The 228,082-nt window shown below is 73.0% G+C and carries 191 protein-coding genes and 5 pseudogenes (2 of these 196 running past the window's edge); 109 read left to right on the top strand and 87 right to left on the bottom strand.

Annotation, left to right across the window (positions count from 1 at the left end; genetic code table 11):
• Positions 1 to 1,398: the 5' portion of an aminotransferase-like domain-containing protein gene (locus EJG53_RS39060; RefSeq protein ID WP_125048853.1), read on the bottom strand. Its footprint begins 93 nt before the window's first position; 1,398 of the gene's 1,491 nt are visible here — the first part of the coding sequence; its start codon is at positions 1,396 to 1,398; its stop codon lies beyond the left edge, outside the window.
• Positions 1,399 to 1,565: 167 nt separating this feature from the next.
• Between EJG53_RS39060 and EJG53_RS39055 the strand changes: the two genes are divergently transcribed.
• Positions 1,566 to 1,922, top strand: coding sequence for a cupin domain-containing protein (locus EJG53_RS39055; RefSeq protein ID WP_125048852.1), 357 nt, complete (start codon positions 1,566 to 1,568; stop codon positions 1,920 to 1,922).
• A 106-nt stretch (positions 1,923 to 2,028) separates the two neighbouring features.
• On the opposite strand, the gene EJG53_RS39050 is transcribed toward EJG53_RS39055, so the two are convergent.
• Both EJG53_RS39050 and otr(B) read right to left on the bottom strand, forming a co-directional pair.
• Complete coding sequence (locus EJG53_RS39050; protein WP_125048851.1) at positions 2,029 to 2,562, bottom strand: DoxX family protein; 534 nt, start codon at positions 2,560 to 2,562, stop codon at positions 2,029 to 2,031.
• Positions 2,563 to 2,712: 150 nt separating this feature from the next.
• Positions 2,713 to 4,365 carry an oxytetracycline resistance efflux MFS transporter OtrB gene (otr(B), locus tag EJG53_RS39045; RefSeq protein WP_125048850.1) on the bottom strand — a complete coding sequence of 551 codons (1,653 nt, stop codon included), beginning with the start codon at positions 4,363 to 4,365 and terminating at the stop codon, positions 2,713 to 2,715.
• 252 nt (positions 4,366 to 4,617) lie between these two features.
• Between otr(B) and EJG53_RS39040 the strand changes: the two genes are divergently transcribed.
• The 3 genes from EJG53_RS39040 (at position 4,618) to EJG53_RS39030 (ending at position 7,515) form a co-directional block, all read left to right on the top strand.
• Positions 4,618 to 5,193, top strand: a complete 576-nt coding sequence (locus EJG53_RS39040; RefSeq protein ID WP_125048849.1) for a MarR family winged helix-turn-helix transcriptional regulator — start codon at positions 4,618 to 4,620, stop codon at positions 5,191 to 5,193.
• A gap of 123 nt (positions 5,194 to 5,316) precedes the next feature.
• The gene (locus tag EJG53_RS39035; RefSeq protein WP_125048848.1) at positions 5,317 to 6,900 is read left to right on the top strand and encodes an amidase family protein; all 1,584 of its coding nucleotides are present in this window, start codon (positions 5,317 to 5,319) and stop codon (positions 6,898 to 6,900) included.
• Between the two features lie 51 nt (positions 6,901 to 6,951).
• Positions 6,952 to 7,515 (top strand): DUF3515 family protein, encoded by a 564-nt coding sequence (locus EJG53_RS39030; RefSeq protein ID WP_125048847.1) that lies wholly within the window; start codon positions 6,952 to 6,954, stop codon positions 7,513 to 7,515.
• Between the two features lie 54 nt (positions 7,516 to 7,569).
• On the opposite strand, the gene EJG53_RS39025 is transcribed toward EJG53_RS39030, so the two are convergent.
• Together EJG53_RS39025 and EJG53_RS39020 are read right to left on the bottom strand one after the other, a co-directional pair.
• Positions 7,570 to 8,358, bottom strand: a complete 789-nt coding sequence (locus EJG53_RS39025; protein ID WP_125048846.1) for a 3-hydroxybutyrate dehydrogenase — start codon at positions 8,356 to 8,358, stop codon at positions 7,570 to 7,572.
• Positions 8,359 to 8,378: 20 nt separating this feature from the next.
• Entirely contained in the window at positions 8,379 to 9,851 is a 1,473-nt protein-coding gene (locus tag EJG53_RS39020) for an amidase family protein (protein ID WP_125048845.1), read from the bottom strand.
• A gap of 468 nt (positions 9,852 to 10,319) precedes the next feature.
• Here EJG53_RS39020 and EJG53_RS39015 point away from each other — a divergent pair, with 468 nt between their 5' ends.
• Positions 10,320 to 10,901: a TetR/AcrR family transcriptional regulator gene (locus EJG53_RS39015; protein ID WP_125048844.1), complete on the top strand. Its 582-nt coding sequence runs from the start codon at positions 10,320 to 10,322 to the stop codon at positions 10,899 to 10,901.
• 101 nt (positions 10,902 to 11,002) lie between these two features.
• Complete coding sequence (locus tag EJG53_RS39010) at positions 11,003 to 12,190, top strand: GDSL-type esterase/lipase family protein (RefSeq protein ID WP_125048843.1); 1,188 nt, start codon at positions 11,003 to 11,005, stop codon at positions 12,188 to 12,190.
• Positions 12,191 to 12,199: 9 nt separating this feature from the next.
• On the opposite strand, the gene EJG53_RS39005 is transcribed toward EJG53_RS39010, so the two are convergent.
• The 4 genes from EJG53_RS39005 to EJG53_RS38990 all read right to left on the bottom strand — a co-directional run bounded on the left by EJG53_RS39005 (position 12,200) and on the right by EJG53_RS38990 (position 15,575).
• Positions 12,200 to 13,351, bottom strand: coding sequence for an FAD-dependent oxidoreductase (locus tag EJG53_RS39005; protein WP_125048842.1), 1,152 nt, complete (start codon positions 13,349 to 13,351; stop codon positions 12,200 to 12,202).
• 53 nt (positions 13,352 to 13,404) lie between these two features.
• Positions 13,405 to 14,118, bottom strand: a complete 714-nt coding sequence (locus EJG53_RS39000) for a TetR/AcrR family transcriptional regulator (RefSeq protein WP_244955526.1) — start codon at positions 14,116 to 14,118, stop codon at positions 13,405 to 13,407.
• Positions 14,119 to 14,234: 116 nt separating this feature from the next.
• Positions 14,235 to 15,011 carry an alpha/beta fold hydrolase gene (locus tag EJG53_RS38995; RefSeq protein WP_125048841.1) on the bottom strand — a complete coding sequence of 259 codons (777 nt, stop codon included), beginning with the start codon at positions 15,009 to 15,011 and terminating at the stop codon, positions 14,235 to 14,237.
• Positions 15,012 to 15,101: 90 nt separating this feature from the next.
• Positions 15,102 to 15,575 carry a MarR family winged helix-turn-helix transcriptional regulator gene (locus EJG53_RS38990; protein ID WP_125048840.1) on the bottom strand — a complete coding sequence of 158 codons (474 nt, stop codon included), beginning with the start codon at positions 15,573 to 15,575 and terminating at the stop codon, positions 15,102 to 15,104.
• 69 nt (positions 15,576 to 15,644) lie between these two features.
• On the opposite strand from EJG53_RS38990, the gene EJG53_RS38985 reads away from it, so the two are divergent.
• Together EJG53_RS38985 and EJG53_RS38980 are read left to right on the top strand one after the other, a co-directional pair.
• Positions 15,645 to 16,466, top strand: coding sequence for an APH(3'') family aminoglycoside O-phosphotransferase (locus EJG53_RS38985; protein ID WP_359131214.1), 822 nt, complete (start codon positions 15,645 to 15,647; stop codon positions 16,464 to 16,466).
• Between the two features lie 121 nt (positions 16,467 to 16,587).
• A complete protein-coding gene (locus tag EJG53_RS38980; protein WP_125048838.1) occupies positions 16,588 to 17,772 on the top strand; it encodes an LPXTG cell wall anchor domain-containing protein in 1,185 nt (394 codons plus the stop codon).
• A gap of 110 nt (positions 17,773 to 17,882) precedes the next feature.
• Here EJG53_RS38980 and EJG53_RS38975 read toward each other — a convergent pair whose 3' ends face one another.
• The 3 genes from EJG53_RS38975 to EJG53_RS38965 form a co-directional block, all read right to left on the bottom strand.
• A complete protein-coding gene (locus EJG53_RS38975) occupies positions 17,883 to 18,686 on the bottom strand; it encodes an ATP-grasp domain-containing protein (RefSeq protein ID WP_125048837.1) in 804 nt (267 codons plus the stop codon).
• Positions 18,683 to 19,549 carry an ATP-grasp domain-containing protein gene (locus tag EJG53_RS38970; protein ID WP_125048836.1) on the bottom strand — a complete coding sequence of 289 codons (867 nt, stop codon included), beginning with the start codon at positions 19,547 to 19,549 and terminating at the stop codon, positions 18,683 to 18,685. The genes EJG53_RS38975 and EJG53_RS38970 overlap by 4 nt, the downstream gene beginning before the upstream one ends.
• A gap of 192 nt (positions 19,550 to 19,741) precedes the next feature.
• Complete coding sequence (locus tag EJG53_RS38965; RefSeq protein ID WP_244955731.1) at positions 19,742 to 20,719, bottom strand: MBL fold metallo-hydrolase; 978 nt, start codon at positions 20,717 to 20,719, stop codon at positions 19,742 to 19,744.
• Between the two features lie 188 nt (positions 20,720 to 20,907).
• Between EJG53_RS38965 and EJG53_RS38960 the strand changes: the two genes are divergently transcribed.
• From EJG53_RS38960 to EJG53_RS38935, 6 genes and pseudogenes are all read left to right on the top strand, one after another.
• Positions 20,908 to 21,783 (top strand): LysR family transcriptional regulator, encoded by an 876-nt coding sequence (locus tag EJG53_RS38960; RefSeq protein ID WP_125048835.1) that lies wholly within the window; start codon positions 20,908 to 20,910, stop codon positions 21,781 to 21,783.
• Between the two features lie 190 nt (positions 21,784 to 21,973).
• Positions 21,974 to 22,678: pseudogene (locus tag EJG53_RS44065) on the top strand (AfsR/SARP family transcriptional regulator); the annotation flags it as partial.
• Positions 22,679 to 22,845: 167 nt separating this feature from the next.
• Positions 22,846 to 24,735, top strand: coding sequence for a tetratricopeptide repeat protein (locus EJG53_RS38950; protein ID WP_125048834.1), 1,890 nt, complete (start codon positions 22,846 to 22,848; stop codon positions 24,733 to 24,735).
• A gap of 209 nt (positions 24,736 to 24,944) precedes the next feature.
• Positions 24,945 to 26,264 carry an FAD-dependent oxidoreductase gene (locus tag EJG53_RS38945; protein ID WP_167515241.1) on the top strand — a complete coding sequence of 440 codons (1,320 nt, stop codon included), beginning with the start codon at positions 24,945 to 24,947 and terminating at the stop codon, positions 26,262 to 26,264.
• Positions 26,261 to 27,571, top strand: a complete 1,311-nt coding sequence (locus tag EJG53_RS38940; RefSeq protein WP_125048832.1) for a phenylacetate--CoA ligase family protein — start codon at positions 26,261 to 26,263, stop codon at positions 27,569 to 27,571. The genes EJG53_RS38945 and EJG53_RS38940 overlap by 4 nt, the downstream gene beginning before the upstream one ends.
• The gene (locus tag EJG53_RS38935; protein WP_125048831.1) at positions 27,552 to 28,082 is read left to right on the top strand and encodes a hypothetical protein; all 531 of its coding nucleotides are present in this window, start codon (positions 27,552 to 27,554) and stop codon (positions 28,080 to 28,082) included. Before EJG53_RS38940 ends, EJG53_RS38935 begins: the two co-directional genes overlap by 20 nt.
• Here EJG53_RS38935 and EJG53_RS38930 read toward each other — a convergent pair.
• Positions 28,037 to 28,990, bottom strand: coding sequence for a DUF5995 family protein (locus EJG53_RS38930; RefSeq protein ID WP_125048830.1), 954 nt, complete (start codon positions 28,988 to 28,990; stop codon positions 28,037 to 28,039). The two genes, EJG53_RS38935 and EJG53_RS38930, sit on opposite strands and share 46 nt — an antisense overlap.
• A gap of 132 nt (positions 28,991 to 29,122) precedes the next feature.
• Positions 29,123 to 29,497 carry an STAS domain-containing protein gene (locus EJG53_RS38925; RefSeq protein WP_125048829.1) on the bottom strand — a complete coding sequence of 125 codons (375 nt, stop codon included), beginning with the start codon at positions 29,495 to 29,497 and terminating at the stop codon, positions 29,123 to 29,125.
• Between the two features lie 695 nt (positions 29,498 to 30,192).
• Here EJG53_RS38925 and EJG53_RS38920 point away from each other — a divergent pair.
• The 10 genes from EJG53_RS38920 (at position 30,193) to narI (ending at position 45,054) form a co-directional block, all read left to right on the top strand.
• On the top strand, positions 30,193 to 31,182 hold the full coding sequence (locus EJG53_RS38920) for a TauD/TfdA family dioxygenase (protein ID WP_125048828.1): 990 nt from the start codon (positions 30,193 to 30,195) through the stop codon (positions 31,180 to 31,182).
• Positions 31,183 to 31,268: 86 nt separating this feature from the next.
• Positions 31,269 to 32,036, top strand: coding sequence for a TSUP family transporter (locus EJG53_RS38915; protein ID WP_125048827.1), 768 nt, complete (start codon positions 31,269 to 31,271; stop codon positions 32,034 to 32,036).
• Between the two features lie 181 nt (positions 32,037 to 32,217).
• Complete coding sequence (locus tag EJG53_RS38910; RefSeq protein ID WP_244955524.1) at positions 32,218 to 33,378, top strand: alpha-hydroxy acid oxidase; 1,161 nt, start codon at positions 32,218 to 32,220, stop codon at positions 33,376 to 33,378.
• A gap of 111 nt (positions 33,379 to 33,489) precedes the next feature.
• Complete coding sequence (locus EJG53_RS38905; RefSeq protein WP_125048826.1) at positions 33,490 to 34,590, top strand: aminotransferase-like domain-containing protein; 1,101 nt, start codon at positions 33,490 to 33,492, stop codon at positions 34,588 to 34,590.
• A gap of 768 nt (positions 34,591 to 35,358) precedes the next feature.
• Positions 35,359 to 37,155, top strand: coding sequence for a coagulation factor 5/8 type domain-containing protein (locus EJG53_RS38900; protein WP_174856512.1), 1,797 nt, complete (start codon positions 35,359 to 35,361; stop codon positions 37,153 to 37,155).
• A gap of 100 nt (positions 37,156 to 37,255) precedes the next feature.
• Positions 37,256 to 37,837, top strand: a complete 582-nt coding sequence (locus EJG53_RS38895; RefSeq protein ID WP_125048824.1) for an acetoacetate decarboxylase family protein — start codon at positions 37,256 to 37,258, stop codon at positions 37,835 to 37,837.
• 566 nt (positions 37,838 to 38,403) lie between these two features.
• A complete protein-coding gene (locus tag EJG53_RS38890; RefSeq protein ID WP_125048823.1) occupies positions 38,404 to 42,138 on the top strand; it encodes a nitrate reductase subunit alpha in 3,735 nt (1,244 codons plus the stop codon).
• Complete coding sequence (gene narH, locus EJG53_RS38885; RefSeq protein WP_167515240.1) at positions 42,138 to 43,736, top strand: nitrate reductase subunit beta; 1,599 nt, start codon at positions 42,138 to 42,140, stop codon at positions 43,734 to 43,736. The genes EJG53_RS38890 and narH overlap by 1 nt, the downstream gene beginning before the upstream one ends.
• Entirely contained in the window at positions 43,733 to 44,347 is a 615-nt protein-coding gene (narJ, locus tag EJG53_RS38880) for a nitrate reductase molybdenum cofactor assembly chaperone (protein WP_125048822.1), read from the top strand. The genes narH and narJ overlap by 4 nt, the downstream gene beginning before the upstream one ends.
• Positions 44,344 to 45,054 (top strand): respiratory nitrate reductase subunit gamma, encoded by a 711-nt coding sequence (gene narI, locus EJG53_RS38875; RefSeq protein ID WP_125048821.1) that lies wholly within the window; start codon positions 44,344 to 44,346, stop codon positions 45,052 to 45,054. Before narJ ends, narI begins: the two co-directional genes overlap by 4 nt.
• Positions 45,055 to 45,228: 174 nt before the next feature.
• On the opposite strand, the gene EJG53_RS38870 is transcribed toward narI, so the two are convergent.
• Complete coding sequence (locus EJG53_RS38870) at positions 45,229 to 46,110, bottom strand: RNA polymerase sigma factor SigF (RefSeq protein WP_125049873.1); 882 nt, start codon at positions 46,108 to 46,110, stop codon at positions 45,229 to 45,231.
• A 284-nt stretch (positions 46,111 to 46,394) separates the two neighbouring features.
• Between EJG53_RS38870 and EJG53_RS38865 the strand changes: the two genes are divergently transcribed.
• Genes EJG53_RS38865 through EJG53_RS43110 form a run of 5 tightly spaced genes read left to right on the top strand, consistent with a single transcriptional unit; the run spans position 46,395 to position 50,823 of the window.
• On the top strand, positions 46,395 to 47,279 hold the full coding sequence (locus EJG53_RS38865) for an STAS domain-containing protein (protein ID WP_125048820.1): 885 nt from the start codon (positions 46,395 to 46,397) through the stop codon (positions 47,277 to 47,279).
• Complete coding sequence (locus tag EJG53_RS38860) at positions 47,276 to 47,686, top strand: STAS domain-containing protein (RefSeq protein WP_031000262.1); 411 nt, start codon at positions 47,276 to 47,278, stop codon at positions 47,684 to 47,686. Before EJG53_RS38865 ends, EJG53_RS38860 begins: the two co-directional genes overlap by 4 nt.
• Positions 47,670 to 48,158: an ATP-binding protein gene (locus tag EJG53_RS38855; protein ID WP_125048819.1), complete on the top strand. Its 489-nt coding sequence runs from the start codon at positions 47,670 to 47,672 to the stop codon at positions 48,156 to 48,158. The genes EJG53_RS38860 and EJG53_RS38855 overlap by 17 nt, the downstream gene beginning before the upstream one ends.
• Complete coding sequence (locus EJG53_RS38850; protein WP_125048818.1) at positions 48,143 to 49,171, top strand: SpoIIE family protein phosphatase; 1,029 nt, start codon at positions 48,143 to 48,145, stop codon at positions 49,169 to 49,171. Before EJG53_RS38855 ends, EJG53_RS38850 begins: the two co-directional genes overlap by 16 nt.
• Positions 49,168 to 50,823 (top strand): PP2C family protein-serine/threonine phosphatase, encoded by a 1,656-nt coding sequence (locus tag EJG53_RS43110; RefSeq protein WP_244955523.1) that lies wholly within the window; start codon positions 49,168 to 49,170, stop codon positions 50,821 to 50,823. Before EJG53_RS38850 ends, EJG53_RS43110 begins: the two co-directional genes overlap by 4 nt.
• Here EJG53_RS43110 and EJG53_RS38840 read toward each other — a convergent pair.
• Positions 50,815 to 51,252 (bottom strand): ATP-binding protein, encoded by a 438-nt coding sequence (locus tag EJG53_RS38840; RefSeq protein ID WP_125048817.1) that lies wholly within the window; start codon positions 51,250 to 51,252, stop codon positions 50,815 to 50,817. The two genes, EJG53_RS43110 and EJG53_RS38840, sit on opposite strands and share 9 nt — an antisense overlap.
• A gap of 312 nt (positions 51,253 to 51,564) precedes the next feature.
• Between EJG53_RS38840 and EJG53_RS38835 the strand changes: the two genes are divergently transcribed.
• Positions 51,565 to 51,990 (top strand): SRPBCC family protein, encoded by a 426-nt coding sequence (locus EJG53_RS38835; RefSeq protein WP_125048816.1) that lies wholly within the window; start codon positions 51,565 to 51,567, stop codon positions 51,988 to 51,990.
• A 57-nt stretch (positions 51,991 to 52,047) separates the two neighbouring features.
• Here the strand turns inward: EJG53_RS38835 and EJG53_RS38830 are convergent, their stop codons facing one another.
• On the bottom strand, positions 52,048 to 52,386 hold the full coding sequence (locus EJG53_RS38830; RefSeq protein WP_125049872.1) for an STAS domain-containing protein: 339 nt from the start codon (positions 52,384 to 52,386) through the stop codon (positions 52,048 to 52,050).
• A 262-nt stretch (positions 52,387 to 52,648) separates the two neighbouring features.
• Positions 52,649 to 53,191 (bottom strand): MarR family winged helix-turn-helix transcriptional regulator, encoded by a 543-nt coding sequence (locus EJG53_RS38825; protein ID WP_174856511.1) that lies wholly within the window; start codon positions 53,189 to 53,191, stop codon positions 52,649 to 52,651.
• Between the two features lie 81 nt (positions 53,192 to 53,272).
• On the opposite strand from EJG53_RS38825, the gene EJG53_RS38820 reads away from it, so the two are divergent.
• A complete protein-coding gene (locus EJG53_RS38820; protein ID WP_125048815.1) occupies positions 53,273 to 54,454 on the top strand; it encodes a PP2C family protein-serine/threonine phosphatase in 1,182 nt (393 codons plus the stop codon).
• Between the two features lie 126 nt (positions 54,455 to 54,580).
• Here the strand turns inward: EJG53_RS38820 and EJG53_RS38815 are convergent, their stop codons facing one another.
• The gene (locus EJG53_RS38815; protein ID WP_241268866.1) at positions 54,581 to 54,817 is read right to left on the bottom strand and encodes a hypothetical protein; all 237 of its coding nucleotides are present in this window, start codon (positions 54,815 to 54,817) and stop codon (positions 54,581 to 54,583) included.
• A gap of 356 nt (positions 54,818 to 55,173) precedes the next feature.
• Between EJG53_RS38815 and EJG53_RS38810 the strand changes: the two genes are divergently transcribed.
• The 3 genes and pseudogenes from EJG53_RS38810 to EJG53_RS43510 form a co-directional block, all read left to right on the top strand.
• Positions 55,174 to 56,484 carry a phytase gene (locus EJG53_RS38810; RefSeq protein WP_125048814.1) on the top strand — a complete coding sequence of 437 codons (1,311 nt, stop codon included), beginning with the start codon at positions 55,174 to 55,176 and terminating at the stop codon, positions 56,482 to 56,484.
• Between the two features lie 90 nt (positions 56,485 to 56,574).
• Positions 56,575 to 57,156 carry a hypothetical protein gene (locus EJG53_RS38805; RefSeq protein ID WP_125048813.1) on the top strand — a complete coding sequence of 194 codons (582 nt, stop codon included), beginning with the start codon at positions 56,575 to 56,577 and terminating at the stop codon, positions 57,154 to 57,156.
• Positions 57,153 to 57,557, top strand: a pseudogene (locus tag EJG53_RS43510) (RDD family protein); the annotation flags it as partial. The gene EJG53_RS38805 and the pseudogene EJG53_RS43510, both read left to right, overlap by 4 nt.
• A gap of 96 nt (positions 57,558 to 57,653) precedes the next feature.
• Here EJG53_RS43510 and EJG53_RS38795 read toward each other — a convergent pair.
• Entirely contained in the window at positions 57,654 to 59,063 is a 1,410-nt protein-coding gene (locus EJG53_RS38795) for an MFS transporter (RefSeq protein ID WP_125049869.1), read from the bottom strand.
• A gap of 186 nt (positions 59,064 to 59,249) precedes the next feature.
• On the opposite strand from EJG53_RS38795, the gene EJG53_RS38790 reads away from it, so the two are divergent.
• From EJG53_RS38790 to EJG53_RS38780, 3 genes are read left to right on the top strand one after another with little or no spacing between them, the layout of a single operon-like run.
• On the top strand, positions 59,250 to 59,672 hold the full coding sequence (locus tag EJG53_RS38790; protein WP_125048812.1) for a DUF7144 family membrane protein: 423 nt from the start codon (positions 59,250 to 59,252) through the stop codon (positions 59,670 to 59,672).
• 13 nt (positions 59,673 to 59,685) lie between these two features.
• Entirely contained in the window at positions 59,686 to 60,618 is a 933-nt protein-coding gene (locus EJG53_RS38785; protein ID WP_244955522.1) for a PPK2 family polyphosphate kinase, read from the top strand.
• Positions 60,615 to 62,429, top strand: coding sequence for a SulP family inorganic anion transporter (locus EJG53_RS38780; protein ID WP_125048811.1), 1,815 nt, complete (start codon positions 60,615 to 60,617; stop codon positions 62,427 to 62,429). Before EJG53_RS38785 ends, EJG53_RS38780 begins: the two co-directional genes overlap by 4 nt.
• A gap of 59 nt (positions 62,430 to 62,488) precedes the next feature.
• Here EJG53_RS38780 and EJG53_RS38775 read toward each other — a convergent pair whose 3' ends face one another.
• The 3 genes from EJG53_RS38775 to EJG53_RS38765 are packed head-to-tail and all read right to left on the bottom strand — an operon-like array spanning position 62,489 to position 68,108.
• Entirely contained in the window at positions 62,489 to 63,973 is a 1,485-nt protein-coding gene (locus EJG53_RS38775) for an alpha-amylase family protein (RefSeq protein ID WP_125048810.1), read from the bottom strand.
• The gene (locus tag EJG53_RS38770; RefSeq protein ID WP_125048809.1) at positions 63,970 to 66,660 is read right to left on the bottom strand and encodes an MGH1-like glycoside hydrolase domain-containing protein; all 2,691 of its coding nucleotides are present in this window, start codon (positions 66,658 to 66,660) and stop codon (positions 63,970 to 63,972) included. The genes EJG53_RS38775 and EJG53_RS38770 overlap by 4 nt, the downstream gene beginning before the upstream one ends.
• Positions 66,657 to 68,108 carry a hypothetical protein gene (locus tag EJG53_RS38765; RefSeq protein WP_125048808.1) on the bottom strand — a complete coding sequence of 484 codons (1,452 nt, stop codon included), beginning with the start codon at positions 68,106 to 68,108 and terminating at the stop codon, positions 66,657 to 66,659. The genes EJG53_RS38770 and EJG53_RS38765 overlap by 4 nt, the downstream gene beginning before the upstream one ends.
• 180 nt (positions 68,109 to 68,288) lie before the next feature.
• Here EJG53_RS38765 and EJG53_RS38760 point away from each other — a divergent pair, with 180 nt between their 5' ends.
• Both EJG53_RS38760 and EJG53_RS38755 read left to right on the top strand, forming a co-directional pair.
• Positions 68,289 to 68,774, top strand: a complete 486-nt coding sequence (locus EJG53_RS38760; RefSeq protein ID WP_031000224.1) for a DUF1269 domain-containing protein — start codon at positions 68,289 to 68,291, stop codon at positions 68,772 to 68,774.
• A gap of 124 nt (positions 68,775 to 68,898) precedes the next feature.
• On the top strand, positions 68,899 to 71,163 hold the full coding sequence (locus EJG53_RS38755; protein WP_125048807.1) for a LuxR C-terminal-related transcriptional regulator: 2,265 nt from the start codon (positions 68,899 to 68,901) through the stop codon (positions 71,161 to 71,163).
• Positions 71,164 to 71,188: 25 nt separating this feature from the next.
• Here EJG53_RS38755 and EJG53_RS38750 read toward each other — a convergent pair whose 3' ends face one another.
• Positions 71,189 to 71,671 (bottom strand): helix-turn-helix transcriptional regulator, encoded by a 483-nt coding sequence (locus EJG53_RS38750; protein WP_244955521.1) that lies wholly within the window; start codon positions 71,669 to 71,671, stop codon positions 71,189 to 71,191.
• 70 nt (positions 71,672 to 71,741) lie between these two features.
• Positions 71,742 to 72,035 (bottom strand): hypothetical protein, encoded by a 294-nt coding sequence (locus EJG53_RS38745; RefSeq protein ID WP_125048806.1) that lies wholly within the window; start codon positions 72,033 to 72,035, stop codon positions 71,742 to 71,744.
• 273 nt (positions 72,036 to 72,308) lie between these two features.
• Between EJG53_RS38745 and EJG53_RS38740 the strand changes: the two genes are divergently transcribed.
• Positions 72,309 to 72,671, top strand: coding sequence for a DUF7144 family membrane protein (locus EJG53_RS38740; RefSeq protein ID WP_244955520.1), 363 nt, complete (start codon positions 72,309 to 72,311; stop codon positions 72,669 to 72,671).
• Between the two features lie 18 nt (positions 72,672 to 72,689).
• Here the strand turns inward: EJG53_RS38740 and EJG53_RS38735 are convergent, their stop codons facing one another.
• Entirely contained in the window at positions 72,690 to 74,024 is a 1,335-nt protein-coding gene (locus EJG53_RS38735; protein ID WP_125048805.1) for a diacylglycerol/lipid kinase family protein, read from the bottom strand.
• A gap of 227 nt (positions 74,025 to 74,251) precedes the next feature.
• Here EJG53_RS38735 and EJG53_RS38730 point away from each other — a divergent pair, with 227 nt between their 5' ends.
• Positions 74,252 to 75,658, top strand: a complete 1,407-nt coding sequence (locus EJG53_RS38730) for a DUF2252 domain-containing protein (protein ID WP_125048804.1) — start codon at positions 74,252 to 74,254, stop codon at positions 75,656 to 75,658.
• Here EJG53_RS38730 and EJG53_RS38725 read toward each other — a convergent pair.
• The 5 genes from EJG53_RS38725 to EJG53_RS38705 all read right to left on the bottom strand — a co-directional run bounded on the left by EJG53_RS38725 (position 75,650) and on the right by EJG53_RS38705 (position 79,051).
• Positions 75,650 to 76,456 carry a YhjD/YihY/BrkB family envelope integrity protein gene (locus EJG53_RS38725; protein WP_125048803.1) on the bottom strand — a complete coding sequence of 269 codons (807 nt, stop codon included), beginning with the start codon at positions 76,454 to 76,456 and terminating at the stop codon, positions 75,650 to 75,652. The genes EJG53_RS38730 and EJG53_RS38725 overlap by 9 nt on opposite strands.
• A 45-nt stretch (positions 76,457 to 76,501) precedes the next feature.
• A complete protein-coding gene (locus EJG53_RS38720) occupies positions 76,502 to 76,696 on the bottom strand; it encodes a hypothetical protein (protein ID WP_125048802.1) in 195 nt (64 codons plus the stop codon).
• The gene (locus EJG53_RS38715) at positions 76,696 to 77,193 is read right to left on the bottom strand and encodes a DUF2975 domain-containing protein (protein WP_125048801.1); all 498 of its coding nucleotides are present in this window, start codon (positions 77,191 to 77,193) and stop codon (positions 76,696 to 76,698) included. Before EJG53_RS38715 ends, EJG53_RS38720 begins: the two co-directional genes overlap by 1 nt.
• Positions 77,194 to 77,224: 31 nt before the next feature.
• On the bottom strand, positions 77,225 to 77,971 hold the full coding sequence (locus EJG53_RS38710) for a hypothetical protein (protein ID WP_125048800.1): 747 nt from the start codon (positions 77,969 to 77,971) through the stop codon (positions 77,225 to 77,227).
• A 363-nt stretch (positions 77,972 to 78,334) separates the two neighbouring features.
• Positions 78,335 to 79,051, bottom strand: a complete 717-nt coding sequence (locus tag EJG53_RS38705) for a class I SAM-dependent methyltransferase (RefSeq protein WP_125048799.1) — start codon at positions 79,049 to 79,051, stop codon at positions 78,335 to 78,337.
• A 268-nt stretch (positions 79,052 to 79,319) separates the two neighbouring features.
• Between EJG53_RS38705 and EJG53_RS38700 the strand changes: the two genes are divergently transcribed.
• Positions 79,320 to 80,114, top strand: coding sequence for an SDR family oxidoreductase (locus tag EJG53_RS38700; protein WP_244955519.1), 795 nt, complete (start codon positions 79,320 to 79,322; stop codon positions 80,112 to 80,114).
• An 85-nt stretch (positions 80,115 to 80,199) separates the two neighbouring features.
• Here the strand turns inward: EJG53_RS38700 and EJG53_RS38695 are convergent, their stop codons facing one another.
• The gene (locus EJG53_RS38695; RefSeq protein ID WP_125049865.1) at positions 80,200 to 82,551 is read right to left on the bottom strand and encodes a HelD family protein; all 2,352 of its coding nucleotides are present in this window, start codon (positions 82,549 to 82,551) and stop codon (positions 80,200 to 80,202) included.
• A 267-nt stretch (positions 82,552 to 82,818) separates the two neighbouring features.
• Here EJG53_RS38695 and EJG53_RS38690 point away from each other — a divergent pair, with 267 nt between their 5' ends.
• From EJG53_RS38690 to EJG53_RS38680, 3 genes are all read left to right on the top strand, one after another.
• On the top strand, positions 82,819 to 83,448 hold the full coding sequence (locus EJG53_RS38690) for an ArsR/SmtB family transcription factor (RefSeq protein ID WP_125048798.1): 630 nt from the start codon (positions 82,819 to 82,821) through the stop codon (positions 83,446 to 83,448).
• Entirely contained in the window at positions 83,445 to 84,770 is a 1,326-nt protein-coding gene (locus tag EJG53_RS38685) for an MFS transporter (RefSeq protein WP_125048797.1), read from the top strand. The genes EJG53_RS38690 and EJG53_RS38685 overlap by 4 nt, the downstream gene beginning before the upstream one ends.
• 250 nt (positions 84,771 to 85,020) lie before the next feature.
• Entirely contained in the window at positions 85,021 to 86,076 is a 1,056-nt protein-coding gene (locus EJG53_RS38680) for a chitinase (protein ID WP_125048796.1), read from the top strand.
• Positions 86,077 to 86,157: 81 nt separating this feature from the next.
• On the opposite strand, the gene EJG53_RS38675 is transcribed toward EJG53_RS38680, so the two are convergent.
• A complete protein-coding gene (locus EJG53_RS38675; protein WP_125048795.1) occupies positions 86,158 to 86,340 on the bottom strand; it encodes a hypothetical protein in 183 nt (60 codons plus the stop codon).
• Positions 86,341 to 86,873: 533 nt separating this feature from the next.
• On the opposite strand from EJG53_RS38675, the gene EJG53_RS38670 reads away from it, so the two are divergent.
• From EJG53_RS38670 to EJG53_RS38650, 5 genes are all read left to right on the top strand, one after another.
• Complete coding sequence (locus EJG53_RS38670) at positions 86,874 to 88,607, top strand: ABC transporter permease (protein ID WP_125048794.1); 1,734 nt, start codon at positions 86,874 to 86,876, stop codon at positions 88,605 to 88,607.
• Positions 88,608 to 88,713: 106 nt separating this feature from the next.
• On the top strand, positions 88,714 to 90,024 hold the full coding sequence (locus EJG53_RS38665) for an ABC transporter ATP-binding protein (RefSeq protein ID WP_125048793.1): 1,311 nt from the start codon (positions 88,714 to 88,716) through the stop codon (positions 90,022 to 90,024).
• 58 nt (positions 90,025 to 90,082) lie between these two features.
• Positions 90,083 to 90,331, top strand: a complete 249-nt coding sequence (locus EJG53_RS38660; protein WP_125048792.1) for a hypothetical protein — start codon at positions 90,083 to 90,085, stop codon at positions 90,329 to 90,331.
• Positions 90,328 to 91,287: an endonuclease/exonuclease/phosphatase family protein gene (locus tag EJG53_RS38655; RefSeq protein ID WP_167515238.1), complete on the top strand. Its 960-nt coding sequence runs from the start codon at positions 90,328 to 90,330 to the stop codon at positions 91,285 to 91,287. Before EJG53_RS38660 ends, EJG53_RS38655 begins: the two co-directional genes overlap by 4 nt.
• A gap of 73 nt (positions 91,288 to 91,360) precedes the next feature.
• Positions 91,361 to 91,690: a DUF3140 domain-containing protein gene (locus EJG53_RS38650; protein ID WP_125048790.1), complete on the top strand. Its 330-nt coding sequence runs from the start codon at positions 91,361 to 91,363 to the stop codon at positions 91,688 to 91,690.
• 35 nt (positions 91,691 to 91,725) lie between these two features.
• On the opposite strand, the gene EJG53_RS43505 is transcribed toward EJG53_RS38650, so the two are convergent.
• The gene (locus EJG53_RS43505; protein ID WP_125048789.1) at positions 91,726 to 92,931 is read right to left on the bottom strand and encodes a helix-turn-helix domain-containing protein; all 1,206 of its coding nucleotides are present in this window, start codon (positions 92,929 to 92,931) and stop codon (positions 91,726 to 91,728) included.
• Positions 92,932 to 93,301: 370 nt separating this feature from the next.
• Between EJG53_RS43505 and EJG53_RS38640 the strand changes: the two genes are divergently transcribed.
• The 3 genes from EJG53_RS38640 to EJG53_RS38630 all read left to right on the top strand — a co-directional run bounded on the left by EJG53_RS38640 (position 93,302) and on the right by EJG53_RS38630 (position 96,983).
• On the top strand, positions 93,302 to 94,363 hold the full coding sequence (locus tag EJG53_RS38640) for an esterase/lipase family protein (protein ID WP_125048788.1): 1,062 nt from the start codon (positions 93,302 to 93,304) through the stop codon (positions 94,361 to 94,363).
• A 108-nt stretch (positions 94,364 to 94,471) separates the two neighbouring features.
• Positions 94,472 to 95,176 (top strand): ribonuclease H family protein, encoded by a 705-nt coding sequence (locus EJG53_RS38635; RefSeq protein WP_125048787.1) that lies wholly within the window; start codon positions 94,472 to 94,474, stop codon positions 95,174 to 95,176.
• Between the two features lie 430 nt (positions 95,177 to 95,606).
• Positions 95,607 to 96,983, top strand: coding sequence for a hypothetical protein (locus EJG53_RS38630; protein WP_125048786.1), 1,377 nt, complete (start codon positions 95,607 to 95,609; stop codon positions 96,981 to 96,983).
• Between the two features lie 58 nt (positions 96,984 to 97,041).
• Here EJG53_RS38630 and EJG53_RS38625 read toward each other — a convergent pair whose 3' ends face one another.
• Positions 97,042 to 98,043 (bottom strand): helix-turn-helix domain-containing protein, encoded by a 1,002-nt coding sequence (locus tag EJG53_RS38625; RefSeq protein ID WP_125048785.1) that lies wholly within the window; start codon positions 98,041 to 98,043, stop codon positions 97,042 to 97,044.
• Between the two features lie 124 nt (positions 98,044 to 98,167).
• Positions 98,168 to 98,701, bottom strand: a complete 534-nt coding sequence (locus EJG53_RS38620) for a 2,4'-dihydroxyacetophenone dioxygenase family protein (protein WP_125048784.1) — start codon at positions 98,699 to 98,701, stop codon at positions 98,168 to 98,170.
• 245 nt (positions 98,702 to 98,946) lie between these two features.
• Between EJG53_RS38620 and EJG53_RS38615 the strand changes: the two genes are divergently transcribed.
• Entirely contained in the window at positions 98,947 to 99,363 is a 417-nt protein-coding gene (locus tag EJG53_RS38615) for an SRPBCC family protein (protein ID WP_125048783.1), read from the top strand.
• Between the two features lie 279 nt (positions 99,364 to 99,642).
• Positions 99,643 to 100,029, top strand: a complete 387-nt coding sequence (locus EJG53_RS38610; RefSeq protein WP_125048782.1) for a VOC family protein — start codon at positions 99,643 to 99,645, stop codon at positions 100,027 to 100,029.
• 266 nt (positions 100,030 to 100,295) lie between these two features.
• Here EJG53_RS38610 and EJG53_RS38605 read toward each other — a convergent pair whose 3' ends face one another.
• Entirely contained in the window at positions 100,296 to 100,469 is a 174-nt protein-coding gene (locus EJG53_RS38605; RefSeq protein WP_031000187.1) for a CsbD family protein, read from the bottom strand.
• Between the two features lie 230 nt (positions 100,470 to 100,699).
• On the opposite strand from EJG53_RS38605, the gene EJG53_RS38600 reads away from it, so the two are divergent.
• From EJG53_RS38600 to EJG53_RS38580, 5 genes are all read left to right on the top strand, one after another.
• Positions 100,700 to 101,815 (top strand): type I phosphomannose isomerase catalytic subunit, encoded by a 1,116-nt coding sequence (locus EJG53_RS38600; RefSeq protein WP_125048781.1) that lies wholly within the window; start codon positions 100,700 to 100,702, stop codon positions 101,813 to 101,815.
• Between the two features lie 281 nt (positions 101,816 to 102,096).
• Positions 102,097 to 103,164: a polyprenyl synthetase family protein gene (locus tag EJG53_RS38595; RefSeq protein ID WP_125048780.1), complete on the top strand. Its 1,068-nt coding sequence runs from the start codon at positions 102,097 to 102,099 to the stop codon at positions 103,162 to 103,164.
• Positions 103,165 to 103,243: 79 nt separating this feature from the next.
• Positions 103,244 to 104,143, top strand: coding sequence for a UbiA family prenyltransferase (locus EJG53_RS38590; protein WP_125048779.1), 900 nt, complete (start codon positions 103,244 to 103,246; stop codon positions 104,141 to 104,143).
• 13 nt (positions 104,144 to 104,156) lie between these two features.
• Positions 104,157 to 104,792 (top strand): ABC transporter ATP-binding protein, encoded by a 636-nt coding sequence (locus tag EJG53_RS38585; RefSeq protein WP_125048778.1) that lies wholly within the window; start codon positions 104,157 to 104,159, stop codon positions 104,790 to 104,792.
• Positions 104,789 to 105,637: a hypothetical protein gene (locus tag EJG53_RS38580; protein ID WP_125048777.1), complete on the top strand. Its 849-nt coding sequence runs from the start codon at positions 104,789 to 104,791 to the stop codon at positions 105,635 to 105,637. The genes EJG53_RS38585 and EJG53_RS38580 overlap by 4 nt, the downstream gene beginning before the upstream one ends.
• Here EJG53_RS38580 and shc read toward each other — a convergent pair.
• From shc to EJG53_RS38565, 3 genes are all read right to left on the bottom strand, one after another.
• Positions 105,634 to 107,625: a squalene--hopene cyclase gene (gene shc, locus EJG53_RS38575; RefSeq protein ID WP_125048776.1), complete on the bottom strand. Its 1,992-nt coding sequence runs from the start codon at positions 107,623 to 107,625 to the stop codon at positions 105,634 to 105,636. The two genes, EJG53_RS38580 and shc, sit on opposite strands and share 4 nt — an antisense overlap.
• A gap of 159 nt (positions 107,626 to 107,784) precedes the next feature.
• Entirely contained in the window at positions 107,785 to 108,438 is a 654-nt protein-coding gene (locus tag EJG53_RS41860; protein WP_218041947.1) for a CD225/dispanin family protein, read from the bottom strand.
• 24 nt (positions 108,439 to 108,462) lie between these two features.
• Positions 108,463 to 109,224, bottom strand: a complete 762-nt coding sequence (locus EJG53_RS38565; protein ID WP_125048775.1) for a hypothetical protein — start codon at positions 109,222 to 109,224, stop codon at positions 108,463 to 108,465.
• 195 nt (positions 109,225 to 109,419) lie between these two features.
• On the opposite strand from EJG53_RS38565, the gene EJG53_RS38560 reads away from it, so the two are divergent.
• The 3 genes from EJG53_RS38560 to EJG53_RS38550 all read left to right on the top strand — a co-directional run bounded on the left by EJG53_RS38560 (position 109,420) and on the right by EJG53_RS38550 (position 114,967).
• A complete protein-coding gene (locus EJG53_RS38560; RefSeq protein WP_125048774.1) occupies positions 109,420 to 112,215 on the top strand; it encodes a helix-turn-helix transcriptional regulator in 2,796 nt (931 codons plus the stop codon).
• Positions 112,216 to 112,386: 171 nt separating this feature from the next.
• Complete coding sequence (locus tag EJG53_RS38555) at positions 112,387 to 113,298, top strand: ANTAR domain-containing protein (protein WP_125048773.1); 912 nt, start codon at positions 112,387 to 112,389, stop codon at positions 113,296 to 113,298.
• A gap of 73 nt (positions 113,299 to 113,371) precedes the next feature.
• Positions 113,372 to 114,967, top strand: a complete 1,596-nt coding sequence (locus tag EJG53_RS38550; RefSeq protein ID WP_244955518.1) for a peptide ligase PGM1-related protein — start codon at positions 113,372 to 113,374, stop codon at positions 114,965 to 114,967.
• Positions 114,968 to 115,037: 70 nt separating this feature from the next.
• On the opposite strand, the gene EJG53_RS38545 is transcribed toward EJG53_RS38550, so the two are convergent.
• Positions 115,038 to 116,993, bottom strand: a complete 1,956-nt coding sequence (locus EJG53_RS38545; RefSeq protein ID WP_167515237.1) for a sigma-54-dependent Fis family transcriptional regulator — start codon at positions 116,991 to 116,993, stop codon at positions 115,038 to 115,040.
• A 324-nt stretch (positions 116,994 to 117,317) separates the two neighbouring features.
• On the opposite strand from EJG53_RS38545, the gene EJG53_RS38540 reads away from it, so the two are divergent.
• Complete coding sequence (locus EJG53_RS38540) at positions 117,318 to 117,653, top strand: hypothetical protein (RefSeq protein WP_125048771.1); 336 nt, start codon at positions 117,318 to 117,320, stop codon at positions 117,651 to 117,653.
• Between the two features lie 40 nt (positions 117,654 to 117,693).
• On the opposite strand, the gene EJG53_RS41365 is transcribed toward EJG53_RS38540, so the two are convergent.
• Positions 117,694 to 117,852 carry a hypothetical protein gene (locus EJG53_RS41365; protein WP_167515236.1) on the bottom strand — a complete coding sequence of 53 codons (159 nt, stop codon included), beginning with the start codon at positions 117,850 to 117,852 and terminating at the stop codon, positions 117,694 to 117,696.
• A gap of 22 nt (positions 117,853 to 117,874) precedes the next feature.
• Complete coding sequence (locus tag EJG53_RS38535) at positions 117,875 to 118,123, bottom strand: hypothetical protein (protein WP_307721713.1); 249 nt, start codon at positions 118,121 to 118,123, stop codon at positions 117,875 to 117,877.
• 268 nt (positions 118,124 to 118,391) lie between these two features.
• On the opposite strand from EJG53_RS38535, the gene EJG53_RS38530 reads away from it, so the two are divergent.
• From EJG53_RS38530 to EJG53_RS38455, 13 genes are all read left to right on the top strand, one after another.
• Positions 118,392 to 119,186 (top strand): SDR family NAD(P)-dependent oxidoreductase, encoded by a 795-nt coding sequence (locus EJG53_RS38530; protein WP_125048770.1) that lies wholly within the window; start codon positions 118,392 to 118,394, stop codon positions 119,184 to 119,186.
• A gap of 197 nt (positions 119,187 to 119,383) precedes the next feature.
• Positions 119,384 to 120,694, top strand: coding sequence for an erythromycin esterase family protein (locus EJG53_RS38520; RefSeq protein WP_125048768.1), 1,311 nt, complete (start codon positions 119,384 to 119,386; stop codon positions 120,692 to 120,694).
• Positions 120,695 to 120,789: 95 nt separating this feature from the next.
• Positions 120,790 to 122,064, top strand: a complete 1,275-nt coding sequence (locus EJG53_RS43090) for a helix-turn-helix domain-containing protein (RefSeq protein WP_244955517.1) — start codon at positions 120,790 to 120,792, stop codon at positions 122,062 to 122,064.
• A 362-nt stretch (positions 122,065 to 122,426) separates the two neighbouring features.
• The gene (locus EJG53_RS38500) at positions 122,427 to 123,188 is read left to right on the top strand and encodes a DeoR/GlpR family DNA-binding transcription regulator (RefSeq protein ID WP_031000158.1); all 762 of its coding nucleotides are present in this window, start codon (positions 122,427 to 122,429) and stop codon (positions 123,186 to 123,188) included.
• A gap of 256 nt (positions 123,189 to 123,444) precedes the next feature.
• A complete protein-coding gene (locus tag EJG53_RS38495) occupies positions 123,445 to 124,782 on the top strand; it encodes an ABC transporter substrate-binding protein (RefSeq protein WP_167515342.1) in 1,338 nt (445 codons plus the stop codon).
• Complete coding sequence (locus EJG53_RS38490; RefSeq protein ID WP_371858774.1) at positions 124,763 to 125,758, top strand: carbohydrate ABC transporter permease; 996 nt, start codon at positions 124,763 to 124,765, stop codon at positions 125,756 to 125,758. The genes EJG53_RS38495 and EJG53_RS38490 overlap by 20 nt, the downstream gene beginning before the upstream one ends.
• Positions 125,755 to 126,621, top strand: coding sequence for a carbohydrate ABC transporter permease (locus EJG53_RS38485; protein WP_125048765.1), 867 nt, complete (start codon positions 125,755 to 125,757; stop codon positions 126,619 to 126,621). Before EJG53_RS38490 ends, EJG53_RS38485 begins: the two co-directional genes overlap by 4 nt.
• Positions 126,618 to 127,610, top strand: a complete 993-nt coding sequence (locus tag EJG53_RS38480) for a zinc-dependent alcohol dehydrogenase family protein (RefSeq protein ID WP_125048764.1) — start codon at positions 126,618 to 126,620, stop codon at positions 127,608 to 127,610. Before EJG53_RS38485 ends, EJG53_RS38480 begins: the two co-directional genes overlap by 4 nt.
• A 140-nt stretch (positions 127,611 to 127,750) precedes the next feature.
• Complete coding sequence (locus EJG53_RS38475) at positions 127,751 to 128,431, top strand: alpha/beta hydrolase (protein WP_125048763.1); 681 nt, start codon at positions 127,751 to 127,753, stop codon at positions 128,429 to 128,431.
• A gap of 301 nt (positions 128,432 to 128,732) precedes the next feature.
• Positions 128,733 to 129,758, top strand: coding sequence for a GNAT family N-acetyltransferase (locus EJG53_RS38470; RefSeq protein WP_125048762.1), 1,026 nt, complete (start codon positions 128,733 to 128,735; stop codon positions 129,756 to 129,758).
• Positions 129,755 to 131,074 carry an extracellular solute-binding protein gene (locus tag EJG53_RS38465; RefSeq protein WP_125048761.1) on the top strand — a complete coding sequence of 440 codons (1,320 nt, stop codon included), beginning with the start codon at positions 129,755 to 129,757 and terminating at the stop codon, positions 131,072 to 131,074. Before EJG53_RS38470 ends, EJG53_RS38465 begins: the two co-directional genes overlap by 4 nt.
• A 63-nt stretch (positions 131,075 to 131,137) precedes the next feature.
• Positions 131,138 to 132,157: a carbohydrate ABC transporter permease gene (locus EJG53_RS38460; RefSeq protein WP_125048760.1), complete on the top strand. Its 1,020-nt coding sequence runs from the start codon at positions 131,138 to 131,140 to the stop codon at positions 132,155 to 132,157.
• Positions 132,154 to 133,026, top strand: a complete 873-nt coding sequence (locus EJG53_RS38455) for a carbohydrate ABC transporter permease (protein WP_125048759.1) — start codon at positions 132,154 to 132,156, stop codon at positions 133,024 to 133,026. Before EJG53_RS38460 ends, EJG53_RS38455 begins: the two co-directional genes overlap by 4 nt.
• A 24-nt stretch (positions 133,027 to 133,050) precedes the next feature.
• Here the strand turns inward: EJG53_RS38455 and EJG53_RS38450 are convergent, their stop codons facing one another.
• From EJG53_RS38450 to EJG53_RS43080, 5 genes and pseudogenes are all read right to left on the bottom strand, one after another.
• Positions 133,051 to 133,677, bottom strand: a complete 627-nt coding sequence (locus tag EJG53_RS38450) for a ScbR family autoregulator-binding transcription factor (protein WP_125048758.1) — start codon at positions 133,675 to 133,677, stop codon at positions 133,051 to 133,053.
• A gap of 187 nt (positions 133,678 to 133,864) precedes the next feature.
• Positions 133,865 to 134,638, bottom strand: a complete 774-nt coding sequence (locus EJG53_RS43085; RefSeq protein WP_244955516.1) for a type 2 periplasmic-binding domain-containing protein — start codon at positions 134,636 to 134,638, stop codon at positions 133,865 to 133,867.
• 502 nt (positions 134,639 to 135,140) lie between these two features.
• Complete coding sequence (locus EJG53_RS38440) at positions 135,141 to 136,301, bottom strand: hypothetical protein (RefSeq protein ID WP_174856510.1); 1,161 nt, start codon at positions 136,299 to 136,301, stop codon at positions 135,141 to 135,143.
• Positions 136,298 to 138,361, bottom strand: coding sequence for a tetratricopeptide repeat protein (locus EJG53_RS40850; RefSeq protein ID WP_167515235.1), 2,064 nt, complete (start codon positions 138,359 to 138,361; stop codon positions 136,298 to 136,300). Before EJG53_RS40850 ends, EJG53_RS38440 begins: the two co-directional genes overlap by 4 nt.
• 1,358 nt (positions 138,362 to 139,719) lie before the next feature.
• Positions 139,720 to 140,301 (bottom strand): annotated as a pseudogene (locus EJG53_RS43080) (S1 family peptidase); the annotation flags it as partial.
• A 62-nt stretch (positions 140,302 to 140,363) separates the two neighbouring features.
• Here EJG53_RS43080 and EJG53_RS38415 point away from each other — a divergent pair.
• On the top strand, positions 140,364 to 140,699 hold the full coding sequence (locus tag EJG53_RS38415; protein ID WP_125048757.1) for a trypco2 family protein: 336 nt from the start codon (positions 140,364 to 140,366) through the stop codon (positions 140,697 to 140,699).
• 179 nt (positions 140,700 to 140,878) lie between these two features.
• Positions 140,879 to 141,139 (top strand): hypothetical protein, encoded by a 261-nt coding sequence (locus EJG53_RS38410; RefSeq protein ID WP_125048756.1) that lies wholly within the window; start codon positions 140,879 to 140,881, stop codon positions 141,137 to 141,139.
• A gap of 136 nt (positions 141,140 to 141,275) precedes the next feature.
• On the opposite strand, the gene EJG53_RS38405 is transcribed toward EJG53_RS38410, so the two are convergent.
• The 5 genes and pseudogenes from EJG53_RS38405 to EJG53_RS38370 form a co-directional block, all read right to left on the bottom strand.
• On the bottom strand, positions 141,276 to 143,270 hold the full coding sequence (locus EJG53_RS38405) for a cytochrome P450 (protein WP_125048755.1): 1,995 nt from the start codon (positions 143,268 to 143,270) through the stop codon (positions 141,276 to 141,278).
• An 82-nt stretch (positions 143,271 to 143,352) separates the two neighbouring features.
• Positions 143,353 to 147,780 (bottom strand): annotated as a pseudogene (locus tag EJG53_RS44060) (type I polyketide synthase); the annotation flags it as partial.
• The gene (locus EJG53_RS38380) at positions 147,777 to 149,720 is read right to left on the bottom strand and encodes a non-ribosomal peptide synthetase (RefSeq protein WP_125048754.1); all 1,944 of its coding nucleotides are present in this window, start codon (positions 149,718 to 149,720) and stop codon (positions 147,777 to 147,779) included. The gene EJG53_RS38380 and the pseudogene EJG53_RS44060, both read right to left, overlap by 4 nt.
• The gene (locus tag EJG53_RS38375) at positions 149,717 to 150,619 is read right to left on the bottom strand and encodes an NAD(P)-dependent oxidoreductase (protein ID WP_125048753.1); all 903 of its coding nucleotides are present in this window, start codon (positions 150,617 to 150,619) and stop codon (positions 149,717 to 149,719) included. The genes EJG53_RS38380 and EJG53_RS38375 overlap by 4 nt, the downstream gene beginning before the upstream one ends.
• A 1-nt stretch (position 150,620) precedes the next feature.
• Positions 150,621 to 151,466, bottom strand: coding sequence for a class I SAM-dependent methyltransferase (locus EJG53_RS38370; RefSeq protein ID WP_167515234.1), 846 nt, complete (start codon positions 151,464 to 151,466; stop codon positions 150,621 to 150,623).
• 570 nt (positions 151,467 to 152,036) lie between these two features.
• Here EJG53_RS38370 and EJG53_RS38365 point away from each other — a divergent pair.
• Positions 152,037 to 153,230: a cytochrome P450 gene (locus EJG53_RS38365; RefSeq protein ID WP_167515233.1), complete on the top strand. Its 1,194-nt coding sequence runs from the start codon at positions 152,037 to 152,039 to the stop codon at positions 153,228 to 153,230.
• A 129-nt stretch (positions 153,231 to 153,359) separates the two neighbouring features.
• On the opposite strand, the gene EJG53_RS38360 is transcribed toward EJG53_RS38365, so the two are convergent.
• Together EJG53_RS38360 and EJG53_RS38355 are read right to left on the bottom strand one after the other, a co-directional pair.
• Positions 153,360 to 153,911: an EF-hand domain-containing protein gene (locus EJG53_RS38360; protein WP_125048750.1), complete on the bottom strand. Its 552-nt coding sequence runs from the start codon at positions 153,909 to 153,911 to the stop codon at positions 153,360 to 153,362.
• Positions 153,912 to 154,155: 244 nt separating this feature from the next.
• Entirely contained in the window at positions 154,156 to 154,980 is an 825-nt protein-coding gene (locus EJG53_RS38355) for a SigB/SigF/SigG family RNA polymerase sigma factor (protein WP_125048749.1), read from the bottom strand.
• Positions 154,981 to 155,276: 296 nt separating this feature from the next.
• Here EJG53_RS38355 and EJG53_RS38350 point away from each other — a divergent pair, with 296 nt between their 5' ends.
• On the top strand, positions 155,277 to 155,615 hold the full coding sequence (locus EJG53_RS38350; RefSeq protein WP_125048748.1) for an SMI1/KNR4 family protein: 339 nt from the start codon (positions 155,277 to 155,279) through the stop codon (positions 155,613 to 155,615).
• 58 nt (positions 155,616 to 155,673) lie between these two features.
• On the opposite strand, the gene EJG53_RS38345 is transcribed toward EJG53_RS38350, so the two are convergent.
• The 5 genes from EJG53_RS38345 to EJG53_RS38325 all read right to left on the bottom strand — a co-directional run bounded on the left by EJG53_RS38345 (position 155,674) and on the right by EJG53_RS38325 (position 168,968).
• Positions 155,674 to 159,906: a hypothetical protein gene (locus tag EJG53_RS38345; RefSeq protein WP_125048747.1), complete on the bottom strand. Its 4,233-nt coding sequence runs from the start codon at positions 159,904 to 159,906 to the stop codon at positions 155,674 to 155,676.
• Between the two features lie 3 nt (positions 159,907 to 159,909).
• On the bottom strand, positions 159,910 to 163,563 hold the full coding sequence (locus EJG53_RS38340; protein WP_125048746.1) for a hypothetical protein: 3,654 nt from the start codon (positions 163,561 to 163,563) through the stop codon (positions 159,910 to 159,912).
• Between the two features lie 143 nt (positions 163,564 to 163,706).
• Complete coding sequence (locus tag EJG53_RS38335; protein ID WP_125048745.1) at positions 163,707 to 167,471, bottom strand: WD40 repeat domain-containing protein; 3,765 nt, start codon at positions 167,469 to 167,471, stop codon at positions 163,707 to 163,709.
• Between the two features lie 311 nt (positions 167,472 to 167,782).
• Positions 167,783 to 168,400 carry a hypothetical protein gene (locus EJG53_RS38330; RefSeq protein WP_125048744.1) on the bottom strand — a complete coding sequence of 206 codons (618 nt, stop codon included), beginning with the start codon at positions 168,398 to 168,400 and terminating at the stop codon, positions 167,783 to 167,785.
• Positions 168,401 to 168,539: 139 nt separating this feature from the next.
• Positions 168,540 to 168,968: a DUF3224 domain-containing protein gene (locus EJG53_RS38325; RefSeq protein ID WP_125048743.1), complete on the bottom strand. Its 429-nt coding sequence runs from the start codon at positions 168,966 to 168,968 to the stop codon at positions 168,540 to 168,542.
• Positions 168,969 to 169,071: 103 nt separating this feature from the next.
• Here EJG53_RS38325 and EJG53_RS38320 point away from each other — a divergent pair, with 103 nt between their 5' ends.
• The gene (locus tag EJG53_RS38320; RefSeq protein ID WP_125048742.1) at positions 169,072 to 170,103 is read left to right on the top strand and encodes a helix-turn-helix transcriptional regulator; all 1,032 of its coding nucleotides are present in this window, start codon (positions 169,072 to 169,074) and stop codon (positions 170,101 to 170,103) included.
• Between the two features lie 29 nt (positions 170,104 to 170,132).
• Here the strand turns inward: EJG53_RS38320 and EJG53_RS38315 are convergent, their stop codons facing one another.
• Positions 170,133 to 174,365 (bottom strand): amino acid adenylation domain-containing protein, encoded by a 4,233-nt coding sequence (locus tag EJG53_RS38315; RefSeq protein WP_244955514.1) that lies wholly within the window; start codon positions 174,363 to 174,365, stop codon positions 170,133 to 170,135.
• Between the two features lie 327 nt (positions 174,366 to 174,692).
• On the bottom strand, positions 174,693 to 175,664 hold the full coding sequence (locus tag EJG53_RS38310; RefSeq protein ID WP_125048741.1) for a threonine/serine dehydratase: 972 nt from the start codon (positions 175,662 to 175,664) through the stop codon (positions 174,693 to 174,695).
• Between the two features lie 328 nt (positions 175,665 to 175,992).
• Between EJG53_RS38310 and EJG53_RS38305 the strand changes: the two genes are divergently transcribed.
• A complete protein-coding gene (locus tag EJG53_RS38305) occupies positions 175,993 to 176,970 on the top strand; it encodes a hypothetical protein (protein WP_125048740.1) in 978 nt (325 codons plus the stop codon).
• A 48-nt stretch (positions 176,971 to 177,018) separates the two neighbouring features.
• Here EJG53_RS38305 and EJG53_RS38300 read toward each other — a convergent pair whose 3' ends face one another.
• Together EJG53_RS38300 and EJG53_RS38295 are read right to left on the bottom strand one after the other, a co-directional pair.
• On the bottom strand, positions 177,019 to 177,624 hold the full coding sequence (locus EJG53_RS38300; protein ID WP_125048739.1) for a hypothetical protein: 606 nt from the start codon (positions 177,622 to 177,624) through the stop codon (positions 177,019 to 177,021).
• 63 nt (positions 177,625 to 177,687) lie between these two features.
• Positions 177,688 to 178,551, bottom strand: coding sequence for a helix-turn-helix domain-containing protein (locus EJG53_RS38295; RefSeq protein ID WP_167515232.1), 864 nt, complete (start codon positions 178,549 to 178,551; stop codon positions 177,688 to 177,690).
• 400 nt (positions 178,552 to 178,951) lie between these two features.
• On the opposite strand from EJG53_RS38295, the gene EJG53_RS38290 reads away from it, so the two are divergent.
• The 3 genes from EJG53_RS38290 (at position 178,952) to EJG53_RS38280 (ending at position 181,396) form a co-directional block, all read left to right on the top strand.
• On the top strand, positions 178,952 to 179,143 hold the full coding sequence (locus EJG53_RS38290; protein WP_125048737.1) for a hypothetical protein: 192 nt from the start codon (positions 178,952 to 178,954) through the stop codon (positions 179,141 to 179,143).
• A complete protein-coding gene (locus EJG53_RS38285; RefSeq protein WP_125048736.1) occupies positions 179,140 to 179,364 on the top strand; it encodes a hypothetical protein in 225 nt (74 codons plus the stop codon). The genes EJG53_RS38290 and EJG53_RS38285 overlap by 4 nt, the downstream gene beginning before the upstream one ends.
• A gap of 220 nt (positions 179,365 to 179,584) precedes the next feature.
• Positions 179,585 to 181,396: an ABC-ATPase domain-containing protein gene (locus EJG53_RS38280; RefSeq protein WP_125048735.1), complete on the top strand. Its 1,812-nt coding sequence runs from the start codon at positions 179,585 to 179,587 to the stop codon at positions 181,394 to 181,396.
• A 394-nt stretch (positions 181,397 to 181,790) separates the two neighbouring features.
• On the opposite strand, the gene EJG53_RS38275 is transcribed toward EJG53_RS38280, so the two are convergent.
• Positions 181,791 to 182,903, bottom strand: coding sequence for an amidohydrolase family protein (locus tag EJG53_RS38275; protein WP_125048734.1), 1,113 nt, complete (start codon positions 182,901 to 182,903; stop codon positions 181,791 to 181,793).
• Between EJG53_RS38275 and EJG53_RS38270 the strand changes: the two genes are divergently transcribed.
• The 3 genes from EJG53_RS38270 (at position 182,902) to EJG53_RS38260 (ending at position 185,977) form a co-directional block, all read left to right on the top strand.
• Positions 182,902 to 183,699: a GntR family transcriptional regulator gene (locus EJG53_RS38270; RefSeq protein WP_125048733.1), complete on the top strand. Its 798-nt coding sequence runs from the start codon at positions 182,902 to 182,904 to the stop codon at positions 183,697 to 183,699. The two genes, EJG53_RS38275 and EJG53_RS38270, sit on opposite strands and share 2 nt — an antisense overlap.
• Positions 183,696 to 185,231: an MFS transporter gene (locus EJG53_RS38265; RefSeq protein WP_125048732.1), complete on the top strand. Its 1,536-nt coding sequence runs from the start codon at positions 183,696 to 183,698 to the stop codon at positions 185,229 to 185,231. The genes EJG53_RS38270 and EJG53_RS38265 overlap by 4 nt, the downstream gene beginning before the upstream one ends.
• 173 nt (positions 185,232 to 185,404) lie before the next feature.
• Positions 185,405 to 185,977, top strand: a complete 573-nt coding sequence (locus EJG53_RS38260) for a GNAT family N-acetyltransferase (protein WP_307721712.1) — start codon at positions 185,405 to 185,407, stop codon at positions 185,975 to 185,977.
• A 52-nt stretch (positions 185,978 to 186,029) separates the two neighbouring features.
• On the opposite strand, the gene gcl is transcribed toward EJG53_RS38260, so the two are convergent.
• Positions 186,030 to 187,808 (bottom strand): glyoxylate carboligase, encoded by a 1,779-nt coding sequence (gcl, locus tag EJG53_RS38255; protein ID WP_125048730.1) that lies wholly within the window; start codon positions 187,806 to 187,808, stop codon positions 186,030 to 186,032.
• Positions 187,809 to 188,122: 314 nt separating this feature from the next.
• Between gcl and EJG53_RS38250 the strand changes: the two genes are divergently transcribed.
• Positions 188,123 to 188,875, top strand: coding sequence for a type 1 glutamine amidotransferase (locus tag EJG53_RS38250; protein WP_167515231.1), 753 nt, complete (start codon positions 188,123 to 188,125; stop codon positions 188,873 to 188,875).
• Positions 188,876 to 188,886: 11 nt separating this feature from the next.
• Here the strand turns inward: EJG53_RS38250 and EJG53_RS38245 are convergent, their stop codons facing one another.
• Positions 188,887 to 189,432: an ATP-binding protein gene (locus EJG53_RS38245; RefSeq protein WP_125048728.1), complete on the bottom strand. Its 546-nt coding sequence runs from the start codon at positions 189,430 to 189,432 to the stop codon at positions 188,887 to 188,889.
• 161 nt (positions 189,433 to 189,593) lie between these two features.
• Between EJG53_RS38245 and EJG53_RS38240 the strand changes: the two genes are divergently transcribed.
• From EJG53_RS38240 to EJG53_RS43715, 4 genes are all read left to right on the top strand, one after another.
• Positions 189,594 to 190,385, top strand: coding sequence for an alpha/beta fold hydrolase (locus EJG53_RS38240; RefSeq protein ID WP_125048727.1), 792 nt, complete (start codon positions 189,594 to 189,596; stop codon positions 190,383 to 190,385).
• Between the two features lie 118 nt (positions 190,386 to 190,503).
• Positions 190,504 to 190,905: a hypothetical protein gene (locus EJG53_RS38235; RefSeq protein ID WP_125048726.1), complete on the top strand. Its 402-nt coding sequence runs from the start codon at positions 190,504 to 190,506 to the stop codon at positions 190,903 to 190,905.
• A gap of 182 nt (positions 190,906 to 191,087) precedes the next feature.
• The gene (locus tag EJG53_RS38230; RefSeq protein WP_238783610.1) at positions 191,088 to 191,249 is read left to right on the top strand and encodes a hypothetical protein; all 162 of its coding nucleotides are present in this window, start codon (positions 191,088 to 191,090) and stop codon (positions 191,247 to 191,249) included.
• A gap of 83 nt (positions 191,250 to 191,332) precedes the next feature.
• Entirely contained in the window at positions 191,333 to 191,809 is a 477-nt protein-coding gene (locus EJG53_RS43715; RefSeq protein WP_307721711.1) for a hypothetical protein, read from the top strand.
• Positions 191,810 to 191,879: 70 nt separating this feature from the next.
• Here EJG53_RS43715 and EJG53_RS38220 read toward each other — a convergent pair whose 3' ends face one another.
• Entirely contained in the window at positions 191,880 to 193,109 is a 1,230-nt protein-coding gene (locus EJG53_RS38220; RefSeq protein ID WP_031000058.1) for an acyl-CoA dehydrogenase family protein, read from the bottom strand.
• Positions 193,110 to 193,294: 185 nt separating this feature from the next.
• Here EJG53_RS38220 and EJG53_RS38215 point away from each other — a divergent pair, with 185 nt between their 5' ends.
• Complete coding sequence (locus EJG53_RS38215; RefSeq protein ID WP_244955513.1) at positions 193,295 to 194,023, top strand: TetR family transcriptional regulator; 729 nt, start codon at positions 193,295 to 193,297, stop codon at positions 194,021 to 194,023.
• 14 nt (positions 194,024 to 194,037) lie between these two features.
• Here the strand turns inward: EJG53_RS38215 and def are convergent, their stop codons facing one another.
• Positions 194,038 to 194,598 carry a peptide deformylase gene (def, locus tag EJG53_RS38210; protein WP_125048725.1) on the bottom strand — a complete coding sequence of 187 codons (561 nt, stop codon included), beginning with the start codon at positions 194,596 to 194,598 and terminating at the stop codon, positions 194,038 to 194,040.
• A gap of 211 nt (positions 194,599 to 194,809) precedes the next feature.
• Between def and EJG53_RS38205 the strand changes: the two genes are divergently transcribed.
• The 5 genes from EJG53_RS38205 (at position 194,810) to EJG53_RS41350 (ending at position 199,420) form a co-directional block, all read left to right on the top strand.
• Positions 194,810 to 196,048, top strand: coding sequence for a MurT ligase domain-containing protein (locus EJG53_RS38205; RefSeq protein WP_031000052.1), 1,239 nt, complete (start codon positions 194,810 to 194,812; stop codon positions 196,046 to 196,048).
• 37 nt (positions 196,049 to 196,085) lie between these two features.
• Complete coding sequence (locus tag EJG53_RS38200; protein WP_030018655.1) at positions 196,086 to 196,814, top strand: type 1 glutamine amidotransferase; 729 nt, start codon at positions 196,086 to 196,088, stop codon at positions 196,812 to 196,814.
• A 198-nt stretch (positions 196,815 to 197,012) separates the two neighbouring features.
• Positions 197,013 to 198,038, top strand: coding sequence for a 6-phosphofructokinase (locus EJG53_RS38195; protein ID WP_125048724.1), 1,026 nt, complete (start codon positions 197,013 to 197,015; stop codon positions 198,036 to 198,038).
• A gap of 137 nt (positions 198,039 to 198,175) precedes the next feature.
• Complete coding sequence (locus tag EJG53_RS38190; protein WP_125048723.1) at positions 198,176 to 199,141, top strand: cytochrome c oxidase assembly protein; 966 nt, start codon at positions 198,176 to 198,178, stop codon at positions 199,139 to 199,141.
• A 120-nt stretch (positions 199,142 to 199,261) separates the two neighbouring features.
• On the top strand, positions 199,262 to 199,420 hold the full coding sequence (locus EJG53_RS41350) for a hypothetical protein (protein WP_167515230.1): 159 nt from the start codon (positions 199,262 to 199,264) through the stop codon (positions 199,418 to 199,420).
• A 57-nt stretch (positions 199,421 to 199,477) separates the two neighbouring features.
• On the opposite strand, the gene EJG53_RS38185 is transcribed toward EJG53_RS41350, so the two are convergent.
• Positions 199,478 to 200,374: a hypothetical protein gene (locus EJG53_RS38185; RefSeq protein WP_125048722.1), complete on the bottom strand. Its 897-nt coding sequence runs from the start codon at positions 200,372 to 200,374 to the stop codon at positions 199,478 to 199,480.
• 89 nt (positions 200,375 to 200,463) lie between these two features.
• Entirely contained in the window at positions 200,464 to 200,844 is a 381-nt protein-coding gene (locus tag EJG53_RS38180; protein WP_125048721.1) for a peptidase inhibitor family I36 protein, read from the bottom strand.
• Positions 200,845 to 201,227: 383 nt separating this feature from the next.
• Between EJG53_RS38180 and EJG53_RS38175 the strand changes: the two are divergent.
• Both EJG53_RS38175 and EJG53_RS43710 read left to right on the top strand, forming a co-directional pair.
• Positions 201,228 to 203,900: pseudogene (locus EJG53_RS38175) on the top strand (NACHT and WD repeat domain-containing protein); the annotation flags it as partial.
• The gene (locus EJG53_RS43710) at positions 203,789 to 204,793 is read left to right on the top strand and encodes a WD40 repeat domain-containing protein (RefSeq protein ID WP_307721727.1); all 1,005 of its coding nucleotides are present in this window, start codon (positions 203,789 to 203,791) and stop codon (positions 204,791 to 204,793) included. The pseudogene EJG53_RS38175 and the gene EJG53_RS43710, both read left to right, overlap by 112 nt.
• A 21-nt stretch (positions 204,794 to 204,814) precedes the next feature.
• Here EJG53_RS43710 and EJG53_RS38170 read toward each other — a convergent pair whose 3' ends face one another.
• The 3 genes from EJG53_RS38170 to EJG53_RS38160 form a co-directional block, all read right to left on the bottom strand.
• Positions 204,815 to 205,399, bottom strand: coding sequence for a dihydrofolate reductase family protein (locus tag EJG53_RS38170; RefSeq protein ID WP_125048720.1), 585 nt, complete (start codon positions 205,397 to 205,399; stop codon positions 204,815 to 204,817).
• A 278-nt stretch (positions 205,400 to 205,677) separates the two neighbouring features.
• Positions 205,678 to 206,262, bottom strand: coding sequence for an AMIN-like domain-containing (lipo)protein (locus EJG53_RS38165; protein WP_174856509.1), 585 nt, complete (start codon positions 206,260 to 206,262; stop codon positions 205,678 to 205,680).
• Positions 206,263 to 206,317: 55 nt separating this feature from the next.
• On the bottom strand, positions 206,318 to 206,611 hold the full coding sequence (locus tag EJG53_RS38160; RefSeq protein ID WP_125048719.1) for a hypothetical protein: 294 nt from the start codon (positions 206,609 to 206,611) through the stop codon (positions 206,318 to 206,320).
• Positions 206,612 to 206,632: 21 nt separating this feature from the next.
• On the opposite strand from EJG53_RS38160, the gene EJG53_RS38155 reads away from it, so the two are divergent.
• From EJG53_RS38155 to EJG53_RS38140, 4 genes are all read left to right on the top strand, one after another.
• A complete protein-coding gene (locus EJG53_RS38155) occupies positions 206,633 to 208,123 on the top strand; it encodes a selenium-binding protein SBP56-related protein (RefSeq protein WP_125048718.1) in 1,491 nt (496 codons plus the stop codon).
• A 163-nt stretch (positions 208,124 to 208,286) separates the two neighbouring features.
• On the top strand, positions 208,287 to 208,925 hold the full coding sequence (locus tag EJG53_RS38150) for a nucleotidyltransferase domain-containing protein (RefSeq protein ID WP_218041946.1): 639 nt from the start codon (positions 208,287 to 208,289) through the stop codon (positions 208,923 to 208,925).
• Positions 208,926 to 209,086: 161 nt separating this feature from the next.
• On the top strand, positions 209,087 to 209,803 hold the full coding sequence (locus EJG53_RS38145) for an alpha/beta hydrolase (RefSeq protein WP_125048716.1): 717 nt from the start codon (positions 209,087 to 209,089) through the stop codon (positions 209,801 to 209,803).
• A gap of 83 nt (positions 209,804 to 209,886) precedes the next feature.
• A complete protein-coding gene (locus EJG53_RS38140) occupies positions 209,887 to 210,351 on the top strand; it encodes a hypothetical protein (RefSeq protein WP_125048715.1) in 465 nt (154 codons plus the stop codon).
• Positions 210,352 to 210,468: 117 nt separating this feature from the next.
• Here the strand turns inward: EJG53_RS38140 and uriT are convergent, their stop codons facing one another.
• The 6 genes from uriT to EJG53_RS38100 form a co-directional block, all read right to left on the bottom strand.
• Complete coding sequence (gene uriT / locus EJG53_RS38135; protein ID WP_125048714.1) at positions 210,469 to 211,908, bottom strand: uridine transporter UriT; 1,440 nt, start codon at positions 211,906 to 211,908, stop codon at positions 210,469 to 210,471.
• Positions 211,905 to 212,852, bottom strand: coding sequence for a uridine-preferring nucleoside hydrolase UriH (gene uriH / locus EJG53_RS38130; RefSeq protein ID WP_125048713.1), 948 nt, complete (start codon positions 212,850 to 212,852; stop codon positions 211,905 to 211,907). Before uriH ends, uriT begins: the two co-directional genes overlap by 4 nt.
• Positions 212,853 to 213,157: 305 nt before the next feature.
• The gene (locus EJG53_RS38125; RefSeq protein ID WP_125048712.1) at positions 213,158 to 214,771 is read right to left on the bottom strand and encodes an ATP-dependent DNA ligase; all 1,614 of its coding nucleotides are present in this window, start codon (positions 214,769 to 214,771) and stop codon (positions 213,158 to 213,160) included.
• Between the two features lie 69 nt (positions 214,772 to 214,840).
• Positions 214,841 to 216,742: an extracellular solute-binding protein gene (locus EJG53_RS40840; RefSeq protein ID WP_154806430.1), complete on the bottom strand. Its 1,902-nt coding sequence runs from the start codon at positions 216,740 to 216,742 to the stop codon at positions 214,841 to 214,843.
• Between the two features lie 35 nt (positions 216,743 to 216,777).
• Positions 216,778 to 217,611 (bottom strand): PfkB family carbohydrate kinase, encoded by an 834-nt coding sequence (locus tag EJG53_RS38105; protein ID WP_125048711.1) that lies wholly within the window; start codon positions 217,609 to 217,611, stop codon positions 216,778 to 216,780.
• 85 nt (positions 217,612 to 217,696) lie between these two features.
• The gene (locus tag EJG53_RS38100) at positions 217,697 to 218,725 is read right to left on the bottom strand and encodes an SIS domain-containing protein (protein ID WP_125048710.1); all 1,029 of its coding nucleotides are present in this window, start codon (positions 218,723 to 218,725) and stop codon (positions 217,697 to 217,699) included.
• 158 nt (positions 218,726 to 218,883) lie between these two features.
• On the opposite strand from EJG53_RS38100, the gene EJG53_RS38095 reads away from it, so the two are divergent.
• Positions 218,884 to 219,957: a LacI family DNA-binding transcriptional regulator gene (locus EJG53_RS38095; RefSeq protein WP_125048709.1), complete on the top strand. Its 1,074-nt coding sequence runs from the start codon at positions 218,884 to 218,886 to the stop codon at positions 219,955 to 219,957.
• Between the two features lie 76 nt (positions 219,958 to 220,033).
• On the opposite strand, the gene EJG53_RS38090 is transcribed toward EJG53_RS38095, so the two are convergent.
• The 3 genes from EJG53_RS38090 to EJG53_RS38080 form a co-directional block, all read right to left on the bottom strand.
• Positions 220,034 to 220,906, bottom strand: coding sequence for a helix-turn-helix domain-containing protein (locus EJG53_RS38090; protein WP_125048708.1), 873 nt, complete (start codon positions 220,904 to 220,906; stop codon positions 220,034 to 220,036).
• Positions 220,907 to 221,047: 141 nt separating this feature from the next.
• Positions 221,048 to 221,371, bottom strand: a complete 324-nt coding sequence (locus EJG53_RS38085) for a YkvA family protein (protein WP_125048707.1) — start codon at positions 221,369 to 221,371, stop codon at positions 221,048 to 221,050.
• A gap of 222 nt (positions 221,372 to 221,593) precedes the next feature.
• Positions 221,594 to 222,787 (bottom strand): acyltransferase family protein, encoded by a 1,194-nt coding sequence (locus EJG53_RS38080; RefSeq protein WP_125048706.1) that lies wholly within the window; start codon positions 222,785 to 222,787, stop codon positions 221,594 to 221,596.
• A 567-nt stretch (positions 222,788 to 223,354) separates the two neighbouring features.
• Between EJG53_RS38080 and EJG53_RS38075 the strand changes: the two genes are divergently transcribed.
• On the top strand, positions 223,355 to 224,266 hold the full coding sequence (locus EJG53_RS38075; RefSeq protein WP_125048705.1) for a trypsin-like peptidase domain-containing protein: 912 nt from the start codon (positions 223,355 to 223,357) through the stop codon (positions 224,264 to 224,266).
• Positions 224,267 to 224,305: 39 nt separating this feature from the next.
• On the opposite strand, the gene EJG53_RS38070 is transcribed toward EJG53_RS38075, so the two are convergent.
• Both EJG53_RS38070 and EJG53_RS38065 read right to left on the bottom strand, forming a co-directional pair.
• Positions 224,306 to 226,132: an asparagine synthase-related protein gene (locus EJG53_RS38070; RefSeq protein ID WP_125048704.1), complete on the bottom strand. Its 1,827-nt coding sequence runs from the start codon at positions 226,130 to 226,132 to the stop codon at positions 224,306 to 224,308.
• Positions 226,133 to 226,138: 6 nt separating this feature from the next.
• Positions 226,139 to 226,267 carry a lasso RiPP family leader peptide-containing protein gene (locus EJG53_RS38065; protein WP_125048703.1) on the bottom strand — a complete coding sequence of 43 codons (129 nt, stop codon included), beginning with the start codon at positions 226,265 to 226,267 and terminating at the stop codon, positions 226,139 to 226,141.
• Between the two features lie 228 nt (positions 226,268 to 226,495).
• On the opposite strand from EJG53_RS38065, the gene EJG53_RS38060 reads away from it, so the two are divergent.
• Positions 226,496 to 226,834, top strand: coding sequence for a hypothetical protein (locus EJG53_RS38060; protein ID WP_125048702.1), 339 nt, complete (start codon positions 226,496 to 226,498; stop codon positions 226,832 to 226,834).
• 64 nt (positions 226,835 to 226,898) lie between these two features.
• Here the strand turns inward: EJG53_RS38060 and EJG53_RS38055 are convergent, their stop codons facing one another.
• The gene (locus tag EJG53_RS38055; protein ID WP_125048701.1) at positions 226,899 to 227,708 is read right to left on the bottom strand and encodes a DeoR/GlpR family DNA-binding transcription regulator; all 810 of its coding nucleotides are present in this window, start codon (positions 227,706 to 227,708) and stop codon (positions 226,899 to 226,901) included.
• A 31-nt stretch (positions 227,709 to 227,739) separates the two neighbouring features.
• Positions 227,740 to 228,082 carry the end of an NAD(P)-dependent alcohol dehydrogenase gene (locus tag EJG53_RS38050; RefSeq protein ID WP_125048700.1) on the bottom strand. It continues 710 nt past the right edge of the window, so only the last 343 of its 1,053 coding nucleotides appear in the window; its start codon lies off the right edge, out of view; the stop codon is at positions 227,740 to 227,742.

Here is a 228,082-nt window from a genome sequence, read left to right as displayed (position 1 = left end):
GGCATGGTGATCACGCCAGGCGGCCGCCAGCCGGCGTACCGCCTCGGTCAGCCTGTCGGCGCCGGCGAGGAAATGGATACGGAGGAATTCCCCGCTGCCTCCCGAGGCGTCCAGTCCCCGGCCGGGCAGCACGACGACGCCATGGCGGAAGGCCGTCTGCACGAAGGAGTCCCCGTCGCCGTGCGGCAGACGCACCCACAGGGTGGTTCCGCCGGTCACGGGCGGGACATCCCAGTCCGGCAGGTGTCGCGCCAGTTGCGCCCGTAGCTGGTCGTGACGGGCCCGGCGGTCGGCGGCCGTTTCCTGGCAGTGGTCTTCGATCCCCGGGAGCAGCTCGGCGGCGGCCAGTTGGGCGGGAAGGTTTCCGCCCAGGTCGTGCACCGCGCGCAGCCGGGCGAGGCGGTCGACGACGGGCCGGGCCGCCCGGACCCAGCCGACGCGCAGCCCGCCCCAGACGCTCTTGCTGAGCGAGCCCACGGAGATGACCGACGTACCGAAGGCGGCGAGCGGCGAGGGCGTCCGGTGTCCGGGGAAGGCGAGGTCGGCCAGGACTTCGTCGTCGATGAGCGGGACATCCGCGTCGGCGGCGGCCACCGCGAGGCGCCGGCGCGCCAGTTGTGACAGCACCGCTCCGGTCGGGTTGTGGTGAGTGGACACGAGATAGGCGAGGTCCGGGCGGCGCGACGGGCCGCGTACCACCGCTTCGAAGCCGTCCAGGCCGACGGGAAGCGTCCGCAGGCGCACGGCGTGTTCGCGGAACGCCTCCAAGGCGCCCGGGTAGGTGGGCGCCTCGATCAGTGCTGTGCCGCCGGGCTGGAGGAAGGCGCGGGCCAGCAGCGAGAGGGCTTGCTGCCCGCCGTTGGTGATCAGGATGTTCTCGGGCTCGGTCGGCACCCCGCGCCGCCCGTAGTGCCGGGCGACGGCGCGGCGCAGCAGCGGGTGGCCCGACGGGTGGTACCCGATGTCGTCCTCGACCGTGGCCAGCCGGGACAGGGCCCGTTCGTACGCGGCCAGCAGGACCGGCGGTGGCGCGGTGGGGGCGGCGCACGCCAGCAGGATCGTGTCGTCGTCGCGGGGCTCCAGGAGGTGGAGGAAGACCGGAGCCCTGGTGCTCTCCTGCGGTGCGGTACGCGCCGGCCCCGCGACCCGGGTGCCGCTCCCCTGGCGCCGGGTGATCCGGCCTTCTCGGCGCAGCTCTTCGTACGCGGCGACGACCGTGCCGCGCCCTACGGCGAGCGCGGACGCCAGCGTCCGGTCGGGCGGCAGCGCCGTACCGGTCGGCAGCTCGCCCTCGTCCACGAGGTGCCGCAGGCGGGCGGCGAGCAGGAGGTACAGCGGACCACGGCCGGCCGACCAGCGGCCCAGGCGGTCGGCCAGTGCGGCTGGGTCCGTGGGCATGGCGGGGTTCTTCTCTTCCGTCGTCGTGGCGGGCCGGTGTTCGCGCCGCCGAGGCGGGGCGATGCTTGCGTCCCTGCAGCGGGCGGGACCGTGATTGGTCCAAGAGCCGGACCAATTATGGGTCATTGGATCTGGGAACCCACCGCACCGGCAGCAAAGATCACGTCATGACCACACACCACGAAGTCCAGCACCACGCCCCCGCACCGGTATCGGTCACCGACGCCATCGCCGCCCTCCCCGGCCCCTACCAGCAGCACACCCTGGCGGGGGTGAACGACACCACCGCCGTCCGTCTCGCACGGTTCGAAGGCGCCTTCCCCTGGCACCACCACGACGAGGACGAACTGTTCCTGTGCTGGGACGGCACCTTCCGGATCGAGCTGGAGGGCCGGGACCCGGTGGAGCTGAAGGCGGGCGAACTGTTCGTCGTCCCCCGGGGGACACGGCACCGCCCCGTGGCGGAGGAGACCGCGCACGTCCTGCTCATCGAGCACCCCGACACGAAGCAGTACGGAAGCTGACACGTGCGGGCGCCGCCGCTCCGTGGGCAGCGGCGCACGGCCCTACTTCGGGTCGCCGAAGGTCCACACACGGACAGTGCAGGGCCGCCTTCTTGTCGTACGCCCGTCACTCCTGCCCGTCCCCCGCCACCTGCCGGGCGGCCCGCTTGTTGCGTGCGCCCACGACCAGTGCCGTGGCCGCTCCGGTCACCGCGAGGGCCGCCGGGACCATCCAGCCGCGGTTGACGGAGTGGCCGAGGGCGTGGTCGAGGGAGATCCGGCCAGGGCCGGTGATGCTCAGTCCAGTGGCCGTCAGCCCGAGGAAGGCCGGGTGCTCGTAGCCGCCGCTCTGCGCGAAGAAGCCGTTCGGGGTGTGCACGGCGGCGGCGCCCGCCATCGCGCCTGCCGCGGCGGCGCCGGCGGCGGGGGTAGCCAGTCCTAGCGCCAGCAGTATGCCGCCGCCGGCCTCGGTGAGTCCGGCGATCGTGGCGTTGGCCTTGCCCGGCGCGTAGCCGACGGACTCCATGAACTGGCCGGTGCCCTCAAGGCCGCCACCGCCGAACCAGCCGAAGAGCTTCTGCGCGCCGTGCGCGGCCAGCACGCCGCCAGTACCCACGCGCAGGATCAGCAGGCCGAGGTCACGTCGGTCGAAACAGGTCACGATGGGCTCCCGGGGCAGCCGGACAAGGACGGTCCCCTCCCGCGTGCCCATCGTCCCTCCCCGGCACGCCACGGGCTTGTCCACTCGGCCGTTCGGGTGACGGGCCGCGAGGGCGCAAGGCCGCGAGGAGAGCCCGTGCCCCCGTAGGGCCTACTTGACTGCTCGCAGCGCGCGCTCCGGTGTCCGGGTGCCGTCGTCGAGTTCGCGCAGGAACCAGGTGAGGACGAAACCGGCCAGCAGCACGGCTCCGGCCGCGAGGAACACGACGTGGAAGCCGTGGGCGAAGGACTCGGTGACCGACTGCGCCAGCCTGCTGTCGATGCCCTGGAGCAGGGACGTGTCGTCCAGGTCGATGCCCGTACCGCGCCCCGGATCGACCATGGCCAGAAAGCGGTGGTTGGCGGGGTCCCCGGTGACCGACGGGTCCGTGAGGAGGGCCTTGAAGCGGCCGGAGTGCAGCAGGTCGGCCAGGCGGCCGAGCGCCACCGAGAACAGGACGGAGAACAGGACCGCGATGCCGGTGGAGCCGCCGATCTGCCGGCACAGGCCGGACGCGCCGTTCGCCACCCCGAGCTGGCTCTTGGGCGCCGCGTTCTGCATGGCCAGGGTGATGACGGTCTGGGACAGTCCGATGCCGATGCCCAGCCAGCCGACGGTCAGCGTGATACCCCACATCGGGGTCGCGGGGCCGGCCGCGGCGAGCGTCAGCAGCGCTCCGGCCATGGAACCCAGGCCCACGACGGCGAGCTTCTTGAACCGGCCCGAGTCCGCGATCAGTTTGCCGGACACCACCTGGGAGGCGATGGTGCCCACCATGAACGGGATGACCACCAGCCCCGCCTCGGTCGGCGTCCGCCCCTGCACCAGTTGGAGGAAGAGCGGCAGGGTGGTGACCGTACCGAAGATGCCGACGCCGATCGTGAAGTTGACCGCCGAGCACAGGGCGATGCCGCCCCGCCGGAACAGCCGCAGCGGCAGTACGGCCTCGTCGCCGCGCCGCAGCTCGACGGGGATGAACAGCGCCAGTCCGGCCGCGCCCAGCGCGAAGAGGACGAGGGAGACCGGCGCGGTCCAGCCCCAGGAGCGGCCTTGTTCGGCCACGATCAGCAGCGGCACCAGGAACAGGGCCAGCGCCGCGGCCCCCAGTACGTCCATCCGGTGTTCGCGCCGCTCGTGCGGCAGGTCGAGGGCCCGGCGTACGGTGACCAGGGCCAGCAGCCCCAGCGGCACGTTCAGCAGGAACACCCACCGCCAGCCGTCCACGCCGAACACCTCACCGGCCTCCGCGAAGGTCCCGCCCGCCAGCGGCCCGACGACACTGGCCGCCACCCAGGCCATCTGCAGGAAGGCGAAGTAGCGCCCCCGCTCCCGTACCGGCGCGAGATCGGCGACCACCGCGGTGGGCAGGGACATCAGCCCGCCGCCGCCCAGCCCCTGGACCGCCCGGTAGAGGGCGAGTTCGGTCATCGACCCGGCCGTACCGCACAGGACCGATCCGGCGACGAACACGGCGATCGCGATGAGGTACATCGGCTTGCGCCCGTGGATGTCGGAGAGCTTGCCGTAGAAGGGCATCGCCAGCACGGAGGCGATGAGGTACGCGGTCGTCGCCCACGCCTGTTCCGTCTGGCCGTGGAGATCGTCCGCGACGGTGCGCATCGCGGTGGCGACGACCGTCTGGTCCAGGGCCGCGAGGAAGACGGCCAGCAGCAGTCCCGACATGGCCGTCAGGATCTGCCGGTGGGTGAACGTCCCGCCTGTCTGGGCGGCCTCGTCGGCGGTGCCCGGATGCGCGGATGACACGGTGCCTCACTCTCCAGGCCGGGGGTCTCGGCGCCGTCCGCGCAGCGTGCCCTCTGCCTTCTGCACACGGCCTGCTGTTCGCGGCCTGCTGCTCGCTGTCTGCCCGCGGTCGGCGCCCCGGCCGGACGCCGAGCGTAATCACCGGAGCGGATTTCGACAAGTTCTTGTCGTCCTCTCCGGAGGGACGCCCTCCGGCAGGCCGTTCCCGGAGGCGCGGAACGGTCCGTGGGACCGGGGATCTACGCTGTGGCCATGGATTCCTCACCCCCGGACGCGGACATCGACGCCCTGGTCGAGGTGACCGCCGAGGTCTTCGCGGTCAACGGCCGCCTGCTGCGCGAAGGGGACTGGCTCTCCGCCCACGCGGGGCTGACCTCGGCGCGCTGGCAGGTGGCGGGACTGCTGCTGGACGGGCCGTCGACGGTGGCCCGCCTGGCCCGGGAGCGAGGACTGCGGCGGCAGGCGGTCCAGCAGACCGTCGACCGCCTACGGGCCGAAGGCGTCGTGACGACCCGCCCCAACCCGCAGGACCAGCGCAGCCCGCTGGTCGAACTCACCCCGGGCGGCCGGCAGGCCCTGGACGATCTCCGCCCCCTGGAACAGCGCTGGCTGGAGCACCTGGCCGGGGACATCCCGTCCGAGGACCTGCACGTCGCCCTCTCGGTGCTGCGTCGGCTGCGGGAGAACTTGGACGTTCGGCCGGTGCTGGATGGTCGTACGGCGGGGGATGTCCGTGCGGCAGGGGATGCCCATGAGACGGCGGATGGTCGTACGTCGGTGGACGCCCGTACGGCGGTGGAGCCCGGCGCGGGGCAGCAGACGTCCTGATCCCTGGAGCGTCCCCCTGCCCTCCGGGACGGCCGCCCGCCCCCCCGGGCGACGCCCCCAGCCCCCGTCCTTGCCCCTCCCCCCCCCGCAGTCAGCCCCGAGCACCGCACCAGGAGCCCCCACATGATCCCCCGCCGCACCCTGCTCATCGCCTCCACCGGCATCACCACACCGGCCGCCGCGAGCGCCCCCTCCTCCCCTCGGCCCGGGCCCCGGCCCGGCTTCCGGAAGGCCGACGCCGAGGCGCTCCACCTGGCGCCCGCGCGCGTTCAGGTCGCCGCACTGTGCCGACGCGAGATCAGCAGCCGTGACCTCCTGGAGCAGTACCTCCGGCACATCGCGCAAGCCAACCCGCACGTCAGCGCCATCGTGACCCTCGACGCCGACGCCGCACGCGCCGCCGCGGACCGGGCGGACCGGCACCTCGCCGAGACCGGCCGGCCCCTCGGCCCCCTGCACGGGCTCCCGATGACGGTCAAGGACGCCCTGGAGACGAAGGGCATGCGCACCACCAGCGGTTCCCCCGACCTCTCCAGCCACATACCGGACCGGGACGCCGACGCCGTCGCCCTGCTGCGCGCCGCCGGTGCCGTCCTCATCGGCAAGACGAACGTGCCGGTCATGTGCCAGGACATCCAGACGTCGAACCCCCTCTTCGGGACGACGGACAACCCGTACGACAGCACCAGGACCGCGGGCGGCTCCTCCGGTGGCGCGGCCGCCGCCGTCGCCACCGGCCTCACCAGTCTTGAAGTCGGCTCCGACCTCGCCGGTTCGCTGCGCCTGCCGGCCGCGTACTGCGGTGTGCACGCGTTGCGGACCTCCCGCGGCACCGCGCCCGTCGTGCCCGTACGCGGCCACATCCCCCGCCTGCCCGGCTGGGCCACCAGCAGCGACATGGTCACCCTCGGCCCGATGGCCCGTACGGCCGACGACCTCGACCTCCTCCTGGACGTGCTGGTCGCGCCCGCCCTCGCCGACCGGGGCGGATGGACGATCACGCTCCCGGCCCCCACGAGGGCCGAACTGTCCCAGTACCGCGTCGGCGTCTGGGCGGACGACGCCTACTGCCGCGTCGACGCCGAGACCCGTGCGCTGCTCGATCAGGTCACCACGCTGCTGCGCTCCGTCGGTGCGAGCGTCGACGACACCACCCGGCCCGTCGACTTCGCCGAGAGCAACACCCTGTTCCAGCGGCTCCTGTTCGCCACGGGCTCCGCCACCGCCACGGACAGCGCGTTCGCCGCCGACGTGGCGGCGGCGGAGAAGATCCCCGCCGACGACCCGGCCGGTCTGTTCCTGCACTCCCGGACGATGCGGCACCGGGACTGGTGCGTCGCCGACGAGGCGCGGCAGCAGCTACGGGCCGCGTGGGACCGCTACTTCGCCGGCCATGACGTCCTGATCACCCCGGCGGCGCCGACGGCGGCCGTGCCCGACCAGACCGGCACCCCGCCGCCGCAGCGGTTCATCACGGTGGACGGTGTGAAGCGCCCGTTCTTCGACCAGACGAGCTGGGTCAACCTGGCGAGCCTGGTGGGCCTGCCGTCCGTGGTCGTGCCGGCCGGCCGGACCGCCGACGGGCTGCCGCTGGCCGTTCAGATCATCGGCCCCTACCTGGCGGACCGCACACTCGTCGCCATGGCGAAGCACCTCGCGCCGCATCTGCCCGGGCCCGGCCGGCCGCCCGCCGCCCGGACGGCCTGAGCCGGTGCGCCCCTCCCGCCCTTATGGGAATTTCACCCTGAACAAGCATTAATGTTGCCCGGCACGGCAAGATTTGCCGTTTGTCTTGTTCGACCGAAGAAGGCGTGGCGAGAAGTGGTTGCACCGTCGAAGAAGGCCCTCATCACGGGCGGGGCCGTGGGCGGAACCGCCCTCGTCGCGGCCGGGGTACTCGCCTTTTCGCTCCTTCCCTCCCCACCGGAAATCGAGAGCGCACCGAACGCGGGTCATCCGCTCTGCGCTGACATCGCCCGGAACTACCCGCGCCAACTCCTGGGCGAGGACCGAACCGAGGCGAACGGGGAGGGAGTTGCGGTCTGGGGAGATTCGGCGGTCGTCCTCCGCTGCGGCATGAAGCCGCCCAAGCCGACCACCGACTTGTGCCTCAACGTGAACGGAGTCGACTGGGTATTGCGCAGCGACGCGTCAAGCGAGGGCGAGGGCGGCAGCAAGAGCAAGAAGACCCTTCTCACCTACGGGCGTGATCCTGCCGTCGAAGTGACGGTGACGGCGGAGGCGATGACTGCTGCCGGCGACACGCTGGTCGACCTCGGCGACACGGTGCGGGCGATCCCGCAGAAGGCCAAATGCATTTAGCGCGGGCATTTCCTGGAGAAAAATCGGCGCATTCGCTTTCTGCGGCAGGTGCGGTCAGCCGGCTCCCCAGCCGCCGTCCAGCGGGACGGAAGCACCGTTGATGTACGCGGTGTGCGGTGAGCACAGCCACAGCACGGCCGCGGCGACCTCCTCGGGTTCCAGCAACCGCTTGATCGGCGACCGGGCCAGCAGGATGTCGGTGAGCACGTCCGACGCGTCGATCCCGTGAGCCGCGGCCTGGTCGCCGACCTGTTTCTCGACCAGGGGCGTCCGCACGTAACCGGGGTTGACGCAGTTGCTCGTCACGCCGTGCTCCGCCCCTTCGATGGCGGTGACCTTGCTCAGCCCCTCCAGAGCGTGCTTCGCGGCGACATAGGCGCTCTTGTAGGCGCTCGCCCGCAGCCCGTGGACGCTGGAGATGTTGACGACGCGGCCCCAGCCGTTCGCGTACATGTGCGGCAGTGTGCGGCGCAGCAGCAGGAACGGCGCGGTCACCATCACCTGCTGCATGAGCGCGAACCGCTCCGGAGGGAACTCGGTGAGCGGAGCCACATGCTGGAACCCGGCGTTGTTGACGAGAATGTCGACCTCGGCCGGCAAGGACTCGATCGCGGCGGGATCGGCCAGGTCGACGACGTGCGCCCGGCCGCCGGTCTCGGCGGCCACGGCCTTGGCCGACTCGCCGTCCTTGTCGACCACGTGCACCGTGGCGTGCGCCGCCGCCAGCGCCACCGCGCACGCCTTGCCGATGCCGCTGCCGCCACCGGTCACCAGGGCGGTACGTCCGCCGAGGTGCACGTCGGCGGAGGGCATGGGCACGGAGGCGGGAAAGACGTTCGTCATGGGTGGCAACGCTAAGGGGTCTACCGGAGGGGTGCCACCCTGCCCCGGCGCGGCAGGCCCCACAGTGCCGCGCAGGCGCGCGCGATCTGCAAGAGGGGCAAGTCCCTGCCAGCCGGGGCCTGGAGGTCGATGCCGAAGGGGAGCCCATGTGCGTCGCGGACGGCGGGCAGGGTGATGGCGGGCCAGCCGACGATGCTCGACGGGTCGGTGTTGCGCAGGAGGGCGGGGAACGCCGGTACCGGACGGCCTGCGAGCAGGATGTGTTCGCCGGGGAGCAGGCGTGGCGCGGTCACGGGGGCGGTGGGCAGCAGGAGTACGTCGAGCCCGCGGTCGGCGAGGTGGGCGTGCAACAGGGCGTCGAGTGCGGGACGGTGGACCGTCAGCGCCTGCTCGTACGCGTCTTCGGTCGGTCCGTGACCGGGCAGCGGGCGCAGGAGCCGGGCCACGTCCGGGCTCGCGATCCGGGCGGCGACATCGGCGAAGCGCAGGGGCAGATCGTGCTCGCGGAGATACCCGTCGAGGGCGCGGGACGTCTCGTACAGGGCGATGGGCAGTCCGGCGGCCGCCACGTGGGACGCTGTCCCGGCGGGCAGTTCGTCTTCGACGATGGTGGCCCCGGCGGCGGCGAGTTCGGCGAGCCTGGCGTCCAGTGCCGCGAGCAGCGGCGGGGCGATGCCGTCCCGGAAGGGGTGCCGTGGAGCGCCGAACCGCAGGCCGCGCAGTACGGTACGGGGGTCGGGCGGCGACGCCGAGCGCGCGGGGTGGGCGGGGTGCGTGCCGGTGATGACGGCGTCCAGGAGGCAGACGTCCTCGACGGTGTGCGCCAGGACGCCGATGGTGTCCCGGGTCCACGACAGGGGCAGCACGCCCTGCGCGGGATAACGGCCGGTCGTCGGGCGGAAACCCACCACCCCGCACAGGGCGGCCGGGAGGCGTACGGAACATCCCGTCTCGGTGCCGAGCCCGGCCGTGACCAGGCCGGCCGCCACGGCAGCGGCGGTACCGCCGCTGCTGCCGCCCGCCAGGCGGTCGGGCCGCCAGGGGTTGCGCACCCGGCCGTACGCGTGATTGTCGCTGGTCGCGCCGAAGGCCAGCTCGTGCATGTTGGCCTTGCCCAGGACGACCGCGCCCGCGTCGCGCAGTGCCCGCACCGCGGCGGCGTCACGCGCCGGGCGGTGCCGGCGCAGTGCCGGTGTTCCGCCGGTGGTGGGCAGCCCGGCCACGTCGATGTTGTCCTTGACCGCCAGAAGTACGCCGCGCAGAGGGAGTTGCGCGCCGACGTCCGTACGGGCACGGTCGGCGCGTTCCGCGTCGGCGAGCACGCCGGGCGGCTCCACGCTGATGAAGGCACGCAGGTCACGGGCGTGGGACAGGCGATGGGGCTGCAACGCCCGGGCCGCGTGTCCGCGCGCCGTGAGCCGTCCCGCCGCCACCTCGGCGGCCACCTCGTACGCCGTCCGTGGGGCGGGGTCCTCGTCAGTGGCAGCGGTCATCGTCCCGTCCCCTTTCGAGGCGTGCCGGCCAGTATGGCAGCGCAGCGGGGCGCGATCCGCGTTCGACTCCCCGGGCCCGGCGGGTACGGAAGTCAGGCCGTCCGACGGCTCACCCGCTCGTCGCGGCCAGCGACGTGACGAGGTCGGAGGCGGCCAGCAGCACGGTCGTACCCGCGTCCAGGGAGCGCGCTCGATTCGTTTCAGGAAGGAGAAGGAAGCACGCTGCGGAGCCGCCCCGCGTCGCACGCGTTATCAAGCGGCGGGGCGGCGTCCTATCGGTTTTCCGGGGGCCCGAAGGGGCGGCCGGTGCAGGTGGTGGCCGGTGCGGACGGCGTACCTGGCGCTCGCTCTCCTTCCGCATCCACTGCCTACTCCTCACGCCAACTTGCCTAATACCTTTAGGCAGGTCCATACTCGATAAGGCAGATGCTTGCCATCATTAGCTACAAGCGAGACAGAAGGAAGACCATGGCCCCACGCGTAGGGCTCACCCCGGACCGGTTGACCCGGGCGGGAGCGGAGCTGGCCGACGAGGCCGGGTTCGAGGAAGTGACCGTCTCGGCGCTGGCCAGGCGGTTCGGCGTCAAGGTCGCGAGCCTGTACTCCCACGTGAAGAACTCGCACGACCTCAAGACCCGGATCGCCCTGCTCGCCCTGGAAGAACTCGCCGACCGGGGCGACGCCGCACTGGCCGGCCGGGCGGGCAAGGACGCCCTGGCCGCGCTGGCCAATGTCTACCGCGACTACGCGCGGGAGCACCCCGGCCGGTACGCGGCGGCGCAACTGCGACTCGACCCGGAGACGGCCGCCGCCAGTGCCGGTGTCCGGCACGCCCGGATGACGCGGGCGATCCTGCGCGGCTACGACCTGACGGAGCCGGACCAGACGCACGCGGTCCGGCTGCTGGGCAGCGTCTTCCACGGCTACGTCAGCCTGGAGCTGGGAGGCGGGTTCAGCCACAGCGCCCCCGACTCGGACGAGACCTGGTCCCGGGTCCTGGACGCCCTCGACGCCCTGCTGCGGAACTGGCCGGCGCCGCAACTGCCCTGAAAGCCGTACGGGCCGCCCGAAACACCCACGCCACACGGGCCGTACGGACCACCCGCACCCCCCTCGCACCACCCGAACACTTCGATCAACAGGTTGAGGCCATGCACGACAACAACTGGACCACCACCCCCATCACCGACGACCTCCTCCGCGGCGCCCTCGACGTGGAGCGCACCGAGGAGGGCGTGCTGCCGCACCGGCTGCCCGCCTGGGCCCGCGCCCAGAACACCGACGGACAACTGGCCATGGCCGAGTCCCAACCCTCCGGCGTACGGCTGGCCTTCCGCACCCGGGCGACCGCCCTCGAACTGGACACCCGGCCCACCAAGCGGGTCTACACGGGCGTCCCGCCCCGTCCGGACGGCGTGTACGAGCTGCTCGTCGACGGCCGTCCGGCCGGGCGGACGAGTGTCACGGGCGGCAACACGCTGACCATCGACATGTCCGCCGGAACCGCCGAACACCGGCCCGGTCCGGCCGGCACCCTGCGCTTCGACGGCCTGTCCGGCGAGCTCAAGGACGTCGAGATCTGGCTGCCGCACAACGAGACGACCGAACTCCTCGCCCTGCGCACCGACGCTCCCGTCGAGCCCGCGCCGGACCGGGGCCGCGCGGTGTGGCTGCACCACGGCAGTTCGATCAGCCACGGTTCCGACGCCGCCGGCCCGACCACGATCTGGCCCGCGCTGGCCGCCTCCCTGGGCGGCGTGGACCTCGTCAACCTGGGGCTGGCCGGCAGCGCGCTGCTCGACCCGTTCACCGCCCGGACGATGCGGGACACGCCCGCCGACCTGATCAGCGTCAAGATCGGCATCAATGTGGTCAACGCCGACCTGATGCGGCTGCGCGCCTTCGGGCCCGCCGTCCACGGGTTCCTCGACACCATCCGCGAGGGCCACCCCACCACCCCGCTGCTGGTCGTCTCCCCCATCCTGTGCCCGATCCACGAGGACACCCCGGGGCCCAGCGCCCCGGACTTCTCCGAGATCAGCACCGGGCAGCTCCGCTTCCGGGCCGCGGGCGACCCGGCGGAACGCGCGGCCGGGAAGCTGACCCTGAACGTCATCCGGGAGGAACTGGCCCGGATCGTGGCGCAGCGGGCGGCCGAGGACCCGCATCTGCACCACCTCGACGGCCGCGAGCTGTACGGCGAGGCGGACTTCGCCGAGCTGCCGCTGCCCGACGGCCTGCACCCGGACGCCGCCGCCCACCGCCGGATCGGCGAACGTTTCGCCAAGCTCGCCTTCGCCGACGGCGGCGCCTTCGCGAACCGGAACGGCGGCGCCTGACGCCCGGACCTACTGCCCGTGGGCGGCGAACATGTCGAGCAGCCGCTCCAGGCCCCGGTCGCCGAACATCAGGTCCAGGCTCCCGGCGGAATCCACGGCCGATGCCTCGCCGCGGGGGAACAGGGCCGCCTCGTACGCGGCGAGGGCGGCCTCGGTGTCGCCGGGGTGGGCGGCGACCGCCCGGCCGAGTTCGGCACCGTCGAACATGGCCAGGTTGGCGCCCTCACCGGCGAACGGGGACATGAGGTGGGCGGCGTCCCCGAGCAGGGTGACACCGGGGACGCGGTCCCAGCGGTGGCCGACGGGCAGGGCGTGGATGTGCCGCGGGACGAGCGCGCCGTCGGCGTCGGCGATCAGCGCCCGCAGGCTGTCGGCCCAGCCCTCGAAGGGGGCGAGCACGGCCTTCTTGGCGGTGTCGGTGTCGGTGTCGGTGAAGTCGATGCTGTCGAGCCAGTCCGGGCCGGTCTTGAGCGCCGTATAGATGTGCAGACTGCCGTCGGATTCGCGGTGGGCGAGGATGCCCTTACCGTCCCCGAGGCAGAAGAAGGAGCCGCCGCCGATGAGCGCGGCGCTCTCCGGGTGGCGGGTATCGGCGTCCAGCAGGTCGGATTCGATGAAGGAGATGCCGGTGTAGGCGGGGGTGGCCGGCGAGACCAGCGGCCGGATCCTCGACCAGGCGCCGTCGCCGCCGACGAGCAGGCCGGTGGTGAAGGCGGTGCCGTCCGCGAGGGTCACCTCGTGGCGTCCGCCGCCCAGCGCCCGGGCGCCGGTGACCTTGCTCCCCCAGCGGACGGTGCCCTCGGGCAGGGAGTCCAGCAGCAGGTCGCGCAGTTGTCCGCGGTCCACCTCGGGGCGGGTGCCGTCGCCCGCGTCCCCTTCCTCCAGGCGGACGGTGCCCTGGGGGTCGACGACGCGCGTGGCCTCGCCGCCCGGGTGGACGAGGGTGCGAAAACGATCGTGCAGGCCCGCGGCGCGCAGGGCCTCCTGGCCGCTGTCCTCGTGGATGTCGAGCATGCCGCCCTGGGTACGGGCGTCCCGGCCGGCTTCGAGCTCGTAGATCACCGCCTCGATGCCGTGTACGTGCAGGACGCGGGCGAGCGTCAGGCCGCCGAGGCCCGCTCCGACGATCGCGATGGGGTGATGGGTGGGAGTGCTGGTCATGGCGGTCTCTCCGTTCCGTGGGGGCGCGGCCGGTGCGGCGCGCGCGAGGCGGCTCAGTGCGTGCGGGGAGTGGTCTCCGTGCCGTTGATGACGGCGCGGAAGATCCAGGCAAGCCGCTGTTCGGGGCTGCCGGAGAACAGGTCGTCGCCGAGGGCGGCGATCCTCGGGTGGCCGGCGGAAGTGGCCTGCCGCAGTGCTCGTACGAGCGCCTCGTGCTCGTCCTCGGCGGCGGCGTCACGGTCGCGGGTGGACTGTTCGGCGGCGGTGGCCGTGGCCACCTGGAGCAGGACGTCCACGCCCCAGGCGGCTTGCGCGTCGGGGACCCCGCCCTCGTGCAGCAGGGCGAGGACCGACTCGACCAGGGCCAGGTAGTTCGGCCCGGAAGGGCGGGCCACCAGCGCGGAGTGCGCCAGGCCCGGGTACTGGAAGAGGGTGCGCGTACAGGAGCCGAGGAGGGTCACCAGCCGTTCCCGCCAGTCGCCGGGCGCCCGGACCGGCGAGAGGTCGACCTCGCCGAGGAGATTCTCCAGGATCGCGGCGTGCAGCTCGGCCGTGTTGGCCACGTACACGTACAGCGAGGCGGGGCCGGTGTCGAGCTGCTGGGCCAGGCGGCGCATCGTCACCCGCTGCAGCCCTTCGGACCGCATCAGGGCGACGGCGGTCCCGACGATGCCCTCGTAGGTGAGGGCGGGTTTCGCGGGGCGCTCCCGGCGGCTGCGGGAGGCGGGGGTGGCTGCCGGGGTCTGCTCAGGGGGTTTCGGGGTCACCCGGCCACCGTAACGAACATGTTCGTTACGAACAAGTTCGTTACGCCGCATCACAGCGGAAACGGCGGGATCAGTACGTCACGGTGCGGCCGGCGCACTCCGGCCGCACCGGACGCTCAGAGAGTTTCCAGGAAGCTGCCGACGATCTCGTTGAACTCGTCCGGGCGCTCCATGTTGGGATAGTGGGCCGCCCCGTCGACGGAGACCGCACGGCCGTTCTTGACGGTTCGGACGAGGCGCTCGGCCATGCCGATGTTGTCGGGCGAGTCGATGCCGCCGTTGACGGCGAGCACGGGGACCTCGATACCGGCGGCCCGCTCCCAGGTGTCAGGGACCGGGACGATCGGATTGGCTTCGCCGCTGGTGTGCTTGGCCATGGTGCCGCGCTTCATGTCGCGGAGTTCCTTGACGACCTCGGCGTCGACGTCGTCGAGGTCGCGGTGCGGGCCCACCGCCAAGAGGGTGAACGCCTCCACGCACGCGTCCAGGTCGCCCGACGCCATCGCCGCGTGCCACGCACCCATGGTCCGGACGGTCCAGGGGTCGGAGTAGTACGGCTCGCTGGTGCCCGCGCCGCTGACGACCAGGCCGCCGACCAGCTCCGGATACTCCAGCGCGATGTCGACGGCGGTGGCCGCCCCCATGGAGAGGCCCACCAGGATCACCGGGCCGGTGCCCAGGTGGCGCAGCAGCCCGGCGACGTCGTCGGCAGGCCGGAACGGCCCGGTCGCGTTGGCGGAGCGGCCGTGGCCGCGGGCGTCCGGGGCGATGACGCGGTACTTCGTGGCGAAGGCGGGGATCTGACGGTCCCACATGCGGTGATCGAGGAAGCCGCCGTGCAGAAGGACGAGCGGGCGGCCACTGCCGGTGTCGAGCCAGAACAGGTCATTCATGACAACCAAGGTGTCACAGCCTCGACCTTATGACAACCGGGTTGTCATATTCGCATGCGGGGTGTGCGGCCGGGGAGTTGGGCGGCCGCCTCAGTTCACGTCCACGTCGTCGAGGGAGTGCAGCAGGCGGGAGAGGACCCGGATACAGGCGGCGATCTCGTCCTCCGTGAGGTCGGCGCCCGCCTGACGCAGCGCGGCCCGTTCCCGGTCGATCACGGCGGTGATGGCGGCGCGGCCCTTACCGGTGAGGGCGATGAGCGAGGACTTCTTGTGCGCCGGGTTGGGGTGGAACTCGACCAGTCCGAGTCCCGCCGCGTCATTGGTCATCCGCTGCACGAACTGACGGCTCAGCGCCTGGGCCCGGCCCATCTGCGGCACGGTCATCGGCCCGTCCTCGCGGAGCATGTTGAGGACCGCCCGCACCCCCACCGACAGCCCTTCGAGAGGCGCGTCCTGCTCCACCTTGCGCTGGGCACGCCGGTACAGCGGCCCCACCAGGTTGAAGATCTCCACGAACCGGTCGCCCGGATCCCCGTACGCCCGGGTGCCGTTCTCCTCGCTCACTCCCCCATCATGACACCGTGGTTGCCATGTCGGGAATTGCGGTGCGGCCGGTCGGCTCCGCCGGTTAGGTTGACGGATGTGAGCGATGTGTCCTCCGCATTCCGTACGCTGCTGCCCGCCGACGGTGACGGGTGGGAACCCGTCACGGACGGGGAGTCCGCGGCCAGTGTCTTCCGTTCCGCCGACGGCAAGCGGTACGCCAAGTGCGTCCCCGCCGGCCACACGGCCTCGTTGGAGACGGAACGGGACCGCGCCGACTGGCTCGGCACGCAGGACGTGCCCGGCCCGCGCGTCCTCGACTGGCGCGTGAACCCCGCCGGTGCCGCCCTGGTCACCAGCGCCGTCGAAGGCGTGCCCGCCGACCGGGTACCGGCCGCGGCGCTCCGTACGGCGTGGGGGCCGATCGCCGACGCCGTACGTCACCTGCACGGCCTGTCCGCGTCGCAGTGCCCGTACACGCGCGACCTCACCCTGATGTTCGCGACGGCCCGCGATGTCGTGGCCCGGGGAGCGGTCGACTCGGAATTCCTCCCCGTCGAACAGCAGGGGACGGATCCCGACGAGCTGCTCGCGCGCCTCACTCCGCAGCTCGCGCAGCGGCTGGCGCAGGAGGCCGCGGAGACCGTCGTCTGCCACGGGGACCTGTGCCTGCCCAACATCGTGCTCGATCCGGACACGCTGACCGTGTCGGGCTTCATCGACCTGGGCCGCCTCGGCCGGGCCGATCCGTACGCCGATCTCGCGCTCCTCTTCGCCACCGCCCGGGAGACGTGGGACGACGAGGCACAGGCGGCCGCCGCGGAGGACGCGTTCGCCGTGCGGTACGGGATCACGCTCGACCGCGGCCGGGAGCGCTTCTACCTGCATCTCGATCCTCTCACCTGGGGATGACGGGCGCACCACTGTGATGCACACCCGTAACTGGCGGCACAGCACAACCATTTGCCTCGCCAGGAGTCACCTAGGCGTACGTGCCTGACACCTCAGGTGACATCTCAGGAAGGTCTCGTTGATGAAGTTCCGCCAGACCCTGACGGCTGCCGCGGCCGCGGCCGTGCTCGCACCCGGCGCCGTACTGGCCACGCCCGCCGCCGCGTTCGCGACCGCCACGGAGGCTCCGGACCGGCCGGCCGACACCGCCGCGTCGCAGCAGACAGGAAACCCGGAGGACGGCGGCAAGACCGGACAGCCGGGCGGGGCGACGGAATCGGGCGGGTCGTCCGGGGCCGGGGAGCCGGCCACCGGAACCGAAGGAAACCAGAAGCCCGGTACGGGGAACGGCACTGGCCCCGCAACCGGCACCGAGTCCGGTACGGGGACCGGCACCGGTAAGGACACCACGACCCAGCCCGGCAAGGGAACCGGAACGCAGCCGGGTCAGGACCCGAAGACCGAGCCGGGCACCACGACCGGCGGTTCGAAGTCCGAGGACGACGAGCCGAGCGGGGAATGCGACGTCGAGGCGGGGCGCCTGCAGATGTCCATCGAGGGGTGGCAGGGTGACTTCGTCGCCGGCGCCGGCTGGAGCCGTTCCTCCATCAAGATCTCCAACACCACCGGCAAGACGATGGAGAGGATCAGACTGGAGCCGCTCGCCTACTCCTTCGAAATCGTCGACTACCCGTACTGGGAACTGCAGGGGGAGATCCAGGACCCCCGTACGGGCAGGTGGGTGAGTTTCGACGACGCCAGCAACGACAACGAGTTCGTCGGGCTCTCCGTCGCTCCGCACAGCTCGGTCAGCCTGCCGCTGCGCCTCCACGCCATCCCCACAGCCACACCTGGCCGCGGTTGGGTGATCATGGAAGGAACGTTCTCCAACAAGGACGGTTCCTGCGGCAACTCCAACCACGGGGAGTACTACTTCAACATCCTCCCGGCGCACGACAAGCCCGGGAAGCCGGGTAAGCCGGGTAAGCCCGGGAAGCCGAGCAAGCCGGGCAAGCCCGACGAGAGCGCCCAGCCCGGCACCGGCAGCACGGGCGGCAACACGCCGCAGGTCGGCCTGAAGACGCAGGGCGGCGCCCAGGAGACCGCCGGCACCGGCGAACTGGCCGCCACCGGCTCGTCCTCGGCACTGCCGACGATCGCCCTGGTGGGCGGCGTAGCCATGGCCGTGGGAGCGGGCGCGGTCGTCACCGTACGCCGTCGCAAGGCCGGTGTCGGTTCCGGCGGTGGCACCGGAGCCGCGGTGTAAGTACCGGAGGCCGGGCCCGGCATCGGTCCGGGCCCGGCTCACCGACCCCGCCGGGCGGCCGGCGCCATCGGCCGCCCGGTACCGTCAAGTGCCCCGCCCGGGCAGGCCCGTCAGGCGTCCGCCGCCCGCACGGCCCGGCGCAGCGCCAGTTCCGCCAGGGCCTCCGGGGCGCCGGCCTGTCCCCGGATGCCGGGAAAGGCGTTGATGTCCACGATGAGCGGCGCGCCGTCGCCCGCGTCGATGACGTCCACGCCGTAGACGTCCAGCGCGAAGACTTCGCCGACCCGGCGCGCCAGGTCCGGCCAGCCGGCCGGCAGGGCGCCGAGGGCGAGCGGCCGGTCGGGGCCCCGGTCTCCGGGCGAGAGTTCGGAGCGGCGCAGGGCGGCGAAGAGCCGGCCGTCGACCGCCCAGAGCTTGTGGTCCCACCCGCTGTTCGGGACGAACTTCTGGACCACGACCGGCTCCTGCGGCCGGGTGGCGGCGAGTTCGCGCAGTTGCGTGCCGTCGTCCAGGCGGGCCACCAGGTCCTGCTTACGGCTGTGCCGGCTCTTGACCACGACCGGGCCGGGCAGTCCCGGCCCGTCGGCCAGCTCCGCGAGGGTCGCGAAGGTACGGGTGGGCGCGAACGGAAGACCGGCTCGCCGGGCGTGCTCCGCCATCGCCGTACGGTCCTGGCACAGCGTGGTCGCCGCGGCGGTGTTGACCACGGGGACACCACGCCCCTCCAGGGCGCGGGCGAGGGCGAGGGCCCGTGGCGTACGGGACTTCAACAGGTAGACGTCGGCAGGCCGCTCGGGAGCACCGTCCACCGCGTCCGGGTCCAGCGTCTCCACCCGGTGCTCGGAGGCGAGCAGGGCGGTGGTGGCGGCCAGCACGGGATGGCCTGGATCGCCTGAAACAAGGCCGATTCTCATGCGCTCTCCCCGGCCGTCGCGGGCACGTGCACCGGGGCCGGGACCGGCGCCCGGCCACCACCGGCCAGCCCGAGTACGGCACGCGCCACCCGCGCCACCGCGTCCGGCACCTGCCGGAAGCTGGGGAAGTCGTTCACGTCGACCACCACCGGGCCGTCTGGCCCCAGCAGGACGTCCACGCCGTACAGGTCGAGGCCGTAGACCGCTCCGACCTGCCCGGCGATCGCGGCCACCTCCGCGGGCAGCGGCACGCGGCGCTCGCGTACGCCGAGTTCGGGGTGCAGGGGGGAGCAGCGCTCGGTGGCGTAGAACTCGCCGCCGACGCAGTACACCTTCAGGTCGATGCCGGAGTTGGCGACGTACGGCTGGGCGATGAGCAGTCCCTCCCGCGCCAGTTCGGGGGCCATGGCGGCCAGCCGGTCCGGGGACGCCACCAGGTGCACGGCCCGCCCCGAGCTGCCGTCGGCGGGCTTGACCACCAGCGGGTACTCCGACTCCGGCAGCTCCGCCAGCAGTTCGGGGCGGGCCGCGGCGTAGGTCGGCGGTACGGGGAGCCCTCGGCTGCGGCCGATCGCCGCGGCCAGCGCCTTGTCCCGTACGCGCCGTATCGACCGGGCGTCGTTGACCGTCGTCAGCCCGGCCGAGGCCGCCGCTTCGAGCAGGGTGAGCCCCGGACCGCCGGAGACCGTCTTGAGCACCCAGGCGTCGTGCGATCCCGCCCGTACCGCCTCCGTCATGCGCAGCAAGGAGCCGCCGGGCCGCAGTACGTCCACCTGGTGCCCCCAGGATTGCAACTGACGGATCACCTCGTTCGGCATTCCGTCGCGCCGGTAGTGTTCCTCCACCAGGAAGCAGAGCTTCATCGATCTTCCTTGTAATCCGCCGCGCCGGCCCGGCGCGCGTAGCGAGATCACAGGATGTCATGGCCGGCCGGCGGTGCTCTCCCCGGCGCCGGACCGGTCCGCTTCGCGAGCTTCGTGGTGATGGGTGGCCGTAGGGGCCGCGGTACGACGGCGCCTCCGGCCGACCCTGGCAAGTCGGGGGCCGCGGGGACTTCAGGAGGAAGCCGGGCGGGCGGGTTCAGAGCCCGGCATCGGCGCCTCCCCCGCGCCCCCGGCGGCGTACTCGGAGCACAGGCAGCCCACCCCCTTGCCGATCCACTCCCGTCCGGCCCACTGCGGGTACCGCCGGATCATCAGCTCCGCCACCTCGTCGGCGATCGTCTGCTCGCCGACCTCCGCGTCGCGGCGTGTCCACGTCTCGTGCCGGAGCAGTTCGAGGTAGTCGCCCACGTCGGTGAGCAACTGCGGGCCGCCGACCGGGCCGTGGCCGGGCACCACGATCTGCGGGGCGCGGGCCGCCAGCCGCCGCATGACGGTGAGCCAGCGGGTGCCGGAGACGTCGGTGTCGTGCGGCGGAAACCACGGGAAGATGGCGAACTGTCCCGCTTCCACCAGGTCTCCGGTGAACAGCACGCCCGCATCGGGCACCTCGATCACCTGGTCGCCGCGGCTGTGCGCCCGGCCGGTGGCCCGGAGGCGCACCACCCGGCCGCCCAGGTCGAGGTCGTGGGCGTGGCCGTAGACGTGGTCGGGCCGCGCCGGGACGACGCCTGCGAGCCGGCGCGCGACCGGCTCGCCCAACTGCCGGAACATCTCCAGATAGCCGGGCCCCCGCTCCCGCAGGTCCTCGGCCTGGTCCCGGTTGACCAGATAGGTCGCCGCGTCGGCGAAGACCTGCGCCCCGAAGGCGTGCTCGGGGTGGAAGTGCGTCGTCGTCAGGTACAGCCTGCGTCCCCGCGCGTAGTCGGTCGCGAACTCCCGTACCGCTTCGGCGTTCCGCGGGCCCATCCCGGTGTCGACGACCAGGACCGCGTCCCGGCCGCCGACGACCCCGATGTTCGGTACGAGCGGCACCCCCTGGTCCGGGACGACCAGCACGTCCCGGGCGATCTCCTGGGCGCCCGCGACGCGCACGGCGGGGTCCGGGAGCGCCTGCTCGACCATGTCGGCCACCTCGGGCATCTCGGTCATCTCGGCCACGTCAACTCCTCGACAAGTACGGTATATACGCAAAAATAGGGTGGGTGGAGGCGCAGTACGTCCGTCCGTACGGCTGTACGCCTGCGCGGCTCCGCCACGACGTCGAGTCCACCGCCCGGCCCACCGCGGCGTCCAACACCGATCCCGTCACCCCGATACCGTCCGGGTATCGTGGCTGGATGGAGCTACGCGTGCTGCGCTACTTCGTGGCCGTCGCCGAAGAACTCCACTTCGGCAGGGCCGCGGTACGGCTGCAGATGACCCAGCCGCCGCTGAGCCGGGCGATCCGGCAGTTGGAGGCCGATCTGGGCTGCGTCCTGCTGGACCGCTCCCCCGCCGGAGTCGCCCTGACGCCCGCCGGAGCCGTACTCCTCGACGAAGCCCGGACACTGCTGGAGCGGGCCGACCAGGCACGCGTCAGAGTGGCCGCCGCGGCGGGTACGGCCACCCTCACCGTCGGCACCCTGGCCGACAGCGCCGGGGAAGCCGGTACCCGGCTCGCCGCCGCCTACCGGGCCCGGCACCCCCATGTGGAGGTCCGCATCCGCGAGGCCGATCTGACCGATCCGACCACCGGGCTGCGTGCCGGTCTGGTCGATGTGGCCCTGACCCGCGCGCCGTTCGACACCACCGGCCTCACCACCCACGTCCTGCGGTCGGACGCGGTCGGCGCCGTGCTGCGCGCCGACGACCCGCTCGCCGGGCGCGGCAGTCTGCGGCTCGACGACCTCGCCGGCCGGCCGTGGTTCCGCTTCCCGGACGGCACCGATCCCGTGTGGGCCGCGTTCTGGGGCGGCCGGCACACCGCCCGCCGGAGCGGGCCCGTCGTACGGACCGCCCATGAATGCCTCCAGTCCGTCCTGTGGAGCGGGACGGTGGGACTGATACCGCTGGGCCACCCCCTTCCCGAAGGGCTCACCGCCGTCCCGCTGGCCGACATGCCGCCCAGCCACCTGGTCATCGCCTGGCACGGCACCGACCCCGGACCGCTCGTCCGCTCCTTCGTGCGCATCGCGACGGCGGCGTGGAACCGCGGTGGCGCCGCTGCGGCCTGACGCCCGGACCCGTCTGCGCAGATCCGTCTATCCAGCTACGTCTGCCCAGGTCCGCTGTGCGGGCCCGCCGCCCGGGTCCGCCGCACCCCATGGTCCATTTCCGGCCCCGGTGCCCCTTCTGGTACGCCCTCGACTCTTTGACCTCGTAAGATTCCCGCCGTAACGACTCGGCCAAGGGGAGAAGACGCTGATGGACTTCCGGCTGCTCGGGCCGGTGTCGGCCTTCTCGGGGGACGTGCCGGTGCCGATCGGCCCTCCCAAGCGCCGGGCCGTACTGGCGCTGCTGGTGCTGGCCGAGGGCACGCCGGTGGGCGCCGAGCGCATCATCGAGGCGTTGTGGGACACCCGCCCGCCGACCCACGCGCGGACCATCGTCTACGGCCATGTGTCGGCCCTGCGGGGGCTCCTGCACGCGGACCCCTCGGCCTGTGTCGCCACCGGGAGCGGCGGCTACGCGCTGCAGGCCGCGCCGGAGGCGGTGGACGTGTGGCGCTTCCGTGAACTGGTGCGCCGGGCCACGGCCGGTTCCCCCGGCGAGGAGGCGGCCGCCCTGCTGCGGGAGGCTCTCGGGCTGTGGCGGGGCCGGGTGCTCGGCGGAACCGGTGACACGCGGCTGATGGCCGCGGCGGCCGACCGGCTGGTGGAGGAACGGCTCGCCGCGCTGGAGCACTTCGCCGGTGCCCTGCACGCCTGCGGCCGGGGCCCGGAGGCCCTCGTACCGCTCCGGACGGCCCTCGAACGCCACCCGCTGCGCGAGTCGTTGGTCGCGGTCACCGTCCGCGCCCTGCACGACGCGGACCGCCAGGCCGACGCCATCGACCTCTACCACCGTACGCAGCGCCTGCTCGCCCAGGAGCTGGGCGTCGACCCCGGGGCCGCGCTGTCCGAGGCGTACCTCGCCATCCTGCGCTCCCGGCCGCCCGTCGGCCGGCAGCCGAAGACGGAGCGGGACGCGCCGACGCTGGTGCCGGCACCCGCCCCCGCCCCGTCGACGCCCGACCAGCCCGCCACTCCTGCCACACTCACCGCCCCCGCCCCCACGGACACTCCCCCACCCCCTTCTTGCTTCCCCGCGCCCCGGCCGGCTTCGTGGGCCGTGCCGACGAACTGGCGCGCCTCTCCGAAGCCGCGCGGTCGGGCACCCCGGCCCTGTGCGTGGTCACCGGCCCGGCCGGAGTCGGCAAGACCTCGCTGGCGGTCCACTGGGCGTACACGTATGCCGGTGACTTCCCCGGCGGCATCCTCTACGCCGACCTGCACGCCATGGAGCCGGACGGCACCGGCCCGCAGCCGGCCGGTGTCCTGCACGACTTCCTCCAGGCACTGGGTATCCCGGAGGAACGGCTGCCCGCCGACGCCCGAGGCGCGGAGCAGTTGTACCGCTCGCTGCTCACCGGCCGCCGTGTCCTCGTCCTGCTCGACAACGCGCGCGACTCGGCGCAGGTGCGTCCCCTGCTGCCCGGTACGCCGGGGTCCACCGTGCTGGTCACCAGCCGCAACCGGCTGGAAGGACTGGCCGCCACCGACTGCGCCCGGCTGCTCCCCCTGGAACGGCTGGCGCCACCGGACGGTGTACAGGTCCTGCGCACCGTGATCGGTGAGGCCCGGGTGACCGCCGAGCCGGTCGCCGCGGCGGAACTGGCCGCCCTGTGCGACGGCCTGCCGCTGGCGCTGCGGCTGGCCGCGGCCCGTCTCGCCGCCCGGCCCCGGCTGTCCCTGCGCGCGATGGCGGACGATCTGGTCGACGAGCACCGGCGGCTGTCCCTGCTGTCCAACGAGGATCTCGGGGTCGAGGCGACGCTGCGTCTGAGCGTGCAGCAACTGCCGCCGTCCGGCGCGCTGCTCTTCCGTCAACTGGCCCTGCACGTCGGGTCCGAACTCGACTGCGGTGCCGCGGCGGCGCTCAGCGGCCTGCCGCCCGCCGAGGCCCGCGCCGCCCTGGACGAGCTGGCCGCCGCCCACCTCGTCGAGGAGTGGACCGGTGACCGGTATCTGATGCACGACCTGACCAGGCTGTACGCGCGTTCCGCCGCGGCGCGGGCCGACACGGCGGGGCTGCACCGGCTGCTGGTGCACTACCTGTCCGCCGCCCAGGCCGCGGCGGCCGCGGCCGAGCCCGGCAGCCAGCCCTGCTGCACGTTGCCCCCAGGTGTGACGCCGCCCGCCGCGCCGCCGGTCTTCGCCGACCGTGCCGACGCGATGGCCTGGTACGTCACCGAGCGCGCCAACCTCACCTCGGCGGTGGCCGCCGCGGCCGACGCCGGGCACCCCGAACTGGCCTGGCGGATCGCCGTCCAGTTGTGGCCGCTGGTCGTGCGCCAGGTGCACGACGGCTGGGAACCGGCCCTCGAACGCGCCCTGGCCGCCGCCACCGCGCTGGACGACCCGGACGCCGAGTCCCGGCTGTGCTCGCTGCTCGGCTGGGTCCTCACCGAGAACGGGCAGCACACCGCGGCGCTGGAACACCTGTGCCGCGCCCCGGACCTGGCCGTACGGGCCGGGGACCCGCGCGGCCAGGTGATCGCGCTGATCAACTGGGCCGCCGCGCTGGAGCACGTCGGCGATCTGTCCGGGGCCGGAACCCGGCGGGAGATGGCCGCCCGGATGGCGCACGCCCTCGACCACCCGCACACCGAGTCCCTGTCCCTCTACCACCTGGCGGCCCACTGCCTCACCGTCGGCCGGCCCGACGAGGCGATCAGCCACTGCCGTCAGGCCCTCGCGCTGGCCCCTGAAGAGCAGTCGGACGAGCGCCGGGCGCTGCTCCTCGACACCTGCGGCAAGGCGTTGCAGGCCCTGGGGCGCGACGGCGAGGCCCGGCGCTGCTTCAGCGAGGCCGCGGCCCTCGCCGGACCGCCGCAACCGGTGGAAGGGGCGGCTGCCGGACAGGGCGGCGTCGCCCTGGGCGGCGGGCGCGCCCCCGGCGGGAATCTCCGCGTCGTCGCGGGCTGACCGACCGGTTCAGGCAGGACCAGGGGGCACCCGCCACCTCTCCGCACTCACCTGTCCAACCGTCAAAACGGAACCTTGGATTACCACAGGGCGCACCGTAGGTTTCTTGTGCCTTTCGATGCGCGGCGGCTGCTGACATCACCTGCGGCTTCCGCTTCGGGCCGATGATTCCGACGGTTCCGTGCCGCGGCACGGCAGGGGGAATGCTCATGTCTTCCGGATCGAGACGTCCGGACGTCTGTGTCGTGGGAGCGGGGCCGGTCGGTCTCACCACCGCTCTGGGACTGGCGGCCGCGAGGGTCGGCGTCACCGTCCTGGAAAGCGCTCCGGACATCGCCGCGTCCTCCCGCGCCCTGGTCCACCAGAGCCACACGCTGGAGGGCTTCGCGCGCCTCCAGGTGCTCGACGCCGTCCTGCGTGCGGGAACGCCGCTGCGCGCCCGGGATTTCGTGGTGCGCCGCACAGGCGAGCGCATCCGTCATCCCACGCCGGATCTCCGTACCGGCTCCGCTCCGGCGTACAACCTGATCCTGCGGCAGGACGAGCTCAGCCGCATCCTCCTCCGGCAGTTGGTCCGCTCTCCGGCCGCCGAGGTGAAATTCGGCTGCGCGGTGGACACGGTGCGCCAGAACAGCACCTCGGTACGCGTCGGCTACACGCACAAAGAGGGCCGTGGGCAGCTCGAAGCGCGCTGGGCCGTCGGCGCGGACGGCGCGCGCAGCACCGTACGGAAAGCCCTCGGTGTGGAATTCGAGGGATTCACCTGGCCGGAACGCTTCGTCGCCACGGACATCCGCTACGACTTCGCGGCGCACGATTACGCCGACGCGAATTTCGTCATCGATCCGGACGACGGGGCGATCATCGTGCGTATCGATGCCGGAAATCTCTGGCGGGTGGCCTGGACGGAATCCGCGGCCCTCCCGGAGAAAACCCTCCCGCGACGGCTGGCGGAATTCTTCGCACGTAACCTTCCCGGGCCCCGGCCGCGGGATTACGAACTGGTCGCGCACGCCCCGTACCGCGCGCACCAGCGGACCGCCGAACGGTTCCGCGTGGGCCGGGTCCTGCTGGCGGGCGACGCCGCGCACGTCACCAACCCGACCGGCGGCATGGGCCTGACGGCCGGGCTGCACGACGCCTTCCCGCTGGGCGAGGCGCTGGCCGCCGTCCTTCTCGGGCGGTGCGGTGAGGACGTGCTGGACCGTTACGCCGAGGCCGGCCGGGCCGCGTTCCTGACCCGGTTCTCGCCGCTCGCGACCGATCTGAAGCGCCTCGTCTTCGACACCCGTGACCCCGCACGGCTCGCCGAAGCCCTCGCCCCGCTCCGCCGGCTGGCGGCCGACGAGGAGCTACGGCGCTCCCGGGCCGCCGCGCTCCGCTCGGTCCTGCCGCTCTCGCTGCTGGACGACGGGCAGGCCGCCGGCCGGCTCCGCCCGGACCTCGGCGCGGCAGCCGCCGGCCCCCTTGAGCCGCAGGGACACGCGGGCCACCACTCAGGACCACAGGAGAGGCAGACAGCACCATGACACCGACGCAACCGGTCGCAGCCCGGCGGTGGAACGGCTTCGAGGAGCTTCACGCGCTCCAGCGGGAACGTATCGGCACGGCTCTGTGCCAGGCCGCGCACTCCCCCTTCTACCGGGACAGGTTCCGCCTGCGCCAGGGCGGGACGATGCCCGGCAGCCTCGCCGACGTCCCGGTGACCACCAAGGACGATCTGCGCGCTGCCTACCCGTTCGGCATGCTGGCGGTGCCGCGGGAGCGGGTCGCCACCTACCACGAGTCCAGCGGGAGTTCGGGCCGGGCGACGTCCTCGTTCTGCACCGAGGACGACTGGGTGGACATCGGTGAGCGCTTCAACCGGATGCCGGCCGGTATCGGGCCCGCCGACACCCTGCTGGTGCGCATTCCGTACGCGATGGTGCTGGCCGGGCACATCGGTCACTTCGGCGCCCGGGCGAGGGGCGCGACCGTGGTGCCCGCCGACAGCCGCAGCTTCGCCACCCCGTACGGCCGCGTCGTCCGGCTGCTGCACGACCTCGGTGTCACCCTGACCTGGTCCAACCCGACCGAGCCGCTCATCTGGGCCGCGGCGGCCCGCGCCGCCGGGCTGGACCCCCGCACCGACTTCCCGCGCCTGCGCGCGCTCCTGGTCTGCGGCGAGCCGCTGAGCGAAGCGCGCCGCGAGCGGCTGGGCGAACTGTGGGACGCGGCCGTGATCGAGGACTACGGCGCCACCGAGGTCGGACCGCTCGCCTCCGCCTGCCGCCACGGGCGGCGGCACTTCTACGCCGACCGTGTGGTGCCCGAGGTCCTCGATCCCGCCACCGGGGAGATCACCTCGGACGGTACCGGCGACCTCGTCATCACCCCGCTGTACCGCGAGGCCATGCCGCTGCTCCGGTACAACCTGGAGGACACCGTCCGGCTGAGCCACGAGCCGTGCCCCTGCGGCAGTTGGCTCCCCGTCATCCGGCTCGCGGGCCGCGCGACGCAGACCTTCGACGTCGCGGGGCGGCAGGTCTCCCAGTTGCAGTTGGAGGAGCTGGTGTTCCGCCTGCCTGCCGCGTACGGCGTGCTGTTCTGGCGGGCGCGGGCCGAGGCGCGGCGGCTCGTCGCCGAGGTGGAGGTGGCGGACGCGTACGCCGCTGACGCCTGCGCCGAGCTGGCCGCTGCCGTACGGACCCGGCTGGGCGTGGACTGCGAGGTTTCGCCCGTGCCGCCGGGCACCCTGATGCCCGACGAGGTGCTGTCCGCGCCCGGTGACGTGCTCAAGCCCCGCAGCCTGTTCGGCCCCGACGAGGACTGGTCCCGTGGTCTCCTCTACTACTGATTCCGCCCCGGCCCCGGTGTACGGCCTGGCCGCGCTGCCCTCCTCCACCCGCATCCTCCTCACCGGGGACGGCGCGACGACGGTCATGCTGGAAGCGCTGCTCGAAGTGCCGCTGCGGGTGCGGGTCGTCGCCCAGCGGGTGGTGGACACGACGGCGGTGCCGCCCGCGGTCCGCCGGGCCCTCGCGGCCGAGCGGATGCCCCGGCTCCTGGAGCGGCTGTCCGAACTGGTCGACCCCGCCGGACGGCCGGTCAGCCGCAACCGTGTCGTCTCCGCGGTGGCCGCGACCGGCCAGCTCCCGCCGCCGACGGACCCCACACCGCTCGGTGTGCGGCTGCGCGAGGAACGCCGCGCACAGCACCGCGAATTGCTGCGGTGCGGTGTCGGTCACGCGCCCGAGGCGCCGCAATTCGGCCGGTGCGCCTTCAAGGAATACGTGATCAGAAGCCCGGACCGATATCCGGTCTATGTCGCGGAGCGGTTCAATCCGGCCGTGGTGGGCGTGGCCTGACCGGCGGTCGTCTCGGGACGGGGCGGCTCGGCCCGCATTCCCGGAGCGCCGCGGTGGTGGGTGCGGCAATACGTGTCGCGCACGGCGCGGTATCCGGGTACGTGCACGGTGTTCAGCAGCAGCGCCCAGCGGGCCGCATTCGCCTCGATCCGCCGTTCGACGGTGCGCCGGGCGGCGGGCGTGGTGGCCGCGGTGAGCTGCTGCGCGTAAATCCACGCCTGCTCCCGCCACATGCGGAAGAGCCGGCCGGCGGTGTATCCGGCGATGGGGTTCCACCGGTCGTCGGCCAGGGCCAGCACCGGGTCGTAATAGCGGGCGATTTCTTGGACCGCGGGCGCGTACGCACGGTCCAGCACCGTCTGGAATCGCCGGTAGTCGGCCTTGTGTGACGCGCCGCCGGGACGGGTGAGTCCGACGGCGGCCAGTACGTAGGGCATGTCCCGCTGGATGTGCGCGTTGGCGCCGAGCAGGACATCCTGGCCCGCGTTCACGTCACCGGTGCGCGCGGCCTCGAAGGCCGTCTTCCACGCCTGCGGAACCGGCCGTCCTTGCCGGTCCGCGTGGTAGGCGTCCAGATACAGGCCGACGAAGCCGGTGTTGAGGTCTCCGGCCAGCCAGTCCGGGTCGTCGAAGGAGCCCGGCTTCGCCGCGGCCGCTTCCAGAGCGCGTTCGAGCTGGACGTAGATCACGGGGAAGGGCGCCCGGTGGTCACACCCCAGCCGGTCGCGGAGCCGGGTCAGGGTCCGGCGGGCTGCCTGGACGCATCCGACCACCGGCCCGTCGCAGGAAGGGTGCCGGGCGGCGTCACGCGGTGGTGGTGCGGCGAGGGCCGGGCCGCCGGCCAGAAGCGCCGCCCCCGCCACTGCCGCCGTGGTCAGCTTGAAGAATGCGCCACGCGTACCGGCCATGCTCCCCCGCCTCCTTGTCACCCGTCCGATGCATCTCCCCCTCTACCGAACGACCCGGCGCGACAAAGGTCACGGCGAGGGGCTGCCGGGGGGCCGGCCTGGCGGGCGGAACGGGTCAGACGCCGGAACGGCTCACGAGGCGCCGGCTTCGCCGTCGCGGTGGTGCGCGGCGAGGGCCGCGGCGGCGGTGGGATAGGCCGGCAACAGGGTGTCAAGACCGGTGATGTTCAGCAGGCGGGCGAGCCGGCCGGAGACGGCGGCCAGGCTGAGGGTGCCTTCCGCCTCCTGCGCGCAGCGCCAGATCGCCACCAGCGCGTTGAAGCCGGAGGAGTCGCAGAAGGAGACGGCCTCCAGGTCCAGGACCAGGTGCCGGTGGCCCCGTCCGATGAGGTCCAGGGCTTCGGCGCGCAGGGTGGGCGCGGTGGTCAGGTCGAGATCGCCGGCGAGGGCGGCCAGGGCGAGGTCGCCTTCGGCGCGCCGGGTGGTCAGGCGGAAGGTGTCGTTCACGGTCGGTTCTCCGGCTGCCGCCCGGAGGGGCGGGGCGGGGCGGGACAGGGACGCCGTCCACGGTGGCACCGGCCTCGGGAGCGGGCCGGCGGGTGCGGGCGGCGAGGAAGCCGATCAGCCCCTCGTCGCCGAGCATAACGCCGCCTCGGGCGCAGGCCGTGGCGGGCCGGCTCGTCCGAAGACGCGGTCAGCGGCTCATTTTGGTCATCTCGAATGGCTGGTTCTGCTCCGGATGACCAAAAGTGGTGTGCTGCCGGTGGCGTGAACCGGGGGTCGTAACTCGGCCGCGTCGCCGGTGTCCAGTGGGTGAGACGGCGCCGCCCGGCGCCCCTCCGGACGCCCTCACCCCAGTTCCGGCGCCGTCACAGGATCATCACACGTCCTCTACAACCTCTGCATCGAACGAACCCGGCGTACCGTCCCAACCACGCCATGTACGGGCAAATACGGTCGACCGGCGCCGGCCCGGCAGCATTTCCCGATGACCGGAACCTTTCGTTGACAGTCCGGAAATGCGGTCTCTACTGTTACGTGCAAATTCCGGCTCTACCCCTCCTTTCAGCTCATAGTGAGCGGACACCAACCGTTCACCATTTGCACGTGCGCATGTTTTCTGTCGTTTGCCGAACAGGTTCGCGCCTTTTCGCGGCCTGAAGAGGCAGCTCGAACGCAGCAATCAAGTACAAGGAGAAACGGTGACCACCGCACTCGCCGCACAGCAGACCTACCACCTGTCCGAGGCCGAAACACATAAGCTCTGGCGGCTCTCCCAGCTCGCCGCCGGCGCCTCGGAGGCATCTGCGCTGGCGCTTTCCGGTCTACTTCTCGATCTGCCGAAATCCGTGCGCACCCCCCTGCTCGAATTCGCCGAGGCCGGTGCGGACTCGGGATTCCTCCTGCTGCGCGGAGTCACCGTCGGGGATCTTCCCGACACCCCCACCGTCCACCACTCCGGCGCCCTCCAGGGACACCCCACCGACGGCACCCTGACCCTCGTGGCGGACCTGCTCGGCTCGCTCGTCGGCTACCTGGACGAGAAGGACGGCGCGCTCATCCACGACGTGCACGCCGTGCCCGGGGAGGAGAAGCGCATCGAGAACAGCGGCTCGGTGGCCTTCGACTTCCACACCGAGAACGTCCACCACCCGCTGCGCCCCGACTACTTGGGCCTGCTGTGCCTGCGCCAGGACCACGAGGGTGTCGCCGCCACCCGCGTCGCCTCGGTGCGCGAGGCCGTCCGGCTGCTGACCGAGGAGCAGGTGGCGATCCTGCGCACGCCACAGTTCTACAGCTCCTACCCGGCGTCCTTCACCCGGGGCAGGACCGGCCCGGTGCCGCGCTCCGGCCCGCACCCCGCCGTCTTCGGGCCGTACGACCGGCCGTTCATGCGCTTCAACTCGCACACCACGCACGCTGCCGGCGCCGAGGCGACCGCGGCGCTGAAGGCGCTGTCCGAGGCCCTGGAAGCGGTCTGCCACAACGTCGTGCTGGAGCCCGGCGACCTCGTCGTGGTCGACAACCACGTGGCGGCGCACGGCCGCAGCGCGTTCATCCCCCGGTACGACGGCCGGGACCGCTGGCTGCGCCGCTTCTACTCCGTACGCTCCCTCCCCGGCTGGACGCAGCACATGATGCCCCGTCAGCGCGTCGTCCCGACGCTGGAGGACATCCAGGGCGTGCTCTGAGCCGCGCCCCGGGATGCGTGTGATTCGCCCTGCCCGCGCAGTCGTCGCCCAGGACTGCGCACCCTTGCACTGAGGACCGGAATACCTTGGATTTCATAGACGTCATAGGGCTGCTCACCGCCGCGGTGGCCGCCGGGTGGGTGGACGCGGTGGTCGGCGGGGGCGGGGTGCTGCTCATCCCCGTTCTGCTGCTCAGTTTTCCGCACCTGCCGCCGGCCACCGCCCTGGGCACCAACAAGATCGCCGCGATCACCGGCACGGCGACCGCCGCCTACATGTACGCGCGGCGTACGGCCCTGGACCGGAAGATCCTCGTACCGGCCGCCGCCTGCGCGGTACCGGCCGGCGCGCTCGGCGCGCTGTCGGCGGCCACCGTCCCCACGACGTACTTCCGCCCGGTCATCATGGTTCTGCTGATCTCGGTCGCCCTGTTCGTGGCGTTCAAACCGAGCTTCGGCACCCAGCCGCTGGCCCGTGAGGTGACCCGGCGGCGACGCGTCGTCGCGGTGCTCCTCGGCGGCTGTGTGGTCGGTTTCTACGACGGGCTCTTCGGGCCCGGCGTGGGCACCTTCCTCATCATCTCCTTCACCACGCTGCTCGCCACCCAGTTCCTGGAGAGCGCGGCGATGTCGAAGGTCATCAACGCCTCGTCCAACCTCGGTGCCCTGCTGGTCTTCGCGCTCCAGGGCAATGTGCTCTGGGCGCTGGGGCTCGGGATGGCCGTGGGCAATGTGACCGGCGCGCTGATCGGTTCGCGCATGGCCCTGAAGAAGGGGTCCGGATTCGTCCGTACCGTGCTGGTGCTCGTGGTGGTCGGCATGGTGACGAAGATGGCGTTCGACCAGTTCGCCTGAGGCGACGGCGGCCGGCCCGGCTCCGGCCGGGTCCGGCCGGTCCGGGATCGGCCGGGGCGGGCCCGACCGGCTCAGCCGGTACGTCCGGGTCCGCCAGTACATCCGATTCAGTCAGTACACCCGGTTCAGTCAGCACCGCCTGTACATCAGCACGTCTGCACCGCCTGCACGTCAGCACTTGATGGGAACCACGCGAGAACGCACTCATAAACCACGCTACGAGAGCCCGGAGGCCACCATGGACCCCGTACGGAATCTCGCTGAACTACTGACCCTGCCGGACTTCGAGGCCGCCAGTGACGCGGTGCTCGACCAGGGCTGCCGCGCCTATGTCGCCGGCGGCGCCGGTACCGATCGCACCGTACGCGCCAACATCGCGGCGTTCGACGACATCTGGCTGAGACCACGGGTCCTGGCCAGTACGACGACCGAACCCCGCACGGACGTGACGGTCCTCGGCCATCACCTGTCCATGCCCGTCCTGCTCGCGCCGACGAGCCCGCAGCGGCTGCTGCACGAGGACGCGGAGATCGCCACCTCGCTCGCCGCCGAGGCGGCCGGCATCGTCCCCGTCGTCAGCACGGACAGCCACGTCCCGTTCCCGGAGATCGCCAAGGCGTCGGGCCGGGCCGGCTGGTTCCAGCTCTACGCCTACCGGTCGCGCGACGACATCGCCGCGACCATCGACATGGCCGAGACCGCCGGTGCGACGGCCCTGGTGGTCACCGTGGACGCCAGTCACGCCGCACTGCGGGTGCACGCCCAGCGCGCCGGGTTCTCCACACCCGGGCACGTGGACTTCGGGACGCTGCGCGCGCTCGGCATCCTGGAGGGCGAGGTACCGGCCGGCGCCCGCATCGACCGGTTGTCGCTGAGCTGGGAGGATTTGCTGTGGATCCGGGCCAGGACCCGGCTCCCCCTCCTGGTCAAGGGCGTCCTGCGGGCCGACGACGCCCGCCGCTGCCTGGACAGCGGCGCGGACGGCGTCATCGTCTCCAACCACGGCGGACGGCAACTGGACGGGGCGGTGCCCAGTGTTGTCGCGCTCAGTGAGGTCGCGGCCGAGGTCGACGGCCGGTGCGCCGTCCTGATGGACAGCGGCATCCGCTCCGGCGTGCACGTCGTCAAGGCCCTCGCGCTCGGCGCCGACGCGGTCTGCCTGGGGCGCCCCTACCTGTGGGGGCTGAGCGTCGCCGGGCGCGAAGGGGTCGAAGCGGTGCTGCGGCTGCTGCGCCGGGAGATCGAGGACACCCTCCGGCAGCTCGGCGCGGCCGATGTCAACGAGCTGGGGCCGCACTTCGTGGCCAAGGCCGGCGCCGGGGCGGCGGCCGGGGCGGCCTGACGGCCCCGCACCACCGCCCGCTCCACACCCGTATCCGTACCCGTACCTGCAGCTCCACCCGTATCGCACGCCGTACCCGCACCACGACTTTCCGAGATCGGAGAACCACGCATGTTCCACTTCTCGCGCGGCATCCCCCCGCAGGAAGCGATCCCCTCGCGGCAGCTCGCCGAGCACACCGCCGCCGTCCTGCGGGACAGCGAGGACCGGGTGTTCCAGTACGCGCCGATCGGCAACCACACGGGGGACGCGGCCCTGCGCGAGCAGCTCGCGGCCTTCCACTCGGTCAGCGCCGAGCAGATCTTCGTGACCAACGGTTCCCTCCAGGCGCTGGACCTGCTCGCCGCGCACCTCCTGGCGGGCGACCGCAAGGACGTGTACGTGGAGGCCCCCACGTACGACCGCGCGGTGCAGATCTTCGAGCGGCACGGCGGCCGGGTCTCCGGCATCACCCTCCAGCACGACGGCCTCGACCTGGACGCCCTCGAAGCCCGGCTGGCGACGCGCGTCCCGGCGCTCGTCTACGTCATCCCGGACTTCCAGAACCCGAGCGGCGTCACCATGAGCGAGGACAAGCGCCGCCGCCTGGTGCAGCTCGCCGAGACCCACGACTTCCTCATCCTGGAGGACATCCCCTACCGGGAGCTGCGGTACGGCGGCCAGGCTCCGGCCGGCTTCTTCGAGCTCGCGCCGGCCGGGCGAGTGCTCACGATGGGCTCGCTGAGCAAGATCCTCAGCCCCGGTCTGCGCGTCGGGTACGTCATCGGCGCACCCGAGACGCTCGGCGCCCTGGCCGCGCTCGCCGAGGGCACGTACCTCTCCCCCGCCCCGCTGCTCCAGGCGGTCGCCGCGCAGGCCCTGGCGGCGGGCCTGGCCCAGGAGAACGTGGCGGGTATCCGGGAACTGCTCGGCCCCCGGCACGACGGCGCGGTCAAGGCCGTACGCGAACTGCTGGGCGAGGACGCGCTGCTCGCCGTACCGCACGGCGGCTACTACGTGAGCGTGCACCTGCCCGTCGCCACGGACGAGGCCACGTTCCTCAAGGCCGCGGCCGCCGACGGCCTGAAGCTGACCCGGGGCTCGGGCTTCTACCCGGGCGACGCCGCGCCGCCGGAGGGCAAGGTCTTCCTCCGCCTGCCGTTCCAGTCCTTCGAGCCGGACGAGTTCGCCGCCGGCATCGAGCGGCTGGCCGCCGTGGCGTCCAAGGGCTGACCTGCGGACACCACCCCAGGGCCGCGGACGGGACACTCCCGCCCGCGGCCCTGGCCGTTTGCGGCTTCCCCTTCCTGCGCCCCAGCGGCGGTCGTCACCACGGTCGCGGCAGCCCCGCCCGTTGCCCCGGGTCTCGGGAGGGCGCCCCGCGTGGACGCAGCGCTGCGCCTCAAGGCGGAGGACGCCGTCACGGCCACCGAGTACGTACCCGGCCAGGAGCCGCCCGCTGCCTGGTGACCCGGCGCACGCGCTCCATAGCCCTGGTGATCTCCGAGCGCGCACGGTGTTCTGCGGCGCGCCTTCGGGGGCGGGCATCGACGCCCCCTAAGCGGAGGGGAACTTCACGCGCGCGGGCGGTGCCAAGGCGATGCGCGACCTGCTGCACCGGTGCCCCGAGGTGGACGGTTGTTCGTCGCCTCGGACCTGATGGCGCTCAGCGCCGTCCTGGTGTCAGCTTCCATCTCTTGAACGCAATGAGCTTGCAGGGGCGATGCGTTGCCCCGCCGAACTCATCACCTTCGGGCCGCAAACCCTGACACAGCCGGACCAACAGCCGTCCTTCCGCCCCCTGTTGCGCGCACTCCCTTGACGCCTGTCCGCATCGGCGCCACCATCCCCAACACGCAAGAGAGCGCTCTCTCCCCTCCGAGCGTTCGTACCTTGAAGCCCGGACGGGCCGGACCGGCCGGGCACCGCACCCCTGCCCCCCACCTCACGGCACCCTGACGCCTCCCGCTCCACGAGCCGACAATTCAGGAGAGTCCCCCCATGCCCACCCCACCCGCACCCCAGCCCTCCCGCCGGAGAGTCCTCGCGGCGGCGGCCGTCGCGCTCCCCGCCGCCGGTCTGCTCGCCCGGTCCGGAACCGCGGCCGCGGCCCAGACGCCGGCCGCCCCGGACCGGGCGGCCGACGCACCGCTGGCAGGCGGCGGCGACCTCGGTCCGAACGTCATCGTCTTCGACCCCGGTACGCGCGGCATCCAGGCCAAGCTGGACGAGATCTTCGCGCGGCAGGAAAGGGCCCAGTTCGGCAGCGGCCGGTACGCCGTGCTCTTCAAACCGGGCACCTACCACGGGCTCAACGCCCAACTGGGCTTCTACACCTCGATCATGGGCCTGGGTCTGTCGCCCGACGACACGCTCATCAACGGGGATGTGACGGTCGACGCGGGCTGGTTCGGCGGCAACGCCACCCAGAACTTCTGGCGGTCGGCGGAGAACCTCGCCCTGAAACCGGTCAGCGGCACGAACCGTTTCGCCGTCTCCCAGGCAGCGCCCTTCCGCCGTATGCACGTCAAGGGCAACCTCAACCTCGCCCCCGACGGCTACGGATGGGCCAGCGGCGGCTACATCGCCGACAGCCGGATCGACGGCACCGTGCAGCCGTACTCCCAGCAGCAGTGGTACACCCGCGACAGCTCCGTCGGCGGCTGGCTCAACGGCGTGTGGAACATGGTCTTCTCCGGTGTCGAGGGCGCGCCCGCGCAGTCGTTCCCCGACCCGGCGTACACGACGCTCCGGACCACGCCGGTCTCCCGCGAAAAACCGTTCCTCTACCTGGACGGCGCGGAGTACAAGGTGTTCCTGCCCGCACTGCGCACCGATGCCCGAGGCACCACCTGGGGCAGCGGCACCCCGAAGGGAACCTCCCTGCCGCTGAGCCGGTTCTACGTGGTCAAGCCGGGTGCCACCGCCGCGGTCATCAACGCGGCGGCCGACCAGGGGCTGCATCTGCTGTTCACCCCGGGCGTCTACCACGTGGACCGGCCGGTCGAGATCAAGCGGGCGGGCACCGTGGTCCTCGGCCTCGGGTACGCCACGATCGTCCCGGACGGCGGGGTGAGCGCGCTGAAGGTCGCCGACGTGGGCGGCGTACGGATCGCCGGGCTTCTCGTCGACGCCGGGCCGCGGAACTCCGAGGTGCTGATAGAGATCGGCCCCGCCGGCGCGTCCGCCGGCCACGCGGCCGACCCGGTCACCGTGCAGGACGTGTTCGTCCGCATCGGCGGCGCGGGGGCGGGGAGGGCGACCACGAGCCTGGTGGTCAACAGCCACCACACGATCATCGACCACACCTGGATCTGGCGCGCCGACCACGGCGACGGAGTGGGCTGGGAGACCAACCGGGCCGACTACGGTGTCGTCGTCAACGGCGACGACGTCCTGGCCACCGGGCTGTTCGTGGAACATTTCAACAAGTACGACGTGCAGTGGAACGGTGAGCGCGGCCGCACCGTTTTCTTCCAGAACGAGAAGGCGTACGACGCGCCGAACCAGGCAGCCGTCCAGGACGGCGCCACCCGGGGCTTCGCCGCCTACAAGGTCGCCGGTTCCGTCACCGCGCACGAGGGCTGGGGCCTGGGCAGCTACTGCTTCTACAAGGACGATCCGACGATCGTCCAGGACCACGGTTTCGCGGCGCCGCGCAGGCCCGGGGTGAAGTTCCACGATCTGCTCGTGGTCTCCCTCGGGGGCAAGGGCCAGTACGCCCACGTGCTCAACGACACCGGCGCTCCCACCTCCGGCACGAACACCGTTCCGTCGAAGGTGGTCTCGTACCCTTGATCCGGAGTGAGCCGACCGACCCTGGTCCGGGAGGAGACGAGAGCTGACGGTGCCCGGTACCGGCGCCGCGCCGGGTCCGTACCCGCCGCCGCCCTGGCGCATGAGAGGCCACCTGTGGGGTGGCCTCTTCGCCACGGACGCGGCCCCGCCCCTCCCCCCGGACCTCTCTCCCCTGACGGCCCGTTCGCTGGCCGTGTTCGTGCTCCGGTACCGCGCGGGGACCCTCCGCTACGACGAGCTGATCGTGGGGACACCCGCTCGCCACGGCCGGCGGGCCGGTCTGTACGTGCACTGGATCTGGGTCGACGACGAGCGGTCACTGCGGGGCGGGCGCCGCATCTGGGGAGTGCCCAAACACCTGGCGGAGTTCCGCTGGGAGGGGCCACGGGTCCGGGTGACCGACGGCCAAGGGCTCGTCGCCGCTCTGCGCCTGTCGGCCAAGGGCCCGTCGTTCCCCAGGCTCCCCCTGCCGATGACGGGCTTCGGCACCCTCGACGGGGCGCGGACGGTGTTCACCGCACGGTTCACCGCCCGCCCGGGGGCCGCTTCGGTACGCGTGGAGGAGTGGCCGGCAAGGCTGCCCGCACTCCGCCATGCCGGCGCCCGCCCCGGTTTCCGCGCGGCATCCTTCACCATGGCCCTGCCCGCCCCCACACTCCACCTCGCTCCGCCGGCCGGCTGATTCACCGAATTCACCCGCCGGCCCGCCCCGGCGGAGGACGACTCCAGGCGGGGCGCGGTAGGAATTTACAGTGATCGGCAGCCAGCCTCATCAGACATTCGTTCGAGGAATGGGGCCGCGAATCGGCTGCCGTGGAAGAGGAAAGGGCGGCTCTGCATCGACCATCCTTTACGTAGCCGTACGGGCTACCGGGCTGCGGAAGCTACGCGGAATGCACTCCCGGAAAGGTCACTCGCCACGGCACCGACGACCGAACCATCACATGACACCCCTGGACAACGGCGACATGATTCATACGGCTCCGACGGGCGAGCAGCCCGAAAAGCAGCCGGGACCAGCGCCCGCAACCGGCCCCCGCACACCCTTCGCTCCTTTTTTCGAACACGAGAACGTGTCCTTCGGGTATCCCCGCGGCAACCACGGCAAAGCGCGGGGAAAATAACTTCCAGACCTGGCCAACTGGCGAAAAAGCGTCCCTGTTTCCGCCGGACGCGGGGGAATCTGGGGGCGTTTCGTAAAGTGGCGTGCCCAGCGAGTCCGCCACACGGCCCAGGAGGAGCCCTCGTATGTGGCGTGGCAGGGCAAAGGCGGAACGTGCCGCGGCGGAGGCGGCCGAACGGCTCCTGGCGGTCGGCCGGCTGCTGAGCCGGGCGCCGGTTTCGGAGGACGGGCGGGCGGTTTTCCGTACGGATCAGGGCGTGAATGACGCGCCTTACCGGGAACGGTGGGCGCACGACAAGGTGGTGCGTTCCACCCATGGGGTGAATTGCACGGGCTCCTGTTCCTGGCAGGTGTTCGTCAAGGACGGGCTCATCACCTGGGAGACGCAGGCGACGGACTATCCGACGACGGGTCCGGACCGGCCGGAGTACGAGCCCCGGGGCTGCCCGCGCGGCGCGTCCTTCTCCTGGTACACGTACTCCCCCACCCGGGTGCGCCACCCGTACGCGCGCGGCGTGCTGGTGGAGATGTACCGGGAGGCGCGGGACCGGCTCGGCGACCCGGTGGCTGCCTGGGCGGAGATCACCGGCGACCCGGAGCGGCGCCGGCGCTACCAGCGGGCGCGCGGCAAGGGCGGGCTGGTGCGGGTCGGCTGGGACGAGGCGCTGGAGATCGCGGCCGCCGCCCATGTGCACACCTTGCGGGAGCACGGGCCCGACCGGATCGCCGGGTTCTCCCCGATCCCGGCGATGTCGATGGCCTCGCACGCGGTCGGCGCCCGGTTCATGTCGCTGATCGGCGCGCCGATGCTCTCGTTCTACGACTGGTACGCGGACCTGCCGATCGCCTCGCCGCAGGTCTTCGGCGACCAGACCGACGTTCCGGAGTCGGGCGACTGGTGGGACGCGGCCTACCTGATGCTGTGGGGTTCCAATGTGCCGGTGACCCGCACGCCGGACGCCCACTGGATGGCCGAGGCCCGCTACCGCGGCCAGAAGGTGGTGGTGGTCTCCCCCGACTACTCGGACGCGACCAAGTTCGCCGACGAGTGGCTGCACCCGCATCCGGGCACGGACGGCGCCCTGGCGATGGCGATGGGCCACGTGATCCTGCGCGAGTGTTTCGTGGACCGGGAGGTGCCGTACTTCACCGACTATGTGAAGCGGTTCACGGACCTGCCGTTCCTCGTGGAACTGGAGGAGCACGGGACCGGCGAGGCGGGCGCGGAAGGAGCAGCGGCCAAGGCGGGCGAGTCAGGTGCGGACGGGACGGCGGGCGGCGCCCCCCGGGTGGTTCCGGGCCCGTTCCTCACGGCCCAGCACGCCGGACTGGCCACGGACATCGACGCGGAGCCCCGGCGCTGGATGCCCGTCCTCGTCGACGCGGTCACCGGCGCCCCCGTGGTACCGGCCGGAACGCTGGGCGACCGCTGGCGCGCGGGCGGCGAAGGGCGCTGGAACCTGGACCTGGGCGAGGTCGATCCGCAGTTGAGTCTGTACGGGCGGCCGGACGCGACCGTCGCGCGGGTGCTGTTGCCGCGCTTCGACCAGGAGCGGGGCACGCTGGAACGGGAGGTCCCGGCCCTCCGGGTCGGCGGGCGGCTGGTGACCACGGTCTTCGATCTGCTGCTGGCGCAGTACGGGGTGGGGCGCCCCGGTCTGGGCGGGCAGTGGCCCGCTTCGTACGAGGACGCGGACGTGCCGTGCACTCCGGCGTGGCAGGAGACCCTCACGTCGGTGCCGGCGCGGGCCGCGGTGCGGGCGGCGCGGGAGTTCGCGCGCACGGCGGAGCAGACCCGGGGCCGCTGCATGATCGTGATGGGCGCGGGCACCAACCACTGGTTCCACTCGGACACCATCTACCGGTCGTTCCTGTCCCTGCTGCTGCTCACCGGGTGTCAGGGCGTCAACGGCGGCGGCTGGGCCCACTACGTGGGCCAGGAGAAGGTGCGCCCCTACGCGGGCTGGCAGCAGTTGTCCACGGCCGCCGACTGGGTACGCCCGTCCCGGCAGATGGCCGGTACGCCGTACTGGTATCTGCACACGGGCCAGTGGCGGCACGACCGGGCCCCGGCCGACGCGCTCACGTCCCCGGCCGGCCGGGGCCTGTTCGCCGGGCAGCACACCGCCGACCTGGTGGCCCGCTCGGCCCGCCGGGGGTGGATGCCGTCGTACCCCACCTTCGACGCCAATCCGCTGGACCTCGGGCGGCGGGTCCGCGAGTCCGGCGCCGATCCCGGCCGGTGGGTCGCGGACGAGCTGGACGCCGGCCGGCTCTCCTTCGCCTGCGAGGACCCGGACCGGCCGGCCAACTGGCCGCGCGTGCTGACGGTGTGGCGGGCCAATCTGATCGGTTCCTCGGCGAAGGGCAACGAGTACTTCCTGGGCCATCTGCTGGGCGCCGACGACAACGCGAGCGCGCAGGAGGTGCCGCCTGAGTTGCGCCCGAGGGATGTCACCTGGCGCGAGGAGGCGCCGCGCGGCAAGCTCGACCTGCTGCTGGCGCTGGACTTCCGTATGACGTCCACGACCCTGTTCGCCGATCTGGTGCTGCCGGCCGCGACCTGGTACGAGAAGCACGACCTGTCCAGCACGGACATGCATCCGTACGTGCACGCCTTCTCGCCCGCGATCAGCCCGCCCTGGCAGGCCCGTACCGACTTCGAGATCTTCCACGGACTCGCCCGGGAGGTGAGCCGGCTGGCCGCCGGGCGCCTGGACACGGCCTGCGACCTGGTGGCCACGGCGCTCCAGCACGACACGGCGGCCGGTGAGGCACCGCCCGCGGGGCCGACGGCGCCGCGCTACACGCTCGTGGAGCGGGACTACACCGCGCTGGCCGACCAGTTGGCGGCCCTCGGACCGCTGCCTCGGGAACAGGGCATGACCGTCAAGGGCGTCACCGTACAGGCCGGTCCGGAGACGGACTGGCTCGCCAAGCGCTGCGGTACGGCGGCCGACGGCACGGCGCGCGGCCGGCCGCTGCTCGACACCGACGTGAAGCTGTGCGAGGCGATCCTCGCCCTGTCCGGCACCACCAACGGCCGGCTGGCCGCCGAGGGCTTCCGCGCGCTGGCCGGGCGCTGCGGCACCGGCCGCGGCCTGGAGGAGCTGGCCGCCTCGGTCGCCGAGCGGCGCATCGTCTTCGCCGACACCCAGGCCCGTCCGGTGCAGGTGTCGGCGAGCTTCGAGTGGTCGGGCAAGGAGGGCCCGGAGCGCCGGTACGCGCCGTTCACGGTCAACACCGAACACCGCAAGCCCTGGCACACCCTCACCGGCCGTCAGCACTTCTACCTCGACCACGAGTGGATCGCCGAGTTCGGCGAACAACTGCCTGTCTACCGGCCGCCGCTGGACCTGGCCGCGCTCGGCGAACAGCCGCGCGCCGGCGCGTCCGCCGAGCGGTCGGTGACGGTGCGCTACGTCACGCCGCACTCCAAGTGGTCCATCCACTCCGAGTTCCAGGAGAACCTGCTCATGCAGACCCTGGCGCGCGGCGGCCCGGTGATCTGGATGAGCGTGGCGGACGCCGAGGCCGTCGGTGTGGCGGACAACGACTGGATCGAGGCGGTCAACGCCAACGGCGTGGTCGTCGCCCGCGCGGTCGTCTCGCACCGGATGCCGCCCGGCACGGTGTTCATGTACCACGTGCAGGAGCGCCTGGTGAACGTGCCGCTGTCGCAGACCACCGGGCGGCGCGGCGGTGTCCACAACGCGCTGACCCGGCTGCTGATCAAGCCCACCCACCTCATCGGCGGCCACGCCCAACTGTCCTTCGCCCCCAATTACTACGGTCCCACCGGCAACCAGCGCGACGCGGTCACCACCATCCGCCGCCGCTCCCAGGAGGTCAGCTACTGATGCGCGTCATGGCGCAGATCGCGATGGTCATGAACCTCGACAAGTGCATCGGCTGCCACACCTGCTCGGTCACCTGCAAACAGACCTGGACGAACCGTTCCGGCACCGAGTACGTCTGGTTCAACAACGTCGAGACCCGGCCCGGCCAGGGCTATCCGCGCGCCTACGAGGACCAGGACGTCTGGCAGGGCGGCTGGCAGCGCAAGCACGGCCGGCTGGTGCCGCGCAGCGGCGGCCGGGCCCGCCTGGCCCGGCTGTTCGCCAACCCCCGGCTGCCCACGCTGGACGCCTACTACCAGCCGTGGACGTACGACTACGGCGTTCTGACCGACGCGCCGCTCGGCGACGACGTGCCCACCGCGCCGCCCCGCTCCCTGACCGACGGACGGCCCACCGCCGTCACCGGCGGCCCGAACTGGGACGACGACCTCGGGGGCGGGCCGGAGCACCTCGCCGGCGACCCCGTGCTGAAGAAGATGAGCGAGCGGGTGCGGCTGGAGTACGAGCAGGCGTTCATGTTCTACCTGCCGCGGATCTGCGAGCACTGCCTCAATCCGTCGTGCGTGGCCGTGTGCCCGTCCGGCGCCCTCTACAAGCGCATCGAGGACGGCATCGTCCTGGTGGACCAGGACCGCTGCCGGGGCTGGCGTATGTGTGTGACCGGCTGCCCGTACAAGAAGGTCTACTTCAACCACCGCACCGGCAAGGCCGAGAAGTGCACCCTGTGCTACCCGCGGCTGGAGGCGGGCGAGCCCACCGTGTGCTCCGAGACGTGCGTGGGGCGGCTGCGCTACCTCGGCGTCGTCCTCTACGACGCCGACCGGGTCGGCGAGGCCGCCGCCACCCCCGACGAGCGGGACCTGTACGAGGCCCAGCTCTCCTGCTTCCTCGACCCGTCCGACCCCGGGGTCGCCCGCGCCGCCGAAGCCGCCGGCATCCCGCACGACTGGGTCACCGCGGCCCGCAACTCGCCGGTGTACGCGCTGATCAGCACCTACCGGGTGGCGTTGCCGCTGCACCCGGAGTACCGCACCATGCCCATGGTCTGGTACGTGCCGCCGCTGTCCCCGGTGGTGGAGTCGCTGACCGCCACCGGGCACGACGGTGAGGATCCGGCCAAACTGTTCGCCGCCATCGACGCGCTGCGGATTCCGCAGGAGTACCTGGCCCACCTGTTCACGGCGGGCGACACGGCGCCGGTGGAGGCGGCCCTGTGCCGGCTGGCCGCGATGCGTGCCCATATGCGGCGCGCCAACCTCGGGGAGGAGCAGGACCCGGCGATCGCCGCCTCGGCGGGCATGACCACCGCGTCGCTGGAGGCCATGTACCGGCTGCTGGCCGTGGCCAAGTACGAGGAGCGCTACGTGATCCCCACCAGTTACGCCGTCACCGGTCCCGAAGCCGCGGACTCCGGGTGCAGCCTGGAGGGCGCGGGGGCACCGGGCATGTACGACCCGGAAGGCTTCCACGCCCCGCCCGCCGCGCCGCCCCGGGCGGAACACGCGGGCACCTCGCTGCGGGACCGGGTGAACCTCCTGAACTGGAACGGCCGCGGACGCCCCGCCGGCCTCTTCCCCCGCCGGGGAGGAGAGTCGTGAACGCCCCACTGGTCCACCAGGCCGCGTCCCTCCTCCTGTCCTACCCCGGGTCCGACTGGCCCGCCCGGCACCAGAGCGTCCGCGCGGCCCTGCGGACGGAGACGGACGGACCGGCCGCTCTCCTCCTGCGGTTCTGCACCCGCGTCCAGGACGTGCCCACGCTGACCCTCGCCGCGCAGTACGTCACCGCCTTCGACCGCAGCCCCCGCCGGACCCAGCACCTGACGTACTACACCGACGGCGACACCCGGCGGCGCGGCGCCACCCTCGCCCGGATCAAGGCGCGCTACCGCGCCGAGGGCTGGCAGCCGGCCCCGGACGAACTGCCCGACCACCTTCCCCTGATGCTGGAATTCGCCGCCCGCGTCCCGGCGGCCGGCCGCGCCCTGCTGCACGAGCACCGGGCCGCACTGGAACTGCTGCGCCTCGCCCTGGCGGGCCACCGAAGCCCGTACGGCGACGTCCTCGACGCCGTCTGCCGCACGCTGCCCGGGCCGCGCCCCGCCGACCGGGCCGCCGCCCGCCGCCTGGCCCGTACCGGGCCACCGCCCATGGAGACCGTGGGCCTGGACCCGTTCCCCGGCCCCGCACCTCGAGGAGCCCGCCGGTGAACCCCCTGCACACCGCGCTGTGGGGCGTGCTGCCCTACCTCGTCACGACCCTGCTCGTCGCGGGTACCGCCTGGCGCTACCGCTACGACCGTTTCGGCTTCACCAGCCGCTCCAGCCAGTTGCACGAGAGCACGCTGCTGCGCCTCGGCTCGCCGCTGTTCCACTATGGGCTGCTGTTCGTCTTCGTGGGTCATCTCACCGGTCTGCTGATCCCCGAGACGTTCACCGAGCGCGTCCACGTCCACGAGTGGCTCTACCACGCCAACGCCCTCGCGGTCGGCGGCGTGGCCGGGCTGGTCACGACGGCCGGGCTGGCCGTGCTGATCTACCGGCGGCTCCGCGTCCCCGCGGTGCGGGCCGCCAGTCTGCGCAGCGACCGCCTGGTGCACCCGCTGCTCGTCGCGACCCTGGTCGCCGGGCTGGCCGCCACCGCCACGACCACGAGCGACCATCCGTACGACTACCGGCAGGGCGTCTCGGTCTGGTTCCGCTCGCTGTTCACCTTCAGCCCCGACGTGCCGGTCATGGCGCACGCGCCGCTGGTCTACCAGCTCCACACCCTGCTGGGCATGGCGCTGTTCGCGCTGTGGCCGTTCAGCCGTCTCGTGCACGCCTTCACCGCGCCGGTCGGCCATCTGTTCCGCCCGTACGTCGTCTACCGGTCGCGCGGGACGCGGGGGCAGGGCGTCGGGCGCGTCCGTCGGTGAGGGGGCGGACATCTGTCCGAAGCGCACCGGGACGAAAACACCGGTTCGGTGGGGACGAAGTGGGTACACCGTTCACAATGAGGCTTTTCACCCCCATTGCCGCGCGACCCACCTGCCGGTACCGCGCTCCGGACGCGGGACGCCAGGCGGCGCCACCGGCCCGCCGGCGTACGGCTACTGGTCCAGCATCCCCTTGCGCAGTTGGTCCAGGGTCCGGGAGAGCAGCCGCGAGACGTGCATCTGCGAGATGCCCAGCTCGGCGCCGATCTGAGCCTGCGTCATCTCCTGGACGAAGCGCATCTCGATGATGCGGCGCCGCCGGTCGTCCAGCTCGTGCAGGAGCGGGGCGAGCGCGTTCAGGTTCTCGACCAGCTCCATCGCCGGGTCGTCGTCACCCATGACGTCGGCGATGGCGCGGCTCTCACCGGCCGCGCCGGAGCCGTCGCCGGTGCCGTCCAGCGAGCCCGCCGTGTAGCCGTTGCTGGCGGCGATCGCGTCGACGACCTCGTCCTCGCCGATCTTCAGGCGGGCGGCCAGTTCGGCGACGGTGGGTTCGCGGCCCAGGTCGGCGGCGAGCTGCTCACCCGCCCTGGACAGCTCGACCCGCAGCTCCTGGACCCGGCGGGGGACGTGCACGGCCCAGGTGGAGTCACGGAAGAAACGCTTGATCTCACCCACGATGTACGGAACGGCGAAGGTGGAGAACTCGACCTCGCGCGAGAGGTCGAACCGGTCGATCGCCTTGATCAGGCCGATGGTCCCGACCTGGATGATGTCCTCCGCGTGCCCGAGGTCCTGGCGGCCGCGGAAGCGGGCGGCGGCGAACCGCACCAGTGAGAGATTCATCTCGATGAGGGTGTTGCGCGCGTACTGGTACTCGGCCGTCCCCTCCTCCAGCTCGGCCAGCCGGGTGAGGAACAGCTTCGACAGGGCCCGGGCGTCCCGGGGCGCCACCTTGGTCGCGTCCGTGACGCGGGGCAGCTCGGGCGCCTGCGGCACCGCCCCCGCCGGCTCCGCTGTCGTCGTCCCCGCTGCACGGTCCTGCACGGCAAGCATGGTCACGTCTTCACCCTTCACAGTACGTACGGTCAGGTGCACCTGCCCTAGTCTTAGGTGTTCAACCCTTGCCAGTGGGAAACAGTTGCCCATGAGGGCGGCGAACCACCCTCCGGGGCGGTCCAGGGGGTGCGGCAGCGGTGGTCCGGCCTTCGGTCCCTTGTCCGCCCTCGGTAACATTTGCCGGACGGCAATCGAAGATCGCGTGCGGTTGAATACGCACCGCACGGGCAGCACACGATGCGCGCTTGTGCTCCCGCCAACCACCGAGAAAGGACCATGGGTTGAGTTTCACCGAGGCCGCGGCACGTGAGCGTGTCATCGGCACGCTGCGCGCAGAGTCCGACACCGTCTCCGACCGCTGGGTACAGCTTCAGCTCGCGCAGGAAGAGATGCGCGACATCGCCAGCGAGAGCGAACTGCGGGAGGAAGCGGACGCCTTGCTGGGCGCCCTCCTGCGGAGCCTGGAGAGCGACATCCCGGCCAACCGGGTGGTGGCCACCGACCGGCCGCTGCGCCAGGCTGTGATCGATCTCTCCATGCGCAGGGCCCGCAACGGCGCCATGCCGACCGTCACGTCGCTGGCCGTCCTCTCGCTCAAGGAGGCACTCCTGGAGGCGGTGCAGCGGCAGACCCGGGACACCGAGGAACTGTTCGTCATCGCCGTCCTGATAAACCGGCTGCTGGACAGCGCCGGCGCGCTCTCCTTCGAGACGTACGTGGAGGGCCGCGAAGAGATCATCCGACGGCAGAGCCGCCAGCTCCTGGAGGTGTCCACACCGGTCGTCCGGCTGTGGCGCCAGGTCCTGGCCGTACCGCTGATCGGCACGCTCGACACGACCCGCACCCAGGTGGTGATGGAGAACCTCCTGGAGGCCATCCAGGAGCACGAGGCGCTGGTCGCCATCATCGACATCACCGGTGTGCCGACCGTGGACACCGCGGTCGCCCAGCACCTGATGCAGACCGTCAACGCGGTACGGCTGATGGGCGCGGACTGTGTGATCAGCGGCATCCGGCCGTCCATCGCGCAGACCATCGCCCAGCTCGGCATCGACCTGTCCACCATCCTGACCCGCACCACCCTCGCCGACGCGCTGGCCGCCGCCGTCAAGCTCACCGACGAGGCGTCCGCCCATACGTCCACGGGCGCGCGGGAGAACCGGTGAACGCGCGGCCCTCGGCCGGCGTGCCCATCCTCCGACTGGGCGACGTCCTGGTCACCGGGCTGCTCAACGAGCTGGACGACGCCACGGTGGTCGCCTTCACCGAGGAGCTGACCACCCGCATCACGGCCGACCGGGCCCGCGGTGTGCTCATCGACATCTCCCGGCTGGAGATCATCGACTCGTTCGTGGCGCGGACGCTGATGGAACTCACCACCATGGCGCGGCTGCTGGGTGCCCGGGTGATCGTCGCCGGTATGCGTCCCCCGGTGGCCATGACCCTGGCCGAACTGGGACTGCGGCTGACCGGCGTGGAGACCGCCCTGAACACGGAACACGGCATGGCGGCCCTGGGCTGGCATCAGAGTCCCCGTCCCTCAGGAGAGGTTCTGCATGACGGGACCCGGTGAATTCGCCCGTACCGGCGCCGCCGGTACCACAACGCTGAGCGGTGACAGTGCCGGGCAGGCCGGTCTTCCGGCCGAGCCCACGGTGCTGCACGTGCGCAGCGAACAGGACCTGCTCGCGATCCGGCACGCGGTGCGCGACGCCACCCTCACGGTGGGCTTCAGCATCGTCGACCAGACGCGGGTGGTCACCGCCGCCAGCGAGCTGGCCCGCAACGCCTACATCCACGGAGGTGGCGGCACGATACGGATCGAGTACCCGACCCGGCCCGGCGCGGTGGGCCTGCGGCTGACCGTCGCCGACACCGGTCCCGGTATCGCCGACATCGACGCGGCGCTCACCGACGGCTACACCACCGGCGCGGGTCTCGGGCACGGGCTGGGCGGCGCGCAGCGCCTGATGGACGAGTTCGAGATCCGTACCCGGGAGGGTGGCGGTACGACCGTGACCGCGACGCGGTGGGCCGACCGTTGACCCTCTCCCCTGCTGTACACCCGACCGCGTACATCCCGGTCGACCACTACAGCGCCGTGCACCTGGCCGCCCAGGCCGCACGGTCGGTGGCGCAGCGCTGCGGGCTCCAGGGGGCGCTGCCCGACCAGGCCGCGGTGATCGCGTCCGAACTGGGCAGCAACCTCGCCAAGCACGCGGTGGACGGGGCGCTGTACGTCCAGGCCCTGCCGCTGGGCAACGGTGTGGAGATCCTCGCCGCCGACCGGGGCCCCGGCATGCGGGAGTTCCAGCGCTGTCTGGCCGACGGGTACACGACGACGGAGACGCTCGGCGCCGGCATAGGCGGCGTCAACCGCATAGCGACCAGTTTCACCGTCCGTACCCACGAGCCCGGCGGCACCGTGGCCTGTGCGCGGCTGACGCCGCCCGAGGACGCGGACACCGGCCGCCGGGCGATCGGCGCCGTCTGCCTGCCCGCCGAGCGCGAGGAGGTCAGCGGCGACGCGTGCACGGTCGCGGAGACCGAGCAGGGGCTGACCGCGATCGTGGTCGACGGCCTCGGGCACGGCCCGGAGGCGTCCGAGGCGGCGCAGCTCGCGCTGCGCACCTTCGCCAGGGCGCCGGACCAGCCGCTGCCCGGTCTGCTGACCACCGTCCACCGCGCGCTGCGACGCAGCCGGGGCGCGGCCGTCGGGCTGCTGCGGCTGCACGCCGGGCGCGCCCAGTACTGCGGCATCGGCAACGTACGGTGCCTGACGCTCTCGCAGCAGGACATCCGGAACCGCCACACCGGGCAGCCCGGCGTGGCGGGACTGGAGATGCCGCAGCCGCTGGTCCGCGAGATCCCGTGGGAGCCGCGGCTGACCGCCCTGATGCACACCGACGGCATCGACCACCGCTGGGCGTACAGCCCGGACCCCTTCGTCCTCCGGCTCCCCGCGCCGCTGCTGGCCACGGCCCTCGTGCACGGCCACCGCCGCAGCCGGGACGACGCGACCGTATTGACCGCCAACCTCCACCAGAGACTCTCGTGAGCCGTCACACCTTCCATGCGCTGCCGCCGCTGCGCCACGCCGTACGCCGGCTGGGCGCGGCCAACGCCCTGCCCGTCGAGACCCGGGCGCGCCTCGTCCTGTCCGTGAGCGCGCTGGCGGACACGGTGATACAGGCCGGTTACGGGGTGACGCTGGAGTCGTCCCGTACGTGTGCGACGGATCGTTCCTCCTCGGGCGGTTCTCCGGGCGCGGGCTCCCGCTGCGGCGCTTCCCGCGGCCGCGCTTCCGGCGACGGGGCTTCCAAGAACGGCCACGGGGCCGATGCCGGGGCCGGGAACAGAGCTGACGACGGGGCCGAGGCCGGAGCCGCCGCCGGGGTTCCCCGGGCCCGCTCGGGTGACGGGGAGACCGCGCCGGCAGCCGCCCAAGGCACCTCAGGCACCTCGGACGCCTCAGGCGTCCCGGAAGCCGCCGAGAGTGCCGCCGCCCCGGCCGCGGACGCACCGGCCGACTCCACCGCCGCTGCCGACTCCGGCTTCCTCGCGGTCACCCTGCGCACCCCCGCCCCCGTGCTCACCCCGCCCGCCGGAGCCACCCTGCTGCTCCCCGCCGAGGTGTCACCCGACGCGGCCACCTGGCACGTACCGCTGCCGGCCGGGACACCGGAGGTCCGTATCCCCTGGGGACGCGGGACGGACGGCTCGACGACGGGCGGCAACGGCCGGCTGCGCGGCAGCGGTCCCGCTCCCCTGGCTCCCCTCCCGGCAGGCGCCCCGGACGGCAACGGGGACGGTACGGCGACCGATCCGGCCACCGAGAACCGCCTCCTGGAGGAGGAGCTGCGGGTCGCGCTGGCCCGGGTGGACACCCTCGCCGCCGACCAGCGCCGGCTGACGCACGAGCTGGCCGAGACGAACAGCGGGGTGCTGGCCCTCTACGTGCAGTTGGAGGAGCGCGACGAACAGCTCCGCTCGGCCCACGGCCACATCCTGCGCGAGCTGGAGGACGCGCTGCGTCCGCCGCCGATCGCGGTGGACGGGCTGGAGCTCGCCGTCCACTACGCGCCGGCCGGTACCGACGCGCCCACCGGCGGAGACTTCTACGACTGGTTCACGCTGCCGGACGGGACGGTGCACATCACCGTCGTCGACGCGCTCGGGCACGGCGTACGCAGTACGCGCAGTGCGCTGAACGTCACGCACGCGGTACGGACGCTCGCGCTGGAAGGGCACCCGCTGAAGTCCATCGTGGCCCGGACGGACGAGATCCTCGCGCCGCTCGACCCGGAGCTGATGGCCACGGTGCTGCTGGCCCGGATCGACCCGGCCAGCGGGGACCTGGTGCTCGCCAACGGCAGCCATCCGCCGGCGCTGGTCGTACGGGCCGCCGGCGGGGAGGAGTATCTGGAGGTCCGGGGGCGCGGGGTGGGCTATCCGTTCCCGGGCAGCGAGCGGCTGCTGCACGCGAAGCTGGACGAGGGGGACCTGCTCGTCCTGTACACCGACGGGCTGACCGAGAGCCGCCGGGACCCCAGGGAGGGCGAGCAGCGGCTGGCCGAGAGTGCCCGGCGGCACCGCGACCGGCCGGTCCGGGAGATTCCCGGCGCCATCGCCGAGGACATGCACACCGTCATCCTGCACTCCGACGACACGCTCGCCCTGGCCGTCCGGCCGACGCCGCGCTCACGCTGAGCGCCGGCCCTCCCGGGCGACGACGGCGGTGACCGTCTTGCCCTGGGCGGAGGTCTCCACCGAGGTGGAGACGGCGAGGCGGCGGACCATCGGCCACCCGAAGCCGCCGCCCTCGCCGCGTACGTCCGGGTTGCGCTCGCACGGCGGCCGGGGGCTGGCGTCGGACACGGCCACCGTGACGGTGCCGGGGGCGGCCGCCAGGCTCAGCGTGCAGGTGCGGGTGAGGGTGTGCCGGACCGCGTTGGTGACCAGCTCGGAGACGATCAGCACGACGGCGTCGGAGGCGTCCCGGTCCGGCGGCGGTCCCAGACCTTTCAGGAAGTCGCCGGCGACGTCCCGTGCGACGGCTGCCGCTTCGGGCGTGTTCTCCAGCGTCACCGCCAGTGAGGGCGCAGCGGAAACCCTGTGCGGGGCCGTGGCGCTGCTCATCGGGCTCACCTCGTTTCCCGTTGGACCGTAAGGCGTACAAGTAGGCAGCTTTCCCGCCGGAGAACGACGCAATCCACCCCAATGCACAGGGAACCGTACGTTCCCCTTGGGTGTTTCACCGCCCCGGCGGGCCGCTCGTAAGCACTGCCCCACAGACCGGGTACCCCGTCCGTCCCCGGGTACAAGGGCAACCTCGGACCGGCTCACGACAGGGCCGGCCGGGAGCACCGGAACCCCGCGGACACGGCCGTGCGCGGCCGTGGGGGCGGGGGCCCGTCCCTGACCGCTCATGAGATCAAGGAGGAATTCGCCATGTCGTCCTCGCTGCTGGAGAGTGTGGACATCGAGGCTCCCGTCGCGGTGAGCTGGGCGCTGTGGGCGGACGTCACGCACTGGCCGAAGTTCCTGAGCCATGTGCGGACGGTCGAGCGCCTGGACGACACGCATTTCGCCTGGCAGCTCTCGCTGCCGGGCGCGGACAAGAATTTCGTGGCGGAACTCACAGAAGTGAAACCACAGGACCGTATCGCCTGGAAAACCACGGAGGGCGTCCATCACGCGGGCGTCGTCACCTTCCACCGGCTCAGTGACACATCAAGCCGTGTCACGCTGCAAATAGAGTACTCACCGGAAGGTTTTGTGGAGCATCTGGGGGCCCTGACCAACCTGGATTCCGCCCTCGCCAACTACGACCTCGGGGAATTCCGGAAACTCGCGGAGACCGCCGCGGCGGGCTGAGCCGGGCGGACCGGCCGGCCGGAGACAGGCCCGGCAGCCGTTCGACGGCACGTACGGCTACGCCCCCGGGCGGGCCACGCCGTCGGCGGCCGCCGCCTCCCGCACCGTCTCGTACAGCGGCAGCACCCCGTCGAGGCCGGTCATCTCGAAGAGGCGGCGCAGCCCGGGTGACGGGGCGGCCAGGCGCAGCCGGGTGCCGAGGGCGGCGTGCTGCTGCAACAGCACGTTGACGGTCGTGGAGTCCGCGAAGTCCACCTGGGACAGGTCGACGACGACCGGCCGCGGATCACCTCCGGCCGGCCCGGCCCCGTCCGTGTCGCCGCCCGTCGCGCGGAGGGCGTCTTCCAGTGGTGCGACGGTGTCGATGTCGAGCGGTCCGGTGACGGCGACGACCACCGCGTCCTCGGCACGGTGGCCCTCCCGCACCACGACCTGCGTCGGCCGGTCTGGGCTGGACTGTGACTGCACGGTCATCCTCGGCGGTTACGGGATCGGTGGCCGGATCCGGACTGCTGTCCGGCCGGATCGGATGATCAACAATAGAAGCGATTGTTGCCGTTTGACAATATTCCAGAAAGGCAACAATCTTGTCCCCGTCACTGAGTAACACGGCTCTGCCCGGAGTGACTTCGGATCGAGAAGCGGGGCCTGAATGACTTCACGCGGTGTCCGCGCTGTCCGCACCGAACGTGCGGCGCCCGGCGACCGGGCGGCCTCCCTTGGCCTCCTTCGCCTCCTTGGCCGTACGGTGCAAGGCCGCCGCCCTGCGGAACGCGGCCAGCCCCGACGCCAGATCGGCGACCTGCGCCGGATCCATCCGCGCCACGATGGCCGCGACCTCGCCGGTACGCGCCGCCCGGTACTCCTCCAGGAAGGCCCGCCCGCGCAGGCTCAGCCGCAGCTCCACCTCCCGTCGGCTCGTCGCGCTCTGACACCGCTCGGCCAGCCCCATGGCCTCCAGACGGTCGCAGAGGCGACTCACCGCGGGCGGTCGCGAGCCAAGTTCGTCGGCGAGAGCGCGCAGGTTAGTACCCTCGTGTTCCTCGATCACCAGAAGAGCCCGCAACTGGGACGGCGAGACCTGCGCCGAGCGAGCCGTCTCCTGACCGCGGCCCCACAGCACCTCCAGCAACTCGGAGGCGGCAAGGGTGGCCTCGGTCACCTGCTCGCGTGGGTACGACTGACCGGGGAAACGGGACACACGACCACTCTGTCACCCTCCGGCCGCCCGCGTCAGCCCGGCCATGTCGAAATCCACCGAAATAAGAATGTTTGAGAGACCGTGACCCTGAGCTGTGATGTCGAAAGAGCGGTTCGCGCGGCGGCGCCGCACGCCTTGGTGGACGCGCTGCGCGCAGCGCTCGCCGCGGCCTACGGAGCCACGGCCGTGCATCTGTTCCTCGCGGACTACGGCGGTACGGTGCTCAGGCCGTTCTCCTCGCTCGGCGAGGACCCCGCGGCCGCGCTGTCCATCTCCAACACACCGGAGGGACGCGCCTACGGCAGCCAGGAACGGCACGAACGGCAGGCCGGACAGGACGGCGCCGTCGACCACCACCTGCCGGTGACGGTCCGCGGCGAACGCCTCGGCATCCTGACCGTCCGGCTGCCCGCCGACCGCAACCAGCCCGGGGTCGCCGACGACCTGGCGCACGCGGCGGACCTGCTCGGCCACGAGATCTTCGTCGCCGAGCGCGACACCGACGTCTACCAGCGGGCCCGCCGTACGACCCGGCTCACCCTGGCCGCCGAGATGCAGTGGCAGCTTCTGCCCGCACGCGCCTGTGTGGCCGAGGAGTACGCCATCGGCGCCCAACTGGAGCCGGCCTACGCGATCCACGGCGACAACTACGACTGGGCCGCCGACGCGGACGAGCTGACGCTCGCCGTCACCAACGGCATGGGCACCGGCATCGAGGCGTCCCTGCTCTCCCACCTCGCGGTGAACGCGCTGCGCAACGCCCGCCGCGCCGGCATCGGCATCGCGGACCAGGCGGCCCTCGCCGACCAGGCCCTCTACGCGCAGTACCGCGGCTCCGCCTACGTCTCGACGCTGCTGCTCCGCTTCCGGCTCGCGACCGGCCGGGTGGAGGTCGTGGACGCCGGCTCGCCGCAACTGTGGCGGCGCCGGGGCCGGACCATCGACCGCGTCCCCCTCGAACCGCAGCTCCCGCTCGGCATGTTCGAGGAGACGCAGTACGTGGCCCAGGAGTTCGAGGTGCTCCCCGGCGACCGGCTCCTCTTCGTCAGCGACGGCGTGTACGCGGCGGTCTCACCGCCCGGCGAGGAGTACGGCGAGCACGCTCTCGCCCGCGCGATCCACGCCACCAGCCTGCTCCCCGCGGCCGGCGTCCCCCGGGCCGTCCTGCGCGACCTGGCCGAACACCGCGACGCCGAGTCGATGGACGACGCGCTGGTGCTCTGCCTCGACTGGTTCGGCAAGGCGGGGCACCGGGAGGGGTGAGACGGGGCCGGGCGTAGGGGCCGGCCGTACCGGCCGATTTTCGGGCCGCTTTTCCGGCGGCGCACCGGGGCGCGGCTCGCACAGCGCGCGTCCCGGTGCCCGCGGCCCGGCCTCCCCGGTCTGTCGCTACTTCTTGATCCAGCCCTTCTTCACCAGGGCGTCGCAGGTGGCCACCGGGTCCTTCTTCCCCTTGTACTGCTTCTTCACTTCCTTGAGGCAGTCGGCGTACGGGAACGGAGGACCGCTCTCCGCCGCCCGCGGGTGCACCGTCGCGGCCGCCTCGACGGCCGTCCCGGCGAACAGCACACCGCTCGTCGCAACCGCCGCGGCCAGGGCGAAGCTCATCCGTCGCATGGTCGTCATCTCTCCTCGGGTCTCTTCGGGTCTCCTCGCGCCGGAATCCAGCGCTCCGGACGCGCGTGAGCCTTCCGGCAGCTCGTCGGGGACCAGCGGCACGAAAGGACTCGACCCCGCCCAACGAGCCGGTCCGCCGCGGGAAACGCCGTCCGGCCCGTGGTCGCACCGTTGCCACGGACACGGAATCCGTACGGGTGCACTTGCGGACGTGCCATGGAACGCGGCGCCCCCTGCGCGGCGGGCCGGTTCCGGCCGTTCACGTCCCGGAGGGGTGACGGTCACGTTACCCACTGGTAAGTGGTCACCCACGGGCTCCAGACTCCCCGTGCTTCCCCGTCCTCCCGACACCAAGGAGCTTCCACGTGGCCACCTCCCGCAGCGCCCGTACGGCAAGCTGCCTGCTCGCCACGGCACTCGCGGCGCTCGCCGTCACGGCCGTGCCCTCCCCCGCCGGGGCCACCCCGTCCGCCACGCTGCCCGCCGTCGCCCCGAAGGCCGAGACCCCGGCCCTGCACGACGACGCGGCCGGCGGCAACGCCGACGCGGACGACCCGGCGATCTGGCGCGACTCCGCCGACCCGGGCCGCAGTCTGGTGATCGCCACCGCCAAACAGGGCGGCCTGCGGGTCTACGACCTCGACGCACACGAGGTGCAGTCCCTGCCCGCGCCCGCCGCGCCCGGTCCGGGCCACGCGCCGGGCCGCTTCAACAACGTCGACCTGATATCCGGCCTGCGGCTGTCCACGGGCCGCGCCGACCTCGCGGTGACCAGCGACCGCGGCAACGACCGGCTGCGCTTCTACCGGATCGACCGTGACCGGGCCGGCGGCCCGCTCACCGACGTGACGGACCCCGTGGCGCCGCCCGTCTTCTCCGCCTCGCAGCAGGAGATCGACGGGCAGCGGACCGCGTACGGCCTCGCCACCTGGACCGACAAGGCCAGTGGCCGCTCGTACGCGCTGGTCAGCCGCCGCGAGCGGACGACCCTCGCGCTCCTGGAGCTCACTCCCGGCGCCGGCGGCACGGTCGGCTACCGCAAGGTCCGCACCCTGGACCTGCCCGCCGCCTTCCGCCTCCCGAACGGCACGTCGTGGTCCCCCTGCGCCGAGCCCGGTGAACTGCCGCAGGTCGAGGGCATGGTGGTCGATCCGGACAACGGCACGCTGTACGCGGGCCAGGAGGACGTCGGCATCTGGCGGCTGCGCGCCGACCTGACCGGCGCGCCGAAGCTCGTCGACAAGGTCCGCGAGTACGGCGTCCCGGCCACGTACGACGAGGCGACCGAGAAGTGCGTCGCGGGCGCCGACCCGGGCTACGGCGGCAAGCGGCTGACGGCCGACGTGGAGGGCCTGACGCTGGTCACCGAGCCCGGCGGCGACGGCTACCTGCTGGCGTCCAGTCAGGGGGACAACACCTTCGTGGCCTACGACCGCGAGGTGTCCGACCACAACGAGTACGAGGGCGGTTTCCGCGTCACCGCGGCCTCGGCGGCCCTCGACGGCTCGGAGGAGTGCGACGGAGCCGCCGCGCTGGCGGCGCCGCTGGGCGCCAAGTACCCGAAGGGCCTGCTCGTCGTGCAGGACGGCCACGACACTCCCGAGGACGCCGAACGCCCCTCGACCGGCTTCAAGTTCGTCGACCTCGGGGACGTGCTGAAGGCCGTGGACGGCTGATCCACGGCGGGGCCGGGCAGCGGGCTCCGGCGATAGGGGTCACCCGCGGCGGATGAAGCGGGGTCCGCCGTGCGGCGTTGCCATGCGGCCATGGGTGCACACCACGGCGTCGGCGGCGCGCCGGGAGCTGTCCTGTTGCTCGGTCCACGGCTGGCCCTGGGGGCGGTGGTCGCCGTGGGTACGGCGGTGGGCACGGCGGCCGTCCGGATCGGTGACGGGATCGACCGCGCCCGGCGGGCCGCGCTGCGGCGGGCCGTCGCCGCGGTCGTCGCCCAGCTCGACCTGGACGCCCTGGTGGCGCGGGTGGACGTGAACAAGGTGGCCGACCGGGTGGAGGTGAACCGCGTCGCCGACCGGGTGGACGTCGACCGGGTCGCGCGCCGGGTCGACATCGACGCCCTGCTGGTGCGGGCCGATCCGGTCGGTCTCGCCCGGCAGGTGCTCGAAGAGATCGACATCGGCAGGATCGTCCGGGAGACGGGCGGCAGCATGACCGGCGACGCGCTGGACGCCGTACGGCTGCGGAGCGCTCGGGCCGACCGACTGGTGGATGCCTTCACCGACCGGCTGTTGCGACGGAACGGTAGCGTTCCGTCGTCGCCACCGTCCCGGAACGGCGGCACCGTCGAGGACTCCGGGTCCGGCGCGCCGGCCCGCCGGACCGCCCCGTGACGCCACCCTCGCCCGCCATCAGCCCCTCCCACCTGCAAGGCCGCACCGCGGGGCCGGTCTCCCGCGCCCTGGCGGCCGTCGCGGACGCCCTGGTCGTGCTGGGCATCGCCGTGCTGACCGGACTGGCCCTCGGAGCCGTCCGGTTCCTCGTGTCCGGGCCGCCGTTCGCGGTACCGAGGCCGTCGGACCAGGTCACCGGAGTCTTCGGGGGCTGTCTCGCCGTCGGGTACCTGGCGGTGGGCTGGTCGGTGACGGGCCGGACCGTGGGCGGCCTGCTGATGGGGCTGCGGGTGGTGCGCCGCTCGGGCCGGCGGCTCCGGGCGGGCCGTGCCCTGCTCCGGGCCGTCCTGTGTGTCGCGCTGCCGCTGGGGCTGCTCTGGGCGTTGCCGAGCAGGCGGAACGCGTCCGTGGCCGATCTCGTCGTACGCAGCGCGGTCGTGTACGACTGGCACGGCCGGTACGGCGGACGGGCCGTCCGGCGGACGGGAGTCGCCGGGTCAGCGCGGCGCCCGCTGCCGAGGGAGCAGCGTGGCGGCGACGAAGCCACCGCACCCGACGGCGGCCAGCACGATCAGCGCGGCGGCGTAGGAGCCGAAGGCCAGGTCGGCGACGAGGATGGTGCCGGCGACCGCGGTGCCCAGTGAGGAGCCGAGGTTGGACACGCTGCGCGACAGGCCGGAGATCTCGCCCTGCTGGTCCTCGGGGAAGCTGGACTGCACGACGTTCACCGACGGGGTCAGCATCACCCCGAGCCCCAGGCCGATCATGAGCAGTCCGGGGGTGGTGGCCCAGGCGCTCGGGGAGCCGCCCGCCATGGCGAGGAGCGTGCCGATGCCGGCGACCGTCACGGCGAAGCCGGTCATGACCAGGGTCCGCGGGGTGCGCCGCTTCGCGAAGCGCTCGGCGGCCAGCGAGGCCGCGAGGATGCCCGCGGTGGCCGCCGTGAAGATCACTCCGGTGCGGACGGCGTCGTAGCCGCGGACGACCTGGAGGTAGGCGGCCACCACGAACGACACCCCCATGAGGATCAGCCACTGGAGGTTCTGCGTGAGCAGGCCGAGGTTGGACGTGCGGTCCCGGAACAGGCCGGTGGACAGCAGCGGTTCGCGGCCCGCGCGCTCCCGCGCCCGTATCCACCGGAAGAACCCGGCCAGGACGAGGGCGCCGAGCAGGAGCAGTCCCGTCATCAGCCAGCCGTTGTCGTCGGCGGCGAGGATGCCGGTGACGACGAGGACCAGGCCGACGGCGGACAGGACCGCCCCGCCGGTGTCGAAGGGCCGGGTGGGCTCCGGGGGCAGCGGGTCCGCGATCCGGCGGCTCAGTACGACGATCACCGCGACCACCAGCGCCTGGAAGAGGAAGGCCGCCCGCCAGCTCAGCCCCGTGGTGATGAGCCCGCCGATCAGCGGTCCGGCGGCGGCGCCGACGCCGCCCATCGCCATGATCACGCCGAACGCGCGGGCGCGGGCGGTGATGTCCGTGAAGAGGAGCGTGGTGAGGACGTAGACCGGCGGGATGAGCAGGGCCGTACCCACGCCTTCGAGGATGGAGTTGCCGAGGATCAGTACGCCGAGGCCGGGCGCGGCCGCGCTGAGCAGGGCGCCGACGCCGTAGACGGTCAGTCCGGCCACCAGGCACCGTTTGCGGCCGAACCGGTCGGTCAGCTTGCCGCCGGGGATCATCAGTGCCGCCATGACCAGCAGGAAGATGGTGATCGCGAGTTGTACTCCCTGCACGGTGGTGTCGAGGTCCTTGCTGATGTCGTTGATCATCACGTTCATGTTGGAGCCGGCGAAGCTGCAGATGAACTGGGCGAGCGCGAGCGGTACCAGCACCTGGCGCGGTGGGCTCGGCGCGGGTCCGCGGGTCCCCGTGCCGGGTCCGGTGGGGCCGGTCGGTACGGTCATCGTCTGGCCTCCGATCGCTGCTGCCCGGCGGGCGGCACGGGCCGTCCGCCGGGCGCCGTTCATCGTCCCGGCCGGGTGATCGCGCGTCGTCACCCGCCGGGGGTGACGACGCGCCCCCGGCCTCCGGGGCACCCTCGGCGCCGACGCGGGGCAATCCGCACCCGCCTCGGAGACGGAGGGCCTGTCATGGCCACCACGACCAGCCCGCACCACCGCTCGGCAGGAGTCACGGCCGCCGCGAGCGGCCTGACCATCTTCGCTGCCGTGATGCTGTTCATCTCCGGTGTGCTCGACCTCTTCCGGGGCATCATGGGCATCGCCGAGAACGAGGTCTTCCTCAACACCCCCAACTATGTGTTCAAGTTCGACCTGACCAGTTGGGGATGGATCCACCTGGCCTTCGGGGCGGTCGCCGTCGTCGTGAGCCTCGGTCTGTTCACGGCGGCCACCTGGGCCCGGGTCCTCGCGATCGGCATCGCGGCGCTGCTGATCATCATAAACTTCCTCACCATTCCCTACTATCCGGTCTGGTCGATCACCCTGATCGCGCTCTACGGGGCCACCATCTGGGCCCTGTGCGTGGTCCGCCGGGACACCTTCAACGATTAGCCGGAGCGGTTCCGTGCCGGGCCGGGCGGTGCGCACGGCGGACGAGTGGGCCGGGCGGATCGCGCAATTCATCGCGCCCCTGCGGGTGGAGCCGGGGTCGGAGGTCGATCTGGGCAAGGACTTCGACCCCGGTCACAAGGCGGGTATCAGGCGCAAGCGCGACGGTGAGGAACTGCTGCGGACCGGTGTCGCCCTGCTGGCCGACCAGCAGCGGCGGCTGGCCGCGCAGGGCACCCACGGGGTGCTGGTGTACCTCCAGGCGCTGGACGCGGGCGGCAAGGACGGCACGATCCGGCACGTGATGACGGGCGTGAACCCGCAGGGCGTGCACGTGGTCGGCTTCAAACAGCCGTCCGCGGAGGAACTCGACCACGACTACCTGTGGCGCTACGCCTGCCATCTGCCCCGGCGCGGGGAGATCGGGATCTTCAACCGGTCGCACTACGAGGAGGTCCTGGTGGTGCGGGTGCACCCGGAACTCCTCGACCGGCAGCGGCTGCCGGGCCGGGGCCGGCGGCAGGACCTCTGGCGCCGGCGCTTCCGGGAGATCAACGACTGGGAGCGGTACCTGAGCGACAACGGCTTCCGGCTCGTGAAGCTGTTCTTGAACCTGTCCAAGGAGGAACAGCGGCGCCGGTTCCTGCAGCGGATCGACGTCCCCGAGCGCAACTGGAAGTTCTCGGCGGCCGACACCCGCGAACGCGCCCGGTGGGACGACTACCAGCGGGCGTTCTCCGCCATGCTCTCCGCCACCAGCACCCGCTGGGCGCCGTGGTACGTCGTGCCCGCCGACCACAAGTGGTTCGCGCGCATCTGCGCGGCCGCGGTGCTCGCCCACGTCCTGGCCGGTATCGATCCGCAGTACCCGGACGTCGGCGAGCAGGCACGGCGCGAACTGGCCGAGGCCCGGAAGGCATTGGAGGCGGAACGCGGGCGGCCGCGATGACCGGTGCCGACGGCGGAGGGGGCCGCCGGACGACGGTGGGCCGGGGGTCCCGGGCCCTGGCGAAGGCCCGCGGAGCGGCACCCGGCCTCCGTACGTTCTCGGGCTACCGGCGGCAGTGGCTCGTCAAGGACCTCGTCGCCGGTGTCGTGCTGACCACGCTGCTGGTGCCGCAGGGCATGGCGTACGCGGAACTGGCGGGGCTGCCCGCGATCAACGGCCTGTACACGTCCGTCCTGTGCCTGCTGGCGTATGCGGTCTTCGGCCCGTCCCGGATCCTGGTGCTGGGCCCGGACTCCTCCCTCGGCCCGATGATCGCGGCGACGGTGCTGCCGCTGGCCGCCGCCGGGGGTGACAGCGGGCGGGCGGTGGCGCTGGCCTCGGTGCTGGCGCTGCTGGTCGGTGCGGTCATGGTCCTGGCGAGCGTGGCGAAGCTGGGCTTCATCGCCGATCTGATCTCCAAGCCCACCATGATCGGCTACATGAACGGGCTGGCGCTGACCATTCTGATCGGTCAGTTGCCGAAGCTGTGCGGCTTCTCCACGGACGCCGACGGGCTGCTCGGCGAGACGTCGGGTTTCGTCCGTGGCCTGGCCGACGGGAAGGCGGTGCCCGCCGCCGTGGCGGTCGGCGTGGGCGGGGTCGTACTGATCCTGGTGCTCCAGCGGTGGCTGCCGAAGGTGCCCGCGGTGCTCGTCATGGTGCTGCTGGCGATGGCCGCGACGCCCCTGTTCGACCTGGCCGCACGCGGCGTCGGTCTGGTGGGCACGCTGCCCACGGGCTTCCCGCCCCTGACCGTCCCGCACCTCGCGTGGGACGACCTCGCTCCCCTGTGCGCCGGGGCGGTGGGCATCGCCCTGGTGTCCCTGGCCGACACCATCTCCAACGCGTCGGCGTTCGCGGCCCGTACCGGGCAGGAGGTCCAGGGCGACCAGGAGATGCGCGCGATCGGGGCCGCGAACCTGGCCGCCGGGCTGTTCCAGGGCTTCCCCGTCAGCACGAGCGGCTCGCGGACCGCGGTGGCCGAGCGCGCGGGCGCCCGGACCCAGCTCACCGGAGTCGTCGGAGCGGTACTGATCATCGTGATGCTGGTGCTGTTCCCCGGCCTGTTCCGGAGCCTGCCCCAGCCCGCGCTGGCCGCGGTGGTCATCACGGCGGCGCTGTCCCTGGCCGATCTCACCGGAGCGGCGCGGCTGTGGCGGCGGCGCAAGACGGAGTTCCTGCTGTCGGTCGCGGCCTTCCTCGGGGTGGCACTGCTCGGTGTGCTGCCCGGCATCGCGGTCGCGGTCGGCCTGTCGATCCTCAACGTCTTCCGGCGCGCGTGGTGGCCGTACAACACGGTGCTGGGGCGGGTGCCGGGGCTGGAGGGCTACCACGACGTCCGCTCCTACCCGGAGGCCGAACGCCTGCCCGGCCTGGTGATCCACCGCTTCGACGCGCCGTTGTTCTTCGCCAACGCCAAGGCCTTCCGCGACGAGGTGCTGCGCCTGACCCACGGCGATCCGCCGCCCCGGTGGGTCCTGGTCGCCGCCGAGCCGGTGACCGACGTGGACACCACCGCGGCCGACGTGCTGGAGGAACTCCGCAAGGGGCTCGAAGCGCGACACATCCGCCTGGTGTTCGCCGAGCTGAAGGACCCGGTGCTGGCCAGCCTCAGGCGTTACGGGCTGACCCGCTCCTTCGGCGGCGACCGCTTCTTTCCCACCGTCGAGTCCGCCGTCACCGCGTTCCGCGCCGGGAGCGACGCGGTGTGGACGGCGGCCGGGCCGCCTTCCGGGCCCGGTACGGACGGCGGCCCGCCGCGGGCGGACTGAGCCCGCGGCGGGCCGGTGGCAGGCGTACGGTGCTCAGACGTGCGGCGCGACAGCCCCGTTCAGTCCCGGTCCCGGCCGACGGCCAGGACGTGCGTGCCCCAGGCGTCCAGACCGACGAACAGGCCGGGGCCGGTCAGCTCGGTCCCGGAGCGGGTGTACCGCTCGCCGTCCAGCAGCCCGGTCAGCACCCATGCGCCGGGGTCCAGCTCCGGCCACGGCAGCCGGACGCGTCCCTGGGCCGGCTGGTCCGAGAGGTTCAGCACCGTCAGGAAGCGTCCGGCGGGGCCTGTCCAGCACCAGGCGAGCAGGTTGGCGGCGGACGCGTTGTCGGGCCAGCCCGCGCACTCCAGGAGCTGCCAGCGGCCGGTCCGCATCCCGCTGCGGTGCACGCCGGCCAGCAGCCTCTCGTGGAAGGCCCGCAGCGCGGTGTCAGCGGGCTCGTCCGGGCGCCGGTCCAGGAAGACCGGCAGATGGGTGCGGCGCCCGGTGAACTGGCCTTCGTGCCACAGCGTCGCGCCCGGCAGCGTGGCGATCAGGACCGCCGCCGCGCGCTCCTTGGCCGGGTGCAGGGTCTCCGCGGCCCGGGGCTCGTCGTGGTTCTCCAGGAACCGTACGAGCTTGCGCTGGTACGTCTCGTCGGCCGTCAGGTGCTGCCGCACCGACTCGGGGCCCTCGTTCAGGACCCGGTCGTAGAGACGCTTGTCGTAGCAGAAGTCGAACCCCTGCTGCTGCAGGTCCCATTCGAGGTCCCAGTACGCCTCGGCGACGAACGTCATGCCGGGGTGCCGCTCCCGTACTCCGCCGATGACCGTGGGCCAGAAGTCGTCCGGTGGCGGGCTTCCCGCGCGCTGCCCCCAGGTGCGGGCGAAGATGTCGTTCATCAGCAGCATCGCCATGTCGCAGCGCACGCCGTCGCAGACCTGCCCGATGCGGCCGAGCACGTCCGTCGTCGCCCGGCGCACAGCCGGTTCAAAGGCGTTGAGCTGCACCACGTCCGGCCAGGGCGGGAAGAAGGGGTCACGGCCGCGGGCGAGGACCGCGGTCCCGGTGTCGAGGTAGGCGGCCGGATCGCGCCGTACCTCGTCGACGGTGCCCCGTACGAAGTACTCGGGGTGCTCGGTCACCCAGGGGCTGTCCGGGGCGACGTGGTTGGGGACGTAGTCGAGCAGCAGCCCGATGCCGCGGCTGTCGAGTTCGGCGCGCGCGGCGGCCAGCCCTTCGGCACCGCCGAGCGCCGCGTCGACCTCGTAGCGCCGGATGCAGTACGGCGAACCGGCGATGTCGCCCTCCTCGACGCCCGGTACGGCCCGGTCGAACGCGGTACGCAGGGACGGGTCCCACAGGGCGATGCCGCGGCCCCGCGGGCTGCGCTCCCACACCCCCATGAGCCAGACGGCGTCGATGCCGTGCGGGGTGATCTCGTCCCACGCGTCCTTGGGCACGTCGCCGAGCCCGGCCGGGCCGCCGGTGCGGCGCCCCACCTCGCGCAGCCACACCCGGGTGTTGACCTCGTACACGACGGGCTGTGCCGGCAGCTCGGTCATGGCCTCTCCTTCCGGGCCGGCTCCGCCAGGAAGTCGCCGGGCGTGAGCGTGCCGAAGATCTTCATCAGGGTGATCAGCAGGCCCGTCCAGCCGGTCTGGTGGGCCGCGCCGATCCCGGCGCCGTTGTCGCCGTGGAAGTACTCGTGGAAGAGGATCAGGTCGCGCCAGTGCGGGTCGTCGCGGAACTTCTCCTGCCCACCGTAGACCGGCCGCCGGCCGTCCTCACCGCGCAGGAAGATGCGGGTGAGCCGGCGGGAGATCTCCTCGGCGGCCTCGAACAGGGTCATCCGCACGCCCGAGCCGGTCGGGCACTCGACGGTGAACCCGTCGCCGTAGAAGCCGTACAGATTGAGCAGCCCGCGGACGACCAGGGCGTTCATCGGGAACCACACCGGGCCGCGCCAGTTGGAGTTGCCGCCGAACATGCCTGTGTCGGACTCGGCGGGCAGGTAGGACACCCGGTATTCCTCCCCGTGCACCCAGAAGGTGTACGGGTGCTCGGCGTGGTGGCGGGAGAGGGACCGGATGCCGTACGGGCCGAGGAACTCGTCCTCGGACAGGAGGTGGCCGAGGACCCGTACCAGCTTCTTCTCGTCCACGACGGACAGCAGCCGGGCCCCGCCGGTCTCCCCCGCCCCGGCCGACGCCAGGGTGACGGACAGGGAGGGGTGGCGGTCGGCGAAGCGGCGCAGCCGCTCGCCCAGGCCCGGTATCCGCTCGAGCTGCCGCGGGCGGAAGACGGTCGACGCGCACAGCGGCAGCAGTCCCACCATCGACCGGACCTTGAGCCGTACGGCCTGTCCGTCGGGCAGGCGCAGCACGTCGTAGTAGAACCCGTCCTCCTCGTCCCACAGGCCGTCCCCGAGGTCGCCGACGCGGTCCATGGAGCCGGCGATCCACAGGTAGTGCTCGACGAATTTCAGCACCAGTTCCTGGTAGGAGGGGTTGTGCTCGACCAGTTCCAGGGCGATCTGGAGCATGGACTGGCAGTACAGGGCCATCCAGGCGGTGCCGTCGGCCTGTTCGAGCCGGCCGCCGGTGGGCAGTGGCGCGCTGCGGTCGAAGACGCCGATGTTGTCCAGGCCGAGGAAGCCGCCCTGGAAGAGGTTGCGGCCCTCGGGGTCCTTGCGGTTGACCCACCAGGTGAAGTTCGTCAGGAGCTTGTGGAAGGTGCGCTCCAGGAACGCGGGGTCGGCGGTGCCGGTGGTGCGTTCCTCCATCAGGTGGACGAAGTACGCGGCCCAGGCGTGCACCGGCGGGTTGACGTCGCCGAAGTTCCACTCGTAGGCAGGGACCTGGCCGTTGGGGTGCAGGTAGGCGTCCTGGAGCAGCAGTTCGAGCTGCTGCTTCGCGAAGCGGCTGTCCACGGCCGACAGGGCCACGGCGTGGAACGCCAGGTCCCAGGCGGCGAACCACGGGTACTCCCACTTGTCGGGCATGGAGATGATGTCGTCGCTAACCATGTGGAACCACTCGCGGTTGCGGACGCCGGGCCGCGGCAGGCTCCACGGGTCCAGGCCGTGCTCGGACAGCCAGGTCTCCAGGTCGAAGCCGTAGTACTGCTTGGTCCACAGCATTCCGGCGACGGCCTGGCGCAGCACCCGGGCCTCGTCCTCACTGGCGCCGGGCGGGGCCAGTTCGCGGTAGAAGGCGTCGGCTTCGGTGATCCGCTCCCGGAACACGGTGTCGAAGCCGCCGGCCAGTGACAGGGAGGAGCCGGTGGGCGCGAGGCGCAGCCGCAGGGTCTCCTCGCCGCCGGCGGGGACGGTCAGGGTGTAGTGCGCGGCGGCCTTGGTGCCCTCCGCGGCCGGATTGACGGCCTCCTTCTCCCCGTCGACGACGGCGCGGCCGATGCCGTCCTTGACGTACGGCGAGGCGTTGGGCGTGCCGAACAGCCGCTCGTTGTCGCTCTCGTTCTCGGTGAACAGCAGCGGGACCGCTTCGGCGCAGCGCAGGTCGTAGCTGCCCAGCTCGGGGTGGACGGCCCGGACGGTCGCCGTCCGGCTCGGTCCGGCGGCCGCGGCCAGCCGTGGCGCGGCGACGGCGCCTCCGTACCAGGACCAGGTGTTGCGGAACCACAGGGTGGGCAGGACGTGCGCGGTCGCCTCGTCGGGGCCGCGGTTGGCGACGGTGATGCGGATCAGGATGTCGTCGTCGTCGGCCTTGGCGTACTCGACGGTGACGTCGAAGTACCGGTCGTCGTCGAAGACCCCGGTGTCGAGCAGCTCGTACTCGAACTCCTGGCGGGTGCGGGCCTGGTTGGTGGCCACCAGGTCGTGGTAGGGGAACTCGGCCTGCGGGTACTTGTACAGGTAGCGCATGTAGGAGTGGGTGGGCGTGCTGTCGAGGTAGAAGTAGTACTCCTTCACGTCCTCGCCGTGGTTGCCCTCCCCGTTGGTCAGGCCGAAGGCGCGCTCCTTGAGGATGGGGTCGCGCCCGTTCCACAGTGCGAGGGCGAAGCAGAGGCGCTGCTTCGCGTCGGAGATGCCGCCGAGGCCGTCCTCGCCCCAGCGGTAGGCCCGGGAGCGGGCGTGCTCGTGCGGGAAGTACGACCAGGCGTCACCGCCCGCGCTGTAGTCCTCGCGGACCGTGCCCCACTGGCGTTCGCTCAGGTAGGGACCCCACAACTGCCGGCGGTCGCCGTCGCCGGCCGGTCCGGATGCTTCCTCGTTTGCCTGCGTGTTCATGCCTGCCTCCCTGCCTCGCGGGCTCCCCCGGCACCAGGCTCGGCGGCCACCCCGGGGGCCGCCTCACCTGACCGGGGTGAGGAACTGTCGCGCAGCGCGAGCGTTACCGCGGCCTCGTACGCCGCCAGCACCACCGCGATGACGAAGAGGCTCGCCCAGGACGACAGCAGCAGGGCGACCAGGGCGGCGACGACCACGCCGGCGACCCGGAGCACGTCGGCGTGGTCGCGTACCCACGCGTGTGCTCCGCTCCCCGTGGACACCTTCCGACCGGCGCGCACGGCGAACCGGCCGGTGGCCCGAGCGCCCCGGGACGTCTGGTGGCGCAGGCCGACGGGCAGCCGTCCGGGGCCTACCAGGTACATCACGACGGCCAGGAGGACACCGAGCCACAGCAGCAGGTCGCCTCGGTCACGCAGCGTCGTGAAGACCGTCCACAGCGCGTTCCGCACCCCGTCCCGGTAGACGCCGGACGGCACCTGGGCGAGGAGCTGGTCCCGTACCGCCCGCAGGACGGCGGAGAGCGCGGTGACGCTGACCACCAGCCACAGGCCCAACTGGAGCAGGGTGCGCCGGCGGTTCGGGGAGACCCACAGGGCGAGGCCGAGCAGGAGCGGCACGGCGAGCACCAGGCCCACCAGCCCGCGCTTGCACAGCACCACGGCCTGCTGCACCTGCCCCAGCGTCTCGCGGTCGTAGAGCTTGATCTGCGCGAAGTCGGCGGGCAGGGACACACCGAGTGCCTTCCCGATCCGGTCGCGCAGCCCGGGCGGGACCTCTCCGGACGACAGGGTGGGCAGGTCGAGCCGCTTGCCGAACAGGGTGGGGAGCCGGTCCTCCAGGGCGTTGAGGAGGTTGTTGACCAGCGGCAGCAGATTGAGGGTGACCGTGTCGCCCTGCACCCGCACGCCCTCGCTGCGCCCCTCCAGCACGGCGGTGATCCGGTCGTGCGCGAAGCGGTTGGCGGAGCGCCACAGGTCCTGGAACTGTTCCGTGCCGAGCAGCTTGGTGACGGTGTCGCGCAGGTAGCCGTGCACCGCGCCGGTGACCGGTCCCGCGACGAACGACGCCCGGGGCGGCAGCGCCTCGGACAGCCGCCGCTCGACGTCCAACTGGTCGAAGATCTCGTCCGTCAGGTAGGCGGAGACGGCCTTTTTCACGGCCGGGTCCTCGGGCAGCCGTCCCACCGTGGCCACCCAGCGGTCCGTGTCGAGCGCGGTGCGCGCGCCCCACACCCCGACGACCGAGGTGACCGTGAGGACGGCCACCAGCGCGATCGCCACCGCCGCGACGAGGCGCCGGAGGGCCAGCAGCCTGGCCCGCCGCCGCTCCCGCGTTCCGGCGCGGGCCCGCAGCTCCCGGACCTCCGCCCGCAGCCGCTCCAGTTCGCCGGCGGGCGCGGAGCCCGCGCCGGCCGGGCCGTCGTCCGCCGTTCCCTCGTGGGTCATGGCACCGCACCTCCGCCGCCCACCGTCCCGGAGCCCGTGCCGCCGGGCCCTCACCTGTCGTGGGTGACGCGGCGGACGGCGGGCTCCGGCTGGATGGTGGCGGCCCCGGCGCACGGACCGGCCGGCGGCTGTCCCGTCCCACATCAGGCCGGACGACCGGCCGTTCACCAGGAGGCAACGATGGCCGATCTCGTCGTACTCGGGTTCTCGGACCGGGAGAAGGCGGACGCGGTGCTGCGGCTCGCCAAGGACCTGTCCCACCAGGAACTGCTCGACCTGGAGGACGCGGCCCTGGCCTGGCGCACCATGGACGGCAAGATCCATGTCCGGCAGTCCTACAACCCCACCGCGAGCGGTGCGGCCGGCGGCGCCCTGTGGGGCACCCTGCTCGGGATGCTGTTCCTGATGCCGGTGTTCGGCGCCGCGGTGGGCGCGGCCACCGGCGCGGTCGCCGGCAAGCTCAGCGACGTGGGCATCAACGACGCCTTCGTCAAGGAGATCGCGGGCACCCTGGAGCCGGGCAGCGCCGCGGTGTTCGCCCTGGTGCGCCGCTCCACGCCGGACCGGGTGCGCGAGGCGCTGCGCCCCTTCTCCCCGCACGTGCTCCGTACGTCGCTGACGAAGGACCGCGAGGAAGAGCTGATCGCGGCGCTGCACTCCGTCTGAGTGTGGCGTCCGGGCGGCAAACCTCACCCGGGTGAAACGGCGTCCGTCGCGCTGCCCGTACCGCCGGGCCCGTCCCACACTTGCCTGAGCAGCACCCTCCCGCTCCGAGAGCGAGGTGCCGCCCATGGACACGGGTCCGAGGGAGCAGCGCGACGGGCCCCCGGCCACCGTGCCCGCGCTGCCTCGGTGGCTGGTCCCCAGACCTCGGCTGACGGACCGGCTCTCCTGGGGCACCTGCGGGCCGCTGACCGTGATCGTCGGCCCGGTGGGCGCCGGGAAGACGGCGCTCGCCGTGGAGTGGGCGCACACCGGCCGGCCGCCGGGCCCGGTGGCCTGGGTGACCTGTGACGGCCGGGACGAGCAGCCGGACATGTTCTGGTCACGGGTGGCCGGCGCGCTGCACGCGGTCGGCGCGGACGTACCGCCGTTCGTGGCGGCCGACGGCGGCCCGCCGTCCGTGGCCGGCCCGGTGTCCGGGCCGGCCGCACGGCGTGCCCCGGTGGTCCTCGTCCTGGACGACTTCCGTACGGAGCCCGGCTCGCCGACCGCCGAGGGCATACTGGGGCTGCTGAAGCAGTCGGCTCCCGCGCTGCGCCTGGTGGTGCTCGCGCGCCGCGACCCGCCGCTGCATCTGCACCGGTTCCGGCTGTCCGGCGAACTCACCGAGCTGCGCACCCGCGATCTCGCGTTCGACGACCGGGAGACGGCCGCGCTGCTCGCCCAGCACGGCGTCGAGCTGGCCAAGCCGGTGGTGGGCGCCCTGCGGGAACGTGCGGACGGGTGGGCGGCCGGCCTGCGCCTGGCCGCCATGTCCATGGAGAAGCAGCCCTCCCCGGAGAAGTTCGTGGCGCAGTTCGCCGGGGACGACGAGGCGGTGGTCAGCTACCTCGTGGAGGAAGTCCTGGACGTACAGCCCCCGGGAATGCGGCGGTTGCTGCTGACGACGAGCGTCCTGGAGCAGATGAACGCCGAACTGGCCACCGAACTCGCCGGCGAGGAGGCGGGCAGCCACTTCGCGGCACTGGTACGGGAGAACTCCTTCCTCCAGCCCACCGGGCACGGCTGGTACCGCTGCCACCGGATGTTCGCCGACGTGCTGCGGATGCGCCTGCGGCACGAGACGCCGGCGCTGGTGCCCGAACTGCACCGCCGGGCCGCCGCCTGGCTGGGCGACCACGGGCTGCTCGCCGACGCGGTACGGCACTGGTCGGCGGCCGGCGACCACCGGCGCGCCGACCGGCTGATCGTCCACCGGCTGGCGATCGGCCAGATCCTGGGGCTGACCGGGGACCGCCTGCCGGACGACCTGGTCCGCCGGCCCGAGGCCGGGGCGGCGGACGGGCCCGAGTCCACGCTCGTCACCGCCGCCGCGGCCCTGGCCCAGGGCGACGAACGGGTCTGCGCGGACTCGCTGGCCGGCGCCGGACGGCTCGTCGGGGAACTGCCCGCGGACCAGGAGGACCGCATCACCCGCTGCCGACTGACGCACGCCGTGATCCGCATGGCCCGGGACCGCTCCCGGGCTCCGGAGGCCGCCCGGTCCGCGGCGGCCGAGACGGAGTCGTTGTGCCCACGGCTGACGCGGGCGACGCTGGCCGCGCACCCGGAGATCCCGGCGCTCGCCCTGGCGATCCGCGGGCACGGCCAGTTGCGCGACGGCAGCCTGCGGGCCGCCTCGGTCTCCCTGACCGCCGGCCTCAAAGCCGCGTGCGCCGCCGGGAACGGCGTACTGCGCCGGGACTGTCTCGTCGATCTCGCCCTGCTGGAGACGTTGCGCGGCCGCTTCCGCGCCGCCGGCGAATTCGTCACCCACGCCTGTCAGCCGCCCCTGCCGACCTGGACCCCGACGGACCGCTCCCGGTCCTCGCTGCACGTCGTACGCGCCTGGACCGGCCTCGCGCGCGGCGAACCCGCGCAGGCCCGCCGGGAGATCGGGCACGCGCGTGCCGTACTGCGCCACGCACCCGACCCGTTCGTCACGGAGATCTGCTCCCTGGTGGCGGGGCTCACCGAGGCGGCGGAGCAGGGCGGGCCGTCCGCCGCCCGCATCGGCGACGTCCTGGCCGGCTGCCGGCTGCCCGCGGAACTGCTGCGGACGATGGAGCCGGGGTGTACCGCCGTGCTCGGCCCGCCCGGCGGTCCGCGTACCCGCGTCCTGGCCCGGCCCGAGCCGCCCCTCGTGGCTCCGCACCCGGTCGAGCGGCTCAGCACGCGGGAGCGGGAGGTGCTCGGCCGCCTCGCGCAGATGATGACCACCGAGGAGATCGCCGCGGACCTGTACCTGTCGGTCAACACCGTCAAGACGCATCTGAAGAGCGTCTACCGCAAGCTCGCGGTGACCCGGCGGTCGGCGGCGGTGCGGCGGGCCCGTGAACTGGACTTGCTGTGACGCCTCCCGATCTGCCGGCTACGGCTTACTGGATGAGCCCTCGCTCCCGGGCCCGGTGCAGCGCCTCGGTCCGGGAGTGGGCGCCGAGTTTGCGGTACACCGCGCGCGCGTGAGTCTTTACGGTGTTGTGCGACACGAAGAGATCCTCGGCGATGCAGCGCAGCGACACCTCCTCCCGCAGCGCGCGCAGCACGGTCAGTTCACGCGCCGTCAGCGGCTCGGGCAGCGCCACCGGGGGCCGGGCGCCCCGGTCCGGCCGGGGCGTCGAGGCCAGCACGGCCGCCGCCTCGTCCACCAGCGCCGCCGCGCTCCGCTGATCGTCCAGCCCTTCCCCGATCTCCACGAGGAGGTCGGCCAGCCACACCAGGCAGGCCGTCACGGCCCGGTCCGCCGTCCCGGCGTCCTGGCCCAGGTCCCGTAATCGTCCGCGCAGGGCAGCCGCCCGGCCGCCGTCTCCCGGCCCGGCAGTCCTGCGGACTCTTCGCGCGGTACGGAGCGTGGCGGGCATGCCCTCACCTCCCGGCGGCAGGCGGTACCCACCCAGCGTCGCGTGGCACCCGGCGGTGCCGGAAGAGGGCTTACGGCCCTTCGGCGCGCGTGTCCGGCCCGCCGGCCCCGGCCGTTCCGGGCAGCCGGCGCACCTCCAGCAGCTCCAGTCCCAGTGCCTGGATACGGTCGAGGATGCCGTACAGCGCGGCCTGGTCGAGCTCCGCCCCGTACAGCACCGTCTCGGCCGGACGCAGCCGGACCGTCAGCTCGCCGAAGGCAGAGGTGAGGGAAGCACCGACCCTGCCTCGGACCCGGATCTCGAAAGCACCGCCGCCGGACGGCACGCCCGCTCGTTCGGGCCCCGCACCCGCCTGTGCGCCCATGGAGTCACCTCCGCTGCGGCGGCTTGGCCTCCCTGCCATTCTCGCCGGTCCGCGCGGGACGGCCTCACCTCGGGAGGGTGACGGCGCGCCGGTGTCCGCCCGGTCTCATCCGCCGCGGGTGATCCGGGTGCGGGGCCGCTCGGGCATGCTCCGGCCCACCGAGGAGGAGGTCCCCATGACTGAGCAGACTTCGGCAGAGCAGAGCCGGCCGGGCACACCGGCCCAGGAACCCCGGATCCGCCCGGTCGCGCTGGGCGGCGTCGTGTTCGCCGTGTGCATCCTGGCCGTCATCGGGCCTACCACGCGATCGCGGGACTCGCCGCGATCATCGACCACAACTTCTACCGGGCCCAGCAGAACTACGCGTACGACTTCAGCATCAACGGGTGGGGCTGGCTCCAGTTGCTCTCCGGCATCATCGTCTTCGCGGCCGCGTTCAACCTCTTCAAGGGCCGCACCTGGGCGCGTGCCGTCGGCATCGGGGTCGCGGTGTTCAGCGCGCTGGAGAACTTCTTCTTCACGCCGTACTACCCCGTGTGGTCGGCGATCATCATCGCGCTCGACGTCCTGGTCATCTGGTCCCTGGCCACGTACGGCCACCGGGAGGCGCACAAGGTCTACAACGCGCCGCTGTAGTCCTGTTCAGCCGGTAGCTCAGCGCGGCAGCGTTTCGCGCGAGTTCCGCGCCGGCCCCCGTCCCAGCCCCAGCCTCGCGAGCAGGCGCCAGTCCAGCGGCGGCCGGGCCAGGCGCACGCCCGGCCGCCGCCGGGGCACGACCACCCGCAGGGCCAGCGGCCGGATGTCGCAGTGCACCGGTACGCGCAGCCGCAGCGCCTCTCCGTCGACGCCGACCGCGATCCGCTCCTGATCGGCGTCGACGACGACGTGCGTGGCCGTCACCCGCGTCAGACCGGCGGCCCACCTCCCCCGTACCAGGCCGGCGGCGTGTGCGGCGCCGCTCACCTCGACGCCGACGCAGCCCAGCACGCCGCCGTCCAGGCGCGCCCGGCGCCCCAGCCCCGCGATGTCGCCCGTGCCGTACGGGTTGTTGCTCACCAGCAGAGCCTGCGGCCCGCGGAAGGTGTGCTCCCCGGCCTGTGCGGTGAGCCGGCCGCCCCGGTGGCCCACGAGCAGGTCGGGCAGCAGGTCCAGCGTGGTCCGGGTCTTGCCGTCGCGGTACGCGGGGCTCTGCACCACCTCGGCGTAGGCGCCGAACGACACGTTGTTGACGAAGGGCCGGCCCGCGGCCCGGCCGAGGTCGACACGGAGTTCCACGCCGTCGTGCAGGGCGTCCAGGGCCTTCGACGGGTCCTCCCGGTCCAGGCCCAGGTCCAGCGCGAAGTGGTTGCGCGTACCGGCCGGGATCACCAGGAAGGGCAGGTCGAGAGCGGCCGCGACATCGGCGACCAGGGCCTGTGTGCCGTCCCCGCCCGCGACGCCGAGCAGGTCGGCGCCCCCGGCCGCCGCCTTGCGGGCGAGCTCGGCCACGTCGGTCTCCCCCGGCCCTTCCAGGAGCAGCACCTCCGCCCCCAGGGCCGCGGCCTTCTCGCCCAGCCCGAACCGGTCCACCTTGCCGCCGCCCGAGCGCGGATTCATGATCAGTACGGGGTGGCGGGTCTCCGGCGCCGGCCGTTCGGGCATCGGGACCGGCCTGGTGTGCAGGACGAGGGCGGCCCGGCCCGCGCCGACGGCGGCCAGCCACAGCCCCACGGACAGGGCGGCGACCCAGGCCAGGTGGGCGCCGGTGTACTCCAGGAGGACCCAGGCCGGAGCGGCCAGGGCCAGCAGGAAGGCGAGGACGCGCAGAACGCCTCGCCGGCTCAGGGTCCACCAGACCGCGGCGGCGGTGACCGCCAGCCCGAGGAGTCCGACGCCCACCAGGGCGAAGGTGCGCACCCCCGCGAACACGCCCAGTACCAGCACCGCCGCCACGGCGGCCGCCAGGGACGCGCGCGCCAGCCACCGCTGTTTCCGCATGGTCGCTTCCATGCCGCCACCGTGCGCCGGCCCGGCCGTACGGGCATCACCCGGGCCAGGGGACCCGCACCGGCCGGGCCGGACAACCGTCGGACCAACACCGCCCCAACCACCACGAACCTCCCCCCTGCCCCACCCCCTCCCCGTCCCCTCTCCCCCCGCCTCACACCGCCGGGGTGATGACGAACCGGCCGCGCGGGCCGACATTCGTGCCTCGTGTCCGGCAGGAAGGAGGCGCCATGCCCGGCGCCGAGCGCACTTACGCCACCGCCCAGGAACGGGCCGCCCGCGGCCGCGCGGCCCGCACCCGCGTACCGCGGTCCGGCCACGCGGAGTTCACTCCCGCGCCGGACCGGCCGGACCCGGTCGCCGTGATCGAGCGGCAGTCGGCGAGCAGGCTCCCGGAACTGGTGCCGATCCGGTACGGACGGATGCTGGAATCCCCGTTCCGCTTCTTCCGCGGAGCCGCCGCCGTCATGGCGGGCGACCTGGCGGGCACACCGTCCACCGGACTGCGGGCCCAACTGTGCGGCGACGCGCACATGCTGAACTTCCGGCTGCTCGCCTCCCCGGAGCGGCACCTGATGTTCGATGTCAACGACTTCGACGAGACGCTGCCGGGCCCTTGGGAGTGGGACGTCAAACGGCTGTCGGCCAGCCTCGTCATCGCCGGCCGCGCCAACGGTTTCAGCGAGCCGGAGCGGGCCCGCGTGGTCCGGGAGGCGGTACGCGCGTACCGCGAGGCGATGGGCGAGTACGCCGCGATGCGCCACCTCGACGTGTGGTACACGCGTATCGACGCGGACGAGCTGTACGGCGCGCTGGCCGGGGAGCTGGACCAGCAGGCTCAGCGGCGGATCTCCCGTGCCCTCACCAAGGCCCGGACCCGCGACCACCTCCAGGCCCTGGAGCGGCTGGTGCACGTCGTCGACGGCGAGCTGCGGATCACTCCCGACCCGCCCCTCGTCGTACCGCTCGGCGACCTCCTCCCCGATGTCGAACGCGCGCATCTGGAGGGGCAGTTACGGGACCTGGTCGACCGCTACGCGAGGACCCTGCAAGCCGACCGCCAGGCACTCCTCGCGCAGTACCGCGTGGTCGACATGGCCCGCAAGGTGGTCGGGGTCGGCAGCGTGGGCACCCGCTGCTGGGTCCTGCTGCTGCTCGGACGGGACGACAAGGACCCCCTCTTCCTCCAGGCCAAGGAGGCGCAGGAATCGGTACTCGCGCCGTTCGCGGGCCCGGCCCCCGGCGCGAACCAAGGGGAACGGGTCGTCACCGGGCAGCGGTTGATGCAGGCGGCCGGCGACATGTTCCTGGGCTGGGAACGCGTCGAGGGACTGGACGGGCGGCAGCGCGACTTCTACCTGCGCCAACTGCGCGACTGGAAGGCCGTCCCCCGCGCCGACACGATGTCGCCCGGCATCATGCGGCTCTTCGGCCGGCTGTGCGGTACGACCCTGGCCCGCGCCCACGCCCGGTCCGGCGACCGCATCGCCATCGCCGCCTACCTGGGCCGCTCCGACACCTTCGACCGCGCGCTGGCACGGTTCGCCGAGCGCTACGCCGACCAGAACGAACGCGACCACCGGGCGTTGGCCGAGGCCGCGCGCGACGGCCGGGTGGCGGTGGCGAAGTCAGTCTGACGGGACGTCCGGCAGCCTCAGCCGGCGCCGGACGGCCTCGGTGCGGGCGAGCACCTGTCCGACGGCGATGCCGAGCACGACGGTGGCGAAGAAGAGGATCAGCCAGGACAGCAGCGTGAAGACGGTGCCGAGCGGCCCGTACCGCTCGACGCTCCGGGTCAGCGTCCGCGGCAGCCAGAGCCCCGAGAGCAGGGAGAACGTCACCACTCCCGCACCGGTCAGCAACGCCCCCGGCAGCAGCGGCATCCAGGGCAGCCGCCCGGCGAGCAGCAGATGCTGGGTCCACCACCACATCAGCACGGAGCACACGAGTTGCAAGGACACGCCGAGAACGGGCCCCGCGCCGAAGGCACGATGGATCATCCCCTGGAACACCAGCATCACCACCCAGACCACGAGCCACAACGCCCAGCGCCACGCCACGATCCGCGCCCCCGAATGCGGCAGGCGCCAGGACCGTTCGCACACCCGCTGGAGCACCCGGGTGAAGGCCGTGGCGGACACCAGGGCGACCAGCACACCGACCGCGCCCCAACTGTGCGACACCTGCTCCCGGTACCCGTAAGCCGCCTCGACCTGACCGCGCAGCGGGTTGTCCGCCCCGAACACGGAACGCAGCGAACTCAGCAGCTCCTGCCGTACCGCATGCGGGCAGAAGGACGAGACGGCGATGAGCATCGGCAACGCGGCCAGAAACGCCTGCGCCGCCAGCCGGGTGGCGAGATCCAGCACATTGACCCGCACCACCTGCCGCACGACCCGCCCCACCAGCGGCCGGACACCACAGAGTCGCACCATGCCACCGCCCCCTCCCGCAACAGTCCCTCCCCGGCCCACCCAGCCTCACAGCCACCCGCCCGCGGGGAGTCGCCCGTGGAGGGTGGCGCGGCGCCAGGTGTGGCCGTCCGCCGCGTCCTCGTCCGGCACCCACCGCAGTACGGCGATGTGGGCGGGCGTGATGCCCACGGTGTCGGCGAATCCGCCGACGGGCAGGTCGCGTTGGGCGAGCTGGACGTCGAGGCCGACGATGATCGCCATCAGACCACTGCGGCCATCTCCGTCTGCAGGTCGGCCGCCTTGCGCAGCAGGCTCCGCATGACGACGACGAGCATGGCGAACGCCGCTCCCACGCCGACGGCCACGGTCGCGGCGGCCAGCGCGCCGACGACGTCCATGCCGTCGTCGGGCGAGGGGATCTCGGCGAGTCCCAGATGCACGGTGACGCCTGCCGCCAGCAGCGTCGCCGCGACCGAGGCGCCGATGATGGTGTCGACCCAGCGGAAGGCCCGCGAGGTGAAGATGGCGTCACGCTCGACCATGGTCAGCAGCATCCAGACGGCGACGAGCGCCACTTGCACACAGGCGACACCGGCGATCGCCACCAGCACGTAGGGCGTGGCGAACGCGGCGTACGGCGGGAAGCGGTCGACCTCTTCGGCTGCCGTCGAGGGGATGACCACGGCCTGACCGAAGAGGCCGAACAGGACGGCTGCGGCGATGCCCGCACGGAGTATGGCGATGAAGTAACGGTGCATTTATCGATTATCGATGTGCACCTGTCGAAAATCAATCAATGACGCCGTCGTCCAGCAGGACGGCCGGCGGCCGCTTCCCGTCCCGGGCCGTGGCCCGCAGCGTCTCGGCGATCCGGGAGTAGAGAACGCTCGCCAGCGCCCAGGTGCCGTCCAGATGGCTGGCGTCGCGGGTACGGCGCAAGGCGGTCAGCGCGCCGATGACGGAGCGGCCGGACAGCATGGCCCGTACCCGGCCGTCGCCCTCGTCCGTCAGCTCGTACGCGAAGCAGAAGTGCTCTTCGCCGGCGGCGCAGGCGGCGAGGAACTCCCACACCTCCCGGTGACAGATCAGGGCGACCGGCCCGGCCTGAGCCGCCTTCAGGAGCAGCACGCCGTGATCGACGTCCTCCTGCGTCTCATGGCGGCCAGGGGCGGCGTCGATCTTCTCGATGAAGGCGTTCTCCGTGTCCGCGCCCACGTCCGCCGCTTCCTCGTCCTCGTCCGTGAGAGGGGGGAAGGGGGGCTCTTGGCCGGTGTCGGCCAGGTCCGGGTCAGGCCACTCGGGCTGCGTGGCCTCAGCGGGGTCCGCGCTGTCGGCCCGCCCCGCGCTGTCGGCGAATTCCGTGGCTTCGGGCGGCTCCGTACTCCCGAGCGGCTCCACTCCCACGGCGGCCAACTGCCGTACGTCGGCGACCTCCTGCCGCAGCAGCGCCACCTCGCACCGCACGTCGTCCAGACGCCGGCTCAGCCCCGCGACCCCCTTGGAGAGTGCCTTGCGGGCCATGAGCAGAGCCGTCATGAAGTCCTTGTTGCGCCCCACCGGTACCCCCGTACTGCACGTGTTCGGAAGGTGTAGGCGGGGAGTCTGCCCGGCCTGCCCGTGCGTCGACGCATCCGGGGCGCGGCCGGTACGCGGCTGCTGCGCACCCGGCCGAAAAGGCACGGTCGGAGCGTCAACTACGCGCCATTCGGCCGTGCTTGCGAGCGAACGGCGTACACGCGGACGAGATCGCGGGGCGCCCGGGACGACTGACCCCCGAACGGGAAGGGGACCCGACGGGGGTCAGCCGGACGGCGGCACTCAGGCGTCGTCGCGCAGAGCGATGGCTTCATATTAGCCGCGCGGTGCGTCAAACAGGCTCGCTGGTAGCGGAGTTCACGGTCAGCGGCCGAGGACCATCCACTGGGCCGGCAGGTCGATGCGTACACCGTCCGCGCGGTGTTCGGTCATCACCAGGTCGATCTCGCCGCGGTCCAGCACCGGCAGGCCCAGGTCGCGGAAGAAGCCGGGGACGGCGGCGTCCTCCGCGGCGGCGGGGGTCAGGCCGTGCGCGAAGATGCTGGCCAGCTTCGGGGGCGGGCCGTCGGCACCCTGGGCCGCGTGGGCCAGGACGTCCTTGGCGCCGGCCAGCAGTTCGACGACGAAGGCGCGTCCTCGGTCGCCGATCAGGGTGGCGACCGCGGCGGCGATCGCGGGGCGGGCGTCGGGTTCGCTCTGGTGGATCACCGCGCGCAGGTAGACGTTGACGTCGCCGAGGCGCTGGTGCAGCCGCCGGACGGCGTCCTGGTCGGTGGCGTCCAACTGCTCGAACCGGGCAGTGCCCTCGGTGTCGGCCCGCCGTGCGTGGGCGACGGCGGCCTCGGCGAGGTCCACACCGACGGCCAGCGGGAAGTGCCGGGCCAGGTAGCGGGTCTGGGTGCCGGTGCCGCAGCCCAGGTCGACGACGGGGAGTGCGGCGTCGGCGAAGGGGGCCAGCAGCGGCAGGTGGTGTCCGGCGGCCAGTTCGGCGGCGCAGTCGAAGATGGCCGCGCCCGGCGCGTCCGAGGTGTCGCGCCAGTAGCTCTCCCACGCCTCGCGGTACCGCTCCGACACGTCCATGCGCCCTCCCGGGTCCGGGGATACGTTCTTGTCTCCGGATATCTCCGGCGCTCCGGGACGACAAGCACCGCACATCCGTTCCTGTCCGATCCGGATCAGGAGTCACCGTACGCCGTGGCGAGGGTGGGTGCGGGGCACCCGGGCACGGTCCGTCCTGGTGGCCTTGTGCGCTGCGGGCCAGCCTCTTGAGGGCGGACGAACGAGCCGCAGGCGAACGCACCGCAGGCATCGAGCCTCGGAACAGCACCTTCGAAAGGCAGTACACGGCATGAACGCGAAGACCTCCGCGCCCACGAGCCCCGCCCCGGCCCCCGGCACCGGCGGCCCGGAGGGCGCGGACGGCAAGGTCGTCCTGATCACCGGCGCGAGCAGCGGCATCGGCGAGGCCACCGCGCGGCGGCTGGCCGCCGACGGGCACCACGTCTTCCTCGGCGCCCGCCGCACCGACCGGCTGGCGGAGCTGACCGGGCGGCTCGGCGACGGGGGCGGCTCGGCGGCGTACCGGCGTCTGGACGTCACCGACGCCGCCGACGTACGGTCCTTCGTCGACGCGGCGCGGGCCACGTTCGGGCGGGTGGACGTCCTGGTCAACAACGCGGGCGTGATGCCGCTGTCGCCCCTGGAGGCGTTGCGGACCGAGGAGTGGGACCGGATGCTCGACGTGAACGTCCGCGGTGTGGTGCACGGGATCGCCGCCGCGCTGCCCGTGATGCGGGCGCAGGGCGGCGGGCACTTCGTCAACATCGCCTCGGTCGGCGCGTACGAGGTGTCGCCGACCGCCGCGGTCTACTGCGCCACGAAGTTCGCGGTGCGCGCCCTGTCCGAGGGGCTGCGCCAGGAGTCCGGGGGTGACATCCGGGTCACCGTCGTCTCCCCCGGCGTCACCGAGTCCGAACTCGCGGACGGCATCGGCGATCCGCTGGCCCGGGAGGCGATGCGGACCTACCGCGCGGTGGCCCTGCCCGCCGCCGCGGTCGCGGACGCCATCGCCTTCGCGATCGGCCAACCTACGGACGTCGACGTGAACGAACTGGTCGTACGGCCGGCGGCGAGCGCCCAGTAGCGCTCCGGCGGTGCGGTCGCCGCCGGACCGTCAGGCGCGGTACGGGGGCGCCGCCCCGGGTGTGCGGCGCCCCCGTACCGTACGGTCAACGGCCCGACCCTGCCGCCTCGGGCTCCGTGGCCGCATCCGCCAGGGACCGCAGCGCCGTCGGCAGCGTCCCGGTGTGCACCACGCCCAGCCGCTGGGTCGCCCTGGTGAGGGCGACGTACAGGTCGCTGGTCCCGAACCCGGCCGGTTCGACCACGAGCACGGTGTCGAACTCCAGGCCCTTGGCCTGCCGGGGGTCGAGCAGCACGACCGGACGGGTCAGGTCGAGGTCCGCGCCGGTGGACACGTCCGGCAGGGCGGCGGAGAGCGCGGCGGCCAGGGCCGGGTGGTGGGCCTTCGGGGCGATGACCGCGAGCCGGCCCTCCCCCGGACCGCCGTCGCCGCTCTCCCCCGCCTCCGCCGGGCGAGACCGGGAGCCGCCGGCCGTCTCCCGTACGACCGCGTCGGCGACCGCCCGCGGCAGGTCGTCGGCGGCGGCGCCGAGGGCCCAGGGCCGTACGCCGGTGGAGCGGATGGAACGCGGCGGCTCGAAGGAGGCGTCCACGGCGCGGGGCACCTCGGCCGCGATCTCCATGATCTCGCTGGGGGTGCGGTAGTTGACGCCCAGCCGGACCAGTTCCCAGCGGTCGGCCACGTACGGGGCGAGGATCGACTCCCAGCTACCGCAGCCGCCCGGTTCCGCGGTCTGCGCCGGGTCGCCGACCAGCGTCATGGAGCGGGTCGGGCAGCGGCGCATCAGCAGCCGCCACATCATCGCGGACAGCTCCTGCGCCTCGTCCACGATGATGTGGCCGAAGGCCCAGGTGCGGTCGGCGGCGGCCCGTTCGGCGGCGCTGCGGTGGTCGGCCTCCTCGTGCCGGTCCGCGAGCCGGTCCGCGTCGATGAGGTCGTGCGCGGCCAGCACCTCGGAGTCCTCGTCGTCCTTGTCCTCGAACTCCTGGGTACGGGAGCCGTAGGAGAGGTCGAGCACGCCCTGGGCGTACTTGATCCGCTCCTGGCGTTCCGCCTCCTGGGCGGCGCGGGCCGCGGAGTCGTCCTCGCCGAGGAGTTCGGCGGCCTCGTCCAGCAGCGGGATGTCCGCGGGCGTCCAGGCGTCCTCCTCCGGCCAGGGGCCGTGGTGGCTGTTGGTCCGGCGGATGGCGTCCGCGTCGGCGTCCGGGAGGTGGACGGGGTCGGCGAGGAAGTCGGCGACCAGTTGCTGCGGGGTGAGTTCGGGCCACAGCTCCTGGATGGCGGCGTGCACGTCGGGGCTGACGGCGACCGCCTTGCCGAGCTGGGCGACGTCGTCCGGGCCGAGGAGGTTGGGCCCGCCGTACGGGTCGGCGCCGATCCGGTCGGCCAGTTGCGCGGTGAGCGCGTCGATGACGTGGAAGGCGAAGTACGGGCGGGCGAGGTTGTGCGGCAGCCGGGTGGTGCGCGCGTGTTCCCGGGCGGCGGCCGCGATGTCCGCATCCAGCACCAGTTCGCCGTCCTCGTGGTCGATGACCAGGGCGGGGTCGGGCAGGGCCTGCCGGTCGCGGACGAACCGTGCCAGCGCGTCCGCCATGGCGGCACCGCCCTTGACCTCGGCGGCCCGCGCGGTGTCGGTGCCGGTCGCGGTCACACCGGGGAACAGTTCGGCGGGTGTGGCGAGCAGGACGCCCGTCTCGCCGAGCGAGGGCAGCACCTCCTCGATGTAGCCGAGGAAGGCCGGGTTGGGGCCGACGATCAGCACGGCGCGGCGGGCGAGCTGCTCGCGGTGCGCGTACAGCAGGTACGCGGCGCGGTGCAGGGCGACGGCGGTCTTGCCGGTGCCGGGGCCGCCTTCCACGACCATGACGCCGTGGTGCGGGGCGCGGATGATCCGGTCCTGTTCGGCCTGGATGGTCTGCACGATGTCGTGCATCCGGCCGGTGCGGGCGGCGTCGAGGGCGGCGAGCAGCACGGCGTCCGCGTCGGAGCCCTCGTGGCCGGTGCGTTCGGCGTCGGTGAGGTCCAGGATCTCGTCGTGCAGGGCGGTGACCCGCCGGCCCTGGGTGGTGATGTGGCGCCGGCGGCGCAGGCCCATGGGGGTGTGGCCGGTGGCGAGGTAGAAGGGGCGGGCGACGTCGGCCCGCCAGTCGATGACCATCGGCGTACGGTCGGCGTCGTCGCGGCGGATGCCGATCCGGCCGATGTGGTGGTCGGCGCCGTCACGGAACGCGAGGCGGCCGAAGCACAGGCCGTTCTCCCCCGCGTCGAGGGCGGCCAGCAGCCCGGACTGTTCGGCGACCGTCACATCGCGTTCCAGCCGTGCCTGGAAGTTGTTCCCCTCCAGCGGCAGCGCGCGCTGGACGGCGGACTCGGCCCCGGCCCGCAGTTCGGCGAGGCGTCCGTAGAGCAGGTCGGTGAATTCCTGCTCCTGCCGCAATTCCTCGTTTGACAATTCAGCTCCGCTCCGATACCGTGTTCTCTAGTGGCAAGTCATGTATTGAAGAATTACCAAGACATGCAAACGCCTAATATACGCAGAGATTCACCCCGGCCGTCAATACGGACCGGGGTTTTTGTATGGGCGCGACACCCCGCGCGGCCGTACGGCGCGCACCCCGCAGCGCTCTGAGGACCCGTCCCAAAACATGCAGAGAGTTCTCTGCAACCTCTGTGCAGAGGACTCTCTGCAACCTATGCTGCTGCCATGTCCGCCCAGCCCGAACCCGCCCCGGAGCACGGCGCCGCCACCGGCCCCGCGCACTCCCGCCCCGCCCGCCGCCTGGACGCCCGCAGTCTGCGCGGGCTCGCCCACCCGCTGCGGATGCGTATCTTCGAACTGCTCACCCTCGACGGCCCGGCCACCTCCGCCCGGCTCTCCGAACGCCTCGGGGAGAACACCGGCACCGTGAGCTGGCACCTGCGCCACCTCGCCGAACACGGCTTCATCGAGGAGGAGACCGGACGCGGTACCAAACGCGAACGCTGGTGGAAACGGGTCGATGTCACCAACGATCCGCATACCGCCGACTTCCACGACGATCCCGATTCCCGGGGCGCCCTCTCCGTCTATCTGCATGAACTCGTGCAGCAGTACTTCAACCGGGTCACGGACTATGTCGCCGAGGACTGGGACCAGACCTGGCGGCAGGCGGGCACCGTCGCGGACTGGCACGATCTGCGGCTGTCCCCCGCACAGCTCAAGGCGCTGAACGCCGAACTGTTCGAGGTCGTCGCGCGCCACACCCCCGCCCCGGACGCCGAGGCCGCGCCGGACGCGCTCCCCGTCGTCGTACAGCTCCAGTCCTTCCCGCGCAGAGAGCGGGGCGACGCGTGAAGCGGAGCACCGAGCGGCGCGGCGGTCTGCTGCGGCGCCATCGCGACTTCCGGCTGCTGTGGTGCGGCGAGACCGCCGGCAAGTTCGGCGCCTCGGTGACCGGGGTGGCGATGCCGCTGGTCGCCGTGTCCGTCCTGCACGCCGGGGCCTTCGAGGTGGGGATGCTGAGCGCCGCCGCCTGGCTGCCGTGGCTGGTCATCGGCCTGCCGGTGGGCGCCTGGGTGGACCGGCTGCGGCGCCGGCCGGTCATGATGACCGCCGCCGCGGTCTCCTGCGTGCTGTTCGCCGGTGTCCCGGTGGCCGCGTGGTGCGGATTGCTGAGTACGGGCCTGCTGCTGGCCGTCGCCCTTCTGACGGGTACGGCGACGGTGTTCTTCCAGACCGCCTACACCGCCTACCTGCCCAGCATCCTGGCCCCCGAGGACCAGGCCGAGGGCAATGCCAAGCTGCACGGCAGCGCGTCCGCCGCGCAGGTCGCCGGGCAGGGCTCCGGCGGCCTGATCACGCAGGCGGCGGGGGCGGTGAACGGGATGTTCGCCCAAGCCGCGACCTTCCTCGTCGCGCTGCTGTGCCTGTCGGGCATCCGGCACCGCGAGCCCCGTGCCGAGCGGACGGAGCGGCGCCCGGGAGCGCTCGCCGGAGAGGTCGGCGAAGGGCTGCGGCTGATCGCCGGTGATCCCTGGCTCCGTACGCTGACCCTGTTCGGCGCCGCCTCCAACCTGGCCCTGATGGGGTACCAGGCCGTCCTGGTGATCTTCCTCGTGCAGACCGTGGGCCTGTCCCCCGCGGTGGTCGGCGGTCTGGTCGCGGCGACCGGGGCCGGGGGCGTGGTGGGCGCCTTCCTCGCCCGCCGGGCCGCCGTGCGGGTGGGGACGGCCCGCGCGACGCTGCTGTTCGAGTTCGGTCTGGCGCTGTTCGCGCTGCTGATCCCGCTGACCACGGACGGCGCCGGGGTCGTGTTCTTCATCGCGGGCGGCTGCTGCGTCTCGGCCGGAGTGGTGGCCGGGAACGTGATCAAGGCGGGGTTCCAGCAGCGGTACTGCCCGCCGCGGCTGCTCGGCCGGGTCACCGCCGGTTCGACCTTCCTGGGGTACGGCACGATTCCGCTCGGCGCGCTGCTCGGCGGCGCGCTCGGCTCGGCGCTCGGCCTGCGCGCGGCCATCTGGATCACCACCGCGGGGATTCCGCTGGCCGCCGTGTTCCTGCTCTTCTCGCCGCTCCGGCGGGTCCGTGACCTGCCGACGTCCCGTCAGGAGTTGCGGGCCGAGGACGGCGGGTTGTCGGCCGCGGGCGAGGGGGAGCCGGCGCTGCCCCGGTCGTGACGTACGGGGTGATGCGCCCGCTCCGTACGGGCTCCGTACCGCCGCCGCCTCCGTCCCGCCTGCACCCCCGCACCGAGTTGGTCCAGACCTATTGACGGTCTCCATGGGTGACCCTACGGTTCGGGCAACGCACCGTGCACCGCCCCATTCACCCCCCGCGCACCACCAGCACCACGCGTTCCTCCCCCGCGCTCCACCGTTCCCCCTCCTCAGTCCCCCCGGCCACGCCACGGCCGGAAAGGAGCACACCATGTTCGGTCGGGCGTCCCGCCTGCTCGGCATCGGCCTGGCGTCGGCCTGTGCCGTCTCACTGCTGACCGCCGCGGCGCCGAGCGCCGCCCCCCGGGAGACCACCTGTCCGGTCAAGTCCAAGCCCGCGGGCAAGGTGCTCCAGGGCTACTGGGAGAACTGGGACGGCGCCGCCAACGGCGTCCACCCGCCGTTCGGCTGGACCCCGATCACCGACTCCCGGATCGGCGCGCACGGCTACAACGTGCTCAACGCCGCCTTCCCCGTCATCCGCTCGGACGGCACGGTCCTGTGGGAGGACGGCATGGACGCGACCGTGAAGGTCGCGACGCCCGCCGAGATGTGCGAGGCCAAGGCGGCGGGCCAGACGATCCTGATGTCCATCGGCGGCGCCGCGGCCGGCATCGACCTCAGCTCCAGCAAGGTCGCCGACCGGTTCGTGGAGACGGTGGTGCCGATCCTGAAGAAGTACAACTTCGACGGCATCGACATCGACATCGAGACCGGCCTCACCGGCAGCGGCAACATCAACACGCTCTCGGCCTCGCAGGCCAACCTGATCCGCATCATCGACGGCGTGCTCGACCGGATGCCGTCGAACTTCGGCCTGACGATGGCCCCGGAGACCGCCTACGTCACCGGCGGCAGCGTGACGTACGGCTCGATCTGGGGCGCGTACCTGCCCATCGTGAAGAAGTACGCGGACAACGGCCGCCTCTGGTGGCTCAACATGCAGTACTACAACGGCAGCATGTACGGCTGCTCCGGCGACGCGTACTCCGCCGGTACCGTCCAGGGCTTCACGAAGCAGACGGACTGCCTGAACAAGGGGCTGGTCATCCAGGGCACCACCATCAAGGTCCCGTACGACAAGCAGGTACCCGGCCTGCCGGCGCAGCCCGGAGCGGGCGGCGGGTACATGTCGCCGGGGCTGGTGAGCCAGGCATGGAACACCTACCGGGGCGGGCTGAAGGGCCTGATGACCTGGTCGCTGAACTGGGACGGCTCGAAGGCGTGGTCGTTCGGCAACAACGTCAAGGCGCTGCAGGGGCGCTGATCCCGACCGGTACGGGAGCGGGTCCGGCCAGGCTGCCGGGCCCGCTCCCGTTTTCGCTCAGCTCTCGCCCTCCCGGGACGCTCAGCTCTCGCCCTCCTGGGAGGGGTGCAGGCCCAGCATCTCCAGGAGCATCTTCAGCTCCTCGGCGTCACGGGCCTGGCCCGCCAGGGTCAGCCGGGCCTGCCGCCGTACGGTGTCCGCCTCGGTGTCCTCGGAGGCGGCCGGGTCGGTCTGGTTCTCGCTGCGGTGGTCTTCCTTAATCATCACCGCCATTGTCCCATCACCCGGAGGGTCGCCGGTGCCCCGGGGGCCGGTCCGGGCCGGGCCCGGTTCCGCACCGGCCCCGGCTCGGTCTCCGTACGGCGGCGCGGGCCCTGCGCGGGTGAATTCTGAACGCGTCTTCAGAACTCCCCGAACCCGCTGCGAGGTGAATCCTGAACACGTTCTCAGAAATTACGGAATCCTTTCGCCGGACCCTTCCCGAGGCCGTCGGACGCCGATTTCCTGAAGAGGCTTTCAGCTTTACGGAAATCTAGCGCGAGTTTTTGACCATGCCGCACATTGCGTGCCATCATTCTTTCCGGCGCCGGCCGTCCGAGGCCGTGCCGCCCCGTGCCGAAGAATTCGAGGAGGTGGTCGTTGTGCAGTACGGCGATCCTCCCAGTCCCGCTGGCCGCCCTCCCCGCTGACCGGGCCGTACGGCCCGCGGCGTCCGTCTGCCGGGCAGCGCGCCCGCCCCGCGGCGACCGCTTCGCCGCCGCGCCGGCCTGCCCGCACGAATTCTCTCGGGTACCTCCATGACGAAACTCCGCCAGTTCCCGTCCGGCGGCGCGATACGCGCTGCCCGAATGCGCCCCGTCGACCTCTTCATCATCTGCGGTGTCGTCGCGCTCTTTTACCTCGTGGCCCGCGTCGGGGCCACCACCGACCAGCCTTTCCGGCCCGGAAATCCGCCGGCCGTCTCCACCGATCCCGGAAATCTGCCGTACTACGCGGCGCGTTCCGTCCTGCGGATGTTCGCCGGACTGGTGCCCGCGGTGCTCTTCACCTTCGTGTTCGGCACCTGGGCCGCGCGGTCCCGGCGGGCCGCCAAGGTGATCGTCCCGGCGATCGACATCCTGCAGTCCGTACCGGTCCTGGCCTTCCTCAGCATCACCGTCACCGGCTTCGTCGCCCTGTTCCCGCACTCCACGCTGGGCCTGGAGTGCGCCTCGGTCTTCGCCGTCTTCACCGCGCTGGTGTGGAACATGGCCCTGGCCTTCTACCAGTCGCTCGCCACCCAGCCACGGGAGCTGGACGAGGCGGCCCGGCTGATGGGGCTCACCCGGTGGCAGCGGTTCTGGAAGCTGGACGTGCCCAGCGGCATGATCTCCCAGGTCTGGAACGGCATGATCAGCTTCGGTGCCGCCTGGTTCGCGCTCAGCGCCTCCGAGACGATCAGCGTCAACCACCGTGACAACGCCCTGCCGGGCATCGGCTCGTACGCGGCCCAGGCCCTGGACGACGGGGAAGGCGCCCGGGTCGCGCTGGCCGTCGGCGTGATGATCGTGACAGTGGTGTCGGTCAACTTCTTCTTCTGGCGGCCGCTGACGGCCTGGGCCGAGCGCTTCCGCACCGAGGAGTGCGAGATCGCCGAGCAGCCGCGCAGTTGGTTCCTGCAGTTGCTGCGCCGCTCCACCCTGCCCGGTCATCTGGCGCGCGCCCTGCGCCCGGTCGGTGAGCGGCTCGACCGTGCCATGCGGGTGCTGGGCACCGGCCGCGGGCGACTGCGGCACGACGCCGCGCGCCGCAGGGCGGCGGACATCGCCTTCACCGTGCTCTACGCCGCGGCCGTCGTGGCCATCGTGTGGAAAGCGTTCTCCTACGTCCTGGCCCACGTGCCCCTGCCGGAGATCGGCCACGACGCGCTGCTGGCGCTGGTCACCTACGGCCGGGTGCTGCTGCTGGTCGCCTTCTCGACCCTGGTGTGGGTGCCCATCGGCGCGTGGATCGGGATGAACCCCAAGGTCAACCGGATCGCCCAGCCGGTCGTGCAGGTCCTGGCCTCCTTCCCTACGAACTTCGTCTTCCCGCTCGCGGTGGTGGTGCTGGGCGCCTCCGGCATCTCGCTGAACTGGGGCTGCATCGTGCTGATGGCGCTGGGCGCCCAGTGGTACGTGCTGTTCAACGTCATCGCGGGGGCCGGGGCCATCCCCGGCGACCTGCGCGAGGCCGCCGCCGACCTGGGGCTGCGCGGGTGGCTGCGCTGGCGGAAGCTGATCCTGCCGGCGGTCTTTCCGTCCTACGTCACCGGGGCGCTGACCGCGTCGGGCGGCGCCTGGAACGCCTCGATCCAGGCGGAGACCGTCAGTTACGGCACCACCACGCTCACCGCGTTCGGCATCGGCGCGTACATCCAGCAGGCCACCACCGACGGCGACTTCGCCCGCAACTTCCTCGGCGCCGTCCTGATGAGCGTCTACGTCGTCGTCATCAACCGGCTGTTCTGGCGGCGGCTGTACCGCTTCGCGATCAGGCGCTGCGCGTTGTAACGGCGCCCGCGGCCCTGCTGCCCGCGGCCCCGCCGCACCCGGCCACCGGCCCGCGCCGCCCCGCCGCCTGCCACCTCACCACTTCACACCACCTCGGAGCACCACCATGAACACCTCCGTCATCAGCGTCCGCGACCTCCGCAAGACCTTCCCCGCCCCCTCCGGCGGCGTCCTGCCGGTCCTCGACGACGTGACCTTCGACCTGTACGAGGGCGAGGTCATCGCCCTGCTCGGCAAATCCGGCTCGGGCAAGTCGACGCTGCTGCGCCACGTCGCCGGCCTGCTCGCGCCCTCCGGCGGCACCGTCCACTACCGAGGGAAGCCGGTCACCGGCCCCAACCCGGGTACGGCGATGCTGTTCCAGTCCTTCGCCCTGATGCCGTGGCTGACGGTGCAGCAGAACGTCGAACTCGGCCTCCAGGCCCGAGGCGTGCACGCCGTCGAACGGCGGGGCCGGGCGCTGCGCGCCATCGACATGGTCGGCCTGGACGGCTTCGAGAACGCCTACCCCAAGGAGCTGTCCGGCGGGATGCGGCAGCGGGTCGGCTTCGCCCGCGCCCTGGTCGTCGAGCCGGACGTGCTGCTGATGGACGAGCCGTTCTCGGCCCTGGACGTCCTGACCGCGCAGACCCTCCGCAACGAGCTGCTGGACCTGCTCGCCCACCCCGACTCCCCCACCCGCACCGCCCTGCTGGTCACCCACTCCATCGAGGAGGCCGTCCAGCTCGCCGATCGGATTCTCGTGCTCGACACCGATCCGGGCCGGGTCAAGACCGAGCTGCGCGTCGCCCTCCCGCGCCCCCGCGACCGCCGCGACCCCGGCTTCGAGGCGCTGGTCGAGGACGCGTACGAGGCGCTGACCGGCCAGCGCACCGCGGCGGCGCCCGACGCCGCGGTCGCCCAGGACCCGCTGCGTGCCGCCGGGCCGCTGCCGGACGTCTCTGTGGAGGCCCTGACCGGTCTGCTGGAGTTCCTGGACACCCGAGGCGGTTCGATGGACCTGGCGGCGCTGGCCGACGCGCTGTCGTACGCGGTCGACGACCTGATGCCGCTGGTCGAGGCGGCGCAGTTGCTCGGCTACGCCAAGCTCACCGCCAACCGGCTGCACCTCACGGTGACCGGCCGCGGCTTCGCGCGCGCCGACATCCTTCCCCGCAAGCACCTGTTCGCGGCCGCCGCCCTCGCCAACGTCCCGCTCATCGCCACCATCCGCACCCTCCTGCTGGCCTCGGCGAGCGGGCGGCTGCGCGAGCCGTACCTGGTCGGCCGGCTCTGCGGCCACGTCCCCGAGCACGCCGCGCGCCGGCAACTGGCCACGGCCGTCACCTGGGGCCGCTACGCCGAGCTGTACGAGTACGACGCCGACGACCGCGTCCTGCTGCTGCCCGCCGAGCACCGTCCCGCGAACGCCGCCTAGACGCCTGGCCACCCGGGCGCCCGAGAAGACCTCCGGCCCGTACCCGAGGAGAAGCACCATGCATCAGCCCCAGCGCAAGACCGCACCCGGCTCGTCCGGACACCCCACCGGCGTCGCGGAGGGCCTCCGCGCCCTGTTCGCCGTGGCCGTCCTCCCGGCGGTGGTGGTGACCGCCGTCGCCCTGTCGCCGCCGACCGCCACCCGGCTGATCTGCGCGGGGCTCCTGGGGGCCGGCTGCACCGCGGTCGGGTTCGCCGTCGCGGGCCGGCGCTGCCTCTCGCGCCGTACGGACGGACGGCGTTGGTGAACGGGCGGGGGCCAGCCCGAGGCGCCACCGAGGACCGGCGGCCCGGCCTCCTCACGGCCGTACCGGCCCTGCTCCTCGCCGCCCTGCTGGCCTTCCCCGGCCTGCTGCCCAACACGCCGGGCCACCTGGGCAGCCTGGTCGAGACCGCGCTGCCCTGGTTCGGCGCCGCGGTCCCGGTCCTGCTCGGGTGGGCGGCGCTGCGGCGCTCCGTGGCCGGGGTGGCCGCGGCGCTGGTGCCCGCGGTGGTGTGGGCCTGTCAGTTCCTGCCGGGCTACCTTCCGGGCGGGGACGGCGCGCGGGCCGACTTCCACGTCCTGACGTACAACGTCGGCGGCGACCGCACCTCCCCGGCCGACATCGCCCGGCAGGTGACCGGCACGGGCGCCGACGTGGTGGCGCTGGAGAAGGTCCCGGCGTCCGCCCTGCCCGCGTACGAGAAGGCGCTCGGCGCGGCCTACCCCCACCACACCACGGCGAACACCCTGGGTCTGTGGTCGCGTTACCCGGTGAGTGAGGTGGCGCCCCTGGACCTGGGCGGCGCCTGGCCGCACGCCATACGGGCCCTGGTCCGCACCCCCGGAGGCGACACCGCCTTCTACGCCGTTCGCCTGCCGTCGGTACGGGTCCGTGCCGACGCGGGCTTCACCATAGAGGCGCGGGACCGCAGCGCGGCCGAGCTGGCGTCCCGGATCGGCGCGGACCGGGCCGCGCGCGTGGTGCTGCTGGGCGACCTCAACGGCAGTCTGCGCGACCGGGGCCTGGCGCCGCTGGCCCGGCAGCTCGCCTCGGCCCAGCGCGACGCCGGGCGGGGCCCCGGTTTCACCTGGCCCGCGGCGTTCCCGCTGGTCCGCATCGACCACGTCCTGGTCCGCGGGCTGCACGCCACCGGGGCCACCGTGCTCCCGGACCGCCTCGGCAGCGACCACCGGCCGGTGCTGGTGGGGCTGCGCGGGTGAGCGGCGGGTTTGTCCGGGCGGGCCACCGGACACCCAGTGTGCGTACGTTCGAAACGATCTCCAGGAGGCGTCCATGACAGCGCAGATCGACGACGGGCTGTGGGACGAGTTCCACAAGGCCGTCAACATGACCTCGCGTGAGCTGCGGGAATGGCTGAGCGTCGAGGCCGCGGGCGAGAACAGCGAGGAGGTGCCCGACCGGGCCGGGCGGCCCCTGGGACGGCAGGTGCTGGAGATCCTGGGCAAGCGCCGCACGGACCTCACCGAGAGCGACGCCGAGGCGATGCGGCGCGTCGTGGAGATCGTCGGCAGCCAGCACCCGGAAGGTACGGACCCGAAGGCCGGCGGCGCGGACTGGCGCCACGGCCTGATGGACATCGGCCACGACCCGCTGAAGGAGTGAGCGCCGGGCCGTCCCGTCCGCACGGCCCGCACGGCTCAGCCCCGTAGCGCCCGGGTGCGCAGCGCCAGCAGCGCCTCGAAGCGGAATCCGGGGTCGGCGAGCCGGCCGTCGAAGAGCACGTCCAAGTGGCGCAGGCGCTTGCGTGCCGTCTGCGGGTGGATGCCGAGGGCCCGGGCGACCTCGGGGGCGGTACGGCCCCAGGACATCAGGAGCGCTTCGAGCGTCTCCGCCAGCCGTGCCGCCCGGCCCGCGGGCAGCCCGTCGAGGACACCCAGCGTCCGGTCCCCCAGCAGGCGCCCGATGGGCGCGCCGCCGAGCAGGTGGACGTCGGCCAGCCGGTCGCCGACGACCAGGAACTCGCCGTCCGGCGCTCCCGTGTCCCGGTGGTGGTTGAGCGCGAGCCGTACGCAGACGAGGGACACCCAGGCGTCGTGCGGCGCGACGGCCGGTCCGAGCGCCGCGGTGCGCCCGCGGACCGCGGCGCGTACGTCCGCGGTCCCGGCGGGGCCGCCGCCGGCCGGCTCCGGGAGGACCGCCACGAGGTCGGCGCCGCGCGGCAGCACCAGCGCGTCCGGCCACGGCACGGTGCGGCGGCTGCCCGCCGCACCGCGGACGACGAGGCAGGCGACCTGGGCGGGCAGCGGCCAGCGGGCCCGCGCCGCCAGGGGTTCGAGCGGTTCGCGGGCCGCGCCGTGCGGCTGTTCCAGCAGCGCCTGCGCCAGGGCCCGCCGGCTGCGCTGCACCTCGTCCTCCGCGTGGGCCTGGGCGGCGACGAAACCCTTGACCGCCTCGTTGGACAGGGCGTTGATGTGGGTCAGTACGGCTTCGTGCAGCGGCAGGACGATCTCGGCGGGCAGCGAGGCCGTACGGGCGATCTCGGCGTACCGGCGGCCGCCCACCCGCGCGCCGACCCGGAAGGCGGCCTGGAGCCCGTCCGTGGTGCGCCCGTTGAGGAACTCCACGCGCCCCAGACGGCGGAAATGCCGTACATGGTGGTCCTGTGCGCTCTCCGGGGCCTCCGTCAGCTCCGCGAACTGGCGCATCGCGCGGCACACCGAAGCGACCAGGTCCCGGCCCACGGAGGAGTCGAGCGGGCGCCGGTAGGCGGGCACCTCCTGGCGGATGGCCTCGACCATCCCGGAGGCGATGGCGTCGATCCGGGGCCGCAGCAACGCGCCGAACGCCGCGGGCAGTTCGTGCCAGGGGCCGCGCGCGAACGTGTCACCCGGCGGACTGAGCATCGCGGGCCTCCTCCGGACGTGGGCGGCGGGACACGCATGTCCCCGGGCCGGGATCGTGCCCCCTCCCGGCCCCGCCGGTCCAGCCTCGTGCAGGCGGTCGCGCGCCGTACCGCCGCCGGACCGCTGTATGCGCGCTGCGGCGGCTGACCCGGCGATGTACGGAAGTGTCACGCAGGTGACACCTTTCCCCTCTCCTCGCCGTTTTCCCTGGTGCCGCGGGCCGTACGGCGCGAACGTGGTCCCGACGTTACGCGCCGGTAGCTTCTCGGAGCCGCCCGCACGCACCACGTGGCCCCGGTACGCAGGTCCGGCGCCGTGGCGTCCGCCCTTGTGGCGCCCGTACCGAACCACGGCATGAGGAGAACAACTGATGCGCAGCAACGGGACCATGCGCGCAAGACACCGGAGACGGCCGACCGCCGCGCTGACCGGGCTCGCGGTGGCGGCCGGCCTGCTACTGGCCGGCGCGACCGCGGCACCCGCGACGGCACGGACGACGGCCGAGGCACCGGGCGGCCGGGCCGCGCCGTCCGCGCCGACCACACCGACCGCTCAAGCTCCGGCAGGCCGAGCCGCGCCCGCCGCGTCCGGGACCGCCGCCCCGGGCACCTCCACGACCGCCGACCCCATCGGCCCGCCGCAAGGCAACTTCCTGTCCGCCTTCCTCTACTCCACGACCCGCCCGACCGTCCTCCCCACCGGCGCCAACGACTGGACGTGCAAGCCGGGCCCGGCGCACCCCCGCCCGGTCGTCCTCGTCCACGGCACCTTCGAGAACCGGTACGCCAACTGGGCCGCCCTCTCCCCCAAGCTCAAGGACGACGGGTACTGCGTCTTCGCCCTCAACTACGGCGGGTCCCAGGGCCCGGTCCTGGCCACCGGCGACATCGCCGCCTCGGCGGGGCAGCTCGCCGCGTTCGTCGACCGGGTGCGGGCGGCGACCGGCGCGGACAAGGTCGACATCGTCGGGCACTCGCAGGGCGGCATGATGCCGCGGCACTACATCAAGAACCTGGGCGGGGCGGCGAAGGTCGGCCGCCTGGTGGCCCTCGTCCCGTCCAACCACGGCACCTTGCTGCTCGGCCTCGGCCTGCTGGCCCGCCTGGTCCCCGGCGCGGACGCCGTCGTCGGCGCGGCCTGTCCCGCCTGCGAGCAGCAGATCGTCGGCTCGCGCTTCCTGAAGGAGCTGAACGCGGGCGGCGAGACCGATCCGGCCGTCGACTACACCGTGATCGCCACCTGGTACGACGAGGTGGTGACCCCGTACACCTCGGCGTTCCTGGCCCCGGCGCGCAACGTCAGCAACCAGACGATCCAGAGCCACTGTCTCGTCAACACCACCGCCCACATCAACATCACCTACGACCGGACGGCGACCCGCCTCGTCCAGAACGCCCTCGACCCGGCCCACGCGCAGCGCCCCACCTGCTGAGCCGGTACGGCCCCGGTGGGCAGGCGCCCGGCCGTCTGCCCACCGGGGCTCCGGGTGCCCGACGGGCCGGTGGTCAGCGCGGGCCGCGAAGGCTGGCAGTATCGAGGGATGGCAGAACAGATCACAGCCGCGTGCGACGGGGCGTCGAAAGGGAACCCCGGGCCCGCGGCCTGGGCATGGGTCGTCGGGGACGGCGCGGGAACGGTGGAGCGCTGGGCGGCCGGCCCGCTGGGAACCGCGACCAACAACGTGGCGGAACTGACCGCGCTGCGGGAGCTGTTGGCGGCCACCGACCCCGCCGTACCGCTCCAGGTGCGGATGGACTCGCAGTACGCGATGAAGGCGGTCACCACCTGGCTGCCGGGCTGGCGGAAGAAGGGCTGGAAGACCGCGGCGGGCAAGCCGGTGGCCAACCGTGACCTGATCGTCGGCATCGACGAGCTGCTCACCGGGCGGTCGGTGGAGTTCGTCTACGTACCGGCCCACCAGGTCGACGGCGACCCGCTGAACGCGGCGGCGGACGGCGCGGCCAGCGAGACCGCGCGTACCCAGCAGGCCATCAGCAGCGCCCTCGGCTCCGCGCTCCCCGCGCCGGAACCGGCCGGCGCGGCGTCCGGCGGGCGGTCCCGGCAGCCGTCGGCCGCCCGTGTCCCGTCCGCGCGGGCGGGCAAGAGCCCGCGGCCGCGGGGCGGTTCCGTCAAGGCGCGGTTCCCCGGCCAGTGCCGGTGCGGACAGGCGTACGGCAAGGGCGAGACGATCGCGAAGAATCCGGACGGGTGGGGGCACCCCGCGTGCGCCGGAGCGGCCGGATAGCACCGTACGCGCCGCCCCGTGGAATGCCCGCGGGGCGGCGGCGCATTCCGGCGGCGTACCCAGCCCGGATATGCGGGGGAACAACAGCGCGCCGGAGAATGCCGAGCGCTCCCATTACCTTTTCAAAAGCTCATCCTATTTTCCGACGAAAACGTTTCAGCACCAGCACCGTCCTCGCCACCCCTACCTCGTACGGGTGAAGTACGCGCCTGTTGACGCCGACCTACTCCACCAAGGCGCCCCATCAGTGGAATCCTTTCTGCCGTGATCAGGGAGCTGCCATTCGGGGAGCCCCATGACGCTGCAACCACCTCCCCCCGCCCCGCATCCGCACCGTGCCGCGCCTTCGCGCCGCCGTGCGTGCGGTCCGGGGACGGAATTGCGGAAAGAGTGGCTGGTAGAATTGAAGTTTTCTCGGTGTACAGCCCTGGTGGCCGCCGTAGGGTCGTTGGCGGCCGCCCTCACGGTCGGCGCCCCGGCGGCGACGTCCCAGGAGCCGCCGCCGGCCGCCGCGGACTCGTCGCGCTTCTCCCACGAGGGCGAGCAGCGGGCCTTCCAGCACGAGCAGGTCCCGCAGCGGGCCATGCCCGGCGGCAGGTCCAGGGGCGTCATCACCCCCATCGGCCACCAGGGCTTCCAGCTCCGGTACGACGGCTCGGACCGCGGGCGCGTGCTGGCGCTCGAACGGCGCCACCGTCAGCTCCGCCCGGCTGCCCTCACGTCCTGGCTGAACTCCCGCTCCCAGGCGGCGGTGCACCTGTCGCGCTGCCCCACCAAGGTGCCGCTGTCCGGCGCCGACGGCTTCTGCTGGCAGCGCGGGTCGGGGGACGACCTGGGCTGGGCGTACGTTCCGCAGGGGCTCACCGGGTCCGGTGAGGCCGAGCCGCGCTCGGGCCGCTGGCAGGGCCGCAGCATCGTCGCCGCGAGCTGGGCGTCCAGCTACGACCACCCCAGCGCCCCGCGCAACCCCGCGAACCGGCCCTGGCGCGGCGCCAAGCAGGTCGACCACTTCATGAAGGTGTCCTTCACGGACGTCACCGACCGAGGACGGCCGCGGTACCGCAGTGCCCTGCTCGTCGCCCCGCACGGCCAGAGCGGATTCACCGCCCTGAAGGGCCACGGCGACACCCTCTCCTGGTACGGCCCCTACCTCTTCCTCTACAGCAGCGAGCGGCTGCGCGTCTTCGACGTACGCCACCTGTGGGCCACCACCACGTCCTCCGGGCGCGTGGGGGTGCGCCGCGGCTCGGTGAGCGCCAACTGGCAGGCGGCGGCGCTGCCGCAGGTCGGGCAGTACTCCTTCATCGGCCGCAACGGGTGCGGGAGCAGGCCGAGCGAGACGCCGTGCTTCAGCGGCGCCTCCATCGACCACAGTTCGTCGTTGGCGCCGTCGCTGGTGACCGTCGAGACCAGCTCGCCGACCTCCCGTGTGGTGCGCTGGCCGCTGAGCCCGTCGTCCCACCTCCTGCGCTCCGACGAGCGCGGCCTGGTGCGGGCCGGTGCCGGGTACCGGGTCCCGCTGGCGGGCCCGCAGGGCGTCGTCCAGCAGGACGAACGGTTCTACTTCACCGCCATGTGCCCGGACGCCCGCCGGGTGTTCGGTGAGCCCTACTGCCTGTACCGGGGCGACTCCGGCGGTGCCGTGCGCGTGTGGAGCCGTACCCCGGCGGCGGCCGAGAACCTGTCGTACTGGCCCGCCACCGAACAGCTCTGGGTCTCCAACGAGTCCCCGTACCGCAAGTACGTACGCCCCCACCCCGAGCTGAACGGCCGCGTCGTCTACAACGTCCCGCTGTCGGACGACTGACCCCGTACGTCTGATCGCGTACACCTGACCCCGTACGGGCCCGCTGCCCTCCGCGCACTCAGCTCCCCGCGCGGAGGGCTCCCTCTCGCCCGTCGCCCCGGCCCCGGCGCTGCGGGCGGAGTTCGCCCGGTGTCCGGCCGAAGTGCTCGCGGAAGACCCGGGTGAAGTGCGGCTGGCTGGCGAATCCCCAGCGGTGGGCGATGTCCGCGACCGTCAGCCGGGCCGACGCCGGGTCGCGGAGCTGCTGCCGGGCCCGTTCCAGGCGGCGTTCGAGGATGTGGCGGGACGGACTCAGGCCGGCCTGCCGGAAGTCCCGGCTCAACTGGCGCGTGGAGATGCCGAGCGCGGCCGCCACGTGCGCGGCGCACAGCCGGGGATCGGCGAGGTGCCGGTCGATGTGGTCCCGGGCGAGCAGCAGCCGGACGCCCCGGTCCGTGCCGTCCAGGCCGCCGCGTACGGCCAGGCAGTGCACCAGCTCCAGCACGCGGCGCTCGGCCGCCACCGGGTCACCGGGGTCCTGGCGGCCGAAACGGGCGGCCAGTACGGCTTCGAGGCGGCGCAGGAGCGGCGCCTCGGCCGCCGTACCGCTGCTGAAGACCAGCGGTACGGGCACTCCGCCGGGCAGGCACCGCTCGGTGAACACCTCGCGGGGGATGTCCATGAGGAGCTGGCGCATCGTGGTGGGGAAGCCGAGCAGGTACGAGCGGCGGGTGTCGTAGAGGACCAGGTCGCCCGCGCCGAGGGTGAAGCAGCCGCCGCTGTGCAGGAAGACCGCCTGGCCGGAGACGAGCAGTGAGGCGAAGACCGAGTCCTTGGGGGACGTCCGGCAGGTCTGCGGGCTGCGTTCGACGACGTGCTCGTTGCCCGCGATGTCGGCGAGCCGCAGGCTGCCGAGCCCGGTGTTGGTCTGGGTGGCCAGCAGGCCGTCCTCGGAGTGCGGGGAGCAGCGCAGGCCGACCAGGGCCTGCCGGTTGTAGTCCTCCCACAGGTCCACCCGGTCCGCCGGGGCGACGGACCGGGTCGACATACGGGTGTAGCGGGCGGCGGGATGTCCGGGCAACTCCGCCTCCTTGCCGTGAGCGAGTGTCCGTTGGCGCGGCTCCGGCCGGTCGGGGCCGGGCCGGGAGGCGCAGCCTACTCCCGGGCACCGTGCCCGGACACGGCTCGGGAGGGGCGGCGTCCGCTCAGCGGAACAGGCCGTCGACGTAGTCGGCGCCGAGGCCCACCCGCTCGTAGTGGGCGCGGCACATCGCGATGTAGTCGTGCACGTCGAAGTAGCCGGTCGGCTCGCCGTTCTCGTCGAGCCAGACGAGCGGCCCCTTGACGATGAACAGCGTCTTCATGGGCGCGTCGCTCTCGTACGCGACGAGGGTGTGGCCCTCGCCCGGCGCCTCGTACACGAAGTCCCCGGCCGTCGCGGTCCAGGGCCGCTCCAGGTAGCCCCACTTGCCGGAGATCGTGTAGGCGAACACCTCGTGCGGGTGGTAGTGCCGGTTGACCAGCCCCGCCTCCCTGGCGCACAGGATGTCGGACCAGGTGTTGTCCTTGACGTTGATCCACAGCGGGCGGGAGCCGACGGTCTCGGTGAAGGGGGCGTAGTAGCGGTCGTCGTCGGTGGCCGCGTCCGGGATGTACACCTCGGGCAGGGCGTCCGGCTTGAAGGAGTCCTTGATCGGCTGGAGGTTCTTCCAGAACTCGCCGCCTGGCTGCTCGGGCATGGTGTGCTCCGCGTTCCGTCCGGTCGGGTGGGTCGGTGGCCGGAAGTCAACCGGTCCGGGACCGCCCTGTCTTTCCCGGGACGGACACCGCGCTTGCCTGTTGCCGCCGTAGCCGCGGCCGGCGCCGGTGAGGCTGAAGGACGGACCCGGTCACAGCGAACGGGTGGTTGTGGGGCCTTCCCCGCCTTCCGCGGGCAGACGCTTACGGAGGGGGACGGAAGGCCGGCGACGACGATGGGTTTGGCATGAGCGAATACGAGCGTTCCCGTACGATGCCCGCACCGCCTGAGCATGTGTTCGACCAGGCCAGTGTCGTGGGACAACTCGACAGTTGGCTGCCGCAGGGACTGCACGTGGAGGCGGCGGACCTGCCGGCCGTGACGGTGCACGAGGACCGTACGGGCGAGGACGAGGCCGGACTCTTCCGCGCCGAGCGGGACCAGATGCGGCTGGAGTGGGGCACCAGGGACAGCGGCAGCTACGCCGGCTGGCTCCAGGTCGCCGGCATCGGCAGCGGCGCCAGCGAGGTGACGGTCCATCTGTCCTTCTTCGACGAGCAGCACGACCCCGGCGCCGACGCGGTCACCGACGAGCTGGACCGCAGTCTGGAGCGCCTGGACGAGCTGGTACGGCTGCGCGTGGACGACGGCGGCGCCGGCTGAGGCGCGTACGCAGGCGTGCGGTCGGGCCCGTCGGCCGCCGCTGCGGGCGCGGTCATCCCTGCGGCCAGGCCCGCAACGTCCCTGTCGGTCTGGCTCCACGGCGCCGCCGGTCCGCTCTCACCGGCCGGGTCTCCAGCCGCAGCCGACCGGGACTTCGGACGCAGGCCCAACGGCCGATCACACGGCCGGGCGCGCCCGCTATCGTCCACAACGGCCCGCCGACCAGCGGCGGACCGCACCGTACGAGCCCCTTCGCTCTCCAGGAGACGGACGAACCCCATGCGCGTCATCGCCTTCGACCACCTCGTCCTCAACGTCGCGGACGCCGAACGCGCCCTCGGCTTCTACTGCGGCCCGCTCGGGCTCGAACCGGTACGCGTCGAGGAGTGGCGCGCGGGCAAGGTTCCGTTCCCCTCCGTCCGCGTGAGCCCGACGACCATCATCGACCTCGTCGAAGGGGAGCGCGGCGAGTCCAACGTCGACCACATCTGCCTGGTCGTCGAGCCGCTGGACTGGCAGCAGGTCATCGACTCGGGCGTGTTCACGGTCGTGGACGGCCCCGGCCGGCGGTACGGCGCCCGGGGCGACGCGCAGTCCGTGTACGTCCTGGACCCGGACGGCAACACGGTCGAACTGCGCTGGTATCCGCAGGACGCCGGGGCGTAGTGGCAATGGCGGTCACGATGTATATGTATGAAACTCAGCGGGTCGTCCACACCCGCTGAGTTCCGTGAAAAGATCCCGGGACCGGTCCCGGAAAATAGTCCGGGCGATGGTCCGGCGGGAATTCCGCCGAGCCACCGCCCGGAACTCTGAGGTGTACGCGCGTCACCGCTTACGTGCTTCAGAGGGTCGCGCAGAAGTCTGCGCAGGGGGCACAAAGGGTCACGTCAGGGCGCTGCGCCTGGAAGGGGCACGTCACACCGGGAACGTCACCTCTTGAAGGCGTCCTTGGCCTTCTCGCCCGCCTCGCGTATGTCGCCCTTGGCGCGTTCCGCGCGGCCTTCCGCCGTCATGCGTTCATTGCCTACCGCACGGCCGACGTTCTCCTTCACCGCGCCCTTGGCGCGCTCGGCCTTCGTGGAAGTCTTCTTCTCGGCGGTCATGGTCGCGCTCCTTTTCGGTCGAGCCGTTTCCTTGACAGTCAGTCGCGTGCCCGTAGGCCCGGCCGGTAAACAGCCCGATGGCGAACGAGCCAAAATCTTCGCGTCGGCCGGGGCGGTATGGGGATTCCGGTACGGGATTCGGCCGGTCCGCGCAGGGCACCCGCTCCGGGGCGCGCCAGTGGTCGGCGTAATGAATCCGGACGCGTGGAAAGCAGGGGTGTACTCGAACGATGAACTGGTATCCGATGCGGCTGACCACACCGGTCAAGCAGCACGTCTTCGGCGGCCGGGCCGTTCCCGAACGGCTCGGCCGGACCGGGCTGCCCGCCGGGCCGGTGGCGGAGACGTGGGAGGTCAGTGATGTCGAGGGAGAACACTCGCACGTCCTGAACGGCGCGCTGGCCGGTCACACCCTGCGGGAGCTGGCCCTGAGCCACCCCGACGAACTGGTCGGGCGCGGCTGGCGCGGCCCCCGGTTCCCGCTGCTGACGAAGTTCATCGACGCGCACCGGCCGCTGCCGGTCCATCTCCACCCGGACGACACGGCGGCCCGTGAGCGGGAGGGCGAGCCGAACGGCAAGACGGAAGCCTGGCACATCCTGTACGCGCCGCCCGGCAGCACGGCTCTGGCCGGCGTACGGCCGGGCGTGGACCACGGGCGGCTGCGGCAGGCGCTGCTCGACCAGGACTTCGACGCGGTCCTGCGGCGCCTGCCCGTACGCGCGGGCCAGACCCTGTACGTCCCGGGCGGCACCCCGCACAGCTTTGGCCCCGACACCCTCGTCTACGAGATCGAGCAGACCTCCGACCTGCAACAGCACGCGATGCGCCACCGGATGGAGGACGGCGCGCCGATCGACGACGCGCAGTGGCGGGCCAATGTCGAGGCACTGCTGTGCGAGTGGAAGCCGGAGCACCGGCCGGACTTCCACGGCGGGCTGCGACTGCCGACGGAGGGCGGGGTGGAGCGCCGGATGCTCTGCGCCGGGCCGTACTTCGCGCTGGAGAACTGGCGGGTGCGGGCGCCGGGGGACGCCGTGCCGGCGTTCGACACGTGCGTGGTGCTCAGCAACATCGGTGCCGCGACGGAGGTGACCTGCGGGGCGGCACGGGAGACCCTCGGCCCGGCCGAGACGCTTCTGCTGCCCGCGGCCGCGGTCTCCGGGGTCCGTATCCATGGTCCGGCCGACGTGCTCCTCGGCTACCTCCCCGACCTGGAACGCGACGTCCGGGCCCCGCTCCGCGCCGCGGGCCACGCCCCCGAAGCGATCGCCGCGCTGGGCGAGGGTCTCGGTGCGGCGGCGTGCCCCCTCCCTCCGCCCGACTCGCTTACTACAAATAGGTAAAAAACTCCTGTATCGGCATGTTTTCCTCGGACTTCGGTGTACATCAACTAGGCCCACCCTTCGTTCGGAAGCACGGGCAGAAGTTGACCGAAGGATTGGATGAATGAACAAAAAGCGCGTTCGGCCGGCCCAGACCTCGCCGGCATCGGCCCAGTCGGGCCGTGCTCACCACAGCTCCGCGGTTCCGGGGGGCCGGCGGCCCGACGGCCCGGCCGGCCGCGGTCCGCACCTCGTCGGGCACACGCCCGAGCCGGCTCTCGGAGCGGGGACGCCCCTTTCCGATGCGTACTGAGACGCTTCCGGTCGAGTCCGAGTTCTTCGCCCCCCGCGCCGCCATCGACGACCTGCTGTGTTCGTTCCTGACGGAAAGAGCGCAGACCTCCGAGGTACCCGGTCAATCGGCGCTCGTCCTCCTGCTGCGCGACTTCATCGACGGGGGCAAGCGGGTCCGCCCGCTGCTGTGCGTGGCCGGATGGCGTGCCGCGGGCGGCGAGGGAGACCCCGCGCAGGCCGTCAGACTGGCCGCCTCCATCGAATTGGCGCACGCCTGCGCCCTCGTGCACGACGACATCATGGACGCGGCCGACAGCCGTCGCGGACGCCCCTCGGTCCACCGGCAACTGGCCGACCGGCATCCCCTGCCGGAGATGGCGGACCGTTTCGGCACCAGCGGCGCCATCCTGGTGGGCGACCTCGCCCTCGTCTGGTCCGACGAACTGCTGCACACCACGGTCATGCCGGACGCCCACCGCGTCGCCGTCCTGCGCGTCGTCGACCTCGCGCGCGCCGAACTGATCGCCGGTCAGCACCTGGACCTGCTGACCACCGGCGATCTCGACGTGAGCATGGAGACGGCGCTGACCGTCGTCCGCTACAAGACGGCCAAGTACACCATCGAACGGCCCTTGCAGGTCGGTGCCGCCCTCGCGGGCGCGGACCAGCGGGTCCTGGACGCCTGCAGCGCCTACGGTGTGCCCCTCGGCGAGGCGTTCCAGCTCCGGGACGACGTGCTCGGGGTGTTCGGCGACCCGGACCGGATGGGCAAGTCGCACCTGGACGACCTGCGTGAGGGCAAGTGCACCAGCCTCGTCGTCCGCGCGCTGCGGGCCGCCGCTCCCGCGCAGGCCGACCGGCTGCGCGCGCTGATCGGCGACCCCGAGCTGGACGACCCGGGCGCCGCGGAGGTCCGCGAGATCCTCACGAGCACCGGGGCCCGGGCCGACGTCGAGCGGATGATCGAGGAGCGGTACCGGCAGGCGCTGGACGTCCTGGACGGGGCGCCCTTCACGGACAGCGCGGTGCGCACGCTCAGGGCCGTCGCGGAGGCGGCCGTCCACCGCACGGCATGAGCGCGGCGGCCGCGTCCGCCGACGGCACCGCGAGCCGAGCGGACCGGGACCCGCTGCCCGACCAGTACGGAGCCGCCCCATGACGACCCCGACGACGAGCGCCTCCACGACGGTGGCGCAGACCGTCTGGCGGGAGATCCGCCTGAGCTGGCTGTTCATCCGCGTCGACCGCTGGACCACGGTCTTCCCCGCCACCTGCTTCGTCGTGGCGGCCACCGTCCACGCGCGGCTGCCGCTGGGCGAGGCCGCGGTCGCCGCGGGCCTGGGGGCGGTGTACTTCTGGCTGTTCATCTACGAACACACCCTGGCCAACCAACTGGTCGGCGTCGAGGAGGACCGCCTCAACAAACCCTTCCGGCCGCTGGTCACCGGGGAGAGCACCGTCCGGGGCGCCCGGCTGCGCCTGGTCGCCGTCCGGATCGCCTTCCCCGTGTACGGCTACTGCCTGGGCGTGCTGAAGTGGGCGCTGATGTGGCAGATCCTCTCCCTGCTCCAGCACGAGTACGGTTGGGGCCGCCACTGGCTGGGCAGGAACCTGTACGCCGGGATCGGGGTCATCGCCCAGTTGATGGCCGCGTGGGAGATCGTCACCGTTCTCACACCGGACGCCTGGCGCTGGATCGTGACACTGACGATCACCGTGACCTTCCTGATGTCCGTCCAGGACCTGCGGGACCTGCACGGCGACCGCGCGGTCCGCCGCTCCACCATGCCGCTGGTCTTCGGCGAACTGCCCACCCGGATCTTCCTGTGCGCCGGTTTCGCCGTCGGCCCCGTGTTCATCCACCACTTCCTGATGGCACCCGCCGGACCGCACTGGTGGGCCGTCGCCACCGATGTCTTCCTGTGCGGCCTGAGCCTGCTGCTGGCGGTCCGGGTGCTGCTCCTGCGCGGCCCGGAGCACGATCAGCGCAGCTACCGCCTGGTGGAGCAGTGGTACACCTTCGCCCTCGCCGCCTCCATCTACACACTTCGCTGACGAAAGGGCCCATGTGCCGTCAGAGGTCACGCAACGGCAGTCACGGCTGCGTATCGAGGGCGTCTGGAAGGCGTACGGCCGCAGGCAGGTCCTGCGCGGCGCCGACCTCGACGTACCGCCCGGGGCGCTGGTCGGTGTGGTCGGCGAGAACGGCGCGGGCAAGAGCACGCTGCTGCGCATCGCGGTGGGGCAGTTGACACCCGACCGGGGCACGGTGATACGCGCCGGGGCGGTGGGGTACTGCCCGCAGCAGGCCGTGCTGAACGACTCGTTCACCGTCCTGCAGCATCTGCGGCTGTTCCAGGTAGCCTACCGGCTGCCGTCGCTGGCGCGGGCCCACGAGCTGATGGACGTCCTGGGATTCGCCGGCTGCGGGCGGCGGCGGACCGGGGAGCTCAGCGGAGGGACGCGGCAGAAGCTGAACCTGCTGATCGCCCTGATGCACGACCCGCAGTTGCTGGTGCTGGACGAGCCCTACCAGGGCTTCGACTGGGACACCCACCAGCGCTTCTGGGCGCTGGCGGCCCGTCTGCGCGACGCGGGCCGATCGATCGTCGTGGTCTCGCACCTGCTGCACGACCTGCACCACTTCGACGCGGTCCGCCAACTGCGCCAGGGCCGCCTGGAGACCGAGGAGACCGCCCGATGAGGCCGTACCCGGCGGCGTTCGCCGAGATGCTGCACTGCACGCTCCTCGGCCAGTTGCGCAACCGCATGGCCCTGCTCCTGGCGGTCGCCTTCATTCCCGCGTGGATCGCCGTGGCCCGCCTGTGCGCCTCGGACCGGGAGGTACGTTTTTCCCTGGGTTCCCTCGGCACCCAGGCCGTCTCGCAGGCGAGCCACGTCAGCCAGGTCGTCAACGCGCTCGCCGCCGTCACCCTGGTCACCGGCTTCGTGACGTTCATGGAGACGTTCAAGGCCGGGGAGATGGACCGCCGGCTGCTGCTGGCCGGCTACCCCCGCGTCCCCATGCTGCTGGCGAAGGTCACCGCCGTCGCCCTCATCGCCGCTCTCCTGGCCCTGTACACCGTGGCCGTGCTGGGGGCCTCGGTGTCCGTACGGCAGTTGGGCCCGCTGGCGCTCGGCCTGTTCGGCGCCGGTCTCGCGTACGGCGGCATCGGTCTGCTGCTGGGGTCGCTGGTCCGGGGTGAGCTGGAGGGATTCTTCCTCGTCATCATGCTCAGCCTGGTCGACACCGGCCTGCAGAACCCGGTCTTCACCGTGGTCGACCTGTCCGGCCTCGAAGTGCTACCCCTGTACGGCGCGAACCAGTTGACGCTGGCCGCCGCGTTCACCTCCGGCACCCCCTGGTCGCACAGCCTGCTCTCGCTCGCCTGGGCCGCCGCGACCAGCGCCGCGGCCCTGTTCGTCTTCCACGTCCGCACGCGCTCCCACTGCGCGGTGGGCGCCGCGGCCACCGGGGTTCCCGCACCGGTGACCGCGGCCGGTCCGCCGGAGGCGGCCGTGCGGACCTCCCTGCGGCGGTCCCGTTAGGCCCTGTCGTCCTCCGGGCCGGGCCGGTGGGCGTAACGGGCCAGGGCCATGAGGGGGAAGACGTGCCGGTAGTACCCGTAGCGACAGGCCACGGCCCGGGGGACGAGTACGCCGGTGAACTGCGGTTCCTCCCAGGTCCCGGCGTCCGTCTGCCGGTCGGTCAGCCGGCGCACCCCGGCGCGCACCGCGTCGCTGTCGTGTTCCCCCGCGGCGAGCAGCCCCAGCAGCGCCCAGGCGGTCTGCGACGGGGTGGAGGGACCACGGCCGAGGCGCTCCGGATCGGCGTACGACTCCCAGTCCTCACCCCACCCGCCGTCCTCGTTCTGCACCGACGTCAGCCAGCCGACCGCACGCCGGACGGCGGGATGGTCACCGGGCGTCCCGGCGGCGGCGAGGGCCTGCAGCACGCTGCCGGTGCCGTAGACGTGGTTGACTCCCCAGCGGCCGGACCACGCGCCGCTGTCCTCCTGCTGCCCGAGCAGCCGGCGCACGGCGCGCCGGGTGGCGGGGTCGCGCTCCATGCCGAGGGCCGCCAGCATCTCCACCACGTGGGCCGTGACATCGGCGGTCGGCTGGTCGGCGCAGTACTCGCCGAAGTCGAAGAAGGGGAGCTTGCTGGGCAGGGAGCTGGTGTTGTCGGCGTCGAAGGCCCCCCATCCCCCGTTCGCGCTCTGCATGCCCAGGCACCACCGCGCCGCCCTGCGCACGGCCCCGTCGACGTGTGCCGGTTCGGGGTGGTCGACGCGGAGCAGTGCGAGGACCACCTCGGAGGTGTCGTCGAGGTCGGGGTAGTTCTGGTTGTGGAACTGGAAGGACCACCCTCCGGGAGCGAGGCGGGGCCGCCGTACGGCCCAGTCGCCGGGCCGGTCGGTCTGCCGGGTCAGCAGCCAGTCCGCGGCCTTGACCAGCGCGGGGTGGCTGGCGGGCAGGCCGGCGTCGCGCAGTGCCGTGATCGACAGGCAGGTGTCCCAGACCGGACTGTGCACGGTCTGCAGTTTCCGTACACCGTCCGCGGGCCAGGAGGCGCAGTCGTCCAGGAAGCCGAAGGCGGCCTGGAGCACCGGGTGATCCGTGGAGTACCCCTGCAGATACAGGGCGATGACCACCCAGGTGGTGATGGGGGTGCACGCCCCGAAGCTGCCGTCCGCCTCCTGCCGTTCGAGCAGCCAGCGGGCCCCCGCGCGCGTCGCGGTCCTGCGCACCGGGCGGGGCGTGACTCTGCGATAGGCGCGCAACGCGGTGTTCGCACGCCGGAAGACGCCCTCCCAGCCGAAGACCGGGGCCGGCGTACGGAGCGCGGCGTCGGTGCCGTCGGACGTGGCGAAGAGCTCGTCGATGCCGAAGGGGACCGGCCGTACGAACCGGTGCGCGCTGATGATGCTGAGGGAGACGAGCGCCTGGCGCATCACGAAGCCGAAGGAATAGATGTTCAGCGGTGCCCACTTGGGCAGGGCGATGATCTCCGGCGGGACCTCGGGCAGGTCGTCCCAGCTCCACAGGCCCAGCATGGCGAGCCACATACGGGCCTCCAGCGGGGCGGCCGCGACCCCGCCCAGCTCGCGTACCCGTGCCGCGCTCCGGAGCATGTGCTCCTCGTCCGGACGGTGCCCGGCGAGCCGGAGCGCCACGTACGCCTGGACGGTGGTCCCGAGGTGGCCGGCGCCGTCGAAGACGAGCGGCCAGGAGCCGTCCGCGCTCCGCTGCGACCGGATCCACCGGCCGCTCGCGACGGCCACCCGCTCGTCCAGGACGCCCAGCAGGTGCCGGAGGAACAGGTCGTGGGCGTCGTAGCTCACGTCCGTGCCGAAGTTCTCCTCCCACCAGCCCCCGGTGTGCTGCCGGGCCAGCAGGTGGTCCGTGGCCCGCAGCACCGCGCTCCGAGCCGCTTCCTCCGTACCGTCGGACGGGGGGCGGGCGAAACTGATGCCCGTCGGCCCCGCCGGGAGCGGGCTCTGCTCCCTCGCCGCGTCGTCGGCCGTCGTCGTCATGGAACTCCTGCACCTCGCTGGTGGTCCGGACACCAGGAAGCTGCCCGCATCTCCCGGGCGGGCGCACCGGGCGCGCGGGATATCACCTGTCTGCCGCTGTCCGCCCCGCGAAAAGGTGCCGCAGCCGGGCAGAGGAGGCCGGGCGCGGCGCGGGCCCGTTCAGTAGCCGCCGCCCGCGGCGTTGGTCAGGATGATGAGGAGGCCGGCCAAGAGGCCGATCCCGAGACTGATGAACGTCCACAGCTTCGCCTTGCCCGACGCCGCCTCGGCACCGGCCCAGTCACCGGCGCCGGCCTTGGCGTTGACCTGGGTGGCGAAGACGATGGCGGCGACACCGGTGGGCAGGAAGCAGAAGAGCGTCACCAGGATCGCCGGGATCAGGTAGGTCTGGGGCGGCCTGGCGTACTGCTGGTACCCAGGGCCGTACTGCGGCTGCTGGGGCGGATGCGGGGGCCCGGTGGGCGGTGGCTGGGACTGTCCGGTCCAGGGGGCGTGGCCGCCCCAGTCCTCGCCGGGCGGGCCTGGCGGATAGGCCATGACGGCCTCCTTGTCCAGTCGGTGGGCGGCCCGTGGGGGCTGTCGGTGGTTGCGGTGGTGCGGGTGGTTTCGGTCATGCCAGGACCACGCGCGGATCCGGCCGTCGGCGTCGCACACCTGGATCCGGTCGCCGCCACCCGTGGCCGGCCAGCGGCCGTCGCCGCTGAAGGCCAGCGCGGTGGCCTGCCCGGCGGGGCCCGGGGGAAGACCGGGGGCGTGGGGTGGGTGTGACGGGCGCGCCTTGGCGCCGGCCCGGTGCAACGGCACTCCCCCCATGCTGCCCACCTCCCCCGCATGCCGTCACGCGTCTCTGGTCAGCGCCTCCAGGACGCGCCGGGTCTTGCTCTCGTGGTCGAGGTCCGGCTCCAGCCCCAACTGCCGCAGCAGGGCCAGCAGGGACGCCCGGACGACCTCGGAGCCCTCCGGCTCCACCCGCTCGGAGACTTCCAGCCAGTCCAGCGGTGGTCCGGTGCGCGGAGTCACCGACCAGCGTTCGACGGTCAGTTCGTGGTGCCGGCGGCGGACGTCGTGCCAGCGCTGGGCGCGCACCGGCCCGTACACGGTCAGCTCCCGGAAGTCGACGGCGAGGTCGGCGCAGTCGGCGAGGAAGCGTTCCTGGGCGGTGGAGAAGGCGGTGTGCAGCGGGTGGTGCCCGGAGGTCACCGCGTCGATGTCCTGGCGGTCCCGGGTGCGGGTGAGGGAGGCCGCGAGGACCTGGCGCTCGCCCGCCCAGTCGCTCTCCAGGCGGAGTTCGTCGTCACCGTGCCGGTGGAAGTCGAGCCAGTGGGCGGGGACCCGGGCCCGGCGGCAGGGCCGGAGTTTGGCCGTGGTGTCGCCCTTCTTCCCCTGGCGGGACCGCAGGCGCAGGATCACGCCGGCCTCCAGCAGCGGCAGTTCGCCCGGATGGCGGTGCCGGGGTCCTTCGCAGAAGAAGACCTGGCACCAGACGCCCCCGTCGTCCGGTGCCAGAGCCTTGGCGGCCACCTCCGCCCGCGCGCCGGAGAACGTGGCCTTGAGCTCGACCGCGTCCAGCCGAGGAACGGGCCCTGCGGAGCCTGTCATGACGCGCCCCCCGTGTTCTCCGTGTCCGCGCGTGCTGCCACTCAACTCCTCGTGCGGCTCCGGCGCTTCGGGGAGGTCCCCACATGTGCCCGCAGAATGTGCGAGGCCCTTCAGGGGCGCTCCCCCGGAAGGCATGATGGTCCCGGGGCCGGAGTACGGGCCGCACAGGGCACCTGCGAGCGCCCGGGGGGCGACATGGACGGCAGGCGACGGACTTCCGGCTGGTCCCCGCTCTCCCGCCCGGCGGGGCCGGGCCTGGTGGGCCGCGGGCGCGAACGCCGTCTGATCGACGATCTCCTGGCCGCCGGGGCGGACGGGGGCGCGGCGCTGCTGTTGTGGGGTGAGCCCGGGGTGGGCAAGACGGCACTGCTGGAGTACGCCGCCGAGCAGGCCGGGGAGGCCGCCCTGTGGGCGCGGGGCATCGAGTCGGAGACGGTCCTGCCGTTCGCGGCGCTGGCCGACCTGTTGCTCCCGTTCGGTGCGGAATTCAGGGAACTCCCCGGGGTGCAGCGCGCGGCGCTGGAGTCCTGCCTCGCCCTGTCGGGAGAGCCGCTGGCCAATCCGTACGCGGCCTGCATGGGCGCGCTGAACGTGCTGGCCGCGCTCGGCGAGAAGAAGCCGGTGGCGGTGCTCGTGGACGATCTGCAGTGGGTCGACCCGTCCTCCCAGCGGGTGCTGCTGTTCGTCGCGCGGCGGGTGGCGGGCGAGCGGGTGGCGCTCGCGTTCACCTCGCGCGAGGAGCCCGGCGAGCCGGGCGCGCCGCACAGCCTGCCGTCCGTCGAGGTCACCGGGCTGTCGCGGAACGAGTGCGGGCAGTTGCTGCGACGGTCGGGCGTGGTGACGGCGCCGACGGTGGAGGCGGACCTGGTGAAGATCAGTGGCGGCAATCCGCTGGCCCTGCTGGAGGCCGCCCGCTCCCTCACCCCGGAGCAGGCGCGCGGCGAGGAGCCGATGCAGAACCCGCCGTCCCTGGGGCGGCACCTGGAGCGTGCCTGGTCGGCGCGGATCAACGCGCTTCCCGAGGCCACCCGGCAGGCCCTCACCGTACTGGCCGCGCACCGGTCGACCGCGCTGGCCGGGCTGTGCGAGGCGCTCGGGGTGCTCGGTCTGTCGCTGTCGGCCCTGTGCCCGGCCGAGGAGGACGGCCTGGTGACGTCGACCGGTGACGGGCTGGACTTCCGGCATCCCGTCCTGCGCCCGCTGGTGCTCGGACGGGCGCCGCTGGCCCACCGGCTCGCCGCGTTCGGCGCCCTCGCGCAGGTCAGCCGCGGTCCGCTGCACGCGTGGTACCGGGCGGCGGCCGCCACCGGCCCGGACGCACCGGCCGCCGCCGCCCTGGCGGAGGCGGCGGAAGAGGCCCGCAGACGCAGCGCGTTCGAGGAGTCCGCGCTGGCCTGGCGGCGGGCCGCGGAGCTGACCGAGGACCGCGTGGCGCGCGCGGACCTGCTGCACCGCGCCGCGTCCGACGCCTTCCTGGGCGGCTCGGCGTCCAGTTCCCAGTGGTGCGAGGAAGCGCTGCGTACGACGACGGAGCCCTTCGTACGCGCCGACATCGAGCTGCTGCTGGGGCGTATCCACACCTGGAACGGCGAGCCCGCGCGCGCCTACGAACTCCTCGCCGAGGCCGCGCGCGCCATCCGCCGCACCGATGCCGTACGGGCATGCGTCCTGCTCGCCGAGGCGGTGGTGCCCGCCAGCATGGACGGCCGGGTGGCCGCCGCCGTGCGGACCGCCGAGGATTCGTTCCGCCTGGCCTCCGAGTCGGGGCCGGACCGCTGGCTGAGCATGGCCCTGCTCGGTTCGGCGCTGGCGGTCTCCGGGCAGATCGGCCGGGGCGTGGCCATGCTGGGCGCCGCCGACGGGCACTGCACCGGCGACCCCGTACGCAACCAGCAGTTGTACGCGCTGGCCGGGCAGGCGTGGAACTGGGTCGAGGACCGGGACCGCAGCCGCCGGCTGCTCAACTCCGCCGTGGAGTCGGCCCGCCGGCACAGCGCGCCCGGCGTCCTGCCGTTCACCCTGGCCGTACGCAGCGATCTGGAGGCCCGGGTCGGCCACTGGAACGCCGGGTACGGCGACGCCACCGAGGCCCTGCACTGGTCGGAGGAGCTGGGCCAGATCTCCTGCGTCGGCTACAGCCTGGCCTGTCTGGCCCGGCTGGACGCGCTGCGCGGCGACCGGGTGCGGTGCGAGGAGCAGGTCGGCCGGGCCCGGCGGGAGATCGGCGGGTACGGCATCGGCTGCCTGGAGCGGCATCTGACCGCCGCGCTGGGGCTGGCCGCCCTCGCCCAGGGTGACCACTGCGCCGCCGCCGACCAACTGGAGCAGAGCTTCGCGCTGGTCACGGCGCAGGGGGTGGGCAACCCGTTGGTCGTGCCGTGCGCCGCCGATCTCGTCGAGGCGCAATTGCGGACGGGCAACACCGCCCGCGCCGGGGAGGTCGCGGACTGGCTGGAGGAGCGGGCGCGGGCCACCGGGCTGGCGGCCGCGGAGGCCGCCGCCGCCCGCTGCCGGGGCCTGCTGGCCGCGTCGTACGAGGCCGCGCGGACCGCGTTCGCCGCCGCGCTCGCGGCGCACGAGCGCATCCGGGAGCCGTTCGAGCAGGCCCGTACGCTGCTGTGCGAGGCGGAACTGCTGCGCCGCTACCGCCACCCCGCCGCCGCCCGGGCCCCGCTCGCCTCGGCGCTGGCGCGCTTCGAGAGCCTGGGCGCGGTGCCGTGGGCGCGGCGGGCCGCCGGGGAGCTGGCGGCCACCGGCGCCCCGCCGACGGCACCGGCCGCGCCGGACGGCGTGTGGGAGCTGCTGACGCCCCAGGAGTTCCAGGTGGCCCGCGCGGTGGCCCGCGGCCTGAACAACACCGAGGCGGCGGTCTCCCTCTTCGTCTCCCGCAAGACGGTCGAGGCGCACCTCACCCGCGTCTACCGGAAACTGGGCGTCCGCTCCCGGACCGAGCTGACGCGGCTGATGGCGTCCGGCGAACTGGTCGACTGAAGCCCGTCGCACCCTGAGTGAGCCCTGCCACAAGGCGCCCGGAATGTCCGCTTCCCGCAGGCCGCCACCGGTGGATGGGTTAGGTTCACAGAGGTCGAGGTGCCGCCCGAGCAGCCGGCCGCTGACTGCTCGCGGCGCCCTGGGAACGGCCCTATCAGGGAGAGTGTCGCCATGCAAGAACCAGTGGATCCACCGTCAGCGGCGCACGGCCCCGACCCGGCCGCCGTACCGACGGACGCCGACGGTACGCAGAACGGTGAGTCGCGGGAGATCGACCGGCTCCGCCGGGAAGTACGGGACCTGCGGGGCAAATTGCGCGCGCATCCGCTGATCTCCCACGCCCAGGGCCTGCTCCAGGAGCGCTACCGGCTGCCGGACGCGGAGGCCGCGTTCGAGCTGATGAAGCGCTGTTCGCAGCAGCACAACCTGAAACTGCGCAACCTCGCGTCCGCCGTGGTCTCCGTCCCCCGCCCCGACGACGAGCGGGGCCTGTGGTTTCCCGGCCGGTCCGGCCGGACGCCTCCCCCGCTGAAGTTCCTGCCCGGTCACCGGCCGGACAAGGTCAACCGCAGCACCGTCCTGAAGCAGGTGCTGCACCAGGCGCTGGCGTTCACCGAGGCGCCCATGGGTGATCTGCAGACGATGGAGCCCGCGGTCGGTCTCCAGATGGAGCACCACCGTGGGCTCAGCGAGGAGTTCCTCGACTTCTTCGCCGTGGTCGAGGAGGGCACGTCCTGCTCCCTCGCCGCCCGGCGCCGGGTCCGCGTCGTCTCGGACGTCGCCACCGATCCGGCGGTCAGCGAACCGGCCCGCGAGATGATCCTGGCGGTCGGCAGCCGCACCACACACAGCGTGCCGATGCTCTCGCCCGCCGGCCGTGCCGTCGGAGTGTTCTCCCTGCACCTCCCGCAGCCGCGACGAGACCTCACACGGGTGCAGGCCACCGCCATGGACGGGATGGCCGCGCAGGCGGGCCGGTGGCTGGAGTGGCACCAGCAGACGATCCTGCTGAACGCCCTGGAAGACCTGCACCGGCGCGGCAGGGACCTGCGGTCCGGGCCGGGCCGGCGGCACAAGGAGTAATAGAGGGTCCCGGGTGGCCGGCGCGGGCTCGCCCGCTCCGTCCGCGTCCGCCCCGCGCCGTCGGCCGTTTGCCATGCTGTGGCTGACGGTCAGCGCGTCGAGACGGCTGGAGGGCGCCATCGTGGCACTGGGTGCGGCGGACGACGGCGTGCGGCCGGCGGACGAGGCGGCCGCGTTCCGGGAACTGCGGGAGCGGCTGCGCGGTCCGTTCGGGAGTGACGGGGTGGGTGGGAGCGACGGGCCGCCCGGGGTCGTCGTGGTCGTGCCGAGCTTCACGCTCGACCAGGCCGGGATGGACAAGATCCCCGGGATCCTCCACTACGAGGAACGTCTCCTCGCCTTTCTGCACCTGCTCCGCGACCCGCGCCGCCGTCTCGTGTACGTCACCAGCCTGCCGCTGCCCGAACCGCTGGTCGCCTACGCTCTCGGCCTGGTCCGTTCGCTGTCCGTCCCGGACGCCCGGCGCCGGCTCGTCCTGCTGGACTGCGGGGACGACCGCCCCGCCCCGCTCACCCAGAAGCTTCTCCGGCGCCCGGACCTGCTGGAGCGCATCAAAAGCCTGGTGCGCGAGCCGGAGGACGCCTGTCTGCTCGCCTTCAACGGGTCGCCGTACGAGCGGTCGCTGGCCGTACGGCTCGGCGTGCCGCTGTACGCGTGCGACCCGGGCCTGTCGCACCTGGGGACCAAGAGCGGCGCGCGTGCCCTGTTCAAGTCCGCCGGCGTGCCCGTGCCCCGCGGTGTCGAGGGGGTACGGGACCGGGACGACCTGGTCGCCGCGCTCGCCGAGCTGCGGGCGGCACATCCCGACGTGGACCGCGCCATGATCAAACTGAATGACGGTTTCGGCGCCGGCGGCAACGCGATGTTCGCCTTTCACGGGGCGCCCCGGGGCAGTGGTGCCGGGCGCTGGATCCGGCGCGTGCTGCCGGACCGTATCGAGTTCGCCACGCCGCCCGACGACTGGGCCGGCTATGCCGGGAAACTGGACGTCATGGGCGGGGTCGTCGAAGAGTTCCTGGCCGGGGCCGAGGTCGCCTCCCCGTCCGTCCAGGTGCACGTGTCCCCCTCGGGCGACGTGCGGGTGATCTCCACCCAGGACCAGCTCTTCGACGCCGCCCTGCGCCAGACGTACACCGGCTGCTCCTCCCCCGCCCGGGCGGAGTACCGTCCGGCGCTGCGGGAGTCGGCCCACCGGGCGGGCCGTGCCCTCGCCGCCGCGGGGATGGTCGGTATCGCCAGCGTCGACTTCGTCTCGGTGCGCGGGACGTCCGGTTTCCGGCAGTACGCCGTGGAGATCAATCTGCGGATGGGCGGCGGCACGGCGCCCCTGATGTTCCTGCACGGCGCGACCGGCGGCAGCCACGACCCCCGGACCGGGGAGTTCCTGACCCCGGAGGGGGAACCGTGCTGTTACGTCGCCTCCGACCGCCTGCACCGGGACTCCTACCGCTCGCTCACCCCGGAGCGGGTCCTCGACGCCGCCTCCCGCGCAGGACTGCTCTACCGGCACGCGGACCGCCGGGGCGTCATCCTGCACATGCTGGGCGCGCTGCCCGCCTTCGGGAAGCTCGGTGCCGTCACTGTCGACCGTACGGCCGAGGCGGCGCACGGGCAGTTCCGCCGGTTCGTCGCCCTGCTGGACGCCCTGGGGACGCCGGGCACCGGGTGATCCGTACGCCCGTCAGCCGTGCGGGGCGGCCGCCCGGAGCCGGGCGGGGCGGAGTCCGCAGCCGTGCGCCTCACCGGGCTCGCGCGGGTGCCACGGTGACACCGTAGAGGCGGATCTTGCGGTAGATGGTGGCCCGGGAGATGCCCAGTTGACGGGCCGCCGCGTCGCGGTTGCCCGCGGCGTCGTGCAACGCCCGGACGATCGCGTCGCGTTCGGCGGCCTCCCAGGGGGTGAGGGTGCGGCGGCAGGAGCTGTGGCACTCCGGCGCGAGGTCGTGCGGTTGCAGGTCGGCCTGCCGTCGTCCGCGCGCCGCCTGCTGGAGCACCCGGCTCAAGTGCCGTACGTTGCCCGGCCAGTCGCAGCGGGTGAGAACCTGCATCGCCGCCGGGGTGCAGGAGACGGTGCCGCCGCGGCCGTGCCGGGCCAGCAGCGCGGGGACGAGGTCGCGGATGTCCTCGGGACGGTAGCGCAGCGGTGCCACCGCGACCGTGCACGGGAAGACGGCGCTGTCCAGGGCCGGGGGCGCGGCACCTGTCGGGGCGGGCCCCTGCCCGGGGACCGTGTACAGGCCGGCGACCCACGGGCCGGTGCCAGGGTTGTGCCGCGCCTCGGCGAGCAGCGTCTCCAGACAGGACATCAGATCCCGGTTCGCCGCTTCCAGATGCTGGAGCACCACCGTGCCGTCCTCGTCCCGTAATGCCTCTTCGGCGCGGGCCAGGAGGTCGGTGGTGTCCTGATGGGACGTCAGGTCGAGGACGTGCAGCCGGTTCCGGGGCCGTACCCAGTGGTGGGCGGCGCGCACCAGGGCCAGCTTGCCCACCCCGGCCTCGCCCACCACACGGGTCGGCAGCCGCTGCCGGCAGGCGGAGGCGACGTCGCGGCTCGCCGAGCGCCAGGACGGCGAGCGTCCGGCCAGGCCCGGCAGGAGTGCCGGGAGCGGCGGAGGCGGCGGCGTCCCGGTGCAGGTGCCGGGTGTCCGGTCCGGCGTGTCGGGAGCCTCCCGGCCCTCCGGCGTCGTCATACCGACGACACAGCCGATCGGTTGGCCGGGCGGGCCGACCAGGGTGCAGCGGACCCGTACGTCGGCGCCCGAAGCCAGGCGCAGCGTCACGTCGACGCGCTGCCTGCGGCTGCCCGCCGGTACGGCCAGCAGGTCGGCGGCGAGCGCGCCCGCCTGGCGCAGGTCCTGCGGCTCCAGGAGGCGTACCGCCTCGCTGTTGGCGGTCCGCAGGGTGGGCGTCACCAGGAGCACCGGGCCGCTGGTGCGCCGGCCCGCGGCAAGGAACGCGTCCAGGGCCGCGCGCTCCTTGCCGGAGTACCGGTCCAGCAGCCGCTCCTCGATGTCGGCGGCGGCCTGCCGTACCACCGCGGCCATCAGCGGGGAGGCGTCCTGCCGCAGGCACGTCAGGTTGACGACGCCTTCCTGCCGTCCGGTGAGCGGATTGCGTACGGGGATGCCGGCGCACGCGGCGCGCTGCAGCGGCCCGGCGAAGTGCTCGGCGCCGAAGACGGTGCTCAGACGCCGTTCGGCGAGCGCGGTGCCGACCCCGTTGGTGCCGACGGCCTCCTCCGCGTAACTGAAGCCGGGGACGAGGTGCACCCGGTCCATCAGGCGCACGACCGCCGTGTCACCGCCCCGGCGGGACAGGATCCGGGCCTCGGAGTCCGCGAGGACCACGCCGGCCGTGCAGTCGGCGAGGAGCTGCTCGACGCGGTCGAGGACCGGCGCGGCCGCGGTCAGGAAGCGACTGTCCCAGTCGATGTGCTGCTCCACGTGCGGGACGTGCAGTCGGTCGGCGTCCACCGCGTGCAGACGGCAGCGTCTCCAGGAGGTGAGGACCGCTTCCCGGACCCGGGGGTACGGCACACCGGGAGTGGCCGGGGCGGGGGAACCGGCGGCGGTGGCGGGGCCGGCCGGGCCGCGCCCGTCCGGGCCGCGCGCCGCCGTCGATGTCTCCAAGGCGCCGCTGAGCATCCGCTCGCGTGCCCGCATGGCCGCCTGTTCGGGGAACTGCCGGAAATCCATGGTTGCAGACATGCCCCGGGGGCCGAACCGCGATCCCCGCGAGCGGGCTCGTTCGCACCACCGTGTACGGGGCTTCCCCTCCCCGGCCGGAAAGCCCGCCGGGATCAGGGGCGTTGCCGCCGCACCGTCTCAGAGTGAGACAGTCCGCGCCACCGGCGGCGTGCTGTAATTCCCCGTGCGGCCACCCGACTCCGAGCGCCGTACGAGGGCGGGCACGCTACGCCCGGCGCGCGGCCCCGGCACCGGCCCGGCGCGAACGGCCGGGCCGACCGGGGTGGCCGCGGCAGCCCCGGCCGTACCCCGACAGACACCCGAGGACCGCCCATGCCGAGCACGCCGCAGGAGCCGACCGTGACGCCGCGCTGGAACGGACGCCCCCCGCTGTCTGACACGAGCCGGTACCCGGACCCGTACACGCTGCGGCTGACCGAGGCGAACCGGTCCGCGCTCGCCGATCTCTTCGCGGCGCTGGACATGCTGGAGAACCTGATCGGCCAGATCCGGGACCACGCGCACGACACGGTCGCGGGCGCCCACACCTGTCTCGCCCAGTCCCTGCACCAGGTGCAGACCAGCCTGGCGACCGTGGAAGCACTCGACCAACTGAGCCGCCGTCTGCTGCCCCGGCCGGCGCCGCCGCGCGAGAGCGGCAGGGCCTGAGCGGAGCCGCGCCGGAGGCGGGCCGTTCACCGGCCGGCGGTCAGTCCCGGCCCGCGCGGAGCTCGCTCCAGTCCAGGAGTTCGTCGGCCTCGCGCTCCGTCTCCTTGGCCAACTGGCGCACCTGCGCCAGTACGTCGCCGTGCTCCTCGATGAGGCTCTCGTAGATCGGTGGGCCGGCGGGCAGGCGGGCAGCGGTCATGTGGGGTCAGTCCTCGAACCATTCAGCCGCACCGTCCCCCGCCCGCGGCGGGAGTGCGCATGCGGAAACTACAACGACGCCGGAACGGCGGGCGGCGCGCGTGTCGGGCGGCGAGGGGAGGGTCCTCCCGTACGCCTGTGCCGGGCAGCCGGTGCCCGGCCGCGACCAGTGCCGCATCGACATCCTTCGTTCCGGTGGAAAGGCACTGCGAGCGAGCGAGGCCGCACCTCGTCCCACGCGGCTCAGGACTACCGTCCTCAGCGCGCGGCACCCGCGGTGTCCAGTACTGCTCGACGCAGGTTACCCAACACCACCGGGCGCGCCAACAACATCCTTTTTCCCTTTCATCACATGATCGCCTTCATGCATCGCCGCAGCTACCCGCCCTGCGGGACTTCATGCCACTCGGAGGGGGAGATACATCACACGCCTCATGACACACCCCATGTCCCGCGCGCCCCGCACACCGGACGCGCCGCACCCGCGATGCTGGCAGCGGACGTACACGACAGCGACGCACCAGCGAAGGGAGCCCGGACATGCACATCGACCTCTCCGGCCGGACGGCCGTGGTGACGGGATCGTCCCAGGGCATCGGCCACGCCATCGCGACCGGTCTCGCACAGGCGGGCGCGGACGTGGTGCTGACGGGGCGCCACTCCGGGCGGCTCGACGAGGCCGCCGGGCAACTGCGCGACACGGTGCCCGGCGCCACGGTGACCGGTGTCGCGGCCGACCTCACCACCGAGGCCGGCGCGCGGGAACTCCACTCGGCCGTACCGCACACCGACATCCTCGTGAACAACCTCGGCATCTTCGGCGCGCGCCCGGCCCTGGAGATCACGGACGACGAGTGGCGCACCTACTTCGAGACCAATGTGCTCAGTGCCGTCCGGCTGATCCGGCGGTATCTGCCGGGCATGACGGAACGCGGCTGGGGGCGCGTACAGAACATCGCCAGCGACTCCGCGGTCGTGGTGCCCGCCGAGATGATTCATTACGGGATGTCCAAGACGTCGTTGCTGGCCGTCTCGCGGGGCTTCGCCAAGGAGGCCGCCGGGACGGGCGTCACCGTCAACTCGGTCATCGCCGGGCCGACGCACACCGGTGGCGTCGAGGACTTCGTATACCAGTTGGTCGACCGTGATCTTCCGTGGGACGCTGCGCAGCGCGAGTTCATGCGGACGCACCGCCCGCAGTCGCTGCTGCAACGGCTCATCGAGCCCGAGGAGATCGCCAACATGGTCGTGTACCTCAGCTCCCCGCAGGCGTCGGCGACCACGGGCGGCGCGCTGCGCGTCGACGGCGGTTACGTGGACTCGATCCTGCCCTGAGAGCCTGTGTCATACCCCCGGCCGGGCGCCCGCCGCCTGGCACGCACGCTCGCTGTGTTGCCGAAACGCCCACGTAGCTCCGCTACGAAGACGCTCCGGCGCCTTGCGATCGCACGCACCAGACGACGGGCGCTGATCCGACCGGGGTTATGACACAGGCTCTGACCCCGCCGACCGCCGAGGAATGAGCGCCCGAGATGCCCGACACCCACCACGACCGGCAGCAGGCCGCCGACGGCGGAAGCCGGTTCGCCGGCCGGCTCCGCGAGCGGACCGCCGTGCTCCGCACCCTCGACCCCGAGGAGCCGCTGGACGATCTGGAGCCGCTGCGGGCGCTCATCGGTGACGCCCGGGTCGTAGCGCTCGGCGAGAACTCCCATTTCGTCGAGGAGTTCGGCCTGGCCCGCGAACGCGTGCTGCGCTTCCTCGTCCAGCGCTGCGGTTTCACCGCCCTGGCCTTCGAGTTCGGCTTCAGCGAAGGCTTCGCGCTGGACGCGTGGGTCCAAGGGGAAGGCACCGAGGAGGACTTCGCGCGGCAGACCGAGGCGACGATTCCCATCGGGCTGTCGGGGCCGCTGCACTGGCTGCGCCGTTACAACCGGACCGCGACCCTGCCCGTACGGTTCGCCGGTGTCGACGTGCCCGCGGCCGGGGGCTCCCTGCTCCCGGCCCTGGCGCCGGTCGCCGAGTACCTCCGCGAGGTCGATCCGGACGGCCTGCCGCTCGTGCAGGACGCCATGAAGACCGCCGAGCGGTTCGGCGCCGCCTCCATGGCGCTCGCCGCACCCGCCTGGTCCCGGCTGGGCACCGACGAGCAGGACGCCCTGAGCGCGGCGCTGGTGCGGCTGCGTATCCGGCTGCGGGCCATGGAACCGCTGTACGTCGAGCGCGGCGGCCGTCGCGCGTACGACATCGCGCTGCGCCGTGCCGAGGCGGCGTGCCACACCGACCACCAGTTCCGCGCCATGGCCGCGCTGTACGCGGGCGGCGGCTCACCGGCCGACACCTCGTCCCGTGAGGTGTTCATGGCCGACTCGGTCCGGTGGCTCCTGGACCGCGCCGCGCCCGGCACCCGTGTCGTGCTCCCCGCGCACAACGCCCACATCCAGCGGACCCCCGTCTCGTTCGACGGGCGCCTCACGGGGCTCCCCATGGGCCTGCATCTGAGCCACGCACTGGGCGAGGACTACTTCGCCCTCGGTATGACCAGTGTGCGCGGCCGGACCGCCGAGATGCACCTGGACGAGAACACCGCCTTCGGCTTCCGCGTCGAGGACACCGCGCTCGGCACCCCGGAACCCGGCAGCGTCGAGGCCGCCTTCGAGGAGGCCGGGCTCGGGTCCGGCATCGGCCTCGCCGGGCTGCGGGACCTGCGGGGCGCGGACGGCTCCGGCGGTCCCGACCGCATCCGTATGCAGAGCGGCTATCTGCACACCCCCGTGACCGAAGCCTTCGACGGCATCCTGAGCGTCCCGTCCTCCACCGTGGTCGACGACCTCGGCCTCTGAGCGACGCCCTGCCCCGATGCCGGGACAGCGGCCGGGCGCTGGCGGCACAGTGGAAGCCGGTGGCCCATGCGGGGCTCGCCGGGGCGGAGGCCGTCATGACGTACCGGCTGGTGGTGGCACGGGAGGCGCGGAGCCGGCTCAATGCCCTGCGCCGCGACGACGCCCGGGCGGCCCGGCTCGTCGGGGAGGCGGTCACCGCGCTCCTGGAGCAGGGGCCGCGGCTGGGGCCTCCTCTAGTGGTCCCGGTCGGGGCCGACCTGCGGGCGGGCGAGCCGCGGGAGGCCCTGGACTACTGGTACCAGCGCCAGCTCACCCTGCTGACGAAGGTGCGGCGGGCGGTGGCCGAGGCGGCCGCGTGCCGACGTCAACTCGACCACCACACTACCGAGTTGACGAAGCAGGCCCGACGGCTGGCCGACCTGGGAGCGCAGGCCGCCGCGTCGGGCCGGGGAGACCTCGCGCGGGAGGCGAAGGACCACTGGTCGGCGGTGCGGCACCAGCAGGTGCTGCTGGGAGAAGCGCGCGCCGACGTCCGCGAGCGGGAGGCGGCCCTCCTCGGGATCAGCCGGCGGGTGCAGAACCAGGTCGACCTCTTCCGGTCCCGCAGAGCAGGGGTAGAGGCGGTCCAGCGGGCCGGGCGCGCCCAGCAGGGCGCCCACGAGGCGTGCTGTGAAGCGGACGGGGCGGCCGACGCGGACGCGGCTCCGTGCGCCGCCGCGGACGGCGCGGTCGCCAAGGCCCGGGCGGTTGCCTGCGACATGGTCACCGAGGCCGAGCGGCTGGAGCGTGCGGTCGAGGAGCCGCTGGGGGCCCGGCCGTCGGAGACGGAGCTGTACGAGCTGCGGCTCCGCGCGCTGACGGGGCGGGACCTGCGGGTGCTGTGCACCGTCGAGACCGGGAAAGCCGCCGGGGGCACCGGAGCCGCCGAGGCCGTGGCACTGCTCGCCGTGGCCGCGGACCGTACGCAGTGGTGGGAGTGGTACGAGTACGCCCTGCCGCTGGCCCGCAAGCGCCTGGCCAGGCGGGAATCGGCGGGCCGGGGGCCCGGCGCGGAGGACGAGAACTTCTGCGGCGGCGGGAACCTCCTCCGCGACTGGTACCCCGGCCGGGACGAGGACCGGCACCGCGGCGCGGCGTCGCTCATGGCGCGGAACCGGGGGCAGCGGCTGGCGTCGGTGCGCCGCCACCGGGGGCTGACGCAGGAGCAGGTCGCCGCACGGATGGGCGTTCCGGCCGCCCGGGTGGCGGCGGTCGAGGAGGGCGAACCGGGCGCCGTGGAGGTGTGCACCCTGGCGGCCTATGTGGCGGCGCTGAGCGGCCGGCTGGAGATCGTCGCGGAATTCGACACGGAGCGGCTGGTCTTGGGCTGAGGCCCCGGGCGGCCGTGGGTGGTGTTGGGCGGTCTTGGGTGGCCTGGGCGGTCGTGGGTGGTGCTGGACGGTCCTGGACCGTTCTTGGCGGTACGTCGTGGACCGGATCCGGTGCGTCCGCTCACCGGGGCCGGTGGCCGCGTACCGGAGAACGGGCGCGCGGAGGAGGCGAACGGGCCGGTCCGGGGTGCCGTGGCCCGTGACAGCGGAGTCGAAGCGGGCCGAAGCGGGCGGGTTTTGCGCCATGACGGGCATCGGAATGCGCCCTTCTGCTTGCTATAAACCTGGTGCCGGGCAGAAACGGGCAGGACGATGACCGAACGGAACGCCGTGGAACCGAGGGAACCGAGCAGGAGTGCGCCGTGAGAGCCGAGGAACGCCAGCACCGCATCCTCGTGCTGGCCCGCCAGGCCGGCCGGGTGGACGTCACGGACGTCGCCGGGGAGTTCGGGGTGGCGCGCGAGACCGTCCGGCGGGACCTGAGCGAACTGGAGCGGCGCGGCCTGGTCCGGCGGACCCACGGGGCCGCGTACCCGGTGGAGAGCGCGGGGTTCGAGACGACGCTGGCCCGGCGGGAGACCCAGCAGGTGGCGGAGAAGCGGCGGATCGCGGCGGCCGCCGCGCAGCTCGTCGGCGAGGCCGAGACCGTGTTCGTCGACGAGGGGTACACGCCGGAGCTGCTGGCGATGCTGCTGCCCACCGACCGGCCGCTGACGGTGGTGACCTCCTCGCTGCGCACCGCGTCGCTGGTCTCCGCGTCCGACACGACCACCGTGCTGCTGCTCGGCGGCCGGGTGCGGTCCGGCACGCAGGCCGCGGTGGGTTCCTGGGCGCGGGACATGCTCGCCGGGTTCGTCATCGACCTGGCGTTCCTCGGCGCGAACGGGGTGTCGCGGGAACACGGCCTGACCACCCCCGACCCGGCCGTCGCCGATGTGAAGGCGCAGGCCGTGCGGTCGTCGCGGCGGCGGGTGCTGATCGGGGTGCACAGCAAGTTCGGGGCGAGCAGTTTCTGCCGGTTCGCGGCCGTACGGGATCTGGACACGATCGTCACGGACACCGGGCTCTCCGCCCCTGAGGCCCACCGCTACACCCTGCTGGGCCCGCAGGTCCTGCGGGTCTGACGACAGCACGCGCACACACATCACCCACACCACGCGCGAGGAGCACGTGCCGTCCCGTACAGGCGTGCGCTCCGGGCGCGCGGTCCGCCGTGCGCGCGGACCCGCGCTGCCGCGCGTCCCGGGCCGCACCGTCCGGTGCGTTCCCGGCCTTTCCCCACAGCCCCCAGCAGAGAGGTGTCGAGCCGTGCGAGCACGATCTCCCGGAAGGACCGGCCGGCCACGGCGGTCCTTCCCACCGGCCGGACGGCGTGGCCCGCTGGGCCTGGCGGCCGTCGTGGTGGCCGTCTCCCTGGCCCTCGGGGGCTGTTACCGGGGCGCCGGTGCCCTCGGCAACGAGGGCCGCGACACGATCAACGTCCTGATGGTGAACAACCCGCAGATGGCGGACCTGCAACGGCTGACCGCCGAGCACTTCACCAAGAGCACCGGCATCAAGGTCAACTACACCGTGCTGCCCGAGGACGACCTGCGCGACAAGATGAGCCAGGACTTCTCCAGCCAGGCCGGCCAGTACGACGTGGCCAGCCTCAGCAACTACGAGACGCCCATCTACGCCCGCAACGGCTGGCTGACCCCGCTCGGCGACCGGGCCGCGCGGGACACCCGGTACGACCAGGCGGACCTGCTCGCCCCCGTACGGAAGTCGCTGACCGCCGCCGACGGGAAGATCTACGCGCAGCCGTTCTACGGGGAGTCGTCGTTCCTGATGTACCGCAAGGACGTGCTGCGGAACCTGGGGCTGACGATGCCCGAGAAGCCGACCTGGAAGCAGGTCGCGGCGCTCGCCGCGAAGCTCGACGGCGCGCGCCCGGGTATGAAGGGCATCTGCCTGCGCGGGCAGCCCGGCTGGGGCCAGCTCGCGGCGCCGCTGACCTCGGTGGTGAACACCTTCGGCGGCACCTGGTTCACCAAGGACTGGCAGGCCCGGGTGAACAGCCCGGAGTTCACGGCCGCCACCCGTTTCTACGTTGGGCTGCTGCGCACGCACGGGCAGGCGGGCGCCCCGCAGGCCGGGTACACCGAGTGCCTGAACGACATGCAGCAGGGCAAGGTCGCCATGTGGTACGACGCGACCGCCGGCGCCGGTTCGCTGGAGAGCGGCGAGTCCAAGGTCGCCGGGAAGGTCGGCTACGCGCCCGCGCCGGTCGAGCGGACGGCGAGTTCGGGCTGGCTCTACACCTGGGCGTGGGGCGTGCAGAAGGCGAGCACCCACCAGGACGCGGCCTGGAAGTTCATCTCCTGGGCCTCCGGGAAGGACTACGAGCGGCTGGTGGGCGAGCAGTTGGGCTGGTCGAAGGTACCGGCCGGCAAGCGCGCCTCCACGTACCGCGACCCCGAGTACCTGCGGCACAGCGGGGCGTTCGCCGCCGCGACGAAGAACGCGATCAGCTCGGCCCGGCCCGACGATCCCGGGGTGCAGCCGCGGCCCGCGCCCGGCATCCAGTTCGTCGGCATCCCCGAGTTCTCCGACCTGGGCACCAAGGTCTCGCACGAGGTCAGTTCGGCGATCGCGGGACGGCAGAGCGTGTCCGAGGCGCTCGACAAGGGCCAGCGGCTGGCAGAGGAGGTGGCCCGTGCCTACCAAGAGCGCTGAGACGCACAACGAGCCGGACGGCCGGGGCGGCACCCGGCGGCCGAGCAGTGCGGAGCACCCTCGCCGGGACGCGGGAACCGCCCGGCGTGCCGCGGGCTGGGCCCGCCGCGCCCCGCTGCTGCCCGCCCTGGTCTTCCTGGTCGTGGTGACCCAGCTCCCCTTCGTCGCCACCGTCGTCATCTCCTTCACCCGGTGGAACGCGCTGGCCCCCGACAACAAGGGCTTCGCGGCCTTCGACAACTACAAGGCCGTCTTCACCGATCCCGCGATGCGCTCGGCCATCTGGACGACGGTCCTGCTGACCGTGACCGTCGTCCTGGTCAGCCTCGTCCTGGGTCTCGGCCTCGCCCTGCTGCTGGACCGCGAGTTCTGGGGACGCGGCGTCGTCCGTACGATGCTGATCACCCCGTTCCTGGTGGTGCCGGTCGCCGCCGCGCTGCTGTGGAAGCACGCGCTCTACAACGCCTCGTACGGGCTGATCAACGGCACGCTGACCTGGATATGGAAGCTGTTCGGCAGCGCCGACCCACCGCAGCCGGACTGGATGACCGCCTCGCCGCTGGCGGCGGTCGAGGTGGCGCTGATCTGGCAGTGGACGCCGTTCATGATGCTGATCCTGCTGGCCGGACTGCAGAGCCGGCCCGCCGACGCGGTCGAGGCGGCCCGGGTCGACGGCGCCTCCGCCTTCGACGTGTTCCGCTACCTCACCCTCCCCCACCTGCGCCGCTATCTGGAGCTGGCCGCGCTGCTGGGCACCATCTACGTGGTGCAGAACTTCGACGCGGTGTTCACCATCACCTCGGGCGGCCTGGGCACCGCCAACCTCCCGTACACCATCTACCAGACCTTCTACCAGGCCCACGACTACGGACGGGCCTCCGCGCAAGGCGTCGTGGTCGTCGTCTGCTCCCTGCTGGTGGCGACCTTCGCGCTGCGCACCGTCTCGTCCCTGCTCCGTGAGGAGGTCACCCGATGAGCGCGAGTACGGTACGGGGCGTCGCGCCCGCCGAACGGCGACGGCGGCGCACCGGAAGCCTGCTGGGCCTGGCGGCCTGGCTCTGCGGCATCGCCTTCTTCCTGCCGGTGGCGTGGATGGTGCTCACCTCCTTCCACAGCGAGACGGACGCGGCCACCAACCCGCCGAGCGTCGGCGCCGGGCTGACGCTGCACGGCTACCGCGAGTTCTTCGGCGCCGGCACCGGCGTCAGCCCCTGGCCGCCGCTGCTCAACTCGCTGACGGCGTCGGTGGCCTCCACCCTGCTGGTGCTGGTGCTCGCCGTCCCGGCGGCGTACGCGCTCTCCATCAAGCCGGTGCGCAAGTGGAGCGACGTCCTGTTCTTCTTCCTGTCCACCAAGATGCTGCCGCTGGTGGCCGGGCTGCTGCCGGTCTACCTGATCGCGCAGAACACCCGGATGCTCGACAACATCTGGCTGCTCGTCATCCTCTACACCTCGATGAACCTGCCGATCGCGGTGTGGATGATGCGGTCGTTCCTGGCCGAGGTGCCGGTGGAGATGCTGGAGGCGGCCTCCATCGACGGCGCCGGGCTGCCGACGACGCTGGTGCGCATCGTCGCGCCGGTCGCGCTGCCCGGCATCGCGGCCACCGCGCTGATCTCGTTCATCTTCAGTTGGAACGAGTTGCTGTTCGCCCGGGTGCTCACCGGCATCGTCGCCGGGACCTCACCGGTCTTCCTGACCGGGTTCGTGACCAGCCAGGGCCTGTTCCTGGCGAAGGTGTGCGCCGCCGCCACCGTGATCTCCCTGCCGGTGCTCGCCGCCGGGTTCGCCGCCCAGGACAAGCTCGTCCAGGGCCTCTCGCTAGGAGCCGTGAAATGAAGGCCGCAGTCATCAGCGCCCCGGGCCGCGTCGAGGTCACCACCGTGGATGATCCGGCGCCCGGGCCGCGGGAGGTCGTCGTGGACGTCGCGGGCTGCGGGCTGTGCGGTACCGATCTGCACATCCTCCAGGGCGAGTTCGCGCCGACGCTGCCCGTGGTGCCCGGACACGAGTTCGCCGGTACGGTCGTCGCCGCCGGCGGCGAGGTCACCGGGCTGGCCGAGGGCGACCGGGTCGCCGTGGACCCCTCCCTGTACTGCTACGCGTGCCACTACTGCCGCATCGGCCGCAACAACCTGTGCGAACGGTGGGCCGCCATCGGGGTGACCACGGCGGGCGGCGCCGCCGAGTTCGCCGTCGCACCGGCCGCCAACTGCGTCAAGCTGCCGGAGCACGTACGGACCGAGGACGCGGCGCTCATCGAGCCGCTCTCCTGCGCCGTACGGGGCTACGACATCCTGCGCTCCCAGCAGTTCGGCACCCATGTGCTGATCTACGGCTCCGGCACGATGGGGCTGATGATGCTCGAACTCGCCAAGCACACCGGGGCGGCGGGCGTCGACATCGTCGACGTCAATCCGCAGCGGCTGGCCACCGCGCGGCAACTGGGGTGCAGCAACGCGGCGGGCTCGGCCGACGAGCTGGACCGGCCGCGCGGCTGGGACGTGGTCATCGACGCCACCGGCAACGAGCGCGCCATCCAGGACGCACTGGGCCGCGTCGGCAAGGGCGGCACGTTCCTGCAGTTCGGCGTCTCCGACTACGCGGCGCGCGCCGTGATCGAGCCGTACCGGATCTACAACCAGGAGATCACCATCACCGGCTCGATGGCCGTCCTGCACAGCTACGAACGGGCCGCCGAGCTCTTCGCCGCGGGCGTCCTGGACCCGGAGGTCTTCATCAGCGACCGTCTGCCGCTGGACCGGTACGCGGAGGCGCTGGACCGCTTCAAGGCGGGCCAGGGCCGGAAGATCCTGGTCACGCCCTGACCGGAGGGCCCGGGGCACGCCCCGGAGCCGGCGTCGCCGTCCCGGCGCCGGGCCGTTGTCAGACCCCTGCGGCATGATGCGGTGGTGGGCCCGGAACGCCGTCGGGGCGGGCCGGCCCACCGCGCTCAAGGGGGATGAGCATGGCGAGCGAGAAGTGTTACGTCCTGATCCCGGGGGCCGGGGGCGTTCCCTGGCACTGGCACCGGGTGGCGGCCGAACTGCGACGCCACGGCCATGACGTGGTCGCGGTGGACCTGCCGAACGACGATCCGGCGGCGGGTCTGGCGGAGTACGCCGACGCGGTGGTCCGGGCCGCCCGCGGCCGTACGGGGGTCGTCCTCGTCGCCCATTCGCTCGGCGGGTTCACCGCGCCGCTGGTGTGCGGGCGGATACCGGTGGAGCGGATGGTGCTGGTGGCGGCGATGCCGCCGGCGCCCGGCGAGGCACCGGGCGAGTGGTGGGAGAACACCGGCCACGGCGCGGCGCTGGCCGAGCGGGAGCGGCTGGACGGCGGCCCGCCGGACGAGGACGCGCTCTTCTACCACGACGTACCGCCGGAGCTGGCGGCCGAGGCGCGGTCCCGGGAGCGCGCGCAGTCCGGCGGACCCTTCGGCCGTCCGTGGCCGCTCGCCCGCTGGCCGGAGACCCCGACCTCCTTCCTGCTCTGCCGCGACGACCGGTTCCTGCCCGCGGCGTGGCTGCGGGGCCTGGTGCGGGAGCGGCTGGGCATCGAGCCGGAGGAGATGGACGGCGGCCACGTCCCGCTCCTCAGTCGTCCTCGGGAGCTGGCGGAGCGGGTGATGCGGTTGAGCGGAGGCTGAACCGGGGCCGGGGCCGGGGTTGAGATCTGGCCGGGGTCGAGGCAGGGGTCGGGGCTGGGGCTGGGGCCGGTCCGAGGCCGAAGGGGCGGGAGGTCGGGAGATCGGAGGCGCAGTGGTGCGGTCCGGCCCGGGGCGGGGTGGCCTGCCTGGCCGGGAGCGGGCCAACCGGGGGATTGACGGGGGCTGATCGCCGTCGGTGCGCACGTCCTGGAGGCGGTGGTGCGCGAGGTGTTGGAGCCTGGGCGGAAGGCGGGGACCATGGCCCTGCCGGCTCGTACGGGATCTGCATGAGAGGACGCCGATGGACGACGCGACGCGGCCCGGGTCCGGTGGCGGGCTCGCGCGCGGTGGCCGGGCCGGAGTGCGGGAGCGGACGCGGGTGCGGGACTTCGCGCCCGGGGACGGGGCGCCCCTCGTCGCGGCGTGGGCCCGCAGCATGCCGTACGACCCCGTGTCGCGGGAGCGCTTCCGGCGCCAGGTGCTGCTGGACCCGAATTTCGATCCGGCGGGCCTGCGCGTGGCCGTGCGAGACGGTGAGCTGGTCGGGGCCGCGTACGGGGTGCGTCGGACGGTCACCCTGGCCGGGGACGACTTGGAGCCGGAGCAGGGCTGGATCCCGTTCTTCTTCGTGGACCCGGCCGTCCGCCGCGCCGGGCTCGGGCGCCGGCTGCTCACCGACGTGCTCGACTGGCTCGCCGCGCACGGCCGCACCCGGGTGGACTTCGCCTCGTACACACCGCACTACTTCCTGCCCGGCCTGGACCGTGCCGCCTACCCGGACGCCGCCCGGCTGCTGGCGGAGCTGGACTTCCGGCCCCGGGGCGAAGCCGTCGCGATGGACCGCTCGCTGGTCGGCCACCGGGTGCCCGACGCGGTGCGCGAGCGGGCCGCCGCCCTGGCCGCCGAGGGCTACCGCTTCGGCACGCCGCGGGACGACGACCTGGTGGGGCTGCTGCGGCTGGCGGGGGACGAGTTCGGCCCCGACTGGCCGTGGGCGATCCGCCGGGCGCTGGACGGCGGATCGCCACTGGACCGCATCGTGACGGCTCATGATCCGTCGGGCCGGGTCGTGGGCTGGGCGATGCACGGGGCGTACGAGGGGCTGGTGGAGCGGTTCGGGCCGTTCGGGGTACGGGCGGACCAGCGCGGCACCGGTCTGGGCAAGGTACTGCTGCACCTGACCCTGGAACGGATGCGGGCGGCGGGCGCGCACGGGGCGTGGTTCCTGTGGACGGGCGAGCGGAGCCCGGCCGGGCAGTTGTACAGATCGGCGGGGTTCGGCACGACCCGTACGTTCGAGATCCTTCGGCGGGAGGTACGGCCATGAGGCGGCGCCGGGTGCTGGCGGGGCTGGCGGGAGCGGCGGTGACCGCGGCGGGCTGCGGCGCCCCGGGCCGGAGCGGGAGCGGCCGCCCCGGCGACCCCGTCGTGCTGACGCTGCTGTCGCACTATGCGACGGAGCCGCTGAAGTCGGCGCTCCAGCGGGCGGTCGACACCTGGAACGCCGGGCACGACCGGGTGCACGTCCGGACCACGGCGGTCCGCTTCCAGGATCTGCTGACCACCTTGATGGTCCGGCAGGCCGCGGGGCAGGGCGCGGACATCATCCACCCGTACAGCCTGTGGGCCGGTCAACTGGCGCAGGCCGGGGTGGTGCGGCCCGCCCCGCCGGAGGACGCCGCCCGGATCACGCGTGGCTTCGCGGACGCCGCGGTCCGGGCGGCTTCGGTGCGCGGCCGGATCATCGGCTATCCCACGGAGGTGCAGTCCTACGCGCTGTACTGCAACAAGCGGCTGCTGCGCGCGGCCGGGGTGGCCGGGCCGCCGCGCACCTGGCGGGAGCTGGAGGAGACCGCGTACCGGACGGCGCGGCGCGACCGGCACGGCAACACGCTGGTCCAGGGCTTCGGGCTGTCGCGGACCGACGACGCGACCGTGGTGAACCAGACGCTGGCGCTGCTGGCCTCCCGTGGCGGATCGTTCCTCCAGGCGGACGGCTCCCGCAGTGCCCTCGGCTCCCCCGCCGGCCGGGCCGTCTTCGCGCTGGAGCGCCGGCTGATCGACCGGGGCGCGAGCGACCCCGGCATCGACCTGATGAAAGCTTTCCCCGCGGGGCGGGTGGCGATGGCGGTCAGCGGCGCCTGGTGGACCGGCAGCCTGCGGCAGACGATGGGCCGGGACTACCGCGATGTCACGGTGGCGCCGGTCCCGGGGCCCGCGCCCGGCAACCGGGGCACCGTCACCACCGGCTTCCTGCTGGGCGTCAACGCCAAGAGCCGGCATCCTCGGGAGGCCTGGGAGTTCCTGCGCTGGCTGAACGACGAGGTGGTGCCGGCCGGCCCGCAGGCGGGCCCGGCCGCCTCGGTGCGCGCCACCCGGATGAGTGTCCTGCAGATGTCGGTCGGCACGATGACCGGCCGCACCCGCGACATGCGGGGCCTGCTGGCCGCCGGCGGCGATCCGAACCTGGGCCCGTTCGTCGACGCGCTGGACTATGCCACCCCGGAGCCGAACGGGCCGCGCGCGCAGAAGGCGAAGGCGCTGCTGCGCAAGAACATCGAGGAGATGTGGACCGGCCGCCTGTCACCGGACGGCGCGGTCCGCAATGCCGTACGCCAGGTCGACCAGGAACTCTCCCGCTGACCGCGTGCCCCGCCCCTCGGGCCCTCACCCGTCGGCCCGCCCGTCCCGAAAGGCTGGTGCTGCATGGCGACAACGGTCGGAAGCGCGGACGAGGACGGGGGCGGCGGAAGAGGCAGCACGGACGCCGCGCTCTGCGGTGACGAGGACGGCGGACGGGAGGGCGTACGGGCGGCCGGCAGCCGCGCCCGCGCCGCCGCCCACCGGCGGCGCCGTCGGCAGACCGTCGTCGCCTACCTCTTCCTCACCCCCAGCCTGTTCTTCTTCGCGGTCTTCCTCGTCCTGCCGCTGCTGTTCGCGGTGCTGCTGTCCCTGTCCCGCTGGGCGGGCTTCGACCTCGCCGACATACGGCCGGTGGGCACGGACAACTTCGCCGCCCTCTTCGCCCGCGGCTCGTCCTTCCTGACGCCGGTCCTGAGCAACACCCTGCTGTACGCGCTGGGCACCGTGGTCCTGGCGCTGAGCGGCGCCGTACTGGTCGCCCACTGCATCACCAACCTGCGCTTCCAGGGCCTGTGGCGGACGCTGTACTTCCTGCCGATCGTCACCACCGTGGTCGCGGTCGGCAACGTGTGGAAGTACATGTACGAGCCGGGCGGCCTGGTCAACGGGGTGCTCAACGCGCTCGGCCTGCGTTCCGCGGCCTTCCTCCAGGACCCGGCGACGGCGCTGCCCTCGATCGTGGTGGTCCAGGCGTGGGCCTCCCTCGGCTCCGCGATCCTCGTCCTCACCGCGGGCCTGAAGGCGATCCCCCGCTCCTACTACGAGGCGGCGGAGCTGGACGGGGCCGGGCAGTTCACCGTCTTCGCGCGCATCACGCTGCCGCTGCTGCGGCCGTCGCTGCTGTTCGTGTGCGTGACCCAGTTCATCACCGGGCTCCAGTCGTTCGCGCTGATCATCGTGATGACCGGCGAGGGCGGGCCGGGCGACGCGACCAATGTCGCCGCTTTGGAGATGTACCAGCGGGCGTTCAAGTACGGGGACTGGGGCTCGGCGAGCGCGGCGGCCCTGGTGCTGTTCGTCCTGATCCTGGTGATCACCTTGGTGCAGTTGTGGCTGTTCCGGCGGAAGGGAGAGGACGCGTGAGACGGCGCAGGCGCTTCCCGTGGCTGTCGTACCTGCTGGTGGGGGTGGGGGCGGTGGTGACGGTCGTACCGTTCCTGGACATGCTGCTGACCTCGTTCAAGGGCGCGGGCGAGTACGGCAGGCTCCCGTACCGCTTCCTGCCGGAAGCCTTCGAGCTGTCCAACTACCGGGAGGCGTTCGTCCGGCTCGACCTGCCGCTGCTGTTCCGCAACAGCGTCGTCGCCACCGCCGTGATCACCGGCTCGGTGCTGCTGACGTCCTCCCTGGCGGGGTACGCCCTGGCCAAGCTGCGCTTCCCCGGCCGCGACCTGATCTTCCGGCTGGTGCTCGCGACGATGATGTTCCCGCCGTTCGTCTTCTTCATCCCGCACTTCCTGATCCTCGTGCACTGGCCGCTGGCGGGCGGCAACGGGCTGCTCGGCGACGGCGGCGCGGGGCTGACGGTCAGCCTCGCCGCGCTGGTCATGCCGTTCCTGGTGTCCGGGTTCGGGATCTTCCTGATGCGGCAGTTCATCGTCTCGGTGCCGGACGAGATGCTGGAGGCGGCCCGGATCGACGGCGCCGGGGAGTTCACGGTGTGGTGGCGCATCGTCGTACCGCAGACCAAGCCGGTGGCCGTGACCCTCGCGCTGCTCACCTTCGTGAGCGCCTGGAACGAGTACATCTGGGCGCTGCTGGTGTCGACCGCGAATCCCCGCCTGATGACGCTGCCCGTGGGCATCCAGACCCTGCAGAGCTACCTGGACCCCAACCGCATGGTGCCCGTCATGATGGCCGGGCTCATGCTGAGTGTGCTGCCCGTGCTGCTCCTGTTCCTCCTGCTGCAGAAGTACTACATCAGGGGTGTCATGCTCAGCGGCCTCAAATAGGTCGGCGGCCGCACGGCCGCGGTGTCAGGCGACCGTGCCGTCCTGCTGCTCCTCGAAGGTGAGCAGCGGCCGGAGGGCGGGGACGGCGATCCCCGGCAGCAGGTACCGCCACAGGGTGGTGATCCGCTGGTGCAGGTCGGCCCGGCCGGTCGAGATCTGCGACAGCAACTGGGTGCCGGAGTAGGAGCTGACCAGCACCCAGGCCAGCTCGTCCACGTCCACCTCCGGCAGCAGCTCCCCCTTGTCCCGGGCGGCGCGCAGTTGACCGGCGAACTCCTGCACCCAGTACTGGTACGGGGCGTCGTCCTGGACGCCGAACTCACCCTGTTCGATCGCCAGCCGCACCCCGGCCCGCAGCGCCGGATTGGTCTGGAGCTGCCCGGCGAGGTACAGCGTGGTGTCGATCAGCCGTTGCAGCCCGTCCTCCCCGGACGGCAGCTCCAGTCCGTCACCCTGCTCGACCATCACGGCGTGCGCGAGGGCCATCTTGGACGGGAAGTGGAAGTACATGCCGCCCTGGGTGACCCCCGCCCGCTTCATGATCTTGCTGACACTCGCGCCGCTGAATCCGAACTCGTCGAACACCTCGGAAGCCGCCCGGAGAATAGCCTCTCGGGTCTTGACCGCCCGTTCCTGCACTGACCGCACCATTTCCCTCGGCAAACACGTGAATGGTACGAAGAAAACGCGATCCCTGCCGCATCGGTACCGGCCCCGCCCCGGAGAGTGATCATTACGGGGGATCCCGGCCGAAGGCGAGGGCGCCGCGGTCCAACTGTGCAGGGCGCGCAGACGGCCACCACCACGGCGGCCGTCACCGCCGCCGCCATCGTCACCGTCAGTCACCCGGGTCGCCGCACAGGTGATCCAACGCGAAGGCCCCGGCTCGCGCCTGCAACAGCCGTTCGGCATCCAGTTGCTCCAGCAGCTTCTCCAGGAGAGCGGGGTCCCGCGGGTCCTGCAAGAACTCCAGTACGGCCCGCTGGAACGCGCCCCGCAAGGTCGACGGCATGGCGTCGGACGCGTCGAAGCAGATCTCGTCCGCCGAGCTGAAGAGTTTCTGCACGGCGGCGGTGCTCGCCGAGAGCCGGCCCTCGCCCGTGCTCCGGTCGGGGAACAGTGGGCGCTCCTGCGGTTTCGCCGTCCGGGCCCACACGTCGCGGGCCGGCTGCGAGGTCAGTTCCCGCACCAGGTCCCAGGCGGCGTCGCTCGGCCGGAAGACGGCCGCCATGTCGCCGGAGACCTCGAACGCCCGGGGGCCGGCCGGCAGCCCGGGGACGAACATGCGGGTCGGGGCGGGCAGCACGTCGTCGCCGTAGTGCCGGCGGATGAAGGAACCCTGGTGCTCCAGGGTGCACCTGCCGCTGTTCAGCAGGCCGTACCGGCCGCCGCCCAGATTCTCGAATTCGGTCGATATCGCCTTTTCGGCCGCTTTGGGACCATCCTTGGCGAGCACGTCCCGCCACGCCTGCCACGCCCACCTCACCTGCGGACTGGTCCAGCGCAGCTTGCCGGTGGCCCAGTCCTCGTACACGTTCGCACCGTACTTCTGGAGCAGCAGGTCCTCGATCCAGTCCGTACCCGGCCAGCCGGACGTGGCGCCCGACGCCATGCCCAGGCACCAGCGGGGTTCTCGGCCGCCTTGAGATCGCCGGGGCGGCTCCAGACGATGCTCTTGAGGTCCACCCGCACCGGCACCCAGTACGAGTGCCGACGCCGCTCCCCCGTCGCGTCCTCCAGCGTGATCTGCTGCGCCCACGGCCCCAGCGCCGATCCCGCGACGTCCTCCGTCAGCGCCTTGGCGTCGCCGTCGCGCGCGTACTCGGCCAGCTCGCCCAGGCCGTTGAGGATCGCCACGTCGGGCGGTGTCTCCGTGCGAAGCTGGGCCGACAGGGTCTCCCGGAGGGAGCGGGTGCCCTCGTACTCGTACGACTGTCCCGTACGCCTGCCGATCTCCTTCAGCATCCGGACGAACGGGATCTCCTCGCCGTCCGTCCACGGCCCCAGGACCACCACCGTCCGGTCCTGCCCGGTGGAGCAGCCCGCCGACACCAGGGCGGTCGTGACCAGCAGGCAGCAGGCCAGGGCCGGGCGCAGCAGCCGGCGCGCGCTTCTCATGCCTTCCCCCAGTCGATCTTCCAGTGTTCCCGGCCGTACCGGCGGAGCGTGAGGCCGCAGCCCACGGCGCCCGCCGCGCCGGCAGCCAGGGCCAGTGCGGAAGTTCTCGCCCACCCGTCCGGGTGGGTGTCCCGCAGCCGCTCTGCGAGGGCGGCGTCCGCCCGCTCGATCGCGGCGTCCGGCCCGCGCGGTGTGTCGGCCCGCTGGGTGTCGTCCGCGGGCGGGCGGGGCACGGTGATCTCCCCGATCCGGGACACCGAGCGCTGCACGTCCCGCTGGGCCCGCTGCTGCGCGGCGACACCGCACGACAGCACCGCGAGCACCAGCAGGACGGGCAGTGCGGACAGCATCAGCAGCGGGCTGCGGACCCGCAGGCCGGCCCGTACGAAGTCCAGCAGGCCGGCGAAGACGAAGAGGAGGACCAGCGTGGCGGGCAGCGCGACCGAGGCCGCGACGGTGAGCACCATGTGGCGGTCCGCCCGGTCGGCCACGGCGGCGCGCAGGTCCGCCTCCAGAGCGCCGATGCGCCGGAGCACGGAGGTCGGGCCGGTGCGCAGCAGATCTGCCGCGTAGTCCATGCCCGCCCGGCGCAGCGGCGCGCTGTCGTGGTGGCTGCCGGCCCAGTCGATCCAGCCGTCATAGGCGCTCACCAGGCCCGCCACCACGCGGACCACCTGCTCCTGCGCCCGGCTCAGCGCTCCGGTCTGCACGGCGTTGTTCAGGCTCTGCGACGCCTTGGTCACCAGGGCCGGATACCGCTCGCCGAGCCCGACGAGGGCGGTCTGCGGCAGGGGTGCCTCATCGCCGGTCCCGAGCCGCTGTTCGGCCTCCTGTTGTGCGAGGACCAGCGACACCCGGGCGTGCGCGAGGTCGACCAGCGCGGGGGCGTAGCGGTCGCGCAGCTCCTCGGTACGGCGATGGACGTCGAAGTACGCCGTCCCCGCCAGGGCGAGCACCGTGACCATCAGGGCGGGCAGCATCACCATGCGGCTGAACAGGAATCTCCCGGTGGGCCGCAGCCCGCCCGCCGCGTCCCGGCCGGCCGACCAGTGCCACAGCGCACGGCCCGGTCTCCGCCACTTCCCGCGGACCCCGGAACCCTTCCTGCCAAGGGCCGGCTGTCCGGGGCCCGAGCTGGAGCGTCGGCCGTCGTTCATCCTCCCCCCTCGGTCACGGTGTCCTCGTACGTCCGGAGCCCCCCGCCGTCGCCCCGGGAACGCTTCCAGCGGTCCCGCCAGCGTGGGGAGCGGTAACCACGCCGATGCCACGTACCGATGGGGCGGGTGTGGTAGGAGTTGTCGAGCAGCGCCTTGGCCAGGTCCGGGTCACGGCCCCGTTCGGCGCGCGGCATCTGGTCGAAGAGCCGCCGGTAGCAGGCGGCGAGCTGGTCCCGCAGCACGTCCTCGGTCGGCGGGACGGGGATCTTCTCGGCCTGGATGTCGGGTTCGGCACACAAGGCTTCCAGCGGGCCGGGCCGGGCACCGGCGGGCGCGGACGTCGCGAGCAGGAGCAGCAGCTCCTGGAGGTCGGCGCGGAGCCGGTCCTGGGCGTGCCGGTCGGTCAGGCCCTCCTTCCGCGTGAGCCGGTGCAGGGCCACCCATGCCTGCCGGGCCGCGGCGACGGCCGGCGGACCGCCGTCGGCGGGCGGGTCGGCGAGGATGCGGACCATGGCCGTACGGGCGGCGGTGCGGTGCCGCGAGTCGGCGGGCACGGCTTCCAGGCAGTCGAGGGCGAGCTGGGGCTTGCCGGTGGCGAGATGGATGCGGGCCAGGCCGAAGGCGGCGCCGCCGAGGGCGTGGTTGCGGTGCCACACCGCTCCGTACAGGGCCACGGCCTCCTTCTGGTTGCCCCGGAACTCGTGGCAGTAGCCGAGGGCCAGCTTGGGCGCGTACTCCCCCGGGATCGCCTCGTTGACCAGGTCGAAGCAGGTCCGCGCGGCGTCCACCCGGTCGTGCACGAGGTGCAGCAGCCCCTCGTGCCAGTACAGCCGCCAGTCGACGTCGGCCAGTTCGCCGACGGCGGTACGGGCCCGGGCCAGCTCCGCCTCGGCGGCGGCCCGCTCCGCGGCGGCCTCCTCCGGATGGTCGCGGGCGATCTCCAGATGGAGCCGGCAGTGCAGGAGTGCCTTCTCCGGGGACTCCTTCCAGGCGTCGCTGAGCTGGAGCAGGCCGACCGGGTCGTCGTAGGAGGTGCGGTGCAGCTCCGTCCAGTTGCCGTCGGCCGGGCTCGGCTTGGGCACCGGCAGGCCGAGGGCGACCTCGGCGGGGGACGGGGGCTCCGCCGTCAGCCTCCGCTTGACGTTGCCGCCGGCCCGCCACTGGCCGAGCGGCGGGGCCTTGCCCAGTTCACCGTCGAGGGCCGCGGGCACCGGGGCGAAGAGCGTCGACGGCTCGAAGGCCGCCTCCTCGCCGAGCCGCAGCGACCGCAGTTCCCGCAGGACGCCGCGGAGCTGGACGGACATCTCCCGGGCCGTGGCGAAGCGCTCCTCCGGGAGCAGGGCCGTGGCGCGGCTCAGCACCCGGCGCAGCGACTGGGTGCCGAGCCCCGGGGGCGCCTCGGGCACCCTGGCGACCAGCTCCTCCAGCACGGCGCCGGCCGCGAACAGGTCGCCCGCTACGGTCAGACCGGCGGACCCGTGCACCTCGGGCGCCGGGTACGTGACGGGTCCCGAGGTGCCGATCGGCCGGACGCCGGCCACGTCGACGAGCTTGATGCCGGCACCGCAGTGGATCACGTTGGTGAGCGAGAGGTCGCCGTAGACGAGCCCGCGCTCCTCGTGGAGGTAGGTGAGCGCGTCCAGGACGAGCAGCCCGTAAGCCGCGATGAACTCGTACACCCGGTGGTCGTGGAAGGGCTCGGCGCGCTGCTCGATCTGTTCGGCGACCCAGCGCAGCGGCGCCCCGTCGGCGAACTCCATCACGATGAAGCTGAGCTGGTCCGCCGAGGCCCCCGGGCCCTTCGCGTAGTTGAAGACCTTGATGATCGACGGGTGGTTGAGGCCGACCAGCCGCAGCCGCTCCTGCACGGCGTTCTTCACCGCCTGCTCGTCGTCGGGGTCGTGCACCCCTTTGAGCGCGACGGGCCGGCCGGCCAGCATCCGGTCGCGGGCGAGGTGGACCTGCCCGTAGCTGCCCTGCCCGAGACGGCCGACGACCTGGTACTGCTGGTGCAGCAACTGGCCGCGGACGAGAGCGTTCCGCCGGGCGGGGGCGGCCACCGGGGCGGGAGCGGCCTCCGGATCCCGTACGGCGTCCGGCGGACGGTCCGTGCCGGGCGCCACCGGCGGGGCGGGACCGGCACCGGCGAGGCCGGATCCGGCGGAGGTTCCGGTTCGACGAGGGCGTCCGGATCGCCGACGGTGACATGCGGCAGGTCGGTCAGCCCGTCACCCGGCGGGAGGACGACATAGCCCCGCGGCGCGCGGGGCCGGTCGAGGCGCTGCACGGCCTCCTCGACGTCGATGCCGATACGGAACAGGTCGTACGCGGCGTCCACGCTGTTGCGCAGGGTGCCGCCCTGGCGCAGCGCCGCCAGCCGGCGGGCGAGCCGGGGCTGGACCGGTACGTGTCCGTCGTCGGCCGCCGGCTGCCCGCTCCGCGACCACCGGCTCCGGTTCTCCAGGCCGGCCAGGACCTGCAGCCGCGCGGCGACGGCCTTCTCGTGGCGGTCGGCCCACCCCTCGTCGAGGAGTTCGCCGACGACCCGGGTCAGCAGCGACGAGCGCGGGCCGCGGAAGACGAGCAGCAGCCGGCTGTGGCCGCGCGCCAGCAGCGCCTGCAGCAGCGCCATGATCTCGCTGTCGGACGCCCGGACCCGGTCGACGGAGAGGAAGGCGGCGGACAGGGGCGGGGCCTGCTCGGCGATCCGCGCGGTCATGACGTCGACGGTGTCGGCCGGCTCCGTCCTCTCGGGCACCCCCGCCCGCGCCGCGGTACGGCTGACCAGCTTCTCGGCCGTCCAGCCCGTCGCGTCCAGGGCCAGGTCGATCGAGCCCGCCCGTGGCCGCTCCGCCGCGCGGCCGCGCCGCAGCGACCACGGGCCGCGCTCCCGGTCGGCCAGGACGAGCGCCGAGTGCAGGACGGACCGGGCCGCCGTGTCGTCGTCGGCGACGAAGGCCAGCTCCACGGGCTCCGCGGCCCCGTCCTGACAGCCGCGCCCCTGAACGGGCGCGCCACGGTTCCCGTCCGGCGACACCGACGTCCCCCACCGCGCTCCGGCGTACGGATCCGTGCCCTTTCCCGCCCGTGCGCCGGGACCGGTGCCCTTGCCCCGTCCCGACCCGCTCTCCCGATACGTGCCCCGGACCGTGCCGATGCCGGTGGCCGGGCCGCCGGCCGGACCGCCGTCGCCGAGCCAGCGGGCGATCCAGCGGCGCAGCCCGAGCGCCTGGTCCCGGTCGGCCGCGCCGGGGACGAGCCGGATGGAGCCCGACACGGCACGGGCTCCGGTGACGTGCAGCTTGATCTTCTCGTCGGCCAGGTGCCCCAGGACCGTCTCGGTCGGGATCATGTACGCGTGGCTGGAGGGCACCGGGTACTGCGCCGTGCCGTGCTGGTGCACCAGGATGCCGATGACGGCGCGGGTACGGGCGTGCACCACCCCGCTGCCGCTGAAGCCGTGCCGGACCACGTAGGGCGCCGTCTCCGGGTCGAGCTGCACCCACTCGGGACAGCGGCCCGGCCCGCCGCGCCCCATGAGACGGGCGGTGATGTGCTCGCCGCCCGGCAGGTCCTTCGGATATCCGACGGTGTGCACCTGCTCACCCAGCGCCGGGACCTGCCGGTGCAGCACGGCGGGCTCCACCGGCGGCTCCTCGGCCAGCCGCAGCAGGGCGATGTCGGCGCTGAACTGCCCGGTGGACGGCCGCAGATGGCGGGTGAGCACCTCTGCGGGCACCGGCCGGTGCCCCGCCGGCAGGGCACCGGGAAATTCCGCGTGGACATCGGTCAGCGGCACCGGACGGCCCGGCGGCCGGCCGTCGGCCGCGGCGGTCCGGCGGGCGGCCAGCACGACATGCGCGCAGGTGAGCACCAGCCCGCCGGGCAGCAGCACACCCGCGCCGAGCGGCGGGGCGTCCCGGCGTCCCCCCTGGAACAGCCGGACCCGCCAACATCCGTCGCCTGAGTAGTGGTTGGAAGTTCCCCCGAGCTCCCTCATACTCCGAAACGATAGCCGCGGGCAGTGACAACCGCTCCCCGCCGTGCGACGGAAGGGCCGTGATGGGTGAGAACGGCGGGCGGGGCGGGGACGAAGGCGCGGAGACCGCCGGCCTGGCCGACGTCATCGGCCGCATCCGGGAGGAGCTGGAAACGGCGCAGCACGAGGGGGAGCGCAGCCGGCTCCGGTTCCTGGTGGACCGGGTCTCCGTGGAGTTCGCCGTGCAGGTCCGGCGCGAGGGTTCCGGCCGGGGCGGCCTGCGGATCGGCGTGGTCACCGCCGAGGCCGGCGGTTCGCTGTCCCGCGAGAGCACCCATCGCATCGAGATCGAACTCAAACCGCACGACCGGGACGCCCCTCCCGAGGGCCCGGGCATCAGTGTGGGCGGGCCCTCGTAGCGGCACCTCCGACGGACACCGGGCGGCAGGCGGCGACCCGGCCGCCGGGCCGCGGTGCCGGCCGTCACCGTACGCAGCGGTAGCCCCGCCCGGGCAACCCGTTCGCCAGCCCCCGCGTGCGGCGCCTCCCGGACCGGGTGAGAGTCGACTCAAACATCCCCCCTCTTTGAGGAGAGACCATGCGTCGCACTGCGATAACCGCCGTCGGCATCATCGCTGCCGGATTCCTCGCCGCCACTCCCGCGGCAGCCGCCACCGCCGGTGGCGGGGGCAAGCACCTGCACCACCACACCGCCAGCCACTACCAGGCCGCCTATCAGGAGGTCGTGAACGCCGGCGGCCCGGACGGCGTGACCATCGGCGAGTCCGGTGCCGTCTCGCACGCGAAGGTCAGTGACCTGGTGAAGCACAAGCACTTCTACCACCACTGGGTGCGCTGACCACTCGCCACCCGGCTCCCACCACGGTCCCCCCGCCGCACCGGCCCGCAGCCCTTCGTCGCCCGCCTGGCGCGAAGGGCTGCGCCGTGCGGCCGGCCGCGCGTCCGCGTTGCCGTGCGGCCGGGCGCCTCCGCGTTCACCAGTCCACCGGCAGGGATTCCACCCCGTACGCGGCGTTCAGCGGGGTGAAGCGCAGTTCCTCCAGGGGGACGCGCAGCCGGAGGCCCGGCAGCCGTCGCAGGACGCGGGGGATGCAGACCCGCAGCTCCATACGGGCCAGTTCGGCACCCAGGCAGTGGTGCGCGCCGTGGCCGAGGGCCAGATGGTGCGGTGGTTGGCGGGTGACGTCGAGGCGGTCCAGGCCGTCGGCCAGTTCCTTGTCGCGGTTGGCCGAGGGCAGGGAGCACAGGACGTACTCGCCCGCCGCGATGTCCTGGCCGGCGATCGTGACGTCCTGCGTCGTCTGGAAGACCTTCCCGAAGGCCACCACCGACAGGTGGCGGATCAGCTCCTCGGCCACTCCGGCGGGCCGGGCCCGGCCGTCGCGCACCAGCGCCGCCTGGCCGGGGTCGCGGATGAGTGCGAGCAGGGACAGCCCCAGGGTGCCGCTGATCGTCGCGTATCCGGCCAGCAGCAACTGGCAGGCTATACCGGACAGTTCGTCGTCGCTCAGGTCGGTGCCGTGGGCGGTGACCAGGTGGCCGAGGACGTTGTCGCCGGGTGTGGCGCGGGCCGCTCGGACCAGCGCCCGCAGGTAGACGTCGAGGCGCCGGAACGCGCCTGCCTGCGCCTCGTGGACGGGGTGGAAGTCGTGCAGCAGCGCGAGGTCGTGGTGGAGCCGCCCGGAGTCCTCGACGGGCACCCCCAGCAACTCCAGGAACAGCAGCCGGGGTACCGGCAGGGCGAAGTCGGCGATGAGGTCGGCGGGCGGGCCGGCGCGCTCGATGGCGTCGAGATGCCGGTCGGCCAGGGTCTCGGCGCGCGGTTCCAAAGCTCGGGCACGCTGGGCGCTGAATTCCGGGGTGAGCATCCTGCGGATGCGCGCGTGTTCCTCGGGCTCGTAGGTGTAGAAGACACCGGGCCGCGGCGGCGGGAATCCTTCGGGCGGTTCCGGGGGCGGCACCGGCCCGTTCACGGCGGCGCGGGAGCTGAAGCGCCGCTGGTCGGCGATGACGCGGCGGGCGTCGGCATAGCGGGTGACCAGCCAGGCGCGGGCGCCGGTCGGCAGCGTCGTACGGACCACCGGCCGTTCCTCCCGGAGCCGGGCGAACTCCTCCGCCGGGTCGAAGGGGCAGGACGGGGAGCGGCGGACGAACAGCGGCACGTCCCTGTCCGCGGCTTCCCGGCCCTCCGCCATCCCGCCGTCGCAGGCGTCCACGACGTCGGCCACCAGTCCGGCTTCCTGTGCCGTCAGGTAGAAGTGGTCGCCGGGCAGCGTCCGGTACCGGAAGGCGGAGCGGGTCATCGCCTGCCAGGACCGCATGTCGTCCTCGGTGGCCCGGGTGTCGTCGGCGCCCCGGTAGGCGACGACCGGTGCCGTCAGCCGTGGGGTGCGGGCGGGGCGGTAGGCACGGAGCAGGGCATGGTCGGCGCGCAGGACCGGCATGACGAGGTCCAGCAGTTCGGGTGAATGGCGCAGGGCCGGATCGGCGGCGGCTGCCAGGGCGGCGATCTCCCGGTCGTCCGCGGCGGTGTCCGACGGCGCGGTCCCCGCGCACAGGTACGGGGCGCCGTGCCCGGACACCAGCAGGGCCGCCGGGGCCACGCCGTCGCGTTCGGCCAGCCGTACCGCCACCTCGTAGGCGACGACGGCCCCCATGCTGTGCCCGAAGAGCGCCAGCGGACGGTCGAGCAGCCCGCGCAGCGCCGCGTGCGCCTGGTCGGCCAGCTCGGCCATGGAGGTGAGCGGCGGCTCGGCGATACGGTTCTGCCGCCCCGGATAGCAGATGGCACTCACCTCGGTACCGTGCGGCACCCGGTCCTGCCACCCGTGGAAGAAGGTCGCGGCGCCGCCCGCGTGCGGGAAGCAGACCAGCCGCAGCGCGGGGTCCGGCAGCACCCGCCGGCGCAGCAGCCACCGGGAGGCGTCCGTACGGCCCGGAGCGGGTTCGCGGGCGGATACGCCGGTCATACGGGGTCCTTCCGCTCGGGGCGGGACCGCCCGGCCCGGCGGGCGCGGAGGTGCCGCGCAGCGCGGCCACTTCGGCCGCCAGACGCGCGACGGTCGGGGCGAGAAACACGGTCTTGACGGACAGGTCCACGCCGAAGCTGTCCTGACAGCGCTGTACGACCTGGAGCGCGGCCAGGGAGTGCCCGCCCAGGGCGAAGAAGTCGTCGTGCAGGCCGATGCCTTCATCGTTGCCGAGTACGTCCTGCCAGATGCGCTGGACTTCGCGTTCCAGGGGGCTCCAGGCGGCGGCGACACCGGATTCCTCTCCGGAGAGCGCGCTTCCCGACCCGTCGCTCTGGTCGTTCTGTCGGTCCCCGGGGCCGGGCTGCCCCTCGATGCTGTCCGTACCGGGCGGCACTGCGGAGATGTCATGAGGCTGGACTACGGTGTCCGGTGGCAGGGCCGATACCACGACTTGGCCGAGGGAGAGCGCACCGAGACAGGACTCGAACGCGGCAACCGCGTCGGCCGGTTCCAGTCCGCCCTGCGACGTCCGTCCGGTGAGCGCGCGCTGCCGCCGTTCGCCCTCCCGTCCCATGCCGACACCGTTCCAGCGGTCCCAGTTCACGGCGAGGACCGCGGAGCCCGGCGTACGGGCGGCGGCGTGCGCGTAGGTGTCCAGGAAGGCGTTGGCCGCGCCGTAACAGGCCAGTCCAGGTGCCTGCGAGAACGCGGCCAGGGACGAGAAGAGCAGCACGAAGCCGGGCTCCGCGCCGGTCTCCCGGAGGGCGTCGAACAGGGTTACCGTGCCGATGGTCTTGGCCGCGATCGCCTCCGACACCACGTCGGGCGTGAGCAGTTGGGCCAGGCCGCCGGCCGGCACACCGGCCGCGTGCACGACGCCGTCCAGGCCGCCGAACCGGCGGAGCACCTCGCGCAGTACGTCCCGGGTCCGCGCGGCGTCGGTGATGTCGGCGCTGCGGGCGAGGAGTTCGCCGGGCAGCCCGGACAGTTCGGCCTCGGCGGCGCGGACCGTGGCCGGGTCGCGTCCGAGCAGGACGACCCGGGCGTGGTACCGGCTCAGCAGGTGAGCCGCGAGCAGCCGCCCGATGCCGCCCGTACCGCCGGTGACCAGGTACCGCCCGCCCTCCCGCAGGGCCGTCGAACGGGGGGCGGGCGGCGTTCGCAGGGGCTGGAAGCGGCGCACCCAGCGCCGTCCGGCCCGCAGGCCCACAGGGCCGGTGGCAGCGGGCCGGGCGAGTTCCCGCAAGAGGGCGCGGGCCTGCGGCCCGTCGGGATGACCGGATGCCGGCCCATCGGTGTCCACCACCCGCACGGTCACGGCCTCTCCCAGTTCGGCGCGCAGCGCGCCCGCCGCGCCCACCGGGAGCGCCGCCCAGGGGTCAAGGTCCTCGCTGCCGGTGATCTCCAAGGCGCCCCGGGTGACCAGGCACAGTTCGACGGCGCCGGCCGGGGCCGTGAGCGCGCGGGCCAGCCCGGCAAGGTCGCTCAGCGGCGGGCAGGCCGGGTGCGACGGCGCGCCGTTCCAGGTGCTGACGATGCGCAGCGGCAGGTCCGGGTCCCCCTCGGCCGTCTCGACGAGCTTGGCGTACTGGTCAGCGGCGCCCGGGTCGAGCGGGACGGTCCGGCCGCCGTCCCGGTCGTGGCCGTGCCGTGGGGCGCCGGTGTCCGGCACGACGGTGGTCAGCGCCGCGCCGCGGTCGGTCAGTTCGCGATACAGGGCGTCGGCGGTCGGGCCGCCGTCGTGGAGCAGCACCCACCGGTGTCCGGTGACGTCCGCACCGGGGCCGGGGGTTGCCGGTTCCGGTTCCAGGTCGCGCTGCCAGGCGACTCCGTACCACGGGCCGGTTCCGGCCGTCCGGTCCGGCGCGGCGGCCGGTGGTGGACGGTGGCGGGTGGGCGCGAAGGGGTACGGCGCGGCGGGCACCCGGGGGCCGGGCGCCGGCCACAGCGCGGCCGGTTCGAGGTCGGTCCCCGCTTCCCAGGCGCGGGCGAGCGCCGTGAGCAGCACTTCGCGGTCGTCGCGTTCCTCCAGCGGGTGCCGCATGACGGGCACGCCCCGGTCCAGGCCCTGGGTGCGGGCCAGGGTGGTCAGCGTGGTGCCGGGCCCCACTTCGAGCAGGATGCGGGGGTCGTGGTCGCGCAGGCAGGCCAGGCCCAGGTCGAAGCGGACGGTGTTCCTCAGGTGGTCGACCCAGTACTCGGGGTCGGTGAGGTCCGCGTCGGCGGTGCCGGTGAGGTTGGAGATCAGCGGCACGCCGGGCGGCGCCAGGGCGATGCCCCGCACCACGTCGCGGAAGGTGCCGAGCACCGGCTCGACGAGGGTGGAGTGCGCGGCGGTGGCCAGCGGCAGGACGTTGCAGGCGATGCCGTCCGCGGTCAGGCGGCGGCAGGCCGCCTCGATGCCGGGTGCGGGCCCGGACAGGACGCATGCGTCGGGCCCGTTGACCACCGCCAGGCAGACGCCGTCGCGGAGCGAGGACTGGAGGCGGAGAGCGCTGGCGCGGACCACCAGCATGGCGCCGTTGTCGATGCCGGAGAGCAGTTCTCCCCTGCTGCTGACGAGGGTGAGCGCGTCCGGCAGGGACAGGACACCCGCGAGGTGGGCGGCGGCGTACTCGCCGAGACTGTGGCCCGTCAGTACGGAAGGTGTCACTCCGAAGGAGACGAGCAGCCGGGCGAGGGCGACTTCGGTGATGAAGACGGCGGGCATCGCGACGCGCGGGTCCGGGTCGGCGTCCGGTGCGGCGTCCTCGCCGGGGCCGGACGGCCACCACGCGCGCAGGCTCCGGGCCGTCTCCCGGTCGGGCAGCAGACGCAGGCATGCGTCCACGGCCTGCCGGAAGACGGGTTCGTCGCGGTAGAGTTCACGGCCCATGCCCGGGTACTGCGAGCCGCCGCCCGGGAAGACGAAGGCCACCTCGCCCGCGCGCCCTTCGCCGGTCCGCGGCGCCGCGTCCGTACGGAAGGCGGCTTCGGTGAGGGCGTGGGCGCGGTCGCGCAGGACCACGGCGCGGCGGCGTGCGAAGCGGCGTCGGCCGACGGCCAGCGTACGGGCGTAGTCGGCGAATTCGTCGTCGCGCAGGCCGCGCAGCGTACGGGCGTGCCCGGCGGCCATCTCGTCGAGAGCCCGTTCGTCGCGCGCCGACCAGGCCAGCAGTTGCCACGGCCGGGCCGGTGCGGACGGCGCGGGCGGTGGCGGTTCCTGGAGGATGACGTGCGCGTTCGTGCCGCCGACCCCGAAGGCGCTGACGGCGGCGCGGCGCGGGACGGCGGTGAGCGGCCAGTCCTCGCCCGCCTCGGCGGGTACGAACGGGCTGCTCGCGAAGTCGATGTCGGGGTTCGGGCGGAACGGCCCGTTCGGTGACGGCGGGATGCGCCCGTACCGGACCATCAGGGCGGCCTTGATGAAGCCGGCCACTCCGGCGGCGGCGTCGGCATGGCCGATGTTCGCCTTCACCGACCCCAGTCGGCCGCGGCCGCGTCCGGTGGCGCCCGCCGCGCGGTAGGCACGGGTCAGGGCGGTGACCTCGATGGCATCGCCCAGCGCCGTGGCCGTGCCGTGCGTCTCGACGTAGCCGACGGTGTCCGGGTCGACGGCGGCGTCCCGCAGCGCCGCCTCGATGACGGCCTGCTGGCCGGCGACGCCGGGCGCGGCGTAACTGAGCTTGTCGTTGCCGTCGTTGGTGACGGCGCTGCCCTTGACGACGGCATGGATCCGGTCGCCGTCGGCCAGGGCGTCGGCGAGCCTGCGCAGGGCCACGATGCCCAGTCCGTCGCCGGACACGAAGCCGGAGGCGTCCCGGTCGAAGCAGCGTACGTACCCGTCGGCCGACCAGACGCCGCCCGCGCGGCGCAGATAGCCCTGGCGCCGCCACGGCGACCAGGACACGCCCCCGGCCAGCGCCATGTCGCAGTCGCCGGCGGCCAGCGCCCGGCAGGCGACGTGGACGGCGACCAGCGAGGTGGAACAGGCCGACTGCACGGCGAAGGCGGGCCCCGTAAGGCCGAGTTGATAGGCGGCCCGGGTCGGCAGGAAGTCCTTGTCGTCCGCGGCCATCAGCAGGTCGGCGGAGGTGCCGAGGAAGACCGAGCTGTCCGGGACGCGGTGGGTGCCCACGGTCTGGCCCGCGTAGATGCCGACGGTCCCGGGGAACCGTTCGGGGTCGTGGCCGGTGTCGTCGAGCGCGTGCCAGGCGGCTTCCAGGAACATCCGCTGCTGGGGGTCCATGACGGCGGCCTCGCGGGCGGAGTAGCCGAAGAAGGCGGCGTCGAACCGGTCGGCGTCCCACAGGATGCCCGCGGCGGGCATCAGCGCGGGGTCGGCCAGACGCGCACGGTCGGCGCCCGCCTCGGTGAGCTGTTCCGCCGTCAGTTCCTGGATGCCGCGCCGCCCTTCGGACACCAGGCGCCAGAACTCCTCCGGCCCGGTGGCCCCGGGGAAGCGGCAGGCGATACCGACGACCGCGAAGCCGGTCTCCGGCGCGGGGTCCGTAGGCGCTGCGGTCACTGGAGTCCGCCTTTCACCGTGCGTACGGCAGGTAGGGGGTGGCCGGCGGCCCGTCCGGCGCCGGGCGGTGCGGTGCCGACGGCCCGGGTGCCGTTGCGGGTGCGGTCGAGGAGGGCGGTGAGCAGCCGTACGGTGCGGGCGTCCATGAGGTCGGCGGCGCCGAGCCGCGTTCCCCAGCGCGTGCGGACGGCCGCCTGGATGCGGATCATGTCGAGCGAGGTGGCGCCCAGGTCGGCGAAGTCGTCGTCGGGGGCGATGTCGTCCAGCCCCAGTACCGCGGCCACCAGCTCCGCCACGTCCCGCTCCCGCCCGGACGCCGTGCCCCGCCTGCGGAGCGGGACGTCCCTCCCGTCGGTGCGCGGCGCGGCGGGCGGGGCCAGAGCCATGCGGTCGATCTTCCCGTGCGCGGTCAGCGGCAGCCGTTCCACGAGGACGAAGGAGGACGGGACGAGGTGGGCGGGCAGCAGCGCGGCCAGGTGACGGCGCAGTACGGCGGCGGTGACGGTACCGCCGGGTGCGGCCTGCACGTACGCCGTGAGCCGGTCCGTCCCGCCGTCCTGCGGCGGACGGCCGGGGCCCGGCGGCGGTACGGAGGTGCCGGGCGCCCCGCGCGTCGCCGTCACGGCTGCCGCGCTGACGTCCGGGTGGCGCAGCAGCGCCGCTTCCACCTCGCCGGGCTCGATGCGGTAGCCGCGTACGTTGAGCTGTCCGTCGATCCGCCCGAGGAAGAGGTAGGAGCCGTCCGGGAGGCGGCGGGCCAGGTCGCCGGTGCGGTAGAGCAGGCGTCCGGAGAACGGGCCGAAGCGGTCGGGCACGAACTGGCGCCGGGTGTCGGCCGGGCGGTCGAGGTAGCCGAGGCCGACGCCGGGGCCGCCGATGTGGATCTCGCCGGGCTCCCCGTCCGGCACGGCCGCTCCCCGCTCGTCCAGGAGGTGCACGGCGACACCGGGCAGCGGGTGCCCGATGCCGGGAGTGCCCTGTCCGGGGCGGCAGCGGCCCATGGTGGCGCAGACGCCGGCCTCGGTGGGCCCGTACGCGTTGAACAGCCGGACGCGGCTGCCCCAGCGCCGTACGAGGTACTCGGGCAGCGGCTCGCCGCCGGAGGTGAGCGTGGTGACCGGTATCGGCTCGTCCTGCGGCAGGGTGGCCAGCAGGGAGGCGGCGCCGGAGAGGTGGCTGATGTCCAGCTCGCGCAGGGTGCGGCTCAGTTCGGGGCCGTGCAGGGGGACGCCGGGGCGCGGGACGACGAGGGTGCCGCCGCTGAGCAGGCTCATGGCGAGTTCCCAGATCCACACGTCGAAGGTGAACGGCGCGAACTGCAGGACGCGCGCCCCTTCGAGGTCGCCGTAGACCTGGTGCAGTCCGCGCGCGAGGTTGACGACCGCGCGGTGCGGTATCCGTACGCCCTTGGGGGCCCCGGACGAACCGGAGGTGTGCAGGACGTAGGCGAGATCCTCGGGACCGGCGGCGTCTTCCTCCGGGGCGGGCCGCCCGGGTGCGGCCGGACCGTTCAGGGTCCGGGCCGTCAGCCGTACACAGGTCACCTCGCCGCCCGCGGCCCCGGACAGCACGGCGGGGTCCGGCTCCCGGTCGGTGATCACCGTACGGACGCCGGCTTCCTGGAGCACCGCCCGGTTGCGGGGCGCCGGATGCGACGCGGGCAGTGGTACGTACGCGGCGCCCGCCGTCCAGAGGGCGAGCACCGCCACGGGCAGCAGGGGTGAGCGCTCCGTTGTCACGCCGACCGTGTCCCCCGGCCGGACACCGACGCGGGTCAGCCGGGCGGCCAGGTCCCCGGCCAGGCGGGTCAGTTCCGCGTAGGTCGTGCGGCCGCCGGGGTGGACCAGCGCGTCGCGCCCGGGAACCGCGCGCACCCACTGCCGGAAGAGCGCGACCGCACCGGCGCCGGGCCCCTCCCCCGCGCGGCTCCCGCCCGTCATGCGCCCTCCACCGGGTGCGGTGCGGCGCTCCGGCGGGCGCGGAACTGCTCGGTGAGGATGGCGATGTGCTCCCGCCGGTGGCCCTGTTCCAGCGCGGTGCGCACCCGGTCCCGCAGGGCCGTGAGGTACGACGCGTCGACACCGGCGTCCTCGGCCGCGCGGGCGAGGTTCTGCAGGACGTCGATGTGGGTGGTCAGCGGCGCCTGTTCGTACGCGTAGTCGCGGCGCTCGATCAGGTCGAGGCCGACCCGTACGGTGTTCTCGAAGCCCGGGTCGTACAGGGGCACCGAGTCGGCGAACGCGTTCAGGGGCACGCCGATGTGCTCGGCGATCGCCGCACACTCCAGGAAGCCGCTGACGAAGGCGTAGTAGAAGGCGCTGGCGACGACGTGGTACGCCTTCGCGTAGCGCGGTTCGTCGTGCAGGTGCACCTGGTGGCCGGCCATCGCCTTGGTCACCGGGCCCAGTTCGGCGAAGTCCTCCGGCGCGCCGCCGTAGACGGTGAAGCAGGCGTCGGTGCCGATGGCGTCCGGGTAGTTGAGGATGGCCGCCTCCATGAAGCGGCCCCCGGCGCCGGTGATCCGCTCCTGGAGCGGCCCGACGCTCTCGGGCACACCGCTGGAGTGCTGGACGAACAGCCGCCCGGACAGGCCGGCGCCGGCCTGCTCCAGGACACGGTGCGTGACGGGGTAGTTGAGCAGACACAGCAGGGTGATGCGGGAGGCCCGGATCGCCTCGGCCGCGGTGGCGTGGACCTGGACGCGCGGGTTCACCTTCGCCACCTCCTCGGCACGCGACTCGGTACGGTTCCACACCGCCACTTCCAGGCCGGCCGCGGCGCAGGCCCGGACCACTCCCGAACCGATCACACCGGTTCCGATCACGGTCACGTCCGCCATGTCAGTGCTCCGTCCTGGTGAAGGTCATGAGGATGCCGCCGACCTCGGGGGCCTCGGCCCAGCCGGCGAAGGCCGCGAGGAGGCGGCCGGCCTGTTCGTCCCCCAGCGTGTCCGCCAGGCGGGTACCGGCCTTCTCCAGCCGGGCCAGCAGCCTGCCGAAGGAGCCCCGTACGCTCTCGGTGAGGTCCGAGAGTTCGGTGATGTGCAGCCCGGCCTGCCGGGCCGCCGCCAGGTGCACGTGCGGCGGGTCCAGCGAGACCGCGTTCAGCAGGCTGAGGTACGGGCCGATGCGGTCCAGCAGTTCCCGGGTCGTCCGGCCGCGTACGTACGGGGTCTCGACGACGAGCCGGCCGCCCGGCCGGAGCACCCGGGCGAGCGCCCCGTACAGCTCCGCGACGTCGAAGTGCGGCGTGCTCTCGAAGGCCAGCGCCGCGTCGAAGGACGCGTCCTCGAACGGCGGCCGCAGCGCGTCCGCGTGCTGGAAGCGCACCGCGTGGCCCAGCCCGAGCTGCTGGGCGTACGCGGACGCGGCGCGCAGCGCCCGCTCGTCGATGTCGATGCCGACGACGCTCGCGCCCGAGGTCTGGGCGAGCCGGACCGCCGGACGCCCGTTGCCGCACCCCACGTCCAGGATCCTGCTGCCTCTCTCGGCCCCGAGCTGGGACAGGACCCGTTCGGTCAGCCGCCCGGTGGCCTCCTCGACGGAGGCCGGGTCGTCGGTGCCGTGCCACAGACCGAAATGCCGGTCGGGTCCGGCGGCGTCCTCTTCGAGGGCGGTGAGCATGGCGTAGGTGCGCTCGATCTCCCGGTGGGAAAAGGCTCCGGTCCAACTCGGTTCGGCGGACATGCGAAACACCCTCCGTCGCGGTCTGTACCGAATACGGACCGGCGGGACCGGACCTGCTGCCGTCCCCCTTCTGTCACCCGGTGCCGGCACATGGACGTGAAAAGGAAGTACGAGCGGCCGCGAGGGCATTGCGGTCCCCGCGGCGACAGGAAGTGCGGCGGTACGGAATCCACGCGATGCCGCGAGCACCCCCGGAGATCCGGCATCCGGCTGCAAGAGTTGCCGAGGGCCGGGCAGCCGTCAAGCAACGGTTTTGGCCACCCGGCGGACGCCGGACGCATGCCCCGGCGGGCCACCGCGGACGCACCCGGCGGAACAATTCGATCGAGCCCCACCCTCCTCTTGGACACCTTGTGATCCGGCGGAATCGGCCACCTTGCGGATACCGCCCGGGAAATGACTAATAGGGGACGCCCCTCGGCGGCACCGCGGCACTACCGTCTTTCCGGTGAGTCGCCGCGCCGGGCCGGACCGGCGCGGCACAGGCACGGAAAGCACCGCACGCCCGGGGCGCCGACACCGGGGAAGAACGGTCGTGGGCAGGGCTCCGACTTCCGTACTGGAGATTCCGTGGACACACACCCCGAACCCATCGATTACCCTTTTTCCGAACCGTCCGGGCTCACCGTCGACCCGGAATACGAACAGTGCCGCAGCCGCCCCGGCCTGACGTGGGTCCGCCCGCCGTACGGTGACAACGCCTGGCTGGTGACGCGTTACGCGGACATCCGCTTCGTGCTGCGGGACCGGCGGTTCGTCCGTACGCCCCCGCCGGGCAGCGACGAGGCGCGGCTGACCCCGCTCCCGCTGCGGGACAGCATCCTGAACACCGATCCGCCCCAGCAGCCGCGCCTGCGCAAGGCCCTCGCCCAGGGGCTGATGTTCAACGCCGAACACGTCCGGGACCTGGAGGAACTGGCCCAGCGTGAGGCGCGGCGGCTGCTGGCGCGTTGTACGGCGCAGCCGCCCCCGGCCGACCTCGCCGCCGCGTACACCAAACCGCTCACCGTCGCCATCCTCTGCCCGCTGATCGGCATCCCCGAGGAGGACCTGGCGGTCTTCCTCGACTGGTTCGAAGGGTTCGCCGGGACCGGCCTGCCCGCCGACGTGGTGGCGGAGCGGATCGAGGAGATCTCCGGCTACACCGCCCGGCTCATCGCCGACCGCCGGGAACGGCCGCGGGACGACCTGGTCAGCCGCCTGGTGGCGCGGCTCGGCCAGGACGACGGGCTGTCCATGGAGGAGCTCGGCGAGCTGGTCAACGACATCCTGCTGGCCGTCGACAACGTCACCACCCAGCTCACCAACGCCTGTTACGTGCTGCTGTCCTCCCCCTCCCACTTCCGGGAGCTGACGGCCGATCCGGAGCTGCTGCCGCGGGCCGCCGACGAGCTGCTGCGCTACGCGCCGTTCCCCTCGCACGTCACCTTCGCCCGGTACGCCACCGAGAACGTCGAGGTCGGCGGCACGCTCGTGCGCGCCGGCGAACAGGTGCTGCCCGCGCTGCCGGCCGGCAACCACGACCCGCGGATGTTCGCCGACCCGGAGCGGCTGGACTTCCACCGCGGCGGCAACCCGCATCTGTCCTTCGGCCACGGCACACACCACTGCATGGGCCCGCCGCTGGTGCGGATGCTGGTGAAGGTGGCGGTGGCGGCCCTGCTCGACCACCCCGGCCTGCGGCCGGCCGCGGCGTCGGAGGAGCTGCCGTGGCGCGCCGACCTGATCATCCGGCGCATCGAGTCGCTGCCGGTCACCTGGTGAACGCCGGGCCCCCGGGGGCGGGCACGAAGAAGGCGGAGACCGGGCCCGGCCCGGTCTCCGCCACGGTGCTCCGCGTCAGCCGCGGATTCCGCTCTCCGTGTCCCGCGAATTTCCGCGTCCCGCGGGATTTCAGGTACGGGTCAGCGGCCCGAACACCTGGCTGCTGCGGTCGTCGGCGGCCTCCCTGGAATACAGGTCGCGACAGGCCACGAAATACTCCTCGGAGCTGATGCGGCCGTCATTGTCCGTGTCGATGCTCCGGGCACCGACCCGGGCGTCGCGGATGGAGAGACCGAACGCGCGGAGCAGTTCGGCGTACTCGTCCGGAGACAGGTACCCGTCGTCGTTCGTGTCGGCCACCTGGAACTCCGCATCCGTGATCGGACGCAGCAGACCGTCGGCCGTCGAGGGCTTGGCGTGGCGGTCCATGTAGGTCTGGAACTCGGACCGCGAAATGCGGTTGTCCTTGTCCGTGTCCGTCAATTCGTACATGATCTGCCAGGCCTTGGCGTACGCCTCGTGCACGCGCGCCCACTTGGGGCTCTCCTTGGTGTACCCGAAGTGCGTCAGCGTCCGCTCGGCCAGCCGCTGGAGGTCGACTTCCTCTATGTAGCCGTTACCGTCGACGTCCGCCAGGTTGAACCACTGATCCGATTTCTGCGCTATGACACCGGCGACCATTCCGCTCTCCGTTCTTGTAGACGGCTAGCTGCGATTCGCGCATCTCGCACTCTACAGAGACGGAAGAATCGGTCCACCTCGAAAACGCGACATTCGGCTGCCCGCACGGGAGTTCCCGGCGGGATGCGCGGGGCCGGAGATGGCGGGGGCCCGCAGCGGTACCGGTGAGAGGGAATTCCCGCGACGGGCCCCCGGGGCGGACCGGCCCAGCGGACCGTCCACGCCGTCTGCCGCGTCCCCGCGCTCAAGCGGCAACCGGGCCGTCCGCCTCCGTGGTCCGGTCGATCTCCGCCCGGACGCGGGCCAGCGCCCGGCTGATCAGCCGGGAGACGTGCATCTGGGAGAGGCCCAGTTCGGCGGCGATGGCGCTCTGCGTCATGTCCTTGAAGAACCGCAGGTAGAGAATGCGGCGTTCGCGTTCGGGCAGCCGGGCCAGGGCGGGCTTGACCGTTTCGCGGTCCTCGATGAGACCGAAGCGGCCGTCGGCCGCGCCCAGGGTGTCCATGAGCGTGTAGTCGTCGTTGTCGCCGCTGCGGTCCAGGGCCACGTCCAGCGACAGGGACCGGTAGGTCTCCAGCGCCTCCAGCCCGAGCACCACATCGTCCTCCGGGAGCCGGGCGTGCTCGGCGATCTGCGCCACGGTCGGCGACCGGCCGTCCAGGGTGGTGCTCAGCTCCCGTACGGCCTTGCGGACCTTGTTGCGCAGTTCCTGGGTGCGCCGGGGCACGTGCACGTCCCAGGTGTGGTCGCGGAAGTGCCGCTTGAGCTCGCCCGTGATGGTGGGTATGGCGAACTGCTCGAAGGCGTCGGCCCGCTCGGGGTCGAAGCGGTCGACCGCCTTGACCAGGCCGAGGGCGGCGACCTGCTTGAGGTCGTCGAGCTGCTCGCCGCGCTCGCGCAGCCGCACGGCCTGCCGGTGGGCCAGCGGCAGCCAGGCGGTGATCACGCGCTGGCGCAGCCGCTCCTTCTTGGGCCCGTCCGGCAGCGTGACGAGCAGCCGGAGTTCCTCGCTGGTGTCGGGGTCGTCGTGACGGCGCCCGTGGCGGCGCGCGATCATGGTGGTGGCCATCGCCGGCTCTCCTTAGACGCTGGTGGGCGGTTTCGCAGGCAGATGAGTGGCCACTCACCGGAAAACGGCAGACTGGCCCCTCTGGGACGGGGTGCCTGCGGTTCCGAAGCACTGACGCTCTTGTGTCCCGGCGTCCGTGCCTCACACTCCGGGGCCGGAATTTTTTCCCACCGCTTCTTGCCTGGGGGGCAAGAGGCCTGGCCAGCGCCCTTGTTGCCCCGGATCGGGCACCGGAAGGCGGGGCTATTCCGCCGGTCGGCGCTCTCGCCGCCGGGCCGCCATCCGCCGCGGCTCTCGTGGCGTTCTACACGTCGATCGGGGAGGTCACGCTCGGCGATGTGGGCAGCGGTTGCTTCGTCCACCCCGCGCACGAGGTCGTGCGCCGCCTCACCGAAGAGGGAACGGTCCGCCTGCCCGGCGCCGGTGGCCCGCTCGGGGTGGTGTTCGCCTCGGACGGTGGCGGGCGGCTGTTCGCCGTCGGCGAGGACGGCGCGGTGTACCGGTCGTCCACAGCGTCCTCGGGGCCGGACACGGCGGAGTTCGACCGGGTGACCGACGGCCTGCCGCAGTTTCTCGACCTCCTGCACCGGTCCGTTCTGCGCTTTCTGCGGACCGGCGAACTCGGGTACCCGTAGAACCGGGCGGCCGCCGCACTCCCAGAGCCAGGCGGCCCCCCAGGTCCGGACCGCTCCCCTACTCCTCCAGCACCACCTTCCCGAACACCGTCGTCGTCAGCCCGAAGAAGTCCGCGTGGACGAGCCGCCGGGACACCGGGCGGGTGACGCCGTTCGCGGTGAGGGTGCCGGTGGCCGTCGTACGGTCGGTGAAGTAGGTCTCGTACTCCTCGACGAGGAGCCGGTACAGGCTGGGGGAAGGGAACCGGGAAGGTGGCGGGGCCAGTTCGCCGGTCCAGGTGAAGCCGGTGCCTTCGGGGGTGCAGGTCAGTTCGGCGGTGGCGTCGGTCGCCGTCCAGTCCAGGTCGCCGCCGGAGCGGGCCCGCTGCTGGACGGTGACGGTGACGCGGCGGCTCGCCGCCATGCCGTCGCGTCCCGGGCCGGTGAACTCGCCCGTGTCGTTGGCGGCGGCCGGGCCGCTCAGTGCGACGCGGATCCGGCCGTCGGCCGTCATCGCGGCGGTGACCTTACGGTCGGGCAGCAGTTGGACGAACTCCCCGGTGACCACTTTCGACAGGTGCAGGGGATCGACGGCGTACGGCTGGTAGCGGGCGAAGACCGGCCGCAGGTAGGGGAAGTAGGCGGGGCTGTCGGCGAGGTCGCCGAGGTTCACGTCGATGTCGCAGGTCCAGAGGCCCAGCTCCGCGTCGTACACCGGCGCGTACGCGGCGACCGTGACGGCCGCGGGCGTGCCGCCGACGGTCTCCGCGAGGAGCCGGTCCGTGGCGGTCACCGCGGCGTTCGGGAAGTTGGCGGGGCGCAGGCGCGGCAGGACCGAGTCGTCCGCCCAGACGGGGTCGGTGCCGCAGCGGGTGACGAGTTCGGCCGGGAGCCGGCTGCCGGGGTCGAGGACGACGGCGAGGAGTTCGTCGTCCCCGGAACTGAACCAGGGGCGGCGGAGGTGGACGCGTACGCCCGCGCACCTGCGGGTCCGGGTCACCCGGTGTGCCGCGGTGTCCACCGTGCGTTCCCAGGTGAAGGTGGGGACGGTGTGGCTCACTTCGGGCGGCTCGGGGCGGCGGGTGGCCGGCACCGGCCAGCCCCGGCCGGTGGGTCCGGCGGCGGCCGGGCCCCGGCTGGTGATCAGCTCGGGCCGGTCGGTGATCGCCGGGTGGAAGTACTCGCGGAAGCGGGTGGTCGCGGTCGGCGTGTAGGTGACGTTGCGGTGCCGGGTGTCGCGGAACTCGTGCCGTACGTCGGAGAAGCTGCGGGTGTCCCGGAAACGGTCCGTGGTGAGGTCGCCGACGTGGTCGCGGCCGGTCACCCGGCGCGGCGCGGACTCCTTGACGTCGTCGAGCCACTCCTCCCAGGTCGCGTCCAGGTCGATCCGGCCGGTGCTCCTGGCGTGCAGGGTCAGCGTGCCGGAGACCAGCGCGAAGGTCTCCCCGGCCGTGCGGTCGAAGCGCAGACCGGCCAGGGACGGCGGGGCCAGCGGCTTCTCGACGGCGTGCACGAGGGTGAGTTCCGTCCACGGGGTGATCATCCAGTTCTCGCCGGCCGCCGACGCGGCCGTGAGCTCCCGCTGCTTCTCCGGGGTCAGCCGCAGCGGGTCGTTCCACAGGGGCGAGGCGGTCAGCAGCCGCCAGACACGGAACAGCGGGAGGTCCGCCTCCGCGACCCGGCAGCTCATGCGGACGGTCACCACCTCCGCCTTCGGTACGTACACGGTCAGGACGCCGCCCACCGGCGGGTCCGGCGGACGGTCCCCCTCGACGATCCGCAGCCGCAGCGGCCGTGCCTGGGGCCAGGTGCCGGTGAAGTCGTAGGTGCGGTGGGGCTGGTCGCCCGTGCCCGGCAGTCCGCGCAGGGCGACGCCGCGGGCGGGGACGTCGGGCAGGTACGGGAGCAGGAGCTGGGCGGCGTCGTGGACGACGTACTCGCCGGTGCGCAGGCCCTCGCCCCGGGCCACCGGCAGTTCGGTCAGGGGTGAGGTGTCGTGCGGGCTGTGCTTGGCGACGTGGATCTCCTCCGCGGCCTTCAGGTCGCGGGTGACGCGGGGGTCCTCGGGGAGGCTGACCACCGTGTCGAGGTAGCTGCCCGCCTCCCGGGACGCCGCCGCGAAGTACTGGCGGCGCACGGCCTCCGATACGCCGGGGCCGAAGGCCGCGTCGTACATGCCGTGCTGCTCGGCCATCTGGAGTGCGCTCTTGGGCGGGCTGATGTGCCGTTCGTCGAAGGCGCGGTAGCGGCGGTCGAGGCCGTCGGCGGGTGAGTTCTTCCCGTGGTCGGGGACCTGCGGGTTGCGGAGGTCGGCCCATTCCCTGGGCGTCAGCGGCCGTCCGTCCGCGTCGACGGTGCTGCGGATGACCAGGTGCGGTTCCGACTCGCCCTCCAGGAACGGCCACCTCGGCACGATCACGGGCGGCGGTACGGGTTCCCAGCGGCCGTACGTGACGGGCTCGGTGGCGGTGCCCTCCACGGCGGGCGCCCCGGGGGCGAGGCTGTTGCCCGCGAGATCGACCAGGCGGGCCCGCAGCCGGTACGTACGGCCGTAGCGCAGGGCGGGCAGCGTGCCGGGGGTGGGCCGGAACGTGGCGGCGAGCGGGAAGCGGTCGGAGATTTCGGGGGCGGGCACCTGCGGCCGGTTGTCGGCGCCGAGGGTCCGGCCGGGCGGCGGGGCGGCCAGGCTCCAGCCGTGCCAGCCGAACAGCGCCTGGTGGACGTAGAGCTGGTGGTCGGCGGCGCGGTCGCGGGTGACGGCGGACGCCTTGACGTGCCCTTCGTCGGGTGCGGCGGCGATCGGTACGGCCGGCGCGCCGGGCCGCCTGATCGCGTACTCCCCGGTCCGCGCGCACAGCGGGTACCAGGTGGTGACGCGCCCGGTCCGCTCGTCCGCCACGCCGACGTCGACGCGCAGCCCGCGGACGAGGTGGGCGGCGTCCAAGACCGCGGCGGCGACGGGCTGCCCGTCGGGGCCGACGCCCGCCGTGTGCCGGGCGTCGGCCTCCATCTGGTCGGCGAGGGTCCGGTCGCGGTCGTCGTGGACGACGGTCAGGCCCGCGCCGTGCAGGGCGGGTACGGCGGTGGGGTCGGCGGCGACGGCCGTGCCCGGTTCGCCCGTACCGCTCAGGTACTGGTCGATGACGCGGGAGAACTCGACGAACTTCATCGCGGCGCCGTCGAGGTCCAGGTCGGTGGTGCGCACCGCGTCGGCGCCCAGCTTGAGCATCCGGTGGCCGTGGAAGCCGTCGTCGGCGGCGTACGGTTCGAAGCGCCGTCCGGGGACGTGCCGCAGCGCCGTCCAGGGGCGCAGTGTCTCGTCGGCGTTCAGGTGCTCCTGGGCGGCCGTGAAGGTCACCCGGGCCTGCCAGCGGTCGGCGAGACCGGCCGGGGGTGTGACGACCAGGTCGAGGGCGAGGCCGAAGCGCCGCAGGAGTTCGGGGTAGTCGGCGAGGAGGGCGCACGCGGTGTGGAAGTCGAAGTCCGGTTTCTGCGGAGGCGGTTCGGCTTCGGGTGCGGCCCGGGGCGGTACGGCGGCGGAGCCCGCCGGGCGCGCGGCCCGGTCGTAGAAGCGGTACATCTCGGCGAGTCCGAGCAGCGCGCTGTCCTGCGTGTAGTCGCGCGCGGCGCGGTCCATGTGCCGGGGGCGGTAGAGGTTCGGCTCGGCGGTGGCGTCCCGCCGTCCGGCGGGCGACGCGCCGATGAGGCTGTCCAGCCGGGGGTAGGTGGTGCCGACCTGGCCGGAGAAGGCCCGGATGGTGCGGGTCAGTACGTCGGTGAGGTCGCTGCCGTGGGGGTGGTCCCAGTCGGCGGCGGGCAGCGGCGTCTCCAGGGGGCGCGCGGCGGCGAGGTCCAGTTCGCCGCCGCTGGTCGGCGGGTTCGCCCGGCGTCCGGCCGTCGCGCTCACCGCTGCCTCGTACAGTGCCGTGACCTGGTCGTGCACCGCCCCGGCAGGGAACGAGCGCAGCACCGGAAGCTTTTCCGCCGTCGCGGCGAAGGCCCCGGAGGGCGCGCGGACGACCGTGTCGGGCTTGAACAGCTCGGTCCACAGCGCGCTGTCGGCCGGCGGGAAGCGCCCCGTCTGGGCCGTGGTGGGGACGAAGACACCCGGCCCGGTGGTGCCGGGCGCGCGGAAGGCGACCTGGAGCGCAGGCGCGTACCTGCGCAGGGTGTCCGGCCAGTCACGGAAGCCTTGGAAGGCGTCGAGGCGGTTGCCGCCGGTGAGGCGGGGGCTGACCAGCACCGTCAGCCGCAGGGTGCCGTCGGCGGCCGGGCCGTCGGGCAGTACGGTCCACCGGATCGTCTCGGGCATGGCTCAGCTCACTTCCGCGAAGGCGGTGCAGTACTCGGTGACGGGGTCGCGCCGGGCGCCGGTGACCGGGTCGGTGTAGGGCGCCATCATCTCGGCGAAGGTGGGCGGCCGGGGCGGCTCCTCCGCCGCCGTCGCGCCGCCGAGCGGGGCGGGGGGCGGACCGCTGCCCACGAAACGTTTCTCGCACTCGATCGTGACCGACTGCGACCAGAAGCCGATGTGCACGCTGACGGAGATCCTGGCCCGCCCGTAGACGGTTCCGGTCGCGGTCTCGAAGGTGAGGTCGAGGTAGATCTCGATGGAGGCGGAGACGATGCCGAGCACGTCGACCTCGCCCCGGGCCCGGAAGTAGCCGGTCAGCCGGGACTCCCCGGTCCGCAGTTCCAGGCGGAAGTAGATGCCCGCCATGACGGACAGGCTGCCGCTGGCGACACCGAAGTTGAGGGAGACGGCGGCGCCGAATTCGAGGCCCGCCTCCAGGACGGCCACCCGCTGGGGCGTGAGGACGATGCCGAAGAACCCGCCGCCGCCGAGCAGCGAGACGGTGAGCCGGAAGGGGGCCTGCCGGCTGCAGAAGGAGAAGCCGATCTCCAGTGACCGGCCGAGGAACGGCAGGTCGAGGTAGGCGTCCAGGCGCAGGTTCTCCAGGCTGAACACGCCGATGGCCAGGTTCGGCAGCGGCAGTCCGTACCGGGCGACGATGCCGGAGGGCGTGACCTGGATGCCCGGCGGGTCGCTGAAGCCGTCCACCGGGATGAGCTTGCGCAGCGTCTGGACGAAGGCGAGCGGGCCGATGAAGTCGACGCTCTTGAGGACGACGTCGATGTCGGGCTTGCGGCCGGCCCGGGCGACGAAGCGGACGTGTTTGAAGCGCAGCCGCAGCGCGTTGAACTTCGGCACGAGGATCAGGGCGAAGTTCTCCAGGCTGCAGCTCACGTCGGCGCCGACGCTCAGGTCCTGGCGCAGCGAGCCGCGCAGGTCGACGACGAGGGACAGCCGTCCGTCGGCGTCCGGCAGGAAGACCGGCGAGCCGTCCAGGAGGACGGGCTGAATGTCCGGGTTCCACTCCAGGCGCGCGTTGACGGTCTCCGGCAGCCGGAATCCATTGGCGGCCTGCTGTACGGCGTCGCGCAGCGCGACGACCTCCCCGGCGGCCCTGGTCCAGGTCGCGATCTGCTGCTGGACGCGGGTGAGCAGGGTCCGTACGCCCGGGTCGGCGCCGGCGGGCAGGGTGTTCAGCAGGTTGGTCAGGGCGGCGGCGAAGGCGGTGAAGGCGGCGTCGACCTGCTGCATCGTGATCGGCCCGGTACGGCCGGCGAGCCCCTGGGCCACGAAGTCCCCGACGACGGTGACGAACTTCTCCGCCGTGTCGGCGACCTGGCGGGCGGCGGCCGGATAGCGGTCGAGTTCGTGGGTGAGAAGTTGCCGGACGCGGCCGAGGTCGGAGAGGAAGCCGGTGACCGCGCTGACGGTCTCGGTGAAGAAGTTGGGCACCTTCAGGGCCTTGCCGAGCCCGTCCACCCCCTTGATCACCTCGGCGAGCGGCACCACGCCCAGCAGGCTCGGGCCGACCGCGTCGAGGACGTCCAGCGGGCGGAAGAACTCCTCCGGGCGGAAGGTTCCGTCGGCGATGAGCTGGAGCGGGTCCTGGCCGCCGACGGCCGGGACGCCCGAGACCGGTCCGGTCAGCCGGGACAGTCCGGACACGATCATGCTGGGCGCGGTGAGGCCGCCGGAGCGGTCGCTCTGCCGGCCGAAGTCCATCCGCAGCGGCTGGCCGGCGGGGGTGAGCAGGCTGAGGAAGACCTGCCCCGCGTTGGCCTTGCGTACCGGTCCGCCGACGGTGTCGAAGCCGGACAGGGCGTACCGCTTCGCGTAGGCGACGGGCACCGTGGCGTCCCTGCCGCTGAGCCGTCCGACAGCGGGCACGGCGGCCTCTGCCCAGCGCAGTTGCGGCAGGAACTGGGCGTTCTTCGACACGGCCGGGTCGCCGGGCGCCGGGGCGGCCAGCGCGGGCGGCGCCGCCATGCCCCACACCATCCGGGTCACGTCGAGCCGGGTGTCGTCGGGCCGGAGGACGGGCGCGAGCGCCACCGACTGGCCGAGGAGGTCGGCGCTGGCCTCCACCGGGTGCTCCACCGCCGTGGCACCGGGCCCGGCGGCGGCGGTCGGCGGGTTGCGGTCCAGGGCGTTGTACTCGGCGACGGCCGCGGCGAGTCCGGCGCCGGTGGCCAGCGTCTCGTCGAGGAAGAGCAGCGGCGTACGGAACTCGACGGTGTTCCCGCCGTGGTCGACCGCAGTGACCTTGAAGTGGAACGGCCGCTCCGCGGGCGTGGCGGGGAAGAACTTGCGCCGGTCGGCGGGCGGTACGAGGTTCGGTGTCTCCACGGTGTCCAGGCGCACGCTGGTGAAGGGGAACAGCACGTTCGCCAGGTCGCTCGTGGGTTCGGGGCCGGTGGGCAGCGCGGTCTTCGGGTCGTACGTGCGCAGCGGCTGCCGTACGACGACGAACTCCCGCTGGATCAGGTAGGCGGCCTGGGAGGCGTCGAACTTCCGCTCGGTGACGCGGACATACACCGCCTTGTGCCCGAAGGGGCACAGGAATCCCTCACGCATCACGCGGACGTAATGGTCGCGTCCCATGGCGGCCCGATGGCGCCACTCGGAGAGCGAGACGCCGCGCGGCCGTCGCGGCCAGGAGCCGAGGCCGTCCAGCCAGCCGCCGGCCGTGGAGAGCATCAGCAGCCGTACGGCCACGGGCTGCGGCACGTACGGGCTGCCGTCCGGCTCGATCAGGCCCGCGCCGGTGGTGAGGTCGACGATGTCCCGCCGGTCGTCCGGCTCCAGCGCCTGCCGGAAGGCGTACGGGGCGCCCGGGTCGCCGCCGCGTTCGCGGTTCCACACCGCGCGGACCGTCCCGGCGTCGAGCCGGGTGTGCCAGAGGGGGACGCGGGCGCCGGGCTCGGGCGCCGGAATCCGGCCCCGGTGGATCCACCTGCCCTTCTGCGAGGGCGACAGGTACAGCCGGTAGGGAAGTTCGATGCCGGTGCGGGGGCGGGCCGGGTCGGCGAGCGGGTCCTGCGGCCCGGCCGCCACGGCCGGGATCGCGGCTTCTGTGCCCTCCGCCACCGCGCCCGCCGCTTCCGCGAGGGCGCGCGCGGTCTCGGGGCCGAAGCGGGCGGTGAGTTCGGTCGTGGTCCGCAGCAGCCGTACCAGCGCCATGGCGCGGGCCGCGGCGTCCTGCCCGTCCGGTGCCGCGGGCGGCGGGTGGAACGCCGGTGCCGCGGGAGCCGGCGGGTCCGGTTCGCGTGCCGCGTCCACGACGCGCAGCGGAAGCCTGCGCAGGGCGTCGAGCAGCCCGTCCTCGGTGAACGGCACCGCGTCCCGCGGGCCCACCTCGAAGACGAGGACGCTCCGGCCGCTGATGAGGGAGCCCACCGGCAGATCGCGGGACTCCCCCAGCACTTCGTCACTGAACGCCTGCTCCACCGTGTGCTGCGGTCCGAAGGTGACCGCGATCCAGCCGTCCGCCTGTGCGTTCGCGCGGACCAGTCGCCGGTCCCCGCCGGTCCCCTCCACCGTCAGCCCGGTGAAGCCGAACGACAGGTCCAGCAGGTCGGTGCCGCGCAGCAGGCGCAGCGCTGCCGGAGTGCTCATGAGACGCCCCCTAGCTCTGCGCGCCGGGCGGGGCCTGGTCTCCCGTCCCTCGCGCGCAGCCCCGCCTACCTCCTATCGCCGACGGCGCCCCCGCACCAGACGGTGCGCAGGACTCCACCGGTGCTAAATGTGTTCGAGTTGCCTCAGGACGTCCCGCAGGCCTTACGGGGCGCCTCGTCCTGCAGGTACGCGGCGTGTTCCGCCGGCGTCAGCTCGCGGTTGACGGCCCGGCAGATTCTCTTGACGGACTCGTCAGGGCCCGGCAGGGCCACCTCCCGCAGCCGTACCACTCCGTCGCTGCTGCCGGTGGCCAGTGAGCGGCCGTCGGGGCTGAACGCCACCGACCGCACCAGACCGGTCTGGCCCGCGTAGGTGGCCCGCGCCTGGCCGGTGGCCACGTCCCACAGCCGTACGCTGCCGGTGTCACGCCCGCTGGCGGCCAGGGTCCGGCCGTCGGGGGTGAAGGCCACCGCGCCCAGCGCGCCGATGGTCTGCCCGGTGATGGTGGTACGGGCCCGGCCGGTGATCATGTCCCACAGCCGTACCGATCCGTCGGCGCCGCCGCCGGCCAGGGTGCGTCCGTCCGGACTGAACGCGACCGCCCCGGCGTCGCCGCGGGGACCGGTGAGGACTTTCCGGGCACGCCCGGTGGCCACGTCCCACAGCCGTACGGGGCCGTGCCGGCTGCCGCTCGCCAGGGTCCGGCCGTCCCGGCTGAAGGCGACCGACGTGGCCGGATCGGCACGGGAGGCGGACAGGGTCCGGGTGCGGTGGCCGCGAGTGTCCCACAGCAGCAGCGCTCCGGTCCCGCCGGTACCGGCCAGGGTCCGGCCGTCCGGACTGAAGGCCACCGCTTCCCCCGTGAACCGCGGCAGTGTGACGAGGAGTCTGCCGGTGGCCACGTCCCAGATGCGCAGGCCGGTGCGTCTTCCGGTGGTGGCGAGGGTGCGGCCGTCGGGGCTGAACGCCACCGCGCGGACGCGGTCGCTCGCGCCGCTGCCGGACCGGCGGCCGAGCGTCCGGCTCCCGCGCGTGCCCAGGTCCCAGACGCGTACGGTGCCGTCGTCACTGCCGCTGGCCAGCGTACGGCCGCCCCGGCCGTACGCCACGGCGCCCACCGGCCCGGAGTGGCCGGTCAGGGTGGTGAGCACATCGCCGAGGGCGGTGTTCCACAGCCGGACCGTGCCGTCGTCGCTGCCGCTGGCCATCGTGTGCCCGTCCGGGCTGAACGCCACCGAGTTGACGCGGCGCGCATGCCCCGGGAGCGTGCCGAGGTTCGCTCCGGTGGCCACGTCCCACAGCCGTACGGTGCCGTCGTCGCTGCCGCCGCCCAGGAAGCGGCCGGAGGGGCCGAAGACCATCGCGATCACGTAGCCGGCGGGTCCGGCGAGGGTGGTACGGGCCTTGCCGGCGGTCACGTCCCACAGCTTGATGGACGCCTCGTTGCCGCCGTAGATGGCCAGGGTGCGCCCGTCCGGGCCGAACGCCACCGCCCGGTTGCTGCCCGCGGGCGATTCGAGCCGGGCGCGGGCGGCGCCGGTGGCCGCGTCCCACAGGCGTACGGTGCCGTCCAAGCTGCCGGTGGCCACCGAGCGTCCGTCGGGCGCGAAGGCCACCGAGACGACCTTCCCGGTGTGACCGCGCAGCGTCGCGGACAGCTCGCCGGTGGCCGTGTCCCACAGGCGCACGGTGCCGTCGGTGCCGCCGGTGGCCAGGATGCGGCCGTCCCGGCTGAAGGCCGTGGTCGCCACCGGGCCGCCGTGCCCGCCGAACGTGGCGCGGGTACGGCCGGTGGCCACGTCCCACAGCCGCCAGGCTCCCCCACCGGTGCTGCCCGCCAGCGTGCGTCCGTCGGCGCTGAAGGCCAGGGCGGCGAGCGTCTTCGCGGGTGCGGGGAGGGTGGCGCGGGCCGTTCCGGCGGGCACGTTCCACAGGCGCACGGTGGCGTCCCGCGCGCCGCCGGTGGCGAGGGTGCGCCCGTCGGGGCTGAACGCGACCGCCCGCACCCCGCCGGAGTGCGCGTCGAGCCGGCGCCGCAGCGGGACGTCCACCGCGCTGAACAGACTCGCGACGGCTTCCTTGGTGGGGGCGGTCCGGTAGGCGTGGACCGCCAGGAGGGAGGACAGGTCCGGCCAGTCCCCCATGAGGGCGGTGGACTGGGCGGCGAGCTGCCGCGACAGGGAGAGACGCTGGGCGGTCACGGCCGCGTCGCGCTGCCGTTCACTCGTACGGAACTGGTCCCAGGCGACCAGGCCGGCGGCGAGGGCGAGGGCGAGCAGGACGGACAGGGTCGCGGCGGACTGGCGCAGCCGGCGGGTGGTCCGGGCGGCGGCGCGCCGCTCGCGGTCGCGCGCCGCGATGCTGGCGGTGAGGAAGGCGCGTTCCAGAGGGGTGAGTTCGTCGGGGGTGCCGACGGACGACGGTTGAGAACCGCCGCCCTCCTCCGGAACGCTCCCCTCCTCGGGGGCGAACGCCTCCTCGGCGGCATCCAGCCGGGTGCCCCGGTACAACGCCCCGGGATCGCGATCGAGTTCGTCCCACAGTCCGGCCGCCTCCGTCAGCCGGCGGTGCACGATCAGGCGTCCGCGGTCCTCCTCGATCCAGCCGCGCAGCCGGGGCCAGGAGGTGATCAGCGCCTCGTGGGCCAGGTCCACGGTGTCCTGGTCCACCGTGATCAGACGGGCCCTGGCCAACTGTTCGACGAGCTGGGCGGCGGCCGGGTCACCGGCGTCCAGCTCGCCCCTGGCCGCGGGCCGGCGGGTGTCCGCCGAGCCTTCGCCCGGGGTGATCAGGCGCAGCAGCATCCGGCGCGCCGTCGCGGCCTGCTGCGGCGAGAGCCGGCCGTAGAGCTGTTCGGCGGTCTGGGCGACCGCGCCGTGGACGCCGCCCGCCGCCTCGTACGCCTGGAGCGTCAGGGTACGGCCGCGGCGCCGCCGCCAGGTCTCCAGCAGGACGTGCGAGAGCAGGGGCAGGCTGCCGGGCTCCTCGGCCATCTCCTCGACGAGGCGGGCGGTCAGCGACCGCTCCACGATCAGGCCCTCGGCGGCCGCGGGCTTGACGATCGCCTCCCGCAGTTCCTGCGGCGTCATCGGGCCGATGGGCAGGCTCGCCTCGTGGATCACGTCGGCCAGTTCCCGGTGCGCCAGGCACCGGCCGTAGAAGTCCGCCCGTACGCCCAGCACCACCCGCAGCCGGCTCGCGGGGTCGTGGGCCGTCAGGACGCGGCGGACGAACGCGTTCCGTTCGTCGGGGTCGGCGCAGAGGGTGAAGACCTCCTCGAACTGGTCCACCACGAGCCAGGTGTCCCCCGTCGTCCCGGCCGGGGTGAACAGCCGCCCGGCGTCGCGCTCGGGGTGGGCGCCGGGGGTGAGGACGCGGATCGCGGCGGGCGGGGGCAGGCCGGGCGGCGGGTCGTCGGCGGGCTGCCGCAGGCGGGCGATGAGCCCGGCGCGCAGCAGGGACGACTTTCCGCTGCCGGACGGGCCGAACACCGCGACGACCCGGCGTTCGCGCACCCGCCGCAGCAGTTCCCCGGTGAGCCGCCGGCGGCCGAAGTAGCGCGCATGGTCGTCCGGTTCGAAACGGGCCAGGCCGCGGTAGGGCGCGGCGGCACCGTCCTCCTCCGCTTCGAGTACCCGGGCCGCGTCCTCCCGTACGGCTTCGTGCCAGCGCCGCTGCCAGTGCCCGGTGTCCCCGCCGCACGCCGTCACGTACGCCAGCGTCACCGGGAGGGACGGCAGCTTCTCCCCCGCCGCCGCCTGGGAGAGCACGGCGGCCGAGTAGGCCGCCCGTTCCGCCATGGCCCGGTAGGTCGGACTGCCCGCCTCCAGGCGCAGCTTGCGCAGTTCGTACGCGAACCGCTGTACCGGACCCGCCCCGGGGTCCACGGGCTTTTCGCGACGCCCCATGCGGCCTCCGCGCCGAGCTGACCGGGAAACGCCACGGTACGGAGGCCGGTGGGACCCCACAAGGCCGGTTTCCGGCCGTGCGGGCCATTGATTGGCCGCACGGAAAGGGGCTGCCAATCAATGGCCGGTGCGGTGAAGTGGGCCGTACCTGCGCCGGTCACGGTGCCCGCGTCCGCACCCTCCGGCGTCGACGGGACCGGGCCGGCGCAGCACCGCACCACGTGCGGCCGGTGGGTGGACGGGCATCCTCACGGGGGTGGGATGCCCGGCACCCGGATCACGTCGGGCGCATACCGTTGCCGGGAACCGGATCAGGTCAGACGCATACCGTTGGCGGTGACGATCGCGTCGTAGTCGCCCTTGAGGCCGCCCTCGCCCACGTAGCAGCGGTACCCGCTGGGCTTGTCGATCGGCACCAGTTGCACCTCGGGAGCCTTGTCGCAGCGCAACGACCTGGCCGCCTTCCCTCCGTACATCCCGTACTGCTTCCACGCCCGGGCCCGCATCCCCTCGGCGGTCAGCACGCCGCCCTTGGTCGGCGTGGCCGTGTACTGCATGAGGATGAAGCCGCCCTTGGTCTCGACGCGGAAGGGCACGTCGACGCCCATGTACTTCACGGTGCAGGTGAAGGTCTGGGGCTTCTCGCCGCCGACCTCCTTGGTGTCACAGGTGCTGCTGGTCGGCTTGGGCACCGCGCCGCCCATGTAGAGCACCCGGGTCTCCAGGTCGTACTTGATCTGCTCCAGCACCGGCGCCTTCTTGCCGGGCGCCGGGTGCTGCGGGGCGACCTTCTCGGGCGGCGCGGCCGTCGGGCTCGGCACCGGCGTGCCCTTGGCGGACGCCGGTTCCCCGGACGCTCCGCAGGCGCTGGCCGCCGAGACCACCAGGGCCACCGTCGCCGCCGTACGTATCCATTTGTTGCGCTGCACTGCTGCTTCCCCGTTTTCCCCGTTGCGCGCGGGCCGCCGATGCGGCCTGCGCATCTTGTTGCCGGACCGCCCGATCTTAGGACGGGCGCGGCGCGGCGGAGGAAGGGGGTCCGGATCCGGCTACGGCTACGGCTACGGCTCAGCCGAAGTCGTAATCGAAGGTGTACGGAACGGACGGGTTGCCGTGCTCGGCCGTGAACTCCCCGGTACCGCCCAGCCCGGCCAGCTCCCCGGTGGCCGAGCCCGGCACGACCTCGAACGTGCAGTGCACACTCCCCCGCTCGTCGAACGTGCCGCGCTCCTCCACGACGAAGGTGCCCCGCCGCCCGTCGACGCTGCCCGCCAGCAGCTCCATCCCGGTGAACGTACCGGTCTTCTCCGTCATGTAGACGATGGTGTACTCGCACGTCGTCTCGGCTGCCTCCACGCCCCCGGCGAAGGTGTTGGTGACGGCGGCGTGGGCCAGGCGCGGGAAGGTGCCGTCCTCGCCGAGGGCGCGTTCCTCCCAGTTGGCGTACGTGAAGTGTCCGGTGGTGCGGAGGCGTTCGGCGCCGGCCGGTGCGGGCATGGTGATCCTTTCGTCCGGCCGCGCGGTACGGTCCGCGCGGCGTGCTCGAAGTCTCGCCGCCGTACCTGACACCTTCTGTCAGGTACGGCGCGACAATGGCCCCATGCGCGCCGACCGTCTGCTCTCCCTCCTCCTGCTGCTCCAGAACCGCGGCCGGATGACCGCCGCCGAACTGGCCGCCGAACTGGAGGTGTCCCCGCGCACGGTCTACCGGGACGTCGAGGCGCTGGGTGCCGCGGGCGTCCCGGTCCGCTCCGAACGCGGCCCGGACGGCGGCTACTCGCTCATGGACGGCTACCGCACCCGCCTGACCGGGCTGAACGACGCCGAGGCGGAGTCACTCTTCCTGGCCGGCGTGCCGGGGGCCGCGCGGGAACTGGGTCTGGGCGCGGTCCTGGCGACGGCCCAGTTGAAACTCCAGGCCGCACTGCCACCCGGCCTGGCGGACCGGACCCGCCGCCTCCAGGACCGCTTCCACCTGGACGCCGCCGCCTGGTTCCGGCACACCGACCCGGTACCCCACCTGGCGTCCGTGGCCCGCGCCGTCTGGGAACAGCGGACGCTGCGCGTCCACTACCGGACGTGGAACGGCACCGCGGCGCACCGGGAGCTGCTCCCGCTCGGCCTCGTCCTGAAAAGCGGCATCTGGTACGTGGTGGCCTGGACGGACGGCCCGCCACCGGCCGACGCTGCCCGGCCGGGCGACACCACCTCACCGGGCGACGGCACCGTACGGACCCGGACCTACCGCATCTCCCGCCTCGTGCACGCCGAGACGACGGACACGTCCTTCGAGCGACCGGCCGGCTTCGACCTGGCCGCCTGCTGGGAGGAGTCCTCGCGGCGCCTGGAGGCACGACTGCACCACACGACGGCACGGCTGCGGATCTCCCCGCGCGCCCAACGGCTGCTCCCCATGCAGTTCGGCGCGGCCGGCAGCCAGGCCCTGGAAGGCGCCGGGCCGCCGGACCACGAGGGCTGGGTGCTGGTGGACCTCCCGGTCGAGGCCCCGGCCGTCGCGGTCGGCGACCTCCTCCGGCTGGGTACGGAGGCCGAGGTGCTGGGCCCGCCCGGCCTCCGCTCCGCCGTCGCCCGCACGGCGTCCGAACTGGCGGAGCGGTACGCGGCGGCCTGAGCCCGTCACCGGAACGCGGCTTTCCGCCGCTACCCCCGCGCCCCCGGACCGGGCACCGCCACCGTCGCTTCCAGATGTGCGGCCACCTCCCGGCCGATCCGGGCCAGGGGTTCCGCCTGGGTCATGGCGTGGTGGGTGCAGGCGATGTCGTGGTTCTCGATGTGGCCGGTGACCAGGTGGCGCCAGGTCTCGGCGGTCGGTGCGTGGGCGGGCTTGCCCTCGGTGGCGCGGAAGTACAGCAGGTCGCCGTCGAAGATGCCCTCGGAGAAGGTCGGCAGCAGCTTCACCGAGTTGGTGAACACCTCGGTGACGGCGGTGAGCCGGTCCTCGCCGAGCGCCGGGTGCTGCTTGAGGGAGTCGAGCAGCTCGTCACCGCCGCCCGGCCCACGCAGCACCGCCGCCACACCCGGGACGGTCAACGGCCGCGCGAACCGGTCCGGATCGTGTCCGGCCGCTTCCAGGAGCAGGGCGAGGATGTCGTGCTCCGGGACGGCGGAGTCCGTCATTCCGTGCGGGTCGATGGGGCGTGAGTCGAGCATGGCCAGCAGCGCCACCCGCTCGCCCCTGGCCTGGAGCCGGACCGCGATGGCGTGGGCGAGCGCGCCGCCGAGCGACCAGCCGAGCAGGTGGTACGGCCCGGTGGGCTGTACGGCCCGGATCTGCCCGACGTAGTCGGCGACCATCTCCTCGAAGGTGGCGGGCAGCGCCGCGCGCCCCGCCAGTCCGCCGGCCTGGAGCCCGTACACCGGGACGTCCGGGTCCAGGTGGCGCAGCAGCCCGGCGTAGCACCAGCTCAGGCCGCCGGAGGGGTGGACGCAGAAGAGCGGGGGGCGGCTTCCCCGGGTGCGCAGCGGCAGCAGGGCCTCGAAGCCGTCCGATCCGCCGCCGGTGCGCAGCACCTTGACGAGTTCGGCGACGGTGGGCGCGTCGAACAGCGCGCGGATGGACAGCTCGGTGCCCAGCGCGGAGCGGATGCGGCTGATCAGCTTGGCCGCCAGCAGGGAGTGCCCGCCGAGGGCGAAGAAGTCGTCGTCGACGTCGACCTGCCGTACGCCGAGCACCTCGGCGAACAGCGTGCACAGCACCTTCTCCTGGGGGCTGCGCGGCTGGCGCCCGGTGCAGACGGCAGGGGTCTCCGGCGCGGGCAGGGCGGCGCGGTCCAGCTTGCCGTTGGCGGTCAGCGGCAGGTGGTCCAGGAGGACGAAGGCGCCGGGGACCATGTACTCGGGCAGGCGGGCGGTCGCCCAGGCGCGCAGGACGTCCGCGTCGACCGGTGCGGGCGCGGCGGTGCCGGAACCGGAGCGGCGGGAGGCGGGGATACGGCCGGGCACCGCGCGGTCGGCCGGGCGCTGGGGTGCGGGGATACGGGCGGCCGGGCGTTGGGGGTGGACGGGCACGACGTACGCGGCCAGGCGCCGGTCGCCGGGGGTGTCCTCCCGTACGGTGACCACCGCGTGGGCCACGCCCGGGTGGCGGGCCAGCGCCGTCTCGACCTCGCCGGGCTCGATGCGGAAGCCGCGCACCTTGACCTGTCCGTCGGCACGGCCGAGGTATTCGAGGATGCCGTCGGGCGTCCAGCGCGCCCGGTCGCCGGTCCGGTACATGCGCGAGCCCGGCGCGCCGCAGGTGCAGGGCACCCCGGGGTCGCCGCAGGTGCCGGCGGCCGATCCGCTGCCCGCGTGGGCGAAGGGGTTGGCGACGAACCGCTCCGCGGTGAGCGCGGGCCGGCGGAGGTAGCCGCGGGCGATCTGGTCACCGGCCAGGTACAGCTCGCCCGGTACCCCGGCCGGCACGGGGTTGAGCGCGGCGTCGAGCACGTACGCCTGCACGTTGCGGCCCGGCCGTCCGATGACGGGCTGTTCCCCCTGGCCGGCGATGCGGCAGTACACGGCGTCGACGGTGCACTCGGTCGGCCCGTAGTAGTTGTACGCGGTGGTGCCGGGCAGGGTGCGCAGCGTCTCCCAGAGGGCGGCGTCGACGGCTTCGCCGCCCACCATGAGGATGCGGGGCCGGTGCCGTTCGCCGGTGAACAGTCCGGCGGCGATCAACTGGTGCAGGTAGGTGGGGGTGAGGTCGAGGAAGTCGACGCGGTGGTCGGCGATGTAGTCGACGAGGGCGGGCGGGTCGAGGCGTACGGCGTCCTCGACGAGGTGGAGTTCGTGGCCGGCGGCCAGGAACAGCGGGCCCTCCCAGGCGGTGTCGAAGGAGAACGCGGCGGTCAGCGCGGCCCGCAGGCGGCGCCGGGCGGTGGCCGTCTCCGGGTCGATCAGCTCGGCCCGGTGGTCGAAGAACAGGTTCGTCAACTGGCGGTGTTCCACGACGACGCCCTTGGGCTGCCCGGTGGAGCCGGAGGTGTAGCTGACGTACGCCGGGTGGCCCGGTGCCAGCGGGGCCACCCGGTCGGCGTCCGTGGGGTCGGTGTCCGGACGGAGGTCCAGTTCCCGTGCGGCGGCCGGGGTGTCCAGGCACAGGGTGGTGACGGTACCGGGCAGGTTCCCGGCGGCCGCCGCCGAGGTGAGGACGCAGACCGGGCGGGTGTCGGCGAGCAGGAAGCGGATGCGCTCGGCGGGCAGCTCCGGGTCGACCGGTACGGACGCGGCGCCCGTCTTGAGGACGGCCAGCAGCCCGGCGAGGTGGTCGGCGGTGCGCGGCAGGGCCAGCGCCACGAACGTCTCGGGCCCGGCGCCGCGTTCGATCAGCGCGTGTGCCAGCCGGTTGGCGCGGGCGTTCAGCGCGGCGTACGAGAGGGTGGTGGCGCCGCACACGAGGGCGGTGGCCGCGGGCGTGCGGCGGGCCTGCTCCTCGAAGAGCGCGGGCAGCGTGGTGACCGGCACCGTACGGGCGGTGTCGTTCCATCCGGTGGTCACCCGGCGGCGCTCGGCGGCGGGCAGCAGGTCGATGCCGCCGACGGGCTGTTCGGGGTCGACGCCGGCCAGGGTGTCCAGCAGGGCCAGGAAGCGGCGCTGGTGGGCGGCGGTGACGTCGGCGTCGTACAGGTCCGGGTCGGCCTGGAAGTCGATGCGCAGACAGCCGTCGTCGGTCCGCTCGTAGACGTTGACGCCGAGGCCGGTGACCGGGCCGTTGGAGAGGTTGTGCAGGGTGGCCGGGTGCCGTCCGAAGGCCAGCTCCGGGTCGTAGCTCATGATGTTGATGCCCCAGTCGCCGAGATGCCCGCCGGTGTGCGCGGCGCCCAGCTCCTGGACGAGGTACGGCGACGGGTAGCGCTGGTGGCGCAGTAGGCCGCGGGCCCGCTCGGAGGTGTGCCGCAGCAGTTCGCGCACGGTCGTGTACGGCTCCAGCCCGACCTGGAGCGGCAGCACGTTGGCGACCATGCACGGCGTGCTGCGCGGTACGGCGCCGACGCGGCCGGTCACGGTCAGGTCCAGCGTCACGTCGGTCGATCCGCTCATGCGGTGCACGTACAGCGCGAGCGCGGCCATCGCCACCACGGGCAGCCCCGACCGGGTCTGCCGGGCCAGGGCGCGCAGCCCGTCGGCGGCGGGTGCGGGGAGGTGGCCGGTCTCGCGCACGAAGCGGTGCGGGACGGTGGCCAGTCGGCCGGCGAGACCCGTTCCGGCGGCGCGGCCGGCGAAGCGCTCGGCCCAGAACGCGCGGTCCTTGGCGCACCGTTCGGAGGCGTGGTACGCGGCCTCGTCGGCCAGCAGTTGCTCCAGGGTGCCCAGGTCGCTGGGCGGGCACTCCTCGCCCGCCTCCAGGGCGCTGTAGATTTCGGCGATCCGCCGGATCATGAGCGAGAAGCCGTAGCCGTCCAGGACGATGTGGTGCAGCGCCATGTACAGCACGCAGTGGTCGCCGGGCAGCAGCAGCACGGCGAAGCTGAACAGCGGGGCGCGGCGCAGGTCGGTGGGCTTGCGCAGGTCGGCCCACATCCACTCCTTCGCGCGGGCCCACGGGTCGGCCGGCGGGACCACCAGGGCCGGTCCCGGCGGCGGTCCGGCGGGGCGGTCCGCCGCCTCCCGCAGGTCGACGACGGGCAGCGGCCAGTCGTCCGCGAGGTCGGGGACCTGCCAGACGCCGCCGTCCTCGTCGGTCTCGAACCGGACCCGTACGGCGTCGATGCCGGCCACGGCGCGGCGCACCGCGGTGTCCAGCACGGCCAGGTCGACCGGGCCGTGGATGTCCACGTACTCCGCGGCACGGTAGATCGGGTTCTCCGCGTCAAGCTGCTGGGAGAACCACATCCCCGTCTGCGCGACGGTCAGCGGCAATCGGCGACCGCGGTGGCCTGGCTTCCTGTTCATGCTTGCCGTCTCCTGACGAAGGTGCTGGTGTACAACGGCGACCGGGCCGTGGCGGGGCCGGGCGACCGGTCGCGGCTCACGCGCCGTAAAGGGCCAACGAGCACCACACGACGGGTGTATCGGTTCGTCGGCAAATCTCTTTGGACAGGTGTGCGGAGACGGGTGCGCCGCATGCGCCGCGGGCCGTCCGGAGAACCGCGGACGCGCAGCTCACAGGCGGAACGGCGAGGGTGGGGCCGGGCGGTCCCGGGAGCCGGACGGCTTCCCGGCGACCGGCCCGGCAGTCATGCGTACGTCGAATACGTGCGCCAGAACAGGCCGCCGGGGTCACTCACCGGGGCGTACGGGCTCGGTACGTACCAGGTCCGACGGGTCGGTGTTCGCGCCGCACACGACGACGCACACCCGCTCCCCCGGCGCGGGCCGGTACGCCCCGGACCGGAGGGCGGCGAAGGCGGCCGCCGTGCCGTGCTCGACCGCCAGCCTGCGGTCGTCCCACAGGCTCCGGCGCGCGGCCACGATCGCCTCGTCCGGGACCAGCAGCGAGACCGCCTCGGCCCGCAGGGCCCAGTCCAGCGCCATCCGGCTGGCGCGGCGCGCGCCCAGCGAGTCGGCGGCGACGGAGTCCACCGGGACGTCGACGACCCGGCCCGCCTCGATCGCCGCGTTCAGCGCCCGGCAGTTCTCCGGCTCGACGGCCACGACCTGGACGCCGTGGTGGTGCGCGGCCGCGGTGACCCCGCTGAACAGGCCACCGCCGCCGACCGCGACGACGACCGTGTCCAGGCCGGGCAGCGCGGCCCGGATCTCCTCCAGCAGGGTACCGGCCCCGGCGGCGATCAGCGGGTGGTCGTACGCGTGCGCCTCCAACGCGCCGGTCCGTCCGGCGTGTTCCCGGGACGCCTCCAGCGCGGCGGCGTACTCGGTGCCCACCTGGCGTACGTCGGCGCCGAGCAGGCGCAGCCGGGCGACCTTGACCGGCGGCGCGGTCTCGGGCAGGAAGACCGTCGCCCGGACGCCGTGGCGGCCCGCCGCCCAGGCGCAGGCCAGTCCGGCGTTGCCCCCGGAGGCGATGACCACCCCGGCTTCGGGCAGGGTGCCGGCCTCGCGGTGCGCGGCGATGAAGTTGGCCGCGCCGCGAGCCTTGAAGGACCCGGTGTGCTGGGTGAACTCGTAGGCGAGCCAGCCCTCGCCGGGCCCGAACCCGCCCGGGTCGACCGGTGCGACGGTGACCGGGCGCACGTCCCCGGCGATCCGGCCGGCCGCCGCCTGCACGTCGTCGTAGCTGATGCTGCTCATCGCGGACCACTCTCCCGGGGGTCGGAACGTCGGACGCCGTGTCACGGTGCCGTCCGGCGCGGCGGGCGGGCCACCCGGCCGGACCGGACCAGTTGATCACGCGCCACGTCCCGGGCGCCCGGCCGCCCCGGTCCCGGCTCCGGCCACCTCTCCCCCGGCCCGGCCGTACAAGCCCCGGCACCGCCCTCGCCCCCGTAAGGGCGAAAGTCCCGCCCCGCCAGGACTTTCCGCCCTTGGCGCACGGGACCACCGACCGAAATGATCTTGGTACGCCGAGCCGGCGGCGCGTCCGAGCCGCCGGCCGACCGAAGGAAAGTACCCGCACGTCATGACATTACGTACGCCGGCCGTGCTCACGTCGAGCGCCGCGGCGGCCCTCCTCCTGGCCCTGCTCCAGGCGCCCGCCGTACACGCCGCCGACCGGCCCCGGCCGACCGGTGCCCGCTCACTGGACAATGTGCTCTGCATCTACAGCACCGAGATCACCGACCGCACCACCGGCGGCTACGTCTGGGACATCGGCAAGCGGGCCCACGCGCTGTGGAAGAGCGACGGCTTCCAGAAGAAGTACGGCGAGCTGTCCTACGCCGAGCAGACGAACAAGCTGCTCTACGAACTGAACGTGAGCCAGCACGTGTTCGGTCATAGCTGGCTCGTGCACTTCAACAGCGGCGGCAAGCTGCACCGGAAGCTGGACAGCGGCGAAGAGGCCCGCTACGACACGTATTCCTTCCAGCCGAACGATCCGGACGGCACCAACGGTGACGGTTCCCCGGTCGACGGCATGTCCGTCAACTACACCGGTTACGACATCAACGTACCCGGCAAGCCGCTGGTCGAATGGGACCGGCCGAGCCGCAAGCAGGACCAGGGCCAGGCGCACTCCGCACGCGCCGCGCGCTGTACGGCGCTGACCGGCGCCCAGCAGAGCGCCTTCAAGCAGGAGATCCAGCGGCGTGGCGAACTCAACGAGAAGTACACGCTGCTGCCCAGTTGGAACTTCCTCCTGACCGGCGGCTGGGCGGGTACGTCCGCCAGGAACTGCACCACGTTCGCCCTCCAGGTCTGGGACGCGACGATGAAGGACACCCCGGCCGAACGCATCGACGCGCCCGGCGGCTACCCCGCCGCGGACATCAACAAGCTGGGCGGCAAGGTCCCCGCCGACCTGACGCAGAGCGAGTTCTCGGCCTGGATCCCCGCCCTGGCCGGCAAGTGGATCCGCGAGAAGAACGGCGGCCACGACGAGAACGCGGAGGTGCCGCGCTTCGCCGACGACGCGCTCGCACCGGCCGGCGCACGGTAGACGCCCCGCACGCTCCCGGCACCGGCCGGTGCCGGGAGTCGCGTTCCGTCACGGGCCACGCGGGAGCGGCGGGAGCCGTCCCCGCCGCCCCCACCCTGTCGTCACTTTCCCGCTTGCCCCGGCCCGGACGTGTCGGGGGGCGTCCTGCGCCACATGGGCGTCGCCATGCGCCTGGCGTTCCGAGTCCGCCACTTCCTGGTCGACGGCCCGCTGCTCGAACTCTTCGCGTGCTTCCGCGCGGCGCAAGGCCGCTTCGACTCGCTGGAGCTGTTCCTGACTGGCCGTGATCAGGTCCTGGGCCCGCTCGATGGCCTCGGCGGAGCGCTGCCGACGGCTGACGCTGTCCTCGCCGGCGGCGCGGGACCGGCGGTCCGCCCGCTCTTCCCGCGCATCGAGAACGGTCTGGCGCCGGTCGGCGGCCGCCTCCCGTGCGTCCGCGCGGGTTTCCCGCGCGTCGGCCGTGTTCTCCCGGGTTTCCGCGAGGCGCTCCCGCCGGTCGGCGGCCTCGTCACGCCGGATTGCCAGCCGTTCCCGCTCGTCGGCATGGCGTTCACGCCGGTCCACGGTCTTCTCGCGCCCTTGGATCCACTGCTCCCGGTCAGCGGGCGACGGGGCGTCAAGGTCCGGGGCGCCGTTCGGTCGCTCATTGCTCACGCTGGCAGTATGCGCCGTCACGCCTCCCTCGTGAAAGGTGGTGGGCCGTCCGGCGACGCCGCGTCAGCCTCCCGTGGCGTCCAGGTAGGCACCCAGCGCCTGGAGGGGCGTCCACAGTTGTTCGAAGTAGGCGGCGAAGTAGGACATGTACGTCGGGTCCTGGACGCTGAAGCCGTTCAGCTTCTGACGGGCGCCCCCGGAGAAGGCCAGGAAGACGGTGCTGTCGTCGATCAGCGCCATGTTCAGGCCGTCGGCCGCCGCCGTCCACCGCAGTACGTTCGCCTCGTAGTTGAGGAGGTGCCCGGTCTCCTCCCGGTGCCGCCGGGCCCAGGCCAGGACGTCCCGGTCGGGTACGCCGTCGGTCTCGGGGACGCCGATGATCCGGCGGACGCTGCGCTGGTCCTCGGTGTCCTCGCGCGCCCAGGCCAGGATGTCCGCGAAGTAGTCCGCCGAGGCTTTCGTCGTGTACTGGTCGGGCGGGTAGCGGCGGGTGTACGTCACCCTGATCTCCGTCCGGGCGGCCCGGACGCACCGGGCCGCCGCGGTGTAGAACTCGGGGTTGCTGCGGTACCAGGTCGCGGCGAGGAGCGCGTCACCGCCGGCGTCCGGCAGCGCCACCGGGCGCGCGGCCCCGTCCTGGCCGGCCGGTCCCCGGCGCAGCGCGTCGAGGCGGCGCTTCGCGTCCCGCCAGCGGTCCAGCCAGTCCGCCGGTTCCGCGCCGCACGCGGCGACGAAGGCCGAGGTCAGTTCCCAGCTCGGGAAGCGGCGCCCGTTGAGCATCGCGGACACCGAGCTGCGCCCGCACTTCATCTGGAGGGCGAGGCGGGCCTCGGTCGGTTCGAAGCACCGCAGCCGCAGTTCGCGCAGTTGCTCCGCGAACGCCTCCACGGGCTCCGGTACAGGTGGGGACGCTGGCCGTTCGGTCAATGGATCATCATCCCCCGGGTGCGCGGCGGCGGCGCCACAGAAGTTCCGTGCCTGTCCGTCATTGTCCGCCTGTGCCACCGGTGTTCGCCAGTGTCCCGGCGCGCTGTCGCGGTGCTCAGAAATGCCTGCGCCCGTCGCTCCGCCATAGGCGCAGGTGAGCGCGGGGCCGACACTTCCGGTGTACGGGCCGCACGGCTCAGCGCGGCCGGCCAGCGGGAAGGAGGACGTCATGTGACCTGACAGCCGATCGCGACCGGCCGGCACGAACCGGCGGGCGGGCGGCGCCCGTACCGCCACCGGCACACGAAGAGGCCGCTCCCTGGAGCTTCTGGCGGGAAGCAGGGAACGGCCTTCTGCCGAACTCGGAAAACCTCGTGTTCTTCACCCACAAGGAGACCTCATGTCCGTCGACTGCAGGATAGCCCTTCGCTGTACGGGCATCGCCTTCGTGGCGGTGCTCATCGTCGGCGTCACCCTGGTGACGCCCTCCCCCACCGGATTCCCCGTGTCGCAGGACTCCCTCTGGGTCCTGCTCCTGGGCTCGGCGCTCACGCCGGCCGCCGTGCGGGGCGGGACGGGGCGGGAACGGTGAGCGCGGCGCCGACGGCGGCGTGCCGTCGGTGCGGGGCCGCGGAGCCGCGCACCTTCACCACCCCGGTCGTCGACTGCTCCGGCCGGCTGCTCGTCGCCACATCCGTGATCTGCGCGTGCGGCGGCACCACTCTGGTCGGGCTGCGGCCGGTCCGTGCGGCTGACGGTCAGGGCGCGCAGGCGGACGCGCCCGGGCGGCTGTTCCCCTTCGCGGTGTACTGACGGGGCCGCCGTGTACTGAGGGGCCCGTCGCGCGCCGACGGGCTCCCCCGGTACGGGGGCGGGGCCGGTGACCGGCCGCGGACGGGTGCGCCCGGCCGCGGCCGGACACGCGTCCGCGTGCGACGCGGCGGTGCCGGTCTGGGTATCGTCGGCCGTCGGACCGGTGGACCACCGGGGACCGCACGACACGACGAGACACGACGAGAAAGGTGCAGGCGCTGTGCCACGCCCTCAAGGCCGGGACCACGACCGCGGACGCGCACACGGCCGGGACCGCGGGCCGACCCGTGCCCACGGCCGTCCACAGGACCGGCCGCGGGCCGACCGCCCGCAAGGGGTCAGGGACGGACTGGCCGGGGAGCTGCGCCGGATGGACGGCGCCTCGTACGGCAGGTACAAGTCGCTCCTCGGCAGTTGGTCCATGCCCGGCTTCACCCTGGAGGTGATCCGCGGGCAGTCCGACCCGTACGCGCCGCCCGCGCGGGTCGCCCTGCGCGTACCGGCCGAGGAGGCCGGGTTCCCCGCCGACCTGTGGGAGTCGCCGGTCCGGCGGCGGGCGCTGGCGAGCTATCTGGCGCGGCGGGCCGCCGAGGCGGCGGACCACCGGGCGCTGCGGGTGGACGCCGGCGGCCAGGAGGTGCTGGAGCGCAGTTCCTGCCTGGTCGACGCGCGGGACGGCTCGGTGACGCTACGGCTGGGTGTCGACCTGCCGGGGCACGGCCGCCGCATCGACGGGCACGCGGCGGAGCACGTGCTGTGCGGCCTGCTGCCGAAGGTCGCCGAGCGCGCGCTGCGGTACGCGGCACTGGACGCCGACGACGTACGGGCCTTCGCGGACACCGTCGAGGACTCCGCCGCACTGCGCGCCGCGCTGCCCGGCCTCGGCCTGGTCGCGTTCGTCGCCGACGGCGCTGTGCTGCCGCGGCGCAGCGGCGTGGACGACCGTCCGGCGACCGGTGACGGAGTCGTCCCGTTCGCCTCTCCGGAGGAACTGCGGGTCTCGGTCGACCTGCCGCACGCGGGGACCGTCACCGGCATGGGCGTACGCGAAGGCGTCACCCTGATCGTCGGTGGCGGCTTCCACGGCAAGTCGACGCTGCTGCGGGCCCTGGAGACGGGCGTGTGGGACCACGTCCCGGGGGACGGCCGCGAGCGGGTGGCGGCCCGGCCCGACACCGTCAAGATCCGCTCCGAGGACGGCCGCCGGGTCGAGCGGGTGGACGTGCACGCCTTCGTGGACCACCTGCCGAGCGGCGCGGACACCACCGACTTCTGTACGGACAACGCCTCCGGCTCCACGTCGCAGGCCGCCTCCCTGTGCGAGGCCGTCGAGGCGGGCGCGCGGGCCCTGCTCATCGACGAGGACACCGCGGCCACCAACCTGATGATCCGTGACGCGCGGATGCAGGCGCTGGTCGCCAAGGAGCGGGAGCCGCTCACGCCGTTCGTGGACCTCGTCCGCTCCCTGCACCGGGACCACGGGGTCTCGACCGTGCTGGTGATGGGCGGGTCCGGCGACTACATGGAGGTCGCCGACCAGGTGGTCATGATGGACGCGTACCGACCGTCCGACGTCACCGAACGGGCGCGCCGGCTGGCGGCGGTGCCGACCGGCCGGACCGCCGAGGCGGACGCCTTCCCCGGCGTCGCCCACCGCCGCCCGGACCCCGGCTCCCTCGACACGTCCGTACGCGGCCGCTCCCGCATCCGGGCGCGCGGCGACGACGGGCTGACCTTCGGCGAGCACGACATCGACCTGCGGGCCGTCGAACAGATCGCGGACGCGCGCCAGGTGGCGGGCATCGGCCTGGCCCTCGAACTGATGGTGCGGCGCGGGTACGTGGACGGGAAGCGCACCCTGGCCGAGGCGCTCGACCTGCTCGACGGCGACCTGGAGGACGGCGCGCACCGCCTCCTCGCCGTCCGCGACGAGGACTTCGCGCTGCCGCGCCGCCACGAGGTCGCCGCGGCCCTGAACCGCCTGCGCGGCCTGCGGGTGCTGGGGCGGCCGACGGGGGAGGCGGAGGGCTGAGAGTCGGGGGATGAAAGCTGAGGGCTGAGAGCTGAGGGCTCGTCCGCGTACGGGATGCGTCGCGAGGGGGCGCAGGTGGGTACGCGGGCGAGCCGGCAGCGTTACGACGGGACTCGGCCGTTGCGACGACCCTCGACCGTTACGACGTAACCCGGCCGTTGCGACGCACCCCTACCGTTACGACGAAACGCCACCGGTTCGACGAGGCGCAACCGGTACGACGCGACGTAGCCGGTTCGACGGGACACACCCGGTACGACGAAACGCACCCGGTACGACGAAACGTAGTCGGCACGACGAAACGCAACCGGCGCGACGGGACGTAGCCGGTTCGACGAGACATAGCCGGCGGTTCGACGCGTCGGGACCAGGCCGCATGCTCCGGCAGCTCGCGTCACAAACCGGACGGCACCGGTTCGACGCGGCGGATGCCCGCCCGGCGCACGACCTCGCGCCCCGCCGCCGCGGCCCGCCGTAGCAGCGCGGGGCCGTCCCAGTGGAGCGGCCTGCCCTCCCAGAGCCGCAGGCCGCCGCCGACCACGACCGCGCGAATCTGGTCGCGGTTGGCGAGCCGTACCAGTTCCCAGGACAGGTCCCACGACGGCGTCAGCTCCGGTACGTCGAGGTCCACGACGAGGAAGTCCGCCGCCTTGCCGGGCGCGATCTCGCCGGTGACCCGGCCCAGGCCGAGCGCGTCGGCGCTGCGCGAGGTCGCGTGCTCCAGCCACACCCGGCCGGCGCCGCACACCGAGTCGCCGCTCGACAGGCCGAACGCCAGCCGCTGCGCGGTCTCCGCGGCGTCCACCAGGCGGAAGCCGTCGCCGCGGGTGCCGTCCGTGCCGGTACCGAAGCGCACGCCCATGGCGGCCATCGTCCCGGCCTGCGCGACGCCGTTGCCCTTCCATGCGCTGGCGACGGGGTTGTAGCTGACGGCGGTGCCCGTGTCGGCCAGCAGAAGGAGTTCGCCGGGCGTGAGCAGGGTGGCGTGCGCGCCGAGCGTGTGCGGGCCGAGGGCGCCGACATGGTGGAGGTGTTCCACCGGGCGCCGGCCGACGCTCTTGAGGGAGCGTTCGACGGAGGCGAGGTGCTCGTTGGCGTGCACCTGGAAGACAGCACCCGCTTCGGCGCACAGCCGTGCCGTGCGCCGCAGCACCCCGGCGTCGGCGGCGTCCTCCTGCACGGGAATCGCCAGGGACGGGTGGACCAGCCGGGACCCGTCCCAGCGGGCGAGGTGCCGTTCGCCGCCCTTGCCGTCCGAGCACACCTGCCCCAGCACGCAGCGGATACCGGCCTCCTGGGTGGCCTGCGCCAGGACCGCGACGTCGACGGGCGCGCGGGTCCCGGCGTCGGCGACGGAGGTGAATCCGCCGCGCAGCGCTTCCAGCGCGGCCAGTTTCGCCGCCAGGTAGGCGCTCTCCTCGTCGAGCGCGCATGCGGACCCTAGGTTGGGCAGGCGCCCGGCCCCGAGTCGCCCGGCGCGCCCCGAGCCGAGCTGCGGAGAGCCCATGACCGCGTCGCCGTCCGACCCGACCACCGCCCCGGCAGGCCCCCGCCCTCGGTCCCGCGCGGACCGGGCCCGGCAGGTCGCGGAGGTACTCCGCCGGCAGATCGCCTCCGGAGCCTTCCCCTCCGGCGTCCTGCCGGACGAGCGGAGCCTGATCGCCGACCACGGCGCCTCACGGAACACCGTCCGCGAGGCGCTGGGCGTCCTGCGCGACGAGGGCGTGGTGGAACGGCGGCAGGGCGTGGGCACGGTGATCCGGCGCCGTACGTACGAGCACACGCTGGAGCGGCTGACCGGACTGGCCGAGACCCTGTCGGCGTACGGGCGGGTCAGCAACGAGGTGCGGGTCGCCGACGTGATCCGGCCGCCCCGGGAAGTGGCACGCAAGCTGTGCGTCCCCGACGACGGGCAGGTCGTCTACATCGAACGGCTGCGCCGCCTCGGCGACGACCCGCTGTCCCTGGACCTGACCTACCTCACCACCGACATCGGAAGGCCGCTGCTGGACGCGGACCTGGCGGGCCGGGACCTGTTCAGCCTGATCGAGGAGTCGGTCGGCGGCCCGCTGGGTTCGGCGAGCGTGACCGTGCACGCGGTCAACGCGGACCCCGGCACCTCGGCCCTGCTCGGAACCCCGCCGGGACAGGCGGTGTTCACCGTCGAACGGCTGACCCGGCTGCCGGACGGGCGCCCCGTGGACCTGGAGTTCCTGCGCGTCCGGGGCGACCGGCTGGCGTTCCGCGCGGAACTGGACCGGGGCACCGGCGCACCCGACAGCCCGACAGGTGACAACCGATGACCCGCACCACACCCACCTCTTTCACCACACCCACCCCCTCCTGCGAAACCGCCCCTCCCCACCGTCCGGCCCGCCTCACCCTCGCCGTGATGTGCCTGTGCGTCACCCTCGTCGTCGGCATGGTCTCCGCCGTCAATCTCGCCATCCCGTCGCTGTCCCGCAGCGCGCTGCACCCCTCCGCCGAAGCGGTGGTGTGGGTCGTGGACGGGTACGTGGTGTTCTTCGCCTGCCTGCTCGTCCCGGCGGGCGCGCTCGCGGACCGGCTGGGCCGCAAGGGCACCCTGCTGGGCGGGATGGCGCTGTTCACGGCGGGTTCCGCGCTGTGCGCCGCCGCGCCCGGCATCGCGGTGGTGATCGCCGGCCGGATGCTCAGCGGGGTCGGCGCCGCCGCCGTACTGCCGACGACGCTGGCCCTGCTGGTCGCGGACGCGGCGCCGGAGCGGCGGCCCCGGCTGGTCGCGGTGTGGGCGTCGATGACGGGCCTGGCGGCGGTCCTGGGCAACGTCGGGGGCGGCGCGGCCCTGCAGACCGGTTCCTGGCGGGCCCTGTTCCTGTGCGTCGTCCCGCCGGCTCTCGTGGCCCTCGTCCTGATCGCCGCCTGCGCCCCGGCCGCCGTACGTCACGACCGCCCGGTCTCCCCGCTCTCGGCGAGCTTGCTGACCGCCGGGTTCCTGGCCCTGCTGACGGGCATCGTCTCCGGGCCGGAGTCGGGCTGGCTCAGCGTACGGGCCGTGGGCGGCTTCGCCCTCGCCGCCGTACTGCTGACCTGCTGGGTACGGTACGAACTCCGGCGGCCGCACCCGATGCTGGACCCGCGGCTCTTCGCCCTGCCCGTCGTGCGGGCGGGAGCGCTGGGCCTGGCGCTGGCCTTCGTCGGCATGTTCGGCCTGTTCTACATCAACGGCCAGTACCTCCAGTACGCGCAAGGCCATTCGCCACTGGAGGCAGGTATACGTCTGCTGCCGATGGCGGCCGCGCTGCTGCTGGCCCCGCGCTGCGCGACCGTACTGGAGCGGTGGCTGGGCGGCCGGGCCACCGTGGGTACAGGGCTGCTGGTACTGGCGGCGGGCCTGGCCACCGTATCGACGGTGAGCGCGCGCACCCCGTACGTCCTCTACGCCGCCGGTGCCACACTGACGGCGGCCGGCTGCGGCCTGGCCACCCCCCTGCTCTCGCACGGCATGATGTCGGCACTGCCGCCGGACCGGGCGGGAACCGGCTCCGGACTGCAAAGCCTCGCCCGCGAGTTGGGCAGCGCGCTGGGCATCGCGATCAGCGGCAGCATCGTCACCGCCCTTTTCACCGCCCACCTGCCCGCCGTACTGAACGGCCCGCCCCCGCCGACAACCGTGGCCGCGGCGGAACGACGACTGAGCGACGTGTCCGGTTCGGCGGACAGCGCCCTACGGGACGCGGTGCTCGACGCCTTCACCGGCTCGCTCGACGTCGCGATGCTCGTCCTGGCCGCGGTGGTCGTGGCGGGTGGGGCGTTGGTGGTCGCGTGGTATCCGGGGCGCCGTACGCGCACCTGATGGCAACTCGGGCGTACAGCCAGGTACGTTCACCGGGCCGCCACCCCGTACGACCCCACGGCCCCAACCGCCCCACGGCCCGCTGGCATGATCCACACATGTCTTCCACCACGCCACCCGCCACATCCTCCCCCGCCCCGCACCCAATACCCCCCGTCGTCCCCGCCGGCCGTATGCGCGACAGCGAGCAGCCGACCCTCCCCCTCCCCGCGAACGCCGCATTACGCCCCTGGCGCCCCACCGACGCCCCCACGCTGGTCGCCGCCTGCCAGGACCCGGACATCCAGCAGTGGAACCGGCCCGCACAGGTCTCTACGGAGGGCGCGCGGGCCAAGATCGCATCCTGGCAGCAGCGGTGGCAGGACGAGCAGGCCGCCATCTGGGCCATCGTGGACGGGAAAGACGGTGGGCAGGACGGTGCGGCGGTGGGATTGGCCGGACTCGCGGACCTGGATCTCAGAGGCGGCAGCGCGGAATTCCTCTACTGGCTGCTCCCCGCCGGACGCGGGCGCGGGCTCGCGGTGTCGGCGACCGTACGGATCAGCCGATGGGCCCTGGAGGAACTCGGTCTGCACCGGCTGCGGCTCACCCACTCCGTGGCCAACCCGGCGTCCTGCCGGGTGGCGGCCAGGGCAGGTTTCCCGCTGGAAGGCACCCTGCGCAGCGCGCTGCTGCACGCCGACGGCTGGCACGACGAGCACCTGCACGCCCGTATAGCGGGCGACGACTGGCCCGCAGACGCCTGAACCACCGCCACCCGGGGCACGAAGGCCGAGCACCCGCCCGCCCCGGCCCGGCTCACCTCATCGGCACGACGGCGGTCGGCGCATGGCCGGGCTCGGTGGCCAGGTCCTCGAACTCGTTGACGCTACCGATGTCGGTGCCGCTCATCGCGATGTTGGTGACCCGCTCCAGGATCGCCTCGACGACCACCGGGACCCGGTGCTCGGCGGCCAGCTTCTTGGCCTCCTCGAAGGCGGGCAGCAGTTGGTCCGGTTCGGTGACACGGATCGCCTTGCAGCCCAGCCCCTCGGCGACCTTGACGTGGTCCACGCCGTACACGCCGAGCTCGGGGGTGTTGATGTTCTCGAACTCCAGGGTGACCTGGTAGTCCATGTCGAAGTTGCGCTGTGCCTGGCGGATCAGGCCCAGGTAGGAGTTGTTCACCAGCACATGCACGTACGGGATGCGGTGCTGCGCGCCGACCGCCAGCTCCTCCAGCATGAACTGGAAGTCGTAGTCGCCGGACAGCGCGACGACGCTGCCGTCGGGGTCGGCGGTGGCGACGCCCAGCGCGGCCGGGATGGTCCAGCCCAGCGGCCCGGCCTGGCCGCAGTTGATCCAGTGGCGCGGCTTGTAGACGTGCAGCATCTGGGCGCCGGCGATCTGCGAGAGGCCGATGGTGGTGACGTACCGGGTCTCGGGCCCGAAGGCGCGGTTCATCTCCTCGTACACACGCTGCGGCTTGAGCGGCACGTTGTCGAAGTGCGTACGGCGCTGGAGCGTGGCCTTGCGCTGCTGGGCGGAGGCGGCCCACGCGCCGCGGTCGGGCAGCTCGCCCGCGGCCTTCTGCTCCTTGGCGACCTGGACGAACAGTTCCAGGGCCGCCTTGGCGTCGGAGGCGATGCCGTAGTCCGGGGCGAAGATCTTGCCGATCTGGGTGGGCTCGATGTCGACGTGCACGAAGGTGCGGCCCTGGGTGTAGACGTCCAGCTTGCCGGTGTGCCGGTTGGCCCAGCGGTTGCCGATGCCGAGGACGAAGTCGGACTCCAGGAAGGTCGCGTTGCCGTAGCGGTGCGAGGTCTGGAGGCCCACCATGCCGGCGTTCAGGCGGTGGTCGTCGGGGAGGGTGCCCCAGCCCATCAGGGTGGGGATCACGGGCACGCCGGTCAGCTCGGCGAACTCGACGAGCAGGTCCGAGGCGTCGGCGTTGATGATGCCGCCACCCGCGACGAGCAGCGGGCGCTCGGCGGCGTTCAGCATGGCGAGGGCCTTCTCGACCTGCTTGCGCGTCGCCTTCGGCCGGTGCACCGGCAGCGGCTCGTACGTCTCCGGGTCGAACTCGATCTCCGTGAGCTGCACGTCGATCGGCAGGTCGATCAGGACCGGCCCCGGCCGTCCGGAGCGCATCAGGTGGAATGCCTGCTGGAAGACGCCGGGGACCTGGGCGGCCTCCAGGACGGTGGTCGCGGCCTTGGTGACGGGGGCGGCGATCGCGGCGATGTCGACGGCCTGGAAGTCCTCCTTGTGGATCACCGCGGTCGGTGCCTGGCCGGTGATGCACAGGATCGGGATCGAGTCACCGGTCGCGGAGTACAGACCGGTGATCATGTCGGTGCCGGCGGGTCCGGACGTACCGATGCAGACGCCGATGTTGCCGGGGTGGGCGCGGGTGTAGCCCTCGGCCATGTGGGAGGCGCCCTCGACGTGGCGGGCGAGCGTGTGGTGGATGCCGCCACCGGCACGCAGCGCCGCGTAGAACGGGTTGATCGCCGCGCCCGGCACACCGAACGCGTTGGTCACGCCCTCGCGCTTGAGGATCTCCACAGCCGCACGGGCGGCGGTCATTCGAGGCATCGAGTACTCCTGCGTCGGCCGGTCGGGATGGCGCTCCGGCCCGGGGGCGGAAGCGCGAGGTGCACTGTTTCCGCATCATGGAATCTATGTTTTACTCTGCGGAAGTACGGAAGAAAGTAGAGCGCGTCCTGCCAGCCGTCAAGGGATCGCCGTACGGAGAAAGGCCCGGCAGGCCGATACGTCAGAGAAGGGAAAGGCGCGGCCGGGACGGCCCCGAAGGCGTCGGCCATCGCGCCGCGAAACGGCCGCGACCAGGCACGTTAGGCTGCCCATCGCCCTGTTGTCGCCGTGCCGCCCGCCGAGGAGACCGCTCCATGCCCCCGCGCACCGTCCTGATACTCCAGCACGTAGAGGCCGAGAAGCCCGGCCTGATCCTGGACGCCCTGGACGGCAGCGGCCTGCACGTCGACATCCGCAACCTGATCGACACGCCGGGCGCCTCGGCGGACGACCTGCCGCCGCTGTCCGACCTGGCCGGGCTGGTCGTCATGGGTGGCCCCATGAACGCCGACGCCACGACGGAGCACCCGGCGCTGAAGGTGGAGCGGGACCTGCTGGCCGACGCGCTGCGGGCCGGCGTCCCGACGCTGGGCGTGTGCCTCGGCGCCCAACTCCTCGCCCGCGCCCAGGGCCTGGCCGTACGGCCCGCCGCGGAACTCGGCCGGGGCAGCGAGATCGGCTGGTCCGCGCTGGACGACGTGGACCGCGCCGACCCGTTCGTCGGCCCGCTGGCCGACGCCCCGGCCGTACTCCACTGGCACGGTGACCGCATCGTGCCCGCTCCCGGCACCCGCGTCCTGGCCCGCACCGGCACCACGGAGTGCCAGGCGTTCCGCGCCGGTCCGGTCGCCTGGGGCATCCAGTTCCACCTGGAGGTCACGCCCGGCCTCCTGGACGAGTGGCTCGCCGAGCCCTCCTTCACCGCCGAGGCCACGGCCGCCCTCGGCCCCGACGCCACGGCCCGGCTGCGCGCCGACGCCCTGGCCGCGGCCCCAGCCCTGCGCCCCCTGGCCGAGCGGAGCCTGGCGTACCTGCGGGCCCTGTTCATGGAGCGCGCGGGACTCTGAACTCTGCGGCCTTACGAGGGCCTACGGTCCACGCCGAGCCACACCCCGATCACCTCGCACGCCACCGAGACCACGGAACGCCCGGTCGTGTCGATCACCGTCGTGCCCGGCGGCTCCGGCCGGGCGAGGGCCGCGTGCTGACGGGCCGTACGGGCGAGCTGGTCCGCTGCCCCGGAACCGATCTCACGGCGGCGGACCCGCCGCTCCAGGGTGGGCGCGTCGGCGGTCAGCCGTACGGGCGTGAGGCCGGCGTCCGGTACGGCGTCGGCGATCCACGCCAGCTCCCGTTCCAGCGTGACGAACACGCCCGTCAGGATCAGCCGGGTGTGGCCGACCCCCGCCAGATTGGCCCAGACCGCGGCGAGGTTGCGGCGGGACAGCTCGCTCGGCGCGAGGCCGGGCGGCGGCCAGGGGTGCACCTGGTCCAGTTGGTCGGTGTCGAGCAGGGCGTGCGGGACGTCGGCGCGGCCGAGCTGGTGGGACACCTCGTACGCCGTCGTGGACTTGCCGACCCCGGCGGCGCCGCACAGGACCAGGATTTCCGTCGTGGGCTGCATCGTCCCCCATGGTGGGCCGACGGCACCCGCCTCGCCAGCGAATTCGCGGGCCTGAGAAGGTGTGCCCGAGCCCCGGGCACACCGCAACACACCCTGTCCGGGCTCGTGTCCGTAACCTTCCCGGGTCCGCCGCCCGGGTCCGACGAGCTGGAGAGACGACCGTGCGCAACGCCGTGGTGACGCCCGAGGGCGACCGTATCCGCTGGGCCGAACTGCCGGGCGCGGAACCGGCCCGCGTCTACCTGCACGGCCTCGGCGCCACCTCGCCCGCCTACTTCGCCGAGACCGCCGCGCACCCGCTCCTGGCCGGCCGCCGTTCGCTGCTCCTGGACCTGCTCGGCTTCGGCATCAGCGACCGGCCCACCGGCTTCCCGTACACCCTGGAGGCGCACGCCGACGCGGTCGCCGAGGCGCTGCGCGCCGCCGGTGTGAGCGCGGCGGACGTGGTCGCCCACAGCATGGGCGGCTCGGTCGCGATCGTGCTCGCCGCCCGGCACCCGGACCTGGTGGCGCGGCTCGTCCTCGTCGACGCCAACCTCGACCCGATCGAGCCGCGGCGCGGGGCGCCGGGCAGCGGTGGCATCGCCGCGCTCTCCGAGGAGGAGTTCCTCGCGGGCGGCTGGGAGCGGATACGGGACGCCGCGGGCGCGCACTGGTGGTCCACGATGCGGCTGGCCGGCCTGGAGGCGCTGCACCGCAGCGCGGTCCACCTCACCCGGGGCAGCGAGCCGGTCATGCGGGAGCTGCTGACGAAGCTGCCGATGCCGCGTACGTTCCTGCTGCCCGCGGCCGACGGCCCGCTGCCCGGCGCGGACGCGCTCGTGGCGGCCGGTGTACGAGTGATGGCGGTGCCGGACTGCGGGCACAACATCATGCTGGACAACCCGGAGGCGTACGTACGCGCGGTCGCGGCGGCCCTGGCGCCGGAGGCGGGCGCGGCGCCCAGCGCGTAGCCGTCCGGGCGGCGGCCGGGAAATGCGGGTGCCCGGCCGCCGCCACCGTGCGAAGATCCCGCCATGCACACCACGCACGTACCCGCCGGCCGGGACCCGCGTCCGGCGCGGAAGGCCCATGACGCGTAGGCGCCCCGCCCAGGTCCGGGGCGGCCTGGCAGCACGGCGGTCCGCCGCTTTCACGGTGGTGGACGGCCTCGACGCCGCCGCCCAGCTCGATGTCCGCGCCCTGGAACGGTCACGTCTGACGCCCGGAGCCGTGGCCAAGGCCCTGGAGAGCTGGCGGCAGCAGGTCCGGCTGCCCCGCCGTTATGCGGCCGATACGGCGTATTACGGCTGCCCCTGCTGCGACGGCGGGTACGGGCGCGCAGAGCTGGACATCGCACTGCACGCCCTGCCCCGCCGCAGCGCTCGCCAACTCCGCGCCCTCGTCGAGCCCGTGGACCGCGCCTTCCTCGCCCGCACGCTGCCCGACCCGCACGCACCGGACGACCGCCCCTGGTGGGAGCGCCGCTGCTGAGGGGAGCGCGTACGACCGTGTCGGCCCCGATTGACGCCGCTGAACGAGCCGTTGAGCTTCTGTTCATCGCCGTGTCGCAAGCTGGCTGAGCCGGCGGCGCGGTGGTGCCGACGGGGGATGTTCCGTGCCGAGATGGGGCTGATGTCATGAACGTCGTTCAGGAACCGCTTCGCGTGCCCGCCGTGTCGTTACCGCGCCAGTTGCCCGCGGGCAGCGCGCGGTCGCTGCCGATGCTGGACGCGGTGGTGGAGGTGTTGCGCGCCGCCGGTGAGGACGTGCACGTGGTGTACTCCGCGCACGGCGACGTGTTCAAGGTGGTGCCGCGACAGGACGCCGCCGCCTGACCGGGCGGGAGCGCAGCGGCTCAGCCGTCGCCGTCGCGCAGCAAGACGTTGCCGCAGGCGGCAGAGTAGCCGCCGGGACGGGCATGCACGTCCGCCCTACTGTCGGCGAGGCGCCCCCGTACCGCGTCGAGCGCCGCCGGTCCGGGGGGCCGACGCTCCGCGAGTTCGCGGTACGCCGCCACAGACAGTTGGAGCCGGCGCTCCTCCACCCGTTCGACCGGCTCCTGCACAGGCCCTCGGTCGGCCAACGCGCCGGGCAGCGCGGCGAGGGCGGCGGCCAGGGCAGCGGGCCCGCGCTAGTGCTCGCGCACGGCGCGGGCGCAGGGGTGCTCGGCGACTACGGCCTCGTCCTCGACGATCTGGCGCGGGACCGTACGGTCATCGGCCCGCACTACCCCGGCGCGAGCGGCACGCCCGAAGCCGGCCGACCGCTCCGGCTCGACGATCTGGCGGACCAGTTGGCCGCCGCCGCGACGGCCGCCGGGCAACCACCCGCCGCCTGGCGGACGGCATCCCCGGCGCCGCGTTCACCGAACTGCCCGGCGCGGGCCACCTCATGAGCGCCGCCCACCGGGCGGACTGGCTCGTCCGGGTCCGCGCCTTCCTCGGCGGGGCCGCGGGCGGCGTCCGCTAGCGGATCGGCACCCCCGCCACCGTCCGGGCGATGACCAGGCGCTGGATCTCGCTGGTCCCTTCGAAGATGGTGTAGATGGAACTGTCGCGGTGCATCCGCTCGACGGGGTACTCCCGCGTGTAGCCGTTGCCGCCGAGGATCTGCATGGCCTGGGCGGTCACCTTCTTGGCGGTCTCGCCGGCGAACAGCTTGGACATGGAGCCCTCGGCCGAGGTGAACGGCTTGCCGGCGGTGGCCATCCAGGAGGCGCGCCAGACCAGGAGGCGGGCGGCGTCGATCTGGGTGCGCATGTCGGCGAGCTGGAAGGCGACGCCCTGGTTGTCGATGATCGGGCGGCCGAACTGGACGCGTTCCTTCGCGTAGTCGAGGGCGACCTCGTAGGCGGCGCGGGCGATGCCGACGGCCTGGGCTCCGACGGCCGGGCGGGACGCCTCGAAGGTGGCCATGGCGGCGTTCTTGACGCGTTCACCGCCAGGGTTCTTCGCGCGCTCGCGGGCCCGGGCCAGGCGCTCGTCCAGTTTCTCCTTGCCGCCGAGCAGGCAGTGGCCGGGGACGCGTACGTCCTCCAGCACGACCTCGGCGGTGTGCGAGGCGCGGATGCCGTGCTTCTTGAACTTCTGGCCCTGGGACAGGCCGGGGGTCTGCGGCGGGACGATGAAGGAGGCGTGTCCCTTGGGGCCGAGGTCCGGGTCGACGACCGCGACGACGACGTGGACGTTGGCGATGCCGCCGTTGGTCGCCCAGGTCTTGGTGCCGTTGAGCACCCACTCGTCCTTGGCCTCGTCGTAGACGGCGCGGGTGCGCATCGCAGAGACGTCGGAGCCCGCGTCGGGCTCGGAGGAGCAGAAGGCGGCCACCTTCACGTCGGCGGCGTCGCCGTACATCTGCGGTATCCAGGTGCCGATCTGCTCCTCGGTGCCGTTGGCCAGGACGCCGACGGCGGCCAGGCCGGTGCCGACGATGGACAGGCCGATGCCGGCGTCGCCCCAGAACAGTTCCTCCATGGCCATGGGGATGCCGAGGCCGGTCGGGTCGAAGAACTGCTGGGCGTAGAAGTCGAGCGAGTACAGGCCGATCTTGGCGGCTTCCTGGATCACCGGCCAGGGGGTCTCCTCGCGCTCGTCCCACTCGGCGGCCGCGGGGCGCATCACGTCGGCGGCGAAGCCGTGGATCCAGTCCCTGACCTCCTTCTGCTCGTCGCTCAGCTCCATGGTGAACTCGGCCATGACCCCTCCAGCGGTGCGGTCCCGGGCGGCTGCCGGGCAGTGACGCCTACCTCATGTTACTTACGGTAACCCGAGTGTGTTACCCGTGAGTAAGGGATGTCAACTCCCCCGGCCCCCCAATCACCCCGCAGTGGGAGTGTTACGTTGCGCGAGCGTCACGGATACACAAGGGCGGGGAGTGGGACATGGAGAACACCCAGCACGACAGCAGGCAGCAGACCACCGCGGTGGAGCAGCCTGCCGCTGGGCACGGCGCCGCGGCGGGCCCGCCGGACACGGGACGGCGGCAGCAGACGGCCACCGAGCGGCGGCGCCGCGAACTGCTGGAGGCCGCGGACCGGGTGGTGCTGCGCGACGGCCCGGACGCCTCGATGAACGCCATCGCGGCGGAGGCCGGCATCACCAAGCCGATCCTCTACCGGCACTTCGGCGACAAGGGCGGGCTCTACCGGGCCCTGGCCGTACGGCACACCGACGCCCTGCTGGACGGGCTGCGGGCGGCGCTGGACTCCCCCGTACCGCGCCGGGACCGCGTCGAGGCGACGCTCGACACCTACCTGGCCGCGATCGAGACCCGCCCGCAGGTCTACCGGTTCCTGATGCACCCCTCCGACGAGGCGCCTGGCGCCGACAAGGACACCGGCTTCGACGTCGGCCGGCACTCCGCGCCGCTGCTGCGCCGGCTCGGCGAGGAACTGGCCCAGGTGATAGGCGAGCGCCTGGACCTGGGGCCGGGCGGCGAGGAGCTGGCCCGGGTGTGGGGCCACGGGATCGTCGGCATGATGCACGCGGCCGGCGACTGGTGGCTGCGCGAACGTCCCTGCTCGCGGGCGCAATTGGTGCAGCACCTGGCGGACCTGCTGTGGGGGCGGCTGGCGGCGGCCGGGGACCGGCTGGGCGGGCCCGGGTTCTGAGGGGCCGGGCCCCGTCAGGAGCCCGTCGGCTGCTCCCGTCCCGCCCACGGTGCGCGGGACGCGGCCCGCAGGGCCCGGCGGCGGCGCAGGCCGGTGAGACGGTCGAGGTAGAGGCCGCCCTCCAGGTGGTCGCACTCGTGCTGGAGGCAGCGGGCGAAGAAGCCGGTGCCGGACACGGTGCGCGGCTCGCCCGTCACGCTGAACCCCTCCACCACCGCGTGGTCGTACCGCGGCGTGCCGGCCTCGATGCCGGGCACCGACAGACAGCCCTCGGGGCCGCGCACCAGGACGCCGTCGGCCTCCACCAGGCGCGGGTTGACGAGGTGTCCGAGGTGGCGCCGGTCGTCGTCGTCCGGGCAGTCGTAGACGAACACCCGCAGCGGGACGCCGACCTGGTTGGCCGCCAGCCCGACGCCCTGGGCCGCGTACATCGTCGCGAACATGTCCTCGACGAGCGCGGCGAGCCCGGCGTCGAAGTCGGTGACGTCCCGGCAGGCCGCGGCCAGGGCCGGGTCGCCGAGCAGGCGCAGGGGACGCGGGTGGCCGGAGCTGCCGGGGATCGAGCGGGAACGCATGGGGGCAAGCGTACGTTCTGGAACGTGTGACGGCGCAGGTCGTCGCGGGTCGCGGAGGCCGCGGCACGGGTAGCGGGATTCGGGGCCGCCGCCGGATCTCGATAGGCTGATCCCCGACCGAAGCCTCCGGCCGGTCATCGGCTCCGGAGGAGGCGTTCCACCGGCAGCCCCAAGGGCGGGAGGGCGCCGGATGCAAGGAGGATCAAAGACGATGGCAGGCAACACGGAGCCGCTGTCGCCGCGGGCCAAGCTGGCCGTGACGGCGGGCAAGGCCGCGGCGGCGGTGTCGCGCGCGGCGGGCCGCGGCAGCGGATCGGTGATCGGCGGCAAGGTGGCGCTCCGGCTCGACCCGGACCTGCTGGCCCGGCTCGCCCGGCACCTGGACGTGGTGCTGGTGTCGGCGACCAACGGGAAGACGACCACGACGCGGCTGATCGCGGAGGCGCTGCGGGCCAGCGGCCCGGTCGTCTCGAACGCGCTCGGCGCCAACATGCCGGCGGGCATCACCTCCGCGCTGGCCGGCGGCTCCGACGCCCGCTTCGGCGTCATCGAGGTGGACGAGAAGTACCTGGCGGGCGTGGCGCGGGACGTGACGCCCAAGGCCATAGCGCTGCTGAACCTCTCGCGCGACCAGCTCGACCGGGCCGCGGAGACCCGGATGCTGGCCGAGCACTGGCGCGAGGGGCTGGCCGGCTCCAAGGCGCTGATCATCGCCAACTGCGACGACCCGCTGATCGTGTGGGCGGCCTCGTCGTCGGCGAACGTGGTGTGGGTCGCGGCGGGCCAGGAATGGAAGGACGACGCCTGGTCCTGCCCGTCCTGCGGCGGTGTGATGCAGCGCCCCGGCGACGACTGGTTCTGCGGCGAGTGCGGCTTCCGCCGCCCGACGCCGAGCTGGGCGCTCTCCGGCGACCACGTGCTCGACCCGCACGGCAGCGCCTGGCCGATCCGGCTCCAGTTGCCGGGCCGGGCGAACAAGGCCAACGCCACGACGTCGGCGGCGGTCGCCGCGGCGTTCGGCGTGCCGCCGCAGGTCGCCCTGGAGCGGATGTACTCCGTCCAGGCCGTCGCGGGCCGCTACGACGTGGTCTCGTTCATGCAGCGCGACCTGCGTCTGCTGCTGGCGAAGAACCCGGCGGGCTGGCTGGAGACGTTCTCGCTGATCGACCCGCCGCCGACCCCGGTGATCCTGTCGGTGAACGCGCGCGGCGCGGACGGTACGGACACCTCCTGGCTGTGGGACGTCGACTACACCCGGCTGGCCGGTCACCCGATCTTCGTGATCGGCGACCGCAAGCTGGACCTGGCGGTCCGCCTGGAGGTCGCGGGCCTGGACTTCCGGGTGTGTGACACGGTGGACGAGGCGGTGCAGGCGGCTCCTCCGGGCCGTATCGAGGTCATCGCCAACTACACCGCCTTCCAGGACCTCCGCCGGCGAGTGGGGAACTGACGTGAACCAGCGACCTTCCCGACAAGGACGAGCGAGCATGAGTGACAACAGCCTGCGGCTGGTCTGGATCTACCCGGACCTGCTGAGCACGTACGGGGACCAGGGCAACGCCCTGGTGGTGGAGCGCCGGGCCCGCCAGCGCGGCCTGGACGTCCAGCGCCTCGACGTCCGCTCCGACCAGCAGATCCCCACCTCCGGCGACATCTACCTGATCGGCGGCGGCGAGGACCGGCCACAGCGGCTGGCGGCCGAGCGGCTGCGCCGCGACGGCGGGCTGAACCGCGCGGTCTCCAACGGCGCGATCGTCTTCTCGGTGTGCGCCGGCTACCAGATCCTGGGCCACGAGTTCATCAACGACCTCGGGGAGCGGGAGCAGGGCCTGGGCCTGCTGGACGTGGTGAGCACCCGAGGCGAGGGCGAGCGGTGCGTCGGCGACGTGCTGGCCGACATCGACCCGCAGCTCAACCTGCCGCCGCTGACCGGCTTCGAGAACCACCAGGGCGTGACCCACCTGGGGCAGACGGCCCGCCCGTTCGCCCGGGTCCGCTTCGGCAAGGGCAACGGCGTCGGCGACGGCTACGAGGGCGCGTACAACGACACCGTCTTCGGTACGTACATGCACGGCCCGGTCATGGCGCGCAACCCGCACATCGCCGACCTGCTGATCAAGCTGGCGCTGGACGTCAACGCGCTGCCGCCGGCCGACGACCGCTGGTACGAGGCCCTGCGGCAGGAACGCATCGCCGCGGCCACGCAGCCCGCGTAACGATTCGCCGCACACCGTACGACCGGGTACGCCCGCAGTGTCCGCACTGCGGGCGTACGTGTACCGCAGGGCCCTTGCGCTTGTAGGGTGAGCGCCATCCAGCCGGACGACGGAGTCCGGGCGTCCGGTCGAGAGCCCGCGCCCGTGCCCGGCCGTGGTCCGGAGAGCGGGCTCCGATGTGCAGAGGGTCTGCGAAACATGCGTATTGGTGTACTCACCTCCGGCGGCGACTGCCCCGGCCTGAACGCCGTCATCCGCTCCGTCGTCCACCGCGCCACCGCCGACCACGGCGACGAGGTGATCGGTTTCCGGGACGGCTGGAAGGGCCTGCTGGAGTGCGACTACCGCAAGCTGGACCTGGACGCCGTGAACGGCATCCTGGCGCGCGGCGGCACCATCCTGGGCTCTTCCCGGGTGCAGCCCGCGCACCTGCGGGACGGCGTGGAGCGGGCCCGCGGGCACGTCGCCGAGCTGGGGCTGGACGCGATCATCCCGATCGGCGGCGAGGGGACGCTGAAGGCGGCCCGGCTGCTGTCCGACGCCGGACTGCCGATCGTCGGCGTGCCCAAGACCATCGACAACGACATCGCCGCGACCGATGTGACCTTCGGCTTCGACACGGCGGTGGGCGTCGCCACCGAAGCCCTGGACCGCCTGAAGACCACCGCCGAGTCGCACCAGCGGGTGCTGATCGTCGAGGTCATGGGCCGGCACACGGGCTGGATCGCGCTGCACTCCGGGATGGCGGCGGGCGCGCACGCCATCGTCGTCCCGGAGCGTCCCTTCGACGTGGCGGAGCTGACCCGCAAGGTCGGTGAGCGTTTCGAGGCGGGCAAGAAGTTCGCGATCGTGGTGGTCGCCGAGGGCGCCAAGCCGCGCGAGGGGACGATGGCCTTCGACGCCGGCGGCACCGACATGTACGGGCACGAGCGGTTCGCCGGGGTCGCCCGGCAACTGTCGCTGGAGCTGGAGCGGCGGCTCGGCAAGGAGGCCCGCGCGGTGATCCTGGGCCATGTGCAGCGGGGCGGCACGCCGACCGCGTACGACCGGGTGCTGGCGACCCGCTTCGGCCGGCACGCGGTGGAGGCGGCGCACCGCGGCGCGTTCGGGATGATGACGGCGCTGCGCGGCACGGACATCACGCTGGTGCCGCTGGCCGAGGCGGTGGAGACACTGAAGACGGTGCCCGGGGACCGGTACGCCGAGACGGAGTGCGTCCTGTAGCCGGAACCGGTACCGCACGGCGCCTCCGACGGCGCGTACGGGTGCGACGCGCCCCCGCAACCGCCCCCGGCCGATGCCCCGGCCGGGGGCGGTTCTAGTCTGGTCGCGGAGTATCGGTACGAATCAGGAGCGAGCGGATGGATCACGGCGGGCACGGCATGGACATGGATCTGCCGCCGTTCACGCTGGGGCGCGGCATGGAGTTCGGCGGAGACCCGTTCTTCCTGGTCGGTTGCCTGGTGGGGCTGATTCTGTACGGGTGGGCGGTGGTGCGGCTGCGGCGGCGCGGTGATCACTGGCCGGTGGGCCGGACGGTCGCCTGGGTCATCGGCGTACTGACCGTGGCACTGGTGATGTGCACCAAGCTCAACGACTACGGCATGGTCATGTTCAGCGTGCACATGGTGCAGCACATGGTGATCAGCATGCTGTCGCCGATCCTGCTGCTGCTCGGCGCGCCGGTGACGCTGACGCTGCGCGCGCTGCCGGCGGCCGGGCGGGGCCGCAAGGGGCCGCGTGAGCTGCTGGTGGCGCTGCTGCACAGCCGGTACATGCGGGTGATCACCCATGCGGCGTTCACCATCCCGATGTTCATCGCGAGCCTGTACGCGCTGTACTTCACGCCGCTCTTCGACTACCTGATGCAGTACCGGGTCGGGCACATCGCGATGATGGTGCACTTCCTGGTGGTGGGGCTGGTCTTCTTCTGGCCGATCATGGGCGTGGACCCCGGGCCGCACCGGCCCGGCTACGTCATGCGGATGCTGGAGCTGTTCGCGGGGATGCCCTTCCACGCGTTCTTCGGCATCGCCCTGATGATGGGCACCGAGACGATGATCAAGACGTTCGAGAACCCGCCGGCCTCGCTGGGGATCGACGCGCTCAGTGACCAGAGCGCGGCGGGCGGCATCGCCTGGGCCTTCAGCGAGATCCCGTCCGTGCTGGTGCTCGTCGCGCTCCTCTACCAGTGGTACAAGTCCGAGGAGCGGCAGAACCAGCGCAAGGACCGCGCGGCGGCCCGGGACGGCGACCAGGAGCTGGCGGCCTACAACGCGTACCTGGCCTCCCTCCAGGCCCGTGGCCAGGGCGGCGGCGCGGGGTGACCGATTACTGACCGGAGGTCACGCACGACAGGTAGCGGTACGGGCCGCGGCCGGGGACGATGTCCTTGAGGCCGCGGCCCGTGGCGTTGGGCCGCCGGCCGCCGTGAGGAGGTTGCGGGGATGCCCGGATCTGCTAAGGCGATGGCGGCGATCACGGTGGGCGGGCTGGTCGTGGCTACGGCCTACACCGCCGCGCTGGGCGGCAGCGGCTGGCTCTGGTTCTCCTGGGTGGTGCTGGCCCTGGTCACGATCGGGATCGTGACGGCACGGCCGTCCTGAGACCGGTGGACGTCTGTCCGCGCACGGGCTCGCCCCTGTTCCCGGCACGGTCCGCCCCTACGAGCTGCCCGCTCCCCCGCCGTCCGCGTCGGCCAGGACGCGGCGGGCGGCCGTCAGCCAGCGGTCCTTGCGGTCCTTCGCCTGCTTCAGGGGGCCCGCGTGCTGCCGGATCAACTGTTGCTGGATGCGGGCCTCGGCCTGGGCCCACACCGTCACCGGGCGGGTCGCCTTCTTGCAGGCCACATCGGTACGGGCGGCGGCGCGCTCGGCGTCCGTTGGCTCGTCGGTGTCCCAGCGCTTGCTTCCGCCCGCGGCCAGCGCGTCCTTGAAGCGCAGGCCGGACTGCGCCATGCAGGCGCTCCACTTGCGCATGGCGTCACCGACTTCCGGAGCGCGCTGGGAGGCTTCCAGCGAGGCGAGGGTCAGCCGGTTGAACACTTCGTAGTCCAGCGGGGCGGTGCCGCCGCCGAGCTGTTGGCGGACGGTCCGGTAGCAGCCGCCCTCGCCGGTGCTCCCGTAAGCGGCGATCCGCTCGGCGTCGGGGAGCGAGTCGCGGGCGTCCCAGACGCTGTCGCGGCGCACCACCGACGGCGGGACAGGGGGCGCGTGATAGCCGTAGCGGCCGGCGGTCTCCGCGTCGGCGACTCCGTACCGGCGGAGATTCTCCGGTTCGAGGTCCTGGGCGCCCACCCGCGGCAGCGGCCGCCAGGGCAGGCCCCGGCTGCTCATGCAGCGGCCCATCAGGACGTCCTTGGCATCGTCCACGGCCTGGGTGTCGGCCTCCTTGGGCCCGTACGCGTCCAGGGGCAGCCGTACGGCGTCGGCCTGCCGGTTCACCGGCGGCCGGGCGGCGGGGGGCCGGGCGGACGGGGGCTCCTCGGGCGTGGCCGTGCAGGCAGCGGTGGCCAGGAGCAGCGCGAGCGCGGCGGCGGCCCGCGGGCGGGAGAACGGCATGGGTGCCCCTCGGTGTGCGGCAACTGGTGTGCGGGGTCGGCGGGGCGGGGTACGGCCGGTGGCCGCACCCCGCCCGTTCAGTGGATCGGTCAGCCGAACTTGATGGAGCTGACGATGTCGCCCACGCCGCGGTTACCGAAGTGGGCTTCCGACTGGCCCTCGGCCAGGGCGATGTGGGCACCCTGGTACTTGGCCGTGATGTAGAAGCTGACCGTGCGCTTGCCCAGGTTCTTGGCGGAGCTGATGGTGTCGTTCCACCCGCCCAGGTGCGGCGCGTTCTTCGTGAAGTACTTGTCCTTGCCCTTGTACTTGGCGTCCTCCCAGACGTGCACCTTCTGCTTCGGCTTGGCCTGGAGCGCGGGAGCCCCCGCGGCCACGGGCTGGGCGTCGGCCGCGAAGGCCGGGAGCGCCGCTCCGAGCATCAGCGCGGTGGCGGCGGCGCCGGCGGCGGTGATCTGACGTATACGCATGGTTTCTCGTCCTGTTTCTCTCGGTTCGCTGTGGACCTGCCTGCGCCCGGACATCGGGTGGACGCAGGCCCCGAACCGCCCCCGTGAGAGCAGCGGTTCCGGCCGTGCAACAGCGATTTCAGTGGCTGGAGAGTTGTCTAGCGACCCCTGTTTCTGCAGGTAGACAAAACATCGGTGGATTCGTAAGAGGCTGCAGACACTCACGAGTTGCTTGTTGCGGGAGTGGCGGATGTGCTGAGGTGAGCGGGAGCACGTTCAGGGGGAGGCGAGCTGCGGTGGGACGCCGTGAGAAACCGATCGATCCTGGGGCGGGGCCGGTACAGCGGTTCGCCTTCGAGTTGCGCAAGCTGCGCGTGGAGGCGGACAGCCCCACGTACCGGGAGATGGCCCGGAAGGCGGGGTACTCGACCGCCGCGCTGGCCCGCGCCGCGGCGGGAGAGACGCTGCCGTCCCTGCCCCTGGCGCTGGCCTATGTGACGGCGTGCGGCGGGGACCCGCAGGAGTGGGAACGGCGCTGGCACGCCGTCCGTGACGAGGAGGCCGCACAGCCCCGCGACCCGGACGAGGAGCCGGCGGAGCCGCCCTATCGCGGCCTGGGCCGGTTCGAACCCGGCGACCACGCCCGGTTCTTCGGCCGCACCCGCCTCACGGACGACCTCGCCGCCCTGACCCGCGACCACCGGTGCGTCCTGGTGGTCGGCCCCTCGGGCAGCGGGAAGTCCTCCCTCCTGCGCGCCGGGCTCATCCCCCGCTTGCAGCAGACCGAGGACCCGGCTCGTCGCCCGGCGGCGATCCGCATCCTCACCCCGGGCCCGCGGCCCGTGCACGAGCACCGCGAGCGGTTCACCCCGGCGGACGGGCCGGGCGACACCTGGCTGGTGGTGGACCAGTTCGAAGAGGTCTTCACCCTCTGCCAGGACCTGGCGGAGCGGCGGGAGTTCATCAGCCTGCTGCTGTTGGCCCGGGCCCCCGGCAGCCGGCTGCGGGTGGTGGCCGGCGTACGGGCGGATTTCTACGCGCACTGCCTGCAGCACGAGGGCCTGGCCGCAGTCGTCCGGGAGGCGAGTCTGCCCGTCGGCCCGATGAGACCGGACGAGCTGCGCGCGGTCATCGTCAAGCCCGCGGCGTCCGCGGGGCTGATCGTGGAACGGACACTGACCGACCGCCTCATCGAGGAGGCCGGCGAGGAGCCGGGCGGTCTGCCGCTCCTGTCGCACACCCTGCTGGAGACCTGGCGCCGCCGTCGCGGCCGGACCCTCACCCTGGACGGCTACGAGGCGTCGGGCGGCATCCACGGCGCCGTCGCCCAGACCGCCGAAGCGGTGTACGCGGCCGAGCCGCCCGCCCGGCAGGCCCTGATGCACGCGATCTTCCTACGCCTGACCGCGCTGGGCGACGGCTTCGAGGACACCCGCCGCCCCGTACCCCGTACCGAACTCGTCGGCCTGACCGGCAGCGGCGGGGCCGGCGCACCGCCGGCCGGCGCGGACGACGATGCGGTGGCCACGCTGCTGCACCGCCTGGCCGCCGCCCGTCTCCTCGTCCTCACCGACGGTACGGTCGAGGTCGCCCACGAAGCGGTCATCCGTGCCTGGCCACGGCTGCGCCACTGGCTCGACGACGACCGCGACGCGCTACGCACCCACCACCGGCTCACCGCCGCCGCACGGACCTGGCAGGAACTGCACCGGGACCGCGCCGCGCTGTACCGGGGCAGCCAGCTCGATGCCGCCCGTACCTGGGCCGAGGAACACGGCCACACCCTCAACTCCGTGGAACGCGAGTTCCTCCACCAGGCCGACCTCGCCGGCCGGCGCCGCGCCCGCCGCGCCCGCTCGGTCACCACGGCCCTCGCCCTCCTCCTCGTCCTCACGCTCATCGCCGCCGTCACCGCGTACCGGCAGCGCGACGAAGCGGAGACCGCCCGGCAACAGGCCCAGTCCCGTCAACTCGCCACCCAGTCCGACACCCTCCTCGACTCCCACCCCGACCTGGCCGCCCTCCTCGCCGTCCAGGCGTACCGCACCCACCCCACCGCCGAAGCCACGAACAGCCTCTACAAGGCGGCGGACCTCCCGCTCCGGCACCGACTCACCGCCACCCGCGGCGAGCCGGGGGACGACGACACGGGGGTCGCCGTGGCGTTCCGTCCGGACGGACACGCCCTGGCCACGGGCAGCGAGGACGGCACGGTACGGGTGTGGGACCCGGCCACCGTCCGCCCGCGCACAACGCTCACCGGCCACCGGGGGAAGGTCGCCTCGCTAGTGTTCCGCCCGGACGGACGTACCCTCCTCATCGCCACCGACGAGGGCACGGTGTGGCTGGGTGACACCCGGACCGGCCAGGTACGGCCCACCCCTGTCCGCCACCAGGACCAGGGCGCGCCGGTCCTGAGCCCGGACGGGCGCACCGTGGCCTCGGCCGACGCCCAGGACACGGTGCGGCTGTACGACATCGCCACCGGCCGCGTCCGCGCCACCCTCCCCGGCAGCCATGCGGCGAAGGCGTTCAGCCCGGACGGCAAGACCCTGGTCACCAGCGCACTCGACAACTCGGTACGGCTGTGGGACACGACGACCGCCCGCGCCGGAACCGCCCTCGCCCATCACGGGGAGGAAATGGCGTCGCTGGCCTTCAGCCGCGACGGGCGCACCCTGGCCACCGGCGGCGCCGACGGCGGCGTACGCCTGTGGGACCCGGCCACCGGCCGTTTGCGCGGCACCGCCACCGGCCGCTTCGACACCGGCGCGGTGCTCGCCCTGGCCTTCAGCCCGGACGGCCGCGCCGTGGCCGCCGGTGGCTGGGGCGCGGTGCGGGTGTGGGACACCGCCACCGGCGAGGTCCGTGCGACGCTCACCGGCCACGAGGGCAGTGTCGGCTCGGTGGCGTTCAGCCCGGACGGGCGCACGCTGGTGACCGGCGGGGACGGTACGGCACGGCTGTGGGACACCGGGACCGGCGCCACGCTCACCGGTCACCGGGATCTCGTGAACGCGGTGGTGTTCAGCCCGGACGGGCGCACCCTCGCCACCGGCAGTGCCGACGGCACCGTACGGCTGTGGGACGTCCCGGCCCGCCGCCTGCGCACCGTCCTCACCGGCCGCACCAGCCAGGACCTGCTGGTCTTCGGCCGGGACGGGCGCACCCTGACCACGGTCGACGACGACCTCACGGTACGGGTGTGGGACACCGGGTCCGGGCACGTCCGCAGCACCCGGACCGCCCCGGAGCACGCGTACTCCGACGCCCTGGCACTCAGCCCGGACACGCACACCCTGGTCGCCCGCCGGGCCTGTCGGTGCGGCTGTGGAACCACCGGACCGGACACACCCGCGTCACCCGCACCAGCCTCGACGACCGGGTGGGTTCGGCGGTGTTCGGTCCGGACGGGCGCACCCTGGCCACCGCCGCCGGTAACAGCGGCTCGCTGCGGCTGTGGGACACCGTCACCGGCCGCCTCCGGTCCGTCGTCCTCGGCGAGAACAGCTCACTGCTGGCCTTCGGTCCGGACGGGCGCACGCTGGTCACCTCGGACGAGAGCGGCACGGTACGGCTCCGGGACCCGGCCACCGGCCGGGCCCGGGCCACGCTGGCCGGGCACAAGGGGCAGGTGTACGCGGCGGCGTTCGGACCGGGCGGGCGCACCCTGGCCACCGGCAGCCATGACGGCACGGTGCGGCTGTGGGACATCGCGACCGGCCGCACACGCGCCGTCCTCACCGGCTTCGAGGGCATGTACGGACAGTCCGCCGCGCTGGCGTTCGGCCCGGACGGTCACACCCTGGCCGGCGTCGCGGGCAACGCGGTGCGCCTGTGGGACGTCCACCTGCCCGGCCCGGCTGCCGCGCTGCGCAAGATCTGCGCGGCCGTCGGCCCCGACCTCACGGTGGAGGAGCGGACGGCCTACCTGGCGGGCCTGGAGACCGGCCCGGTGTGCCCGTCCTGAGAACGCGACGGGTGCGGCGGCTCAGCGCCTGCGGCTGTACTTCCGTACGAGGACGCCGTTGTCGAAGGTGCGGACGGAGTCCAGGGTGAAGTCGGTGACCGCGAAGTCCGTGCCGAACATGGGCATTCCCTTGCCGTACACCTGCGGGTAGGTCTTGATCACCAGTTCGTCGACCTCGTCGAGCAGCTCGCCCGCGAGCTGCGAGCCGCCGCAGAGCCAGATGCCCAGGTCGCCGTCCTCGGCCTTGAGGGCGCGGACGGCGCCGACGAGGTCGTCGGTGATCAGGTGCACGTTCGGGTCGGGCGACGTGCCGAGGCTGCGGGAGGCCACGTACTCGCGGAGGTGGCCGTACGGGCTGGTGGTGCCGGCGTCCAGGCCCACCTGGTAGCTGCCGCGCCCCTGGATCACCGTGTCGAACTGCTGGTTCTCGGCGTCGTGGAAGTTCAGGACGGCGCGGCCCTCGGCGGAGACGGTCTCCGGGTACTCCGTCTTGAGGAACTCCAGGAACTCCTCGTTCACGTACTGCATCATCGACGACGCGTCACCGTTCGGGTCGCCGATGAAGCCGTCGATCGAGCAGGCCACGAAGTAAGTGAGCTTGCGCAAAGGGGTCCTCGTTTCCGCTGGCGATGCGGCGGGCGCATCGCGGCCAGGGTGGGGTGGTGGCGGCGCGGGCAGGCTCCCCCGGCGCGCGCAACCACTTCACCTATAGTGCTTCAGGTGCAGTGGTTACGCAAGCCCGTTCCAGGCCGGCAGCCGCATCCACGGACGGATGACACCCGACCCGCGAGGAGGCGGCGGCCCGCGCCCGCCTCCCGCGGACCGAAGGAGCCCGCCGTCCCGGAACCGGGGGCGGCGGGCCCGTACCGCGCGTCGGTCACCGCTCAGGAGTGGGCGACATCCACGATGAGCTGGTTCTTCTGCTGGATGACACGGAACGGGAGCCGCTTGGCGACTCCCAGGCCTATCTGTGTGTCGCCCTCGAAGCTGGCCCCGAACCGGGTGTCCTTGAAGGTGCGGTAACCCTTGACGTCCACCCCCGGGAGCGGCTGGCCGGCCTTGCCCGGGTACGTCGGCTTGCCCGTTTCCGGGTCGTAGCTCGGGGCCGCCACCCGGATCTCCAGGATGGCCCCGCCGCCGACCTTGATCAGATCGCCGGAACCGTCCTGGTGCAGCTCCTTCACATAGCCGATCCGGTAGCCGACCGGCTTGCCGCCCGCGGTCGGCACCTCGAAGACCAGCCGGTCGTAGCAGGCGTGCCGGCCGGCCCTGATCTGCTTCAGCGGCTGGTGGTCGCGCGCGTCGGCGGACTTCAGGGCGCTCCCCCAGCCGCCGGTGTCGCACGCCGCCGTCGGCGCGGCGGCCGGTGCGGCCCCCGACGCCGGAGCGGCCGTCGCCGACACCGCCGTCGCCGACACCGCCGCGCCCGCCAGCACGACCGCCGTCAGCACAGTGCCCAAACGTCGCATCAATGACCCCGTATCTCGTTGCCCGTACGGCAACCGCCGGATTTCGGCGGCCCGTTCACTGCGCGGTCCGGCCGGTCGGATCCGGCCGGTCCGTACCCGCGATCATCGCGTACGGGTCCGACAATCGGACATCCGGTCGGCGACTTCCGGCCACCGCCCGGCCGTCCGGGGCCGGTGTGCCCTTGGCGGCGCGCAGGGCCTGTGCAAGGCTCGCTGCCATCGCGGAGCCGGGTCCGGGCGTGCCCTCCCGCCGGCGCCGCATCGTTCCCATGCCGATACGGCCGCCTGTTACGGACAGTCCGGCGCGGTGTGCGGCCCGGTCGGCAGGCAGGGCCGCGAAACCGGCCACGGAGCCGAGGAGAGCCACAAGATGACCACTTCCGATCACGCCGGTCGAACCTCCCCCAGCACCCACCCCGACGGTACCGACCACCCGCGTCACACCGCCGAGGCGCACCCCTCGGGCCACCCCGACCCCACCCTCTACCGCACGCCCTCCGAGGCCGTCGCCGCTCCCCCGGAGAAGCTCGCCTACCTCGTCGGCTTCGACCGCTCCGCCCGGCGCCCGGACGCCCTGATCGTCGTGGACACCGACCCCGCGTCGAGTTCGTACGGACGGGTGCTGCACCTCGCCGACGTACCCGGACTCGGCGACGAACTCCACCACTTCGGCTGGAACGCGTGCTCCAGCGCCCTCGCCCACGAGGGACATCACCAGCCCGAACGGCGTTACTTACTGGTGCCGGGCCTCCGCTCCTCCCGGCTGCACGTGTTCGACACCCGCCCGGACCCTGCCCGCCCCCGCCTCGTGAAGGTGATCGAAGCCGCCGAACTGGCCGACGCGGCGGGCTACTCCCGGCCGCACACCCTCCACTGCGGGCCCGGCGGCGTCCTGCTCTCCTGCCTCGGCGGCGCGCACGGCAACGACGGTCCCGGCGGCGTCGCGCTGCTCGACCACGAGACCTTCGAGGTGCTGCGCGCCTGGGAGACGGACCGCGGCCCGCAGCGCCTGGCCTACGACGTGTGGTGGCACCTCCAGCACAACATCGCGGTGACCAGCGAGTGGGGCACCCCGTCGATGGTCGAGAACGGCGTCGACCCCGAGCTGCTGCTCGGCCGCGCGTACGGCCACGCGCTGCACTTCTGGGAGCTGGACTCCGGCCGCCACCTGCAACGCCTCGACCTGGGCGACGAACACCAGATGGTGCTGGAACTGCGGCCCGCGCACGACCCGGCGGCGACGTGGGGCTTCGCGGGCGTCGTGGTGAGCGTGGCGGACCTGTCGGCGTCCGTGTGGAGGTGGCAGCGCGAGGACGACGGCCGGTTCACGGCGCACAAGGTCATCACGATCCCGGCGGAGCCCGCCAAGGAGGAGGAGTTGCCGCCGGCCCTCAAGCCGTTCGGCGCGGTGCCGCCGCTGGTCACCGACATCAACCTGTCGGTGGACGACCGCTGGCTGTACGTGTCGGCGTGGGGCACCGGCGAACTCCACCAGTACGACGTGCGCGACCCCGCCCACCCCCGCAAGACCGCGTCCGTACGGCTCGGCGGCATCACCGCCCGGCAGCCGCACCCGGCCGCGCCGGGCCTGCCGCTGACCGGCGACCCGCAGATGGTCGAACTCAGCCGCGACGGACGCCGCGTCTACCTCACCAACAGCCTGTACGGGTCGTGGGACGACCAGTTCTACCCCGACGGCATCCACCCCTGGCTCGCCAAGCTCGACGCCGACCCGGAGCACGGCGGCCTCACCCCCGACCTCCGCTTCTTCCCGCACGGCGAGGACTTCCGGGGGCTGCGCGTCCACCAGACGCGCTTGCAGGGCGGTGACGCGTCGTCCGACTCGTACTGCTACCGCTGACCGCGGCCGTCCGGCGGGCGGGCGTACGGATTCCGCACCGGAACCGTTCGCCCGCCCCACGCGTGACACGGGACACGGGGCACTCGACCGGAACCACCGCCGCGGCCCGCGGACGGGAGGACACAGGACCATGCACGGTGAATCGGGCAGCGCGCGGAGACGTGTGGCGCATCCTTCGGTGGAAGCCGTGGTGCGTGCCTTCCTGGCTAGCGTGGACCGGTCGCGTCCCGGCCTCGTCGAAGGGCTGTATCTGACCGGGTCGCTCGCCCTGGGCGATTTCCGGCCGGGGCGCAGCGACGTCGACTTCGTGGCCGTCACCGCACAGCGCCTCTCGGCGACGGACGTCACGGCGCTCGAACAGGCGCACGCCGTACCGGCACGCGGTCCGGTGCCCGGCGGCTTCGAGGTCGGCGTGGACCGGGCCGCCCTGCACGACTGGATCCTGGGGAACCTCGACGGCTACTGGCGGCGCTGGCACACCACGCACCGCGCACCGCTGTCCTTGGCGAGTCTGGCCGCGCTGGGCGGTTGGGCGACGGCCTGGGGAGTGCTCGGCGTCAGCCGTCTCCACCACACGGCGGCCACCGGGGAGATCGTCTCGAAGAGTGCCGCGGGCCGCTACGCCCTGGAGACGTTCGCTCCCGAGTGGCACCCGGTGATCGAGGAGGCCCTCCGTCTGCACGGCTCCGTCACCGCGCCCCCGGCCGCTCCCTCCCGTCCGCTGCGCAACCCGTTCGCCCGTCGCAGGGCCGCCACGGACTTCGTCGCGATGGTGGTCGAGGACGCGACGTCGGCCGGCTGAACCGACGGCTCCGAAGGGGTCGGAACACGCTGCCAGAGCCTGCGCGATGTCGGATCCGCGCAGGCCGAATGCGCTGGCGCAGGGCTCCGTACGTCGTGTTGCATGCTGCTTCGGAAACCGTCGAGGAGCCTTCCCGACCGACCGTCAGGAGTCGCACCGTCATGTCCACCGCCGCAGTCCGCCCGTCCTTCCTGCTCGTCCACGGCGCCTGGCACCGGCCCACGTGCTGGTCCGCCTTGCAGGACGCCCTCGCCACCGACGGCATGCCGTCCCACACCGTCGACCTGCCCAGCTCCGGCCCGCAGGGCACGCCCGCCGCCGGTGTGTACGACGACGCCGAAGCGATAGCGGCACGGCTGCGCGAGATCGAGGGCCCGGTGGTCGTCGTCGGCCACTCCTACGGCGGCATCCCCGTCACCGAGGCCGCCGTCGGCCATGCGCACGTCGCCCACCTCGTCTACCTCACGGCGTACATGCCGTCGGAGGGCGAGTCGCTCGGCAGCCTGCACGGCCGCGACGCGTCCAAGGGCGTGGACCTCCATGGCGTCCAGCCGTCCATCTTCGAGGACCCGCGTGCGTCGCTGTACGGGGACGTGCCGGACGACGTCGCCGAGCGGGCCGTGGGCCAACTTGTCGAGCAGAGCCGGCGGTCCTTCCAGGAGCCGGTGACCCGTGCGGCGTGGCGCACCGTGCCTTCCACGTACGTGATCTGCGAAGGCGACCAGGCGCTCCAGCCCGCGATGCAGACGAAGATGGCCGCGAACGCCACCCGCGTCGAACGGCTCGGCACCGGCCACTCCCCCTTCCTGGCGGCGCCCGCCGAACTGGCCGCCCTGCTCGGGCGGATCGCCACCGCTCTCCCAGGTCAGCGCGCCTGAAGTCCGTAGAACGGTGCGCAGGGGGCCGCGTCAGGGACACCGCGCTCTGGGCCCGGAGGCACGGCGTCCCTACGATGTGCCCCGTGGACTGGGGGACTCTCGCGGGCACCGCGCTCGGCGCCCTTCTCGGCGTCAGTACGACCCTTCTCGGCGAACGGTCGCGATGGCATCGGGAGCATGCCTCCCGCGAGCGGGCCGCGAAGCAACGGCTGTACAGCGAATACCTCGCGGCACTCTGGCTCACGAGGCACCGGCTCCGGGATCTGCGGCGCAGCGCGGAGCTCACCAGGGAGGAGCGCCGCGAGCGGTCCGGGGAAATCCTCGGGGCCGCCGACGCCTTCCAGCTTCTCTATCAGATGCGCATCATGGCACCCGATTCTCTCGATGCCGCAGCCGTGCACGCCTTCCGGCGGCTGCTGCGCCTGCGGGAACGCTTCGACGAGCCTGACGTGAGCACAGATCCGGAGTGGTCGGCGACTCAAGCGGCACTCCGCGAGGCGCTGGAGGCCCTTCGGCAAGCCATGCGCTCGGACCTCGGCTCACCGTAGGAGCACCGAGCCGCCCTCCACATCGCGCGCATGTCCCTGGTCACATACGACGGCCCGGCCCCTCCTCGCGTTTTCGGGCGAGGAGAGGCCGGGCCGTGCGGTGCCGCTCAGCGGCGGTCACTCATGTGCTTCGGCTTCCACCGGCTTCGGGATCAGGAACGACGCCACGAGGGCGACGGCCATGATGACGACTCCCGCGATCATTCCGGCCGTGTAGCCGGAGGCGGACGACGGGTCGTCGGCCGGTACGGCGGTCTTGACCGCGTACAGGGCCGCGAAGCTGAGGCCGGAGCCGAGGTTGAAGGCACCGGCGTTCAGGCCCGGCAGGAAGCCCGGGTTCTCCTTGGGCGACAGCACGATGCCGAGCCCGTTGAGCACGATGTTCGCCACACCCGCGTAGGTGATGCCCACCAGGATGGAGGCGGCCAGCAGCAGCCCCTTGGAGTGGGCGGAGAGCGTGACGATCATCAGGACGACGGTCGCCGCCGCGCCGACGAGGCCCAGTCGCAGGATGCGCCCGTACCCGAACGTCGCGGCGAGCCGGCCGGCGATCGGGCCCATGGCGAGTCCCGCGATGGCGTACGGCGTGAGCGTCCACCAGGCGGACTGCTCGGCCGACATGCCGAGTCCGGCCTGCGCGTCCTGCGCGAAGGCGGGGATGAGCCCGTTCATGACGGCGAAGACGCCCGTCATCGTCAGCATCGTGGTCAGCAGCGTCGCCCAGGTCGAGCGCTGCCGCAGGTGCCGGGTGGCGACCAGGGGGTGCCCGGAACGGTCCTCGGTGCGCCAGAACAGCCAGAACGCGACCGCCGCCACGACCACCAGGACCGCGATCAGCGGCCAGTTCGCGGCGGCCAGCTTGCCCGCCTCGTTGAGCGCGACGAGCAGCGAACCGACCGACACGACGAGCAGCAGGACGCCCGGCCAGTCCATCCGGTGGCTGTCGGGGACCTTCGACTCCGGCGCCATGACGGCGACCAGGGCGGCGGCGATCGCGGCGACGACGGCCATGGCCCAGAAGACCGCGGCGAAGCCGTGCCGGTCCGCGAGGTAGCCGCCGGCGAGCGAGTCGATGCCGGCGATGCCGCCGTTGACCGCGGTGATCACGCCGAGCAGCGTGCCGTACCGCTTGGGCTCGGTGACCTCGACCCGCAGCATGATCAGACACAGCGGGACGGTCGGCCCGGACACGCCCTGGATGACGCGGCCGACGAACAGCATCGGCACGCTCTGCGCCAGCGCCGCCACGATGCAGCCGACGACCATCAGGGCCATCATCCCGGCGAGCACCTTGCGGCGGCCGACGATGTCACCGAGCCGCGGCAGGAACAGCGAGAACAGCGCCGCGGAGGTGAAGAACGCGGTCTGGGTGAGCCCGATCTCGGCCGAGGTGGCGCCGAGGCTGTCCTCGATGCTCTTCAGCGCGGGGCTGAGCATGCTGGCGTTGAGCTGGAAGGCGACACAGGCCGTCAGCAGCGCCGTGACCAGCACGCCGACCCGTACGGAACGCCCCGGGCCCGTCGATGCGGCGGGCCGGGCGAGGTGCGGCGCGCTCATGCCTCGACGTCGCCGATGCGCTGGAGGGCGTCCACCACCAGGTTCCAGAACCGCTCGTGGTCGAGCTCGACCGCGACCTGGGTACGGCAGTCCTCGGGGATGGGCCAGCGGAAGTCGGTGACGGTCATGCCCATGGTGAGGCCGCCGGTCAGCTCGATGTCCACCGGGGCCTTGCGTACGGTCATCACGTCCGGGTCGATGACGTAGGCCACCGCGCACGGGTCGTGCACCGGCGGGTACTCGAAGCCCTGGTTCTCCCGGTAGGCGTCGCGGAAGAAGTCCAGCAGTTCCAGGACGAACCGGGCGGGCTTGGTGCCGACGTCGGCGATCTTCTTGGTGACCTCGGGGGTCGCCAGCGCCTGGTGGGTGAGGTCCAGGCCGACCATGGTCACCGGCCAGCGCTCGTTGAAGACGATGTGCGCGGCGTGCGGGTCGATGACGATGTTGAACTCGGCGACCGCGCTCCAGTTGCCCTCGTGGAAGCCGCCGCCCATCAGGACGACCTCGCGGACGCGCTCGGCGATCCGGGGCTCCTTGCGCACGGCGAGCGCGATGTTGGTCAGTCCGGCGGTCGGGACGATAGTGATTTCGCCCGGTTCGTGCGACATGACCGTGTCGATGATGAGGTCGACGGCGTGCCGGCGGTCGAGCTCGATGTTCGGCTCGGGCAGGTCCGGGCCGTCCAGTCCGGTGTCGCCGTGGATCTCGGGCGCGTTCTCGATGGTCCGGACGAGGGGCCGCGGGCTGCCGGCCGCGAAGGGCACGCCGGTGATACCGGCGATGCGGGCCACGGACAGCGCGTTGCGGGTGACCTTCTCCAGGGTCTGGTTGCCGACCACGGTGGTCACGGCGACCAGGTCGATGTCGGGATTGCCGTACGCCAGGAGCATGGCGATGGCGTCGTCGTGCCCGGGGTCGCAGTCGAGAATGATCTTTCTGGCCAACGGAAGAGCCCCTTTGCTCAGCTGAAGGTGTTGAAGTGGATCTTGGGGTGCACAGCAGAAGGGCTGTTACCGGAGAGCACGGACGGACGACGGCGCGCCGACCGGGCGGGCGAGGCCGACCGCGGCTGGTGCCACCGGACACCTCCCCTTCGACACGGATCGGGAAATCGATTTCATGAAGGCGCTGCCTCCATGCGGGGCCCTGACCAGCAGTCGAGGCCCTGTCCTGTCATAGTGCCAGAGCAAGCGGGCGGTGCGGGCATCCGGGGCGCGTGCGGGCCCGGACGGGCCCCGGGACGTGTGGATCAGCCGTCGCGCCCCGGCTCCGCGGAGGCTTCGCGGCCGTCGGGCCCGCCCGGCCCGTCGGCCGCGTCCGGCCCCGGCCGCTCGTGCGCGGCCAGGACCGTCTCCACCGTGTCCGCCTCGTCGGCCGTCTTGTCTTCGCGATAGCGCAGCACCCGGGCAAAGCGCAGGGTCACGCCCGCCGGGTAGCGGGTCGAGGTCTGCAGCCCGTCGTACGCGATCTCGACGACCAGTTCGGGGCGGACCGTCACGACGTACCCGCTCTCGTCCACCGCCAGCTCGCGCAGACGTTCCGTCTGCCAGGCCAGCATGACGTCGGTGAGGCCCTTGAAGGTCTTGCCGAGCATGACGAACGTGCCGTCCGGGCCGCGCGCGCCGAGGTGGAGGTTGGAGAGCTTGCCGGTACGGCGGCCGTGCCCCCATTCGGCGGCCAGCACCACCAGGTCGAGCGTGTGCACCGGCTTGACCTTCAGCCAGGCGGCGCCCCGACGGCCCGCGCTGTACGGCGCGTCCAGCGCCTTGACCATGACTCCTTCGTGGCCGCGGCGCAGCGTCTCGGCCCAGAATTCCTCGGCGGCCCGGCGCGCCGCGGTGTCGGCCGGGTCCTCGATCACCGTCCGGCGCACCCGGCGCTCCTCGGGGACCAGCCGGACCAGTTCCGCGTGCCGCCGGTCGCCGGGCAGGTCCAGGAGGTCGTGGCCGTCCACGGCGAGGACGTCGAAGAAGACCGGGGACAGCGGCAGCGCGGCCCGTGCGGCGGCCACGTCCACCCGCGAGCCGAAGCGGCCCGCGATCTGCTGGAACGGCAGCGGGCGGCCGTCGTCGCCGAGCGCGATCACCTCGCCGTCCAGGACGAAGCAGGGCGCGTCCAGGGCGAGCGCGGCTTCGGTGATCTCGGGCAGCCGGTCGGTGACGTCGTCGAGGGTGCGGGTGTAGATCCGTACGTCCGTGCCGTCGCGGTGCACCTGCACCCGGATGCCGTCCAGTTTCTCCTCGACGGCGCACCGTCCGGCCTTGTCGACCGCCTCGGCCAGGGACTTCGCGCCGTGCGCCAGCATCGGCCCGACAGGGCGGCCCACGGTCAGCCGGAACTCGGCCAGCGCCGAGGGCCCCTCGGCGAGCAGGCCGCGGGCGACCTCCTCCAGGGAGCCGGCCAGCATCACGGCCCGCCGTACGTCCGCGACGGGCACCTCGGCCGCCGCAGCGATCGCCTCGGCGGCGACGGCGTCCAGCGCGCCCTGCCGTACCTCACCGGTCAGCAGCCCGATGAGGAAACGTTGCTCCTCCGCGGTCGCCGCCTCCAGCAGCTCCTGTACGAGACGCCGCCGCTCGGCCTGGGAACCGGGCCCCGCGACGGCGGCCAGCGCGGTCAGTGCCGCGTCGGTGCCGAGCACGGTCAGCGTGGCGGTGTCCGCGGCGGGCACCGGGTCCCGCAGGACGCTCCAGCCGACCCCGATCCGGCCCTGCGGCAGCCGCCCGGCCAGGTAGGCGATGGCCACCGGCGCGTCGTCGGGCTCGGCCTGGCGGAACAGTTCGGCCAGCAGTTTGATCTTCTGGGAACGCGCCGAGGTGGCGGCGACCTCCCCGGACACATGGGCGAGACGAGCCAGCAGCATGCAGCCATCCTGCAACGCCACCGCCTCCGCCGCACGATCACCGGCGCCGGCGCCCGGCCGCTCCCCCGCTCACTTCCCGATCCCCTCGGACAGCCCGCGCACGAAGTGCCGCTGGGCGACCAGGAAGATCACGATCATCGGCAGCGCGGCGATGGTCAGGCCCGCGAAGAGCACCGGCCAGTCGGAGTTGAGGCGCCCGGCCATGTCGGCGAGCCCCACGGGCAGCGTCTTCAGGTGGCCGTCGGTGATGAAGACGAGCGCGAAGGCGTACTCGTTCCAGGAGAAGAGCGCCTGGAGGAGCGCCGCGGAGACCAGGATCGGCCGGGCCATCGGGACGACGACCCGCCAGAAGATCTGCCGGCGGCCCGCCCCGTCGATCAGCGCCGCTTCCTCCACCTCCACCGGCTGGCCCAGCAGGTAGGCGCGGATCAGGAAGGTGGTGAAGGGCACCTTGAACGCGGTGTAGAGGACGATCAGCGCCCAGTAGGTGTCGTAGATGTGCAGTGCCTGGAGGAGTTGCGTCAGCGGGACCAGCGCCACGGTCGGCGAAAGCATCATGGCACCGAGGACGAGCAGCAGCGCGGGCTGGGAGAACGGCATGGCGAGCCGGGTCAGGCCGTACGCCGCCCAGGCGCTGATCAGGACGACGGCCAGGACGCTGGCGGCGGTGACCAGCACGCTGTTGAGCAGATAGCCCAGCACCCCCTGGTGCCACGCGTCGGCGTACGTCCCCCAGTCGGGGTGCGCGGGCAGCCCCCACGGGTCGGAGAAGATCTCCCCGTTCGTCTTGAGGCCGGACAGGGCCATCCAGCACAGCGGGTAGACGACCGCGACGGCGAGCGCGGCGAGTCCGCAGTACGTGAGGACCCGCAGCACGACCGAACCGGAACGGGCGGGCCGGTCGCGGCGTCCACCGGGCGAGGCCGGCGGGACGTCCGCCGGTGCCGGCCTGTGCAGGGTCAGGGTCATGCCGCTACCGCCTTCCGGCGCGAGTGGAGGAGCTGGACGGCACCGGCCACGAAGGTGATGGCGAACATGACGGTGCCGACGGCCGCGGCGTACCCCATGTCGTCCCCGGTGAAGGCACTGGCGTACAGCCAGGTGCCCAGTGTCTGGCTGGAGTTGGAGGGCCCGCCCGTACAGCAGCCGGGTCTGCGCGGACTCGTGGCTCATGCTCGTACCGGACGGTCCCATGCAGTGTTTCCTGAGCTGGGCGAGGTCGTCGAAGGCGCGCTCGTAGCCGGGGTGGCTGAAAGCCTCCGTACCCCCCTCGCCGTCGTAGTCCCTGGCCAGGACGGCGGGCGGTACCTCCATCGCGTTGAACTGGGTGAGCAGGTGGCCGGCGGGCCAGCCGTACTGGTTGCCGAAGGCGAGCGGCGTGCGGCCCGCCGCGGCGATGCGGTCGCAGGCCGTCAGCAGTTCGGGAAAGGTCCGCGGCTCCCGAGTGACGCCGGCCTGCGCGAAGATCTCCTTGCTGTACGCGAAGACCTTGGCGTCCATGTCCAGCGGCACCCCGTACCGGCGCCCGCCGAAGGTGAACGCGTTCAGCGCGTCCGCCTCGAACGACCGGCCCCACGCGGTGCCGTCGAGGGGTTCCGACAGGTCGGCGGCGAGCCGGCCGTCGGCGAACTTCCGCGCGTACCGGCCGGGCCAGGCGAAGTAGATGTCGGGCATCTGCCGGGACGCGGCCAATACCGCGATGCGGTCCTTGTACGGCTGGTCGCCGACGGCCTGGAGGTCGATGCTCACGCCCGGGTTCCGGCGCTCGTACGCACGGGCCGCCGCCTCGAAGTACGGGGCGTACTCCGGATCGGCCCACTTCTCCAGGACGGTGAGGTGCCCGCGCGGCGGCCCGTCGAGGGCGAAGTCGTTCGGGGTGACGCGGACGGGGGCCTGTCCGCACCCGCTGACCAGGAGGGTCAGCAGGAGGACGAGCAGGCGGCCGGCCGCGGTGGCGGGAGTGCGGCGCATCGGCTCTCTCCTGGAGGGGAGTTCTGGCGAGGCGGTCAGGGACATCGGGACGGGTCGCGGGGGTGCGAGCCGTCCAGGGCGAGGGGCCGGCCGAAGGCGCCGGGCAGGGTGCAGACGGCCGCCGCGTACGTGGCGGCGTACCCGGCCGCGTCGGCGAGGGTGCGGCCCCGGTGGAGGGCGAGGTGCAGGGCGGCGATGAAGGAGTCGCCGGCGCCGAGGGTGTCGGTGGCGCGGACGGGCACCACCGGCTGGTGGTGCGTGGTGCCCTCGTACGACAGGTACGCGCCCCGGGCACCGCGCGTCACCACGGCCAGCTTCGCGCCGAGGCGGTGCGCGGCGGCCAGCAGCCCGACGGCCTCCGCGGCGTCCGCGCCGGGCCGCGAGAGGACGGCACTGCGCACGAAGGGCAGCAGCGGTTCGGCGTAACTCCACTCCCGGTCCGAGAAGTCGAAGCTCACCGGGCAGGCGGCGGCCAGCCGCGGCAACTGCTCCTCCATGCCGCTGCAGTCGCCGGTGTGCACCAGGTCGAAGCCGCGCAGCCAGCGCAGGTCGGCGTCGTCCGGGGTGAAGAGGGAGACCGTCGCGTCGCAGTCGCCGAAGGTGCGGTTGCCGTCGCGGTCGAGGTGGACGGTGGCGTACGCGTTGGGCCCGTCGGCGATACGGGACCGTTCCGTCGATACGCCCTCGGCCGCCAGCGCCGCCCGTACGTGCCGGCCGGCCGCGTCGCTGCCGGTGACGCCGAGATACGCGGCCTCCGCGCCGCAACGTGCCGCGTGCACCGCGACGTTGAGGGCGTTGCCGCCCGGGTACATCAGGCCGCGCCGGGGGTAGCGATCGACGACGTTGTCGCCGAGTCCGCAGATGCGCATACCGCTCTTTCCTCCAGTTGGCTCCGGTGGGGCCCGGTCCGGCGCGCCGACGCGCACCGGGCCGGGCGGCCGCGGCGGCGCGGGCTCAGTACTCGACCTGGAACATGTAGCGGCGCTTGTCGAGGTCGTGGCCGCGCACGGACTCGTAGTGCCGGGCCAGCCGGGTGCCGAAGACGTCCAGCGCGATGGGCGTGATGTCGCCGCGCACCGCCTCCGGCACGCCGGGCAGCGAGAAGAGCCGGGAGTCGACGTAGTGGGCTTTGCTGGTGTACTTGTCGAGAAACGCCTTGGCGCGTTCGGCCATCGGGCGGGTGGCGTCCTCGCCGAGGAAGAGGATCACCGGCTGGTCCTCGGTGACGACCTCGAAGGCGCCGTGGAAGAACTCACCGGCGTGGTAGCTGCCGCCGTGCTTCCACTGCATCTCCATCAGGTAGCACATGGTGAAGCCGTAGCCCGCGCCGTAATTGGGGCCTGCGGAGAGCACGTACGTCACCGGCTCGTCGGCCAGCGCGGTGGCGATGGAGTGGGCGAGCGCCTCGCCCTCCTCCTGGGCGGTGTAGAGGGCGTCGGGCAGCGCTTCGTACGCCTTGCGGACGGCCGCGTAGTCGCCCTCCACACCCGTACTTTCCAACAGCGCGTACGCGAGCTGGCCGAAGAGGACGCCCTTGGGGGCGACGACGGTGTCCTCGCTGCGGTACGTGAAGGCGATGTCGGCGGCCTGCGCCAGGGGGCTGTCGTCGTCGCGGGTGAGCGCGGCGACCCTGGCGCCGGTGGAGCGGGCGTAGTGGGCCGCGGCGACGGTCTCCTTGGTGGTGCCGGTGTGCGAGGAGACCAGGACGAGGGAGCCTTCGCCGAGCAGTGCGGGCTTGCGCAGGTTGAACTCGTCGCTGTTCATGTGGAAGACGGGGAATCCGGCGCGGGTCTCCAGGAGGAAGTGCACCGGGTAGGAGGCGGTGAGCGAGCCTCCGCAGCCGACCAGGAAGACGTTGCGCAGACCGGCTGCGACGACGTCGGCCACGAAGGCGCGGGCCGTCTCGTGCTGACCGAGGGCGAAGGCCACGGCCTCCTTGAAGTCCTCGGTGATGGGCTTGAGGGGCAGGGTTGCGGTGGTCACGCGGGTCCTCTCCGAGCAGGTTGGGAACGTTCCCACAACACGCCGGGAACGCCCCGCGACGTCGTTTTGGGAACGTTCCCATCGGGAATGCTGGGAACCTTCCCACCGCTCTCCGCAGAGCGTCAATACCCCTGCACAGCCGATAGCCTGGCGAGGCCATGACGACGAACCGACGCAGCGGCCCGCACCGGCCCGCCACGATCCCCGACGTCGCCCGCGAGGCGGGCGTCTCCCGGTCCACCGCCTCCCGGGCCCTCGCCGACTACGGCTCCGTCAGCCCCGAGGCCCGCGAACGCGTACGGGCCGCCGCGGAAAAACTCGGCTACCGCCCCAACCAGCTCGCCCGTTCCATGATCACGGGCCGTACGCACACGCTGGGCGCGGTCGTCGCCGACATCCAGAACCCGTTCTTCGCGGGCGTCACCCGCGGCATCACCGACGCCGCCCGCGCCGCCGGCTACCAGGTCCTCCTGGCCAACACCGACGAGGACCCGGCCGCCGAACGGGCCGCCGTGAAGACCCTGCGCGACCGGCACGTCGACGGCCTGATCGTCTCCCCCGCCTCCACCACGGACACCGCCCACCTCACGGCCGCGCACACCGGCGGCTGCCCCGTCGTCCTCCTCGACCGGCGGGTCCCCCGCCTCGACCTGGACTCCGTCACCGTCGACAACCACGGCGCGGCCCAGGACGCCGTACGCCGTCTGCTCGCCGTGGGACACCGGCGGATCGCCCTGGTCAGCCTGGTCGGCAACGACGCCACCGACGACCCGGTGGACCCCGGCTCCACCGGCCTCGCACGCATGGCGGGCTACCGCGCCGCCCTCCGCGAAGCAGGCATCGAGGACACCGGAACGTATCTGCGCACCGGCGCCTTCCACGGCCAGGACCCGGCCCTCCTCGCCCGCGACCTGCTGGACTCCCCCGAACCGCCCACCGCGGTCTTCGCCACCGACAGCCTGGTCGCGCTCGGCGTGCTGTCCGCCGCACGCGAACTGCGCCTGCGCGTCCCCGAAGACCTCTCCGTGATCACCTTCGACGACACCGACTGGGCCCGCGCCGTACGCCCCCGCATCAGCGTCGTCGCCCAGCCCGTCCAGGAACTCGGCGCCCAGGCCGTACGCGCCCTGATCGCCCGCGTCGAGGGCGGCACGCACCACCCCGAACACACCACGCTGCCGACGGAGTTCATCGAGCGGGAGTCGGTCGCGCGGGCGAGGACGAGACCGTGAGGCGGGACAAGTGCGGCGGCCGGCCCATGGCCGAGGTACGCCCCTGACCCGCGCGCTCTCGGCCACTTCCGATCTCTCAAGACCGGGTGTGACCGCCCACCTCGGCGCGGTAACCGGCACCGGCGTCGCGTCGAGTGGCATGGAGGGTGCCAAGGAGGTTGAGGGCCTCGGCGCTCGGGGTGTGTGGTTCGGCGTGGTAGATGACGAGTTGCTGCCCGGGGGCGTCGCGGACGTCGAAAGCCTGGTAGGTGAGGGCGAGCGGGCCGACGTCCGGGTGCACGAGGTGCTTGGCGTCCTGGGTCTTGCCGCGTACGGCGTGGGCGCTCCACAGGCGGGCGAAGTCCGGGCTGCGCCCGGTGAGGGTACGGACGAGTGCGCGCAGCCGGGGGTGGTCGGGATCGTGGCCGTACGCCTGGCGCAGGTTGGCGACGGTGGCCTCGGCCGCCGCGTTCCAGTCCGCGTAGAAGCTCCGGCCCGCGGGGTCGGCGAAGACCATACGGGCCAGGTTGTCCGCCGGCCGGAACGGGGTGAAGAGGGCCTCGGCCAGGGCGTTGGCGGCGAGGAGGTCCAGGGCCGGACTGAGCACGAAGGCCGGGGTGCCGGGGAATCCGTCCATCAACTGCCGCAGCGCGGGGGCGACCGTCCGGTCGGCGTACGGAGAAGGCCGGTCGGCCGGGGCCGCCCCGGCCAGCCTGTACAGGTGCGTCCGGGCGTCGGCTTCGAGGCGCAGCGCGCGGCTGAGGGCGTCGAGCACCTGCGGTGAGGGGTTGCGCTCACGGCCTTGTTCCAGGCGGGTGTAGTAGTCGGCGTTCATCCCTGACAGGACGGCGACCTCTTCGCGGCGCAGTCCGGGGACTCTGCGGGGCCCGTAACTCGCCATGCCGACGTCCTCCGGCCGCAGCCCGGCGCGGCGTGCGCGCAGGAAGTCCCCCAGGTGGTTGTCGTCCATGGGGGCAAGGTTAGGCGGGGGTTCGGTGCGCTGCCTGGGTGTGCCGCACCCAGGCAACGGGCGTCCTGGCCGGTGACGCCGTACGGGCGGGACTCGGTGAAGCCCGATGCGCCGGGCGTGCGGGCCGCTGCTCGCCGTACCTCAGGCTTCCGCCTCCACCTCCGCCGCCGAGGCCCGCTTCCCCTTGCCCACTCCCGAGGCTTCGGCCGCCGCCTGCAACGACCGGAGGGCCAGCAGGAGCACGCCGATGTCGTCGAGCAGGACCGGGTCCGGCAGCAGGTCGACCGGGGAGATCACGTAGAGCAGCGCACCCCAGTACGCGAGCTTGTTCTCCAGGGGGACGCCCGCGTCACGCAGGGCGTGGCGCGCGCGGACCACCTTGACCAGGAGCACGATCGCCGCGCCGACCATCGCCGCGAGCAGGACCGCCAGGATCACCACGATTGCCCACATCTCACCGCTCATCCCTGACGTCTTCCCTCCGTCGCGTGGGGAATGCCGGTCGGCACCGGCATTCTTCGTCCGGCGCCTCGGCACCCGCTTCAACGAGCGGCGGGAGGAAAGGAAACGAAAGGCTGCACGGTAAACGGTGCAGGGGAAGCGGGGTGGGTGAAAAGGTACAGGGGAGGACGTACGGGGTGGCCGGGGCGGAAGTTCTTCGCGGGTCGGCGCGATCGCCCCGGACCGTCAGCGCAGCAATTCCGCGTCCGGTTTCCGTTCCTCGCGCACGATTTCCCTGCTTTTCTCCACAGGTGGCACGGGAGCGCGGATCGCTTTCGCCCGGGAGTGGAATCGCATTTCCTCCACGCTTTTCTGCATGGACGTCCGGAGTTTCCGGCCCAGCGGCCGTTCCACGAAGCGGTGCACCAGCCAGGAAAGGGCCAGCATGAGGAGGACGATGCCCGGCAGCAGGACCAGGGCGGGAACACGGTCGCGCAGCAGGTCGATCAGGGTGAAACCCACGTACATGTGGAGCAGGTAGAGCGGATACGTGAGCGATCCGGCCGTGGACAGCCAGCGCCACTGGAGTTTGTCGAACCACCCGAGCGCAATGGCGGCCATCAGCGCGAAGGCCGCCAGGACGGCCAGCCGCACCGGCCATCCCTGCGCCAGGTCCGCCTTCGCACCGAGATTCATCACCAGCCGACCGCGCAGATAGTGCTGGGCCAGCAGGAAGGAGACCGCCACGATCGCCCACAGCAGGACGGTGGGCCGGAACCGGTACATGAGGTAGAAGGCGATGCCCGCGATGAAGTACGGGGAGTACGGCGCGATCGCCCACACCGAGAGCAGGTCACTGTTGGACTTCAGCGCCACCACCCCGGCCACGGTCCACAGGCCGCAGAAGAGCACACAACGGCGGTACGTGACCCCGCGGAAGACCACGACCGCGAAGAGCAGGTAGAACTTCAGCTCGATGAACAGCGTCCAGTACGCGTCGTCCACGTCGGGCACGCCGAGTCCCTGCTGGAGCATGGTGAGGTTGGTCAGCACCGTCTCCCAGTTGTCCGCGCTGCGGACGTTCGGCCACACCGTCAGGACCGCCGCCGTCAGCAGCACGGCGACCCAGTAGGCCGGATAGAGGCGGGAGACGCGGGAGGTCACGAAATCGCCGAGCGAACGCCCCCAGGCGCTCATACAGATGACGAACCCGCTGATCAGAAAGAAGACTTCGACGCCCAGCCACCCGTACTCCGACAGGTGGTGGACGAGCGGGGAGAAGGCCTGCGGATCGTCGCCCCAGCCGTCGCGCAGGGTGATGTAGTGATACGCCAGGACCATCAGGGCGGCCAGCAGCCGCAGTCCGTCGAGGACACGCAGTCTGGGCCGCCGCACCTCTCCCTGCGGGCCGGGAGGGTGCGGGGGCGCGGCGTAAAGCATCCGGGTCCTTAACGACGGTGCGGCGGCAACCTGTCCGAGTTTTACGGTAAACAGCGGAAAATGCGCGAACGGATCGCGGAGTTTAGCGTACGACACCTCACCTGCCTCATGTCCACAACGCCCGCGAACTTCCTGAACTTCGGCCGCGGTGCAGGTCAACGGGGTATCGCCACGGTAACGCCGGATGACGCGCGCCGTGTTTGTGAGAAACGCATGAGAAAACGCGGCGGCAGCCAACCGTTCGGATTCGGGAGGTGTCGGGTTCGGGGGTTCGGTCCGGATTGGGCCGGGTCCGGTCCGGGTTCGGTCCGGGTTCGGGGGTTCGGTCCGGCTTCGAGGTTCCTGCCGAGCCCGACCCGGGGAAGCGGCGCGCGCGGGCAGCGCGCAAGCCGGTCACAGCCCACCAGCCCCAGCCCTCGCCCCTGCTCCCATCCCTCCCACCCCGCACAAATCCGAACAACTTTCCGCCGGTTACGGCGAACTTGTTGCCAGCAGCCCCCGTTGCCCCAACAATGCGCACGTCAAAGCCGAAGGAACTTCGGCCACATATTCTGAGAGGACCCCCACATGAGAAGCCCTCTCGTCGGTGCCCTGGCCACGGCCGTCCTGGGTACCGCCGCCCTCGTGGGCACCGCCGGAACCGCCGGTGCTGCCACACCCTCGGGCGCCGCCGGGCACACGGCGGCGCCCTCGCTCCAGCGCACGACGGACGTCACGCTCACCGGAGCCGATGCGGCGGCTCCCCGGGCGGTGTCCTTCGCCGGCACGGTGGCCCTCAGCAACTGTTCCGGAGCGATCGTCCGGATGCCCACCTCGACCGACAACGACCCGGCCCTGGTCATGTCCAACGGCCACTGCCTGGAGAGCGGGATGCCCGGTGCGGGCGAGGTCGTCGTCGACCGGCCGTCCAGCCGCAGCTTCACCGTGCTCAGCGCCTCGGCCGGCAACCTCGGCACGGTACGCGCCACCAAGATCACCTACGGCACGATGACCGACACCGACGTCTCGATCTACGAACTCTCCTCCACCTACGCCCAGATACAGCAGCGCTACGGCATCAAGGCGCTGGACGTGGCCACCACGCACCCCGTGAAGGGCGCCGCGATCAGCGTCGTCTCCGGTTACTGGAAGAAGACCTACAACTGCAACGTGGACGGCTTCGCGTACCGGCTGAAGGAGGGCGACTGGACCTGGAAGGACTCGGTCCGCTACACCGCCCCGTGCAAGGTCATCGGCGGCACCTCGGGGTCGCCGGTCGTCGACGTCGCCTCCGGCAAGGTGGCGGCCGTCAACAACACGATCAACGAGAGCGGCCAGCGCTGCACGATGAACAACCCGTGCGAGGTGGACGCCAACGGCCAGGTGAGCGTCCGCCGGGGCATCGGCTACGCCCAGGAGACGTACGAGATACCCAAGTGCTTCGGCACCGGCAACAAGCTCGACCTCGGGCGGCCGGGCTGCGTCCTGCCCAAGCCGTGACCCCTGACCGGCGGGCGCCCCGGGTGCCCGCCGGTCCGGTCAGCCGCCGGGCGGCCTGATGGCGTGCCGCAGCCAGACCTCGCAGGCCAGGGTGTTGTCGAGGGCGCGCATCACGTCCGGCGGCAGGTGCGGCCGGGCCAGGCCGTCCGCGAGGGCCGCGGTGTCCAGGAGCCCGGCGCGGGCCAGCCGCGACTCGTTGAACAGCTCGGCGAGCGCGGCGCGGTTGCGGCGCAGGGCGAAGTAGAAGTCGGCGGTGTACTCGCCCTTCGTGGACCGCGCCAGCAGGTCGTCGGGGACGACGCCCCGCATGGCGGCGGCGAGGACCGGCTTGTAGCGGTCGGGGGCGCCGCGGTCGGCGACCCGTACGGACAGCGCGGCCTCGATCACGCTGTCGTCCAGGAAGGGCGCGGCGTACGGGAGTCCCAGCCCGGTCGCGGCCTGGTCGACCTGCCGGAACGCGCGGCCGCACATCTGCACCCCGGCCAGCGCGGCGTGCTGGCCACGCTGGGCCGCGAGTGCCTCGGGGGTGTCGGCCGCCGCTTCGCGCAGGACGGACCGGACCGCGCCGACCGCCGCCGGAGTGGCCCACGGCGGCATGGCCGAGAACGCCCCCCAGGCCGTGCCGGACATGAAGCGCGCGGGAGGCGGCTTCGCCGGGTCCGGGACGAGGTGATCGGCCCAGGAGGACAGCCATCGGCTGAAGGTACTGCGGTCCGCCAGTCCGCGCAGCAGCGGCAGCAGGGGCTGGGGGCGGGCCGCCCGCTGTCTGCGTATGCGGCCGGGCACGGACCGCGGGTCGCTGCGCAGGACGTCGTGCAGGTACGGCGGAAGGGCGGCGAACAGTTCGTCCCCGCCGCCGCCCGAGAGGTGCAGCACCGACCCGCGCGCGGTCATCAGTCCGGCCAGTGTGGTGAGTTTGGCGCTGTCCCGGACCCAGACGCCCGGCTCGTCCCCAGCCCCGTCCAGGCTGTCCATACCGCTGAACCACAAGGGCGCGCCGGCGCGGCCGGGCAGTACGTGCTCGGCCGCGGGGAGCCGGGCGGTCGCCCGCGCGGCCCAGGCGGCGTCGTCGTTCGCCGGATCGACGCTCTCCCAGCGGAAGGTGACCAGACGGGCCGGGCCGCGCGCGGCGAGGAAGCACAGGCTCGTGGAGTCCATCCCGCCGGAGAGGTCCGAGCTGACGGTCTTGCGTTCGGCGGTGCAGGAGTCCACCGCGGCGGTCAGTGCCCGCCGTACCGCGTCTGCCCCCTGGGCGAGCGGGAGTTCGGGGCCCGGTGGGGTCCACCACCGCCGGGTGGTGGCCCGGCCGTCCGCCTCCAGCAGCAGGCCGTGGCCATCGGGTACGGCGTGGACTCCGCGCCACAGGCAGCCGCCGTCGGCGAGCGGGTACGGAGGCGGTGACGCCAGCAGGCGGAGTGCCAACTGCCGTTCGTCCACGGGCGCGCCGCAAGCCGACGCCAGGACGTCGGCCCGGCTCGCCGCCACCGTCGCACCGCCGATCCGGGCGTGGAAGACCCGGCGTACGGCCGAGGCACTGCCGCGTACCCGGACCCGGCCGCCCGCGGAGAGCACCGCGTGGAAGCTTCCCGCGAGCCCGGCGAGCGCGCTCTCGGCGCCGGTGATGTCCCGGACCCGGCGCAGCCGGTCCGTCAGCGCGTCGACGGTGACCGGGCAGCGCCCGATCACCGCCAGCCGCGCCGCCCCCACCGCGGCGGTCACCATCTGGCCGGCGGGCCAGTTGCCCACCAGCCACGGGCGGCCGGAGTGGTGGGAGACCGTCTCGGTCGCGCCGGAGCGCAGCACGCTCGCCGCGGCCGGTCCGCTCTCGCCGTCGGGGAGGACCGCGAACCACATGTCGGCGGTCAAGTCCGGTCAGCCCGTCGGCGGGATCTGCCAGTACCAGGGGGCGTAGCCGCCCTCGAAGAACGTGCCGACGCTGGTACCGAGCGTCAGCTCGGCGAAGCCGCCGAGCTCCTCCACCACGGGCGGTTCGTACATCATGTCCGCTTCCACCGTGCTCCCCTCTCCGCGCGGCGCCCCGGCTTCCCGACCGCTTCGGGACCGCCGGGCCCTGCGCGCCCAGGGCCTGCCCAACGCCGCACCGCCGTACGCCGGACGGCGGCCGTCTTCACCCGGCGGAGTGACGCGTCCGGGGGCGCAGGCGAAACGCGCGCCGGGGCCCGGTGGCGCCCCCGCCGGAAGCGGGGTGCGGTGTGGCACCGTCGGACCATGAACGCGGCATCCGACATCCGGTCCCAGGCCACCACCCTCACCCGCGACCTCGGCGGGCCGTGGCAGCCGGACGACGCGGACCGCAATCTGGCCCTGGCCCTGGTGCTCGCCCGTGACGACAACGGCGGCCGGCTCACCGCCCCCGTCATCACCCACATCCTGCTCAGCGCTTCCTGGGGCCTGAAGCCCATCGGCGCGATGTACCAACTGCTGGCCTGTACCGCCGACGTCCTGGACGACCCCGGCCAGCGCGACTCCGAGACCGGCCGGGAAGCACTGGCCGAGGTCAACCGCCTTCTCGACACGGTCGCCGCCCTCCCCCCGGACGGCATCTGAACCCGAGGAAGACGGCGCTTCCGGCACCATCCAGCGCATCTGGCGCATCCGACCGGGCCCGGTCTCACCCCGCGCCCGGCTCCACGACCTGAACGGCGGCGCCGGTGGCCCGCAAGGCCGCGAGTTCCTCGGCGGGAGCCGCCCTGTCGGTGACGACCGTTCCGTAACGGGCCGCGGTGCCGTACGCGTACGTGGCCCGCCTGCCCATCTTCGAACTGTCCACCACCAGGGCGGCCCGGCCGGCGGCGGCCAGCATGGCTTCCTTGACCTCGACGTACTCCCGCAGCGGATGGAAGAGGCACCCGTCGAGGACGGCGGTGGCGGACATCAGCACCAGGTCGGCGTGGCACCGGGCGAGAGCACGGGTGACCTCCGGGCCGGTACAGGAGTTGAACTCGCTCTGGTACCGGCCGCCGAGCAGCGTGACGTCGACTCCGAGTGCCCCGCCCAGGCGCTGCGCCAGGCCGACGGAGTTGGTGACCACGGTGAGCCGCGCGTCCCGGTCCCGCCGGGCCAGCATCCCGGCCAGCGGGTAGAGCGTGGTGGAGTCGTCCATCAGCAGGGTGCTGCCCGGCGTGATCAGGCCGTCCACCGCCGCGCACAGCGCCGTCTTGGCCGCCAGGCCGGCGCTCTCCCGGAAGCGGGTGGCGGTCTCCATGGTCAGCGCGGGGAAGGCGACCGCCCGCCCCCGCTCCTTGCGGAGCAGCCGACGTGCGGCGAGGTCGTCCAGGTCGCGGTGCATCGTCATCAGGCTGACGCCGAAGCGGTCGGCGAGCGCGTCGATGCGCAAGGCGCCATGGTCGGCGACGTACCGCAGGACGTCCTGCCGCCGCTGTTCGACGGCGGCCTGTGACAGCCGTGCCTTGGCGGGCATCCGGCGTTCCTTCCCTCCTCCCCCGTGGCGGTCAGCCGGACAGCGGGCACACCAGGGGCTTGATCGTCGTACGGTCGCGGGCGGCCGCGGTGAGGGCCTGTTCCGCCTGTTCCAGGCCGTACCGGTGGGAGACCAGCCGGTCCAGCCGTACGTCGCCCGAGGCGGCCAGGGCGATGGCGGCGGGCCAGGTGTTGGCGTACCGGAAGGTGCCGGTGACCTCGATCTCGAAGTTCTGCACATGGGCGAGCGGCAGCGGCACGGTGTCCCCGCCCATTCCCACCAGCACCGCGCGGCCGGCCCGGCCGACGGCCCGGATCGCCTCGTCGGCGACGGCCGGGACGCCGGAGCACTCCAGGAGCACGTCGGGGACGTAC

This window comes from Streptomyces chrestomyceticus JCM 4735, from assembly GCF_003865135.1.
Classification (GTDB): domain Bacteria; phylum Actinomycetota; class Actinomycetes; order Streptomycetales; family Streptomycetaceae; genus Streptomyces; species Streptomyces chrestomyceticus.
Note: the sequence above shows the minus strand (reverse complement) of the source record. Positions and strands in the feature narration are given on the sequence as shown.

Bases quoted from the DNA above. Each gene is read 5' to 3' on its own strand.
- EJG53_RS39055 (WP_125048852.1), top strand. From the start codon at position 1,566: ATGACCACACACCACGAAGTCCAGCACCACGCCCCCGCACCGGTATCG.
- EJG53_RS39040 (WP_125048849.1), top strand. From the start codon at position 4,618: ATGGATTCCTCACCCCCGGACGCGGACATCGACGCCCTGGTCGAGGTG.
- EJG53_RS39035 (WP_125048848.1), top strand. From the start codon at position 5,317: ATGATCCCCCGCCGCACCCTGCTCATCGCCTCCACCGGCATCACCACA.
- EJG53_RS39030 (WP_125048847.1), top strand. From the start codon at position 6,952: ATGTTGCCCGGCACGGCAAGATTTGCCGTTTGTCTTGTTCGACCGAAG.
- EJG53_RS39025 (WP_125048846.1), bottom strand. From the start codon at position 8,358: ATGACGAACGTCTTTCCCGCCTCCGTGCCCATGCCCTCCGCCGACGTG.
- EJG53_RS39020 (WP_125048845.1), bottom strand. From the start codon at position 9,851: ATGACCGCTGCCACTGACGAGGACCCCGCCCCACGGACGGCGTACGAG.
- EJG53_RS39015 (WP_125048844.1), top strand. From the start codon at position 10,320: ATGGCCCCACGCGTAGGGCTCACCCCGGACCGGTTGACCCGGGCGGGA.
- EJG53_RS39010 (WP_125048843.1), top strand. From the start codon at position 11,003: ATGCACGACAACAACTGGACCACCACCCCCATCACCGACGACCTCCTC.
- EJG53_RS39005 (WP_125048842.1), bottom strand. From the start codon at position 13,351: ATGACCAGCACTCCCACCCATCACCCCATCGCGATCGTCGGAGCGGGC.
- EJG53_RS38995 (WP_125048841.1), bottom strand. From the start codon at position 15,011: ATGAATGACCTGTTCTGGCTCGACACCGGCAGTGGCCGCCCGCTCGTC.
- EJG53_RS38980 (WP_125048838.1), top strand. From the start codon at position 16,588: ATGAAGTTCCGCCAGACCCTGACGGCTGCCGCGGCCGCGGCCGTGCTC.
- EJG53_RS38975 (WP_125048837.1), bottom strand. From the start codon at position 18,686: ATGAGAATCGGCCTTGTTTCAGGCGATCCAGGCCATCCCGTGCTGGCC.
- EJG53_RS38970 (WP_125048836.1), bottom strand. From the start codon at position 19,549: ATGAAGCTCTGCTTCCTGGTGGAGGAACACTACCGGCGCGACGGAATG.
- EJG53_RS38965 (WP_244955731.1), bottom strand. From the start codon at position 20,719: ATGACCGAGATGCCCGAGGTGGCCGACATGGTCGAGCAGGCGCTCCCG.
- EJG53_RS38960 (WP_125048835.1), top strand. From the start codon at position 20,908: ATGGAGCTACGCGTGCTGCGCTACTTCGTGGCCGTCGCCGAAGAACTC.
- EJG53_RS38945 (WP_167515241.1), top strand. From the start codon at position 24,945: ATGTCTTCCGGATCGAGACGTCCGGACGTCTGTGTCGTGGGAGCGGGG.
- EJG53_RS38940 (WP_125048832.1), top strand. From the start codon at position 26,261: ATGACACCGACGCAACCGGTCGCAGCCCGGCGGTGGAACGGCTTCGAG.
- EJG53_RS38930 (WP_125048830.1), bottom strand. From the start codon at position 28,990: ATGGCCGGTACGCGTGGCGCATTCTTCAAGCTGACCACGGCGGCAGTG.
- EJG53_RS38910 (WP_244955524.1), top strand. From the start codon at position 32,218: ATGGGAACCACGCGAGAACGCACTCATAAACCACGCTACGAGAGCCCG.
- EJG53_RS38905 (WP_125048826.1), top strand. From the start codon at position 33,490: ATGTTCCACTTCTCGCGCGGCATCCCCCCGCAGGAAGCGATCCCCTCG.
- EJG53_RS38900 (WP_174856512.1), top strand. From the start codon at position 35,359: ATGCCCACCCCACCCGCACCCCAGCCCTCCCGCCGGAGAGTCCTCGCG.
- EJG53_RS38895 (WP_125048824.1), top strand. From the start codon at position 37,256: ATGAGAGGCCACCTGTGGGGTGGCCTCTTCGCCACGGACGCGGCCCCG.
- EJG53_RS38890 (WP_125048823.1), top strand. From the start codon at position 38,404: ATGTGGCGTGGCAGGGCAAAGGCGGAACGTGCCGCGGCGGAGGCGGCC.
- narH (WP_167515240.1), top strand. From the start codon at position 42,138: ATGCGCGTCATGGCGCAGATCGCGATGGTCATGAACCTCGACAAGTGC.
- EJG53_RS38870 (WP_125049873.1), bottom strand. From the start codon at position 46,110: ATGCTTGCCGTGCAGGACCGTGCAGCGGGGACGACGACAGCGGAGCCG.
- EJG53_RS38855 (WP_125048819.1), top strand. From the start codon at position 47,670: ATGACGGGACCCGGTGAATTCGCCCGTACCGGCGCCGCCGGTACCACA.
- EJG53_RS38840 (WP_125048817.1), bottom strand. From the start codon at position 51,252: ATGAGCAGCGCCACGGCCCCGCACAGGGTTTCCGCTGCGCCCTCACTG.
- EJG53_RS38835 (WP_125048816.1), top strand. From the start codon at position 51,565: ATGTCGTCCTCGCTGCTGGAGAGTGTGGACATCGAGGCTCCCGTCGCG.
- EJG53_RS38815 (WP_241268866.1), bottom strand. From the start codon at position 54,817: ATGACGACCATGCGACGGATGAGCTTCGCCCTGGCCGCGGCGGTTGCG.
- EJG53_RS38805 (WP_125048813.1), top strand. From the start codon at position 56,575: ATGGGTGCACACCACGGCGTCGGCGGCGCGCCGGGAGCTGTCCTGTTG.
- EJG53_RS38795 (WP_125049869.1), bottom strand. From the start codon at position 59,063: ATGACCGTACCGACCGGCCCCACCGGACCCGGCACGGGGACCCGCGGA.
- EJG53_RS38790 (WP_125048812.1), top strand. From the start codon at position 59,250: ATGGCCACCACGACCAGCCCGCACCACCGCTCGGCAGGAGTCACGGCC.
- EJG53_RS38780 (WP_125048811.1), top strand. From the start codon at position 60,615: ATGACCGGTGCCGACGGCGGAGGGGGCCGCCGGACGACGGTGGGCCGG.
- EJG53_RS38775 (WP_125048810.1), bottom strand. From the start codon at position 63,973: ATGACCGAGCTGCCGGCACAGCCCGTCGTGTACGAGGTCAACACCCGG.
- EJG53_RS38770 (WP_125048809.1), bottom strand. From the start codon at position 66,660: ATGAACACGCAGGCAAACGAGGAAGCATCCGGACCGGCCGGCGACGGC.
- EJG53_RS38765 (WP_125048808.1), bottom strand. From the start codon at position 68,108: ATGACCCACGAGGGAACGGCGGACGACGGCCCGGCCGGCGCGGGCTCC.
- EJG53_RS38760 (WP_031000224.1), top strand. From the start codon at position 68,289: ATGGCCGATCTCGTCGTACTCGGGTTCTCGGACCGGGAGAAGGCGGAC.
- EJG53_RS38755 (WP_125048807.1), top strand. From the start codon at position 68,899: ATGGACACGGGTCCGAGGGAGCAGCGCGACGGGCCCCCGGCCACCGTG.
- EJG53_RS38750 (WP_244955521.1), bottom strand. From the start codon at position 71,671: ATGCCCGCCACGCTCCGTACCGCGCGAAGAGTCCGCAGGACTGCCGGG.
- EJG53_RS38745 (WP_125048806.1), bottom strand. From the start codon at position 72,035: ATGGGCGCACAGGCGGGTGCGGGGCCCGAACGAGCGGGCGTGCCGTCC.
- EJG53_RS38735 (WP_125048805.1), bottom strand. From the start codon at position 74,024: ATGGAAGCGACCATGCGGAAACAGCGGTGGCTGGCGCGCGCGTCCCTG.
- EJG53_RS38730 (WP_125048804.1), top strand. From the start codon at position 74,252: ATGCCCGGCGCCGAGCGCACTTACGCCACCGCCCAGGAACGGGCCGCC.
- EJG53_RS38725 (WP_125048803.1), bottom strand. From the start codon at position 76,456: ATGGTGCGACTCTGTGGTGTCCGGCCGCTGGTGGGGCGGGTCGTGCGG.
- EJG53_RS38720 (WP_125048802.1), bottom strand. From the start codon at position 76,696: ATGGCGATCATCGTCGGCCTCGACGTCCAGCTCGCCCAACGCGACCTG.
- EJG53_RS38715 (WP_125048801.1), bottom strand. From the start codon at position 77,193: ATGCACCGTTACTTCATCGCCATACTCCGTGCGGGCATCGCCGCAGCC.
- EJG53_RS38710 (WP_125048800.1), bottom strand. From the start codon at position 77,971: ATGACGGCTCTGCTCATGGCCCGCAAGGCACTCTCCAAGGGGGTCGCG.
- EJG53_RS38705 (WP_125048799.1), bottom strand. From the start codon at position 79,051: ATGGACGTGTCGGAGCGGTACCGCGAGGCGTGGGAGAGCTACTGGCGC.
- EJG53_RS38700 (WP_244955519.1), top strand. From the start codon at position 79,320: ATGAACGCGAAGACCTCCGCGCCCACGAGCCCCGCCCCGGCCCCCGGC.
- EJG53_RS38690 (WP_125048798.1), top strand. From the start codon at position 82,819: ATGTCCGCCCAGCCCGAACCCGCCCCGGAGCACGGCGCCGCCACCGGC.
- EJG53_RS38680 (WP_125048796.1), top strand. From the start codon at position 85,021: ATGTTCGGTCGGGCGTCCCGCCTGCTCGGCATCGGCCTGGCGTCGGCC.
- EJG53_RS38675 (WP_125048795.1), bottom strand. From the start codon at position 86,340: ATGATTAAGGAAGACCACCGCAGCGAGAACCAGACCGACCCGGCCGCC.
- EJG53_RS38670 (WP_125048794.1), top strand. From the start codon at position 86,874: ATGACGAAACTCCGCCAGTTCCCGTCCGGCGGCGCGATACGCGCTGCC.
- EJG53_RS38665 (WP_125048793.1), top strand. From the start codon at position 88,714: ATGAACACCTCCGTCATCAGCGTCCGCGACCTCCGCAAGACCTTCCCC.
- EJG53_RS38660 (WP_125048792.1), top strand. From the start codon at position 90,083: ATGCATCAGCCCCAGCGCAAGACCGCACCCGGCTCGTCCGGACACCCC.
- EJG53_RS38650 (WP_125048790.1), top strand. From the start codon at position 91,361: ATGACAGCGCAGATCGACGACGGGCTGTGGGACGAGTTCCACAAGGCC.
- EJG53_RS43505 (WP_125048789.1), bottom strand. From the start codon at position 92,931: ATGCTCAGTCCGCCGGGTGACACGTTCGCGCGCGGCCCCTGGCACGAA.
- EJG53_RS38640 (WP_125048788.1), top strand. From the start codon at position 93,302: ATGCGCAGCAACGGGACCATGCGCGCAAGACACCGGAGACGGCCGACC.
- EJG53_RS38635 (WP_125048787.1), top strand. From the start codon at position 94,472: ATGGCAGAACAGATCACAGCCGCGTGCGACGGGGCGTCGAAAGGGAAC.
- EJG53_RS38620 (WP_125048784.1), bottom strand. From the start codon at position 98,701: ATGCCCGAGCAGCCAGGCGGCGAGTTCTGGAAGAACCTCCAGCCGATC.
- EJG53_RS38615 (WP_125048783.1), top strand. From the start codon at position 98,947: ATGAGCGAATACGAGCGTTCCCGTACGATGCCCGCACCGCCTGAGCAT.
- EJG53_RS38610 (WP_125048782.1), top strand. From the start codon at position 99,643: ATGCGCGTCATCGCCTTCGACCACCTCGTCCTCAACGTCGCGGACGCC.
- EJG53_RS38605 (WP_031000187.1), bottom strand. From the start codon at position 100,469: ATGACCGCCGAGAAGAAGACTTCCACGAAGGCCGAGCGCGCCAAGGGC.
- EJG53_RS38600 (WP_125048781.1), top strand. From the start codon at position 100,700: ATGAACTGGTATCCGATGCGGCTGACCACACCGGTCAAGCAGCACGTC.
- EJG53_RS38595 (WP_125048780.1), top strand. From the start codon at position 102,097: ATGCGTACTGAGACGCTTCCGGTCGAGTCCGAGTTCTTCGCCCCCCGC.
- EJG53_RS38590 (WP_125048779.1), top strand. From the start codon at position 103,244: ATGACGACCCCGACGACGAGCGCCTCCACGACGGTGGCGCAGACCGTC.
- EJG53_RS38580 (WP_125048777.1), top strand. From the start codon at position 104,789: ATGAGGCCGTACCCGGCGGCGTTCGCCGAGATGCTGCACTGCACGCTC.
- shc (WP_125048776.1), bottom strand. From the start codon at position 107,625: ATGACGACGACGGCCGACGACGCGGCGAGGGAGCAGAGCCCGCTCCCG.
- EJG53_RS41860 (WP_218041947.1), bottom strand. From the start codon at position 108,438: ATGGGGGGAGTGCCGTTGCACCGGGCCGGCGCCAAGGCGCGCCCGTCA.
- EJG53_RS38565 (WP_125048775.1), bottom strand. From the start codon at position 109,224: ATGACAGGCTCCGCAGGGCCCGTTCCTCGGCTGGACGCGGTCGAGCTC.
- EJG53_RS38560 (WP_125048774.1), top strand. From the start codon at position 109,420: ATGGACGGCAGGCGACGGACTTCCGGCTGGTCCCCGCTCTCCCGCCCG.
- EJG53_RS38555 (WP_125048773.1), top strand. From the start codon at position 112,387: ATGCAAGAACCAGTGGATCCACCGTCAGCGGCGCACGGCCCCGACCCG.
- EJG53_RS38550 (WP_244955518.1), top strand. From the start codon at position 113,372: ATGCTGTGGCTGACGGTCAGCGCGTCGAGACGGCTGGAGGGCGCCATC.
- EJG53_RS38545 (WP_167515237.1), bottom strand. From the start codon at position 116,993: ATGGATTTCCGGCAGTTCCCCGAACAGGCGGCCATGCGGGCACGCGAG.
- EJG53_RS38540 (WP_125048771.1), top strand. From the start codon at position 117,318: ATGCCGAGCACGCCGCAGGAGCCGACCGTGACGCCGCGCTGGAACGGA.
- EJG53_RS41365 (WP_167515236.1), bottom strand. From the start codon at position 117,852: ATGACCGCTGCCCGCCTGCCCGCCGGCCCACCGATCTACGAGAGCCTC.
- EJG53_RS38530 (WP_125048770.1), top strand. From the start codon at position 118,392: ATGCACATCGACCTCTCCGGCCGGACGGCCGTGGTGACGGGATCGTCC.
- EJG53_RS38520 (WP_125048768.1), top strand. From the start codon at position 119,384: ATGCCCGACACCCACCACGACCGGCAGCAGGCCGCCGACGGCGGAAGC.
- EJG53_RS43090 (WP_244955517.1), top strand. From the start codon at position 120,790: ATGACGTACCGGCTGGTGGTGGCACGGGAGGCGCGGAGCCGGCTCAAT.
- EJG53_RS38485 (WP_125048765.1), top strand. From the start codon at position 125,755: ATGAGCGCGAGTACGGTACGGGGCGTCGCGCCCGCCGAACGGCGACGG.
- EJG53_RS38480 (WP_125048764.1), top strand. From the start codon at position 126,618: ATGAAGGCCGCAGTCATCAGCGCCCCGGGCCGCGTCGAGGTCACCACC.
- EJG53_RS38475 (WP_125048763.1), top strand. From the start codon at position 127,751: ATGGCGAGCGAGAAGTGTTACGTCCTGATCCCGGGGGCCGGGGGCGTT.
- EJG53_RS38470 (WP_125048762.1), top strand. From the start codon at position 128,733: ATGGACGACGCGACGCGGCCCGGGTCCGGTGGCGGGCTCGCGCGCGGT.
- EJG53_RS38465 (WP_125048761.1), top strand. From the start codon at position 129,755: ATGAGGCGGCGCCGGGTGCTGGCGGGGCTGGCGGGAGCGGCGGTGACC.
- EJG53_RS38460 (WP_125048760.1), top strand. From the start codon at position 131,138: ATGGCGACAACGGTCGGAAGCGCGGACGAGGACGGGGGCGGCGGAAGA.
- EJG53_RS38450 (WP_125048758.1), bottom strand. From the start codon at position 133,677: ATGGTGCGGTCAGTGCAGGAACGGGCGGTCAAGACCCGAGAGGCTATT.
- EJG53_RS43085 (WP_244955516.1), bottom strand. From the start codon at position 134,638: ATGGCGTCGGGCGCCACGTCCGGCTGGCCGGGTACGGACTGGATCGAG.
- EJG53_RS38440 (WP_174856510.1), bottom strand. From the start codon at position 136,301: ATGAACGACGGCCGACGCTCCAGCTCGGGCCCCGGACAGCCGGCCCTT.
- EJG53_RS38415 (WP_125048757.1), top strand. From the start codon at position 140,364: ATGGGTGAGAACGGCGGGCGGGGCGGGGACGAAGGCGCGGAGACCGCC.
- EJG53_RS38410 (WP_125048756.1), top strand. From the start codon at position 140,879: ATGCGTCGCACTGCGATAACCGCCGTCGGCATCATCGCTGCCGGATTC.
- EJG53_RS38405 (WP_125048755.1), bottom strand. From the start codon at position 143,270: ATGACCGGCGTATCCGCCCGCGAACCCGCTCCGGGCCGTACGGACGCC.
- EJG53_RS38380 (WP_125048754.1), bottom strand. From the start codon at position 149,720: ATGACGGGCGGGAGCCGCGCGGGGGAGGGGCCCGGCGCCGGTGCGGTC.
- EJG53_RS38375 (WP_125048753.1), bottom strand. From the start codon at position 150,619: ATGGCGGACGTGACCGTGATCGGAACCGGTGTGATCGGTTCGGGAGTG.
- EJG53_RS38370 (WP_167515234.1), bottom strand. From the start codon at position 151,466: ATGTCCGCCGAACCGAGTTGGACCGGAGCCTTTTCCCACCGGGAGATC.
- EJG53_RS38360 (WP_125048750.1), bottom strand. From the start codon at position 153,911: ATGGTCGCCGGTGTCATAGCGCAGAAATCGGATCAGTGGTTCAACCTG.
- EJG53_RS38355 (WP_125048749.1), bottom strand. From the start codon at position 154,980: ATGGCCACCACCATGATCGCGCGCCGCCACGGGCGCCGTCACGACGAC.
- EJG53_RS38345 (WP_125048747.1), bottom strand. From the start codon at position 159,906: ATGCCCGAGACGATCCGGTGGACCGTACTGCCCGACGGCCCGGCCGCC.
- EJG53_RS38340 (WP_125048746.1), bottom strand. From the start codon at position 163,563: ATGAGCACTCCGGCAGCGCTGCGCCTGCTGCGCGGCACCGACCTGCTG.
- EJG53_RS38335 (WP_125048745.1), bottom strand. From the start codon at position 167,471: ATGGGGCGTCGCGAAAAGCCCGTGGACCCCGGGGCGGGTCCGGTACAG.
- EJG53_RS38325 (WP_125048743.1), bottom strand. From the start codon at position 168,968: ATGCCCGCACCGGCCGGCGCCGAACGCCTCCGCACCACCGGACACTTC.
- EJG53_RS38320 (WP_125048742.1), top strand. From the start codon at position 169,072: ATGCGCGCCGACCGTCTGCTCTCCCTCCTCCTGCTGCTCCAGAACCGC.
- EJG53_RS38315 (WP_244955514.1), bottom strand. From the start codon at position 174,365: ATGAACAGGAAGCCAGGCCACCGCGGTCGCCGATTGCCGCTGACCGTC.
- EJG53_RS38310 (WP_125048741.1), bottom strand. From the start codon at position 175,664: ATGAGCAGCATCAGCTACGACGACGTGCAGGCGGCGGCCGGCCGGATC.
- EJG53_RS38305 (WP_125048740.1), top strand. From the start codon at position 175,993: ATGACATTACGTACGCCGGCCGTGCTCACGTCGAGCGCCGCGGCGGCC.
- EJG53_RS38290 (WP_125048737.1), top strand. From the start codon at position 178,952: ATGTCCGTCGACTGCAGGATAGCCCTTCGCTGTACGGGCATCGCCTTC.
- EJG53_RS38270 (WP_125048733.1), top strand. From the start codon at position 182,902: ATGACCGCGTCGCCGTCCGACCCGACCACCGCCCCGGCAGGCCCCCGC.
- EJG53_RS38275 (WP_125048734.1), bottom strand. From the start codon at position 182,903: ATGGGCTCTCCGCAGCTCGGCTCGGGGCGCGCCGGGCGACTCGGGGCC.
- EJG53_RS38265 (WP_125048732.1), top strand. From the start codon at position 183,696: ATGACCCGCACCACACCCACCTCTTTCACCACACCCACCCCCTCCTGC.
- EJG53_RS38260 (WP_307721712.1), top strand. From the start codon at position 185,405: ATGCGCGACAGCGAGCAGCCGACCCTCCCCCTCCCCGCGAACGCCGCA.
- gcl (WP_125048730.1), bottom strand. From the start codon at position 187,808: ATGCCTCGAATGACCGCCGCCCGTGCGGCTGTGGAGATCCTCAAGCGC.
- EJG53_RS38250 (WP_167515231.1), top strand. From the start codon at position 188,123: ATGCCCCCGCGCACCGTCCTGATACTCCAGCACGTAGAGGCCGAGAAG.
- EJG53_RS38245 (WP_125048728.1), bottom strand. From the start codon at position 189,432: ATGCAGCCCACGACGGAAATCCTGGTCCTGTGCGGCGCCGCCGGGGTC.
- EJG53_RS38235 (WP_125048726.1), top strand. From the start codon at position 190,504: ATGACGCGTAGGCGCCCCGCCCAGGTCCGGGGCGGCCTGGCAGCACGG.
- EJG53_RS43715 (WP_307721711.1), top strand. From the start codon at position 191,333: ATGCACGTCCGCCCTACTGTCGGCGAGGCGCCCCCGTACCGCGTCGAG.
- EJG53_RS38220 (WP_031000058.1), bottom strand. From the start codon at position 193,109: ATGGCCGAGTTCACCATGGAGCTGAGCGACGAGCAGAAGGAGGTCAGG.
- EJG53_RS38215 (WP_244955513.1), top strand. From the start codon at position 193,295: ATGGAGAACACCCAGCACGACAGCAGGCAGCAGACCACCGCGGTGGAG.
- def (WP_125048725.1), bottom strand. From the start codon at position 194,598: ATGCGTTCCCGCTCGATCCCCGGCAGCTCCGGCCACCCGCGTCCCCTG.
- EJG53_RS38205 (WP_031000052.1), top strand. From the start codon at position 194,810: ATGGCAGGCAACACGGAGCCGCTGTCGCCGCGGGCCAAGCTGGCCGTG.
- EJG53_RS38200 (WP_030018655.1), top strand. From the start codon at position 196,086: ATGAGTGACAACAGCCTGCGGCTGGTCTGGATCTACCCGGACCTGCTG.
- EJG53_RS38195 (WP_125048724.1), top strand. From the start codon at position 197,013: ATGCGTATTGGTGTACTCACCTCCGGCGGCGACTGCCCCGGCCTGAAC.
- EJG53_RS38190 (WP_125048723.1), top strand. From the start codon at position 198,176: ATGGATCACGGCGGGCACGGCATGGACATGGATCTGCCGCCGTTCACG.
- EJG53_RS41350 (WP_167515230.1), top strand. From the start codon at position 199,262: ATGCCCGGATCTGCTAAGGCGATGGCGGCGATCACGGTGGGCGGGCTG.
- EJG53_RS38185 (WP_125048722.1), bottom strand. From the start codon at position 200,374: ATGCCGTTCTCCCGCCCGCGGGCCGCCGCCGCGCTCGCGCTGCTCCTG.
- EJG53_RS38180 (WP_125048721.1), bottom strand. From the start codon at position 200,844: ATGCGTATACGTCAGATCACCGCCGCCGGCGCCGCCGCCACCGCGCTG.
- EJG53_RS38165 (WP_174856509.1), bottom strand. From the start codon at position 206,262: ATGCGACGTTTGGGCACTGTGCTGACGGCGGTCGTGCTGGCGGGCGCG.
- EJG53_RS38155 (WP_125048718.1), top strand. From the start codon at position 206,633: ATGACCACTTCCGATCACGCCGGTCGAACCTCCCCCAGCACCCACCCC.
- EJG53_RS38145 (WP_125048716.1), top strand. From the start codon at position 209,087: ATGTCCACCGCCGCAGTCCGCCCGTCCTTCCTGCTCGTCCACGGCGCC.
- uriT (WP_125048714.1), bottom strand. From the start codon at position 211,908: ATGAGCGCGCCGCACCTCGCCCGGCCCGCCGCATCGACGGGCCCGGGG.
- EJG53_RS38125 (WP_125048712.1), bottom strand. From the start codon at position 214,771: ATGCTGCTGGCTCGTCTCGCCCATGTGTCCGGGGAGGTCGCCGCCACC.
- EJG53_RS40840 (WP_154806430.1), bottom strand. From the start codon at position 216,742: ATGCGCCGCACTCCCGCCACCGCGGCCGGCCGCCTGCTCGTCCTCCTG.
- EJG53_RS38105 (WP_125048711.1), bottom strand. From the start codon at position 217,611: ATGCGCATCTGCGGACTCGGCGACAACGTCGTCGATCGCTACCCCCGG.
- EJG53_RS38095 (WP_125048709.1), top strand. From the start codon at position 218,884: ATGACGACGAACCGACGCAGCGGCCCGCACCGGCCCGCCACGATCCCC.
- EJG53_RS38090 (WP_125048708.1), bottom strand. From the start codon at position 220,906: ATGGACGACAACCACCTGGGGGACTTCCTGCGCGCACGCCGCGCCGGG.
- EJG53_RS38085 (WP_125048707.1), bottom strand. From the start codon at position 221,371: ATGAGCGGTGAGATGTGGGCAATCGTGGTGATCCTGGCGGTCCTGCTC.
- EJG53_RS38080 (WP_125048706.1), bottom strand. From the start codon at position 222,787: ATGCTTTACGCCGCGCCCCCGCACCCTCCCGGCCCGCAGGGAGAGGTG.
- EJG53_RS38075 (WP_125048705.1), top strand. From the start codon at position 223,355: ATGAGAAGCCCTCTCGTCGGTGCCCTGGCCACGGCCGTCCTGGGTACC.
- EJG53_RS38065 (WP_125048703.1), bottom strand. From the start codon at position 226,267: ATGATGTACGAACCGCCCGTGGTGGAGGAGCTCGGCGGCTTCGCCGAG.
- EJG53_RS38060 (WP_125048702.1), top strand. From the start codon at position 226,496: ATGAACGCGGCATCCGACATCCGGTCCCAGGCCACCACCCTCACCCGC.
- EJG53_RS38055 (WP_125048701.1), bottom strand. From the start codon at position 227,708: ATGCCCGCCAAGGCACGGCTGTCACAGGCCGCCGTCGAACAGCGGCGG.